Genomic DNA, 230,686 nt, shown 5'->3' on the forward strand with positions numbered 1-230,686 from the left:
TGATGTTTTCTTTGTATTCTAAGGTATTTGATAAGTTCGGATCTTTTACGTCATTTTCATCTTTTACAAAATACTCATTATTCAAATCTCCAAAACTACCTTTATATCCGGCCTCAAATTGACTTCCTTTTCCTAATGGCAAAACATAATCGGCTTGTAATAATACTTGTTTTTGAACCTGGTCGTTTAATGTTGTATTGTAATTTGGAGAAGCTGTGATGGTGCTGTTACTGTCATCATCATTTTTTGAAATCGATAAGTCGGCGGTAAGTTTGTGTCCTTTATCGTTAAAATTTTTAATTAAATTAGAAGTGTATTCTATATTTTGATTTCCGGTATCACCATTGTTTAAACGGAAAGAGGTTCCTGTAAAGTTATGTGATGCATCGAAATTGTTGTAATTAATTAAATCTCTTGTATCTCCCGAGTTTTTTTGATAATTGATAGCATTTGTCCAGAAAGTGGTTGGAGTAATAGTCCATTCAACTCCGGCTCTTCCGTTAAAACCATCCGAAGTTCTTTTGGTATCGCGATCTTCATCCAGATATCCTTTAGGAGTTCCGTTAGCGTTTAAATATTCGGTATTAGTTAAACCGGAACCTTCATTGGTTCTATGGTTGTATCCCATAGTGGTGAAGTAGTTTAATTTTTCGGTTTTATAATTTAAGTTGGCACTTAAACCATATGCTTCAGGAATTCCTGTTGAGGCAATAAAAGTACCGTTAAAGCCTTGGTTTTTACCTTTTTTTAGAATAATATTGATTAATCCTGAACCTCCTTCGGCATCATAACGTGCAGATGGATTGGTGATTACTTCAACTTTATCGATGGCATCGGCAGGAAGCTGACGTAGAGCCTCAGCAATATTTATGGCTGTTGATGGGCGCCCGTCTATTAAAATTCTGATATTATCACTTCCTCTTAAGCTTACATTTCCTTCGGTATCAACAGAAACTGAAGGAACATTGTCAAGAACATCACTTACAGTTCCTCCTTTTACCATCATGTCCTGACCAACATTATAAACTTTTTTGTCTAGTTTAATTTCAACTGTCGATTTCTCAGCACGAACAACTACTTCGCTTAATTGCGCAGCATCTTCTGAAAGGTTTACAACTCCAAGATTGGTGTCTCCTGAGATATTTTTTCCTTTTATTTCGGTTGCTTTAAAAGAAATAAATTCAACCTTTATGTCATAGGTTCCCGGTGCAACTGCTACTTCAAATTCGCCTTTTGGATTGGTAATCCCTCCCGCTATAACTTTGGTATCATTTGGAGCCATAATCGATACAGTCGCATACTCCAGAGGTTGTTTGCTTACTTTCTCAAAAACTTTTCCGGTTACTTTTACCTTGTTCTTACCAGGAGGTGCCTGTTGTGCGTAGTTGTAAAAACTTGTAAAAAACAGCACAAGGAGTACAGCAAATTTCAATTTTTTCATTGTGATTTTTGGTTTCTTTTGATCGTTAGACGACAAATGTAGCTTTTGGTTTAAAGAGCTGAATCACAAAAAAATGTTAATTTACCTTTTTATAATCAATCTAAAAAAGAAGCTACAAGGTCTAAATCTCGTCCAATAATTGCCTTTCCGTCTTTAATAACGATCGGACGTTCAATTAAAATAGGATGATCTGCCATTGCCTGAATAATTTCGTCATTGCTTAGATTCTTGCCTTTATAATTTTCTGTCCAGATAGCTTCTTTAACTCGTACTAATTGAATGGGATCCAGATTTAGTTTTTCTAGTAATTCTTTTAGCCCATTAAAACCTGGGGTATCTGTTAAATACGGAATGATTTCATATTCTTGTTTTGTCTGATCAATAAAAGCAAGACAGTTTCTAGATTTGCCACAACGTGGGTTATGATAAATTTGTATCATTTTGTTATATTTTAGATGTTCTACGACTGATAAAATAAAAAATTGGTATTTTAGCGAGACCAAAAGTAAGATTTAGTTACTAAATTGTATTCTCATTTAAATTTAAAATTTATGTTTTTAGAACAAGGAATTAAAACTCAAAATAAATTTGGGCTATATCTTGTAGGATCTGTCTTAATTATTATCGCTTCGTTTATTGGTCAGATCCCTTTTTCAGCGGCAGTTTTATATTCTAGTTTTATAAATAAAAAAGAAGTTCCGACAGATGATGCAGCGGTAATGAAAATCTTTGAACCAAATTTAACATTGTTTCTGGTAATGATTTCGTTTGCCTTTGCTTTGGTGGGTGTTTATTTTGTGGTAAAATATATTCATCATCAGACCTTTTTGTCTGTAACCACTTCCAGAAAAAAAGTAGATTGGAAACGTATTTTGTTTTCATTTGGGCTTTGGTCTTTTTTTTCGGTATTGAGTTTTGTCGCGGTTTATTTTAAATCACCAGAGAGTTTTGTTTGGAATTTTAAGTTGGTTCCGTTTCTGATTTTATTCGTTGTAGGTTCAGTATTGATTCCGATTCAAACTACTACAGAGGAATATGTTTTTAGAGGATATCTAATGCAGGGTTTTGCTAATCTGGCCAGAAATAGATGGTTTCCACTATTAATGACTTCAATTATTTTCGGAAGCTTGCATATTTTTAATCCTGAGGTTGAAAAAATGGGTTATATTGTAATGGTCTATTATATAGGGACTGGCTTGTTTTTAGGAGTTATTACGCTTATGGATGAAGGAATGGAATTAGCACTTGGTTTTCATGCGGCTAATAACCTGGTTGGGGCATTGTTAGTAACTTCAGATTGGTCAGTTTTTCAGACGCATTCTATTTTTAAGGATATGTCTGAGCCTTCAGCCGGTTTTGATGTGATTTTGCCAGTTGTAGTGGTTTATCCAATTTTGCTTTTTATCTTTAGTAAAAAATATAATTGGACCAATTGGAAAGAAAGATTAACGGGAGAAATTAATGTTTTGGAATCTTAAAAAGAAATAAATACCATGTTGGAGTTAACACATAAAAAAGTACACAACTATTTCAAATTAAACGGTTATCACTTAAACGCAAAAGATTTGTGTCGTGTAGGATACAGTTTTATAAAAGAAGGTGATGCTTATGAAAGAGCTATCGGAGAATTTTTTCTGGATTGGTTTGATCATAAGGATTATATCGAAATGACCACTTCTGGAACTACAGGACTTCCTAAATTGGTGAGATTAGAGAAGAAGGCAATGATTCAATCAGCATTGGCTACAGGAGATTTCTTTGGCCTGGAGCCAGGAAATAAAGCTTTGCTTTGTCTGCCAACGCAATTTATTGCAGGTAAAATGATGCTGGTTCGCAGTTTGATTTTAGGATTAGAATTAGATGTTGTTGTTCCAAGCACAGAGCCATTGGCTTATAATAATAAGCAGTATGATTTTGTAGCGATGGTACCTTTGCAAGTTCAAAATTCGATTGAAAAACTTGGAAATATAAAAAAGTTAATCATTGGCGGAGCAAAAATTGACAGCGCCCTTGAGGAGAAGCTTTTGCCATTAAAAACAGATATTTACGAAACCTACGGAATGACGGAAACCATAACGCATATTGCTGCTAAAAAAGTGGGAGTGAAAGCTTTTTCGATTTTGCCAAATGTAAAAATTCAGAAAGATGACCGTGGTTGTCTGGTAATTTATGTTTCGTCTATTTCTGATGAACCGATTGTTACTAATGATTTGATAGATTTAGTAAATGAAAACCAATTCACTTTTTTAGGAAGAATAGATAATGTTATAAATAGTGGAGGAGTGAAGCTGATTCCGGAACAGATAGAAGCTAAATTAATTGGAAAAATTACCAATAGGTTTTTTGTTACCGGAGTTCCCGATACGGTTTTAGGTGAAAAATTAATTTTGGTTATTGAAGGAGAAAAACAGGATTTTGCACCTGATTTTTTTGATGTTTTAGGGAAATTTGAAAAACCAAAAGAAATTGTTTTTGTTCCTAAATTTAAAGAAAATGAAAATGGAAAATTGTTACGTAAACCAAGTTTACAAGATTAAATTCCAATTCGTTATATAAATATTGAAGAAAAAATAAATCCCAAACTCCAGTATAAAGTTGGAATTTGGGATTTTGAATATTTAATATTTATAAAAGCCTAAGCTTTACGCTCTAAAAGTGCCATATAAAATCCGTCAAAGCCAGATTCTGAAGCTAAAATTTTACGATCCTGAATGAATGTAAATTGTTTTCCGATTTCTGTTTTTAAGAATTTCTCAACCTGTTCCTGATTTTCTGATGGTAAAACAGAGCAGGTTGCATAAACTAATTTTCCACCTGGTTTTACAATTTTAGAATAGCTTTCTAAAACTTCACTCTGAACTTTACGAATGTTATCGATAAATTCAGGTTGTAATTTCCATTTAGAATCAGGGTTTCTTTTTAAAACACCTAAACCACTACAAGGCGCATCGATTAAAACACGGTCTGCTTTTTCATGTAGTTTTTTGATGACTTTTGTAGAGTCAATAATGCGGTATTCAATATTAAAAGCACCATTTCTTTTTGCTCTTAATTTTAATTGTTTTAGTTTGCTTTCATACAAATCCATTGCAATTAATTGTCCTTTGTTTTCCATTAAAGAAGCAATGTGCAATGTTTTTCCACCTGCACCTGCGCAAGTATCAACAACACGCATTCCAGGTTTTACGTCAAGGAAACCGGCAACTAATTGTGAGTTTGCATCCTGAACTTCAAAAAGACCTTGCTTGAAAGCGTCTGTTAAAAATACATTTGCTCTTTCTTTTAAAACTAAAGCTTCCGGTTGATCTTTTAAATATTCTGTTTCAATATTCAAATCCATCAAAGTGTTTCTCAGATTCTCTTTAGTTCCTTTAAGTGTATTGGTTCTTAAAATAACTTTTGCAGGTTGATTTTGAGCTGCAATTTCTTTAGCCCAAACTTTTTCGCCAAGTTCTTTTACGCCCAATTCATCCATCCAGTCCGGGATAGATTCTTTTAGAGCTCTAACTTTTGAAAGTTCGTCAAAACGACCTTTTATTTTTCTTTCCGGTGTTCCTTCTAATTGTCTCCAATCAGGAATTGGATATCCTCTTAAAACTGCCCAAACCGCAAACATTCTCCATAAATTATCTCTGTCATAAGGTTCTTTAACCTCCGCAATTTCTGCGTACAGACGTTTCCAACGAACAATTTCGTATATTGTTTCAGCAACAAACTTCCTGTCAGAACTTCCCCAACGTTTGTCTTTTTTTAATGCTCGTGCTACCACTTTGTCTGCATATTCTCCTTCATTGAATATCGCATTCAAAGAATCTATGGTAGTATAAACTAAATTTCTGTGTAATCTCATTTCTATAATTTGAGTTGCAAAGGTACTATTAATTGATTGAAAGTTAAATTTTTAATTTCTGATTCTTATTTAGCTTTCTTTTAAAAATAAAAACACTCTTATAAAAGTTTTAAAAGAGTGTTTTTTATGATATTTCTGCAAGCAGTTTTTATTTTGTAATTCTTGTTAGTCCAATGTTTTCCGGAGCGTGAAGAACCATTGGGAATTTTTCTATTTTCACCGAGCTGCTGTCTAATCCAAAAGCTCTTTCTTCAGACAAACTCAGTTTCTTGATAAAGAAATAAGAATTCATGATAATATTCTCATGCCATCTTAGGTCATTGTCATTTGAAAGGAATTTCTCTGACAGTACAAATTTAAAGTCACCAATGATATTGTTTTTGTTCAATGATTCGTAACGGCTTGTAATGTCTACTTCGCCACGTTTTACCATGTCACGAATTACTTCTCTAAACATCAGATTGATTTTGGTTGGTTCTCTAAAACCTAAATTAAAATCGATTCTGTAAATATCGTCTTTAGCAATTTCTGTAACTTTATATTGTGTTTTATAAGGCTCAGTTAGAATGTTTACGTGTACAAACCAATAAATATCAGCTCTTTTTGGTCGTTTTTGTAAAATCGAATAAATTACTTTTTCCTCCAATTCATCTACGCGACTTGCATTGGTCATATAAACTAAATGAGTAGCATATTTTGGTATTGATAAGTCTTCGCTCAACTCCATTAATACTTTTTTGTAATCATCAATCTTAACAACTTTCGTGTAGTTTTTGTTGATTTTCTTAGCGAGATACCAAATCGTCATTATTGAGATAAGTAGTATAGCAATGATCAAAGTTACATAACCACCTTCTGCAAATTTCGTAATGTTGGCAATAAGGAAACTGAACTCAATCAATAAGTAAATCGTAATTAACGGTACCATAAAGTACAGTTTTACACGTTTCATGATTAAATAATAGTTAAGTAAAATGGTTGTCATAATCATACATAAAATGATAGCTAAACCATATGCGTGTTCCATATTTCCCGATTTTTGAAAGTGAAGAACGATTCCAACACAACCAAAAAACAATAACCAGTTGATTGAGGGGATATATAATTGTCCTTTTACTTCGGTAGGATATTTGATTTTTACTTTTGGCCAGAAATTTAAACGCATAGCCTCATTAATCAATGTAAATGAACCACTGATAAGGGCTTGAGAAGCGATTACTGCTGCTAGAGTTGCAACCACAATTCCGAATGGAAGAAACCAATGAGGCATAATCAGATAAAATGGATTACCATTCTCTCCGCCTAATTGTTGTAAAGTACTACCTTCATGATGTGTTAAGTAAGCCGCCTGGCCAAAATAATTTAGAACCAGGGTTGCTTTTACAAACATCCAACTGATTCTGATATTTTTTCTACCACAGTGTCCCATATCTGAGTACAATGCTTCAGCTCCTGTTGTACATAAGAATACAAATCCAAGAACAAAAAAGCCATCAGGATGAATAGACAATAAATGGTAAGCATAATAAGGATTAATAGCTTTTATTACTTCCGGATAATGAAACACCTGAATTGCTCCTAAGGTTCCTAACATAGCGAACCAAATTAACATCATTGGAGCAAAAAACTTTCCAACCAGTTTAGTTCCAAACTGCTGGATAGTAAATAAAACAAATAAAATGGAGATTACGATATAAACAATCGTTTCAGTTTCCATTGTAGGATAAAAAGCTCTAATTCCTTCTACGGCAGATGAAATCGAGATAGGTGGTGTTATAATACCGTCGGCAAGTAAGGCACTTCCTCCAATAATGGCGGGCACAATGAGCCATTGTATTTTAGTTTTTTTGACTAATGCATATAATGCAAAAATTCCTCCCTCACCATGATTATCCGCGCTTAAGGTTATAAGTACATATTTTATCGTAGTTTGTAGAGTCAAAGTCCAGAAAACACAGGAAATTCCGCCTAAAACAATGTCAGCATTAATAATGTGTTCACCAAGGATGGCCTTCATTACATATAAAGGAGAAGTACCAATATCTCCATAAATAATTCCTAATGTGATCAATAAACCCCCTATAGACAACTTACTGTGTAAGTTTTTATGCGATGCGCTCATGTATATTTTGATAAAAGACGGTTGCAAATTTACTGTTTTAAAATAAATTAGCTACAATTATAATTAAAAAGATAAAAAAAAGCACAATCTGTAAATTGTGCTTTTCTTTATTATCTAATAGTAAGGTTTTATTAGCCTCGTCTTCCTCCGCCTCTTGAACCTGAATTGTATTCTCTTTGTGGTTGAGCGCCTCTGTTTTCCTGACTTACTCTTGCAGATTCTGAACGTTGTGAGCTCTGGCCTCCGGCATTTGATCGTTCATTAGAATAACCTCTTGATGTTTCAGCTCTTTGAGGTACTTCTGCTCTTGGGGTACTCATTCTGTTTTCAGAATAATTTCTGGAAGACTCTGATCTTTGTGAAGTCTCTGGTCTTGGTGTGCTCATTCTGTTAGAATAGGATCTGTTTTCTGAACTGGCTCTTGGTGTTGAAACGGTCGAATTGTTACGATCATAATTTGTTGACGGAGTTCTTTGGTTATTTTCAGATCTTGATGAAGTATTTACAGTACCATAACTATCTCTGTTTCCAGTTGAAGCACGATTCGTATTGGTGTACGTTCTGTCTGTAGCAGATCTGTTAGTATTGTAATTTCTGTTATCTGACGAAGAAACTCTGTTTGTACTAGTTCTGTTAGTACTGTAGGTGTTTTGAGATCTGTTTGATTCTCTGCCTGCCATTCGTCTTTGATCTAAATCATATCTGTTGCTTACATTAGCATGTCTTTGTTCAAAGCTATAATTTGGTCTGATTCTTTCATAGCCATAGGTACGTCTTGTTTCATACATTACTGGAGCTCTGTAGCTTCTTCTGTAATTCACATAGTTGTAACTGTTATGTACATTTATACACACATTTATGTTATTTCTGTATCTGTAGATTGGATATGGATTCCATGCTACATAATAGGTTGGGTAATAATTCCAATTCCAGGTTGAATAATAAGGTCGGTAGTTTGTAACCCAAAATGAAGAATAAATTACAGGAACAACGTTATAAACAGGTTCATAAATGTAATTTGCTCCATATAAATAAGTGTTTCCAACAATCTGTACGCTTACTTTGTTGTAATTATCTCTTTCAACATCTAGAGTAGCAACATCCTGATAAACGTCACGATCTAAAACAGCCTGAATAATTACTACGTGTGTTCTGTCTTCTACAGATTCTATTACTCGAAGGTAATCAACCTGATCATCTCCGTTTAAATCGAGATTTGATATTTGATATTTAGGGTCATTTAATCTTCTTTCAAAATCCTGAAGATTTGATGATTCTCCAAACATTGAAGCAACAGCTCTTAAATCTAAATTGTCGCTGATATCTGAATTTTTTGCGTAAACGGTTGTTTGACTCTGAACAGAACAAGAGCTTAATCCTATCGTTAATAATGCTAGTATGAGTAGTTTCGTTTTCATGGCAAATAATATTAAAAATTATTATTGTCAAATATCCAATTACTGTGCCAAAAAATTATAGTGATCTTATTTTGATTTTAAGATATTGATTTTTAATTTGTTATATTTTTGGTGGGATAATTTTAATTTTGGTTTTGAAAAAAAATGACCGCGAAAATTATTAATCATAAAAAAACGAAACCTATTTTATTTATTATAAATAATTGTATTTTAGCAACACCTAAATCTATATTCAATGAAAAAAATAATTTTGTTTTGTGGCGCTTTTGTCTTATTTGTGTCTTTTAAATCTTTGACTAACAGAGAAGAAGAAGTTGTAAATGGTGGTTTTGTTTCAATGCAGACAGAGGTTTTATTTCAGGATAAAATTAGTATTCGAGCTATTGCAATAGATAATAACAGAGTATGGTATGGGGCAGATAATTCTCGCTTTGGTTATTTTGATTTAAATAAAAGAGAAAAATTTGAAGATCATATTTATCGCGACACTTTAAATCTTGAATTTAGAAGTATTGCGCAGACTTCTAAAAGTGTGTTTTTATTAAGTGTTGGAAATCCGGCTCTATTGTATCAGGTTTCTAAAAAAGATCAAAAAGTTAAATTAGTTTACAAAGAGATAAATTCTAAAGTCTTTTACGATAGCATGCAATTCTGGAATGATAAAGAAGGAATCGCTATTGGAGATCCGACTGAAGATACTTTTTCTATAATTGTTACTCGTGATGGAGGAGAAACCTGGACTAAATTGTTGTCAGATAAATTGCCTACTAATACCACAGGTGAAGCTGCTTTTGCGGCAAGTAATACCAATATTGTAATAAAAGGAAATGATACCTGGCTGGTTTCGGGAGGAAAAAAAGCACGTGTTTTTTATTCGCCGGATAAAGCAAAGACATGGAAAGTGGTTGAAACACCTATTGTTCAGGGTAAAGAAATGACAGGAATTTTTACGGCCGATTTCTATGATTCTAAAAACGGATTTGCGGCCGGAGGGGATTATGATTACCCGACCATTAATTCAGATAATAAGATTATTACAAAAGATGGAGGAAAAACTTGGGAGTTAATAGGGCAAAATCAAGGATTTGGATATGCTTCATGCATACAATATGTTCCTGGAAGTAATGCTAAAGAGCTTGTTTGCGTTGGAGCTTCCGGTATTCAGTATTCTCAGGATAGTGGAGCAACATGGAAACAGTTATCTGATGAATCTAAACTTTTTACAATTCGATTTATTAATAAAAACACTGCTATTGCTGCAGGTTATAATAAAATGATTCGAATTACTTTTATATAATAATAAAAAGAACCCTAAATAATAAAGTAAGTATTATTATATAGGGTTCTTCGCTGTTGTATTTTTAATTAATCTTTCGCGGCGGCTTTATCTCGATATTGTTTTAATAATTTTCGATTAAAATCGTCTTCAGATTTTTTTAGCTTCAATATTTTCTTTGCTGAAAGTATTTTTTTGAGGTTTGAATTGTATTTATCACGTAAAACATAAAGTTCTTTATCTGTACTTTCCATTTGAGAAAGCAAAACAGCCGCTTCTTTTTCTGAAATAGAGTTGATCTTGTCATCGTCAAGCTGTTTCATAAAGGTTTTCATCTTTTGATGTCTCAATTCAAACTGCTTATCATCATAAGCATTGTAAATAGGCCAAAATTTCTCAGCTTCTGTTGGAGTTAATTCTAATTCGGTCGTTAAAAAGGAAACTTTGTAAGCTTTAATCTTTTCGCGTTTTTCATCTGTTTTTCCATTTTGTGCATAAAATGAAAAACTTACTAAAAATAGAAGTATCGGTAGTATATTTTTGATTTTCATATTTTAAGTTTTATTTTTTATTCAGAAATTAAGTGTTCAATATTTGGATTTGTTGCCAGGATATCTTCAAGTGTTTCATCTTCAATAGCAACGTTTTTATTTAGTTTTTGAATGTCTTTTGTGTCCAGATTCTGAATCAGGTCATATTGGTTCAGATTTGACTGATAGGATAAGTAAGTTTCCAGAGTTGCTTCATCAAGATCTTTTGATGTGGCATTGTAATTGTTTACTATCGGAATCATTAAGGCTATAAAAACAACAGCTGCGGCTGCCATTGAAAGTACATTTTTGCGTTTATAAAACGGAATTACTTTTACTTCTTTTTCATTCTCTAACTGCTGTAAAACTTTTACCGAAAAATCATCAAAATAATGCTCCGGAGTATTAAATCCGGATTTGATTTTTGGCTCGTTTTCTAATTTAAATGCTTTCATAATATCTATAAGACAGGTTTTGTTACAAAAGGTTTAATTTGATGTAACATGAATTTCAATTTTTTTTACTGCATGATGGTAAGATGCTTTTAATGCTCCGACAGATGTGCCAAGTATTTCTGCGATTTCTTCGTATTTTAATTCCTCAAAATATTTCATTTTAAATACAAGTTGTTGCTTTTCTGGCAGCGTTACTATTGCTTTTTGAAGTTTAATCTGAATTTCATCTCCATCAAAATAAACATCCGATTTTAAATTATCGATTGTTTTATTCTGTAGTTCTTCTGATGAAATTCCTTTTAATTTTGCCTTTTGGCTCAAAAATGTCAAAGCTTCATTTGTCGCAATTCGATACATCCAGGAAAAAAGCTTGCTTTCTCCTTTAAAGTTTTTTAAGTACTGAAATACTTTTACAAAAGTGTTCTGCAAAACATCATCTGTATCATCATGATTCAAAACAATGTTTCGAATATGAGAATACAAGGGTTTCTGATAATCAGATATAAGTTTTTGAAACGCTGTGTTTTGCGTTTGAGGGTTTAATAATTGTTGTATAAATTCCTTTTCGTCTCTCAAACTTTTTGATTTATCAAGCTTTAAAAAGAGTTAGAATGAATTTGATACAAAAGGTTTAATTTCTGGTATTAAAATTCTGATTCTTCTTCTTTTGTTGTAGTTGGAGCAGGTTTTGGTGCTGCTGGTTTTGGTGTTGCAGGTTTTGCTGCTACGGGTTTAGTGGCTACAGGTTTTGGAGCGGCTGCTTCTGTTCCGGTTTCAGTTTCTGTCTCCGTTTCAGTTCCATAAACAGGTGTTCCAACAGGAACAGTAGTAGCAGGAACTACTTTTGGTTTAATTGGAAAATAAACTTCTGTTACTAATTTCGATGGACTTTTTACATCTAACTTGCTTACTGTCAAAATCTCAAGATGCGACCAGCTTAGGTCTGGAATAATTTTTTCGTTATTAATATAAGCTTTAGTTTTTGTAATAGCTTCATTGGTATGCGAATAATCGCCTGTTAAGGTTGTTTTAACAGCGTCAAATCCATTTAGTTTTCCAGCTAAAATATCACTCCCTGAACTTGTAGAGATTTCTTTGTTAATAGGTAAACAGATTGAAATTTTTGCTAATCCGGTTGTAGTATCGTAAGTATGGTAAATTACAAATGGTTTTCCTGTAATGCTTAAACCGTTTGTTTCGCTAAACTGGATAAGTTTCGGAATAACAATTCGGGCATTTTTATTTACTTTTTGGATTTCGCTTGTAAATGTTTGCTTAATATAGGCAGTTTCGTTTTTTTGCACAACCCCATCTACTTTTACAGCAAATGTCTTGGTTTCGTAATCCAGATTTTTGTCAATGTTTACAAGCGTTTTTTCATAAATCGTTCCGATAATATTATCAGAGCCGCCATTTAGCGCTGTATAAATCTTAAACAAAAAGCTCATGGTTCCTTTAGCTTTCCAGGTTACTTTAGTTTTTCCGCCTAAAGTATCTTTAAAAGTCCAGTTAACATCAGCTTCTGTTCCGTCATATTTCATTTTTTGGTGAATACTTTCTCCTTCTTTGGTTTTTAAAGTAATAGCGTTTCCAGTGCCTTGATTGCCAGTCCAGTAAAAAGATGCTCCGTTTCCGCTTGTTTTATTCGGATAAGTCATTTGAATTGAAGGATCTTCAAGTGCCCAAGACTCAAAATCTTCGTAATTTCTAAAATCATTTACATAGTTGTACACAGTAGCTCTAGGTGAATTGATTACTTTACTTCTTTCTACAGAAAAAATACCCTTTTGGGTAGCAACAAAAACAGTAAGTGCAACTAGGCTTAATAATGCTAAAAGAAATAAATATTTTAGAATCTTCATTGGAGTAGGAGGTTTGGTGTCGTAAAGTTATAAATTTTATCGCTAGCTGTAATAGTAGCGTCAAAAAATAAAGATATTGTATTTAATTGTATTCCTGACTAGGAAAACGTTTTTGAAATATATTAATTGTAATTTTTATTAAAAATATATTCAGAGAGACTTTATCTCTTGAGAAAGATTTTGATCACAAACAAAATTACAATGAAAAGTAAAAAGCCAATTAATACCTTATAATTTCCTTTATAAAAAATTTTGTGCAGTGCCAGATCTTTTCGATAAGCAAATATCATAACGATTACAAAGGCGATAAAAAAACAAACTGCAAATATTAATTGTCCCTGACTAAACATAATTTAAATAATTTTTGACAAATTTAGAGAATTGTATATGAATAGTTGCTAATTTGCCACTTCATTTAATCAATAAAAAATCATGAAGAAACAACTTGATGCAGTTACTGAATTTCATACTGCTTTTAGAATAGGTCATAGCCAAAGTCCAATTGCTGATTTGGGTGCAACAAAAAAAATGCTTCGTTATAATTTGATGAAAGAAGAAAATGAAGAATATCTTGAAGCAGTTCAGAATAATGATTTAGTTGAAATCGCTGATGCACTGGGCGATATGATGTATATTTTGTGCGGAACTATTATTGAACATGGTTTACAGGATAAAATTGAAGCTGTTTTTGATGAGATTCAACGTAGTAATATGAGTAAGCTTGGAGAAGACGGGCAGCCGATATATCGTGAAGATGGTAAAGTAATGAAAGGGCCTAATTATTTTAAACCCGATTTTTCGAAGTTACTATAATAGAAAACCCGACAGGTTTTTGAAACCTGTTGGGTTTGTGTTATAAATTTAGTTGGAATTACTGAACCTTAACAGTCCATCCATAAGTATCTTCAGAAAGCTTGTTTTGAAGACTTGTTAGTTTTTCTTTCAAGAATGAAGCGTATGAATTCTCGATTGGAGCCATTTCATAATATTCACCTTTATATGAGAATCCTTTAATAACGCTGATAACTGCTGCAGTACCAGCTCCAAAGATTTCTTTTAAAGATCCGTTTTTAGCTGCTTCAACTAATTCTGAAACAATAACCGGACGAACTTCAACATTTAGACCTTCTTTTTCTGCCATTGCAATTAAACTTTTTCTGGTAATACCATCCAAAATTCTTTCGCTTGTTGGAGCAGTCATTAAAGTATCATTAATTCTAAAGAAAACGTTCATTGTTCCAGCTTCCTCTAGTTTAGTGTGTGTAGCATCGTCAGTCCAGATAACTTGTTGGAAACCGTCTTTGTTTGCTAAGTTAGTTGGGTAAAACTGTGCAGCATAGTTCCCTGCTGCTTTTGCAGCACCAATTCCGCCATTTGCAGCTCTACTGTAATGCTCTGCAATAATTACTTTTACTTCGCCTCCATAATATGATTTTGCAGGAGAAAGTAAGATCATGAATTTATATTCGTCAGAAGGGTTTGCAATAACTCCTGGTCCTGTAGCAATCATAAAAGGACGGATGTACATACTTGCTCCGTTTCCTCTTTGAATCCATTCCTGATCAATCTTTAATAATTCATTTAAACCTTCCATAAATACATCTTCCGGAACTTCTGGCATAGCCATACGTACAGCAGAATTGTTGAAACGTTTATAATTTTCATCAGGTCTGAATAACCAAACATCATTGTTCTCATCTTTATAAGCTTTCATTCCTTCAAAAATGGCTTGTCCATAATGGAAGACTTTTGAAGATGGATCCATTAAAATTGGAGCATATGGCTTAATGACCGGAGTCTGCCACTGTCCGTTTTTATAATCACATTCTAATAAATGGTCTGTAAATACAGCACCAAAGCTTAAGTTTTCAAAGTCTACAGAGCTTATCTTAGAAGAAGTAGCTTTTCTGATTTCAATTTTGCTTGTTTGAGTTGTACTCATAATTATGTGTTTTTTGTCTAATTTGTATTCCTGACTCAGATAAAAATCTAACGTAATGATCTGATGAAGAATAGGTTTTCTTAAATGCAAAATTACGGAAAAATATATAATTTACTTGGTAAAACTGCATTAATTCCTGTGTTTAATTGAGATTTGTTTATCTTATAATAAACCTAAAATTTTGGCTAAGTTTTATAAAGAATTTATGAAAAAACTGTCATTTTTTAAGGCTTTACGCATTTGTTTTGATTAAATTTGGCGTCTAAAATGGACTGGAAATCAGTAAATCTCCATTGTAAATTTCGAAAAATTGTGAAAAGAGAAATAATTAAGACGCTAGATGGCTCAACAACAATTCATTTGGAAGAATGGAATGAGAGTTATCATTCAAAACACGGAGCAATTCAGGAAGCGAAGCATGTATTTATTAAAAACGGATTGTCATTATTTGAGGCAAATCCGGTTTCGATTTTAGAAATTGGCTTTGGTACTGGATTAAATGCTTTTATTACTTTTTTAGAATCAGAACAAAAAAAGCAAAGAATCGATTACGTTGGTGTAGAAGCATATCCTGTAAATGCAGAAGAGGTTTTGGCAATGAATTATGTGGCAGAATTGGAAGCGGAACATTATTCTCCGGTTTTTAAAAAAATGCACGAAAGCGAATGGAATAAGAAAATTGAAATTAGTGCGGATTTCTCGTTAACCAAAAGAAAACAATTTTTTGATGAAATTGACGATTATGAAATTTTTGATTTGATTTACTTTGATGCCTTTGGATATCGCGTGCAGCCGGAGTTATGGAGTACCGAAATTTTTCAAAAAATGTACAATAGTTTAAAGCCTAATGGAGTTTTAGTAACATATGCTGCAAGGGGAGTTGTTAAAAGAAGTATGATTTCAGTTGGATTTACAGTCGAAAAATTGGCAGGCCCTCCCGGAAAACGTGAAATGTTTAGAGCTTTTAAAAAGTTATAGATTAGCTATTTAGAATAATTCTACATTGATATATGTGCAGTAAGAAAACGTATTCGGTTATAAAGTTTTTAAAAAAATAAGTTAAAAATAATCTTTATATAGCATATTTGTTTAAATTTGGTGCGAGTTTAAAAATATAGATAACCCCCGAAAATCTTATTTTATTATGTCAAAAATGATGTTTGATTACACGAAATCAATACTTGAGAGAGTAAGTTTCGATCCGATACTTTTCTGTAAAGAATTAGAAAAAGCTATCAAAACACTGTTACCTTATGAAATGGAACAATTGCAAGAATGGTTGTTAAATTTTATAATTGAGAAACCAGAATTAAAACAAAGTCTACTACTAATTAAAGTATAGAAAAAAGGAGCCAATTGGCTCCTTTTTTATTTTATTTCTTTTGTAGTGGACTAATGATTTGAACATTTTGAAAAACAATGGCTCCTTTTACTACTCCGGAGATTGTAGATCTTAATGCATCAATGATTTGCATTTTTAATTCGCTTTTAGGGTAGATTAAGCTTACCTCACGAGCGGGTTTTGGTTCCTTAAAATTACGCAGTTTTAGTTTATCGGATTCTTTTAGATCTAAGGTGTGCAAATACGGAAGTAATGTTGTACCAAGACCTTCGTCGGCTAATTTAATTAAGGTTTCAAAACTTCCACTTTGAATCTGAAAATTATTTTGTTCGATATCAGTCCCGTTTTTACATAAATTTAAAATTCCGTCTCTAAAACAATGCCCGTCCTGTAAAAGTAAAATTTCATTTAGGTTTAAATCCGTCACCTCAATTTCTTCTTTCTGAAAACTGGCGTGGTGCTCAGGAATATAAGCTACAAAAGGCTCAAAATAAAGAACAATTTCCTTGATTTTTTCATCTTCAAGAGGCGTTGCGGCAATGGCAGCATCAAGATGACCATTTTTTAATTTTACAATAATTTCATCAGTATTAAGCTCCTCAATTAAGAGCTTAACTTTTGGATATTTTTTAATAAAATTATTAAGAAACATAGGTAAAAGCGTTGGCATAATGGTCGGGATAATACCCAAACGGAATTCACCACCAATAAAACCTTTTTGTTGTTCTACAATATCTTTAATTCTATCAGCTTCGTTTACGATATTTTTGGCTTGATTTACAATTTTTTGGCCAATATCAGTAAGCTGAATTGGTTTTTTGCTTCGATCAAAAATTAAAATATTAAGTTCTTCTTCAATTTTCTGAATTTGCATACTTAAGGTTGGCTGCGTTACAAAGCATTTTTCGGCAGCAAGGGTAAAATTCTTATGTTCGGCAACTGCTAATACATATTGTAGTTGTGTTATAGTCATTTTGATAGTAATTTTTGATGCAAAAATAAGAAAATATAATTTTTTTTTATAATTTTTTTGAAGAAGTTCCCTTAAATTTGTAGTAAACTTAGTTATAAAAAAGAAGATTATGAAAACAAATATTTTAGGATTACCTGTAAAAGAATCAGAGTTATTAGTAAAAGAATTAAATGTTTTATTGTCTAATTTTCAAGTATATTATCAAAATTTGAGAGGAATTCACTGGAATATTCGTGGAAAACGTTTCTTTGATTTACACGTGAAATTTGAAGAATTATACACAGATGCTCAATTAAAAATAGATATGATAGCCGAAAGAGTTTTAACAATAGGAGGAACTCCATTACATACGTTTGAAGATTATATCAAAAACAACAAATTAGCTGTTGGAAAAAATATTTCAAATGACGAAAAAGCAGTTCATTTGATTGTGAATTCATTATCAGATTTGTTAAAAATTGAGAGAGAAATACTGAATCAATCTGCCGAAATCAATGATGAAGGAACAAATTCTATGATGAGTGACTTCATTGCAGAGCAGGAAAAAACAATTTGGATGATGAATGCATGGCTTGAAGAAGAGCTTTAATGTTTTGTCTATGAAAGAATTAAAAGCAGAATTGTCGTTTTAGATAATTCTGCTTTTTTATTTATGTTAAATTTCTATAAAATTTTTTGCTTCACGCTTTGATTTTATTTGTTTAACGCTATTTTTGCCTCAATGAAATTAGTTGCCCGCATATTATTATTCATATTCATTGCTTTCTTATCGACGCCTACCATTGTAACGTTGATTAAGAAAAACAGTGATACGTCTATATTTTTCAGTTTTTCTGAAGAGGAGCACTCGCATAAAGAACTTAAGGCAGCTGTTTATCCGGCAATACTTCAACATGAAGTAATAATGCCCGTTTATATTGAAAAAAAGACTATAGTGTCTGAAAATATTGTAAAACTGGACAATATTTCTCCAAGCATATTTGCTCCCCCTCCCAACTTGGCATAATACTTCCGATTATTTTGAACCTGAACTGCATTTTGAATAAGTGCGGTTACTCTTTAATGAATAATTTTTTTAGTATTGTGTTATGACAAAAAAAATCAATCTTTTTGCTAACCTTAAATCTGATTTTGCTTCAGGTTTAGTGGTTTTCTTGGTGGCTCTTCCATTGTGTTTAGGTATTGCAATGGCATCTGGAGCGCCGTTATTTTCTGGAATTATTGCGGGTGTTGTTGGTGGTATAGTAGTTGGATATCTGAGCCAGTCGCATATTAGTGTTTCCGGACCAGCTGCCGGATTAACAGCAATTATATTAACAGCAATTACCGATTTTGGTGCTTTTGATGTGTTTTTACTGTCAGTATTTATTGCAGGATTAATTCAATTGGCGTTAGGGTTTTTAAAAGCCGGAAGTATCTCTAATTATTTTCCAACTAATGTTATTGAGGGAATGCTTGCAGGTATCGGAATTATTATCATTCTGAAACAAATACCGCACGCTTTTGGGTATGATGCTGATTTTGAAGGAGATCAGGCGTTTATTCAAAATGATGGCAGCAACTCTTTTTCGTTCTTGTTTGATATCTTAAATCATATTCAGCTTGGAGCTGTTGTTGTTTCATTAGTTTCGTTGGTAATATTAATTTCCTGGGATAAAGTTTCTTTTTTAAAGAAATTAAAACTGGTACCCGGAGCTCTTGTGGCTGTTATAGTGGGTGTATTGCTTAATGAGTTTTTTGTTTCAACAGGAAGTTCTTTGGCAATTGCAAATGAGCATTTGGTTTCCTTACCGGTTCCAAAATCTTTTGATGAATTTAAAGCAATCATTGTTACGCCAAATTTTTCGGCAGTTACAAATCCTCAGGTTTGGGTTGTTGCAGTTACAATTGCTATAGTTGCTTCTATTGAAACACTTTTGTGTATTGAAGCTTCAGACAGAATGGATGTTCAAAAGCGTTATACTGATACAAATGTTGAGCTTAGAGCACAAGGTATTGGAAATATAATAAGTTCGCTTTTAGGAGGTTTACCAATGACATCTGTTGTGGTAAGATCATCAGCAAATAATAATGCTGGTGCAAAATCTAAAATGTCAGCGATTATTCACGGTGTACTTTTGTTAATCAGTGTTTTATCTGTTCCGGCCATTTTGAACAAGATTCCGTTGGCAACATTAGCAACCGTTTTAATTTTAGTAGGTTATAAATTAGCCAAACCAGCAACTTTTATGCATTTCTGGGAAAAGGGTAAATATCAATTTATTCCTTTTATTGCAACTTTGGTCTTTGTTGTTGCAACAGATTTGCTAAAAGGTGTTGCGTTGGGTATTATCATAAGTATTATTTTTGTTTTAAGAGGAAATTTAAAACGCGCTTACAACTTTAAAAAGGAAGAATACGAAGATGGAGACATTATTCATATTGATCTGGCACAAGAAGTTTCGTTTTTGAATAAAGCGGCTATCAAGCAAACTTTGAACGAAATTCCAGAGAACTCAAAAGTGATTATCAATGCTCATGATACAGAGTATATTGCTCATGATGTTTTGGATTTAATTCGCGAGTTTAAAGAAACTCGTGCTATTGATGATAATATTAAAGTGAAACTTAAAGGTTTTAAAGAAGCATACGATTTAGAGAATACTCCCGAAAATAATAATCATGTTACTATCGAGCATTATTATGATGTTTCCAAAAGGGCTTTGGTGAAAAAAGAAACATTAAAAGAAGAGTTTTAAAAAATAAATAAATTATACTATTTCTATAACGTGTGGACTGTCAAAATTTGGGTAACTTTACAGTAATCTATTTGATAGGTCTAAATACATAGAAATACTATTCAAAAAACAAAAAAATGAAAGAATTTTATAAGCAGTTATTAGAAAACAATAAAAAGTGGGTAGAAACTTCATTAGCAAAAGATCCTAATTATTTTGCTGATTTGGCAAAAGGACAACAGCCACCATTATTATGGATTGGATGCTCTGACAGTCGTGTTCCTGCAAACGAAATTGTTGGTGCAAAACCTGGAGAAGTTTTTGTTCACAGAAATATTGCAAATATGGTAGTACATTCTGATATGAATATGCTAAGCGTTTTGGATTATGCGGTAAATGTTTTAAAAATTAAACATATTATTGTTTGCGGACATTACGGTTGTGGTGGTGTAAAAGCAGCAATGGGGAATCAATCTGTTGGAATTATCGACAACTGGATTCGTCACATTAAAGATGAGTACCGTTTGCATGATAAATATTTAAATTCAATTGAGGACGAAACAGAGCGTTTTAACGCCTTTGTTGAAATTAATGCTAAAGAGCAAGTTTACAATTTGGCTAAAACTTCAATCGTTCAGGGAGCCTGGAAAAATGGACAGGACCTAATGCTGCACGGTTGGGTTTACGGTTTAAATTCTGGTTTTGTAACCGATTTAAATGTAACAATTAGTTCGAACGATGAATTAGATTCAGTTTATCAGTTAGATTTATAATAGAAATAAAAAATCGCCTTTAATTAAGGCGATTTTTTTTATTCATTTTCATCCAGATTTTCGTTAAAAGCGGATGGTAACATCGTTGGGATAAACTTTATGAGTATAGGCAATAATAAACTGCCGCCCGGAAGTAAAAATATAGTCAGCGACGGAATTGTTTTGCAAATATCCAAAAGCTGTTTTTTTACTTTTTTCTTTTCTTTGGCATCCAGATCTCTGGTAGTAGAATAAGCCAAAAGAACCATTAATTCTTTACTCTGAACAATTTCTTTTACCAGTCTGTTTTTGTTTCTTATGATCAGTTTTACAACCGTGTGGGTCATTTGATCATAAAAGTGTTTCACCGGATTGGAATAGTTAAAGTACGGAATTTTCTTTTTATGAGTAGTTATAAAATCATTTGTCGTTGCAATACTTTTGGCTACAAATTCATCAGTGACATGCATCATAGAACCTAGTGAATATAAAAAATAAGCCTCTTCATTTTCTACAACACCATCGCTCCATAGAGCCATTCCTGCCATATCTATTAAATAATATTGTTCTAATTTATTGCTAAAATGTTCTAGTTGTAATGTTTCTAAAGTTTCAACAGTAACCTTAGAAAATTTAGAATAGCGTATTGAAGCTTCAAATAGTTTTATTAATAAATCATCGTGCTGTGATTTTATGGTTTTGGTTTTTAATGCCAAACCAACAATACCAAGAACGGTTTCTTCAATTCGTTTTAAATATTTTTCAGGAATATGACCATGTTCTAAATACTGCCTAAATGCTAAAACGTCAATAAATAATAAAGCATTAGTCACCAAATGAGAAAAGTTTTTACTAATAATACTGTCATTAGTCTGAACTCTCTGGTCAATGATATTTTCTAATGAAAGAGAAGGAGTGTCTTTTGGAAGTAAAATTTTAAATAAACTAAATCCTTCAGGATTCATTTCTTTATAGAATTTTAAGACTTCTGAAATAAAGTTATTGGGTTCAGAATTTCTTTTTTCTAAACAAAAAACATGGTATAAGGTATTTAATAAGGCAACTTTAGAAATTTCGGTTTTAAACCAGCCTTTTATCGGAATTGGAATTTGTGAATCAATTGCAATGATATGACCGTAAATGAATCCGGTTTCTCTCACTTTATAATAGAACGAATCTGCAGTTTCAAAAGGAATTGCTTCTGAATACTTTTGCTCGCTAAAAAACTTATCTATCCAGCCTGATGCCGATGCGTTAATCATTAACTTTAATTTGAGGCTACAAAGCTACTTTTTTTTCTTGTTTAGAATTCACTTTAAATAAAATAACCACTAAATTTTGTGAAAAATAGTGGTTAAAATATGATTTTTTATTTGATGATTCCTGCACAGGCTACTCTTCCGCCGGCATTTCCTGTTGGCTGAGTGGTAAAATCATCTGTTCCCTGATGTACAATCAGACCTTTTCCAAGAACGTCTTTAGTTTCATCTCCACAACCAACACACCATTCGTCTGTGGTTAAAGTTATAGTTCCGTTACCTTTTGCATCAGCAGTAAAGTTTCCAATATCTCCTTTGTGATATTCAGCAACTCCCCATTTTCCGTGTTTTTTAAAGGTTGGATTCCAGTGTCCTCCAGCAGAACTTCCGTCTGCTGCAGAACAATCAGATTTTTCATGAATGTGAATCGCATGAACTCCGGGTTGCAAACCAGCTACTTTTGCAACAAATGTTACTTTTCCATTTTTCTCTGTAAAAGTTGCCGTTCCGCTAACAGTACTGTTGCTTTTTGGCTCTAAATTTACGGTTAAAGTTTTGGCATCATTTGATTTGGTACTGGTCTTACAGCCAATAATTAAGGCTGTAATTATAGCGAAAGAAACAATTGCTTTTTTCATATGTGAGGCTTTTAAATTAAAGATTAAGTAAATTTAACATAAAAAAGCCGATATAAGAGACACTAAAAGTTAAATAAATCTAAAACTATTGCCTGCAATTTAATCTGATTTAGAGGCGAGAACACAAAAATATTGCTTAAATTCGTATACGTTTTTAACGAAAAATTTCCCAAATAGAGTTTTCTAATTCATTAATTTTTAATACTTAACATTATGATGAAGAATTTTTTTATACTTGTTTTTTTTAGTTGCATAGTAATTTCCTGTAAATGCAAAAAAGATGATTCGCTTTCAAAATTAGAAGGCAATTGGGAGTTAAATTATATCGCAGAGCCCACAGCTGATTTTGATGCGTTATTTCCAAATAAGAAACCGGCCATTAATTTTAATGTAAAAGAAAATCATGTTTCCGGAAACAATGGTTGTAATTCATTTAATGGAAAATTGAGTTTAACAGATAATAAAATAGATTTTACTCAACCAATGGCTGTTACCAAAATGATGTGTATGGATGGGAAAGGGGAGCAGGTTTTTATGAATACTTTACAACGAGTAACGTCGTATGATATTACCGATGATGGAAAAACCTTAAATTTTATTTCCGGGGATATTGCCACGATGCGATTTACCAAAAAATAAAATCATTGTTACTTAACTCTATTAAATTTATAAGTTATGTCAGCTAAACTATCTATTTTATTAGTGTTATTTTGGTTTTTGAATTTTCCGGCTCTTGGACAGGAAAAGTCTAAAAAAGAACTTAAAGCCGAACAACAACAGCAAAAGCAAAAAGAAATAGAAGCATTAATAGACAGTAAAAATTTCGTTTTTGAAGCACAAAAGGCAACTCCGCTGGGAGGCAGACTTCTTCACTTAGATTACAATACGTATTTTTTGAAGTTTAGTCTGGAAAAAACAACTTGTGATCTTCCTTTTTTTGGACGTGCTTATAATGTGGCTTACGGAGGTGATGGAGGAATTAAATTTGAAGGCGTACCTGAAAATATAAAAGTGGAGAAAAAGAAAAAGAGCTACATTTTAAAAGCTTCGGTTAGAGGTAAAGATGATGTATATGATTTATTATTTACTATTTTTTCTGATGGAGGAGCATCTCTGTCGGTTAATAGTAATAATAGAGCTCCGATTTCATATGATGGTGAAATTGAAGCACCAAAAACAGAAGAAGTTAAAAAATAAGAGTTGTAGTTTTCGTTATTGTATCGCCAATCCTCTCATTTATGCCAAAAAAGACATTTCTAGTTTTACCGAAAAAATACCTTTATGTGTTATTGTTTTTTTTACTGAAATATGTTGCTTTCAGCCAGGATTTAGAACCAAGGGTATATGCAAATGTGCCTAAAAAACTAAATGTTGCTGCATTTGGCTATGTATTTATGGATGGAAATGTTCTTACAGATCCGTCATTACCTATTTCCGATTTTACGCTGCAAAGTCATAATCTGGCAGCAAGTTATGTGCGAACTTTTGGGTTAGCCAACAAATTGGCGCGTGTGCAAGTTTCTCTTCCTTTTACCTTTATGGATGGTTCTGCAATGGTAAATGGTGCAATGGTTACAGGTTCAAGAACTGGTTTTGCAGATATGAAAGTCCGTTTTGGAATCAACTTACTGGGATCGCCTGCGCTTGATAAAACGAATTTCAGGAGTTTTGAGCAAAAAACAATTTTAGGGGTTAGTCTCGTAACTTCAGTTCCCACCGGAAGATATTATGGAGACAAACGGGTTAATATTGGTACAAATCGCTGGGGAATAAAACCCGAGATTGGTATTTCAAAAAAGTTTTCTCATGTTTATGCAGAAGTGTATGGAGGTGTATGGTTCTACACCGATAATAATGATTTTTTAGGAAAAAAGATGGAACAAAAACCGACTTATAGCTTACAGGCACATGCGAGTTATTATTTTAAGAATAACATGTGGGTTGGTTTTAATACCAATTGGTTTTTTGGTGGTAAAACAATTGTAGATGGTGTATCTGAAGCTAGTGAGATTGATAATTGGCGGGTAGGAGGAACTTTTTCGACACCGGTTGGTAAAGGCCAATCAATAAAATTGCAATATCATGTTGGGGCTTACACAAACAATGGTTTGAATTACTATGCTTTGTCTGCAGTATATCAATACTCGTTTTTTTAAAGTCAGTAAGTGTAGTTTAAAATGCTTAAAATCAGTATATTTGAGAATGTGTAATTATCTAAAAACAAATCTAAAAATCAAAACTATGAAAAAATTAAGTCTTATTCTTATTATGGCTTTTGCCTCATTTTCAGTTAATGCTCAGTCTGCTTTTAAAGAGGACGTGGATGTTTTGCAAAGTGTTTACGGAAAATCAAAAAGTGAGTTGGTAACGCAGTACATGAATCTGTCTGATGCACAAGCAACAGCTTTTACAAAGGTTTATGATAATTACGAAACCGAGCGCAAAGCATTAGGACGAACTAAGTTTCAGCTGCTTAATGACTATGCTGCAAATTATGCAACCTTAACAGATGCAAAAGCAGATGAATTAGCCAAAGCAACTTTAAAAAACCATATTGCTTATGAAAAGTTATATGAAAAAACATATAATCAGGCAAAAAAGGCAATTGGATCAATAAATGCGGCAAAATTTATCCAGCTTGAAGTTTATCTTCAAACGATTATAAAAGGAGAGATTTTAGAGGCGATTCCATTTATTGGAGAATTAGACAAGACAAAAGTTCAATAAACTGTTCCTTAATAGAATAAAAAACGGCAGTGATCTATTAAGATGACTGCCGTTTTTTTATTTAAGAAATATCAGATTGAGTTTCTGATTCTTTAGAATTGATTTGTTTGATGTAAATGTCCTGCTGAGGAAATGGAATTTCGATATGGTTATCCCTAAAAGTTTTATCAATCGAAATTATTAAATCACTTTTTACATCATTTGCCATACTGATATGATTTACCCAAAATTTAATTATAATATCAATTGAACTGGAGTTAAATTCTTTAAACCAAATAATGGGCGGCGGATTCTGTAAAACTAAAGAATGATTTTTAAGGGTTTCCTCTAGTAAGGCTTTTACTTCTTGGAGATTAGAGCCATATGCCACACCAATAGCAATATCGGTTCGTTTTTTATTATTTGACAGAGTCCAGTTTGTTAAGTGCTGGCTTAACAAATCGCCATTTGGTATAATAACATCAGCTCCGTCAAAAGTGGCTACTACACTGCTTCGGATTCCAATCGATTTCATTTTCACGGTTTGACCTCCAATATCTATAGTGTCATCAATATTAACAGGTTTTTCAAAAGCAATTATAAGACCACTTACTAAATTGTTTACCAATGTTTGAAGACCAAATCCGATTCCGACTCCTAAGGCACTAATAATGATTGTCAGGCGGTCAACAGGAATGCCCGAAGATATAAAGGCAAGACTAATTCCGATGCTAAAAATGGCAATCTGAATTAATATTAACCAGCTTCCTAATTTGTTTTTTTTGTTTGTGTCAGAAGTTCGGATTGAACTGTTTGTGAAAAAGGCAACAATTTTGGCTATAATTACAGAAATGAAAATGATAAAAAAGAAAACCACTATACTATCGTAAGAGTAATTAATATCACCTATGGTTCTGCGTTCATAGAAAAAATCAATTACTGGGTCGAGCAGAGTATGAAAAAAATAAGAATTTTTTCCTACCGTTATGATCCAGCATATGATAAATAATGCATTATGAGTTTTTTTAAAACTGATTTGTTCAAGTTCATTTATAGCTAGCTGATTTTCTTCATTTCTTTCTCGTATAAAATTCGAATAATTTATAATATCAGTCAGTAAGCGGTATGCGTTTGAAAACAGATAATACATTAATACCGTTATTATCCCGTTTACCATCAACAATTTTCCTAAGTTATAATTTTGGCCAATTAAGATAAATAGAACAGAAGCGATTTCAAATACTATTAATGTATATAAGCTGTATTTAAAAAGAGGATTTAGAAATTTTTTATTCTTTTTTAAATTATAAAAACTAAATCCGGCCGATACAATGGCTAAAATTAGAATTAGAAAAACCTCCTTGACCGAATGTATCAAAATATTATTGTCGTATAAAGTAAACAGGATTAGCAAAACAAAGGTTCTCCATATAAATTTATCCTTGACATTGAAATATTCTTTATTGACTACATTGAGGGCAATAATTGAAATAAGCCAAATCAAGGCCGTAAATGCAAAAGGAGGATAAACAAAGAAAAAATTAAATATTGTAAAAGAAATTAATATGGCACAGGCTATTGGGTGTTTAAAAATGCGTTTAGAAAACTCGATCTGATTGTAGAGCCCCTCGTGTTTGTATTTGTTTTTGAGAAACAAAAGATAAATAATCAATGCGATTGCAAGCAATAACATTAGGATGAGAGTGTTGAAATGGTTTGATATAAAGAAGGCTAAAATGACAAATTCTTTAAAAAAGGAATAAAAAAAGGAATCATAAAAAGACATTTTATTAGAGCTGGCCTTAAAAACCTGACCGTCGGAATGAAGCAGATTCTCAAATTCATTTTTTCTAATGTTGTCAGTTTCTAGTATATCATTTTGTAAATTATATTTAAATTTACTGGCAAGTATCTGCAGTTTACTAATGCTGTCTATTGCGTTTTTGAATCTTACATTTAGCTTTTTGACCTGAGAATTCATTTCAGAATAACGTTCATAATACAACGATTTTCTTAAAGAATCCTTTGGAAGTATAAAAAGAGCTTTTTTTATGGTTAATGAATCAATTTTACTTTGAATTTGACTGAGCTCTAAATTGTTTTTCTGAATTTTTTCAAGTTGAAGATCTACTCTTGTTTGCAATTCTTTTAGCATAACAGAAGTAACCGTGATATTTCTCAGAGTTTGAAAATCATTTTTATTTTTGATTATACCATCAATTGCCGTTTTTTTTAGTTTAATGACATAGTCTAATTCTGAAGTAAAACCTTTATAATCAATTCCGGTTTTTAGTATAAGATCAGCACTTTGGATATTTTTTGCAATTGCATCAAATAATAAAGCGCGCTCCCTATGTGTTTGATTTTCTTTAAAAAGATCCTTGCTTTTGTTCTCATCCAATTTTAGTAAATTTTCTATTTTATCTTTTTTTAAGCTAATAGAATCTTTAGTCAAATCTGATTGTGAACGGATAGTGAAATTATGTAGAAGACATATGAAGATAAAGACTTTTAAGGTCAATTTTTGTGTAGTATTCTTTAGATTTAAAAAAACATAACGCGTTTTATTATAAAATGTCATAATGTTTTGGTTTTTAGAGTCATATCAAAAATACTACAAAAAAAACAACCTGAAAAAAAGTTCTTCAGGTTGTTTTTTTACTTATTTGTTTTTAACTTCATAAATAGCATTCACCATTCCGTCTCGGGTTTTATCCAGAGGAAGTTCCCAGAACATAATTCCGCCTAATTTTTTGGCTTTTGCATATTCAGCTTTTGCTTTTATTGAGGTTAAATCGTCTCCTGTTGCAAATGTTTTTTCTTTTTCATTGTACCAGTAAGGCGCTTTAGCTTTATCATCCCAAAAATATTTCCATCCGTTAGCTTCAGTATAATAAGTGGAGAAGTTTTTAAAATCAACACCTTGAATATGTTCTCCAGATTGATAAAGACCATTGTTTACATTAGCAACATTTTTCCATGTTCTGGTATAAAATGCTCCTCCGATAACTAATTTGTCTGCTGGAACTCCAAGTTTTAGCAAGTAAGTAACAGCTCTGTCTGTAGATTCTTCTTTTGGATTTGTGCTGTATAATGGAGTATGATGTCCAGTTACTTTAGAATAACCGTTTACTAAATCGTAACTCATAATATTGATGCGGTTTACATAAGGAGCAACAGCTTTCCAGTCTATAGATTCATCCAGACATTTTTGAAAACCTCCAGCTGCAAAACTTAGTTCGTATTTTTTTCCTAATGTTGAACGCAAAATTTTAAGGAGTTCTGTAAAGTTTTGTTTGTCTGCTGCCTGATATAAGTGGCCTGGCAATCCTTCGATAGAAGGATATTCCCAATCCAGATCTAAACCATCAACCTTAAAATAATCACTTACTTCTTTTACAGATTTTGCAAAAGTCAATCTTCCTTCAGCTGTAGAGAATGCTGCTGAACAAGGTTCGCAACCACCCCAGCCACCAAGTGATAAAACAATTTTTAATTGTGGGTTTTTAGCTTTTAAAGAAACCAGATGTTTAATCGTGATTGAATCTTTAGCAGAATCAACATTTAGTTTTCCATTTTTTAAATGACAAAAACTAAAGATGATTTGATTTAGTTTATTGACTTCGTATTCGTTAATTAACTTATCATCACCTGTGTAATAAGCGATGATATCCATTTTTTTATTTTTCTGAGCAAATGTATTTGTAGTACAGAAGCACAATAAAAATAAGGCAATCAGACTGATTTGTTTCATAGTTTTAGTTGTTTTTAGTTTTTTGAAGGTTAAATATAAAGTAATGCAATCGATACATAACTATTTTGTCCTGCTTAAAATGTAAATTTTAACGAAAATTTTGCAAATACCTGCAAAAATATTGCGTAATACCTTTTCTATATTCCCAAAAACAGAGCAAAAAAATAAACCCGCACAGTTTCGGACTTGTGCGGGTTTATAACAAATTAAAAGCTAAAAACTATTTTTACATTAGAAGCAGTATGTATCTTCTGCTACTAATTTTGCTGCGATTTTTTCTCTCAATGCCACTACGTTTGGCAAGTTTGTGTATTTTGTAAAACGTTTTAATCCCATTAACATCATACGTTGTTCGTCACCTTCAGCGAAAGAAGCAATTCCTTCTTTTCCTCTTAAGTTTACAATATCTACTGCTTTGTATAAGTATAATTTTGCCATAGCAATTTGCTCCTGAACTTTATCTTCACCTTGAGTTTTAGCTAATTTCTCAGTTCTAAGAATCGTACTTTCAGCCATGTAAATTTCGATTAAGATATCAGATGCAGCCATTAATAATTGTTGGTGAGCATCTAATTCAGGACCGTATTTTTGAACAGCACTTCCTGCAACCATTAAGAAAACTTTTTTCAAGTTAGCAATGATTCCTTTTTCTTCTGCAAATAATTCAGAGAAATCCGGAGTATCAAAAGATGGAATTCCCATTAATTCTTCCTGAACTTTCATTGCTGGTCCAAGTAAATCAACGTGTCCTTTCATTGCTTTTTTGATCAACATACCTACAGAAAGCATTCTGTTGATTTCGTTTGTTCCTTCGTAGATACGAGCGATACGAGCATCTCTCCAGGCACTTTCCATTGGAGTGTCTTCAGAGAATCCCATTCCACCAAAAATCTGAATACCTTCGTCAGAACAAGATTGAACATCTTCAGAAACAGCTACTTTCAAGATAGAACACTCGATAGCATATTCTTCAACACCTTTCAATTCTGCTTCTTGGTGGCTAGTTCCTTCAGCTTCACGAGCTGCGATTCTGTCTTCAATGTCTTTTGCAGCACGGTAAGAAGCACTTTCTCCAGCGTAAGCGTTAGTTGCCATTTCAGCTAATTTAGAACGGATAGCCCCAAAAGATGAAATAGAAGTATTGAACTGGATTCTTTCGTTAGCATATTTTACAGCTCCAGAAGTAACTCTTCTTTGAGCATCTAAACAAGCTGCAGCCAATTTAATACGACCAACGTTCAAAGCATTCATTGCGATTTTGAAACCGTTTCCTCTTTCAGACAACATGTTTTCAACCGGTACTTTTGTATCGTTGAAGAAAACCTGACGAGTAGAAGAAGCACGGATTCCTAATTTATGCTCTTCTTCATTCATAGAAATTCCGTTTGAAGGATCGTTTTCTACGATGAAACCTGTAATGTTCTTATCATCTCCAATACGAGCAAAAACGATGAAAACGCTACAGAAACCTGCATTCGAAATCCACATTTTTTGTCCTGTAATAGAGTAGTATTTTCCATCTTCAGATAAAACTGCTTTAGTTTTTCCTGAGTTTGCATCAGATCCTGCGCCTGGTTCAGTTAAGCAATAAGCTCCAAACCATTCTCCAGAAGCCAATTTCGGAACGTATTTTTTCTTTTGTTCTTCAGTACCGTAAAGTGTAATTGGCATAGTTCCAATTCCTGTGTGTGCACCAAAAGCAGTTGAGAAAGATCCAGTTGCTCCAGAAATGTAGTCACAAACTAACATTGTAGATACGAATCCCATTCCTAATCCGCCGTATTCTTCTGGAACTGCAACTCCAAGAAGTCCTAGTTCACCAGCTTTACGCATAGATGATTCTGTGTAAGCATAATCTTTCTTTTCGAAACGATCTTTATGCGCCCATAATTCTTTGTCAACGAACTCTTTTACAGAGTCACGCATCATTAACTGCTCTTCAGAGAAATCTTCTGGTGTAAAGATATCTTCGCATTTTGTTTCTTTAACTAAAAACTGACCACCACGAGTCACGTTTTTTTCGATTGTATCTGCCATTTTGTTTTTGTTTTTTTATGAAAGAAAATAGAATATAGAGTATAGAAAATAGACTTTTACTTTAGTCCGTTTTGAAAACCCATTGTCATTCTTTGGAATTCTTCTATTTTAATTTCTAATTGGTTAAATTGTATCTCGTTTATATATTTTCTATGTTTAGCAATCAATAATTGTGTAATTAGTTCAAATGAAGAACCAAGAGAAATGTCTAAAAAGTGACTGAAAGACTTATCAGTTCTTGAAGATCCTTCGGCAATATTACTAGGCATCGAAACCGAACATCTGCTTATTTGAGAAATCAAATCGTATCGTTCGTGTTTTGGAAATTCTATTAATATATCTGAAATTTCATTAGCAATTGCAATTCCGATCTTCCAAATCTTTAAGTTCTTATAATTATGTCTCATGTTTTTTTGAGTCAATTTAAGAAATTATAATAAAAAAGTAAGATTAATACTATTTTTATTTGCCTTTTAAAACATTTTATTATTCCAAAAAGTATATATCCTTATTCTCAAAGAAAAACATCTATTCTCTTTATTCTATATTCTATTCTCTATTTTAAAGAACCTCGTAAATCCCCGCAGAACCTTGTCCAGTTCCCACACACATACTCACGATTCCGTATTTGTTACCTCTGCGTTTCATTTCGTCGAATAACTGAACAGAAAGTTTAGCTCCTGTACAACCCAGAGGGTGTCCTAAAGAGATAGCTCCACCGTTTACGTTTACGATTTCTGGATTAATGTTTAACTCACGAGTAACTGCTAAAGCTTGTGAAGCAAAAGCCTCGTTTAATTCAATTAACTCGATATCGTTTAATGTTAATCCCGCTTGTTTTAAAGCTTTCGGAATTGCTTTTACAGGACCGATACCCATAATTCTTGGCTCAACACCAGAAGAAGCAAAGTTTACAAGTCTTGCAATTGGCTCAAGGTTTAATTCTTTTACCATTTCTTCACTCATGATTAAAACAAAAGCAGCACCGTCACTCATTTGAGAAGAGTTACCTGCAGTTACACTTCCGTCAGCAGCAAAAACTGGTCTTAAACCTGCTAAAGCTTCTTTAGTAGTTCCTGCTCTTGGTCCTTCGTCTTTATTTACAACGTATGATTTTGTTTCTTTTTTACCGTTTTCATTAATGAAAGTCTGCTCAACAGTAATCGGAACGATTTGTTTGTCAAATTTTCCTTCTGCCTGTGCTTTCAAGGCTTTCATGTGAGAGTTGTAAGCAAACTCATCCTGATCTTCTCTAGAGATTTTATATTGGTTAGCAACCGCTTCAGCAGTTAAACCCATTCCCCAATAATAATCTTCGTGACCTGCAGCAGCAACTTTATAATCCGGAGTTGGTTTGTAACCTCCCATCGGAATAAAACTCATACTTTCTGCACCACCCGCAATGATACAATCTGCCATTCCTGATTGGATTTTAGCAGTTGCCATCCCGATAGTTTCTAATCCAGATGCACAATAACGGTTTACTGTAACTCCAGGAACGTCTTCTACTTTTAATCCCATTAATGAGATCAAACGTCCAACGTTAAGTCCTTGTTCCGCTTCCGGCATGGCATTTCCTACCATAACGTCATCGATACGTTTTTTGTCAAAATTAGGCAGTTCGTCCATCATAAACTGAATAGTTTCCGCTGCTAATTCATCAGGTCTTTTAAATCTAAAAACACCTTTTGGAGCTTTTCCAACTGCTGTTCTATATGCTTTTACTATATATGCTGTTTTCATTTGTTTTGTTTTTTAAGATTATAGAAAATAGATCATAGAAAATAGACTATTACTTTGTCCTCAAAATCTATATTCTTTTCTCTTTATTCTATTTTTTAAGAGTATAGAAGATAGAGTATAGAAAATAGACTTTACAAAGTCTTAAATCTATATTCTATTCTCTTTCTTCTATTTTCTAATTTCTAAGTGGTTTTCCTTTAGTTAACATATATTGAATTCTTTCTAAAGTCTTACGCTCAGTACAAAGAGATAAGAAAGCTTCACGTTCGATATCTAATAAATATTGCTCAGATACTAAAGTCGCTTCAGATAAATCACCACCAGCCATTACGTAAGCCAGTTTGTTAGCGATTTTCTTGTCGTGCTCAGAAATGTATTTTCCAGCTTCCATTTGATCTGTTCCTACTAAGAACATTCCAAGAGCTTGTTTTCCTAATACTTTCACATCAGTTCTTCTGATTGGTTGTGTATAACCAGCTTCAGCCATTAACAAAGCATGTTTTTTAGCTTCAGCGATCTGACGATCTTTGTTTACCACAATAACATCTTTCCCGTGTTGAAGAAGTCCAGTATCAAAAGCTTCATAACCAGAAGTCGAAACTTTAGCCATGGCGATTGTTAAGAAATACTCTTGAAGAACGTTTAATTCCACATCGTTTTTGCGGAATAAATCTGAAGCTCTTAAAGCCATTTCTTTAGATCCACCACCACCAGGAAGTACACCAACACCAAATTCAACTAATCCCATATAAGTTTCTGCAGCAGCAACCACTTTATCAGCGTGTAAGCTCATTTCGCATCCACCACCAAAAGTCATTCCGTGAGGCGCAACCACAACTGGAATCGAAGAATAACGAACGCGCATCATTGTGTCCTGGAACAATTTGATCGCCATGTTCAATTCGTCGTATTCCTGCTCAACTGCCATCATGAAAATCATTCCGATATTAGCTCCAACAGAGAAATTCGCTGCTTGGTTACCAATAACTAAACCTTGATATTCTTTTTCAGATAAGTCGATTGCTTTATTGATAGCTTGAAGAACATCGCCGCCAATAGTATTCATTTTAGATTGGAATTCTAAGTTCAAAATTCCGTCTCCTAAATCCTGAATGATTGCACCACTATTGCTCCAAACTTTTTTGCTTTCGCGAATGTTGTTTAGGATAATGAATGAATCTTGTCCAGGAACTTTTACTTGTGATTTTGTTGGAATATTATAGAAATAAGTCGCTCCTTCTTTTACAGTATAGAAACTGTCGCTTCCAGAAACCAGCATTTCAGTAACCCATGCAGCTGGTTCAAGACCTTCAGCTTTCATGATTTCAATTCCTTTGGCAACACCAATGGCATCCCAGATTTCGAATGGACCATTTTCCCATCCAAAACCAGCTTTCATAGCATCATCAATTTTGTATAATTCGTCTGAGATTTCAGGAATTCTGTTTGACACATAAGCAAACATTCCAGCGAAACTCTTACGGTAGAATTCTCCCGCTTTGTCTGTTCCTTTTACTAAAACTTTAAAACGATTGATTGGTTTATCGATAGTTTTTGTTAGTTCAAGCGTAGCAAAATTTGCTTTTTTTGCAGCGCGGTATTCTAATGTATTTAAGTCAAGAGAAAGAATATCTTTATCTACTTTTTTATAAAAACCTTGTCCAGTTTTGCTTCCTAGCCAATTGTTTTCCATCATTTTGTTGATGAAATCAGGAAGTTTGAACAATTCGTGTTGTTCGTCGTTCGGGCAGTTTTCATAAATACCGTTGGCAACGTGTACCAAAGTATCCAAACCAACAACATCAACCGTACGGAATGTAGCCGATTTTGGACGACCAATTACCGGACCAGTCAATTTATCAACTTCTTCAATTGTTAATCCCATTTCTTTTACTAAATGGAATAAACTCTGGATTCCGTAAATACCAATTCTGTTTCCAATAAACGCCGGAGTATCTTTAGCAACAACCGAAGTTTTTCCTAAGAATTTAGATCCGTATTCGTTTAAGAAATCCAATACTTCAGTTGAAGTTTTTGGACCAGGAATAATTTCAAATAATTTTAAGTAACGCGCAGGGTTAAAAAAGTGTGTTCCGCAGAAGTGTTGTTGGAAATCTTCGCTTCTTCCTTCACTCATAAAGTGAATTGGAATACCAGAAGTATTAGAAGTAACCAAAGTTCCCGGTTTACGGAATTTTTCGATTTGTTCAAAAACTAATTTCTTAATATCTAAACGTTCAACTACAACCTCGATAATCCAGTCAACATTAGCAATTTTTGCCATATCGTCTGTCGTATTTCCAGTTGTGATTCGGTTTGCAAATTTTTGACTGTAAATAGGAGATGGTTTCGATTTTAATGAATTCGCCAAGTGCTCATTTACCACTCGGTTGCGAACAGCTTTACTTTCAAGAGTTAATCCTTTTTTAGCTTCAGCCTCGGTCAATTCGCGCGGTACGATGTCAAGAAGTAAAACTTCAACACCAATATTGGCAAAATGGCAAGCTATTCCTGAACCCATAATTCCGGATCCAATTACAGCAACTTTTTTAATTGTGCGTTTCATAATGAGTTAATTTGTTTTTATTGCAGAATCTGAATCATTTCCTGTAGTAGCAAATGCTATTCATTTTCTATATTTTCTGTTTGATTAAATATGTTTTTGTCATGAATTAATTCATTAATGATTTCCGAAACTTCAATAAAGTGTTTCAGTTTTTCATCAGAAACATGTTTTCTAACGGTCTCATTAAACTTCAGGACTGTATTTTTAGATAAATCTCTTTTTTCTTTTCCAAATTCGGTTAGGTATATTAAAACACCACGACCGTCGCTTGGATTTTTTTTGCGAACAATCAAACCTTTGTCTTCCATAGATTTTAATGTTCTGGTCAGGCTTGTGGCTTCCATACCCATTCTTGGTCCTAAAGCGGTTGATGGAGTTCCTTCTTCCTTGTCCATACTTAAAAGAGCAAATCCCGTTGCCATTGTAGCATCGTATTTTGCCGCTTCTTCGTTATACATTCTTGAAACAGCCTGCCATGTAGCTCTCAAAATATAATCTATTGTTTTGTCTTTCATAGGTAACTATATCGATTTCAAATATAATCAAAAAATACTATGCATGCATATTAATTTTGAATAAATTTTTGGTTAATTAAAAAAGGTCTTTGATTTATAGGGGTTTATGGTTAAATTTTAACTGAAATATACTATTCTTTTTTGAAATTTTAACATTTTTTATGCTTTAAAAATTGTTTTATCGTTTTAAAAATAGTTTTAATTCTTCTTTTTGTAAAAAATTATGGATTTAATGCAGTATTATTCTCAGATTCGTATTTGTTCAACGCGTTTCTAATGATTTTATGCATGCGGTTTCTAAGATATTCAGGTTTCAAAACTTCAAGTCCGGCACCAAAGCCCAATAAAAGCCTTTCCATTTCATAATTAGAGATCAGAAATAAGCTAATTATAATACTTCCGTCTTCGTTTTCTTTAATAAGTCGCTGAGAAGAGTGCAGAGGTTTTGTAATGACATAAGGTGCATTTGCAGCATCAACCCAAAGTTCTATACGTCTGGGCTGCAAACCGGAGTTTACGGTTACTCCAATTATGTTCTTATAATAAGAATCTGCATCAAAATCTTCTTCTATATAAGGAAGACTAAAATCGTAATCAATTGCCATAATTCTGTCCAACGCCAAATTGGTTATAGGCTGTGAGGCTTTTTTCTTTCCGATTAGAAACCAGCGATTATTGAATTCCTTTAATATAAAAGGATGAAAATGGAATTTTGTTTCTTCAGTAGATTTAAAAGATTTATACGTAATAATCAGAACCATTTTTTTGATAATCGCCTGATAAATTTCGTCCAGATAATGAAGTCCTTTTAGTTTCTCATTTTTATCCAGATATATTACGGGTTTGGTATGCGACTTCTCGGCATAGATTTTATCTTCCAAGCGCTGTAGAATATCTGATACATCATTAAATAAGGAGAAATCCTTAAACTGTTTTAGCATCGAAACGGTTTCGGTCAAAACATTCATATCCGTTTCCGTTAGCGGAATATCGGTTATCGAAAAATCTTCGTCTTCATATTTATAATACTTTTTATCGTAAACCACGATTGGCGCGTTATACCCCAATTTTTCACTTCGCATTAGCTGAATATCCATTTGAATGGTTCGCTTACTGATTGGATTTTGTCGTCCTTCATATTCGAATAAAGCTTCAGAACAGCATTCGATTAAATCTTCGAGTGTCCATTGCCTGTATTTATTCTGCAGACATTTGTCAATCGTTTTGTAGCGAATTAAGGCGTTTTTATTTTGTGACATTCTTGTGTTGTTTTGCCACAAAGGCGCGAAGGCACTAAGTTTTTTGTTTTTTATGCCACAGATTATGAGGATTAAAATGATTTAAAAAAATCTGCTTAAATCTGCAATCCCGATAGCTATCGGGAGCGTGAAAAAAAACTTTGCGCATTAGCGTCTTTGCGAGATTCAAATTTTAGGTATTTTAATTACTTATAATTAGTTCCAGTTTTTGGGTGAGCAAAGCCGACAGGTTTCTAAAACCTGTCGGCTTTAATAACGGTGGTATCTACGTCAACAATAAAATTTCCTTTTCAATATTAATTCTCGCTTTCTCTTCATACAAACTTCTAAACTCATCGGTCTGAAAAATAAACTCATTCTCCAGAAAATGTTTCAAAGCTTTTGCGCGTCCGGGTTTGTATAGAAAATCAGGATAAATACGATATTCTTTTCTAATTTGTTCAAAATAGATTTTATAATCATCCCAATCTTTAGCGAGGATTTTCAAATCAAAATCGATTAACCAATTAATATCTTCAATAGAATTATGTTGATGTTGCTGTGTGGCGCAAATGGCATCAAAAACTAATTGACGATCAAATTCCGCAAACCCGACAGGTTTTAAAAACCTGTCGGGTTTAATATCTGTAAAAATAGATACAGCAAACTCAGCACTTTTAAGTTCGTTATCTTTTTTAGAAGCGGAATAAACATAATCGTGATAAAAAATAGAAAATAATACTTCATTCGGATTTTGAAGTTGATCATGATACATTTCAAAACTGACAATCATTTCTTTTAAATGCGTGAGATTGTGATAATGCCTTGATTTTTTGGAATATGCCTTTTCTAAATTCAACCAGTTTTGCTGAACTTCATTTGCTGAAAAGCCAATATTTAAAAGTAAATCAGAATATATTTTCTCTAAATTCATGTTGTTTTTTACTCAAATTTAAAATTCTTTTTTTACTGCGCAAAATAATTGCGTAGTAGTTCTGAAATCTTTGCAATGTTAAAACGAAACAGTTATGAGAACTATTAAAATTTATTGTAAAGAATGTGAAATTGAATTGACTGATGAGTTAGTAGAATCTAATGCCATATGGGAATACGATTTTGGTATAATGCCCGAAAATCATTTCTTTATTCGATCTCAAGAAGCATCTCTCAAAAATTCCATCATTGTTCCTATAGATAATTATAAATTAAAAGATCATCCTGATATGAAAAGATTTCAGGGATGTTGCGGAAGCTCTGGCTTGGACGGTATGAATAAATTGTGTTTTAATGGTCATGAAGTTGCAACAGAATTTTCGGATTGCTGGACAGATGATTGTATAGAATTTAGTAACGATAAAGTGGTTATAAAAGAAAAGATTGGGGATAATATTTTTAAAGAATTAAAATTATAATTCTTACTGCGCAAAATTACTGCGCACTAGTTTTAAAATCTTTGTTCAGAAATAAAAAACAAACGTTCATATAAATAAAATAAAGAATAAAACAGGTCAAGTTTGAGTTACTTCGAAAACTTTCCAATGTACACACTTACACCATTACCTTTTTATTTAATTATCATGAAGCAGTAGCTCAGCGGTAGAGCAGGTAGTTTTGAAATTATCCTGAAAAGGTCAATCTAAACTTACTTCGTACACTTCTAATGTCCGTGTCGTGGGTTCGAATCCCATCTGCTTCACAATTAATGGTCAATTAAAACTTACTTCAGAAAATTGGTATTCCGGTTCGAGTCCGGCAAGTTTTAGAATCATCATTAATAAAAACGAGGGTCAAAATTAACTTACTTCTTCGCGGTAACCCGCTCCATTTTAGTTCAGTTAATTCATTGCACTCCAATTTCAGGTCAAGTGTTTCTTACTTCAAAAATCTTTTAGGTAGAACTCAGAAACGCAATTATCTAAATTTTAAAAAATTAAAAAAAATGAAAACAAGAGAATTATTAAAAATCAGTTTACGCCAAAATGCTATTTTCATTCCAGCAGAAATGATTACGAATGATGTTAAAAATTTATCAGGAACAACTTCAGTTTTGTTAGCCAATGTTTCTAAACTTGGATTTACATTTTCTGAATCGTTATTGCATGCTTTAAATAATGTAAGCCCAAATTATAAAGTTGAGGTTTTAGAAGTTCTGAGAGAAGTTTTAGGAACAGATAAAAACTGGACGCCATTGGTAAAAGAATGGAATATTCCAACGGGTGAATCTGTTGTGGATCATATTATCACGTATTTCGGAAATATTTTTAAAACTAAAAACGGAACAACTTTACAATGCGGACATATTATCCCGGATAATACTTTCCCATTAGAAAGATACAATGGTTGTCCGTTCTGCGGAACTCCGTTTGAATTTGGAAAACTGGAAAATATTGGTCAAGGAAGCAAATTGAAAATGCTTGAATTTTGGACAGAAAAAGATTTAAATGATTTCTATATATCGTTATTGCAATCTAAAACCGCTTTAGACGCTACTCAGGTAGATAGTTTAAAAATGGCGATGCACTATTTGCCTTTACCAAAAACAGAAGTAGCAATGAAGGAAACTTTAATGTTGGTGATTGATCTTTTGATCGAAAATGGCAAAGAAGAAGAAGCGTCTCAGTTTTTGAAAACACCAACCGATATCTTACGATACTTATGGTATAAAAACACAGGAATGCTTCAGATTATTGAGCCAAAAACGATTATCAAAAGAACATCAAAAAATGCACAACATTTCCATAATGTTTTAGATATAAGCGTTCAGGCAAGAATTGCATCTCAAAAAGATTTGAAACTTAAATATTCCCGAAAAGAATGTTTAATGGTCGCAAATTGGTTGAACAATATGAATATGGACGTTGAAGCTATGTGCGAAACGATGCATCCAAAAAGAGGAATGTGGGTTCGTTTTATCCGAGCGCTTCGTTTGGCAGAATACAGCAAAAGAAAAGGGTTTGAGAAATTGAACTTTTTAATGGATGTATTCTACAACCAAGTGTACGATGTTTGGCAAAGCAAAGTAGATTCGTCAAGATTGAAATTTGATGCCGATAAAACATTTGGATTATTGAAACAGCGTCCGGGTTTATTTGCTCGTTCGTTATTCTCAAACATGCTTTGGTTTGGAGCAGAAGAAACTGTTGCTCATTTTGAAGAAATCATCGATAAAGTTCCGGCTCGATTGGTGTTTACATTAAATATGTATGCTCAAAATTATTTTGATAAAAACATGCAGAGAAGCGTGAAACCTTTGGGAGGAACAAACAAACGAATTGAAGCAAATGCTTTATTGAAGTTGTATGAAGATTTTCAGTTGGAAGCGATGAAAAATCAAATTGAAGAATTGTGTCTTTTGGTCATGAAAAAACGATTTGCGAAAATTGCGAACGCCAACAAAACAATCTATATCGATCCGCAATTGTTTAATATTCCGGTTTCTATCGGAGATCGAAGCGATACAGTTCAGGATTTGCCAGTTGCTTTAATGGGAACACGTTTCCCGGTTGAAGGTAACGAAGTGCGATTGTTCATGCAATGGGGTAAAGATTTGCCAGCACAGCATTTAGATATGGATTTAAGCTGTCATATCGCTTATGAAGATAAAGCCGATATTTGTTCTTTCAGCCGATTGACGACTACAGGTTGTCAGCATAGTGGAGATATCCGAAGCATTCCAAATAAAATTGGAACTGCCGAATATATCAACATTAACATTGACGAATTGGCGAAAGCCAAAGCTAAATTTGTAACTTTTACTTGTAATGCGTACAGCAACGGAAGTATTACGCCAAATTTGGTTGTAGGTTGGATGAACAGCAAACACCCGATGAAAATTTCGGAGAAAACTGGTGTAGCGTACGATCCGTCGTGTGTAGATCATCAGGTTCGTGTGACACAGAATATTGCCAAAGGTTTGGTTTTTGGAGTGTTGGATGTAGCCAAAAGAGAAATCGTTTGGTTAGAGATGACTTTCGGAGGTCAGGTTGTAGGTGGTTTGGATTTCAAAGGCGTTCAGGCGTTGTTGTCAAAACTAAACAGCAAATTGAATATCGGTAGTTTGTTACAGCTTAAAGCGGAAGCCCAAGGTTTAACAATCACCGAAAATGAAATTGCCGATGAGGTTTATACAGCGCAGTGGGCTATGAATCCAGCGGTTGTTACGCAATTATTGGTAGATTAGTGGCAAAGGTTCAGAGTTGCAAAGGTTCAACGGTTTTTGTAGAGGCGCACTGCTGTGCGTCTCCGCAAAGGTTTAATGTTTCACGCAGATTTTGCAGATTTAAGCAGATCAGCGCAGATTATTCATAAAAAAATCTTTTTAGATCTGCTTAAATCTGCAAAATCTGCGTGAAATAAAACCTACGCAAAATAACTGCGCAGCAGTATAAAACCTTTGCACCTATGAACCTCAAAACCTTTGTCCCTTTAAAAACAAAAAAATGAAAACACAAATAAACGGTACAGATATATTAGAATTAGGATTTCCTGAAGGAAAAATAATTGGAATTGCCTTAAAAATAAACAGCAAAAGAAACGGATTCACAAGAGACGAAATGATAGCTAATTTCAAAAATGTCTTAGAAACTCCGGAGAATTATATCGACGATAAAATCTTCAGCAAACTGGCTGTGGCTTTAATCGAAAAATCGAATGAAAAACCAGAAGATTTCATCGCTTTAAATGAAAATCCGAATGCGTATTCGGCTTACGGATTGGATCATATCGAAGACGGAGCCAGAAAACAAATGGAAGTTGCCATGAAATTGCCTGTTACGGTTGCCGGAGCTTTAATGCCAGACGCGCATCAAGGTTACGGATTACCAATTGGCGGAGTTTTAGCAACCAAAAACGCCATTATTCCGTATGGTGTTGGGGTTGATATTGGGTGTAGAATGGCGTTGTCGGTTTATGATATTCCAGAAGATTTTTACTTTGAAAACGAAGCCAAATTCAAAAAAGAATTGATAGCAAATTCCATTTTTGGAGCAGGTCACGGATTTCACGGTCAGTACAAATCAGATCATGCGGTTTTGGAGAACGAAACGTTTAATATGAATCCGTTTGTGAAGAATCTGAAGGATAAAGCCTGGTCGCAATTAGGATCTTCAGGTGGTGGAAATCACTTTGTCGAATTCGGAATCATGGAATTTGCACAAGACGATGCGGTTTTAAATATCCCAAAAGGAAAATATGTCGCTCTGTTAACGCATTCTGGTTCACGCGGAATGGGAGCAACCATTGCCGGACATTATACTAAAATTGCCAAAGACGAATGTAAACTTCCAGAAGTGGCGAGAAATTTAGCCTATCTCGATATGAACTCACAATTAGGGCAAGAATATTGGCTGGCGATGAATTTGGCTGGAGATTACGCTTCGGCTTGTCATGAGATTATCCATAACAAAATGGAACGCGCTTTGGGTGCGACGATTTTAGCCAAAGTCGAAAACCACCATAATTTTGCCTGGAAAGAAACATGGAACGGCGAAGAAGTAATCGTGCATAGAAAAGGAGCAACCCCAGCCGGAAAAGGCGTTATGGGAATCATTCCGGGAAGTATGACCGCACCGGGATTTTTGGTGAGAGGAAAAGGTGAGGAGAACGCCATTAATTCAGCTTCGCATGGAGCAGGAAGACAAATGAGCAGAACTCAGGCCATAAAAAACATCACACAAACCGAAATGAAATCGATCCTGAGCCATCATGGTGTTACGCTTATCGGAGCAGGTCTGGACGAAGCCCCAATGGCGTATAAAGATATCAATCAGGTGATGGAAGCACAACAGGATTTGGTTGATTTGGTTGCCAAGTTTACACCTAAGTTAGTGAGAATGGCAGATGATGGAAGCCGAGAAGACTAATTTCTTTAGAGGTTCAAAGTGACAGAGGAACAAAGGTTCAAAGGTTTTTTTTCGTACTGTTTGTCATTTCGAGGAACGAGAAATCACACGCGGGATTCGACAAAGATTGGCGACATTCTGTGCGGAGTTTCTAGTGTGATTTGCTTCGCCTGTTCGCTATCGCTCGAGTCTCCTCCGTCGAAATGACAAACTTTGTGGTTAAAGATTTTTTCACGCAGATTTAAAAAGATTTAAGCAGATGCTCGCAGATTATTTATTAAAAATCATTTTAAATCTGCTAGAATCTGCAATCCCGATAGCTATCGGGAGCGTGAAACAAAAAACTTAGCGTCTCTGCGCCTTTGCGAGATTGATAAAATAATAACCAACACAAAGAATAAAAAAACTTTGTGTCTTAGTGCCTTAGTGGCAAAAAACAAAAAAAATGAAAACATATATAGATATCGGAATTAATTTGACCAACAAACAATTCCACAACGACATAGACGATGTCGTACAAGACGCGCTCGACGCCGATGTATCGCAAATGATACTCACAGGAACCAGCGTACGAAACAGCGAAGCATCATTAGAAATCGCAAAACAATATCCGGGAATATTATATGCTACAGCCGGAATTCATCCGCATGATGCGAAAAGTTTTGATGAGAGAAGCATTTCAAGACTGCGAAATTTATTAAAGCAGAAACAAGTCGTTTCTGTTGGCGAATGCGGACTCGATTTTGATCGTGACTTTTCGCCCAGAAACAAACAGGAAGAATGTTACAAAGCCCAATTAGAATTGGCTATCGAAGTACAGAAACCTTTGTTTTTGCACGAAAGAAGCGCTTTTAATTCTTTTATGAATATCACCAAAGACTATTTACCGCAATTGCCCAAAGCCGTTGTGCATTGTTTTACAGGAACGTTGCAGGAAGCCAAAATATATCTCGATAACGGATTTTATCTGGGTTTTACGGGAGCGATTTCAGACGCTAAACGTTTCAGTCATTTAAAAGAAGTCTTACAGTACGTGCCGCTCGACCGAATAATGATCGAAACCGATGCGCCATTTATGCTTCCAAAAAACACTCCGAGTAATCTGCTGAAAAAATACCACGAACGCCGTTGCGAACCTGCTTTTCTGCCTTTTGTTGCAGCAACAGTTGCGCAGTTCAAAGGAGTTTCGGGAATTATAGTTGCTGAGGAAACGACAAAGAATGCTAAGAACTTTTTTGGGATTTAGGGACAATCCCGATAGCTATCGGGAGCAAAGGTGAAGAGGAACAAAGGATAAAACAAAATAATTAGAAAAATCAGTTTTTATCAGCGTTTTCGCTTTAGCGAATCAGTTAAATCAGCGTCTAATTTTGACGCGGATAAAACAGATTTACTTCGTAAAAACGCGGATAAACACGGATTTGATTTGCAATAATTTTATTTTCTAAAAGCTTTTAAGATTAAGTCTTACTTCTTGCTTCTTACATTTAAGTCTACTATTTATGCGAGAATAGAGTTGGAGATGTAAATATTTATTTAATTTGCCGAAAAAATAATAATGAAATTCGTACTGCACAGAACCATAATCATAAAGTCATTTATTGCGGCATTTGCCATATTATTAATTAAAAATTTTGTATTTAAAAAGCTTTCTCTTTACGGACAGGATTTTCACGATTTGATAGAACTATCCGATATTACGATTATTTTTACAGGAGCATTTTTTGTGTTCGGATTATTACTGGCCGCAACCATGACCGATTTTAAAGAAAGTGAAAAAATTCCGGGTGAAGTCGCTTCCAATCTCGAAGCGATCAAAGATTGGATTTATCTGGCTTACAGAGCACCAAGAACAGGAACTTCAGATTTGTGTAAGGAAGAATTAAACAGTACTTTTTTGCGTGAGCAAATGATTGCCATTACCGATGGTATTATTGCATGGATATATTCTCACGGAAAAGATTCTACTGTTATCTTTCCTTTAATTCGAAAATCAAATGAGATTGCCTATTATTTTGCAGAAAGAGGCGTCGATAAAGAAGCCATAAAAGGTATACAGGAAAATACCAATGCGATGCGAAAACAACTTACCCGTGCCTATTCGATTTCGAGAAACAATTTTATCAAACCGGCTTATACTTTGCTGCAAAGTATCTTGTTTATCGTAATGTCGCTTTTACTTATTACTAAATTCAAAAGCCCCTCGGCAGATTATTTGGTCACTTCTGCCATTACATTTTTGTTTTGCTATTTGTATTTATTAATTAGCGGTTTAGACGATCCTTTTGATATTCTCAACGGAGATACCAATGTCGATCTAAAACCTATCGATCGATTTAAACAACGACTGATTTCAGATTTTTTGGTTTAAAAGAATTACTTTAGATAAAGTAGCGGAAGAAACGACTCGAAATTCTAAAAGCTTTTTTGGGATTTAGTTTTGTTTTCCTAACAGGTTTTAGAAAATTTTCTTAAACCTGTTTGCTTTTAAAGATAGTTTTGATTCAAATATTTTTTTCTTAATTACTTTTCCCTTTTTATCAACTTTAAAGCAAATATAAATATACCCATTGGCTATTGTTGAATATGAAAAACTATTTATTTCGATAATAATGCTTGTATAATTTAGTTTCTTTGATGCTACAATCTTCGTCGGAATGAGATTTGTAAAATCTTTGATGACAATATTTTTAACATTATAATTATTTATTTCTACTATTGGATTTTGTGAAGAATTTAATTTTTCAATTAGCTTTTTTGTTAGCGACTGTTTATTGCATTCGGAGGTAATTACATTTTCAGTTTTTAGAAAAAAAATAATTTCATTGTTAAACAGATTCTCGTGAATTTGATAAACACTTAAAGAATCATTAATTGGCATTCTACATGATTTTAACTCTTTTTGAATAAAGTTAAATGTATTATTCTGTGCAACTATTATATTGAAAAAAAGACAGAAAAAAACCGTTGCAATTCTCATAATTTACCTGTTGAGCTATTTTTAAAATTAAATTGATTTATGGATTATTGTTATTTAATAAGTTTCTTATAGAGTCAATATCTGTTCTTTTGTAATTAGAAAGAGGGAAACTTGTGTCAGCAAATTTTAATGTTTTTTTGTATTGTTTCCACCCCCAAGACTCAACATTTATGCTATCCACATAAAATTCATTAGCCTTAAACGAAACATATGTTTTTGTATAAAAACCGCTATTTCCCATAAGATCTTTAGAAATAACAAAACCACTTTTATTAATTTTTATTTCTTCGTAATAAACGGGGGTATTGCATTTTAAAACGTTTTTGTAAATTTTAAAAATTTCACTCTTTTTATTTATCGTTTTGCTTATCAAAAGTATAGGAAAATCAGAATCAGAATTTTTAGGATAACAATCATCTATTCCATTTTCGTAAAAGGGTTTTAAAACAGCAAGTGTATCAATGGTTTTATTATTATCAAAATCAAAATTTAAAGAGATATCTTGATAGTAGTTTGAGAATATAATACCATATCTATCTTTATAACCTTGGATTTGTGCTAAACATTTTTTCTCTAGAAAACTGTTTTTTGGTGCCTCAATAGTATCTTTTAATTTATCACTTGTATTCTTATTTGCTTTCTTAGAACAAGAAATAAAGACTAAAATGGTTATATATATGTAAAACGGGAATTTCATCTTTTCTAAATTTTAAATGTTGTCCAGAATAATGTACCTGATTTAAAACCAGTTGATTTTAAGCTCTCATGTACTGCTTTATTATTTTGTGAAGCCTTTCTCGCTCCTGAAAAAATGCCTTTTTCATTTAAAATCACTCCATCTGTAACCTCTTTAAGAGCATATTCTTTTTTAGAGAAAATAGAGTTAATTGTAGTGTTCTTATTAATTTTAGCCCTATTCGAATCAATAGACCAAAAATCAATAGCTAAATCTAAATGTTCTTTTGCAATATTAATACTTTTATATTGTTTAAATTTAGGATGGTCTAATTCACCTGTTTTAGTAAAGAAATCTAATCCATCCCAAAAATAAGAATTGTTAGTAGGATCGTCATCTCCTTTTAATACACTAATCATTGCAGAACGAGCAAAACAATGATTTTCAATATTTGAATTTGTGGATATGCCTTTTGCTTTATCAGTTTTATCTACTGATGAATAGCCTGTTTTAAATAATTCGTTAAATGTTTTTTTATCTCTGTCATACCTTTCATTATTCAATGCATTATTTACGGTATGAGCAATCCATAAAGCTGTTTCTTTATTTCCTGTAAAAGAAGCTTCATGGTGAATTAAATATGAATTATTTGCGAATTTTTCATGACTAATATTCACATCTTTTTCTTTTAAGATTTTAGCATTATTATATGTTACAAAATCATCCCCATCTTTATTTTTCTGAGTAGATTTTCCATCACAAACATAAACATCTTCGACACTTCCATCAAAATCGAGCTCATTTATTTTTCCCTCAAAAGTTCCGTCTTCATTGTAAAAATGCCCATTTACATAAACTATTCGATCTTCAAGTAAAAAAGATGGCGCATCAGTAGGACTTCCGTAAGAATGATTCTCTGCTGTTTCATTAATAAAACCACCCGCATTAAAAGTAATATTTCCTTGCGAATACATATGGTGATTTCCTTTTGTGTATATTGTGGTTGTTCCTTTAACAATTCTTATTCTGCTCATAATTAATTCTGTCTGGTTTGTTCTCCACTATTATTTTGTATTTCTTTTTGGGCATTTTTATTCAAATCACCTTCGGTGTAATGATTTAATCCTTGTTTGCTATTATCATGTCTGTCTTTTTCTGTTGTTGACTTAAAATCCCCTTCAATATGCTCCATAAAATCTCCTGTTACATTCAGCGTACTATTACCTCCAACGCTAACATTATGCATCATTCCAATTGTTGTTGACTTATCGATTCCAGCTTTTTCAGATATATTAGTTCCCGCTGTAAATGTGATACTTTCAGTTGCCTCAAAAATGATGTTTTTGGCTCTTATTGTTGCCGTTTCTGGAACGGTCAGGGTTGTACTTTTTGTTTCTTCATTCATATGCAATTCATTTCCACTCGGGTCAGAGAGCCAGATACCAGCTTTTTCGACAAACTTTAGCAATTGTCCAAAACGCATTCTTATGGCTTTTATCATATTCTGCGGGTCAAAGAATTCTGGTGTTGCCATCCCGTTATATTGTGCTCCAATGACATAAGGGTTTTGGGCATTGCCTCCCTCAAAGCTCACCAATACTTCGTCATCTATCTCAGGTCTCCAATACGAACCTCTTCCTGAACCAGCATAATTTTGCACTACTCGTATCCACTGACTTGATTTGTTTCCTGCTGCCCAGTAAAACTCAACCTGTACGCGTCCGAGTCCTTCAGGATCGTTGTTGTCTTTTATCTTTGCCGGTTGGGTTTCTGCCCTGGCAAAAACTTTTGTATCGGTATAATACGGTGCCGAAACATCGGCAGGAATAGCTTTAAATTCGCAGGAATAATTACCGTGTACTTGGGAGTGGTGTGTTGCTTCTATGCAAATAAGTTGGTGCTCTACGGTTTGGTTGATAATGGTAAAAACCTGACCTAAACCTAGAGGGAAGTAAGATATTCCGCTGTAGTACACACTGTTTGCATCGTTTCCGGCGGTCTGTAGTGTAACCATTTCGTTTATTTCGTCTTTGTTTTTCGCATTATTGGTATAAGCGCCAATACTGAGTTCTGGCTGGGTAACTGTTGCCTGATTAAAACCTACAATAGAAGCAAAACTGTCTTTGCTTCCTACAGAAGTTCGTTGCGAAGAATTCCGGATACCCGAGGCATTATTATAATCATAACCTGCCAGCGAGATTTTATGTGCACTCATATTGGCCTGAATCTTAAAACTATGAAGAGAGGCCCCGTTTATTAATTTTATATTAGAAGTTTTGGTTTGTCCGAACTGCATGCGCATTCCGTCAAAATAAAGCCACTGGCCGTAACGCTGAGCCAGTCTTTTTATAAAATTAAAATTGGTTTCGTTGTACTGGGCCATAAAATTAAACTCTTTCATATAGGTTGATCTTATGGCATCTCTCTGGTAAAATTCAGTTGGACCTTCTGATAAAATATTCAGAACAATATCATCCAGACCTCTTTTAAGATAAGTTCTGGATTTTGGCATGTCATCCAATATAATAGTGTGACTTATTCCGCTTACGTGCAGGCCAACAGCGCTCCCATTTTGATCTACGGAAGTTAATCCGGTTATAATACCTTTACTCATTAGTTTGATTCCTGTCAGGCTTTTGAAGGTAAAAATGACTTCATCACCAAGATAACTTCGTATTGCTTTGGCCTGATCTTCCGGTTTTATAACTGCTTTACCGGTATATTGCCACACAAACGAAAAATGATGATGATTAGCCATTTTTTGTGACAATTTTAAATCGTAGTAAATAACGTTTTGAGTAAAACTGCTTATCGCTATATGAACTTGTTCAGAAAAATGTGCCATAATTTTAATTTGTATTTTGATTAGTTTATTTAAAAGTATGCTTAAGAGATTTTTAAGACAACCTCAAAAAGACATTTAAATGCTAGAATAAGATTATATGTGGGAAATATAAAGTTGATTCTATATAACAAGAATAATCATGCGAATAATAATTTCTATCTTTGCTTTCAACCTAAAGCATCAGAATTTTAAAAACAAATAAAAAGTAAGTTATTTCTTTCTTTTTAAAGTGAAAATTATATCTTTGCAGAGCAAAAACATTACACCAAGGAGAAATCCTTAAAAATTATTTTTAAGTTTAATATAAGCGAACCCACGTTACGTTGAGGGTGCTAGTGATAGCCCTAATCTCATTCCTTGGAATGTTTTTGCACAACCGATCGTGGGTTTCGTGTGTTTAATATTTTCAGAACTATGCAAAAAGAAAATCAAAAACCAACACATCGTGATGTAGTGCCATCCGTAATTAATTTCCTTTCAGATGAATTGTTTGAGGGAGATTACAAAGAACAGCCCATGTATTTGCAGGAAATCTTCGAGCTTTTAATGCATACAGAGTTTGGCGACGATATCAATTTAAGGCAGAAAATGCTGAGTTGTTTAAGAACCAGCCGCAATCTGGCAGAAACGCTGTCGCCATTTACAGATAAGCAGATTTATAAGGCTTGTGCCAGTATAAACAGCTAAAACAAAACCATTAAAAAACCAAACCCTGCAAATTGATATTTGCAGGGTTTTAATTTTGTAAATGTAAAATTCTTACATTTGTTTTAGGATTTTTTGACAATGAACTATAAAATATCATTTAAGGAAAGAGCTAAAATTAGCGAGGAACAACTAGCAAAACAGAAAGGAGTTACTTTAGAACAAGCAAGAGCACAGGCAAAATGGCTTAGTGAAGTAAGTACTTCTAAAGAAAAGAAGAAAAGAATTTAAATTATCTCAATAAAAACTCAAATCCCGACAATACCAATTTGCAGGGTTTGATTTAAGTAGAGCTTAAAAAAAATGACTTTTTAGTTAACCCTGTAATGGATATATAAACAATAACTGAAGACCTTTTTGAGCAGGAATAATTTTAAAAGTTCCGTTTATGCCTTCCATTCTTAAAGACATATTGCCCATGCCGTTTCCTTTTTGTGTGGTTTCAGATAATCCAATTCCGTTATCGGTAATCGTAATGCTGAAAGAATCTTCATTTTGGTCAAATTCAAGAAAAACCTCGTTTGCCTGGCTGTGTTTGTATATATTGTGAACGGCTTCTTTAACTGCCAGAAAAAGATTTCGTCTGGCTTTTACCGTTAAATTAGTTTCTTGCTCGGGAATGTTCGAATTGAAGTGCGAGTCGATATTGGTTTTGCTCAGGAAACGTTTGATGTACAAAGTGGTGTATTCTATAAAATTACCAATGGTGTCATTTTGTGAGTTTAAACTCCAAAGAATTTCCCGCATGGCTAAATTCATATCTTCAGAAGTATTTATAATGGCTTCTAAATCTTCAGAATAATTTTCCTGTGTCATTTTATATTTTAAGAACTCAGCCTGAAGTTTTATAGCCGAAATTCCCGCACCCAAATCGTCGTGCATATCTTGCGAAATGCGCTCTCTTTCGAGCTGGATGGCTTTTTGGCGTTCTAATTCTTTTTGCAGCAATTGGTTCTGGAATTCGCTTTCTTTTATTTGGTTTCTCTGCTGCTGAATGAGTTGTTTTTTGTTGTAGATAAAAATCATCATAATAATAAAGCACACAAATAGTAGCATTATCATCATGGCGATAATAAAGGTTAGTTTTATGGCTGGGTCCATTGGTCTGATTTTTTTATGTTTTTGGAGATTGTCTCGTATTTAAGTAGTGCTTTAAAAAATAATAGATACATAATGCAATTGATAACAAATTGAAATTCTATAAGTAAGTCTAAAAAAGAGTTGTCTTTAGTTTTTAAGAAGTATCTTGGAATAACTCTAAATATAAAAAAGCAGCTCCAGAGCAGTATACCTGTTGAAATCCAAAAGTTTGGGTCATCTGTAATTTTAGTTTCAGATGGAGAATTTATTTTTTGATAAAACCACATCATCGTATATAAAATATAAAACATTGGTAAAACGATGAATAATTCTGATTTTAAATCTTTTTCTAAAAACAGTGTTGAGATTAAAATATACATCAATGGAATTAATGATAATAAGCTGATTTTGTTTCTTAGATTTTTGTTGAATAGTCTGGAATAATAAAACAAAAAAAATAAAATGCAGAATACACTGTAAACAAAATAATGGAAACTATATTGGGAATTGGAATTTTGATAAAGAATTATCTCTGATATTAGTTCTACAAGAAAAGTAGCAAGAAGATATACAAACAAATAGTTCTGGCTAGAAAGGCTAAATTTTCTAACCAAAACTATTGATTTAAAAAGGGTCAAAAGCAATATTATTTCATAGATGTAATTCATTAAGGTTTAAGGTTTCCTAAATCGTAACCTTCGCTTTCACCATAAAGGTCTTTCTTTTTATCAAATAAGGCATGAACACAAAAAGCAATTCTTTTATCTCTTTCTGTAAAACGTGCCGAAAGTTCATGATCTAGATTAGTAGGGGAATATTGAAACATATTAAATTTTAAAGCAGAAATAGTTGGATACTTTTCCCTCATTTCTTCTAAGTAAAGATTAATTTCTTCTAAGGAATATGAAATTAAGGTGTCTTTTTTATTGTCACGATGAGTAGGTAATTTCGCTCCTATACCATTCACAAAACCCTTTTTCATTGCTGTGAAATCTTTCGGTGTTATATGATTATTTTCTAAGATATATAAAACATCATCATCAGCAAGATTTTTTGCTTTAATGTCACATTCTTCATTATCAGAAAAAGATAAACCCAGATTGAGAGAATCACCTTTTTGAATGAGATAAAATTTGCAAAATGATTTTTTATTATTTTCTGAAAGTACCTTTTCAAATTTTTCTAAATCTAATAAAAAGGTTTCGGTTAATCCTTCAATTCCAAGGCTTTTATAGTTGGCTATAAAAAGTTCTTCGATCTTTTTTTTAATTATTTTTTTAAAAAAGTCAATCTGATCAATTTTTTCTTGTTTTAATTTTTCTAGTTCCATGGTTTTTAGTTTTTGGTATTAAACTTATTAATAGCTTCAATTTTATTACTTACTTGTAATTTTCTGTAGATATTGCCAATGTGTTTTTTTATGGTGTCGATGGTTACATTTTTCTTATCGGCAATTTCTTTGTAGAGTAGTCCTTGCGCCAGCAGTTCGAGAACTTCTTTTTCGGTAACGGTAAGCAAAGCCAAACTTTGTACCTGTACTTTTGATTCCTGAAAATGCTGTAAAACGCGTTTTGCAATCGTAAAACTCATAGGTGCGCCTCCGTTATGAGCTTCTAGAATAGCCTGAATAATTTTATCGAGAGGATCACCTTTTACAAGATATCCGCTTGCACCTGCACGCAAGGCCGAAAAGATTTTTTCGTCGTTTTCGAAACTCGTACACATTATAAAATTTGTTCCCGGCATTGTTTCTGTCAGTTTAGAAACGATATCAATTCCTGATAAATCCTGCAGGTTTATATCCATTAAAACTACGTCTGGTTCCAGATCTTCCAATTTTTGCAATGCGCTTTTACCATTAAAAAACTGAGCTGCGCATTCCATGTCTTCCTGAAAATCGATGATGTTCTTCAATGCCTGACTGTAATGTTTATCATCTTCTACTATGGCAACTCTTATTTTCATGTTGTTACATTTTCATTACAAAGTTGGGTAATAAGTATTTTGACCACAATTACCCTTTTGGGTGATATTTTGAGATAAAGCTTAACGTGGATAAACTTACAAAAAAATAAGTGAGAATTATAAGAAAAAAATATCACCCAAAAGGGTAATTGATTGATATGCTGTTCTCAGGATACATTTGAAATGTTAACTAAAAACGTAGGAAATCATGAAAACAGCCCTATTTATTTTTTATTTTTTATTTTTTGGATTTATTAGTTATGGCCAGGTAACTACCAAAAATATAATTATCGACTTGAATAAACCGCAGGTAGATATTCAAGCTTGCGAAGATTCATCCTGCAGAACTTTTGCGAATATTAAGTGTAAATGTAAAGTTATAAGCAAAACTCAAAATACTGCTGAAACAGAACAAAGTGAACCTGAAAACGACAAAAATCCAACTTCAACCCCAAAGACAAAGCCTACTTCAAATTTAACTCCAGAGCCAGTAAAAAGTGCGGATACAATTTACGAATGCAAGAGAAAAAGTAAATGGCTTTCTATACAATCCAGGGATTTGCTTGCTATAAAATTGACTAATGGTAACCCTCTAAAATATACTTATAAAATTGATACCAAAAATCTCTCTTTTTTTAATGATAAAAATACAACCGCTGAGGAAGTAAAAAAAGAAGCGAAAAAGGTAGGTGACTCATTGAAAGTATCATTGGTCGATAATAAAGATAAAAAGCCTCTGAAAGACATTCTCACCAATAATGAAGAATTAATTAAAAAGATTGATAATTTAAATATCGAAGTAGAAAGCTTGTATAAAATTTTAACTCAAAAAAACACTCTTCTTAAAGATGATTATGCTGAAAGAGGAGAATTTCTTAAAGCAGCAAAAGAAAATTTGAAAGCGAGCTATAGTTTATTAAATGACTTAGAACAATATAAAACTAATTCTCAATATAAAAAGACTAACGAGAAATTGCTCCTAACAAAAGAAAAGGCAGAAAAAAGTGTCGATGGAATTATACAAAAATTCTATACCATAGATTTAGATGTTCATACTTTACCAATTGATGTACAGGGAAAAAATATTGATGTTGTAGAATTTAAGCTGCACCGTTTTGATAAAACAACCAAAGAAGAGGATCTCAATTTTGCTCCAAATCCTTATAATATCTGGATTAGAGGCGGTTTAAAAATCGATGTTAGTGCCGGACTATTTTTTACTTCGCTGTATGATGAAGAATATGATAAAAGAGATGATCCAGCAATTCCGGACAACAAAATAATCACTCTAAAAAATAGTGGTGATTATGATATTGCATTTGGTACTACAATAAATACTTATATCCGTATGAATTCGTGGATAGTTCCCACACTTAATTTTGGAGCCGTATTGACCAAAAGTGAAAAGTTACAAGTGCTTTTTGGAGTTGGTGCCATATTAGGAAAACAAGAACGTATTATTTTTTCCACAGGTGTTTCTATGGGAAAAGTAGATAGACTTGCAAATTCTTATTCAGATGGAGGTTCTTATAATTTAGGAACTTCTGGTGTTGTACCCACACAAAGCCAATTTGATTTTGGACACTTTTTCGGAGTGACATACAATTTAACCAAAGTAAAGAAAATCAGTCTTGATAAAGGAATTGAAGAAAATTGATAACTACAAGAAATTCTCAATTTCTTAAAACAAACACCACTAATTAAGTTATGTGCATCAGTTTTCAAAGTTGCACAAACAAAGTTTTAATCATTAAAATCAATTGCTATGAAATGCACCAACTACCTATCAGTACTTGCAGCAACAATTTTATTTGCAAGCTGCAAAAGTTATCAAGAGATAACAAAAAAACCGGAACCCTTATATGAAGAAGTCAAGCTACCTTCATATGAAAGTAATTTTGACCTTGCGTTAAAAGTTGACTTAGCGAGTCTGGAAAGCAAATTAAATGATGTATTAAAAAAAGGATACAGCATTTCTGACGACGGGACATTTGAATATAGATCCTGGATAAAAACAAAAGATCCGCTTTATAATCCAAATAAAACAATCAAAACAAATAATCCTTTATATCACCCAAACGAATGGTTTAAGACAAAGGATCCTTTGTATCATCCGCATAAATGGCAAAAAATATTTGGGAAGAAATTTAAATGCCCTTTTTATCATCCAAATGAATGGTTTAAAACCAAAGATCCATTATATAACCCAAATGAATGGATAGAGACTAATAATCCTTTGTATCATCCAAACGAGTGGATAGAAACTAAAGGTCCCGCAGTAGCAATAGGTTATAAATATGATGTTGATTTTAAGCTGAAAGAAGATGTAAAATTATCTTATGTTGATGACAATACTTTAAAAGTCTCTGTTCCTATTTCATTTGATGGAGTTGTGGGCCTACAAGGAAGCCTGCCTGCGGCCTTTCAATTTGATAGAAAGAATTTTAATGGAGAAATTCAGTTTTTTATTAATGCAAGTTTTTCGATTACGCCAGAATGGTGTCCTAAAATTGGATTGACTGTAACGCATTCCTGGATATCAAACCCACAAATTGAGATCTTGGATAATATTAATATTTCTCTGACAGGAATAACAGATAAAAAATTAAAAGATATTGAAGGCAATGTAAGTAGGTTAATAGATCAACAAATCAAATGTGAAATGATCACAGATATTGTTAAAGACAAGTGGAAATATTATGGTTTTGGTTTGCCGGCTCTTGCAAATGGAAAAGAATATCAATTGAATATTAATCCATCAAAAGCGGCATTGTCCGGGCTAAAAGTGTACAAGGATACTTTAGCTTTATATGCCGGAATAAAAGCAAATATTAGTCTTAACGATAAGATCATCAATACAACTACTTCACTTCCTTTATTAGAAGAGAAAACTCAAACGGAAAGTGAAATAAAAGCTTTTCTGCCATTGCTTATTAAGTATAATGATATTGAATATACCGCTAATCAATATTTAAAAGACAATAAAGTAGTTCTAAAACCTGATGTTGTACTTAAACAAAAAGCTGAGGTGAAACTGCTTGAAATGAGTTTTTATCCAAATGGAGATGAAATTGTTGTAGGAGTAAAACTAAAAGCTAAATTGCCAGGAAGCCTATTGCCAGTTTCAGGATGGGTTTATTTACTAGGTAAACCAGTTATGACGAGCAATAAAAAATTTGAACTTCAGGACATAGATTTTACGATGACGGTCGATAATAAATTTTATCCGACAATATCTACGCTTTTCAAACCTTTAATTATTAATGAAATAAAAAAACAAACAACACGAGATCTAACGGATAATGTTTTAGATATTAAGAAAAAAATATTTGAAAAAATTAATTCATTCAAACATGATGATATAGGTTTTACTATTGATGATATTGATTTTGGAATGCATGAGATTGTATTAGACAAAGAAGAAATAGCCTTGGTAGGTGAATTGAATTCTAAATTCAACATATTTCTAAAAAGTAAAAAAGAACACAATGATCTTACTCAAAATGACAGATAAGTAGCATAGTAGAAACAATTACTAAACTTTGACTCTTTAGGAAAAACCGAATGACGGAAAGTTTTTTACACCCTGCAAATACCAATTTGCAGGGTCTTTTTTTAGTATCAAATCGTACTTTTAATTCTGAGATTTTTTAACATATAAAAGATGTTATTTTAAGAATAAACTGATTTAAAAATCTTACATTACGGCTTCAAAATAAATGCCACAAAAGATGAATCTAAGCATCTCAGTTAAACAATTAGGAAAAAAAAATCCGCTTCTTCAGGAAAAAAGTATCGCTTTAGCGCTAGAAAATCCTGTCATTACTACACAAAAACTCATAGAATCGATTGTTGATCATCAGGTTCAATTGTTCCGTTCTTCATCCTTTGAGTTTGAAGACGAAGACAAAATCCATCTTCCAAAAGAAAATTACCTTCCCATTCTTACCGATACCGGAAAAGTGGGTTTCGGCGCACTTTACAATCACAACAAAGTAGATTTAGCCAAAGCACAGGAAAATGCCATTCAGGCTTTTGAAGATGGTTTATATGCCGTTTTCTATGGCGACGATCAGCTGGAAACTTTAACCGAAGAAATCGATTTATCTCAAAATAAGCCCATCACTTTTGTTAGGTTGACTTTCTTGGCGGGAAGTTACTGGTAGTTGGAAATCTCAATTTTTAAAATTCCAAATTCCAAAATTTGTTTGGGGAAATCCTTCGGCTTCGCTCAGGAAGGCAAAGTGAAGTAATCTATCCCGATAGCTATCGGGACTACAGTCTAAAATCTAAAATAAACAATATGACAATAGAAGATCTTTTAAAAAGTAAAGTAATCGAGAATCCGATTAAGAGATTAAAAAAGGAACTGGAAGAAATTGCAAACAGCAATCTGGTTTCGAAACTATTATTAAAAACAAAACTTAAAAAAGAAGTGGCAGAGTTTGGTCTTGAACTACTAAAACTTCAGGACAGTTATTACTGCAATTATATTACTCTGGGCTCAAAAGAAGCCGAAAAGTTTGCCACGTTGGTAAAAGAGGATATGTGGGAAGATAAAAACTACTACGATTTGCTGCTTTACTTTTTTGGCGAAGAAAATGCTGCTTATGTAAAAGAAGCCTGGAGCAGACTTCCGCATAAAATGTATCAGATTGGTTATACCCGAAGAGCTTTTAGAGCGCCAAATCATAAAAGTTATTTACTGATTAATCAGATCAATTTTCTGCGTTCTTTGCTAAACGCACCTTACAAATACAATTATCAGGATAGTACGACTTTTTATTATGATTTGAGTATAGAAGATCAGATTCGTTATGATACCGAGATTTCAAATACCGGTAATCAGTTTATGCTTTGGTCTTCGGCACTTGATTCTGGTAAGGAAAATCTGTTTCAATTATTTGAAGATATTATTTTCAATAAAGATCCAAGAGGAAAGGTTTCCAGAAATATCATCAAAGCACTTTTAAACAGCGAAAAACAACAAAACTGGGAGTTGGTAGAAAAATTATTGCTTGCCGCTCAGCGTCAGGAAGGTTTGCGCCAGACCATTCTTGAAGCGCTGGACGAAACCAGTATAGGAGCTTTGCAATACATGATTAAGGTTATTATTGACAATAAACTGACTCGTTTTTCATCGGTGGTAAGAGCGATTGATACCTGGACAGGCTTGGGTTGGGATTCTGAAAAAGAAACTACAGTTAGAAATATTATCGAGTTGGCTTACGGTTATTTTACAAAACCAGAAACGATTCCGACTGGTATAAAAAGCAAAAATAATAATGAAGTCTATATGGCGCTTTGGGTTCAGGGCGTTTTGGATGTAGAGAAAACAGTTCCGTATCTGCATGAATTGTTAGAAAAAGGTTCGGTTGAAAAGAAATCACTGGCATTGAAATTTGCCGGAGAAACTAACGATCCTTATATTGAAATGCCACTTTATTTTAAAGCGATAGAAGATGATAATTTGCAGGTTTTGGCCTTTGCAGCTCCAAGAATGAATGATTTACTGGAAGCCAATACAAAATCTAAGTTTTATATTGAAAATGCAGATTATCCGAACTTTTTTGATAAAGTGTATCATCTTGCACAAAGCATTACAGAAAAAGAAAAAACTTTTGAAGGGAAAGTATTTTCGTGGCTCAATATCAAATTTGAAAGAGATACGCTTTATGCCGCTGCCATTAATTTGGTGGGCGACAACAACGAAAGATTAGAAGCGGTTTTACAACATTTTGAAGGTTTCTCGATCAATTTAAGAGAGAAACTGACCAGAAATTTATTGGGAAGTTTTTACAGCTATTCTTTTTACAGTCATCAAAATAATAACGATAAAAAGAAAACAGAACCAACTGAATTTCAAAGAAATTTTGCCTTACGTATTTTAAAAGACAGGGGAGAATCTCTTGTGGCTTCGGCGGTGAATGTTTTAAAAGATTTGAGTTTAACGGAAGATGAATTGGTTATTTTTCAGGAATTATTTAAACGTAAAAATTCTAATTTAAAAAAGAATCTAACAGCGATTCTGATTAAACAAGAAGATCCAAAAGTGATCAACTTTGTTCATCAGACCATAGAAAAAGGCGATTTAGAACAGCGTATGTCTATGTTGGACGTAATGCTTCAGCTTCAGAAAAATAACAAACTTACGGATAAAGTAAATGATTGGGTAAAAGACTATCTGCAAAGACCAAAGATTACAGAAAAGGAAACCAAATTTATTGAGCAGCTGGAACCTTCAAAAAAGCAAGATCTCTTAAGCGCAGAAAACGGTTACGGATTTTTTACGCCAAATGAATTTTCGATTTACGAATTGCCAAAATCAAACGGGGATTCTTTGTATGCCAAATCGGTAAAAGCAGAACAATACGGTTTCTCAAAATCGATGTCGCATATTAAAACCGAGATCGAAAAGCTTTATAAATTGTTTGAAGAAAACAGAAATTACGAATACGAAATTGAAAACTACGATAACAGCAGATCGACTGTTTTGCTTGGCAATACGTTTAGACAATTAAAAAATCTAAAAGACGAAACAAACTCAGAATTAGCAGCAGTAAATTATCCGTTGTATGAGGTTTGGGCGGGCTGGTTTGAAAATTCAGGTCTGGCCGAAAGAGATTTGTTTTTAATGACGCTTGTAAGTAGTTGTGACCGAAAAGTATGGCGGGATTTTTTAGATAAACATGTTTTTTATTATAAAGAATTATTGCCGCACCAAAACAAAAGAGGTTATGATTGGGATAATGCAATTTTGAATATTCTGAATGCTTTGCAATTAAAATATGCTTTTAATGAAAAAGCCGATTTCCTGATCGATGCCTGCAGCGCATTGTATGCTGATCTTCCGGAATCTGTAATAGAATTTGAATATAAGCCTGCTAAAGACGAGTATTATTACAATAACAACAACGGAGATGGCTGGCAGAGTCAGGGCTTTTTTGATATTTATCTGAATAAAATTGGTTTACTTGATTTAACAGAAGAACAGAATACTAAAGTATGGAATCTGTACAGATGGAGACAATTAAACGGTTTAGAAAAAAACAGATCTTTTGCCAAACCTCCGATTCATTTGTATGGCATTGCCTTTGAGCAAAATTTAATTACAGAAGGAGAATTGTACGAAGGTATTTTAGAACCGGAAAGAATTTCTGTTTTAACCAGCGAGAAGAAACATTACAGACATTTTGGAAGCGAAGATCTAATTAAAAAATTTCAGTTCCTGGTGCCAATGATAGACAAAATCAGAGAGACATTTTTGGATATTGAGGTAAAAAGAGGTGATTCTAATACTTCGGTAACGCATTTGACTCAGAGTTTTCAGAAAATTTTTGGAGCTAATCGTTTGGTTGAGCTTATTACAGCACTTGGTAAGGCAAGTTTGTACAAAGGCTATATTTATTCCTGGAGTTACACCGATTTAACCAAACAGAAATTATTTAGTTTCTTGTTAAAAAGATGTTATCCGCTGGCGACAGATACACAGGAAAGTTTTAATGAATTAATTAAAAAAGCCAAAATCTCTGAAGAAAAACTGATTCAGACTGCTATTTATGCGCCGCAATGGCAAAAGTTTATCAGTAATTATTTAGACTGGAATGGTCTGGATGAGGGAATTTGGTGGTTTCATGCGCATACCAAAACGGCAACATACAGTGCTGTAAATTCAGAATTGGAAAGTGAAGCAGCGAGATTTTCGACCTTAGATTTACAGGATTTTAAAGATGGTGCAGTAGATAAAAACTGGTTCACATCGGCTTATAAAAAATTAGGAAAAGCAAAATGGGAACTTTTATACGAATCTGCCAAGTATGTTACAGACGGAAACGGTCATCGTCGTGCAAGATTGTACGCAGATACGATTACAGGAGATTTGAAAATTAGAGAAGTTACTGCCAAAGTAAAAGACAAGCGTGATCAGGATTATCTGCGAGTGTACGGATTGGTTCCGTTAAGCAAAGCAAGTCCGGAAAAAGATATTTTGGCGCGTTACGAATATTTACAGCAGTTTAAAAAAGAAAGCAAAGAGTTTGGTTCGATGAAACAAGCGAGCGAAGCTTTGGCTATTCGTGTGGCACTCGAGAACCTGGCGAGAAATGCGGGTTATCCGGATCCTGTTCGTTTAACATGGGCAATGGAAACCAAACAAGTACAAAATATTTTATCAAAAGAAACTGAAGTAGTTTTGGATGATCTTACAATTAGTCTCGTAATTAACAAAGAAGGAAAAGCCGATTTGGTTACGTATAAAGGAGATAAAGAATTAAAATCGATTCCGCCGAAATACAAAAAAGACAAAGGCATTCTGGAATTAACGAATTACCGTAAAACCATGCGCGAGCAATGGACACGCTCCAGAAAAGGTTTGGAAGAAAGTATGATTCGCGGCGATGAGTTTTTATTTGCAGAAATGCAGAATCTTTTTGAGCATCCGATTATTTCGAAACATCTGGAGAAATTAGTTTTTATTTCTAATGACAATCAGATTGGTTTTTATGTCGATGGAAGTTTAGTAACCGGTTTAGGAGAAATGATTGCCCTAAATGAAAATCAAACTTTTAGAATTGCACACTGTTTTGATTTGCATAAAAACAATGTTTGGACAGATTTTCAGAAATATTGTTTTGATAATAAACTGCTGCAGCCTTTTAAACAAATCTTCAGAGAATTGTATGTTCCAACGCCAGACGAATTAAAAGAAAAATCAATTTCAAGGCGTTATGCAGGACATCAGGTACAGCCAAATCAGACTTTAGCACTGTTAAAAGGAAGAGGCTGGAAAGTAGATTATGAAGAAGGATTACAGAAAGTTTTCCATAAAGAAGGATATCAGGTAAAAATGTATGCACTGGCAGACTGGTTCTCTCCAGCCGATGTAGAAAGCCCAACTTTGGAAACGATTGAATTCCATTCTTTAAAAGATTATAAAAACATTGCATTTGAAGATATAAATCCAAGGATTTTCTCAGAAGTAATGCGAGATATTGATTTAGTTGTAAGCGTTGCTCATGTAGGCGGAGTTGATCCGGAAGCGAGTCATTCTTCTATCGAAATGAGAGCGGTATTATTGAGAGAAACACTGCGTTTATTCAAAATTAAAAATGTAGAAATTACAGGAAACCATGCGATTATAAAAGGACAATTGGCAGAATACAGCGTTCATTTAGGAAGTGCTGTTGTACACCAGTTGCCGGTAAATATTTATCGATATTGCCAATTCATTCGCAACACAGAGGGCGTTTATTCCTGCCATTTGCAGACGACGATCCAAAATCGGCTGAGGTAATGTCTAAAGTTTTATTGTTTGCCAAAGACAATGAAATTCAGGATCCAACGATTTTAAGTCAGATTGATAAGACGTATGCGTAATTAAGTAATTGATTGGACCTGACAGGTTTCAAAAACCTGTCAAGTCTCGTCGTAAATAATAAACAGATACAAAAAATCGTTGTAATCGGTGTTTTCGTGGTATCGAATCTGTAAATCTTAAATAGAATTAGTTTCACTACTCATACGATCAATAAAAAGCCAATACCCTGCAAGTACCATTTGCAGGGTATTTTGTTATAAAAAATATATTTTAGATGTGTTTTGTTAAATTAATCCAAAAATAACTACATTTGTACCTGTAATTAATAATAGAAAAAAATACATATGATACTTTCAGTAAGCAAAAATTTTGAACGTTCGGCCGGAGATATTCCAGCTGATTGTACAGGATGCTATATGTATTTTTATGAAATTGTAATGTAAAAATTAGAGTCAAACTCATCATAAAATAGAAAAGCGTCCTCATTTAAGGGCGCTTTTTTTGTTTTTGAAACAATTTGAATTTACTCAATGTGATAAAAAGAAATCTAAAATGATTAAAAAACAAACCATAACTAAAAATAATTAAAAAAATAAGTGACCAAATGTTTAATGATTAATCAAAATAGCGAAATATAGTCTTGGGAAGTAATCTAATGAGTAACAGTCATTTGATAAAAAGATAAATCTGCACCAGTTTGCGGACAGGGATTTCTTTATCTTTATTTTCGAGTTAACTAATTGATAGTCAGAAAATTAATCTTAAAAAAGATTTGGAAATATGATTTTTTCCTCTTTATCTTTGCCGAACAAAATTGAAACACAGCGTTTCAGAAAACAACAACAACAATTATAAAAAATAAATAAAATGAGTTTTAAATCATACATACATAACCCAGGATTAGTAGCCGCGACTTCGGATCGTGAATGCTTTTACATGTCGGTGCATCAATATAGGCAATAAGATAGTTATATCGTATTTGTTATGAAGCACCTTTAATCGGGTGCTTTTTTTGTGCCGATCGTTTAGCCACGAAGGTACAAAGTCACAAAGATTTTTAAGGAAAGATGAAAAATAAAACTTTGTGACTTAGCGCCTTAGTGGCAGAGAAAAAGTTTAACAATAAAAATTTAAGGATGAATCAAGAAATAGGATTTGCGTCGGGCCTTAGTGGTCAAATAGACAAACAGGAGTCAAGTGAACCGTCATTTGCCTCAATTAAAAAGAAAAATTTGGAACTGATTAACCTATGGAAAGAAAGGGTAAGTTTTAAGGAAATTATATATATCATTTAGAGATATTTCTCTGGTAAAGCAAGGGTGCTTTTAAACTTTTGTGATATTGGATTTCCCGGAAAAGCCTTCGATTTCCTGAGATTCCCAAGAATTGCAAAAAAATAAAATACCATGCAAAACAATACATTACAACAATATAAAACCGCAATTAGAAAAAAATACGAGATAGAAAAAGAAGGCAAGTACTTTGATTATTTGTACAAACCTTCTCGTGGACAACTTCGTGATTTGTGCTGGTTGATTTTCGAAAATAACCCAACAAAAGATGATTTGAATGTTTTCAGTAATCTATTGGGTCTAGATTTCGATCACAACAAAAAGAATAAGTTTAAGGAGAAGAAAGATAAGTTCAGACCTATTGAAACCTTCTTTAAAGGCGAAACTGATCCATCAAACATTGATGCTATAAATATGGCTGCAATTTTGGTTGATTTTGAGCTACGTCCTTTCAAAAAGTTTTACGAAAATTCTAAAACTGAAGAAACAAAAACAGTTAAACGGATTGAGAAAGCTAAAGGAGTTTTTGAAAAGAAGAGTACTGAAAAAAAGGAAAAGCCTGAAAAAAAATCTAAGAAAAGAAGTTTCTTTCTAGATTTTAAAAGCATGTTTTTCTAGGGGGTGCCACACTCCCGATAGTTATCGGGTGTGTGAAAATATCTTAGCGATCCTTTGCGTAAACCTTTGCGCTCTTAGCGGTTAAAAAAGAAACACAATTATTTAAAAATTAAAAAAAAATGAAAACTACAGATAAAATTATTATTATCGATTTGGAAGCCACATGTTGGCAGAGTGCGGTCCCGAAAGGTCAGCAAAATGAAATTATTGAAATCGGATTGGCGGTCTTAGATACAGAGACGGGCAAAATTTCGAAGAACAAAGGAATTTTAATAAAGCCTCAGCGTTCTAGTGTAAGTACGTTTTGTACAGAACTGACGACTATTACTCAGGATTTATTGGATCAAAACGGAGTAAGTTTTGAAGATGCTGTTGATTTACTAATCGACGAATACAACCCCGATTTGTATACTTGGGCTAGTTACGGTCAGTACGATTTGAATATGCTTAGTAAGCAATGTAAATCGTTCGGTATTCCGTATCCAATGGGTGAGGAGCACATCAATGTAAAAGAGCATTTTGCAGAAAAGTTTGGTTTGAAAAGATCTACCGGAATGAATGGTGCACTTCAATTATTGAATATTCCGTTGGAAGGAACACATCACCGCGGAATTGACGATGCTAAAAACATTGCCAAGATCTTGCATTGGTGTCTGAAAAATTAGAATGATTTAAATCCATTCTCCAGCGGCATTGTAATCGTCTGGAAGATAGGTGAGATATTGTACCATTCGCGGGTTGTCTCCTTTATTGGGCGTTGCACAGTGTGGCAGTGATTGATGCCAGATGATAAAATCTCCGGCGTCGCCTGTAATAGGTTTTGGCTGTAATGTTTGTAACGCTTTCTCTCTTGGATTTTCGTGAGGTTTAAGCTCGTCCAGCCATTGATTAATTTGGTTGTGAAAACCCGGAACGCAATGAAAAGCGCCATCATTTGGCCCGCAATCGGTTAAATAAAGCAACCCCTGAAGTCCAAAAGTAAGTGGTTTTTTTAAGCTCATATCCCAATGAAGCGGACTTCCCAGAAAATTAAAATTCTCTGCTTCAGGAGGATTAAAACTTACCTTGTCAATCGTTTTGTAAATTTTAGTGGTTTTATAAAGCTGTTCATATGCTTTTTTAACTCTCTGAGAGAATCGGTTGCGATTTAAAGTTTCATGATTAGAAAAATTAAGCATAAGCCCTTTTTGATCTTCATGTCGGTTGTACCAGCTTTCTTTTTTATCAGGATCCATCTTTAGGTATTCCCAAATTGCTTTTTGCGTGTCTTCACAGTCTTTTTTTGAAATGGCGTTTTTGATCACTACATAACCGTTTTGGTCCCAGAATTCTAAATCTTGTTCAGAAAGGACATTTTCGATTAAATCTTCGGTTTGGGGAATAGTATCGCGTTTTCGGTTGCTAACCCATATTTTAAAAGTTTCAAAATCAGGTTTTTCAAAATGCAAAAACTGCAAAACATCTTCCATACTGATGTTCAATTGATACAGGGCTTTAATTTCGTTGTCCCAGTTGATATGGTCCGAACTTGCATTTTCAGGATCTACAGTACGTTTCCATAATGGTTCGAGGACATTCCAGGGCATAGTAATTCTGTTTTAAGTTGATATACAACCAAAAATACAGGATTTATAGTTCGATAATTACAGTAAAAATACCCGTTTTTAAGTCGTAAAAAGGCTGTCTCCAAATTGAGACAGCCTTTTTTGATACTATTACTTAAAATAAAGCTTTTTATAAAGATTAAACCATAGCAGTATTCTGAGGTGTCTTTGGCGTTTTTACAAATTTGATATAAACGAAAAACTCAACAAACGGAATAAGAAGAAACAACAGGAAAAAAAGCAGTTCATGTTTTAGAATTTCGTGAAAAATAAAATCCTGTACCGATTGTAATTTTCGACCCATTTCTGATTGTAAAGAAAGTTCGATTTTTTGAGGCTCGATTTGATCTAGTCTGGCTAAAGTAGATTTGAATTCGGCATAATTAATGTTTTTTACATTTTTCATATCGGCTTTGTCGTCAACAGCTTTCATGAAACCATATACACAAGCGCTGTAAACATCAGATTCGTATTTTTGAAGCAAGTACGAAGTCGAAGAATTTTTGAATTTATCCAGAGTACTTAATCCACTATTGTTTTGTTTGATATAACCTGCAAATGCTTTGGTGATCGATTTACTCGCATCATCTGAAGAGTTAGACAGCATTTGTACTGCATGAAGAAAGTCTTTTTTCTCTTTTTCGGATGAAAATGTCGTTCCGAAGGTGTTAGAATAAATTTGAGCAGTAATGTTTTTGTTTTCGTTGCGCAAAATAGAATGCGTTCCGTAGAATAAACCAATCATGGTCATGAAATACAATATAACAATCATGAAATACGGAATCCACAGTTTAGCAATCCAGTTATAATATTGTTTGTCGCGGTCAAAGAATTTTTTTCGGTATAAAAATATATTGAATACAATACCCAGAATAATTCCCAAAACAACAAATAAAACAATCCAGAATATAAACCAGCCTATGTTTGGCAGGATAAACTGTTTTGAAAATTCCCAAACTTCTGACCAATTTATACTGTCGATATATTCTTTCATATTTTGTTTTTAGTAGATTAAAAATAATTAAAAATTTTATTCTGATTAAAAATTTATTGAACAAGAATTAAAAAAGGCTGTCTAAATTTTAGACAGCCTTTTTCTTTGGTTAAAATTATTTTGATTATTAATTATTCCCGTAGATTTTAACGTAAAGATTTTTATAAATTTCTTTAATAATTTTACGTTTTAGTTTAAGTGTAGGAGTCAGTTGTCCGCCATCGATAGACCAAACATCCGGGGTAAGTTCAAAACGTTTGATTTTTTCCCAGTGTCCAAATTTTTCATTAATACCTTCAACTTCTTCGTCGATACGTTTAATTACATCTGTATTTGATGCAATTTCGGCATTAGAACCTCCTAAAGTAATTTTATGGATTTTGGCCCATTCTTTTACAAATTCAAAGTTTGGCTGAATAAATGCTGCCGGCATTTTTTCGCCCTCACCAATTACCATAATCTGCTCAATAAAACGAGATTGTTTCATGGCATTTTCGATCATTTGTGGTGCAATATATTTACCTCCCGAAGTTTTGAACATTTCTTTTTTACGATCGGTAATTTTCAGGAATCCTTCGCTGTCAATTTCTCCGATATCTCCTGTGTGGAAATAACCGTCTTGTAAAGCTTCGGCAGTTTTTTCAGCATCTTTAAAGTAACCTAACATTACATTTGGTCCTTTGCAAAGGATTTCACCGTCTTCGGCAATTTTAACTTCTACGTTACGAATTACTTTTCCAACAGTTCCAATTTTAAAACCTTTGTTTCTTTGGTCATTTACCGCAATTACCGGTGATGTTTCAGATAAACCGTAACCTTCCATAACCGGAATTTCTGCAGCAGCAAAAACTCTTGTTAAACGTGGCTGTAATGCAGCACTTCCGGAAACCATTAAATCTAAATTTCCACCCAAACCTTCTTTCCATTTACTGAAAATTAGTTTGCGGGCAATTTTTAACTGAAATTCATACCAGCCACCATTTGCACCGTATGGCTCATATCTTAAACCTAAATCAATAGCCCAGAAAAATAGTTTTTTCTTAATGCCGGTTAATTCAGCTCCTTTTGCATAAATTTTATCGTATACTTTCTCTAGAAGTCTTGGAACAGCTGTCATAACAGTTGGACGTACTTCTTTTAAGTTGTCACTGATTTTGTCAATCGATTCTCCAAAATATACTGAGACACCATAATATTGGTAGATGTACAAAATCATTCTTTCAAAAATATGACAGATAGGCAAGAAGCTCAATGCAGTACTTTTTCCCGGATCAAACGGAATTCTTGGTGCGCTGTCTAATACATTCGAAACAATGTTTTTGTGCGAAAGCATAACACCTTTAGGTCTTCCTGTAGTTCCGGAAGTATAGATAATCGTAGCTAAATCATCGGTATGAATACTTTCTTTTCTGGCTTCAACTTCAGCCTGATTGCTGTCGTCTTCACCTAATAAAAGTAAATCAGACCAGTGTTTACAGCCTTGAATTTCATTAAAAGAATATACTTCTTTTAATGTTGGCACATTGGCTCTGATAGATTGTACTTTCTGAAATACTTCGTCGTCAGAAACAAAGACATACATACTGCCACTATGATTCAATATATATTCATAATCTTCTTCTGAAATAGTTGGGTAGATTGGAACATTCTGTGCCCCGGTTTGCAGAATACCAATATCCATGATATTCCATTCTGTACGGTTATTAGAAGTGATTAAAGCAATTTTATCATCTTTCTGAATTCCCATGCGCAATAATGCTCTTGAAATGGCATTTGCTTTTGCAATATATTCCTGGCTAGATGTTTTTTCCCAGACTCCATTCTTTTTTGTTGCTAAGGCAACCGGAAGGTTATAAGTTTCTTGTTGATAATAGGGAAAATCAAAAAGACGTGTGATTGAAACCATGTTTAATATATTGAATTTTATCGCAAATTAAATAAAAAATAGGTATAATTTTTAATTTTGTGAAATTTTATGGGAAAAATTATAGGTACTCTTGAAAATCAACGAAAACGTTTTCTTTTTTGTAGTAAATCTTCGAAAAAATGAGAAATTATCTATTTGAAGCGTCTTTTCCCATGTCATTATAATCTTCATAATCCTTCACTCGCTCACCCATAATGAACATTTTCTTCTTTGTAAAATGTATTGAGAGCTGCGTGTAATTCCATTCTTCGCTATCATTTGTTCTGTACCAAAGGGTATAAGTAGCACTATTGAAACCTTGTCTGAAAACAGGAATTCCTTCATCTGTACATTCAAGTCCCCAATTGATTTTCTTTTTAGATAAATCTTCGTATTGGTAAACACCTGTTCCGTCAGGATTTAATATAATAACAGGCTCTTTTTTTCCTGCAGGAGCAAAAGTTCCCGGAACCGGATAACTAACAGTAGTGGTAATAAAACGTTCCTTCTCTCTGTAAGTAATTGCATTTACTTCGACTTGCGAATATGATTTTGCAGTAAAAAATAATAGGGTAAAAAATAATAAACGAATTGCTTTCATTCTATGTAGGATTTAGTGTTTTTGGGGCTTAAAAAATTCAGTGGCGGGAATTTTTTTGGCGAATATACTCTAAATTTTCCGTAGAAAATGAATCCGAAATTACAAGAATGAGTTTTTTTTAATTTTTTATTTGTTGTATAATTTATTCTGTCGAAAACTGATTTTCCAGTAATTTTTCTTTAAAATCAGATTTAAAAGTATACGCAAACGTAAGCATTAAGGCGCGGGTGTCTGATTTATTTGTTCGATTGTTACTGAATAATGCGGTGTTGTTTTTATAACCACTTTCGAGTGTATTAAACATATCAGTTACAACCAATCCTAATCGGGCATTTCCTTTTCCTAATTTTTGCTGAAATCCCATATCAACGTTATAAACCGGGATTCTTTTTCCCTGAGCAGTTGCCAAAGCCGAATTGTAATTTCCAATAATTTGTAGTTTTCCGCCTTTCCACGGTACAAAATTATTAATGATTTTTCCGTACCAGCTAAAAGCATTGGTAACATTATCTTCGCCCAGATTTGATGCATTTATATTTTGCTGAAAAGCAGTTAAACTGATATTTGCATCATAAAAACCAATTGGTTTCAGACTGAAAATAGTTTCTAAACCGTAAGTAATAGTGCTTCCAATATTTCTTGGCTGAAGAAAAATAACACCATTGTCCAGCAATTCTGCATATTGTCTGATTGCGTCAGTTGTATTTCTGTAAAAAGCATTGGTTGATAATGAATAGCTTTTCCAGTCTTTATTGTAACTCATTTCGGCAATATGAATAATCTCGGGCTTCAAATAAGGATTTCCTCCATGCGGATTAAGCGCATCTGTGATATCAATAAACGGATTCAAATCATCCAGATCCGGGCGATTAATACGTTTGCTATAACCAATTTTTACAAATTCGTCTGCTTTTAAATTCAATTGCAAAGAAGCCGATGGAAAAAGTTTTAAATAATTATTGCTAAAACGATCACTGTTATTTTGAGTTGCTCCAGTGTTGGAAACATTTTCTGCACGCAAACCTAAATTGTATTTCCATTTTGGACTTTCACTTTCGCCAATAAACGAATTCAGCATTCCGTAAACTGCATTTATTTGTTCGTTAAATTTGAAAGTATTGCTGGCTATGGGGTTCACAACATAATCACCATTTACCAAATCAGCACTTTCAAAATCAGAATTAAAAAAACGAAATGTTCCTTTGTAGCCTGTTTCTATAATTGATTTTTCTGAAACAGGAAAAGTATAGTTTACAATAGCATTAGAAATGTTTTGGTTTTCATAATTGTGTGTTCGCTGCAAACGGGCTTCGCCAATCTGCTGTTGATATTCATCATAATTATAAGTGTCAATATCGGTGTTTTCTCTGTGTTTCCCGAATGACGAAGTAATTGATGTGTTTAAATTTTTTCTTTCGTCAGAAAATTTCCGATCATAATTAAAAGACAGTTCTCCAACTTTTGAACGCTCCAGTTCTAAAGAATGTCTTCTATTATTTGAAAAGAATGCATTGCTACTTGTGTTTACCTGTGTGTACAAAGTTTCATCATTATCCTGAGTTTCAATATTTCCTAAAGCTTCAAAAGAAAAGGTGTTTTTATCATTTGGAGCATAATCAACATTGAATTTCAGATTTTGCAAACCTTCGGTACGCTCGTCATTTCTGTTTTGATGAATGTAGTGTTCATCATCAATAAAATAATTTGTTCTGTCGGCATTTATTTTTTTGGTTCTTCCAGCAAAACGATTGTCATATCCCAAACCAATATTCCATTTTTCTGTTTTATTATTTAAAAGAACAGAACTGTTTACTCTGCCTTTTGCTCCAAAACCTGCCCCAAGAGCTACCGCGCCATTTAGACCATTTTGATTGTTTTTTTTAAGCTTGATATTGATGATACCACTTTCTGCATTTGCATCATATTTAGCTGTCGGATTACTGATAATTTCGATGCTTTCAATACTACTTGCTGCAATTTGATCCATATTGGTAATGGCAGAGTTTTTTCCGTTAATCAAAATCATGGGTGATTTACCTCTTAAAGTAATTCCACCTTCAGCATCTACTGCTACTGTTGGAATGCTTTTTAGCATATCGGTTGCGGTTCCTCCGGATTGTGAAATATTCGAAACAGCATTAAAAATAAAGCCTTCATTCGTTTTCTGAATTTGTTTTTTCTGAGATTTTACTACAACATCATTCAGTAAATTAGTGTCGTTTTGCAATTTGATAGTTCCAATAGAAATTGGACTTTCAGAAACTTTTATTTTTTGAGATATAGTTTTAAAACCTATTAATTTAAATTGAAGCTGATAATCTCCAGAGCGAACATTCTCTAAGGCAAAATTTCCCATAACATCGGTTACAGCATAATTGGCTGTTTTGGTAGAATCGCTGGTGCTTTTTAAAACTACATCAACAAATTCTATAGGAAGTTTTCCGTCAGTGATATTTCCTTTTATGGCTGTAGTTTTTTGTGCAAAGGAAAATTGGCTTATAGTAAATAAGATAATTAGGTAAGATATTTTCTGGATCATATTTTTCATGACACAAAGATATTTATCCGAATATTTATACTTGCTTAAGCTGTCTTAAGATACCATTAAATTAATCTTAGAATCGTTTTAAATAGTTTTTTTTGCCACAGATTAAAAGGATTAGAATTTTTAAATGTTGCGAAAAGAATAATCTGTGTTAATCTGTGTAATCTGTGGCAAAAAAAAAACGCCCGATAAAATTCGGGCGCTTTTAGTAAAAATATATTTTTTAGTTTTTCTCAATCCATTTTCTGGCATTAACAAAAGCTTCGTGCCAAGGCGAAACCTCGTCATTTCTGTCTTTTGGATAATGCGCCCAGTTCCATTGGAAAGTCGAACGCTCAATGTGAGGCATCATAACCAAATGTCTTCCGGTTTTATCACACATCATTGCGGTGTTATAATCGGATCCGTTAGGGTTTGCAGGATATCCTTCGTAAGCATATTTAGAAACAATGTTGTAGTTTTCTTCAGCAAGAGGTAATTTAAACTTACCTTCTCCATGAGAAACCCAAACTCCTAAAGTACTTCCAGCCAAAGTCGATAACATAACTGAGTTGTTTTCCTGAACTTTTACTGATGTAAAGATACTTTCGTGTTTCTGGCTTTCGTTATGAAGCATTTTTCCGTGAACTTCATGCTCTGGATTAATCACTTCCAATTCCATAAACAACTGACATCCGTTACAGATTCCAACAGATAAAGTATCTTCTCTTTTAAAGAATTTATCCAAAGCTGTTTTTGCTTTTTCGTTGTATAAGAACGCTCCGGCCCAACCTTTAGCAGAACCTAAAACATCTGAGTTAGAGAATCCACCAACTGCTCCAATAAACTGAATATCTTCAAGAGTTTCACGACCAGAAATTAAATCCGTCATGTGAACGTCTTTTACATCAAAACCTGCTAAGTACATAGCATTTGCCATTTCGCGCTCAGAATTACTTCCTTTTTCACGGATAATCGCTGCTTTTGGTCTTGGTTTAGAGTTGTCGATTTCTGGTTTCTTTCCTGTAAAGTGTGCAGGGAAAGTATAATTTAAAACCTGATTTTTATAGTTTTCGAAACGCGCCTGAGCTCTTCCGTTTTTAGATTGTTTTTGATCTAATAAATAAGAAGTCTCGAACCAAACGTCTCTGTAAGTTGGAATATCCAATTTGTAATCTCCAAATTCCAAAACTGCTGTATTTTGAACAGATCCAATTTTGAAGAATTCGATATTATTAGCTTTCAATTTAGCTTCAACAGCTGCATCAGATTTAGCTTGGAAAACGATTCCGATATTTTCAGCGAAAAGGATTTTCAATAAGTCTTTTTCCGCGAAAGCGCTGAAATCAATTTTAGCTCCAAGATTAACATCAGCAAAACACAATTCTAATAAAGTAGTTATTAAACCACCGCTTCCGATATCGTGACCCGCTAAGATTTGGCTTTCGCCGATTAATTCTTGAATGGTATTAAAAGCATTTTTGAAGAAAGAAGCGTCTTTAATAGTAGATGTTTCGTTTCCAATTGTGTTTCTGATTTGTGCAAAAGAAGAACCTCCTAATTTGAAATCATCCTGAGACAAATTGATATAGTAAATAGAATCTCCGTTTTTCTGTAAAACCGGTTCAACTACTTTTCTAATATCTGTACAGTTTCCTCCAGCCGAAATAATAACCGTTCCCGGCGCGATTACTTCGTCGTTTGGATATTTTTGTTTCATCGAAAGTGAATCTTTTCCTGTCGGAATATTGATTCCCAATTCGATTGCAAATTCTGAACAACCTTCAACAGCAGCGTATAAACGAGCATCTTCACCTTCGTTTTTACAAGCCCACATCCAGTTTGCAGATAATGAAATACCTTTTAAGCCATCTTTAATTGGTGCCCAAACAATGTTTGATAACGATTCTGCAATAGCATTTCTACTTCCTGCAACCGGGTCAATTAAAGCCGAAATAGGAGCGTGGCCAATAGAAGTTGCGATTCCTTCTTTACCTAAATAATCCAGAGCCATAACCCCAACATTGTTCAAAGGCAATTGAAGCGGACCTGCATTTTGCTGTTTAGCTACTTTTCCACCTACACAACGGTCAACTTTATTTGTTAACCAGTCTTTTGAGGCAACAGCTTCTAAACGTAAAACATCTTTTAAGTATGATTCGAAATCTCCTGCGTTGTAAGCAACATCAGCATATTTTCTATCGATAGTTTTATCTGTCATAACCGTTTTTGGAGAGCTTCCGAAGAAATCTTCTAAAGCATAATCCATCGGTTTTGAACCATTTGATTTTGATTCGAATGTAAAACGGTGATCTCCCGTTACATCTCCAACCTGATACATTGGTGAACGCTCTCTGTCGGCAATTCTTTGCAGCGTATCAATATCTTTTTGACCAATAACCAATCCCATTCTTTCCTGAGATTCGTTACCGATAATTTCTTTTGCAGAAAGTGTTGGATCTCCAACTGGTAATTTGTCTAAATCAATTAAACCTCCAGTTTCTTCCACCAATTCAGAAAGACAGTTTAAGTGCCCTCCAGCTCCGTGATCGTGAATAGAAACAATTGGGTTATTGTCGCTTTCTACCAAACCACGAATGGCGTTTGCAGCACGTTTTTGCATTTCTGGGTTTGAACGCTGAATTGCATTTAATTCGATTCCTGAACCAAAAGCTCCAGTATCTGCAGAAGAAACCGCAGCACCACCCATTCCGATTCTATAATTTTCTCCTCCAAGAATTACGATTTTATCGCCTTCTTGTGGTTTCTTTTTAATTGATTGATCCAGTTTTCCGTATCCAATTCCTCCCGCTTGCATGATTACTTTATCGTAACCAATTTTACGGTCGTTTTCTGAATGTTCGAAAGTTAAAACAGAACCTGTAATTAACGGCTGACCAAATTTATTTCCAAAATCAGAAGCTCCGTTTGAAGCTTTGATCAAAATATCCATTGGCGTTTGGTACAACCATTTTCTTTCTTCAACAGCATTTTCCCATTTTCTGTCATCATTTAAACGAGAATATGAAGTCATATAAACTGCTGTTCCAGCCAATGGCAAAGAACCTTGTCCTCCGGCTAAACGGTCACGAATTTCTCCTCCAGAACCTGTTGCAGCTCCGTTGAAAGGCTCAACTGTTGTTGGGAAATTATGTGTTTCGGCTTTTAATGAGATAACCGAATCAAATTCTTTTATTTCGTAAAAATCAGGTTTGTCTGCCGATTTTGGTGCAAATTGCTGTACTTTTGGTCCTTTTACAAAAGCAACGTTGTCTTTGTAAGCAGAAACAATATCGTTAGGATTTTCCTGAGATGTTTTTTTGATTAATTTGAAAAGAGAAGTTTCTTTTTCTTCACCATCAATAACAAAAGTTCCGTTGAAAATTTTGTGACGACAGTGCTCTGAATTCGCTTGTGAGAAAGCAAAAATTTCAGAATCAGTTAATTTTCTTCCTAATTTAGTCGAAAGATTATTTAAATATTCAACTTCTTCTTCGCTTAAAGCTAAACCTTCAACTTTATTGTAAGTTGCAATATCATCAATTTCCAGAATTGGTTCTGGCTGAATGTTGATAGTGAAGATTTCCTGGTCTAATTCGTTGAATTTTTGAAAAAGCATTGGGTCAAAATCATTGAAATCTTCCGTTGCAGGATGAAATTCTTCAATTCTGATAATGCCCGGAACACCCATATTTTGAGTGATTTCTACAGCATTTGTACTCCAAGGTGTGATCATAGTGGCGCGTGGACCAACAAAAAAACCCGTCAATGCGGATTTTTCGATCTTATTAGAGTCGGCAAAAAGCCAGTTTAATTTTGAAATGTCTTGAGCTGAAATTTCGTTTTGCGTTTGTACGGCAAAAACAGTTTTGCTTTGGTTTTCAAAGAAATGGATCATTTGTGTAGTTTGTTGTTTTGAAGGTGCAAATTTAGTGTAAATAAATAGTAAGCGCAAATTTGAAAACCATCTCTTTTAAAAAAAAATAAAGTTGCCTTTTTCTTGCATTTTTTTTACCAAAAAGTCGCAAAATCAAAAGGTTTATGGCTTTCCTGAATTTTATAATTTTATTTAAAAAAAAGGGTTTACATAATCTGTTATATTGCTAAATCTGCGAGAAAAAAATAAAGTTCAAGAAATAAGAAATCAAAATTGCAGCTTGGTATTTTAGCGTTTTATCTGGTATAAGTTTGCAAAATTTACGAAATCTGAAAATGTATAAAAAATAGGCTTTTGAGAATATTCTTTCATGACAATAAAAAAAAGCGGCAAATTGCCGCTTTAAATTTAGTAAGCACTCATTTTTTAATTAGTCGATTATGATTTTTTTACTGAAATTATCAGAACCTTTACTAATGTGAACAATGTAGATACCTTTCGGTAAATTATTTATCGATAATAATGAATCTGCAATATTTGATTTCTCAAATATTCTTTGACCTAATAGTGAAATTATCTCGATAGAATAGGGTGCTTCTGCATTATTAAAATAGATTGTGAAGTTGCCGTCTGATGGATTTGGATAAAGCAGAATTTCGTTTGAAGGAGCAATAATTTCTTCTTTCTCAATTTCAGCTGTCTGCGCCATTTTGCTTGCCAGATTATTGCAGGTATCTGTAGTGTATGAATCCCATTGCGAACTTAAATTGAAAGTCGTACTTGGAGAAGTTACAGTTGATTTTCTTCTCAAGGTAACATCAATTGCAAAATTGGCTGTTCCGCCATTAAAAGTCCCAATGATGTCGATTAAAACTCCATTTTTGAATAATCCTACAGCGTCATTTCCGTTAAAAGTCAATTCTGTTGCTGTTGTTGAAATATTGGCTGCACTTGGAGAAAAACAAGTGGAAGAAATTGAACTATTTACAATTACAAATTTACTTCCTGTAGTTAATGTTCCGCTCAATGCCAAACCAGTACTCCATGCGCCAGCTCCGTTGGTTTGTTTTTTAATTGTATAAGCAGCTAAGCTTACTGAACTTCCGGTATTATTGGCAATTTCTAAAGCTTTGTTGTTTCCAGACCCTTCAATGTATTCAGAGAAAAGCAAATCGGTTGCAGTTCCTGTTCCGCTGCTGTTGGTTGTAACCGAAATAGTATTGCTTGAAGCAGAAGCATTTCCGGCAGCATCTTTAGCTTTTACATAAATAGAATATGCTGTAGAAGCGGTTAAACCTGTAATTGTAGCTGAAACTCCAGAAACAGTAGTTTTTAAAACACTATTTGCATAAACATCATAACCTGTTACAGCTACATTATCTGTAGAAGTGGTCCACGAAAGTGAAATTGAAGTCGCTGTTTTTGAAGTTGAAGCCAAACTTGTTGGTGCAGTTGGTGCCTGAGTATCTCCAGATGGAGTACCACCCCAAATTTGATTGACATATTCCGGATGATCGATATACGGATTTCTATTATTCTGACGTGCATAGATCGCATTGTTTCTGGCAATTTCTCTCGCACTTACAGGATCCTGTGCGTTCCACGCTAAAAGTACATTTAAGAAAGCAGTTGTAAATACTTTATTGCTTGAACCATCAAACATTGCATAAGAATATCCGGCAACTGTATTTTCATAACGAGTTGCAAAATAAAAATACATTCGGGCAATATCACCTTTAAAATCATTGATAGGCTCAAAAACAGTTCCTGAATATCCAGATACAGAACTTGATCCTAATTTTCCACCATTTTGAGAAGTATAAGTGGCAGAACTTACCGTTCCGTGAGGATAATTAGAACGTATTCCGTTTACTTTTCCGTCGGTTGGAGTAATAAAATGAGCATCGGCAACCATTGGAGATTGTTCATTAAAAACAGACTGCGGAATAATATGTTCTCTGTTATAACAATCGCCTTCAACAGAGTAACTTCCGCATCTTTGAGTACTGCCAGTGCTGTAATTGTATGGATCAGTTCCTGATGGATTTTCTGAATACATATCAAGAACGGTTCCGTCGTTTTCATAAAAATTGTCTACGTCAGAGGTTTGATAAGTAGTGTATAAACCTGCATATCCATTATCTGTATGACCCTTAATAATGTTGTATAATTGTGTTTTTAGGGTATAGCCAGTTCCGGTTGCCGTACTGTAATAACCTGTTGGAATTTGGGAAAACCCTATTGCCGTAGATAGCAATAGCAGTAAAAAGTAGTTTTTTTTCATAAGTTATAGTTTAAGATTTGGGTTGTTTTACTTGTTTTAAAAATCTGATTTTTAGAAAGTTAATTCAAGTGTTGTAGCAAATCTACTATTTTTATGAATGCGTTGCGTTAAGCAATGTTTAATTTTAGATATATTTTCTTACGGATGGGTTTTTACTGCCACGAAGGCACTAAACCGCGAAGTTTTATTTTGTTGAAGTTATCTTTTTTATGGCCTTTATATATTCTTTTTCGGCTTTAGAACTTCCGTCATCAGTTATTTCAATATTGTAATCATAAACTTTATTGTTTTTGATTTTATAAAAGGCAGCCCAATTTGTTCCGGAGATTACATGACTTTCAATAATTTTATATTTTGAATTGTAACTAGGATTTTTGATTTCTTCAAATCCAAGTACTCTTTTGAAATTATTAGTTTTTGCATTGTATAAATACAAAGTGTATGTCCAATTACTTCTTACGTCAGAAATATTTTGAACTAAAATATCTTTGATTTTATCATTATTAAAATCTTTGAATTCAATTTCTTGCGCACTACTAAAAATGGAATCTTTTACTAAAACTGAATTTTTACCATTAAGTTTTTGACTAATGATTAGAGTTGAATTTTTTTCATCATCATATCCGTCCTTTTCATTATCAAAATTGATTAGTTTAATTGTAATGCCTTTGTTTTTATAAATGGAATCACATTTGATAATAGTTGTTTTTTGAGCAAATGTATTTAAGAAAACTAGAAGACAAATTATAATTATGCTATTGGTTTTCATAGGATGAAAGGTATTTTTTTTAATCTTTGCGGCTTTGCGAGCAAAATTCACAAAGAACTTAAGTTTTCTTAAATCACTTATATGGTGAATGAAGGTTTCTTTCCAGTTTTACTTCGGAAAATCTTTACTCTGATAAGCGCCCAAGTCTGGCGGAGAAGTTCTTGTAATTCCTAAAATATCCAGCGGAATTATATACGCCTGATTTCCTTTCGCGAAAGCGGCAGAAGTTTTATCAATGTTGAATTTATTCTGTGCAGCATTGTAAAACTTAGGATTCTCATTCAGGATGATATTATTATAATGTTCAGTATCTGTTTTAAATTGATAATTAGGGTTTGTAGATGAACTGCTGAATTTTAATAAACAATTATTTAATTGAAAGACAAATGCTGCATTAGTATTTTTGTCTAAATTGAACTCATTTGTTGCTGAACCATAAATGATACAGTTGTTGAAAGTCGCCTGTGTTAACGGATTTGTTTCAGGAGTTGCTCCCGCAAGAGTATTGCTTAAGTTCACGGCAAATTGTGAATTGCTTTGCCAGTTATTGTTAAAAGTACAATGCGTAAAACTATAGTTACCACCATAAATGCAGGATAAACTAGATAAGCCGGCATAATTTAAAACTAAATTTTCTCCGGTAATTCGTGCATTTTGTGCTAAAATTCCATATTCGACACAATTGTAAACCTGTGAGTTTTTAATTTGTATGGTATTTACAGTGTTTCTAATATCTAAACCAGTAACTGCATTTTTTAAAGTCAGATGATTTATGGAGTGATTGTTACTGCCATTTTCTAAAATAATAGACTTCCATTGTCCGGGAATGTCAGAGTATAGCGTTTCTAAACGATCACCTTCAAAAATAACTTCATTTTCAAGTTTATCAGTTGTCGAAACGGCTCCGTTGATTTGAATAGAGGCTTTGTTGCCAACATATAAACCGGAATTGGTATGAAAACAAACTCTTGAACCAGCCTCAAAAGTTACTGTTTTGTTTTCCGGAACTCCTGCATATCCGTAGATTACATAAGGTTTTTGTTTTGTAAAAATTAACTCGTTTCCGTTTACCGGGTCATTTTCACTCAAATAAAAACCATCAACATCTTTACTATCAATTTTGATTTTTTCTTTTGTCCCGTCAGGATTTTGATTCGGGTATAAGAAAACAGCATCCTGAATCAGAGTAACCAAAGCGACTTCCTGAAGATTAGCGCCGCTGTCAAACTGAATTTCATCGGTGTATAAAAAGTCAGTTGGATTTGCATCTGTAATATCTGCGGTTGTTTCTATAAAAATATACAAGCTGTCTTTTGCCAGAAGTGTAACATTGTTAAAGATCTTTCCGTTATTGCCACTCATTCCGTCAACAGTCATTCGGTATTTTGAATTCAATCCTTTTTTGAACTGAACAGTTGGAATCGAAATATCGTTTTTACTTTTGTTGTACACTTTAAGTTGGTACGTGCTGGAACCTATATTTTTAAAAACGGTATCCAAATAAACAGTGTCTTTTGAGAACTTTAAATCTCCGGAACTGGCAACCGTATCAAAGTCTGTTCTACAAGAACTGAAAACTAAAATTAAACTCAGAATAAAGATTGTAAAGTATTGACGCATTTGAATGTTTTTTTTAGCTACAGATTAAAGGGATTAAAATGATTTTTTTTTCGTCATGAATTCACAAATTTTTTATTCTTTAAATTAGAAAAATTCATGAATTTGTGGCGGAAAAATTCAGTACAAAGTATTTCAAAATCCTTTTAATCTGTGTAATCAGTGGCAAAAAAAGCCAAAGATTAATTTTTGATTGTTTTTGTAAAAATAGCAAAAAACTTACACGTTTGAAGATGATTTTTAATAATAGAAATGTATTTTCGAATTTGTATCTCTTCTTTTCTGTAATTTTACGATTTTAAAGTCCATTTTAATGAATTATACAAAAGAACAGATTTTAGCACACTGCAATGAGTTTTCTAAAAACACGTTGATGGAAACGCTAAAAATAGAATATATCGATGCAGGAGAAGATTTTCTAACTGCAAAAATGCCTGTAAATCCTAGTGTTCATCAACCAATGGGGTTATTGCATGGTGGCGCTTCTGTTGCTTTGGCAGAAAGTGTAGGAAGTGCGGCTTCTTTCTTCTTTATCAATCCAAAAGAGCAGGAGGTGAGAGGAATCGAGATTTCGGCAAATCACCTGAAAAGTATTCGAGAAGGTTATGTTTTTGGAACAGCCAGAATTATTCACAAAGGTAGAAGTCTTCATTTATGGGAGATTAAAATTACTGATGAAGAAGGAAACCTGATTTCGCTTTGTAAATTGACGAATATGGTTTTGGACAGAAAGAAAAGTGAATAAGTTATGAATCCATTTTTCTTAAAAATTAAAAACCATAAAGAACAAAATTTACCTTTTGTACTTTATTCAAAGCCCAATACATCAAATCTTATTGGGATTTTGCAGCAAAATAATACTTTGTACAGCGTTTCTGATTACAGCGAAAAGGGATTTGTTTTTGCTTCTTTTGATGAGAAACAATTAATCCTGATTCCTGAAAATGAATCTGAAATTTTAACTGCCGAAAAAGAAATAACTTCAATCGAGCCAATCGAAATTGATGATTTGAATTTTGATCGTGAAGCCAAATTTCAATTTGAATATTTGGTGGCACAAGGAGTTCAGGCAATTAAAAAGGAAGAATTCAAGAAGGTTGTTTTATCAAGAAGCGAAGAAGTGCCTTTGAATACTTTTGACTTTGTTGAAACTTTTCAGCATTTGGTTCAATTATACCCAGCCACTTTTTGTTATTGCTTTTTTCATCCAAAAATTGGACTTTGGATGGGAGCAACGCCTGAGAAACTTTTAAAAGCCAATGGAAATGTTTTTGAAACGATGGCTTTGGCGGGAACGCAGAAAGATAATTTGCAATCTGAAATTATCTGGCAGCAAAAAGAAAAAGACGAACAGCAATATGTAACTGATTTTATCGTAAAACGACTTAGAGAATTTGCAGCCTCGGTTGTGGTTTCAGAACCTTATAGTTTAAAAGCCGGATCGATCTGGCATATTAAAACCGATATTTCGGGAGTTTTAAAAGAGAATTCGACTTTAGAAGAAGTAATAGATACATTGCATCCAACACCGGCAGTTTGTGGTTTGCCTAAGAAAAAAGCAAAAGCCTTTTTAATAGAAAACGAAAATTACGACAGAACTTTCTATACCGGATTTTTAGGAGAGTTAAACAGTACTTTTGATGGCGGTGATGCAAGTTCTGATTTATTTGTAAATTTACGAAGCATGCAGATTCAGAAAAACAAAGCCATTTTGTATATGGGTTGTGGTATTACAAAAGAAAGTGTCCCGGAAAAAGAATGGGAGGAAAGCGTCAATAAATCTATGACGATGAAAAGAGTTTTGAGAATAGAGAATAGAGAATAGAACAAAGAATAAAGATAAAAGATCAATTTTGATTTTTGACATTGATATTGAAAATTATGAAATTAGACATATTAGCCTTTGGTGCTCACCCTGATGATGTAGAGTTGGGTTGTGCGGGAACCATTTTAAAAGAAGTTTCCCTTGGGAAAAAAGTAGGTATTGTTGATTTGACACGTGGTGAATTAGGAACGCGTGGAACGGCAGAAATCAGAGATCAGGAGGCAAAGGATGCTGCAAAAATTTTAGGTGTTCTTGTTAGAGAAAATTTGGCAATGCGTGACGGATTTTTTGTAAATGATGAAAAACATCAGTTAGAAGTCATAAAAATGATTCGCAAGTACAAACCTGAGATTGTATTATGCAACGCCATTGACGATCGCCATATTGATCATGGAAAAGGAAGTAAATTGGTTTCTGATGCTTGTTTTTTATCCGGGTTAATAAAAATTGAAACTTCGATTGATGGAGTACAACAGGAAGCCTGGAGACCAAAAGTGGTGTATCATTATATTCAGTGGAAAAATATAGTTCCTGATTTTGTTGTAGACATTACAGGATTTGAAAAAAAGAAGGTTGAAGCGATTTCGGCTTATAAAACGCAATTTTATGATCCAAATTCAAGCGAACCTGCTACACCAATTACAAGTAAAAACTTCTTTGAAAGCCTGAATTATCGTGCGCAGGACTTAGGAAGGCTTGTGGGGAAAGATTTTGCTGAAGGATTTACTGTTGAAAGGTGTTTGGCAGTCAATAGTTTAGAAAATTTATTGTAAATTTTTCATTTTTTTCTTTGTAGAACTCAACCTTTGTTCTATATTTGCACTCGCTAAGCAGAAAAATGGTGGTTGTAGCTCAGTTGGTTAGAGTAGCGGTTTGTGGTGCCGCGGGTCGCCGGTTCGAACCCGGTCAGCCACCCAGTTTTAAAGCCTTGAAGAAATTCAAGGCTTTTTTTATTTTCAGTCGGAAACAAATCCCAATATTTAAAAATCCAAATTCCAAATTCTTATTGAGTTGGAATTTGGATTTTTTTTTGAACTATAATAGATTTATGTAAGGTCATTTTAGGTTAAGCTTGAAAATGCTGTAACTAATAAGTTTAAAGAATCTCAATATTTCTTATATCTCAAATTTTATCGGATTTCAGATATAACCTCTGGTTTTAACTTTGGGGATGCTCGAGATGTGTATTGTGATATACATTGCGCTCCAGTGGTTGAAACCACTGGTTATGTTTTTTGATAGATTAAAATTCCATGCATCTCAAATTTATGATATTTAATATAGCCCCCGGTTTCAACCGTGGGGACGCTTGGATGCGTATTGTGATATCTTTACGAGGGGTTGAGAATTGGAACCTATATTGCTTATATCATTTATAATTGATTTTGCGTTGAAATAATTACAACGAAATCTAAAATGACCTTACATAACTTATCTGGCTCAAAAGAAAGCATAAAAAAAGCACAACAGTAAAGTTGTGCTTTTAATGGTTATTATATTTGGTTTATGTATTATCGAATTTCCTCAAAGGTCGTGCCCTGTTTAATATCGCCTGTTTTAAGGCCTTTTTTAAACCAATACATTCTTTGTTCTGATGTGCCATGAGTAAAAGAATCCGGAATTACCTGACCTTGCATTTTACTTTGAATAGCATCGTCGCCAACTGCGTTTGCAGCGCTTAATGCTTCTTCAACATCGTCAAGATCTAAATTTTCCTGATTGTAATGCGTCCAGACTCCGGCATAAAAATCAGCCTGCAGTTCTAGTGCAACAGAAAGTTTATTAGCCTGAGCTTCACTTTTGCCTTCTTGGGCCTGACGCATTTTGGCAGAAGTTCCTAATAAGGTTTGTATGTGATGGCCTATTTCATGTGCTATAACGTAAGCAATTGCAAAATCACCACCCTTGGCTCCAAATTTAGTTTTTAGCTCTTCAAAGAAGCCTAAATCCATGTATACTTTTTGATCGCCCGGGCAATAAAATGGTCCGGAAGCAGATGATGCACCGCCACAAGCTGTATTTACAGAACCTCTAAAAAGAACCAATTTTGGTTTTTTGTAAGTCATGCCATTCTCTTCAAAAATTTTACTCCAGATGTCTTCATTATCGGCCAGAACAACTCGAACAAAATTCCCCATTTCTTCATCTTCCTTGCTTAATGGTGCTGCGGCTTCGGTTTGTTGGTTTTGTCCACCTTGCATTTGTTCTAAAACTGGTGCTATTTGCTGACCTGTTTCGCCGCCAAATATGTTTAACAGTAAAATTATAATACCAATAATTCCACCTCCTACGGCAACCTTTCCGCCAGAAATTGATCTACGGTCTTCCACATTGTCACTTTGTCTTCTGCCTTGCCATTTCATAGTAAATTGAATTTTAACTTATTGTATTTTATTTAATACGAATTTATATATTTTTTAGGAATTTTGGCTTTTTTAAGATAATTTGTTTTCAACTATTTGAGCCATTTGCGCAAAGCTTCTTCTACAGTGCCCCGAATAATCGGTTTTGAAATATAGTCGTTCATTCCGGAAGCAAGACATTTGTTTCTTTCTTCTTTTTCGGCACCGGCAGTTACGGCTATAATCGGAATAGTTTTTCCAATTTTAGTTACTCTAATTGCTTTTGTGGCTTCATACCCATTCATAATTGGCATTTGAATATCCATGAATATTAGATTCGGATTAATGGCTTCTATTTGTTTAACGGCTTCATAACCATTTTCGCATTCAAAAATGATAGAATTAATGTTTAAGTTTTTTATGATTGTTTTTAATAAAAGCATGTTTACTTTGTTGTCTTCTACAATCAGTATGACTACTTTTTTCTGATTAGAATTATAACTTAAAGCATATTCGGGATTGCCCCTGTTTATGATTTCTCTGAATTTTTCATTGATGGTTTCATGGCTAATTCTTAGATTCAGATCAAAATAAAAAGTACTTCCCTGATTGATTTTACTTTTTAATTGTAAGCGGCTTTCCATTAAAGCAAGCAATTGGTTCGAAATGGTTAATCCTAAACCTGTTCCTCCAAATTTTCTCGTTGTAGAGCTATCTTCCTGAGAAAAGGCTTTAAAAATTTTCTTTTGGTTTTTCTCTAAAATTCCAATTCCGGTGTCAACAACTGAAAAACGGATAATATAGTTATCATCTGATTTGTTTTCAATAGTAGTAACATTAAGTTTTATCGAGCCTTCATTGGTGAATTTTACAGCATTTGATAAAAGATTAATCAGGATTTGTTTTAAACGAACAATGTCTGTCCAGATGTATTTAGGCACATTTGGATCTATGTTTAATTCCAGTTGAAGATTTTTTTGATTGGATTCGTAAATAATCAAATCAAATATCTGTCCCAGTATTTTTTGCAGATCGTATAAGTCAATAAAAAGCTCCAGTTTTCCAGCTTCAATTTTAGAAAAATCCAGGATATCATTGATGATTTCAAGAAGCGAGTGAGCTGATTGATTAATTGTTGTCATGTACTTTTCCTGAATTTCTTCAAGATTAGTTTTCATTAACAAATGTGTAAATCCGATAATTCCGTTTAATGGAGTACGAATTTCATGCGACATATTGGCAAGGAAATCTGACTTTGATTTGTTTGCGGCTTCGGCAAGTTCTTTTGCTTTAATGGCATCTTCACTTTCCTTGATTTTTGCCTGATTCCGATTTCGGTCTAAAGCCGAAGAGATGTTATTGGCTAATGTCTGATAGATATTTATTTCGTCATCTGTCCATTTTCTTTCTCTGGTACAGTCGTCAAAACCAATAAATCCGGAAAATATATTATTGGTATATAACGGAAGAATTAGTATTGATTTAATATCATTTGCAACTAATAATTTTTTAAAAAAAGTATCCTCAAGATTTTTAGTAAGTGTTTTTAGAATTTTTTTGCTTTGTGAGTGAAGTGTAATCTCTTTTAAATCTTCTTCAGAAAAACGCTGTAATTCTGTTATCTGATGTTTTACACCTTCTCTCGACCATTTGTGTTTTTGACTGATTAGATTTGTTTCAAGATCTTTTTCATAATAAAAAATGTGATCTACTTTTGAAGCCTTCCCAACAATATCGTAGGTTTCCTGAAACATTTTTTCCGGACTCTGGCTCAATAAAAACTTTTCTGTACAAAGTGCCAATGCCGAAAGCAGTTCACTTTTAAGTTCAAGTTTTCTTTCAGCTTTTAAGCGCATTTGTGAGGATATTGCCAACGAAATTACGTCGGCGATAGTTTTGGCGTAATTAATATCTTCGTTGTCCCATTCTCTTTTTTCTCCTGTACTTTCAAGACAGACCACACCGGCAAGTTGTCCGTTTAGAAAAATAGGAACATCAAGCATCGATTTAATTTTGTTTTTGGTAAAATAAACTTCCTGAAATTCTGAGGTTTCCAGTTTATCAAAAACATCTGGAGCGTTAATTATTGCTTTGCTTTTTAGCGTTTCAAAATAGATCGGATAAGCTTCTTTATCCAGAATGCTTTTTTCTTCTAATGTATGATTATCTCTGCTAAAAAGGTTTTTGCAAGCTATAATATCGTTTGAAAATTTCCAGAAACTTAGCCGGTTTACTTTTGAAACAATTGCAGCTTCTTCAATTATAAAATCAATAACAGTCTGAAGATTATCAAAATCCCTAAAATCGGTTGTAGAGAGTTTTTTAGTTGAGCTATTATAAGCTTCAATTTTCTCTAAACGCCTTTTCTTTTCATTTTCGATATTTTTTATTCTTGTAATATCCCGGGCAATTCCGGCGAAACCTGTTGTTTCACCTAAATCATTTTTACGGATAATTACTTTCTGGGAAATCCATAACTCTTCTCCGTTTTTCTTTAAAACCGGAATTTCAATTGTTGGATAATGTCCCACGTTTTGTTCGAGATTTTCATAAAAATCTACGGCATTTCTAATATAATCATCATGAATAAAATTAGAATAATGCTTTCGGAGAATTTCATTATCAGAATAGCCTAAGATTGCGTAACCAAATTCATTTATAAAAGTAAAATGGCCTTCATTGCTTATTTCAAATATAATATCTGTTGCGGTCTGAATTAGATTTTTATATTGATCCTGAACAATAATTTGCTCCGTAACATCCTGACCAATGCTGATGATTAATTTATCAGAGAATTTTTTATCCTTCCATTGTATGTATTTATATTCTCCTTTTTTATTTTTTAATTTTCGGATGTATAACCTATTGTCAATATAATTATCGCAATAATTCTCTCTGCTAAATTCAGAATCTTCGGTAAGCCTCCAAAATTCCATTCCCATCATTTCGTCCGGATTATAGCCTAAAATAGAAACGACAGTTTCGCTGCAAAAAAGCAAATGTCCGTTTTCATTTGTAGCGATAGTCAGCGAGTTACCTTTGTGTACAATTTCATTAGTAAACCTGAAATTGTCTCTGTTATGCAGTAAAACGGCATATTTTACCTGATTAATAACAAAGATTAAAATGCAATAGTTAATTAATAAAACAGATGATTTTAATGGGATTAGTTTAAAAACAATGGTAATAATCAGGAAAGTAAAAGTAAGTGCTACAAAAGTCCAGTATACTTTTATGGGTTTTAGAATACTGTAAGAAAAGAAAAATGAAACTAAAAAGGTGATTATTGGGATAACATCATTTGGAAGATATATGATATTATGAATAACATATAATGTGTATATGAAAAAACCAATTATAAAATTCTTTTGAATAGTTTCACTCAGAAATTTGATTTTATCAGTCAGCAGGTAAATAAATAAGACAAAAAAACCTATTGAGACGTTTACGGTTAATAAACTGGCGGGTCTGATTTTGAAAATTTCATTAATGATTTCGATTAAGATAATCGCAATTCCAAAGAATAAAACATAGAGTTTGTACTCTTTATTTATAGTGTCATTTTCTCGCTTCTTTTCGATAAAATTTCCAATTCTTGTTTTTATTTTAAAGAACTGATAAATTAAAATACTTAGAAAACTAAATAATGATAATCCTAATATGATGAGTTTAGGATTGTTGTAAAAAATGATATCAGGTGTAAGAACATACCAGGTTGTAATAATAGATTTCAGGGTATCGCCAAAGGTAGCAATGCCTGAAATCAAAGAATTATAAAAACTATAGCTTTCTACCATAGATTTTGGGGTATGTGTGGTTTAGTAAATAGCATTTTTTTTGAAAATCCTAAAAAGAGTAGGTTAAGCTCTTTTCTTAGTTTTGAATTTTCGGTTTATTACATGTCGTCCCATCTGCCAATTGAGTCAATTGAGTCTTCCTTTTCCTCAACAGTAAAAATGGCAAAATAGGTGGCATATGTCATTGATGTATTAAAAACAAGTGTAAAAAGTATTCCAACACAACAAGCAAAAAAGCCCACTGCCGACCCTATAAATCCAATTAGAAATACTAAAAAGATCATTATCGGATTTCTTGCCACAACTATAATACTTGATTTAATAGCATCAATAGCTTTTAAATTTCCGAAAATGATTAATGGAATTGACAGGTAAGTAAAAAAGTTAATACAAGCTGAAATCGCAGGTCCGAAAAAGATAAATCCGATAGTTTCAAGAGCGTTTGAAATAGCTGTACTTACTGCGGCTATAATTAAGGTAGCTGTAAATAATTGGGCAAAATAAGGTGCTTTGTAGTAGGTAAAAATAGTCGAAACATTGAATTCTTCATCTTTATCTGCACAATCTGCCATTTTTAGAAATCCGGCTCCAAATGGCGCTAATAGAGCTGTTACAAAAGAAACTCCAACTGTAGAGATTAGCATTTGAGCATAAGACAGTTTTTGATTTTCAAGACTCTCAAAAAACTCTTTTGATATGCTTTCGGCACCATATACAGCGGCTATAATTCCAACAATTGCAATTCCGAAAACGAATGAAAAAACAAGTATAATTAAAGCTGAATAAAGTGATATTTTTTTGAAGTTTTCGAAAGCGTGATTGAAAACAGCTGAAAAATCAAGGGTATAGCCATTATTTTTAATGTCTTCGATTTGGTCAAGAGTAGATTTCATTTTTTTTCGTAGAATTGTTTTATATTCTTGTGATTTTAGCGTAATACTTTTGACGTAAATATAATATTTTTTATCAATCCAGTATTAAAATCTATAAAACATTACGAAATTGTTTTTTCTGTTTATAACCAGTCTAATAAACGCTTTAGTGAGGTTAATTTATCTTTGTAAGGAGCATATCGCATAGGCAAATCTAGCCAGTTTGCTTTTTTTACAATAGCTTTGTGATGAGAGAATATATCAAAACTTAACTGACCATGATAAGCACCGATTCCACTATGGCCGACTCCGCCAAAAGGCAATCGTTTATTGGAGAAATGAACCACAGTATCATTGATACAGCCCCCTCCAAAAGAGTAGGTGGCAATTAGTTTTTTTGCAAATGCATCATTTTCACTAAAAATATAGAAAGCAAGAGGTTTTTCATATCGGCTTACTACATTTTCTATCTCAGTTTCGGTTTCGTAAGTTAAAATAGGAAGGATAGGACCAAAAATTTCTTCTTTCATCACGGCGCTGTCTAAGTCCGGATCTTCAATTAATGTAGGAGAGATATAGAGATTGGCTGCATTTGTTTCTCCACCAAAAATTACCTTTTCGCGTTCGATCATACTATCCAGGCGAAGCCAGTTTTTGGTATTTATAATGCGGGCTAAATCCGGAGATTTATCTATTTTTTTACCATATGCTTTTATGATTTCTTCAATTAAAAATTTGATGAAATTTACTTTCATGTTTTTTTGAACCAATATATAGTCAGGAGCAATACAGGTTTGTCCGGCATTCATAAATTTTCCCCAGACAATGCGTTTGGCAGCCAATTTTAAGTTGGCAGTCTCATCTATTATACAAGGATTTTTTCCGCCTAATTCTAAGGTAACCGGAGTTAGATTTTCTGCTGCAGCTTTGGCGACAATTTTGCCCACAGATACGCTTCCGGTAAAGAAAATATAATCCCAGCGTTTTGCCAGTAATTTATTTGAAACTTCGATTCCGCCTTCAAAAACTTCGACATGATTAATGTGAAATGTTTTTTCGATGATTTTGGCAATAATAGCCGAAGTATGCGGAGTAAGTTCTGAAGGTTTTAAAACCACTCTGTTTCCTGCTGCAACTGCAGAAATTAATGGACACAAAGCCAGTTGAAATGGATAATTCCATGGCGCGATAACCAGTACCTTTCCGTATGGCTCTTTATAAATATAATCTGTAGATGGAAAATTAAGTAACGATGGGAAAATATTTTTTGGTTTTGCCCATGCACGAAGGTTTTTTATAGTGTCTTTTAATTCTGAAATGACATAATTTGTTTCGGTCAAAACAGCTTCAAATTCAGGCTTTTTAAAGTCATCGTACAGCGCTTTTACAATTAAATCCTCGCTTTTTTGAATGTTATACAACAATTTTTTAAGCGTTTCTTTTCTGTATCCGATGTCGTTTTTGTAGTCCATTTTATGATAAGCTTGTTTTTTTCTCTATGCAAGTTAATCGATAAAATTTAAAAAATTAACAATTAAATCATAAAAATCAAACCGCGTTCCAAATTGTTTCGTCAGGTGTTGGGGCTATGATTGTTATGTTTTCTTTAGAAACCGGATGAACAAAAACAAGTTTCCTGGCATGAAGGTGAATACCACCGTCCGGATTGCTTCGGTCAGCACCATATTTTAAATCACCTTTAATAGGAGAACCTATTGCAGATAATTGTGCTCTAATTTGATGATGACGCCCTGTGTGAAGATTGATTTCAAGCGCTGTATAATTTTGAAGTTCTTTGATTATTTTGTAATCAAGACTCGCCAGTTTACTATCCGGAACTTCTTTTAAATGCGCTTTTGAAGTATTGTTTTTTTCGTTTCTCTTTAAAAAATGAACCAATTTGGCAGTTGCTTCCAGAGGTTTATTTTTAACCACTGCCCAATACGTTTTTTTTGTTTCACGGTTACTGAACAATTCGTTCATTCGTGCTAATGCTTTGCTTGTTCGGGCAAAAACAACAATTCCGGTTGTTGGTCTGTCAAGACGATGAATTACACCCAAAAATACATCACCGGGTTTATTGTATTTTACTTTTATATATTCTTTTACAACATCAGATAAAGGTTTATCTCCTGTTTTATCACCTTGAACAATATCACCTACGCGCTTATTAACCACAATAATGTGATTGTCTTCATGTAATACCTGGAGATTGTTTTTGTCTGAAATGATTTTCATTTGAAAATATGAAATTTTAGTGTAATAATTTGGCTAAAGCCTTGAAACAGGTTAAAAAATATACCTCCAGCTAAAGCTGGAGGCAATTATTTTTTGAATTTTAAAAAGCCTTTGAACCTTTGTTCCTAAAAAAGAAACCTTTGTCACTTTGCCCCTTTGTACCTCAGAACCTTAGTAACTTAGAATCTTAAAAACTTAGTATTGTTCATTTGAATTAGGGAAATCACTAGATTTCACATCCGCTGCATATTGACCAATTGCTTTTGTCATTTCTTCGTATAGGTTTAAGTAACGACGTAAGAAACGCGGGCTGAATTCATTATTCATTCCCAACATGTCATGAATAACCAAAACCTGTCCATCAACACCACCACCGGCACCAATTCCGATAACAGGAATAGAAATACTATCAGCAACTTTTTTGGCTAAATCAGCAGGGATTTTTTCAAGAACGATAGCAAAACAGCCAATTTTTTCCAATAATTTAGCATCCTCGATTAGTTTTTCAGCTTCTTCATCTTCTTTAGCGCGTACACTGTAAGTTCCGAATTTATAAATAGACTGAGGAGTTAAACCCAAATGTCCCATAACCGGGATTCCTGCGTTTAATATTTTTTTGATGGATTCTTTAATTTCTTTTCCACCCTCTAATTTCACAGCATGCCCGCCACTTTCTTTCATTATTCTGATAGAAGAACGTAAAGCTTCTTTAGGATCTGACTGATAACTTCCAAATGGTAAATCTACAACCACCAAAGCTCTCTCGACAGCGCGAACTACAGATGAAGCATGGTAAATCATTTGATCTAAAGTAATAGGTAAGGTCGTTTCGTGACCTGCCATTACATTTGAAGCCGAATCTCCAACTAAAATAACATCAACACCTGCAGTATCAACGATTTTTGCCATTGTATAATCATATGCTGTAAGCATAGAGATTTTCTCTCCATTGCTTTTCATTTCAATCAATGATTTGGTTGTGATTCTTTTATAATCTTTTTTTGCTACTGACATTTTAATTTTTTTTTGATGATGTAAAAGTATTGAATAATTGTAACTTGAGAATCAGCAATAAAAGAATATTTCGACAGAATAAAGTTTTCCATCTTTAAATTGTATTCTAAATTGACTTTCTTCCATTATGATAGAATAATTATGTGGTGATTTCAACGAAGCTTCGATATAGGTTCCATATTTTTCAATGAAAGCTTTTTCGGACGTAGAATTATCTAAAAAGTCATTTGTATTTAATATGAATTTATAATTTGGACTCACATAAACTTTAATAACTTCAGCCTTATTTTTCTCTTCATCTACAGAAATCTCTAAATTAGGATAGTAATAAAATAAATCGCTTAAATATAGACCGCACTCATCACTTATTTTTACTTTTCTATCCGGATCTCCGTAAAATTTCAATAATTGCTTTTGAGTAAAATACGGCATTGGTGTATCTGTCTTGATATCGCCCAATAGGAATCCAATTTTTTTAGTAAAAGCGATAATCTGTTCCGGTAATTTATGTTTTGCTAAGCCTTTGGCAAGAGCCATATTCATTTCGGTTTCAGCGATTAATTTTGGATCGTTAATCTGTTTAACTACTTCATAATATCTTTGATACGCCGGTTCTAATTTAGAATATTCGCTGTTCCATGCCAGTTCTACGATTCTTTCGCTGACTGTTTTACGTTCTGAAACCGCATTTACATCAAGTTTATCGAAATCTTTTAGTAAAGTATCAAAATCGGGTCTTGTGCCAATAAATTTACGTAAAGTATATTGTGCATACTCTTCGGTAAAATTACCATTGATATTAACCCATTCCTCTTGATTTACGGGGAGATAATTGACAGCAACCGGATCTCCGGTAAATAAAACTTCTTTGATTTTTGAGTTTCTGTCGGGCAATGCTCTGGCTTTTAAGCCTGCAACCAAAACAAAAAGATGATTACCTCCATAATAAGCGTCGCCACCTTCTAAAATAGGATTTTCCGGATCTTTTGTTTTAATATCTTTTGCGTTTAATCGGGTCGCAATGAATTTTTCGGGAACAAATCCTTCATTAAAATTATCAGCCTGCACTTTATACCAGCCGTTTTGATTTTGTGATATTAAACGAACTTCGGCTCCATATTTAAAATAGCCTAAAAAAGAAGCTGAAGTTTTTGGTTCTGTATATAGTCTTGTATCTGAATTAAGAAAACAACGTTCTTGTGAATGCAATAAAATAGAGCAAAATAATGCAAGTATGAAATAGAATTTTTTCATGAAGTGTTTTGTTTTTGCCACGAATTTCACGAATTACCCTAATTTTTATTGAAGTGCGTAAAAACAATTAGTGTAATTCGTGAAATTCGTGGCAGCCTATTTTTAGCAATCGGCCATGTTTACCGCAACGGCAAGTCCGCCTTCTGAGGTTTCTTTGTATTTAGAATTCATGTCTTTTGCCGTTTGCCACATGGTATTAATTACTTTATCCAATGGCACTTTTGCATTTTTAGAATCGGTTTCTAAAGCTAATTCCGCAGCATTTATCGCTTTTATGGCACCCATTGTATTTCTTTCAATACACGGAATCTGAACCAAACCACCAATAGGGTCACAGGTTAGACCTAAATGATGTTCCATAGCAATTTCGGCAGCCATCAGAACCTGAGCAGGACTTCCGCCCATTAATTCACAAAGTGCTGCTGCAGCCATTGATGACGAAACACCAATTTCGGCCTGACAGCCTCCCATTGCAGCAGAAATTGTAGATCCTTTTTTGAAAATACTTCCAATTTCTCCGGCAACCATCAGGAATTGTTTGATTTCTTTTTCGCCTGCATTATGATTTTCAATTACCAGATAATACATTAAAACTGCCGGAATTACACCAGCACTTCCGTTTGTCGGAGCTGTAACTACACGCCCTAATGAGGCGTTTACTTCATTTACAGCCAATGCAAAACAGCTAACCCATTTCAGGATTTGGCGAAATTTAACCTCCGTTTTTCTGATTTCTTCCAGCCAGGATTGCGGATCATTATAATTGGATAATCCGATAAGATTCTGGTGCATATCAAAAGCTCTTCTGCGCACATGCAAACCGCCCGGAAGAATCCCTTCTGAGTGGCAGCCAATGTACATACATTCAAGCATTGTATTCCAGATGCGCATAAGTTCTGAATGAATTTCTTCTTCAGAACGCATTGATTTTTCGTTTTCGTAAACAATCTCAGAAATAGATTTGTTTTCGGAAACGGTATAATTTAAAAGTTCAACTGCATTTTGAATAGGGAACGGAAAAGCACATTTAATCACCTCTTTGATTTTTGCATTTTCGCGTTCTTCTTTCACAACAAAACCACCACCAATAGAGTAGAAAGTAGATTCATACTCAGAATCATCATTTTTGTAAGCCGTGAATTTTAATCCGTTGGCATGAAAAGGAAGGAAATCTTTGTTGAAAACAATGTCTTGTAAAAAGTAAAAAGGAACTTTATATTCATTGGCAAGATTGATCTCGTGTGTGTCTTCTATATTTTTGATAATGCCGGCAATATTTTCGACCGGAATATATTCAGGATCCTGACCGCTTAAGCCCAACATAACAGATAAATCTGTTGCGTGGCCTTTACCAGTTAAGGAAAGAGAACCGTACAAATCGACTTTTACTCTTTTTACCTGATCTAAAATAGCTTCACTTTTCAGCTCTTCCAAAAAGCGTTCTGCGGCTCTCCAAGGCCCCAAAGTGTGTGAGCTTGAGGGCCCAACACCAATTTTTAGCATATCAAAAACAGAGATACATTCTTCCATTGTTTCAATTATTGTTCAATTTTTATACAGACAAAGATAATTGAATAATGCAATGATGAATAAAATTTGATTGTTAATGTTGAGCTTTTGTTAAAAAAGGTATTAAATTTTAATAATTCGGCAATGAAATAAATTTAAATCTTTAATATAGTGTTTTCGTAGAAAGTTAGCCTTTTTTCGGTATTTTTGTAATAAAGCAAGATAGTAGTGATCTAAGTTCTTGTTTCTAAAAACTAATACTTCATGGATTTTGTTCTAATTCTGAAATGTCTTTTTACGATTAATTGCAATGCCACAAGAAGATAAAATTACATTATGATAGAATTTTTCAGACATTTTATACAGGAATTCGAATTACCATTAAACAATCCAGTATTAATTTTTTCGTTAATACTTTTCATTATTCTACTGTCTCCCATTTTACTAAAAAAAATAAACATTCCGGGCATTATTGGACTTATCATTTCGGGTGTTATTATTGGCCCTCACGGATTAAATATTCTGGCAAAAAACTCGGCAGTAGATTTATTCTCCACAATAGGACTTTTGTATATTATGTTTATTGCAGGTCTGGAACTCGATATGAATGAGTTTAAAGCTAACCGAAATAAAAGTTTATTATTCGGATTTTTCACGTTCATTTTACCGCTTTCTATTGGTTTTCCTGTTTGTTTTTATTTATTAAAATACGATTTTAATGCCAGTTTCCTGACCGCGAGTATGTTTGCAACGCATACATTGGTAGCCTATCCAATTGTAAGCAAACTGGGTATAGCAAAAAATCAGGCAGTTGCCATAACAGTTGGAGGTACAATTTTAACAGATACTGCAGTTTTGATTATTCTGGCGGTAATTATGGGAAGTGCTCAAGGAAGCTTAAATCAGGCTTTTTGGATAAAACTAACGGTTTCACTAGCTATTTTCTCAGCAATTATGTTTCTGGTTATTCCCAGAATTGCCAAATGGTTTTTTAAAAAACTGGAAAGTGAGAAACATGCCCATTATATTTTTGTACTTTCAGTTGTTTTCTTTGCAGCCTTTTTGGCCGAAGTAGCAGGAGTAGAGCCAATTATTGGGGCATTCGTTGCCGGTTTGGCTTTAAATCCTTTGATTCCACATTCTTCTGCTTTAATGAACAGAATTGAATTTATTGGAAACGCCTTATTTATTCCGTTCTTCTTGATTTCTGTTGGAATGCTGGTTGATGTCAGCGTGATTTTAAGCGGGCCAACGGCTTTAATTGTAGCGGGAACATTGAGTGTTGTGGCTATTTTTGGAAAATGGATTGCAGCGTTTTTTACCCAAATTGTTTTTAAATATACCAAAACCGAAAGACAACTTATTTTTGGTCTGAGCAGTGCGCACGCGGCGGCAACTCTGGCTGTTATTTTAGTTGGGTTTAAGGCCAAGATATTAGACGAAAACATCTTAAACGGAACTATTATTCTGATTCTGATCACTTGTATTGTAGCTTCATTTGCTACAGAGAAAGCGGCAAAAAAAATAGCAATTTGCGAAGAAGAAGTTTCTCATGAAGATGCAGGTAAAGATCAGATTTTAGATGAACATATTTTGATTCCGTTAGCCAAAAGTTCTGCTACTTCAAGTCTACTGGATTTTGCACTTTTAATTAAAGATAAAAAATCACTCAATCCGGTTACTTTATTAACGATTGTTCCAAATAATGATCAGGCCGAAAAGAATATCTTAAAATACCGAAAAGCAGTTGATAAATTTGTAATTCAGGGTTCAGCTTCAGAAGTTAAAATAAATACGATTGCCAGAATCGACCATAATCCAGCGAGTGGAATTGCCAGGACTTCTAAAGAAATAATGTCAGACATTGTTATTGTGGGATGGCCAAGAAAGACGGGTTTCCTGGACAAAATCTTTGGAGAGAATGTAGACTCAATTATAAATAATGTAGATAAAAGTCTATTTATTTGCCGATTCCAGAAAAACTTTATTGAAGATAAAAGATTAGTTTTTATCTGTCCTCCTTTTTCTGAAAGAGGAGTTGGGTTTCATCTTTTATTACAGAAGATTTGCAGATTATCCCAGGAATTAAGTATTCCGATTGTAATTTATGCTGAGTACAAAACGCATCAGGCCATTCAGGAGATTGCAAATTATTTGCGATTAAATGCAAAATTAGCTTTCAAAGGCGTTACGGAATGGGACGATTTTGAATCGATTTCAGATGAGCTAAAACCAACCGATTTAATCGTTTTTAATTTATCAAGAAAAGGGTCTGTTTCGTATCAATCTATTTTTGACCGACTGCCTCAAAAATTCGAAAAATTCTTTAGTGATAACAATATAATCTTAGTTTATCCACAGGATGACCGTAAAGAAAGTGCGATGGATGCCTATGAAGATTTTACAGCTACGCCATTAACTAAAAGTCTGGAAGCGATTGAACAAATTGGTCGCGGTTTGGGAAGTATTTTGAAGAAAGGATAAACAAAATGAAAAAAGTAGAAGAACTTATAGATCAAAAAGATCCGGGTTGGGTAATTGTAGAAGACTGGATTAAAACAGCAAAGAATAAAGTTGAAATTCTGCCTGTTGATGTTGTAAAAGCAAAAGAAACATTATATAAAACTCAGGTTACGACTCGCTCTACAATGGGGGCGATTGTTTTTATGACTGGCGGACTTTTGATTGACGATGGCTGGATTAGAATTTTGGGTTCCGGAAATGCAAAATTTGATCGCACGCTACCGGATTGGAATCATGGAAAATCGTTTACAGAGTTTGGACAAGCTGCTCCTTTTTTATTGATAGCAGATGATGCTATTGGAGGTTTTTATTTACTGAATGGTGGTGGATTAGGAACTGATGTGGGGAAAATCTATTATTTTTCTCCTGACAATCTCGAATATGAACCACTTGATATTACGTATTCTGAATTTTTAGGATTCTGTTTTAGTAATGATTTAGATAAATTCTACGAAGGCAACAGATGGAACGGATGGAGAGAGGAAGTTTCTAAATTAAAAGGGGATGAAGTCTTTAATTTTTACCCTTTTCTATGGACGGCCGAAGGAAGCGATATTAATAAAAGTTCACGAAAAATAATTCCAGTTCAGGAACAATACAGCTTAAATCTGGAACTGCGAAAACAACTCGGTTTTGATAATTAATAGAGCTCTAAAATCTGCGTGAAATTAATCCTTATCGAGCAGGAATTTCGCTACATTTGATTTTTATTTTAAGAATTAAAAATGAGCGAAATTGTAAATTATTATAACGATCTGGCGAGTACTTATGACCAGGATAGATTTGATAATTCCTACGGAAGATTTATTGATTATCAGGAGCGAAGAATACTGGATAAATTATTAACCGATAAAAAGGAACAAATTCTTGATTTAGCTTGTGGTACCGGCAGACTTTTAAATTATGCTTCGATTGGAGTTGATGCAAGTCCTGAAATGATCGAAATTGCAAGAAAGAAGTTTCCTGAAAAAAAGTTTCTGGAAGGAGAGGCTGATCGAATAATTTTAGAAAATAATAGTATTGATACAATCATCAGTTTTCATTTTTTTATGCATCTGGATCAAAAGAATATGAATTTGATTTTGGAAGAATCGCATAGGATTTTAAAAAACAATGGCAGAATTATTTTTGATATCCCATCACGAAAACGAAGAAATTTGTTGGGGTTTAAAAAAGAGAATTGGCACGGAGCATATAGTTTAGATTTTGACGCTATAAAAGAAAATTCAACTTTTAAGATCAAAAGGACATTTGGTTTATTGTTTTTTCCCATACATAGATTTCCCAAATTTTGCCGAAAATTTCTAATAAAGTTTGATACATTTTTAGCAAATTCATTCCTGAAAGAATATAGTTCTTACTTAATTATTGAATTAGAAAAAAGATGAAAATTTGGAAACAAATTAAGATCAGTTTAAAACTATTAATCAGGTTTAAGAATGATTTTTTAAGCAAAGATTTGTTTGAATTTTCTAAGCCAGCCAAAGGTGATTTAAGGTTTGATTATTCGATTTCTATAGCCCAGGAGATTAAGCCCGGTGAGACTTTTGAAAATAAAATGTATAACATTTTATTAGCATCAAAAAGAATAAATAAACATGTTCTTCAACCCCGCCAAATTTTTTCTTTCTTTAAAATTGTTGGAAACCCAAATCTGAATTTTAAGAAAAGCAGAACTTTAGTAAACGGAAAATTAGAGCAGGAGAATGGTGGCGGAATGTGTCAGGTATCAGGAATTGTGTACCAGATGAGCCTGATTGCCGGTTTAGAAATTTTAGAAAGACACAATCATTCTGTTGATATTTATACTACAGAAACCAGATTTGCACCCTTAGGTTGTGATGCAACAATCGTATATGGTTATAAAGATTTGAGAATAAAAAATAATTTTTTGTTTGCCGTTAAGTTTGAAATTGAAATAATAGAAAATTTTATTTATGTAAATTTATGGAGTGAGAAAGCAATAGAAAAACAAGAATTGCTTTTTGAATCTATTTTCGATAAAAAATTGATAACTGTAAATGTTTTCAATAGTGATAGAAAATTGCTAAATCAATCGAAGTACCAAAAAATGAGCTGATTTTTTTTCTTAAAGTAATTTGTAAAACTCAATAAAATGCAACACAAAGCGACATCAATCCGACCATTTATTGGAGCTAAAGATTTTGAAATTTCCAGAAGTTTTTATCGTGATTTAGGTTTCGAAGAAGGAGTTTTAGATCCAAAGTTTTCTGTTTTTAAAACAGGAGATTTAGCCTTTTATCTTCAGGATTATTATGATAAAAGCTGGAATGAAAACACTATGATTTTTCTCGAAGTCGATGATGTTGATTACTATTACGACGAACTTCTTGCCTTAAATCTAACCGAAAAATATGGCGTAAAACTAACCCCAACACGCCATTTAGATTGGGGAAGTGAATGTTTTCTACATGATCCGTCTGGTGTATTATGGCATTTTGGGAAGTTTAATAAGTAAACTAAAAAATAGCCACAAATTCACGAATTTTATCTTGAATCTATTCGTAAAAACGGCACGTAACGTTTAGCAAAAATTCGTGAATTGCTTCGCCTGTTCGCTACCGCTCGGGTCGTGGTTGTTTTTTTTAATTTGTCAAACAAAAATCTGCCAATTGTATTGTATTTTGCGCTCTTTGATACCAGTCATTATAAACCAATTCTAAATTTTCAGCTGTAAATTCGCCAAAATCATAATTACGGAATTTATCGGTGATTTTGATTAATTTCTTAGGATCATGAAGTGGTTCCTGAAAGCGCATAATGGTAGAGTGCGCTGTACTAATTGTATATCGACTGTCAATATTTTGCTGCAAATCTGAGTTCTTGAAATTCTCACGTAGTTTGTTTCGTAAATTATCCAGCGTTTCATCTGTTGGAAATCCCTGAATCATTATCGCAGAAGGCGAAGCTGTTATGCCTTTAAACTGTATTTTAAGTTTATCTGCTTCTATCAGACTTTTGCAAATAATCTGAACATAATCGATTGGTGAGATCTGATTTAATTTAAATTCCTCAGAGCATGAAATTATCGACAAAACCGTAATGTGAATATCGGAATCAGGATAATAATATTGTTTAGGTTCAGCTTTCTTTAATTCGTTAATAAGAACCTGAATATTGGATTTAATTTCTTCATTGGGACGAATAAGTAATGTTATTCCAAATCGCGCATCAGATTGATTTGTAATTTGAGAATCTATCGAGTATTTTCCTGTCGAAATAGCTTCAGCAGATTTTTTGTAGAGTTGGTTATAGTGTTCAGTTAAGTTCATTGTAGTGTTTATTCAGCTTCAAAAACAGATTTCAAAAGCTGTTGTAAATCATGTTTATTATTCTCGCCGCCGCCTTTCCATTTTCCAATAATGACTCCGTTTTTGTCAATTAAAACCTTATGCGGAATTCCGAAAACAAAGTAGTCATTGACAATGGTAGTTTTGTTTTCAGTAGCAGAAAGATGTTTCCATGATTCGATTTTTTCTTTTGCAATAGCGTTTTTCCAAAGATCGGCTTTTTCATCTTTGGTAACACTAATGATTTCAAATCCTTGCTGGTTGTATTTTTTGTACAATTCTTTGATATAAGGAAGTTCTTCGCGGCATGGAGCGCACCAACTTGCCCAAAAGTCTATTAGAATATATTTCTGACCTTTAAAATCACTTAGCGAAACGGTTTGACCATTAATATCTTTTAAAGTAAATGCTGGAGCAATACTGCCAACTTTACTTTGTTTGAAATATTTTAGTCGCTCTGACATTTCTTTACCTTCTTCGGAATTCTTTATTTCAGGAGAAAAATTTTGGAAAACTTCTACGAAAGTGTCATAAAAATTCATTCCTGTAAAACGGCCGGCACTTACTTTCATTATTTGTAAAGCCTTTAATGAATTTGGATGTTTTCTGGCAAAATCAAAATCAAGTTTTAATTGGTTTATATCGTTTTGATCTTTTGCATTCCAAAGCGTATCTAAGCGAAGTGTAAGCAGATTTCGTTTAATAGAATCTGTTTCAGCTTCTATTTTAAGATTGCAGTCTTTCATTAATTTCGAAAGAGAATCCTGAATTTTTTGGGTTGGTTTATGTAGTTCAACAAGTTCTTTTTCGATTGAAGTTTGATCTTGAGCAATAATAAAAGAACTTGAAAAAAATGAAAGCAGTAAAAAAAAGATTCGTAATTGTTTCATAGAATTGGTTTAATTCAGATTATGGTTAGTTGTTAGAACATAAGAGACAAGGTCAGGAAATCTTATTTCTTTTTTGCTTTCTCGAGATTTTCTTTCACTCTGAATTTTACAATTTTAGTGATTAAATCAAAAGGCATTGGTTGATTTAAAGGAAACTGAACAGAACCTTTACCTGATTTATATTTAGAAAGCTCTTCCTTAAACGCTTCGTGACCAGTTGGCAAAGCATACAAACCAATATGATTTTTGAAGGCAGCAAAATATACTACGATTCCATTTTGTTCAAAAGCAGGCATTGAATAACTGATTTTTTCTTTGGCATCCGGTGCTGCTTTCTGAATTGTCATTCTGATTCTTTCTAAAATTTCCTGAACATCATTTGGAAATCCTCCAATGTATTCGTCTATACTTTCGGGTTTTTTAACTTCCATACTATTTTTGTTTTTTTTGTTTCAGGTTTCAAGTTTAAGGTTTTCGTAACGAACTTGAAACTTGAAACAAAATGAACTTTTCTAAGCCAAACCTTTCGGGAATCGGTCCAGAACGAGATTTAGCAAGATATTATGTTCTAAATACGCTTTTGCTCCTGCTAAAACTAACGTAAAACCTTCTGTTGAATTGCGAACCTGATCGATTATTTTATCTGAATCTCCTTTTAAACCTGAATTTGTGATACTCACAAAAGTTTCATTTTCATTTAATGGGCTAAAAGTCCATTCAACCAAAGTGATTTCGTCGGGATTTCCCCATTCGATCACAATCTTTTTATTTTCCTGTAAAACTAATGTCGTTACTGAAAGTGAAAAGCCATACATCTCCCATGTCCATTCTGTTTTTTGGTTTTCTTTTAATTTTCCGGATCCCTTTGTAAACCAAAATTTAGTAGTTATTTCCGGATCAATAAAAGCCTGAAAAACTTCTGAAACAGGTTTTCTAATTAGCATTTCGGCTTTTGCAAATTTGTTGTTTTCTGTTTTCATGATTTAGGTATAAAATGTAAAAGGTGAGTTGTTTTTTGGAAACTTCTAATTTAAGAAAGTTATTTTGATAAATGAGAATAAAAAAAATCCACACAAGTTTTTGACCTGTATGGAAAATCTAAAATCTAAAATCTAAAATGTTTCTTTTACTCTCTTATAGTTGTTTTATCATGTAAAGCAATTTCGGCAATTTCATCTTTACGTTTAAAACTGACTCCCTGATGTTGTTGCATGTATTTAATTAAATCATTTGTAGCTTTTACCATTTGTGGAGTTCCTCCAATGCGGTCATGAAAACTAATTGACATTTGTCGGCGCTGTGTTTCGCTTTCTGCATATAGTTGGTCAAATTCTAATTTTACTTGTTGAAAAAACTGGTCTGCCGAAAAGTTTTTTCCTTCAATCAAAACAATATCGTTACAACGGATGGTGTAAGGAACCACGGCAAAATCTTTGTTTTTTACCTGAGTGATGAAAGGTTCATCACGACTAAGATCATCAATGTGATATTTAAAACCAAGTTCCTGCAAGATATCAAGTGTGTTTTGTCCACGGCGTAACCAGTTTGCATTATAGCCAACAGGAGTAAAACCGGTCACTTTTTTTATGGCATCGACACCATCTTTTATGAATTTTTTTTCTTCATCATAAGGCATAGTGTATTGTGTACTCCAGCTCATTCCGTGTGCAGCCGCTTCGTGACCTCTTTGTACAATTTCTTTGGCCAGTTCCGGATTTTTTAGAACAGCTGTTCCTACCATGTGTGAAGTTACTTTTACGCCCAGTTTGTCCCAATTGTCCAACATACGCGGAATTCCTTCTTTGTATCCGTATTCGTACCAGGTCGCAGCAGGCAGATCAATAAAACCTTTTTGTATGTTTTGAGGAAATGGACTTTCGGCATTTTGAGGTTGTCCTCCGGCTTCAAACTGCATTGAGATTGAAACAACAAGTCTTGAGCCGTCTGCCCATTTTGATTTTTGCGAAGAGAAAAGTGGAGTAGTTTTAGAAATTTCCGAGAAAGTGTCAATAGGATTTATCATACCAACCATTCCAATGATACCGGTTTGTTTTATAAAATTTCTTCTTGAACTCATAATGTTTATTTTTTAATTAATGTATCAACAGCCCAGCTATTGTAATCGATAAAATGCAACAGTAAGGTAAAAAAAGCAATGTGTATTAGTTGTGATGGAATGGCTTCCCAATTTTCAATCATTGAGGTACCAAATAATAAAATTAGCATTACAACAGCTCCGGCAATTAAGGATGGTTTTGTAAATAAACCGAGTAATAATAGAGTACCAATTGAAAATTCTGCAATGGGTAAGATGTAACTAAAAGGGGTTACGATAATTTTTGGCAGCATTGAATTTTCAAAACTGCTTGTCATCCAGTTACTAAAGGTAACTAATTTTGGTAATCGTATTAATCCATGACCAAACATGCTGATTGCTATTGCAATACGTAATAATAAAAAAGAGGTTGTTTCCATTTTTGTATAATTTTATGATACAAAGTTGAAGATAACGCCTTTTTAAAAGTTGTACAATTATTGGAATAATTTGTATTTTTGAAGGATGGAAATTAGAAATTTATACTACCCTTTTGAACTGCAGTTTCTGGAAGTTTCAGAATACGAAGCTAAAGAACGTAAAAACACGTTTTTTGAAATGGTTTTTGTACTTGAAGGTAAAGGAGTTCAGATTATTAATGATCATCGATTGCCTTATAGTTTTGATAAGTTGTTCCTGATTTTTCCTCAGGATACCCATAGTTTTGAAGTTTTAGAGAAAACAAAGTTTTTCTTTATCAGGTTTCATGACAGCTATCTAAAAACCCAAAGTACAGATTGGATTCAGAAGCTTGAGTTTATTTTTCATAATCACAATCATCTTCCGGGCTGTATTTTGAAAACAGTATCAGATAAACCTTTAATCCGGGCGATGATCGAAGGTCTTATTAGAGAAGAAAATAGTAGTTTTCCGCAGCAGCAGGAAGTAATCAAACAAATTCTAAATACGATTATTACCATTGCTGCCCGAAATATTTCGCTTATTGTGCCTGTAAATATGGATTTGCTCAATACAACACCAAACTTAGATTTACTGAATTATGTTCATCAGAATATTTATCAGCCAGATCAGTTAAAAGCGTCAAATATGGCAGCTGTATTTAACGTTTCGCCAACGTACATAAGTGAATATTTTAAAACAAAAACAGGTCAAAGCATTCAGCAATACAGCATTGCCTATAAGATAAAATTAATAGAAACCCGGCTGAAATTTACTAATATGCAAATCAACGAGATTGTATACGAATTTGGTTTTAGCGATGCAAGTCATCTGAATCGCCTGTTTAAGAAATACACCGGACTGAACCCGAGTACATATAAAAAACAGTTTAAGAAACCTTAATTTTAAACGTATTAAACTTCTTCTTTATTAATCCACTTTCCGACTGCTGGCGGAGTATAATTTTTCATTTGATTTAATAAATCATCAATATCAGGACTTACCAAGAGCATTTTTTGATTGGCTTCTTTTAGTAAACCTTTTTCTGTCATGGTTTTTAATAATTCTAAAAGAGCATCATAATAGCCGTTAACATTTAAAATCGCAATTGGTTTTTTATGGAGGCCTAATTGAGCCCAGGTTAGCATTTCGAAAAGTTCTTCGAGAGTTCCAAATCCTCCGGGAAGCGCAATTACACCATCACATAAATCATTCATTTTGGTTTTTCGCTCGTGCATACTTTCAACCAGGATTAATTCCGTCAGGCCTTTATGTGCGATTTCTTTAGATCTTAAAAAATCAGGTAGTACGCCAATTACCGTTCCACCTGCGTTTAATGCCCCATCTGCAACAGCGCCCATTAAACCAACATTGGCGCCGCCATATATTAATTGTATATTTTGCTGAGCCAGTGTTTTACCCAATGCTACAGCTTGTTCTTCATAAATTTTTTCAGTGCCAAAACTTGAGGCACAAAAAACAGTAATGCTTTTCATTATTCTTTTTTTAGTGTGAAATAATAAATTTCTAGATTTAAGAACGATTAATAAGCCTTCTTTCCTCTTTTCTCAATTCATACTCAAAATACGGAACATCGACACCATTAATATTAAATTCAATATCATTGATTTTTTCAGCTCCGAGTTTTAAAACGGCTTTTTGAGAACGGAAATTTTCAGCTCCAACATGAAAAAGGACCGAATCAACGTGTTGAAAAGCATAATCTATCATTAATTTTTTGTTGGATTTATTATAAGGTCCACCCCAATATTCTCTTGTAATGAAAGTGTAACCAATTCCTACGCTGGATTTTTCTGGACTGTAATCGTAAAAACTAGTTGTTCCCATAATTTCGTTCGTTTGTTTATCGAGAATCAAGAAGGGGCTTTTTGTCATTATGATTTCAAAAAATGTTTTAAAATCTTCTCTTTGATATCGGTTTTTTAAAGGATTCTGTTCCCAGATCAGCGGGTCAGAAGCAGCTTCAAATAGTGCTTCAAAATGTTTTTCCTCTAGCGGAATTAACTTTGTAATTTCGTTTTCTAAGAAATCCGGCTGTAAATTGAAATTATTTGGTGTCATAATTTTTTTAGTTTTTTAGTGGTTAATAACGCAAAGTTTGTCATTTTGATTACGAAGCCTTGGAATCGAAATGAAATGGCAAAAATCAGTTTAAATCCGCTTAAGCTGCGCCTCCGTAAACGAGTTCAATATTTTGTTCGGCTAAGATTTTGCCTAATGCAATTGCTTGTTCTTCATAAATTTTTTCAGTGCCAAAACTTGAGGCACAAAAAACAGTAATGCTTTTCATTTTTTATTTTTCTATTTGATAAACAAAATTATGACGCGAAGGTTCATTATAATAAGCAACTTCTATTTCGTCAATTTTTTTTGCTCCTAATTTTTCGATTGCTTTTTGAGAACGATAATTTTCTGAACCAATATGAAAATTTACTTTTTCTACAGACTGAAAGGAGTAATCGAGCATCATTTTTTTTACCTGAGTATTAAAACCTGTTCCCCAAAATTTTCTTCCATAAAAAGTATAGCCAATAAAAACAGTTTTATTTTCGGGGTCATATTCATAAAATCGTGTGCTTCCCGCGACTTCATTTGTGATTTTATCGAGGATAAGAAAAGCACCTTTGCTTTCTATTGCACCTTCAAAAAAGTTTAGAAATACGTCTCTTTCATAGCGATTTTTATTCGGATGCTGTTCCCAGATTAAAGGATCTGAAGCCACTTTATAGAGTTTTTCAAAATCTGTTTTTTGTAGTGGAACTAATTTTACAGATTCATTTTCTAGTATTTCCGGTTGTAAATTTAAAATTGATGTTTCCATTTTTTTTGCTTTTGTGATTTGATTTTACCACAGATTATGAGGATAAAAACGATTTAAATTTGTTTGATCTGAACACAGGAAACGTTTTCCATTTTAATTTCTTTTCCTGTCTTTTTTAGCATTCCGGTTTTTGTATTTCGTTTAAAGACAATTACATTTCCTGAAATAACATTGGTTGCAATTAGGAATTTTCCACTTTCATCAATAGAAAAAATTCTTGGATGTTTTCCTAAAGTCGATTGATAGCCAATGTTTTTCAAAAGACCATTTTCAGCGATAGAAAAAATGGCAATATTATTTTCTTTTCCGCGGTTTGTGGCGTACAGAAATTTTCCGTCGGGAGAAATATGAATGTCAGAGCTTTCAAATCCTTCTTTAATCTGATCAGGATGGGTATTAATTCGCTGAATTTTTTTGAGCATTCCGTTTTCATAGTCATAAACACTAATTGTGCCTGCCATTTCTTCAATACAATAGCCAAATTTCTCATTAGGATGAAAAGTAAAATGTCTCGGCCCGGCTTCTAAATCAGTTTTTGTAAAAGGATTTGCTGTTTCCTTTAAAGGTTCCTTCAGGGTTTCATCAAAGGCATATGAACGAATTTTATCAGCACCTAAATCGGGTAAAAACAGATAATCAAACTGAGGAGAAAATACTGCCGAATGAACATGTGATCTTGCTTGCCTTTCTTTATTTACACTTCCGTCAGTATATTGAAAGTTTTGCACCATAGAATCAATTTGCCCGTTTTCTAAAATCGGATGAACAGAAACGCTTCCTTCGGTATAATTGGCGTTTACAAGCCATTTACCATTTTTATGAACCGATACATAAACCGGATTTTCGCCACCGCTTGTTTGTTTATTCAAAAAAGTTAAGGTTTTGTTTTGCGGATTAAATTCAAAACTGCTAACACTTCCTGCATTTGGTGTTTTGGTTTCTGTACACGCATAAAGATATTTTCCGTTTGGCGAAAGAGTCAAATAGGAAGGGTTTATGACATTTTTTACTGAAGTTATTTTAATCAGCTTTCCTTTTAAAGTATCCAATTGATAAACCTGAATCGATTCGGCTTCTTTATCCCGGTTATAAGATCCCAGAAAAACATACGTACTCTGAGAAAAAAGATTGAAAGTTACCAGAAAGGTAATTGTAAGGAGGTTGATTTTTAGTTTCAATGGTTTGCTTTTTGGATATTAATATTAGGAAAGAAGTGGAAATCTAAAGCCAAACACAGCAAGTTCTCCCTGCATAAAATCAAGATTTTCATCTCTTTTAAAACCAATATTTTCATACATGCTCCAGGCAGTTTTCATGGATAAAGTAGAATGAATAATAATTTGTTTTCGGTTATTTTCGGTCGCTTTTTTAATGCATTCCAATGTCAGAAGTTTACCAATTCCTTTACCTCTTATATTGGAATCAACGCCCAATAATCGAAACCCTGCCGAATTTTGTTCGCTTGTCGCGGTGCCACCTGAGCCATAATATTGCATGTCGTTAAAATATACAACAGCGCCTGTTATTGTATTGTTTTCATCAACGGCTACCAAAAGTTCTGTTTCGGGATATTGTGTAAATGCTCCAATATTGGCTAGCATTTTATAATAATTGGGTTGTTCGTTTTCTTTGGGGAAACCTTCTAATTGTGAGTAAACATTAATAAGTAATTTACCGATTTCTTCAAATTCAGAAGGGAAAGCATTTCGGATAATATAACTTGAAGTATTCATTTTTTGATTTTTTGTTTCGGGTTTCAAGTTTCAAGTCTTGTCAGGCTGAGCGATCCCGAGGCTTCGGGAGAAGCTCTTAGTATGCCCTTCGACTTCGCTCAGGGTGACAAAGGAGTGTTTTTAGTTTTTTTTGTTTCAGGTTTCAAGTTTCAGGTTTTCAATCTAAAATCTAAAATCTGCAATCTAAAATTATCTAACACCTTTCCACCACTGTTTAAACTCTTGTTTTTCGTTTTTTAGTTCCACTATTTCTCCAATCATTGGCGTAATTAATGCAATCGGATTTTCGGATGAACTATTTAATTCGGTGACTTTTACCAGAGGTTCGTCCCAGGAATGTAATGCTAGTGCAAATTTTGAGGAATGAACAGGAAAAACTCTTTTTGCTTTTAAATCTTTCATGGCTTTTACAACATCTTCGGGCAGATTATGAATATATTTCCAGGCAGGATTATATTGACCATTATCGATAAGCGCAATGTCAAAAGGACCAAATTTGTTTCCAATTTCAGCATAATGTTTATCGTAACCACTATCACCGCCCAAATACATTTTAAAATCTTTGGACTGAAGAACAAAAGAAGTCCAAAGTGTGTTGCAGCGTTTAATACTTCTGCCCGAAAAATGTCTTGACGGAGTGGTGTAAAGCGTTAAATTTTGATCGAGTTCTATTTTTTCATGCCAGTCTTTTTCGATTATAATTTCAGAAGGAAATTTCCAGAATTCAAAATGTGAACCAACGCCAAGCGCCGTAATTATTTTTTTGATTTTAGGTTTCAGCTCCATAATTGTGGCATAATCCAAATGATCATAATGGTCGTGTGTAATCAATAAATAATCAATTTCCGGAATATCAGCTGCAGTATAAATATCAGTTCCTTTAAAGGCTTTTGTAGTTCCATAAATTGGAGAGGCGTTTCCGCTGAAAACAGGATCAATTAAAAAACGTTTTCCCTCAAGCTGAATATAATAAGAAGAATGCCCAAACCAAACCAGAATATCCTGCTCTAAAGGAATTTCATGTAAGTTTATTTTTTTTGACGGAATAACATCAGTCGGAATTTTGCGGTCTACTTTTTTAAAGAAAAAATCTTTTAAAACGTCAAAATAGCCGTAACCTTCTGCTAGTTCAGGAGTAAAGCTTTCGTTTTCGAATTTTCCGTTTTTATATTGAGGTGACTTTTGTATCAAAGCCAGTCTTTCGCCTGCAGGTTGCTTTCCATATCTTGGATGGTACAAAAAGTAAATAATAACGGCTAATAAAAGAAGTAATAGTGTAAGAACCATGTTTTTTTTAGTTAGAAGGATATAATTTATTTAAATTTTTTACAGAAAGTAAAACCATTTTTTTAAGAATTTCCAGATCAATATCTGCCAGCTTTTTGATATAGATACATCCCTTTGAAGGTTTGTGTTTTCCTAGTTTAGCAATTAATTCTTCCCGATCTTCAGCAGACAAAGAAAAATATAGCGTAATAGCAGCTTTTCTTGGCGAAAATGCTGCAAGTGGTGCATCGCCTTCATGTCCGCTTTCATATTTATAATGGTAACTTCCAAAACCAATAATGCTTGGTCCCCACATTTTAGGCTCAAAACCGGTTTGCTGTTGCATCATTTTTATAAGTTCAAAAGCATCGTTTCTTTTAACTTCATCCGGTACCAGATTAATAAAATCGACAACGCTGTTTTCGGTTTCTGTGGTTTTATTTTTTGCCATTACCTTTTATTTTTAATTCAATAAGCCGCTTTTGAGAATTATATTCTTGATTTTAAATTCTGATGCATAAAACAATTCAGGATTTTCATTCATTTGGTTTTCTAAAACAATAATGCTAATATCACTTTCCGGATAGTATAAATTTACAGAAGAAAACCCATCGCCTAAACCTGTGTGTCCATAGTATTTTGGAGTTTCTTTATCTACAACTCTAAGTCCGTAGCCATATCCTACTTTTTCTTTTCCAAAAAGATTATGCTGCGCCAAAATGGTATACTGTAACATTAATTTATAACTCTCCGGTTTTAGAATTTTTCCTTTATGAAGGTTATTGTTCCAGATCGTAAGGTCATTTACGGTTGAAACAATCCCGCATGAAGGTGCTTTGTATGGAGTTATTAATTGGTTTTCTGCCTTTTCAATGCTATTATTAGCATTAAAGTATCCAGTTACTAAATTTCTGTTTTGATCTTTTGAATAACAAAAAGTATTATTCATTTTAAGTTTTTTAAAGAGCGCACTTGTCAATTCCGGGTATGTTTTTTTTGACACAGCTTCAAGAATCTGACCTAATATAGGATAGCCTTCATTACCATATTTAAAATCGGTTCCGGGTTTAAAAAGTAAAGGCTTTTGCAAATCAACGATTCCATGTGTATGATTTAATAATTGATGAACTGTAATTGTATCTGCCCAGGTTTGTTTGAGATTGGGTAAATATTTTTTTATTGGAGTGTTAAGATCAATTTTGCCTTGCTCAACTTCTTTCAAAATCAAAACCGCTGTAATTTGTCTGGTGTTTGACATGATTTCGAATTGACTATCTAATGCTAAAGGCTTTTTAGTATCAAAATCAGCAAAACCTTTTGCTTTAGAATACAATGTTTTTCCGCTTTTTGAAATGAGTACCGCACCATTAAAAACAGGAGTGGTATTTTGAATCAGACTATCTATCTGAGCAGTATAATTATCTTGTTTTTGGGCAGAAGAATTGCAGCTTAATAGGATGAAAGGAAGGGATAATAAATAAGAAAATTTCAAAAGAGGACTCATTAATTTTTTTGTGTCAGGGTTAAAGTTTCGGTTTTTTTAGCTATTGTTTTTATTTAAAGTGTTTAGATCTGTAAAAATCTACATAGAGGGAATTAAAACATTCCGTTTTCATTAATGGTTTCTTTTGGAATGGCTTGCCCTAAATCCCAAAGCTCCACAATTTTATCCGAGTGAAATTTAAGAATATGAACAACGGCAAATCCTAAATCATCGGTGTTTTGTTTTAAATGTGAATGAACAACAACGAGATTGCCATCTTCTAAAATATGATGGATTTTAAAAATCTTATTCGGATTTGTTCTGGAAGATTCTTCCATGGCGAGCATCAGAGTATCGGCATCGCCTTTAAAATAAGCATTGTGATGTTTGAATTTCTTACCCACATGTAGTCGGAATGCTTCATGAGAATGCCCATTTGCAGCGAGTTTTAAAAAGTCCTGAGCAATTTCTTTCCGGGTCATAATCATTAGTTAAAAAAGTAAACTAAGTTATGAAATTTTGAAGTATGTTTTTAAATTAAAGCAAGACTAAATCTTTAAAGTTTTTTAGTGTGTTTCGGCTTTAATTTCGGATAAATCTATTCCTAATTTTTCGAATTCTTTTTGTCCTAAATCTGTAATATAGAAATGTTTGTCTGCAGGTGTGTTTTTTGCAATCCAGCCTTTTTCTGCAAAAGTAATCGCGAGCAATTGACCCAGTTTCCCGCCAATATGACTATAACACATTTTTGCAGGTTTCTGTGGATTTAATTTCTCATTCATTGGGTTAAAATTTATCTTTTTTTGCAGGTTAATTTTAAAGCCAGATATGCCATTGGAATATAGGCAAAAAGCAAATCAACAACGGTAAACCACATTGGTGATGGCAGTGAACAAACACTTACAATTCCGCCCAATAAAAAGAAAGCTCCAATAACCAGCGCCAGCTTTTTTTTATGATTAAAAGCAAGTAACGCGGTTGTTGCAGCTCCTGTAAATGTTCCGATGGCATGTGCCAAGAATGGAAAAAGAAAATGTTGCGCTTCAAATAAATGCATGGTCGTTTTTAGACCTTCCATTGTTGTATTATCAGCACCCTTTGGAGGCGGGATAATTGAACCACTGATTAAAATTATACACATATTAAAAATACTTCCAACAATAATTCCGGCAAAAACGGCCAGTGTATTTCTTAAAACAGGGTTCATAAATAATGGTTTTAGCTCACTAATTTATGAAATTATTTTGAAGATAATATTTTTTCGTTTTCAGTTTGTGGCTTTCCGGTTGCGTTTGGTTCTCCTTTTCCGGTTTCAATGAGATTTTTAAGGCTCTTTTGAATATAATTGGTCCAGGCACCACGGCATATTTCAAAACATTCGTATTCTGAGGTTAAACCAAAATGAGTAAAACGAAGTTCTGTTTTGCCATTTTTTTCTGTGATTTCAAATGTTGGTTTTGTGCCTGTCCACTCGGTTTTGTCTTCTGTAAATTTGAAATAGTTATCTTCAATTAGCCAAACAATCTTCTGATTTGGGATTACTTCGATTAGTTTTATTTTGCAACGATGAACATCTTCATAATGATAATTAAATTCATCATTGAGCCTGGCTGTATTTCCTTCTATTTCTTCTGACCACCAGCCCGGAACATTTGTAATGGCATTAAAAACTGCTGTAGGAGACTGATCGACTACTATTGTTGTGGTAAAATCTGTTGCACTCATTTTTTTGATTTTAAGAATTAGTTTTACAAAGTTACTTTCTAATAATCAATATGTTAGGGTGTGTAAAAGACAAATGTAAGGGGTGATTCAGACAGATTGTTGATTCTAGATTGTTTTATAATGTAATAAGGTTCGAATTGTCCAGTTTCTCCAGACCTGTTCTCCGAAGTGTCCAACAATGGCTAAGCAAATGCTACGATTGTAATTTTTTATACGTTTTATATTCGGTAGTATTTTCTAAGCAAAGTAGTTTTTAATGTTGGTCATAATTTCTTCAATTTTAGAAAAATGATCTGTCATTACATTTTCAAGTTCCAGAGTTCCTCCCAAAATCAGCATTTCTTTATTCTCAAAACGTTTTCCGAGACGATCTTCCAGCATAACATTTTCCATACTTTGGGCAATTCCAATTTCAACTAAAAAATCATTAGGATGTCCTGCGGTGCAAATAACAATTCCGCATGGAATGGTTTTCATATTTGGATATTGATCTGTTTGTCCGTATGCATAACCAACCGAATAGACGCGGTCAAACCAGCCTTTTAGTTTTGCTGGACAGTCGCTCCACCAAACCGGATAAAGGAAAATGATGCAATCTGCTTTTTCGATTTTTTCCTGTTCGCTTAAAACATCTGCAGGAATTGGAAGCTGAAGTTTAGCAAATCCTTCTCTTTCATATTCTTCTTCAGACAGATCACTTTGAAAATTGGAAGCATATAAATCTGAGATTTCTAAATTCCAGTTTTGCTTTAAGATAATAGTTTTTAATCTTTCTAAGATTTGAAATGTATAGGACTTTTTACTCGGGTGGCTGTATATGATTAAAATATTCATACGGAGTGGTTTTTAGTTTTAGAAAGTGATAAAACAAAAAAGTGCTTCATTCAAAATTACGAATAATATTCAAAAATAGGGTAAGACTATTTATTTCAGCCTAATTAGCGTTCCTTTGCGTTTTACAATGTTTTTATAATCCCATTGAATGTTTCTCGCTTTTTCAAGCCATCTTTTTAAATCTTCAATATTGATTTGGTCAACGTGGGTAAAACGTGCTTCAGCAGCCTTAAAACTTCCTTCATTTTGAAGTCCGGGTTCCTCAAAAGACTGACCGCTCCAAAAAAGTAACCGGACAGAATCTTTTAATTTGCTGTACCCCACAACAGGGTTTCCGTCTAAAAACCAAACAGGATGCCTGTGCCAGATTTTATTCTCTGCTTCATGTAGAAATGCGTTGATTTCATTGCTTAACGCATCGCATATTTTTTTGTCTTCTGCGGTTTGAGAATCGTTGTAAGCTGTGATTTCCGAATTCATTATTTTGACGCTTTAAGTTTGCTAAATAAAATATAAGTTCCATTTTCTGAGTGTCCCTTTTCTTTTGCTACAAAACCTTTTCTTTGATAAAATGCTACAGCTTTCGTGTTTTTTTCGAGACATTTTAAAGTGATTGGAAATCCAATTTTGATAATTGTTTCTTCTAATAACGCAGTCCCTATCCCTTTGTGCTGATAATGCTGATCAACATAAATATGGTGAATAAAATTGGTTGGTATCCAGATTGAAATAAAACCAACCGGAATATTATCAAGAAGGGCAACAAGAATAAATTCTCCCTGGGTATGTTTATCAAAATCTTCCAGTGAAAATGCTGAAGTATCAAGCCAGAAGAAAGTATTTTGTCTTTCTTTCAAAAATAAAACTCTTAAGCGATCATAATCTTGTATTCTGATTTCTGTTATTGCTATTTCAGAGTCAGATTGTAGTTTTTTATCGGAATAGTTTTGATTCATTTTCGAGCATTTTTTCGATGTTAAAATAAATGCCGTCTACTTGATATTTTCCTTTTTCAAAGCTTAGATAATCGCAATGATCTACCAAAGATTGTGATTTGGATTCTACATCAAAAAGCTTTAAAATAACATATTCGTGTTCTACTAATAAGACATGAAATCCGGTTTCGCATTTTTTACCATCTCCAGAGGAGAAAATGGCGTTTATAATATTATGAAATTTAAAAGCAGTGATTTTAGCCGCATTTTCATCTCCTTTTAAATGGTAAATGTAGGTTAGATAATTAAGCTGGTTTAGATCAAATGGAAATTCGCTCAGAGAATGGTTTGCCAATTTAATGATTTCATCATAATCTGCTGTATCAAGTTTTTCTTTGTTGTAAAACTGCTGTAGTTTTTTTTCGTCTGAAGATTTCCAAAAAGCATTGTATTTGGGCTGAAAAACATAGCCAAAGTATAAATGACGAAATTCTTCCTGATTTAAAAGGGTATCATTTTTAGCTAAACGATCCAGTAAGGCAGGATAAAAAAATGCAGATTTTTTATCGTTAATTTCTTTTTCGATTGCCTTATAATCCGGAATTGTAAAACTCGGAGGCTGTTGTGCTAAACATGTATTTGCAATAATAAAAATAATTAGTAACGCAATTTTTCTGATCATACTTTGCTGGTTTATAAGGATAATTGTTTTAGAATGAGTTAAGTTACAAAATAATTAGTTTCATTTTATTCCATTATCCATTTTCCTTGTTCTTTTGCCAGATCTATTAATTTTTGTCCTTGTTCGGTCATCAAATTTTCAGCAATCATTCGTTCGGCTCTTTCAATATTGGGTTTGCTCCATTTGCTGGTTTTAGGATTACGATGGGAGAAGGTTAAATAAAAGCTTTCTCCATCTCGTTTTTTGCACAAACTGTCAATCCATCCAAAGCATAGTGCTTCTTCTGTAGCCTCGATTAAACTGATGCTTGGGGTTTTACTTTTCTTATGATATAAAATCAGCCATACCGATTTTTCATTGGCACTGTTTTCTGTTAACCACTTTCTCCAGTCTGCTCTGGTTTCGGCATAAACTGCTAGTTTTCCGTCTTTTGTTTCCATATATCTTAATTTTATAGTAAAAGTAAAATGAGATGATGACAACGGTTTGTCACTAGTAAAAATAAATTAAAATATTGATTATTTGGTGTTTATGTTTTTTTTGAAAACTAATTGTTGAAATTTTGATTGAATGTTGAAGTAATATTGGCGACAAACTCTTTGGTGTATTGTCCGGTTTCGTCTAAATCCGGATCGAGAATGGTGATTTCGAGTCCGGTTAATCTTTTACTTTGAAATAAACAGGAGGTAAGTTCATTAAATTCATTATAGGTAAGTCCGTCCGGAGTTCGGCTGTCGACACAAGGCATTACAGAATCGTTTAAGACATCTGCATCTATATGGAGCCAGAAACCATCGAGCTTCTTCTTTTCGACTTCTAGTAGAAAGGATTGCACGGCATTTTTAATACCTTGTTTTCTTAATTCTTTTAAACTTAAATAAGTTGCAGAAGATTTTATGATTTCGTTTTCGTATTCATCATCATATTCCCGATTGCCAACACAGCAAAGATTTTCTTCTTTGATATAAGGAGATAAATTAAGAATGTTGGTTAATTTTTGATGCCCGTTTCCGGTAACAATTGAGGCTGCCATTCCGCCAACGCCACCTGTTTCTGATAAAGAAACATCCATAAAATCGGTATGACCATCCAGATAAAATAAACCATAATTGCCTTTTTGTTTTAAAGCAATGGCCGATCCTAAAAGAATGCTGCAGTCACCACCCAGTATAAAAGGGAATTTGTTTTGCGAAAGTAAATTATTAATCAAAAAGGCCTGTTCTCTGGCATAATCAACTAAGGAGTTTGTGTTTAGAATTTGAGTTTCTGTGTCCGGTTGCTTTTATACTTAGGAGCGTCGAGCCTAATAACTTCTTTTGGATGGATAGTTTTGTGCAAATTATGTTTCCGAAGCCAATCAGGCAATTTTTTTACACCAGGTTCTTTTGCGGGTTGAGGTTCTTTTAAACCTAAATTTGATGGGAATTCTACAATGTATATTTCTTTCATAACCTGGAGGAATAAGTGTAAAGTTATGAAAATATAAAGATTGTTTTTGTACTATTTAGGCTCAAACAAAAAATCCGACTTGTGATATACAAATCGGATTTTTTATTTTTTATTCCAGTTTTTTGGTCAATTGGAGCGTTCCTTCCTGTAAAGCTTTATAATAATCGCCCTTTTTGAGTTCCGGAATTACATAGGTTGAAACAATATTACGCATATCCTGATCACTCATTTTTGAGCGTATTTTATCTGTTCCCTGAACCTGAATTTGTCTTAGTTGCTTACTAATAACGATTAGAACTGTGGTGTCTAATTTTAATTTTGAAAGTAAATGTTTATCTAAATCCATTGCATAATCTGTTAGATCTGAGTATGGAGTTATGGAAGCTGTAGTTACAATAAGAATTTTGTTTTTTGATTTTGCCTCGTTTGCTTTTAAAAAATCATTTAGGTTTTTGATTTGAGCCGGAGTAAGAATTTTTTCGAAATCATTTACATAATCATACGATTTTGCAAAGATATTTTGCGCTTCGGTTTTTGTTTGCGCAAAAATAGAATGAGATAAAAAAAGAGTAAGGGTTAAGACGAACAATATTTTTTTCATGGCAGATTTGTTTTGGGAGCTGCAAAAATAGTGCTTTATTATTAAAAATGAGTCTTCAAATTGTTATCATAAGACAATATTTATTTTTGAATGAATTGGGATAGGTTTGAGGCTGTTTAAAGCTAACTTTCATTACAAATTAGTGATCTAATTTTTGTCAATAGTAATAATAAGCTTGTTTTTGTTTTGTTGAACAATGATCATTTTTTCTTTGCTAAAACCGAGTTTTTCAAGCCATTTGCCTTCCAGTTTTATCACTGGTATAGTTGTACTTCCGTTGGTTCTGGTTTGATGTTTTGTATGAATTTTTAATTTTCTCTCGTTGTTCATTGTTGGATATAATTTTATATTTCTAATGTGAATTCAAAAGCAATAATTTATTTAAGACAAAGTATTGTCATTTCGATTTCTGTGATAAGACGGGCTTGTTTTGTAATGACCAAATGTCTAACGAATAGTTGAGAATGTTGTCAACTTAAAAGTTGACAAATCGGATTTTAAGATTAAGATTGGCGATTTTGTTTGTGGATCTTCGAGTGTGATTTCTCCCTTTGGTCGAAATGACAAAAATGAGGTAAAAAAAATCCGATTTGCTTTTGCAAACCGGATTTTGAATTTTTATTGTAACAATGGTAATAAATGATCCCAATTAAGGTTTTTGGCAAAATCTAATGCTGTTTTGCCATTTTTAGTTTTTGCACTTATATCGGCTCCTGACTGCAAAATTATTTCTACCGAAGTATGATTTCCTGCGATAGCTTCGCGATGTAAAAACGTATATCCAGAATCGTCCTGACCTGTAGCTTCGGCCGGATTGTTTTTTAAGAACTCAATAAGGCTTTCTTTCATGTTTTTACTCATTGGATGCTCGATTAGGTTTTCCGGCTTTTCATTTTGTTCAAAAACAACCTGAATATCATTAAAATCGCCAAAGTCCAGTCCCCAGGCTTCGTCATGTGATTCTCTCTCTTCGTCGCTCATTTCTGATCTCATGGCTTGTATCGTAAAACCTCCGTAAGTTTTTCCCTGAGTTGCAAATAACCAGTCGCTAATTTGATTGATTGCAATTGCTACTTCGTCTCCGTTGTTTACATTGGTTAGTTGGCCGGGATCATTTACTAAAATGCCATATATATATTCCCCATCAAAGTTTACGTCATTAATCCACATGTGTTCTACGACGGTTTCGTTGTCGATTTCCTGAGTGAATGCTATTTTTACACATGCAACATCCAGTGCAGGTATAATGCGACGATATTCCCATGATAATTCTCTCCAGAAATATTTAAATGTTTCTTGTGCTTTTTTAAAAGCTTCTATCATTTTTGGATTTTCTCCGTCGGCGTAGAATATTGTAGTGTTTTCCATATTTTAAATTTTATAAGATAAGAATTGAATAAAATTAAAAATAGTATTTTTAGTATATTTTCTAAAAGTATTTAACTTTTAATTGTAAAAAAAATCCGATTTACTTTCGTAAACCGGATTTTAAATTGAAAATAATATGTAACTCGCATCAATGCATTTGCATCGATACAATATTTTTACAAGTGAATTACTTCGCCGTAAGCATCAGCCACAGCTTCCATAACTGCCTCGCTCATTGTTGGGTGAGGGTGGATAGATTTAAGGATTTCATGACCTGTAGTTTCCAGTTTACGAGCTACAACTGCTTCTGCAATCATATCTGTAACACCAGCACCAATCATGTGGCATCCTAACCATTCTCCGTATTTAGCATCAAAGATTACTTTTACGAATCCGTCCGGAGTTCCGGCAGCTTTAGCTTTTCCAGAAGCTGAGAATGGGAATTTACCAATTTTTAATTCGTATCCTTTTTCTTTAGCTTGTTTTTCTGTTAAACCTACAGAAGCAATTTCCGGAGTAGCATAAGTACAACCAGGAACGTTTCCGTAATCGATTGGGTCTACGTGTAAACCAGCGATTTTTTCTACACAGTTAATTCCTTCAGCAGAAGCTACGTGAGCTAAAGCTTGTCCCGGAGTAACGTCTCCAATTGCGTAGTATCCAGGAATATTAGTTGCGTTGTAAGCGTTTACTAAGATTTTATCTCTGTCAACAGCGATTCCAACTTCTTCTAATCCGATATTTTCGATGTTTGTTTTAATTCCAACTGCCGAAAGTACGATGTCAGCTTCAAGAACTTCTTCTCCTTTTGCAGTTTTAACAAATGCTTTTACTCCAGCGCCAGTTGTATCAATACGCTCTACAGAAGAGTTTGTCATCACTTTAATTCCGGCTTTTTTCAAAGAGCGCTCAAATTGTTTTGAGATATCTTCGTCTTCTACTGGAACTACGTTTGGCATAAATTCTACAATAGTAACCTCTGTTCCCATTGAGTTGTAGAAGTGAGCAAACTCAACTCCAATTGCTCCGGAACCTACAATGATCATAGATTTTGGTTGTGTTGGTAATGTCATTGCCTGACGGTAACCAATTACTTTTACACCATCCTGAGGTAAGTTTGGTAATTCGCGAGAGCGAGCACCAGTAGCGATGATGATGTGATCTGCGCTGTATTCTGTAACTTTATTATCTTTATCTGTAACGTCAAGTTTTTTTCCTGGTTTTAGTTTTCCAAAACCTTCAATAACGTCAATTTTGTTTTTTTTCATTAAGAACTGAACTCCTTTGCTCATTCCTTCAGCAACACCACGGCTTCTTTGAACAACTGCAGGGAAATCTTTATCAAATTCAGAAACTTTCAATCCGTAATCAGAAGCATGTTTTAAATAATCAAAAACCTGAGCCGATTTTAATAATGCTTTAGTTGGGATACATCCCCAGTTTAAACATACACCACCAAGGTTTTCTTTTTCAACTACAGCTACTTTAAAGCCTAATTGTGAAGCTCTAATAGCTGTTACATATCCGCCAGGACCACTTCCTAAAACAATAACGTCGTATTTCATTTTGTTTGGTTTTTAGTATTTATTTCTGAAGATGAGGTTTATAATTCCGAAACTCATTTTCCGATTTATTCTTTTGTTATTTGTGATTGCGAATTTAAGGATTTATTTTAAAAAACGCTTGAAATTTTATTTATACCCACTTAGATTTTGACCTTTTCACAGAAACTTAAGTAATTGTTAATTGTAAATTGTGAATTATGAATTGAATTTTGAGATTTGGTGAGTAATTGTTGATGGTTGACGGTTGGCAGTTGATCGGATAATTGATCGCGAAAAAAAATAGGCCACAGATTATTAGGATTAAAATGATTTTTTAAAATCTGTGTTAATCTGTGTAATCTGTGGCTCTAAATTTTGTTTTGTTTTTTTGCTGTGGAAAAACTTTGCGGGGCTTCGACTCCGCTCAGCTTGACAATCGTAAATGCAATCAAAAATTAAAAATGAAGGATTAAAAATTATGGACTAAGTTGACATTTTGGATTTTACAACTCATAATTCATAACTCATAACTCATACTTAAACCTTCACATGTCCCCAGTTTTCTCCGCTGGCAATTCGTCGTATCTGCATTTCGCTTACACCAAATTGTTTGGCAATCATTTTCAGACGGGTTTTTTGTTCCGGTCTGGCCAGGATTTTTTTAATCAGCATCACTTTTGTGGTGGTTAGCTTACGTCCGTCGGCTTTTAAATTATGTTCGATAAGATTCTTTTTAGCCTGAATTACACGTGGACTTTTACGGCTGTGCGCCATCATTTCGGCTTTTGTTGCCCAGCGTAGATTGCTAATATCATCGTTGCTGCGATTGTAGTCCATATGCAGAACGTAGGTTTGATCTTCTGATTTTTTCGGAAGGAAATACTGCGCAACTAATTTGTATAAGAAAAGGTATTTATTGACGATTTTATCGTCTTTTTTAACTTTAAATCTAAAGGTTGGATATCCATCACTTAAACCTCCTTTTAGAAGGCGCCCGTTTTCAATTTCATCTGTGAAGCTTATAAGTCGGCCTCGATTTGAAATGGCATATTTTAATTGTAATGAAGCATTTATTTCTATTTCCTTGAACTGTTCGTTTGGATAAAATCTATTTTGTGGCATTTTCTTTTACATTTGATTTCTAGATTCTCAAAGATAACGATAAACCAAAAATGAATGTTATAAGACTGGTTATGAAGTATCAATTTTATGATTCTTATAACGCTTATTTAACGTTTTTAAATGATTTTGACAGTTTTTAAGTCAGTTTGAAACTACAAATTATGAATAATGCAGTTTTATGTTTTCGTAGAAAACGTAAAATTTTAAATAAATTATGGTTAATTTATTGGTCCAGCCAGTTCTTAAAGTTGTTAATTTCTTTTTTGCTGATAATTATTGGGTCATTTTCGACTGGAGGAACGGTTAAAATTAATTCGATTTTTTGATGCGAATGTTTTATCACTTCTTTTATAATATTTCGGCTTACGATATATTTCCTGTTTACTTTAAAAAAGATAAACGGATCGAGGCTGTTTATAATATCTGTAAGCGTATTGTTATAGAGATAACTATTGCCAGATTTGATATAGATGAACAAATGCTTTCCTGATGCAGCAAAATAGGTGATTTCGGCTTCGTTTATTGAAATTAGCTTATAACCGTGATTGACCAGAAAATGACGTTGTATTTTACTCGTTTCGGGATTTTCAATCTTAACTAATGACTGAAGGGTTGTATTGGTATTAAAATTGTCTTTTATTTTTTTGAATTTGCTTAAAGCTTCAAGTAATTCCTGTTCTTCAAATGGTTTTAAAAGATAGTCAATTGTAAAATGTTTGAAAACCGAAATGGCATAAGAATCATATGCGGTAATAAAAATAACAGGGCAGGAGATAGTTGTCTTTTCAAAAATCTCGAGACTTTTTCCATCGCCCAAGTGAATATCCATAAAAGCGAGGTCGACCGAATTACCGGTAAAAAAAACAACGGCTTCTTTTACTGATTTTAAAACTATAATTTCTGCAATCTGCAATATATCTTGTTGCTCTAAAATAGATTTTAGGTAACTCGAAGCAAGGTATTCATCTTCAATAATGGCAATTTTCATTTCTTTTACGATCTGGTTTTAAAACTTACTTTGAACTGAATTCTAAAAATGATTGGTGCAAATATAATTCACCACGGGTTTTTACATGCGATTTTGATGTATTAAAAATATTTTTTTAGCAAAAAAGGCCCTGTTTTTCAACAGGACCTTTTTCAGGATTTAATAGGTATTATAGATTGGGGTTGTTTAATCTCGCGCTTGCCGGGAAAATAATGGTATAACGTGGATCATTTTGCATCAAAGTGTAAGGATCGCCCTTATAGGTGTGAACGATTTCTTTTTGAGTTGTTCTTCTTAGGTCAAACCAACGATGACCTTCAACAGCAAACTCACGCTGTCTTTCTCCGTAAATGAAGTTTTGCAAATCTGTTGCATTCATCGCATTGATATCAGTGGCAAGCTGATTGTAACCTGCCTGAGTATATCTTTTTTCGATGAAACTTAGTAATATAGTTTTAGCTTCGTCATTGTTATTTAGTTTTAAAGAAGCTTCAGCTTTTGTCAAATACAATTCAGATGTTCTGAAAGAACATTTTTGATCGTCATTTCCTGCTTTTAAGAATCTGAAACTGCTACCGCTAGCTGAGAAATAAAGTGGGAAACGTAAATCTGTTGTTTTGTTATAAGCTGAAATTAATTCAGGAGACGCGTCAGATAATTTTTTAAGACCATTAATTAAACCGTCTTCTAAGGCTAAAATGGATTCTTTTGAATCATATTTTGTAGCCAGAACCGACGTTTCTTTTAGATCAATCAAAGTACTATTGATGGCTAAAGCTTTGTTTGCAGCATCAAGAGATTTTTGCCATTGTTGCTGATACAAGTAAACACGGCTTTCTAAACTGTACAAAGCAACTTTAGAGAAACGGTAATTTAATCCTTTTGTCTGTGAATCTTTGTTGATTAACTTTTCGGCCTGTTCTGTATCTGAAATAATCTGATTGTAAATTACTTCTATACTCTCAGGAATATATGCTTGCTCTAAATCAATTTTTAATGCTAAAGGAACACCTTTGTCTGATGTTGCAGTTGCAGGATTATATGGTTTTGCGAAAAGGTTAACCAAATCAAAATAAGTCATTGCTCTTAAGGCATAAGCTTCTCCTATTAACTGATCTTTTTCCGGAGATGCCGGTAACTTTATCGAAGCTTCGTTGATTACTACATTCGCATAAAAGATAACAGTGTATAAATCCTGATAATGAAATGTAGTTGTAATATAATCCGGATTTGTATCTTTCCAGATGTAGACATCTTTAAAAGTTGCAAATTCATTATTAGTTTCGTCCATTACCAACTCGTCTGTACGAACTGTTGTTAGTGATTTATGCTCCGGGTAAGTAGCATATCCTGTAGTTAAAACAGCACGAAACTGATCTAAAGTTTCTGGAATTACTTTTCCAACCGGAGTAATATCCAGATAATTATCGCAGCTGCTTATAGCTATAGCCGCAACAAAAAGTAGTATGTATTTTGAGAATTTTTTCATCTTTTGCTAATATTAGAAAGTTACATTACATCCTAAAGTGAATGATTTTGGAACTGGTTGTGCATAAATATTTCCGAAAGTTTCCGGGTCAAAATAACCTTTGTAATCTGAACTGATGACAAACAGGTTTCTGGCTTCAATATTTAATCTTATACTTTGAATGTTGATCTGATCTGTAAAGGCTTTTGGAAATGTATACCCCAAACGCATACTGCTCAATCTCATATAACTCATTTCGCTAACCCAGGTATCTAAGTAATTATAAGTATTAATAGGATTACCTCCGGTATACCATTGATAAGCCATCCATGAATCACCAGTTCCTGAAGTTTCGCTTGTAATTCCAGGCAAGTTTGATGATGTATTGGTTGGTGACCATGCATTTAGAATATCAGTTGAATAATTTTGGCCTCTGTCTACCATTGGTCCTTTATATGGAGGTGTTTTTACGGCAGTTTGTTTTAAATTAAAAGCTGCTGCAACTGTAAAATCAAAATTGCTAATTTTAAAAGTATTGGTAATACCTCCCGTGAATTTTGGATCTTTATCTCCTAAGTAAACAAATAAATCTCTAAACTCTGCCGGAGTTAAATTTGATTGTGTAAATATACCTGGCATCTCCAGAGCCAAAGGATCATATAAACCAAAGAAAGTTTGCGTATTTACTGTTTCTCCCTTTTTGTTTACAAATAATGGGTATCCGTTTTCATCGATTCCGTTTGTTTTATATCCAAAAACGGCATTTACCGGACGTCCTTCCTGATTTGGTAAATTACTGTTGTCTCTTACAGCAATTTTATCTACATTACTTTTGTTATGAGCAAAGTTGATGTTGGTTGTCCATTTAAAATTAGGACGTTCGATGTTTTTGGTAGACAAAGAAATTTCATATCCTTTGTTGCTTACTTGTGCCCAGTTCATGTTGGTGTATTCAAAACCATTTTCAAACGGAATAGCTCTAAGACCGATTAAGTCAGTACTTTTTCTTCCGTAAAAATCAGTGATAATACTTACACGGTTATTAAAAACTCCTAAGTCTAAACCTAAGTTGGTATTGGTTGTTTTTTCCCAACGTAATTTATCGTTTGGCGGACTTAAAACTACAATTGTAGGTTCTGTTTGTCCAGGAAGAATTGTTGTTGTTCTATTGGAACCTACTACATAAGGAGAAGTATTTTTGTCGATATTTCCCTGTAAACCATAAGAAGCACGAAGTCTTAAGTTTGAAATAACTTTGCTGTCCTGAAGGAATTTTTCCTGAGAAACCAGCCATGAACCCGAAACAGACCATAATGGTAAATATTTGTATTTTGGATCTACACCAAATAAATCTGAACCATCATATCTAACACTTCCAAAGAAACTGTATTTTCTGTTGTAAGTATAGGCAGCTGTTGCAAAGAAAGAGGCGTAAGCATTTTCGTTTTCAGTTTTAGAGTACATTTTGTAATCTGAATCTTTGGCAAATGTTGAATTTGGAAAAATAATTGGCTGTGTTGTCAGCGTTTTTTCATCATATCCAAAACCTTTAGTAGAAACAATTGTAGTGTAGTTTCTTCTGATCTCATTACCAGCCATTGCTTCAATTTCATGTTTCTCCCCTAAAACTTTAGAGTAGTTAATCATTGTTTTCAGGTTATACTGAAAAAAGTCAGTATTTGCATTCTGGATAATACCACCTTCAGGCAGGAAATAGTTGGTTTTGTTATTACTAAAATAACCTGATTTTTCTCTTTGCTTTCTGGTGTAATACGTTTCTTTACCAGCAAATTTTTCACTTGAGGTATTGTCTAATTGTAAACCTAACTGGCTGCTCACTTTTAAATCTTTAGTGATTTTATATTCTGCATCCAATAAAGCTTTTACAGCTCTTGTTTTTAAGTCGTAGGAAGTATTGTTTCTTTCTTCGATAAAATTAAAAGGAACTTGAATACCGGAATATCCAGCAATGTCCGGGTCATATTTATAACTTCCATCTGCATTATAAACTGCTAAATATGGATTTACATTTCTAGAGTAATTTGCCGGATTTGTAAATCCGCCAATATCTGTAAGGTAAGATGAAGTTTTGTTTTCTGAACCAAAAATCCCAACACCAACTTTAAATTTATCCGTTACCTCAAAGTTGTTTTTTAAGGTTAAGTTGTAACGTTTGAAACCAGTTCCTATTGTTGTTCCTTTTTCGTCATAGTAGCCTAATGAGAAATAGTAGTCTGATTTTTCACCACCTCCGGATAAACTTAATCCGTGTTGTGTATTGATAGCATCCTGGTACAATAAGTTACCCCAGTTTGTGTTTTGAGTTCTTAAACCGTTAATAGATTGTTGGGTTGCAGGACTCAAAGCAGAGAATCCACCAGCTCTGAAGGCATCTAATTCATTTGATCCGTTTAGGATACGGGCAACTTCTCCGGCAGTGTCTCTGTAAGTTAAATCAGCACGACTGTTAAGGTTAAGCTCTAAATCTACTTTTTGATTAGAATCTAATAAGTTTAATTTTGAAAATTCAGGTCTTTGTGTAATAAATGTGTTCGTGTTTAAGTTCACGACCATTTTACCGCTTCTTCCTTTTTTTGTAGTAATTACAATTACACCATTTGCTGCACGTGCTCCATAAATGGCTGTTGCTGCGGCATCTTTTAGAATCGTAATATCTTTAATATCATCAGGGTTTAAACCTGCAATAGAGTAGTTTGCCAAAACATCGATATTGTCTTTATCGTAGTTCTTAGGAATGTCATTGTTTTCTAATGGTAAACCATCAAGTACCCATAAAGGATCCTGAGTACCAGAAAGAGAAGCTGTACCTCTAATTCTGATTTTAGCTGGCGCTCCCGGTGCTCCCGATGGAGTAGAAACAGCAACTCCCGCAATTTGACCTACAAGCAATTGATCTACGCCTGAAACTCCTGTTTGCTGAATATTTGCCATTTCGACTTTTGAAATAGCAGCAGTAAGTTTTCTTTTTTCGATTTTTTGATATCCGGTTATAACAACCTCCTGAAGTTTTGCACTTTCAGATTTTAGATTAATAGTATAGTCTTTCTGAGCAGACAGATCTAAGGTATAGGGCTTGTAGCCCATAAAAGTGATTCTTAATGAAGTAACTTTTTTTCCTATTTTTAATTGAAACTTACCATCAAAGTCTGTTGTAGTTCCAATACTTTCACTTTGTAGAATTCCGGTTTGCGAAGTTTTGCTTCCAATAGAATTATTCTCAACAAAAATAGAAGCACCAGGAATTGGTGAATGGTCATTTTCATCCAGAATGATTCCCGTAATAGTTCGGTTATCCTGCGAGTATCCTGCGATGGCCAGGAACAGCAGTAAGGCTTGTAAAATTTTTTTCATGTTTTGGGGTTATGTATTAAAAGGTTGTGTTATTTAGGGCTTTGTCAATTCTTTGTATTAAATCATTATAATGGTTTTGAGTCGATTGATCTCCGGTATTTCTTTTTGTTTTTAAAAGCTGAAGCACTTTACTCAATTCTCCTTTTTTATCAGAGGTAACTTCTGTTACTCTTTTTATAGAAGACTGATTAATGTTTCTTGCCATTTTATCATTTTCTAAAGTGCTGCACAAATGCGGCATGTTTAAAGTCTCTTGTATATTGAGTACTTTTTTAGCATCTGTTTTTTCAAATAATTTATTTGTAGAAACAATTAAAACATCAACATAATTCTTTTGTGTCATACGCTCCAGAATGGTCAAAGATTTGTTTTGAATTGTTCCGGCAAATACACTTTGATGTATCTTTTTGAATAAATCATTTACGGTAAAAACCTTTTCGGTAGTTTTATTTCTTTGATATAATTCATTTTCTGTTATTCTTAATAAACGATCATCACTAAATAAATCATACAAAATGCCACATTGTAATTCTCTTGACAGGGTGTAAGGAGTGTACTCATAAGGTCCAAACGGAGAATCTTTAAGCGGATTTGTTTTGTCCAGAATGTCATTAAAAAATAGCCATTGCGGAATTGTAATCACATTTTTAATCAAATAATCGGCAGCTCTTTTTTGGATCGTAGCCGGAACCGGAACATAACTTTGCTTATTATCACCGTGAACTGTTTCGTTAAGATAGATACCTCCAATATTGTTCATTACATGACGATTGTACAATTGCCATTGTCCGATGGTTCCTATGTACAGTTTGCCAGTCTCGTAGTACGATTGGTCTTTATCATATGTCCAGTTTAAGATATTGTCTACAACGCGTTTTAAGTTTTTTAAGCCATATTCGCTTGCTTTGACAGCGTCGTTTCCTAAATCCTCAGATTGTGAGCGCGGATCGATTATAGATTCCTGTTGTTCGCCATAAAAGTAAATGGGGTCATTTTGATGTTTGGTAATTAAGGCGTTTAGTTTTGCAGTTTCGTTCTCGTTAGGCGCATACCATCTGTAACCCCATTCAATAGCATATTTATCGTATTCGCCAATTTTTGGCGTAATTACGGTAACATTGTCTTCCGGTTGAGCCACGTAATTATAACGTGCGTAGTCCATGATTGAGGGAGCAGTTCCGCCCATTTTTGCTGTAAATTCTTTAGAGCGCAAAGACTCCACATCATAAGCAAAAGAAGATCCCATATTATGTTTCAGTCCAAAAGTATGCCCCACTTCATGCGAGGATACAAAACGTATGGCTTCTCCCATATGTTCGTCACTAAATTTATTCCCTCTTGCTTTTGGATCAATTGGTCCGGTCTGAATGCGCATCCAGCTTTGTAATGAAGTCATAACATTATGCCACCAGATAATATCGGCTTCAATAATTTCACCACTTCTAGGGTCAACCACAGAAGGCCCCATAGCATTTGATTTGGGAGATGCAGCGTATGTAATTACCGAGTAACGAACATCATCTACATCAAAATCTAAATCATTTTCTGTTGGCTCTTTGGCAATAATAGCATTTTTAAATCCAGCTTTTTCAAAAGCAGCCTGCCAATCGTGAACACCATCAATAATATACTTTCTCCATTGTTTTGGAGTAGAAGGATCAATGTAATAAACGATTGGTTTTTTTGGCTCTACTAATTCACCTTTCAAATATCGTTCTTCATCTTCTTTTTTGGGTTCTAAGCGCCAACGGGTAATTAATTCTTTTTCAAGCATTGCCTGTTGTGCATCGGCAAAATACCAATGCTTTTCGCTAAAGAAACCAATTCGGTTATCAGAAAAACGAGGTTTCATTGGAGTTTTATCCAATAAAATAATATTACTTGTCACACCAAGCGTTACCGATAGAGCCGGTCCGCCCTCGCTAACAGAAGTTGTTAGCTGTGATTTTACTACAATGTTTTTAGGGAAAGATTTTAATCCTTCTATATAAGACAAATCAGATTTTACAGAACCCCCAAAACCAATATTGTTTAAAACATCATTGAAGCTTTTTTGTTTTCCGTCAAAAATCTTATTTACTTTAATAACTACAGCGGTCGAATCGTTGTTTTTGGTTTCAATATCAAAAACTTCAATAATAGATTCCGAAAAATTATCACTAACAGAAGCTGTAATTGCATCTTCTTTAGGAGAAGAAACTTTAGGGACATATGATTTTACCCAAACTTTCTTTGCAATCGTATCTTTATAAAAGGAGATTATTTTGTTTTCATAATTCATTCCTTTATTTAATCCGGCTTCATTAACCTGAAATGGAACCTGAGATAATTTGTTTACAACCAGAAATTCTCTTTTAAATAAACTATCCTGAATTTCGAAATAAACATCAGTCTTAACCTGAATGATATTGAATAATCCTTTTTTGATTGTACCTTTTTTTACCAGGTCATTATATTTTTTGCCCTTTTTAGAGTCAGTTGAATCTTTTGCAATTTCGGTTTCGGTTTCTTTTTTCTTTTTCTTCTGAGAAAGAACGGTAACAGGAGCCAATAAAAATAAAATAAGTAAGCAGACTAATTTTACATGATGCAGGAATGCCTTTTCCCTCATTTTGATGTTAAGTTTAAGTTAATTTTTTGCCGAAACTATTCGATTTTAGCTCAGAAAAAAAACAAAACGGAGTGAGTGGCTTTTTTTTAGGAGTGAATGGATATTAATGGTAAAATACAAATGAAATTGCCGTCTTTTTCTGAGGTTTTTAAATTGGTTCTCGAATAAAAATTATAAATGCTTGTAAGGTATTTTAGCCCAAAATTGGTACTGGGTTCACTGTGAGCCTTTTTTTGCAGATTGTTTGTAATAATTACCTGGTCTTTCTGAATGGTGATTTGCGTGGTTAGCGGATTTTCCTGAGTTGCCAAATTGTGTTTAATGGCATTTTCAATTACGACCTGAAAAGCCAGATAAGGAATGAACTTATTCAAAGCTTCCTCATCTTCAATTTTGATAGAAAAAAATAATTCTTCCTTAAAACGGGTTTGTTGTAAAAAGATATATTTTTCAATAAAAAGCAATTCATCTTTTAAGGAAACTATATTTTTTTCTGGCGGATCTATTAAATAGCGGTAAATGCGCGATAAATTTAAAGTAAATTTCTGCGCCGTTTTTACATCGCTTCCCACTAGCATATAAAGTGAGTTAAGTGAATTAAATAAAAAGTGAGGATTAATTTGCTCCTTTAATTGTTGTAGCTGAATTAATGCTTTTTCTTTTATAATTTTTTCATTCTCGACAAGAAGCTTGTTTTTTTCTTCAGTAACAATTTGCTTTTCCCTATAGGCTCGTCTGTTTGCGTAAGCAAATAAATAAAAAATTAATAAAAGCATTATCGTTGTAATCGAGTAGATCGAGGTCGAGTACTTTTTAATCGCATCTACGTTTTCGTCAATAAAGATCTTGGGAAAGTTTACACAGATAAACCAGTGCGAACCTTTAATGTCCAGTTTTTTTGTAAAGCGGATCACATCAAGTTTTAAAAACTCAGACATTGTTAATTTTCTGTTGTAATCATTTTTGTCTTTAAAAATGGTATCTGCAGGGCGAAGTGACGAAATCGAATAGATATCTCTGCCTATAAAAGCGATTTCGGGATGGTAAATGCATCTTCCATTTTTATCGAAAACAAAAGCATAATTTGAAGCTGTTGGTTCTGTGACAGAAATGTAATCGTGAAGTTTTTTTAAATTTATGTCATAGCCATAACGCACAATTGTATTTTTTGACTTCAGTTTAAAATAGATTCTCCAAACCCATTCTTTTCCCTGCGGAATAACTGCGCTAATATGATTTGCATTTTTATTTGTAACAATAAAATCAGCTACATCATTTTGTATTGTTTGAGATGGTACAGCGGTTCCAAACTGAATTTTATTATTATTGATCTGAAACCAATTATTGACAACTAATAAGTTGGTAGCCTGCAAAGAAGATAATACCTTTAAGTTTGAAGATAAATTACCCGAATTGCTAATTTTTAAGACATGTTTTATTTTGTTTTCCTGTTCCAGAAATTTTGAAAGTTCCTGCGACATGAATTCCTGTTTTTTGATAAAGTTTCGAAGTGAGTTATCATCATTTGCTCTCTCAGTAAGATCTGTAATTAAATTACTAAGAATGTATACCGAAGAAACAGTAATAATAATAGACACAATAACATAAATCAAAAATGCGCGTCTCGATGTGGTATTTTTTAATCTGAATTTCAAAGAAAGGTAAGTATAATTTTAAATCTAATTGGCAACAGAAAATTGAGAATCGTATAAGTTTCTGTAATAGCCATCGGTTTTGTTGAGTAATTCCTGATGTGTGCCTTGTTCCACAATTAAGCCTTTGTCCATAACCACAATTTTATCAGCATTTACAATCGTTGCCAATCGGTGTGCGATGATGATAGAAGTTCTGCCTTTGGTAATGGTTTCAGTAGCGCGCTGAATAAGCTCCTCAGAATAAGTATCAATTGATGAAGTCGCCTCATCCAAAATCAAAATACTCGGATTACTTACATACGAACGCAAAAATGCAATTAACTGACGTTGGCCGGACGAAAGCATTACGCCACGTTCTTTTACATCAAAGTCATAATTGTCGGGAAGATTCATAATAAAATCATGAACTCCAATTTTTTTGGCCGCATCCAGCACTTGTTCTCTTGTAATTTCAGGATTATGAAGTGTAATATTATTGTAGATGGTATCGGCAAACAAAAACACATCCTGTAAAACCACTGCAATTTGTTTTCTTAACGAAGCCAGTGTATAATTTTCGATATTATGACCATCAATATAAATTGTTCCGCTGTTAATTTCATAAAAGCGATTCAGTAAATTTATAATGGTAGATTTTCCTGCACCGGTTGAGCCTACAATTGCTATTGTTTGCCCGGAAGCAACAGATAAATCAATTCCTTTTATGACTTCTTCCTCAGGGATATAACTGAAACGAACATTTTTAAATTCAATGCTTCCTTCAAAAATTGGTGCTTCGAGTGTTCCGGTATCCTGAATGTGATCCTGAGTGTCAATAATATCAAAAACACGATTTGCTGCGATCATTCCTAATTGCATCTCATTAAATTTATCTGCAATCTGACGTAACGGATTAAAAAGCATTCCGATAAACATGGTATAAGAAAACAAATCTCCAAAAGTGGTAAAATGATCTCCGTTCAGAATTTTAAATCCGCCAAAAACAACTACTAAACCTAAAGTTATAGACGAAATAATATCGGCTATCGGGAAGAAAATAGAGTTGTATAAAATGGTTTTGATCCAGGCAACTCTGTGTTTGTCATTTATAACTTTGAAATTTTCGGCTTCAATTTTTTCACGATTAAAAAGCTGAACGATCTTCATTCCTGTAACACGTTCCTGAACAAAAGAATTCATATTAGCAATTTGTGTACGTACTTCCTCAAAAGCAACCTGCATTTTGCGCTGAAAAATTCTTGTAATATAAACCAGAACCGGCATGGCAACCACTACAATCCAGGTAAGTTTCCAGTTCATATAAAACATGAAAAGTAAAACGACCAGCATTTTCATTAAGTCACTTATAATCATGAAGAGACCCTGGCTAAAAATACGGGCAATCGATTCAATATCCGAAACCGATCGGGTTACTAATTGCCCAACCGGAACCAGATCAAAATATTTCATTTTAAAACTTAAAATATGTTTGAAAAGTTTGGTTCGAATGTCTTTTACAATATCTTGCCCAAGCCAGTTTGCCCAATAAACAAAATAGAATTGAGAGAAGACTTCCATTAAAAGTACGAGACCCATTAAAATGATGTACATCAGTAAACCATTTTTGTCATGTGTCTTGATATAGCCGTCGACCGTTTGTTTTAATAAATAGGGGCGAAGTGCTGCAAAAATGGACAGCGAAACTGCAAAAACAATAACGCCATAGTAGCGCCATTTGTAAGGTTTTGTATATTTTAAAATTCGTTTAAATAATCCTGTGTCGAATGCTTTTGCTTTCATTTATTTTTTTAAGCTTTAAGCTTTAGGCTTTAGGCTATAGGCACTAAGTTTGAAGCTTAATGCCTACGGCTTATAGCTTATAGCTATAAATAATCGTAATCAATTTTGGTTAAATACAAACCATGAGCCGGAACCGAAAATCCTGCTTTCTCTCTGCTTTTGCTGGCTATAATAGTTTCAAAATCTGCCAGCGTAATTTTATGCAAACCTATATTAATCAAAGTACCTACAATGGCCCGAACCATATTTCTTAAAAAACGGTTTGCCGAAATCGTAAAAATCAATTTATTATTTTCGTTTTTCCAGTACGCCTCAAAAACCGTGCAATCAAATGTATTGACATCTGTATTTACTTTAGAAAAACATTGAAAATCGGTATGGTTCAGTAAAATTTTTGCAGCCTCATTCATCAAAGCTACATCTAATTTTTGATTTACATACCAGCTAAGTTCTTGTAAAAAAGGATTTTTAACAGTATTGATATGATATTCATACGTTCGTTTAGTAGCATCAAATCGGCAATGAGCATCGTCATGAACCAATATAATGTCAAAAATGGCAATATCTTTTGGTAAATAAGAGTTGAGTTTATGTACTAAAACCGGAATATCCAATTGAGTTTCAAAATCAAAATGCCCGTACATTTCCTCGGCATGAACTCCTGTATCAGTTCTTCCGGCACCCATTACATTTATGGTAGAGTTTAATAAAACCGAAAGCGCTTTGTTTAAAGTTTCCTGAACTGACGGAGCATTTGGCTGAAATTGCCAGCCATGATAAGGTGTTCCGTTATATGCAAATTGAATAAAATATCTCATTTTTAGGGACAGAGGTTCTAAGGCGCAAAGGTACAAAGATTTTTTTCTTTATAGGTTCAAAGTAACAAAGGTGCAAAGGTGCAAAGTTTTTGTTGATATAAAGGTTGGAGTTTTTTAGAGAGATGTATCTTTTGTAAAAGCGAACCACAGTATATTTAAGGTTTTAGTATAGTACTCTTCTGTGTGTCTCAATCAAAATTGGTTATTATTGCCTGCAATTAAAATTGCCAAAGAAAAATCTTTGAGCCTTTGCCTCTCTGAGCCTTTGTAACTATTAGAATAACTGTTAAAACCCAAAATGCAAATCACAGTTGACAGAGAGAAAAATCGTGTCAGAAAATGAAAATTCCAACGTTTTAATTGTAACCTTTTTTTAACATTTTTTAATAAAAATTGGCAAAAGTTAATTTTTAAGATATTTGATTTTAACAGGAACTATTTCTCTTATGTTTGTAGTCTAAATATCAAAAACTATGAATGAAATTACTCCTTACTGGTGGATAATTGTAATCTTATTTGCCTTTATTTTTTACAAATTTATTTTGCGCGTTTTCTTCGGAATGGTGATTGTTCCGGAAGATAAAATTGGTTTAGTAACTAAAAAATTCGTTTTGTTTGGTGCAGACAGATCTCTTCCTGATGGTCGTATTATTGCGACAAAAGGTGAGGCTGGTTATCAGGCACAAACACTTGCTCCGGGTTTATATTGGGGAATGTGGATCTGGCAGTACTCAATAGATATGACCGGATTTACCATTATTCCGGAAGGTAAAATTGGATTGGTTTTAAGTAAAGACGGAAAGGAAATTCCAACCGGACGAATCTTAGCCAGAAAAGTAGAGAGTGATAATTTTCAGGATGCTACTTCCTTCTTAAATAACGGAGGGCAAAAAGGGCGTCAGACAGCATTTATTACGACAGGATCTTATCGTATAAATACATTTTTATTTGAGATTGTAGTGGCAGATCAAATCAAGATTTACGAAAACATGATCGGTATCGTAACGGCTCTTGATGGAGAACCAATTCCGCAAGGACAAATTGCAGGTAAATTTGTTGATAGTCATAATAATTTTCAGGATTTTGATAAATTCCTTGAGCATGGCGGAAATCGTGGTTTACAGCCACAGGTTATGTTAGCAGGTTCCTATTATATTAATACGTGGGGAATTTTAATTGAGCAGAATCCTATGACCGATGTACCAATTGGTTATGTGGGAGTTGTAATTTCATACATTGGAGAAGATGGTCAGGATGTTACCGGAGATACTTTCAAGCATGGAAATATTGTTTCAAAAGGGCAACGTGGTGTCTGGATGGAACCTTTTGGACCAGGAAAATATGCATTGAATAAATATACAACCAAATTAGAGGCTGTGCCAACAACAAACTTGGTTTTAAACTGGGCAAATGCCAGAAGTGAATCGCATGATTTAGATAAAAATCTTTCTACGATTACGGTGCGTTCAAAAGATGGTTTCCCTTTTAATCTGGATGTTGCGCAAATTATTCACGTTCCGGCTGCAGAAGCTCCAAAAGTAATTGCACGTTTTGGTAGTATGAATAATCTGGTTTCTCAGGTTTTGGAGCCTACAATTGGTAACTACTTTAGAAACTCTGCACAGGATAGTGATGTAATTTCATTCCTTACAACAAGAAAAGAACGTCAGGAATCTGCTAAAAATCATATCAAATTAGTACTGGACGAATACAACGTAAATGCTGTAGATACTTTGATTGGAGATATTGTACCACCAGATTCGTTAATGAAAACTTTAACAGACAGAAAGTTGGCTGAGGAAGAGCAAAAAACATATCAAACCCAAAGAATGGCGCAAGAGCAACGTCAGGGAATGGAAAAAGAAACTGCTATTGCAGACATGCAAAAAGAAATTGTTAGAGCTTCACAAAGTGTCGAAATCGCACAAAGAACTGCAGATGCAACGGTAAAAAAGGCAGAAGGTGATGCGACAAGTTTAAAACTAAACGTAAATGCTGAAGCTGAAGCTACCAAAATGCGTGCAAATGCCGAAGCCGAAGCAACTAAGGCAAGGGCAGGAGCACAGGCAGAAGCAACCAAACTAAACGCAAGTGCAGAAGCGGAGAGAATCTCTAAAACAGGTTTGGCCGAAGCGGAGAAAATTATGGCAATTGGTAAATCGACAGCAGAGTCTTATCAGCTGCAAGTTAGTGCAATGGGAGGTGACAACTTTACCAGATATAAAGTTACCGAAGAAATTGGTAAAGGAAATATCAAAGTGATTCCTGATGTATTGATTTCAGGAAACAGTGGTTCTGATGGTTCTATCAGCGGTTTATTAGGTTTGAAACTAATGGAAATGATGGATACAAAGGATTTGAAAGACGTTAAAAATCAAAATCCGAAGAAATAATTAGCATCCAATAGACCGACAGGTTTTAAAAACCTGTCAGATCTAGCGATAAAAAAATCCGATCTGTTTTTGCAGATCGGATTTTTTGTATTTATAAAGAAATGAAAATCTGACGTAAGACGCACTGCTGTGCGTCTCTACATAATACAGACGTAAAAAACTTAGCATCTTAGCAACTTAGAACCTTAGTATCTTTAAAAAAAACCTTTGTACCTTTGAACCTCTTAACCTTTGCACCTTTAAAAAAATTGAAAAAAATTCTCCTTCTTTCCGATACTCACAGTCACATTGATGATACAATTTTAAAATATGTTGCTCAGGCAGATGAAGTATGGCATGCCGGGGATATTGGAGACCTGAATGTTACTGATACTATAAAGAAGTTAAAGCCGCTTCGTTGTGTGTATGGGAATATAGATGATGCAAAAGCAAGATTAGAATTTCCGTTAAATAATAGGTTTATGTGCGAAAATGTTTCCGTCTGGATTACGCATATCGGAGGTTATCCTGGGAAATACAACCCAAATATTAGAGAAGAAATGGCTTCAAATCCGCCTAAATTATTTATTTGCGGGCATTCTCATATTTTAAAAGTGATGTTTGATAAAAAGAATAACTTGCTGCATATGAATCCTGGAGCAGCTGGAAAAAGTGGATTTCATCAAGTTCGTACAATGCTTCGATTTGTAATTGATGATGATAAAATTAAGGATCTCGAGATTGTTGAAATAGGAAAGAAATAGCTTTTTTTAGTGTGGTAAAGGGATTTTAATTTTTATTACCGTGCCTTTATCTGCTTTTGAAAATATCTCAAAAGTTCCTTTGAATTTTTTAACTCGAGCTCTTATCCGGTTTAATCCAAAACCTTCAGATTCATCTATTTTTTTGATGTTAAAACCTTTTCCGTTGTCCTGTATTTTAATGCAAAAATGGTTTTTGTTTTCTTTTAAGGTTATTTGAGATTTAGTAGCATTACTATGCTTTATAATATTGCTGAATAATTCTGATACAATAAAATAGATCTTCATTTCAAATTTTTCAATATACCTTTTGTCAGGTTGAACTGTACTTGAGAATTCAAAGTTTATGTCGATGTTGGAGTTTCTTTCGCATAAATCTTCGATAGCATAAATTAACCCAAAACGAACTAAAAGACTTGGAACAAGATCATGTGACAGATCTCTCAATTGATCATGAGCATCGGCTAAAATTAATTTTGCTTTTTTAATTTCGTCTGACTGGATATTATTTTGTGTAGTAAAAGTATTGAGATGGAGGCCAACAGATGATAATAGAGAGTTTACATTGTCATGTAAAAAAGAAGCTATTTTTTTTCTTTCTGTTTCCTGACTGTCAATTCCGGAGTTAATAACATCCAGGAGGATTTTCTGCTTGATGTCTTTTCGTCTTATTTTTTGTTTTAGTTTGTTATTCTGATAAAAGAAATAAAATAAAAAAAACAAAATAATAGTAAGAAGTATAGATAAACTTACCACTTTTTTGTTTCGTAACTGCTCTTGCTTATTTATTTCGGCAATGTTTGTTTTTTTTGGTGTTTTGTATTGCTGAGAGCCCTCCTTTAAAGTTTCCTGTTGTTGACTAAAAGCTGGAGTGTTGTTAAAAGGAAGAATGAGAAAAAGTAATATTAAAATTCTGTAAAACAACATAATAATAAAGGTCGAGATAGGTTTTATTGCAAAATTAGGGATTGATGAGATTGTTTTTTAAAGCATATTTAACCAGTCCGATGGTATTTTTTATTTGCAGTTTTTTCATGATATTTTTTCGATGCGTTTCAACAGTATTGATGCTTATAAAAAGTTGTTCGCTTATTTCTTTTCCACTATATTCTAAAGAAATCAGAGTGATTATTTCAATTTCACGAGGGCTTAAAATTTGATTTTCAGCATAGATGTTTTTATTTAGTTTTGGATTGTTAGATGTAAAGCTTTTAAAAACTTTTTCTCTAATTGCATCAGAAAAGTAATCTTGTCCCTGATAAACTGCATGAATTGCTTCAATGATATTTTCACCGGCACATTTTTTTGTCAAATACCCTTTTGCATCTAATTTCATTACTTCTTTAATGATTTTTAAATCATCATAGCTGGACAGAATAATGATCTTGCAAGAGCTTTTTTTGGTGTTAAATTCCTGAAGTACTTTGATCCCGTCTTTTTCGGGCATACTGATGTCTAAAATTAAGATGTCGGCATTATTTTGAAGAATTTCATCGTAGATATTGTTTCCATTTAGGGAACTGCCTACAACTTCAAAGTTTTCAACCGTTTGTAATAAGTTGGTTAAACCATCAATAAGTACCTGATGATCATCAGCGAGGTGGATTTTTATTTTTGATGTCATTGTTATTCATAAGCTTAAGAGGCAAATTTAGAAAGAAAAGTACCTTGTAAGGTTGCTGTTAAAGCTTCATTTGTAACAATATAAGACACAAAAAAACCCGAATAAAATTCGGGTTCTCTTCGCACAAAAAATTTAAGTTTATAGGTTTACCTCAAACGATCTACAGATTTTACAAGATCTTCATCCTTTTTGATGGCTTTATTAGCTAAAACTAATAACACGATAGCAACAATAGGAAGAAACATCCCAATACCTTTCTCAGAAACAGCAGCAGCTGTCTCTCCAGATAAATTTAGAGATCGGTAAACAAATAATCCTAATAAAATTAAATTTAATATTATGTTCAGTCTGTTCATCACAAACTGATTTTGTCTCTTTTTGTATGAAATAATGCTAACGATACTTAGCATTGTACTTAAACCTAATAAAACAGTGTAAAACTGATCTTGCATAAAATAGAATGCTTTACCGTCATTTAATGTCCAAAGCGGAACAAAAAACATAAGTACCCCTGTTACAACAAAGGTAAGAAATAGATATACAGTCTGAATTCTTTGTATCATGGTCTAAAATTGTTTTACAAAAATATATTTTCTTTTTTTAAAATACTATTGTATGATAAAATTTTATTCGTATTATTGCATCATAATACCGTAAGCACTTCATACTGCGGTCAATTGAAATCATTTATCTACCTATTCTTTTTACAGTATTTCCTTAAAATAATTAAATTCATAGAACATTCATGTTTGATATTTCTGCATTAAAAGAAATGAAGCTTTCTGAGCTTCAAGAAATAGCTAAGTTAGCTAAAACTATAAAGTTTAATGGCGTTAAAAAAGAGACTTTAATTAGTCAGATTTTAGCGCATCAGGAAGCGAGTGCAACACCGCCAGTTTCTGCTATTGCCGAAAAAGAAATAACAGACGATAAACCAAAAAGAGCCAGAATTGCTCCTGTTAAAAAAGCAGCAAGTTCAAAAAATGCTCCTGTTCTGGAATTTGATCAGGTTGAGGAAACCCCAGAGAAAAAGGAAACTCCGGAAAAAAAGGAAACTCCGACAGCTGCAAAGCCAAAAATTCAGGCAACCCCAAAAATTCAGCCGGCTCCAAAAAATCAACCAGCTTCAAAAGTGGAGGAAAATGTTGGAAGTACAGAGAGTTTAGAAAGTACAGAGAGTAAGGTGGTAGAGAAAAAAGAGCCTAAAATCGTAAAATTTAATAAATCTGCTTACGAGAAAAAAGTAGCTCTTCAAAAGGAAAAAGAAGCTGTAAAAGAAGTGAATAATGAAGAAGAGTTATCAGATGCTCCAACTCCGATAGTTGAAAATGCTGAAACAACTGCTCCGGTAAAAAAAATAAATCCGAATCAGAATAAAAATCAAAATCAAAATCCGAACCAAAACCAAAACCCAAATCAGAATCAAAATGGGAACGGTAACGGAAATCAAAGTCATAAAAATAAAAAGAATAATTTCAGAGATTCAGATTTTGAATTTGACGGAATTATCGAAAGTGAAGGTGTTCTTGAGATGATGCCAGACGGTTACGGATTCTTACGTTCATCGGATTATAATTATTTAGCCTCTCCGGATGATATTTATTTATCAACTTCACAAATCAGATTATTTGGCCTTAAAACCGGAGATACTGTAAAAGGAGTGGTTCGTCCTCCAAAAGAAGGCGAGAAATTTTTCCCTTTAGTTCGTGTACTTAAAATTAATGGTCACGATCCGCAAGTTGTTCGCGACAGAGTTTCTTTTGAACACTTGACACCGGTTTTTCCTTCAGAAAAATTCAAATTAGCCGAAAAAGGCAGTTCTATATCAACCCGTATTATAGATTTATTTTCTCCGATTGGAAAAGGACAGCGTGGTATGATCGTTGCACAGCCAAAAACGGGTAAAACAATGCTTCTTAAAGATATTGCAAACGCAATTGCTGCCAATCATCCGGAAGTTTATTTAATCGTTCTTTTGATTGATGAACGTCCTGAAGAGGTTACCGATATGCAACGCAGCGTACGTGGAGAAGTTATTGCTTCTACTTTTGACAGAGAGCCACAAGAGCATGTGAAAATTGCTAATATCGTTCTTGAAAAAGCAAAACGTTTAGTAGAATGCGGGCACGATGTTGTAATTTTATTAGATTCGATTACACGTTTAGCAAGAGCTTACAATACTGTTCAGCCGGCTTCTGGTAAGGTTTTAAGTGGAGGTGTTGATGCAAATGCTTTACAGAAACCAAAACGTTTCTTTGGAGCGGCAAGAAATGTTGAAAACGGTGGTTCATTAAGTATTATCGCAACAGCATTGACAGAAACTGGATCTAAAATGGATGAGGTTATCTTTGAAGAATTTAAAGGAACAGGAAACATGGAACTTCAGTTAGATCGTAAAATTGCGAACAAACGTATTTTCCCTGCAATCGATCTTACGTCATCAAGTACACGTCGTGATGACTTATTGTTAGATGAAAAAACATTGCAAAGAATGTGGATCATGCGTAAGTATCTTTCTGATATGAATCCGGTAGAATCTATGGATTTTGTAAACGATCGCTTCAAGAAAACCAGAAACAACGAAGAGTTTTTGATTTCTATGAATGACTAGAGGAAGGTTCAAAGTTGCAAAGGTGCTGAGGTACTGAGGTTTTCTTTTGAAATCTATAACATATAAAAAAGGGATGAGTTTTTTAAACTTATCCCTTTTTTGGTTTTTGTGATTTTTTATTGCTCTTTTCTATGGATCATAATCCGTTGTTTGATCATGCAATCTTGTCATTCCGATTTTTATGATAAAAGCAAATCTTTTTTTAAGGAGCTAATCCCGCTATCCGCTTCAATCTTTTGTGTCTTGTTAAAGAAACGAGACACAAAAGGATTTCCACTTCTCCTGATAACTATCGGGACGGGGCTAGGTCAATTATTTTCATAACAATATTGTGGTTGTTATTTTGATAAGATGGTTGAAATACAATGAGATTACAAAATATAGACTTTAGTCTATAAAAAAACTTAGAACCTCAGAACCTTAGAATCTCAGCGCCTTTAAAAAAAACTCTGAACCTTTGCCCCTCTGAACCTTTGCAACTATTTCTTATCAACTACCGGTCTATTCTCTCTGTTAGCCAAATCCCATGCAACTGAAAAAGCCAATTGTGTTCTTTTAGTCAAAGCATCGTATTCGATTTTCTCGGGAGTATCATCTTTTCCGTGGTAATCTTCATGAACTCCATTAAAGAAGAAAACAGAAGGAATACCATGTTTTGCGAAGTTGTAATGGTCAGAACGCTCATAAAAATGATTCGGATCTTTAGGATCATTAAATTTAAAATCTAAGTCCATTTTGATGTATTTGTCATTTTGAGCCACAACAGCATTATGCAAATCAGATGATAATCTGTCAGCGCCAATTACGTATACATAATTATTTGTTTTAGCATGCTCAACGTCGCGGCGTCCAATCATATCGATATTGATGTCTGCAACTGTATTAGCAATTGGAAATAATGGATTTTCAGAGTAAAAACGAGATCCATGTAAACCATGTTCTTCACCAGTTACATGAAGAAATAATATAGAACGTTTTGGCCCGTGACCTTGTTTTTTTGCTTTAGCAAATGCTTTTGCCATTTCCATAACCGCTACAGTTCCTGAACCGTCATCGTCAGCGCCATTGTAAACCTCACCATCTTTAATTCCAACATGGTCGTAGTGTGCAGAAATTACTAGAATTTCATCTGGCTTTTCAGAGCCTTCAATATAAGCCCAGATATTCTCTGAATCAGGTAGATTTTCGTTGCGTCTTGCGTTTAAAAAAGCAGCAGGAATGTGTTGGTAATAGTCTGAAGCTCCTTTTGGAAAAGAGACTCCATTTTTTTTGTATTGCTCAATCATATAAAGACCCGCTTTTTTCTGTCCTTTTGAGCCAGTTTCGCGACCCTCCATTTCATCTGAAGCAATTGTGTAAAGCATTTTTTTAAGATCTTTTTGTGAAATCGCTTTAATGTATTTTGTAGGATCCGAATTGTCATTGGATGCTGTTGACTGCGCGGTTTTACAAGAATACGCAGAAACGATTAGTAATAAAAGAAGTAATTTTTTCATTCCTATAGTTAGTGTAAATTAATAAAGGTGTAAAGAACGTAAACGGTTAGTAAAAATAGAATAAAAAGTGAGTTTATTATAAAAAGCATTACGCTTTTAACAAATGACACTATTCTGGATTCGCCATAAAAACGATGATGTGCAGGATAAAAATAATAACACATCCAGATGGTTCCTACAAAATTTGTAATTGCAGATATATAAGACAACGGACTATCTTCTCCAAAAAGACCTATTACTCTGTCGATAATAAACATGATTAGAAAAATGAGCAACAGGAAAGAAAAATAATGAAGTGTAAAAATTCCATGATCAAAATAATACCATCGTTTTTTGTTGTGAAAAAGCCACAAGAAAAAGGCAAAAAATGGCATAATAATAAATAGAATTTTAGGGAGATTGTGAAAGAATGACTCTACAAACTTTGTATAAATCTCTTTTTTGGTATATTTTTCAGTGACGTGTGCTGCTTTTTCCACAAACCAATAACTAGAGGCATTAAGCTTGTCTTCTTCTTTTCCATATTTCTGAACAGAATCAATTTTCTTCATATTTAAAAAATGGAAATACTTTTTGTCTTCTTTGCTAATTTTTAAGTCTTTAGTAGCTTTGCTGATTTCTGTACTTAATGCTTTTTCGCTTTTTTCAATATCACCATTTACGTTACTTGGAAACATTGCAATCAATAAAAAAGTAATAAAACTGATAAAAATATACAATCTAACTGGAGCTAAATAAGACAAACGTTTTCCTGAAAGATACTCTTTGGTAAGCGTTGAGGGCTTAAAAAGCAAATTTTTGATTGTTTTCCAGAATGCATTTTCATAATGCGTAAGATCTTCAAAAAAATGAATAAATAAATGATGAAAAGTTTTTCGGCTATCTGTATTTTCTTGTCCGCAATTTGGGCAAAATTTTAGTTCAACAACGTGTCTGCAATTTAAGCAGGTTTTATCTTTTCTAATCGGACTATGTGACATTGGTTATTTTATTGATTTGTTTTTTGGTCGTTTTTTTAGGTTTTATTTTTTTAGTACTTCACCAAGAAAAAGTTTCAAATGCTCAAATGATCTTTTAGCAGCTACAGCATTATAAGCAGCTCCTTTAGAATTGTCGTTTCCTGCTTCGGGATTGGTAAAGGAATGGACAGAATCTGCATAGTAAATCATTTGCCAGTCGGCTTTTGCATCTCTCATTTCTTGTTGACAAGCAGCAACTTCTTCTGCAGAGACATATGGATCATCTGCTCCATGACAAATTAAAACTTTAGTTGTTATAGGTTCTGTTTTTCGGCTTGCATCTTTTCCTAAACCACCGTGAAAGGACACAACTCCTTTTACATTAAGATGTGCGCGGGCAGCTTCAAGAACCCCTGTTCCTCCAAAGCAATAACCAATAATTACAATATTATCTGCATTTGCGCCGGATTTAATCAATTCCTGTAAAGCAGCATTGATTCGTTTTTGATAGGCTTCATAATTGGTTTTATAAAAACCAGCTAACTTTCCCGCTTCAGTAGTGTTTTTAGGAACGTTTCCTTCGCCATAAATATCAGCGATAAAAACATTATAGCCCAGTTTTGATAAGTTTTCGGCATATCCTTTAGAAGCATTATCTATTCCAAGCCAGGCAGGCAAGATTAAAATGCCCGGATTTTGACTGCTTTTTTTAGCCGGTTTTATCGAAAGACCGTTTAAAGTGGTATTCCCTTCGGAATATTTTACGGTTTTTAATTGTGCGTTGATTGCAGTAGAAAAGAGTATGGTTGCAAAAATAAGTGCGGTAGAATTTTTCATTTTTTTTACAATTTTTAACAAATATCTGAAATATTATGTTACAAAAAAACCTCAAAAGCTATTTCTTTTGAGGTTTCTGTGTTAATTTGTAAGGTTGAAATTATTCGCCGGGATGATACGTTTTTTCAGCATTTTTGATTACATCTTCTTTATAGAATAAGACTTCTTTAAATTGTCCTTTTTGATACATTTCAGACTGATCGTTAAAATGCTTAGAATTAGGATCACCGCTGTTTCCACCTGCCAGTAGTGATTTTGCTTTGATTTTTTTGCCAAATTCTACTGCACAAACAAAACTGTTTCCGTTGTAACCATATCGCTTTTTAGTGCCATTTTGATAACTGCTTTTAAAAGAGGGAAGGCTTCCCCAGGAGCCCGGACCATAAGCAATTGGTAAACTTGGTTTAGAATCGTCATATTTTAAATTAATATCACCATTGGAACGCTGAAAACGATTAATTTCTCCCCATGTAACTTGCCATGTTCCCCATTTTGCTTTTAGTTCTTTTACTGCTTGCTGCAGTTGTGGAATTAATTGCTCTGCAGTCGCATTTTTAGCAAATTTTCGAGTGTTTTGTACCTGATCAGGTTCTCCTTCGTTAATATAAGCTTTTTGAATGATGGGGTCTAGTTTGTAAGCCCATTCGATTGCCAGAGTCGTTGCGATAGAATTTTCTTTGGCATAATAATCCCAGTTTTTTAAAGCAGAGATTGGCTCAGCTAGTTCACTATAAGCTGTATCAGTCGGTTTTATATTTTTTTCAAAAATTTCGGTCAAAGCAGGAATTAAGATTTCAAAAATAGATAATTTGGAATCATAACCGTCGGTAATAACTTTATCTAAAGTGTATTTTTTGTCTTGGCTAAAAATACGAACAGCGTTTATTCCTCTAAAGTTTTCCCCATCAGGAGCCATATATGCAGGGTAGTCTTCTTTTTTTGGACTATTAGCTCCTGCTGCAGTGTATGGTGTTGAATTGCAGTTTTGCAGCCAGCCGTTTACTGGATTATACAGATGTACAGTTTCATCAACTTCGTGTAAGCCTTTCCATTGAGTTGCAGAAATCGATCCGTCAACTACTTTTGACCAGTTGAGGTTTTTATCCCGTATTGGGATAAAGTTTCCATGCCAATATGCAATATTTCCTTTACTGTCTGCATAAACGGTATTATTGGATGTATTAGCTTTTAGATCCATCGCTTTTTTATACTCTTCAAAACTTTTAGATTTGGTTCTAACCCAGCTCTGAATTAAACTATTCATTGAGCGGTTATTAGATTTTAGGCTTATCCATTTTCCGTCTCGTTTAGCCATTATCGGGCCATTATTGGTAAAATAAGTTTTGAATTTTTTAGGAACTAGTTTTCCGTTCTCTAAATACTTAATTATGATTTCTTTCTCAATTACAGGAATTAATTTTTTGTCATATTCATAGAACAGTTTATCTTTTTTTGCCACAATTTTTTCAGCATACATATCAGCAACATCTACATTTGAAGAGGTGTGCATCCAACCGCAGTTTTCATTAAATCCTTGATAAATAAAGAATTGTCCCCAAGTTACTGCTCCATAAGCATTTAAGCCTTCTTCACTCGATATTTGAACTTCTGGTCTAAAATAAAAAGTAGTATGCGGGTTAATATAAAGGATAGCATTTCCGGAATCAGTTTTTGATGGGCCAAAGGCGAATCCATTTGAACCAGTCTGCACATTTTTTTCTCTTTCTACATAAGCTGTTTTTTCATTGTTGCCCGAGTAAAAAGCTTTTAATTCTCCTACTGAGAGATCGGCTGTACTAATTGCACCAATACTTCCGTCTGTCCAGAGTAAAGGAAACCAAGGCTCGAAATGCGTTAGTAAGAGCGGTTTTATTTCGGGATGCTTGTATAGGTAAAAATTGATTCCATCAGCATAACTATCTAATAGTTTTCTGAGCCACGGAGCTGCATTTTTATAATCGGTTTTAGCTTCGTTGATATCTATTAAAAGTTTTATCTCTAAATCATTATATAAAAAAGATTGTCCTTTTATTTCAGAAAGGCGGCCTAGTTTTTCTATATAATTCATCTCAACACGTTTAAAATCATCTTCGCATTGAGCATACATTAAACCAAAAACTGCTGCAGCATCAGTTTTTCCATAAACATGAGGAATTCCCCAATTATCACGAATTATGGTCACTTTTTGTGCCGTTTCCTCCAATTTTGCAATTTCTTTTTTACTTACGTTTTGAGCAAAAACAACTATTGAAAAAAAGCAAAAAAGAAATGTTGTTTGTAATAATTTAGTAGAATAAATCATGTTGTTTTTTTACAAGGATACGTTTCTCTTAAAGGCACAACCTAATTCTACCATCGAATCGGTTTTTGCAATTCCGGGAATGTTATCAATTTTTTCGTATAAAATTTTACGCATGTGTTCGTGGTTCTTTGCTGTAATTTTTAAGTACAAAGTATAAGAACCGGTAACAAAATAACATTCAGTAATTTCGGGAATTTCTTTTAAAGCTTCGATAATTCTTTCTGAGTCAGAATCTTTATTGAGTGTAATTCCTGTAAAAGAAGCCCAGTCGTAACCTACTTGTTTTTCGTTTAAGATGGGCTTGATTCCTGTAATGATGCCTTGCTCAAATAAACGGTTTATACGCTGATGAACCATAGTATTTGAAATTTTCAGGTTTGTTGCGATTGTCGAAAAAGCAATACGACCATCTTTTTCTAATTCTTTGATAATTTTTATGTCAAATTCATCTAAAATATCCATGCTTCATTTTTTGTTTGGTGTAAAGATAAAAATAAGTCTCACTTGAGATTTAAAATTCCGGATTTTAAAATGACTTAAATCTGTGTAAAAATAAGTTAAATTCGCTTGTAAATTAAGTTATATAAGTTGATTTTGCTGTTTTTTGTAGTTAAAATGAATAATTTTTATATTTTTGCTTAAATAAAAAGAAATTATCATGGCAAATACTAAAGAAATACTTTCATCAAAATCGGAAGTTTTGATAGAAAAAGAGAACAAATACGGAGCTCATAATTATCATCCGCTTCCTGTGGTTTTAGAAAGAGGTGAAGGTGTTTATGTTTGGGATGTTGACGGAAAAAAATATTATGATTTCTTGTCTGCTTATTCTGCAGTAAATCAGGGGCATTGTCATCCAAAAATTGTAAAAGCAATGGTTGATCAGGCTCAAAAATTAACTTTGACTTCTCGTGCTTTTTACAACGATAAATTAGGAAACTACGAAGAATTTGTGACCAATTATTTTGGTTTTGATAAAGTACTTCCAATGAATACAGGAGCCGAGGCTGTAGAAACTGCCTTGAAAGTTTGTAGAAAATGGGCGTACGAAGTAAAAGGTATTCCGGAAAATCTGGCGCAGATTATTGTATGCGAGAATAATTTTCACGGAAGAACTACAACTATTATTTCTTTCTCGAATGATGAAACCGCACGTAAAAACTTCGGACCTTTTACAGACGGATTTATAAAAATTGAATATGATAATCTTACAGCGCTGGAAAACGCTTTAGAATCATCAAAAAATATTGCAGGATTTTTAGTAGAGCCAATTCAGGGTGAAGCTGGAGTTTATGTGCCATCAGAAGGATATTTAGCAAAAGCGAAAGCACTGTGTGAAAAGCATAATGTTTTGTTTATTGCTGATGAAGTTCAGACAGGAATTGCACGTACAGGAAAATTACTGGCAGTGCATCACGAAAATGTTCAGCCTGATATTTTAATTTTAGGGAAAGCAATTTCTGGCGGAGTTTATCCGGTTTCTGCTGTTTTATGCAATGATGAAATCATGAATGTGATTAAACCGGGACAACACGGTTCTACTTTTGGAGGAAACCCTGTAGCCGCGGCAGTTGCTATAGCGGCTTTAGAAGTTATAAAAGAGGAAAATCTTGCTGAAAATGCAGAACGTCTGGGAATCATTTTAAGAAAAGGATTAAATGAAATCGCTGAGCGAAATGACCTTATTACTTTAGTTCGCGGAAAAGGTTTACTAAATGCAATTGTAATTAATTGTGGAGAAGATTCTGATTTGGCCTGGGAAATCTGTTTAAAATTCAGAGACAACGGATTACTGGCAAAACCAACTCACGGAAATAAAATTAGATTGGCTCCGCCATTGGTAATGACAGAGGCTCAAATAAAAGAATGTCTTGAAATTATTGAAAAGTCATTGAACGATTTTAGAGATTAATTAATTCTGCTTATCTTTATTATATAAAAAGGCGTTCGCCGCGGCGAACGCCTTCTGGTTATAATTACTTAAAATATCAAAAAAAGTAACTATTTCTTAAGAGTTGATGTACCAAGGTGTATCAACTCTTTTTATTTTAGAATCTAACTTTCTTAAGTTCCCATAAGGTTTTTATAAAAGTATCAACGTCCTGTGTTGTATTGTAAAAAGCCAGAGAAGGTCTTACAGTTGTTTCAACGCCCATTCTGCGCAATATTGGCTGAGCACAATGGTGTCCGGTTCTTACCGCCACACCTTCTTTGTTTAAAGCTTGACCAACCTGATCATTTGTATATCCTTGTAAATTAAAAGATAATACACTCGCTTTGTCTTTGGCAGTTCCTATCAAACGCACACCCGGAATTTCTTTCAGCAGACGTGTAGCATATTCTAGTAAATAATGCTCATACTGGCCAATTTGTTCAATTCCAAGTTTCGTCACGTAATCAATTGCTGCGCCAAGACCAATTGCATCGGCAATGTTTCCGGTTCCAGCCTCAAAACGATTGGGTGCTTTATGGTATTTTATTTCCTCAAAAGTGACATCCTGAATCATATTTCCACCAGCCTGATACGGTTGCATTTCATTAAGCAGGTCTTCTTTGCCATATAAAGCGCCAATTCCTGTTGGCCCAAAAAGCTTATGTCCTGAAAAAACAAGCCAGTCCGGATTTAAATCCTGAACGTCAACTTTCATGTGCGAAACAGACTGTGCTCCGTCAATTAAGACTTTTGCGCCTGCTGCATGTGCCATTTCGGTTATTTTTTTGGCCGGAGTAACTGTTCCAAGCGCATTTGAAACTTGTGTAAAAGCGACTAATCGAGTTTTTGAATTCAACAGTTTTGCATATTCATCAAGTAAAATCTGACCATCATCATCCACTGGAATTACGCGAAGTTTTAAACCTTTTTTATCAGCCAGTCTTTTCCATGGAACAATATTCGCATGATGCTCCAGATTACTTACAATAATTTCATCTCCAGAATTTAAATTTTGATCGCCCCAGGTTGAAGCTACTAAATTTATTCCTTCTGTAGCGCCACGAACAAAAACAATTTCGTTGACAGAACCGGCATTCAAAAACGTTTTTACTTTTTCACGTGCTGCTTCATATGCATCAGAGGCACGAGCTGCCAATTCATGAGCTGCACGGTGAATATTCGAATTTTCATGCTCATAGAAATAGGCAATGCGATCAATAACCGATTGTGGTTTTTGAGTTGTTGCGGCATTATCAAACCATACTAAAGGTTTTCCGTTTACAGTTTCTCTTAGAATTGGAAAATCTTTTTTAATCAATTCAGCATTAAAACCAGAACCAGTACTACCGCTTAGTGAATTTATTCCGAAAGAATTTCCAAGAATAGCATTTGTGTTTTTTTGATCAAAAGCAAATGGATTCTGATCTAAAAAATAATACGAGTTTTGAGTTTCATTTCCGCTTGACGGAAAATCGGTTCTTTTTCTAAAAAAGGTATCGACAGTTTCTAATGCTGCTTTTAATTCGTTCTCAAAAGAAGAATTTTCACTTTGAAAAGGCAAATACTGATCATTTAAAAACAATGCCGAAAAAAGAGATTCCTCATTAAGCTGAGGAGCTCCGTTATTTTTTAAATTGATATCATAAAAACCTGTTTGCGGATTATTGATGTTTAATGCATTATCTTCTGGAACTCCAGATGAAGGAATTCCATATTTAGGGTCAAAGCCTGCGCCTGCGTTTGGATATAAAGCTGAAGCGCTTGAACTTTCAGCAGCAATTGTTGGAGAAACTCCAAAACCGCTAAACGAGGGAGGGGCAGGGTTTACATTTAATGGACTTTGCACTGGAAATGGAGCAATAATATTGGCACCGCCGGCATGCAAAAGTGTTTCTGCAATTTTAGTGGCAAGGGGATGTTCACTTTTATCTGGGCTTAGCGAAATTTCTTTAGGAAATTCATTTGGCAAAGCACTGAACAATTCGTTGGCTAAATTTTGCAGCTCATCAATGTTTGGTAAACCGTTGATGTTAGTATTTGTACTCATGATACTTTCCTATTTCGACATCTTCTAAAACAGCGATGGCATCATCAACCAAAATAGCTAAGGAACAATAAAGCGAAACCAGATAGGAAGCAATCGCTTTTTCATTAATTCCCATAAAACGAACCGATAATCCCGGAGACTGTTCGCCTTGTAATCCTGGCTGAATTAATCCAATTACACCCTGACGACTTTCGCCAGTTCGCAATAAAATGATTTTTGATTTTCCTTTATTGATTGGTAATTTATCTGATGGAATAAGCGGAATTCCTCTCCAGGTCAAAAACTGAGAGCCAAATAAAGAAATGGTCGGAGGCGGAACACCGCGACGTGTACATTCGCGGCCGAAAGCAGCAATTGCTAACGGGTGCAGCAAAAAGAAGCCCGGTTCTTTCCAAACTTTAGTAAGTAATTCATCCAGATCATCTGGAGTTGGCGCTCCGGTGCGTGTTTTTATAATTTGTGAAGGCGCAACATTACTTAATAAACCATAATCTTTATTGTTGATTAATTCGCTTTCCTGACGCTCTTTGATGGTTTCTATGGCCAGACGTAATTGTTCTGAGATTTGATTGTATGGCTTGCTGTACAAATCAGATACACGAGTATGAACTTCTACAATAGTCTGAACTGCTGCCAGATTATATTCTCTCGGATTTTCGATATAATCAACAAAAGTGTTTGGTAAAACTCTTTCGTCACGAGCAGAACAATCTACTTCGATATGACTGGCGTTTTTAACTTTGTTTAAGCGAAATACACCCGATTCTACTGGCGTCCAGTGCAAAAGATGTGTTAGCCAGCGAGGAGAAGTGGTTCCTATTTGGGGTACGGTACGTGTTGCAATTGCGAGCTGTCTTGCTGCAACATCGCCTAATGCGGTCTGTTGTTGTTTTGATTCTGCCATTTTTTGTATTTTTAATAAGTTTATAATTTATTTTTTGTTTGATTAAAGTTATTGATAATTTTAATCAAATAGCTCATCTACAGACAAATATCTTTCTCCAGTGTCATAATTAAAAGTCAGGATAACAGCATTCTCCGGAATATCTTTTAGCTTTTTAGAAATGGCAGCAAGTGCGGCTCCAGTCGAAATTCCGGCAAATATTCCTTCTTCTTTGGCTATTTTTTTGGTAAAATTGTAAGATTCGTTTTTATCCACAGTTAAAATCTGATCCACATATTCGCGATTAAAAACTTCCGGAATAAAACCAGCACCAATTCCCTGAAAAGGGTGAGGAGAGGGTAGACCGCCACTTAAAACTGGTGATAAAGCAGGCTCTACAGCATAAGTCTGTAAATTTGGAAAATGCTGTTTTAGTATTTTTGAAACTCCCGTAATATGTCCGCCGGTTCCAACTCCGGTAATGAGATAATCTATACCATCCGGGAAATCAGCTAAAATTTCTAAGGCCGTTGTTTTTTCGTGTATTTCAACATTTGCTTTATTGGTAAACTGAGATGGAAGAAACGAATTTTTGATTGTTGAAGCCAATTCTTTCGCTCTTTCTACTGCTCCGGAAGTTCCTTTCTCTCTTGGAGTTAGAACGAATTCGGCACCATAAGCATTTAAGATTCTTCGGCGTTCAATGCTCATCGACTCCGGCATTACCACAATTACTTTGTATCCTTTTACAGCTGCAACTAATGAAAGTCCGATTCCGGTATTTCCTGAAGTTGGTTCAATGATAATGGTTTCTTCATTAATAAGTCCTTTTCGTTCAGCATCTTCGATCATGGCCAAAGCAATTCGGTCTTTGATACTCGATCCCGGATTTGATTTTTCCAGTTTAATCCAAACTTCATGTGATTTGAAAAGTTTATTTAATCGAATGTGAGGAGTGTTTCCTATTGTTTCTAAAATGTTTTGATATTTCATGTGAGTTTTGATATTTTAAATAGAATAAAAAATGGGAGCCGGAAAAGGATTGTTATCTCTGATTTTAATTTCGTTTTTATGATATACAACAGAATTGGATGGAACAGTATAAGTTAGCCAGACATTTCCGCCAATTATAGAATCTTTTCCAACAGTAGTCTGACCACCAAGAATGGTACTGTTGGCATATATAATCACATTGTCTTCAATTGTTGGATGCCTTTTTACAAATGCTTCTTCTTTTTTTACACTCAATGCACCAAGCGTTACACCTTGATAAATTTGAACATTATTGCCAATAACTGTTGTTTCGCCAATTACAATTCCGGTGCCGTGATCGATTGCAAAATCATCTCCAATATGTGCTCCGGGATGAATTTCTATACTCGTTTTAATATGAGCATATTCTGAAATTGTTCTCGCAAGAAGCTTTAAATCCTGTTGCCATAGCTGATGTGAAAAACGATATACCGAAATAGCAAAAAAGCCAGGGTAAGAGTATAGTACTTCTTCCAGAGATTTTGCGGCCGGATCTTTAGTATAAATGGTCAGCGCATCATTTAATGCTTTTTTATGTAAATGTGGTATCGCACTAAAAAAGGTCTCTGTTTGTTGTTTTTGGTCGCTTTTTGGTGAAAAATCTAAAACTAATTCGTCAAATTGTTTTTCCAGTAGATTGAATTTATATTTAATGGTTTCTTCTGATTCAAATGATTTTGAGGTATTTGAAAACAAAATAATAAACAGATCATCAATGAACTGATGAATTAATTTCTTTTCAGGCAGTATTACTAAATCCTGATGCTGTCTTGCTATTTCTTTATAAAATGAACTCATAATCGATTATTTTAGATTAGAAAAGATTTATAACTTATTAATTCTCTTGTTTTTGTTACCACAGAAATGATTAAGCTTTTTCTTTTTTTATTTAATTATGCCACAACACAATGTGATACAAATAGCATCAGGTATTTTGAGAAAAAGCGAAACTGGATGTAAAAATGATTTGGCTTTTATTAAACTTAAACCAAGCCATAATAGATTAAGTGCGGGAACTAACAACAGCTGCACATATAACAAAAGCTGTTATAGGTGTATTTTTTAGGAAGAATGTAAGACGTTCTGGTTGCTATTGTTTTCAAAATGTAAGTTTTAAATATTAAACTCTACTAATTCTATAGACAAAGTTATATTTAAAAATGTAAAAACCAAATTAATCTTGATTTTTTTTTGAAAAAAGAAGTAGAGAGAAATGATTTGCCACGAATTGCACGAATTAACACGAATTAAATTTGTGAAAATTTGTGAATTTGTGGCAAAAAAAAAGAATTAGGAAGAGCTTTGTCAAAGTTAAGTAATGACAAACAAGATGTATAATTAATACATTTAAAAAACTTTGCGAACTTTGCGTAAACCTTTGCGCTCTTTGCAGTTAAACTACTTCCCAAAAAGTAAATAAGCAATAATCAACGTAACAATAACATTGAATAATTGTGCAATCAAGAAAGCATACAACGGCTTACGGCTGTTATTAGCAAGTAAATCTTTAAAATTAGTTTCTAAACCAATGCTGGTAAAAGCCAGTGCAAACCAAATTCCCTGTAAATTCTTCAAACTGTCTTTTACTGAATCTCGCGTTTCAGAACTAATGAAGAAAGAAAATAGGAGAGAAGCCAGAACGAAACCAATGACAAACTTTGGAAAACGTTCCCAAATAACACTTAAAGTAGGTTTTGATGCTACAGCTTCCGCCGACTTATTATGCGTATAAGTCCAATAAACGGAAATGGCAAAAGCCGCTAATCCTAATAAAACATTTTGGGAAAACTTGACAATCGTACTGATTTTTAAAGCGGTTTCGCCAACTAAACTTCCGGATGCCACAACTGCTCCAGAAGTGTCGATACTGCCACCTAACCATGCACCAGTGACTTCTTCGGGAAAGTTGAAATATTTTGCAATGATGGGCATAAAAATCATCATTGGAATTGCGGTTACCAAAACAATAGAAATTACATAAGATAGTTTTTTAGAATCGCCTTTAATTGCGCCCGAAGTTGCAATTGCTGCCGAAACACCACAAATAGAAACGGCACTGGAAATCATCATGGTTAATTCGTCGTCAACTTTTAATTTTCGGCAAAGCCAATAGGCAAAATACCAAACAGACAGAACCACAATTAATGCCTGAAATAATCCTAATGAACCGGCTTTGAGAATATCTGAAAAGATGACACTGGTTCCTAATAAGACCAATCCAATTTTTACAAAAACTTCAGTAGAAAGTGCAGAACGAAACCAATCGGGAATCTGAAAGAAATTTCCAATTATTAGGCCTATAATCAGACTGAAAATGACGGCTTCCAGATTGAGTGCTTTTATTTCTGAATTTCCCGCAATGACTAAGGCGATAACGGTTAAGAAATAAACGATAGGGAAAGTAAAAAGAAAATATTTTACCGATTTTCCAATTAAGAAAGCACCTAGTGTTCCAATAGAAATTAGATATAAAAATTGAAATAAGAGGATTTTCAGGTTCACGAAATCAAAAACTTTCGTTTTCAAATCGGTGCTGTCTGACCAGCTGAAAACGGGAACTTCCGGAAGAAAGATAAAAAGTGAAATACCGATGATTATGAATCCTAGAATTACTACGGTCCAATCTTCGTGAATATTAAATTGTTTGGTTTGAGTTGACATTAATTGAGTTTTAGATTAAACCGGTTTTTAAAACCTGTCGGGTTTGTATGTTGTTTAATTACAAATCGACAAAGTATTTTTGTTTTCCAAAATCGAATTCATAATAAGTCAGGTTAGGCCAAAGCGGTTTCACCAATCCTTTTTCCCAATTTTGAAGAGCGGTTTGTAATTCTTTTACTTTTTCCGGATTTTTTGCAGCAAGATCTATAGTTTCAGATTTGTCTTTTGCTAAATCATAAAGCCAGGTTTCATGCGTTTTGCCACTTACAATTAGTTTCCAATCACCACTTCTAATTGCTTTTGCATCGCCGGAGCGCCAGAATAATTCTTTGTGAGCTTCTTTATTGTTATTGACAACGTCGATAAGATTAACTCCATCATAAACGCGATCTTTTGGCAAGCCCGAACCTGTAACAGAAGCAATCGTACTAAAAATATCCAAAGTACTTACAGGCGTTTTGTATACAGTTTTTGGTTTTATTTTTCCCTTCCAGGAAATTGCAAACGGAACATTTATACCGCCTTCAAAATGCGAAAATTTACCGCCTTTTAATGGAGCATTTGTTGTTGCAAAAGTATAGTCGGCACCACCGTTGTCGCTTGCAAAAATGATTAGCGTATTTTCTTCTAAACCTTCTTTTTTAACTTTTGCTCTAATTCTTCCAATTGCGTCATCAAGTGCACTGATCATGGCATAATACACACGTTTGTTTTCGTCTTTTACATTCGGGAAACGATCGTAATATTTTTTGCGAACCTGAAATGGTGTGTGAGGTGCATTGAATGGAACATAAAGTAAAAAAGGTTTGTTTTTATTTTTGTCGATAAAAGCTTCTGCTTCTTCAGCAAATGTTTCGGTTAAATAAGTTTTATCATGAATAATAGTCGTATCCCGACGAATTTGCCCGATTCCAATGCGACCATTTCCCCAAATCATTTTATCGGTAAAATCTTTATGATGGTGGTTGATAATATCCGGATTATCATCTTCTGGAGTATAAAGCGAAAAGGCCTGATAAAAGCCATAATGATAATCGAAACCACGATCTAAAGGGAAAAATCCTTTGTTGTGACCCAAATGCCATTTCCCGATAATTGCTGTGCTGTAACCTTGTTTTTTGGCTAAATTGGCAAACGTAATTTCAGATTTTGGCAGACCCTGAGTAGCAATTGATGCTTCATTTGGGTATTTGATTTTATCATTCAGTCTCCAGCTATTGGTATTGATTAAATACTTAAAAGCATAATACTCCAGATTATTTTTTGGATATCGATCTCCGGGTTGATATTCATGTCCAAAACGTTCCTGATAACGTCCGGTAAGCAATCCGGCACGGGATGGTGAACAAATTGAAGCAGAAACATAACCATCGGTAAAAGTAACTCCGGATGCGGCCAAAGAATCAATTTGTGGTGTTGGAGTTGATTTTCCTCCATACAATGAAATATCATATTTGCCTAAATCATCGGCAAGGAGAATAATGATGTTTGGCTTTTTTTCTAAGATTGAAGAATCCTTTTGTGCCAGAAATGCAGCTTTTCCTTCAGCTAGTTTTTCATCTGGTTTTATTAAAGTTCCATCCGTGTTTATGGGCCAGAAAAGAAATACTGCTAAAAGAAAAAGTATAATTAAAAAAGGTATAACAATCTTAGTTACTTTTTTATAGTTTGCCATATTTTGGTACGTTGTTTTTTGAATTTTGGTTTTGTATTGAGAGTTTTTCAAATTTTCAGGTTTGTCATCCTGAGCGAAGTCGAAGGACCGCAAGAAGCTCTACAAAGATTGGGTTTTTATTACGGAGTTATTTGCGCGGGCTTCGACTTCGCTCAGCCTGAAAAGATTGTGGTAATCTTTATCAAAGTTTTAAACTTTGACAAAGATTTATTTAAAATTCGTGCGTTATTATTTAGAAGCCAAAGCCACATCAACCTCATTTTTTAAATTTTCAAAACCTTCTTTTTTAAGAATGATTTTTCCGTTTTGATAAAGTATCAAAGTTGGGAAAACTTTAATCGTTTTTAAATCGGCAATGATTTGTGTATTATCTTCTAAATCTATTTCTACAATTTTAAGATTTTTGCCATACTGCGTTTTGATGGTTTCTAAAACTGGTTTTATTTTTTTGCATGCCCCACAATAAATGGAACCAATATCGACTAAAACGGTACTATTTTCAGTAATGATTTTGTTGTATTCTGCCAGGGTTAATTTGCTTTTGGAGTTGGTAAAATATGGTTTTCCACCCCCAATCCAGTTTGCAATTCCGCCTTCTAAACTATATACTTCTTTGAAGCCTTTTTTTAATAAATCATCAGCGAGCCAGACACTTCTTCCTGCACCTATAGAATAGGTAAACACCGGTTTTGATTTATCTAAGGCAGCAATTCGTTTGGCATAATCTTTTGATTCCAGATTGAAATTTACAGCACCAATAATGTGATTCAGCGCAAACTCTTCGGGACCTCTGGCATCAATAATCTGTGGATTTTTTTGGCTTTGGATTTTTGTATAAAATGAATCTAAATTGACTGTATTTTCGCTTTTATTTTGCGAAAAAACAGCAATTGTAAATAGAAATACAATTACTGTTATACTATTTTTTAAAACTTTATTTTTCATAATCGTTTTTAAGATTAAACTTGTTCTAATATTGGGGTATGAGTATCTTCGGCAACAACTGTTTTTACTTTAAGCGGAAGTGACAATACACCATCTGCAAGAGGGCTTCCTTCTTTTTTAGATTTGAATATTGGCCATAAAAACTGTGCGTACCATTCTTCTTGTTTGTATGATTTTGTTCCGTAAGATTCCGGGAATTTACGTGTGATTAATCCGGTTCCGAAAATGACATCCCAAATGAAAAACATGTTTCCGAAATTACCTTTAAAGTGTCCAACACCATCTCCGCTTGTATCTGCATGATGTGCGTGATGTGTTGCCGGAGTTGAAATTAGACGTTCTAAAACCCATGCAATTGGATGCAAAACTTTGTATTTGTAAAAAGGTTTGTCCCACGCGATACTTGAGTGTGCACCCAATGTGATGAAACTTTTAATTACCAAAACAAATAAAGCTGGTAAACCTAACCCTAAATAGGTTAAAGTTGCTGTCAAATAAATTTGAGAAAAGAAAACCGTATAAATAAAGTTTTGTCTGGAAGCCATCGCCATTCCCATATATGGAGCCGAGTGATGTGTTCTGTGGAAACGCCATAAAAACGGAACTTGATGATGCAGTCTATGGTACCAATATTGCGTCAAATCATCGGCAATGGCAATCAGGAAAAATCCTCCCCAGAAAGGAACCCACGAAAGTGTGTTAGCTAAATCCGGAATTAGATATGGTAAAGCAGTCAAGCTGAAAAAAGCAATTACGGGAGGCAAAAGCAATTTTGGTGCTAGGAAACAAATAATATCAACTTTGCGTTCCTGACCTGTCCATTCGTCATCGTATAAACCTGCAGTAAATTCGATTACACCTAAAACCAGCATAAAAACAGTTAATCCCCAAGTGCGGATATGCTCAAAAGCGGGTTTTGAAAATTCTAAAAAAGCAGGTAATGAAATGTGCGATTCACTTACCAAATTATTGCTTAATTTAAAGTAAAGGAAAATTGCCACTACAGGCAAAGAATATATAAAAAGACTTATTAGTAAATCTCTTGTCAGTTTTTCTCTTTGAACTATTGCCATGATTTCTTATTTTAAAAATTGATTAATTAATGCTAAACCTCCCGCCAATATGACTAGAGGTACTAAAAAAACAATCGCGCCAACGATTATTTTTTTTCCTATAATTTCATAGTCTACTCGTTTCATGATTTCTTATGTTTATATTTTTTTATTGTGTGTTATTGATAATCAAAAAGTTATAAAGCGTAAATTTAAATTAAAAACTTTTAATTCTATAGAATTAGTAGTGTTTAAATTATTCTTTTTTTATAATTTATTGTGATTTTAGCGAATTCTAAATCAAAATGTGTTTTTGTGTTTTATAATGAAACCTACAAGGTTTTAGGAACCTTGCAGGTTTTGAGAATCAATATTAGTTAGTACTTCCGGCAGCAGTTGTACCCGCGCCTGGTTTTGTAACTTGTTTAATTAAATCCTGAACAGTTTTGGCTTTGTCGGCACCAGTATTGTGTATTTTTCTGGTTATTACATCCTGCCAGTCAATTAACGGATAAACGTTATTTTCTTTAGCTTGTTCATCAAACAGTTTTTTTAGTTCGGCTAGTTTTTCAGGATATTTTGCTGCCAAATTGTTACGCTCGTTAAAATCCTCGTTCAGGTTATATAATTCCCAAACATCAGTATCAAAATTGCTTGATGCAGGTGCCTGATTTTTTCCGCCAGATTTCACCGATGTAAACGGATTCGCATGTGCTGCTCCGGCTTTCCATCCATCTTTATAAATGGCTCTGTTTCCAAAGATGTAATAGTATTGAACTTTGTGCAATGATTCTGCTTTTGGATTATCAAGAGAAGCATACAAAGACGAACCCTGAATAATATCCTGTTTAATACCTTTGATATATTCCGGTGCTTTAACTCCTACAATGTCTAAAGTTGTTGGAAGCAAATCGGTAACATGGCTGTATTGATTTCTGATGCCACCTTTGTCTTTAATTCCGTTTGGATAAAAAACAATTAATGGATTATGAGTTCCACCTTCAGATTGTGCATCTTGTTTCCAGTTTTTGAACGGAACATTTGTTGCTTGAGCCCATCCTAAAGGATAATTTGTGTTTAGACCTTTTGGAGTTCCAATTTCGTCAATATTTGCTAAGTTTTTCTTTAGATTTTCCTCTTCAGATACTCCTTGAGAAAACAAACTTTGGTTGATTGTTCCTTCGGTAGTTCCTTCTTTACTTGCTCCATTATCGCCAATAGCTACAAAAATTAAAGTGTTGTCCAGTTGTCCGCTTTCTTTTAGATAATTCACAACTCTTCCTACTTCATAATCTGTATACGTTAGGAATCCAGCGTAAACTTCCATAAATCTAGCATAAACTTTCTTTTGATCTGGAGATAGTTTTTTCCAATCTGTGATTAATGGATTACGTTCTGGTAATACTGCGTTTGCTGGAATTACGCCCAATTTCTTTTGGTTTGCGATTACTTCTTCGCGGTAAGCGTCCCAGCCTTTATCAAATTTTCCTCTGTAAGGATCGCTCCATTTTGTAGCAACCTGATGAGGTGCGTGTGCTGCGCCTGGTGCATAGTACAAGAAAAATGGTTTTCCCGGAGCCGCTTTTTGTTGTTTTTGGATATAGCTTATTGCTTTATCTGTAATTAATTCACTTAAGTGGCGCCCGTCAGGCGTAACGTGAACTTGATCTTCAACTAAATCAGGATTGTACTGATCGGTTTGAGAACCTAAGAATCCGTAGAAATGATCAAAACCTTTTCCGGTTGGCCATCTGTCGAATGGTCCTGCATCTGTAGCATCTTCATCTGGCGTTACACCATATTTTCCAACTGCAAAAGTGTTATAACCGTTTTCACGTAAAATCTCTGCAATTGTTCCTTTATCAGAAGGAATTCTTCCGTCCCAACCAGGGAAACCAGCTGATAAAATCGTGTGTGAAAATCCGCTAACGTGTACTCTTCCTGAATTTCTTCCAGTCAGTAAAGCCGCACGAGTTGGCGCGCAAATAGCCGTTGTGTGAAAGTTAGTATAACGTAAACCATTATTGGCTAACTGATCAAAAGTTGGTGTGCTGATCAAACCTCCAAAAGCACTTGAAGCTCCGAATCCGACGTCGTCTAATAAGATCCAAATTACGTTTGGTGCGCCTTTAGGAGCTTTTACCGGTTCTGGCCAATATTCTTTAGAATCGGCTAAAGTTTTTCCGATAACACCTTTAAATTCTTCTGGTTTATCTTGTGCTATTCCTAATTGTGCAACTAAGAGCGCCGTAATCAAAAGCCCTTTTTTAGGACTTTTGATTAAACTGTTGTATTTAAAATTTTTCATAGTTTTTATTTTTACTTGTTTGCTTTGGTTAATAGTTCTTGAGCAGATTTTCCTTCTGTAGCTGGTGTTTGGTGTATTTTTCTCTGATATACATCTGACCAGTCTATTAAAGGATATAAGTTGTTTTTCCTGGCTTGCTGGTCAAATAGTTTTTTTAATTCGGCCAGTTTTTCAGGATATTTTTTAGCCAAATCTTTTTGTTCATTAAAATCTTCATTGATGTTGTACAATTCCCAAACATCTTTGTCAAAATCAGCATTTAATAAACCTGCTTTTTTGGGATCACTTAAAGCTTCTTTAGCTTCAATTGAATTTGGATGATGCGCCGCAGCCGCTTTCCATCCATCACTATAAATTGCTCGGGCTCCAAAAATGTAATAATGCTGTACTTTATGATTTGAAATTGCTTTTGCATCATTCAAAGAATTGTAGAAAGAATATCCCTGAATTGTATCTTGCTTAATTTCTCTGATAGATTCAGGTGCTTTAACTCCTAAAATATCCAGCGTTGTTGGTAAAATATCAATTACATGACTGTATTGGGTTCTAATTCCAGGCGTTTTAATTCCCTTTGGATAATAAACAATCAACGGATTATGAGTGCCGCCTTCTGAGTTTGCATCTTGTTTCCAGTCTTTAAAAGGAACATTTGTTGCCTGAGCCCAGCCCAAAGGATAATTGGTATAGGTTTCAGGTGTTCCAATTTCGCCAATTCGCTTTAAATTATTTTGAAAAACCGTTTCGTCTGTTTCTCCAACAACATAAGTTTGTCTGTTGACAGCACCTTGCAATGTTCCTTCTTTGCTTGCACCATTATCACCAATTAAAACAAATACAACTGTATTTTCCAGTTGATTGATTTCTTTTAAATAATTAACCAATCTTCCAATTTCATAATCCGTGTAGGTAAGATATCCGGCATATACTTCCATAAATTTGGCATATACTTTTTTCTGATCCGGTGTTAATTTTTTCCAGTCTGCAATAAGCGGATTACGTTCCGGCAATACAGCATTCGAAGGAATAACTCCTAATTTTTTCTGATTGGCAATGGTTTTTTCGCGGTAAGCGTCCCAGCCATCATCAAATTTTCCTTTATACGGATCGCTCCATTTTTGGGCAACCTGATGAGGTGCATGAACAGCTGCCGGAGAATAATATAAAAAGAATGGTTTTCCCGGCGCGGCTTTTTGCTGTCTGGCAATATAGCTGATTGCTTTATTTGTAATTTGCTCGCTCAAATGGCGTCCGTCAGGAGTGACGTGTGCTTGATCTTCAATTAGATCGGGTTTATACTGATCCGTTGCTGAGCCCAGGAAACCAAAGAAATGTTCAAATCCTTTTCCGGTTGGCCAGCGGTCAAAAGGTCCGGCATCTGTAGCTTCTTCATCTGGCGTTATACCATATTTACCTACGCCAAAAGTGTTATAACCTTTATCACGTAAAATCTCGGCAACAGTTCCGTTTTTTGAAGGCAGTCTTCCGTCCCAACCAGGAAATCCAGCAGACATAATCGTATGTGAAAATCCTCCAACATGAACTTTATGAGAATTACTTCCCGTTAATAAAGCAGAGCGGGTAGGAGCACAAATTGCGGTTGTATGAAAATTGGTATAGCGTAATCCGTTATTGGCAAGACTCTCTAAAACCGGAGTTTGGATCAAACCTCCAAAAGCACTTGAAGCTCCGTAACCTACGTCATCTAAAATAATCCAGACGACATTTGGAGCGCCTTTTGGAGCCGTAACGGGTTCTGGCCAATATTCTTTAGAATCGGCCAAAGTTTTACCAATTACACCTTTAAATTCTTCTGGTTTAGTCTGTGCAAAACCCAATTGTGCAAGTAAAATTGCGCTAATCAAAAGCCCTTTTTTAGGACTTTTGACTGATAAGCTAGTTTTATATTTTTTCATAATTTATTGGTTTATTTGTGATTGGTTATTAATATCCAGGATTCTGAGGCAGACCTACAGGATCAATGTTTCTTTCACTTTGAGGAATTGGATACAGATTATTTCTTTCTGAAACTGAGTTTTTAGCCGTTACTTTTTTCACTTCAGTAACTAAAGTTCCCCAACGAACCAGATCAAACCATCTTTGTCCTTCCTGAACAAACTCTTTTTTTCGTTCTTCCTGAATTGCAGCTCTAAAAGTAGTTTGAGTTAATCCAGTTAAATCAATCGTTGCATCTGGCGTTGTAATTGGTTTTGCAAAAGCTCTTCTTCTAACCTGGTTGATCAATTCATACGCTTCGGCAGTTGGTCCTCCTTGCTCATTTATGGCTTCCGCCAAAGACAATAAAATATCGGCATAACGAATCACGGGAAAGTTGATTGCTACATTAGAAGGAGTAGCCAGATTTGTTAGATCTAAGTATTTTTTGAAAATTGGCTTTGGAAAAGTATAAAGTGTTCCAGTTGCAGGATTTGGCAATTGTTTGGCGTAACTTACATCTCTTCGTACATCTCCGGCAGCATAAATGTCATAAAACAAGGCTACGTCTGAAATGATATCTGCAGGCTCTGTTGCAGTAAACCCTGTAAATGAAGTCGCTTGAAAAGTACTTCCGCTTGATCCGTTTCCAGCCTGATTTGGCTCAAACTGTACAGAGAAAATATGCTCTTTTCCGTTCTTTTTTGTTTTGGTAAAAATATCCTGAAAATTTTCAAACAATGCATAACCGTATCCGCCATTGATAACTTCTTTAGCTTTTGCAATAGCGTTTGGCCAGTCCTTTCTTGTCAGATATACTTTTGTCAAAATTGCTTTTGCTGCACCAGATGTTGCACGCCCGGCATCAGTTGCCGGATATGTCGCTGGCAGACTTTCAGCAGCTTTTAAATCGGAAATAATCTGTGTGTAAACTTCTTCAGCAGTTGCTCTTTTTGATTTTAAGCTTTCTAACTGTATAGAAGTTGGTTCGTGTAACACAATTGGAACGCCTCCCCAAAGACGAACTGCCTGAAAATACAATAATCCTCTGATAAATTTGGCTTCATTGATTAATCTGGTTTTTACGGCTTCTGTTCCCGCAACTTTAGGCACATTGTCAATAGAAACATTGGCTCTGTTGATTCCTGCATAAATTTGTCTCCAGGCAACCTGCACACGGTCTGAAGTTGCATCGTGAGTCAAACTGCTTAAAGCACGCACTTGCGGATTTGTAGCAGAAACTCCTGCAGCAGCGTAATCTGACGCCATATCGGTTAAGAAATATAAATTTCTTCCAAATAAACTTTGCTCTCCCGGATCTAAGCTTAACGAAGCATAAACTGCGGTGACACTTGCTACAGCATCATCCTGGGTTTTAAAGTAATTGTCTTCGGTTACAAAAGAGGTTGGTGTTACCTCCAGATCTGTGCACGAAATAAACAGTCCTGCACTTATTATTAGTGTTATTATTATCTTTTTCATTTTATATTTTTTTACTTAGAAAGTTACGTTCAAGCCCGAGATAAATGTTTTAGAGTTTGGATAAGAGCCAAAATCAATTCCCGGATATAAGTTGTTTTGTTCGTATGAGCTTACTTCTGGATCATAACCAGTGTATTTTGTCCACGTAATTAAGTTTTCTGCGGAAACATAGAATTTCACACTTTTTGTTCCCAGTTTTTTAGAAACGCTTTTTGGTAATGTATAACCCAATGTAATTAATTTCAATCTCAGGAATGATGCATCTTCTACATATCGCTCTGAAACGATTCCTAAAGGTGAACTTGTAGCTCTCGGAATTTCATTGCTTGGATTTGCCGGTGTCCAACGATCTTCTAACGTCACATTAGCATTTGTTCCAAGTGTAGAAATCTCTAATTGCTGATTTAAAGCATTGAATATTTTTCCGCCATAAGCACCTTGAAAAGAGAAATTCAAATCAAAATCATGATAAGAAATTGTATTGCTGAAACTTCCCACAAATTTTGGCTGAGAAGTGCCTAGATTTCCTTTGTCAAGAGCAGTAATTACACCATCTCCATTTGTGTCAACATATCTTCTGTCACCCACTTTAGTGTTAGCCAAACTGTTTATTTTTGGCTGTGTATTTACTTCTTCCTGAGTTTGGAAAATGCCATTTGTTTTATACCCCCAGAATGTGCCTAAAGGTAGTCCGACTTTTACGGTTACGGGCTGCTGCTGTAATAAAGATCCGTTTGGAACAACAGGAAAGAATTGGTCTACACCGTTTCCTATCGCTACTACTTTGTTTTTGTTTGTAGAAAAAACAAAGTTAGAGTTCCATGAGAAATTTTCTGTTTTTATGTTTTCTGTGATCAAACCAATTTCGAGACCCTTGTTTTCAACACCTCCAATATTTTGAAGTACAGTTGCATATCCTGAAGTCAATGGCACAGGAACGTTGATTAACAAATCTTTTGTTTTTTTGTAATAAACATCAAAAACAAAATTGATTTTTCGGTCTAGTAAAGATAAGTCTAAACCAATATTATACTGATTTGTTTTTTCCCATTTCAAATCTGGATTTGCTAATCGGGTAGGAGCAAGACCAGTTTGTAAAGTTCCTCCAAAGGCATAATTTACAGAACCCATTGAAGCAAGCGAAAGATAATTTCCAATTTCCTGATTTCCGGTTGTACCTGCTGTAAGTCTAAGTTTAGCTTCTGTTACACCTTTAATGTTTTTAGCGAAGTCTTCGTCGGTAATATTCCAGGAGAATCCTGCCGAAGGGAAATATCCCCAAAGTGACTCAGAACCAAATCTTGAAGAACCGTCTGCACGGCCAGAAAGTGTAAAATTGTATTTTCCTTTATAAGAATAATTTATTCTTGCTAACCAAGATTTCAATACACTTTCAAATGCATCACTATAAGGTTTTACCGGGACACCATCTTGCAGTGCATTGTAAGTATTGGCATCATTTACAAAAGTCTGCGCTCCCGCATTTACAACCTCACCTTTTGTGTATTGAAGTGTATAACCTCCTAAGGCTGAGAATTTATGATTTTCACCAAAATTAGTATTGTAATTCAGTGTGTTTTCATTTAGAACAGAACTAACCCGACGGCTACCAACAGAGGCTAAACCTTTTACTCCCGCTCCGGTTGTAGTGGTAGATGGTGCATAATAATTTTGTTTAGTATCAATTACATCACCACTTACCGCAACTTTTGCAACTAGTTTTTTGGTAATTTTATATTCACCAAATAAGCTGGTTAAGATCCTGTTGATTTTGGTTTCATTGGTTGTGTTTTCCAGATCATTAATTGGATTTGGGATAATACCATTAGTTGCCGTTGCGTAAGGATTATTAGTTAAATTATAAGTTCCGTCGGCATTTTTTATAGGAACAACCGGTGGCTGATACAAGGCAACTACTAATGGATTTGGTTGTCTTCCGGCACTTGAACCTCCATTTGTTCCAACTCCGTTTGCGGCTGAATTTGTATAATTTGCATTTACGCCAAATTTGAAATTCTGAGAATAATTTCGCTCGTAATTTGCGCGAAGTGAAATTCGTTTAAAATCGGTTGCAATTACAATTCCATCCTGATCAAAATAGCCTGCCGAAATTGTATATCTAGAACGATCGTCTCCACCGGAAAAAGTTAATTGATGGTTTTGTATTGGAGCGGCAGTTCTAAAAATGGCATCTTGCCAGTCATAACTTCCCGAAGTTTTAAAAGCCTCAATCTGAGCAGGAGTAAAAGAAGGTGCCTGACCAATACTTGCCTGAACATCATTACGTAAACTTGCCCATTGGCTGGCATTCATCAGATGTAATTTTTTTGAGACATTTTGAAATCCAAAATAGCCTTGATACGAAATGTTGTCTTGTCCTTTTGTACCTTTTTTAGTAGTGATAATAACGACACCATTTGCTCCTCTAGATCCATAAATGGCTGTTGCTGAAGCATCTTTCAAGACTTCAATAGATTCTATATCAGCGGGATTAATTGTCGAAAGGACATTCACAGTGGCTCCTGCATTTGCTACACCGGCAGTACCATTATTATTGTCATTGTAAATTAAAACACCGTCTAATACATAAAGCGGTTCATTGCCTGCTGTAATTGAGTTTCCTCCACGAATACGTACACTTGATGAAGCTCCGGGACGTCCTGAACTTTGTGTAACTACCACACCAGGTATGGCACCGCGAAGTAAATTATCTGCAGATGAGGTTACTTGTGCTAAATTGGCCTTTGGAACAGAGGCAACAGAACCCGTAATGTCTTTTCTTTTTTGAGTTCCGTAACCCACAACTACCAGTTCATCTAGTTCCTGACGCTCTTCTTTTAAGTGTATAGTAACCGGATTTTTATCAACAATAATTTCTGCTTTTTTGTATCCAATGTAACTTACAATTAAGGTATATGGAAATTTTTGACCAGTTTGAAAATAGAATTTTCCTTCTGCATCGGTCTGAACCCCGTGAGTTGTACCTTTTATGACTACCGAAGCACCAATAATAGGCTGATTTGTAACATCATCGACAACTGTTCCGTCAAGTTTTGATTGGATAAGGGGTTTTGTATTCTGAGCATTAATTCCCGTCGTCAGTAGCAACAGAAATAATATTGAATATATTTTTAATTTTTTTTTCATTTCTTTGTAATGGTTTAAGTAATTAACAAGGCGCCTTGAGAGTTGATTTTTCAACCCTCTGAGTGTTTCCTTGATTTAGTGATAAATATTCTTTAAGCCTCGCCATTTCTGTTGCCGCAGAAATGGCTTTTTTTATTTACAGCAACAGCTTTGCATCTTTTTCATTTTAGTTTTTTTAATTGGTTAATTATTTTCTTTTTAAAATATAGGTATATTCAAAAACCTTTTTAATGCAAAACAGGCATCAATCAGATCATTGTAATTCAATAAAAGTAATTTTGTGTTGAAATTTAGATTTCGTTTCCAGATTTATAAAATCAATCTGTATAACAAAGAAATTGCGTTGGGAATTAGCAACAGAAGCACATATAACAAAAAGTGTTATAAGTATATTTTTTAGGAAGAATGTAATACGATATGCTTTCGGTTGTTTTCAAAATATAGTTTTTTTGGTTTCAAAAATTATTTTAAACTCTACTAATCCTATAGACAAAGTTAATTTTAATATAATAAAAACCAAAAAAATGTTGACTTTTTTTTGAAAGAGAAAGAGTTTGGGGAAGTATTTGTTTTTAAATTTTATACTTAAAATATTGATAATAAGTGAATTAGTCTTGTTTTTTCTTTGGAGTAAAATGTTAAATATATTTTTAAACGGGCTGTTAAATTGTAGTATTTCTTACTTGGTTTTTAGCTTTTTAAGTGCGTGATCGGGACAGATGTGAAGCGAAAATGAATTTAAAAACGCCAGATTCGAATTTAAAAGGTTGGATTTTTGTAAAAGTAGATTCTATTTTGAAGTTGATTTCGAATAAATTAGAGTAATTTTATAGACATTAAAATAATATGGAAATTTTTATTCATCGTATAAATAAATACTTATATTTGTAATAAGTACTTATACTTAGTTTTTTTGTAAGCAAATGATAGAAGTTAGTAAAGCCCTGGAAATAATTGAAGCGAATTGTACTAAAATGCCAACGAAATGTATTTCTGTTAGCAAAGCTTTAGGATATGTTTTGGCAGAGAAAGTGATTTCACCTATTGATATGCCACCCTTTCGTCAGTCGGCGATGGATGGATATGCGTTTAAACATAGTATCCGACATCAATACGATCTGGCTGGTATTTCTCAGGCAGGAGATCATTCGAATATAAAATTAAAAACAACCGAAGCGATTAGAATATTTACTGGCGCATTTGTCCCAGACAGTGCAGATACTGTTGTAATGCAGGAACATGTAATGGCAAACAGCGATTCTATTTTGATTGCCGAAATGCCAGAAAAATTTTCAAATGTTCGTCCAAAAGGAGAACAAATTGCTAAAGATGAGGTTGTTTTTGAAACGCATACTTTAATTACGCCTGCTGCAATTGGATTTTTGGCAAGTTTGGGAATTACAGAAATTGAAGTTTATAAAAAGCCTAAAGTTGCCATTTTAGTGACAGGAAACGAATTAGTGCAACCGGGAAAGAAATTAAAAAAGGGAAAAATATTCGAAAGTAATTCGGTTATGCTCGAAGCGGCACTGCAGACAATCGGAATTGCAAAAACGAAAGTTTACAGAGTTAAAGATAATCTGAAAGCAACAAAAAAAGCGCTCAAAAGCATTTTAAAAAATATGATATTGTCCTAGTTTCTGGCGGAATTTCGGTTGGAGATTATGATTTTGTAAAAGAAGCATTATTGCAGAATGATGTAAAAGAGCTTTTTTATAAAATCAATCAGAAACCTGGAAAACCAATGTTCTTTGGATCTAAAAATGAAACTTTAGTTTTTGCTCTTCCGGGAAATCCGGCTTCGTCGTTGACTAATTTTTACATTTATGTTGCTCCGGCGGTAAAAAATAAAATGGGGTTTTCTGAAATTCATAAACCAAAAGTAGTTCGAAAAATAAATTCTGAAATTAAAAACAGTACAGGAAAAACATTGTTTCTAAAAGCAAAATATGATGAAACAAACGTAACGGTTTTAGATGGCCAAAGTTCTACAATGCTAAATACATTTGCGGTAGCCAACAGTTTAATAATTGTACCTGAAAATGTAGAAAATTATAAAAAAGGACAATTAGTGACATTATTGCCAATTGATTAAAGAGATTTTTGATTTTAGAATTTAAATTGTTGATTTTAGATTTTTAGAAAATAGAATAAAGAGTATTGAAAAAATATTTTTAAGGTAAATGATAGAAAGCGCTGTGTAAATAAAAACACATAGTTAAGAAAACGATTAAACAGTTAACTAAATAAACGATTAACCCAAAAGATGAATCTCTTAAGTTCCGAAAATATTGTATTATTCAGTTTTGCATTAATTGTTATTGCATTTTTATATTCAAGTGTAGGCCACGGTGGAGCATCGGGATATCTGGCATTAATGAGCATTTTTGCATTTCCGATTTCGATAATGAAACCATCAGCTTTATTGTTGAATTTGTTTGTTTCGAGTATTTCGTTCTTATTTTATTATCGCAAAAATTATTTTAAACCCAAATTGTTTTATCCCTTTGCGATAGCGTCAATTCCGGCGGCATTCATAGGCGGGTTTATAACATTGGATAATACAATTTATAAAATAATTTTAGGAATTGTATTGGTTTTTGCAGCATTAAGATTATTTGGAGTATTTAATTTTAAAGAAAAAGAAGAAGTAAAAATCAATCTTCCAATTGCATTGGTAATTGGTTTTGCAATAGGTTTATTGTCAGGGATGTTAGGGATAGGTGGTGGAATTATCCTGAGTCCGATTTTATTGTTTTTAGGATGGGCATCGGTTAAAGAATCTGCCGCGATTTCGAGTTTGTTCATTTTTGTGAATTCCTTTGCGGGAATGTTAGGATTCTTTTTAGGAGGAAAAGTAATTCCGATGGAAAGTTTTTATTTAGTTCCAATTGCAGTTGTAGGAGGAATGTTAGGCGGATTTTACGGAAGTGGATCTTTCTCTAACAGAACATTAAAAATGGTTTTAGGAACCGTGATTTTGATGGCAAGCGTCAAATTGATTTTTCCTTGAAATGAAAAAGCAAAGTTGCTTATCGTTGTGTCCCCGAGGTTGAAACCTCGGGCTATATTTGAAAACCAAACGTAAAAAGCATTTAAAAAAAATATAGCCAGCGGTTTGAACCGCTGGAGACAAAGATTGGCAAAATTCTAATGCGTTCCTGAGGCTGAAACCTCAGACAATATTTGAAAAGCAAATGTAAAAGATTGCTAAATAAACATAGCCAGCGGTTTCAACCGCTGGAGACAAAGATTAGCAAAAAACCTGAAACATGAAGTAAAAATTGTCACCCTGAGCGATCCCGAGGCTTCGGGAGAAGGGCGCTCCAATTGGAGTGTGGGCTTCGACTTCGCTCAGCCGGACAAATAAGCAAAACTTGAAATGTAAAACTTGAAACAAAAGAAACTATGAGTATATCAGTATTTATTCTTTGCGGAGGAAAAAGCACCAGAATGCAGTCTGAAAAAGGATTAGTACTGTTTCAGGACAAGCCATTTATTGAACATATAATTCGGGCGATTTTGCCTATTACAGATAATATAAAACTGATTACGGCTTCAAAAGAATACGATTATTTAGAGTACGATAAAATACCTGATTTAATTTTGGATAAAGGTCCGCTAGGAGGAATTTATACAGCATTATCAAATTCTGAAACCGAATTTAATTTGATTTTAAGCTGCGATATTCCGCTAATTTCGACCGAATTATTACAGGAATTAATTTCAAAACATACAGAAGAAGCCGGAATAACTGTTTTTGCTTCAGAAAGTAAGACACATCCATTAATTGGGATTTATTCAAAAAAGATTGTTCCAATTATCAAAAAAGCAATTGATTCAGATGAATTAAAAATGATGGATTTATTGGTTAAAGTACCACATCAAATTTTGAATATAGAAGAAAATGAAAACTTTCATTTGACGAATATTAATTCGGCTGACGAATTGAATGATTTGAATATCAATTTAAGTTAAAAGATTATGCAAAACTTAAAAACACCAAAATTGACGATTGTTGGCGCAGGTCCGGGCGACGTTGAACTGATTACGATGAAAGCTATAAAAGTTTTAAAAAGTGCCGATGTAGTTTTGTATGATGCTTTAGTCAACGAAGAATTGTTAGAATATGCATCAAATGCAGAAATTGTTTTTGTTGGAAAAAGATTAGGCTGTCACGCTTACACGCAAGATCAAATTAATGATTTAATTGTTTCTATGGCAAAAAGTCACGGACATGTGGTGCGTCTAAAAGGCGGTGATCCGTTTGTTTTTGGACGAGGAAGCGAAGAAATCGAGTTTGCAGAAGCATTTGGAATTGAAACGGCTATTGTTCCCGGAATTTCATCTGCTTTGGGTGTTCCAGCCTCAGTTGGAATTAGTTTAACACAACGAAAAGTGGCTGAAAGTTTCTGGGTAATTACCGGAACAACTTCTGATCATAAACTGTCAAAAGATGTTCTTTTGGCTTCAAAGTCGACAGCGACTGTGGTAATTTTGATGGGAATGCATAAATTGAACGAAATAATTTCGATTTATCAGGAAAACAGAAATGATGATTTACCAGTTGCTATTATTCAGAACGGAACTAAAAATTCGGAACAAAAAGTGATTGGAACTATTAATACAATCACTAAATTGGTTGCTGAAAAAAATATATCATCGCCTGCTATTATTGTGATTGGAGAAGTAGTAAGAAACACTTCAAGCTGGATTTCCTATTTTCAGGAACATTTTGAAGATGAATTCATTTTTCAGAATTTAAATTTATAAAAATGATCGAGATTAAATATTTTGGAGCTGTTGCCGAAAAGACAAAATGTGAGTTCGAAAAGTTATCTTTTTCTGAAGTTTCACTGCAAGATTTGTTGCGTGATTTAGAAGAAAAATACCAATTTGAATCACTTTCTTTCAGCGTAGCGGTAAATCAAAAAATAGTTTCAAAAGTAGCAGCATATGATTTGCAGACCAATGATATTGTTGCTTTATTACCGCCGTTTGCCGGAGGATAAAATTAGTTATGAGTGCATCAAACCGATATAACCGACAAATAATTCTTCCTGAAATAGGAGAGGATGGTCAGTACAAATTATCGAAATCTAAAGTTTTGGTTATTGGTGCCGGAGGTTTGGGCGCGGCAATTCTGCCTTATTTGGCTGCCGCCGGAGTTGGCGAAATTGGAATTGTAGATGATGATGTTTTAGAGATTTCAAATTTACATCGTCAGGTAATTTACAAGAGTTTTGCGGTTGGAAAATCTAAAGTTGAAGAAGCCAAACTGATGATTTCAGAATTGAATCCGTTGGTAAAAGTCAATGCTTTTGCTGAGAAATTATCAGGTAAAAATGCCATTTCGTTATTTGAAAAATACGATATTATTGTTGACGCAACAGACAATATTTCGATTAAATATTTAATTAATGATACTTGTCTGGTGGCTAATAAACCAATGGTTTACGGATCTATTTTTAGATTTCAAGGGCAAGTTTCAGTTTTCAATTATCAAAACGGTCCAACATACAGATGTTTGTATCCAGATGAAAACAGCAATGCATTAAATTGTGAAGATGCCGGAGTAATTGGAATTTCAGTTGGAATTATTGGAATGTTTCAGGCAAATGAAGTTTTGAAAATGATTTTAGGAATTGGAGAGGTTTTAAGTGGAAAAATATTGGTGTATAATATTCTGAACAACGAACAGCAAAAGTATGATTTTGATAAAAGTGATTTTGAGTCAATAAGCAGAGAAGCATTCGAAGAAAAATATAATAAATCTGAAGTCGAAGAAATAAGTTTTGAATCGGTTTTGGATGAAATAAATAATGATGAGGTTCTTTTTTTAGATGTTAGAAATGAAGATGAACTGCCTAAAATCAGTTTAAAAAATCAAGTTCAAATTCCTTTAATGAATTTAGAAAATGAGATTCAAAAACTAAATAAAAACCAAACGATTTATGTTTATTGTCAATCCGGAATTAGAAGCAAAATCGCAGCAGAATTGCTTCAAAAGCATCAATTTGAGAATATAAAAAGTATTGCTGGCGGAGCTTTGGCAATGAAACAATTATTAAAAGAAGAAGGAATTAAAGTTTAGATAATTAAGTATGAAGTTAAGTAATTCGTTTAGTGGAGCATTAAGAACATTTTCTTATTTTATGGCAAGTGGAAGTCATTATAATTTGGAAGGAATAGATTATCTATCACTTTATGGAGATGAACCCAGTGCAATCGAACAAGTATTTGCAATATATGCAAATGTAATTGAAATGGATGAAGAAGGAAATGTACTTAATGCCAGATATGCTGATATCAGAGCAACTGATTATTTAAAGCAATATTGTGATCCAAATTTTATAGTTGAGCCGCCTTATGAAGATTGGGAGGTAGCATTATATTAAGGTTTTACAAAATAAAAATTCGTGCTAATTCGTGAAATTCGTGGCAAAAAAAAAAATCATTTTAATCCATATATCCCGATAGCTATCGGGAGTGGCCTAAAAAAATAAAAAATGAGTAAAAATGTATTTGTAGAAGGACCAATTTCTCCTGAATTTATAGCGGAGTCGATCGCCAAACACCAATCAAAACACACGATTGGAGCGCATAATATTTTTCTGGGTCAGGTTCGTGCCGATGTGATTCATGATAATACAGTTGTAGCAATCGATTATTCGGCATATACTGATATGGCGAACGAAGCTTTGTATGCGATTCGTGAAAAAGCTTTCGCTAAATTCGACTTAACCTGTATGCACATTTACCATAGTTTGGGCGTTGTAAAGGCAGGCGAAATCTGTTTGTTCGTTTTTGTTTCGGCAACACGACGCAAACAAGTTTATGAAGCCACAGAAGCTATTGTAAACTGGATTAAAACCGATGTACCGATTTTTGGTAAAGAAATGTTTGAGAACGATACATTCACCTGGAAACAAAACACTAATGGTTGATATTACGCATAAAATAAGTACTTTAAGAGTCGCAACCGCAACTGCAATTGTAAAAGTTAGTAAACAGGAAACAATTGATGCTGTAGTGAACAATTTGGTACCGAAAGGGAATGTATTCGAAATGGCAAAAACTGCAGGATTGTTTGCGGTAAAAAACACACACTTGTCTATTCCGGATTGTCACCCGCTTCCTATTGAATTTACAGCAGTAGAGTACAATATTGAAGGTTTGGAAATTCACATAATTTTCAAAGTAAAAACGGTTTACAAAACCGGCGTTGAGGTTGAAGCCATGCATGGCGCATCTATTGTCGCGTTGACTATGTACGATATGCTGAAACCAATTGATAAAGAAATCGAAATTTCAACTATCAGATTAGTCAATAAAGAAGGCGGAAAATCGTCATTCAAAAATAAATTTCCGAATGTAATTAAAGCAGCAGTTTTTGTTTGTTCTGATTCCATTTTTGCAGGAGATAAAGAAGATCGTTCCGGAAAAGTTATTGTAGAAAAATTAGATTCATATGGAGTTGAAACTTCTCATTATGAAATTATTCCCGATGAATTGGATGTTATTCAGGAAAGAACAAAAGCTTTCACTAAAGATAATCAGTTAGTCATTTTTACAGGCGGAACGGGTTTATCTCCTAGAGATGTTACTCCGGAAGCTTTGGCGCCATTACTAGAAAGCAGAATTCCGGGAATTGAAGAAGCAATTCGTAATTATGGACAACAAAGAATGCCTTATGCTATGTTGTCGAGAACTGTTGCAGGAACTTTAGGTAAAACAGTAGTTTTGGCTTTACCTGGATCAACAAACGGCGCAAGAGAATCTATGGATGCTGTTTTTCCGCATTTGTTGCATGTCTTTCATATTTTAAAAGGAAAAAATCATGACAGCCTCTAACACTATTTTGACGGATGGTTTTGGGCGCAGACATAATTATCTGCGTATTTCGCTGCTGGAAAAATGCAACCTGCGTTGTACGTATTGCATGCCTGCTGACGGAATCGCACTTTCTCCAAAAGCCAGTTTAATGACGGCTGAAGAGATTTTTGCCATTGCTCAGACTTTCGTAGAAAATGGTGTTGACAAAATTAGACTTACAGGTGGTGAGCCTTTATTAAGAAAAGATTTTCCTGAAATCGTTTTTAAATTGTCTCAATTAGAGATTTCTCTTTCTATTACCACAAACGGAATTCTGATCGACCGTCATATCGACGTTTTAAAGCAGTATAAAGTCAAAAAGATCAATTTGAGTTTAGACACCCTGATTTCGTCAAAATTTCATTCTATAACACTTAGAAATCAGTTTGAGAAGGTTATTGATAATCTGTATCTGCTTTTGAATAATGATTTTGAAGTAAAAGTAAATGTAGTTTTAATAAAAGGTTTTAATGATAATGAAATTGTAGATTTTGTGAAGTTAACACAGTTTTTGCCGATTTCAGTTCGCTTTATTGAGTTTATGCCTTTTGCAGGAAACGAATGGGATAGGAGTAAAATGGTTTCTCAGAAAGAGATATTGTCTTTGGTTGAAACAGAATTTTCTTTAGATGAAATTCAGAAATTAGAGGACGAAAAAAACTTCACAGCCAGAACGTATAAAATAAAAGGATTTCAAGGTAATTTCGGAATTATAAGCTCGATTACCAATCCGTTTTGTGACAGTTGTAACCGTATTCGCCTCACAGCAGACGGAAAAATAAAGAATTGTCTTTTCTCAAATTCAGAAACTGATTTGTTAACAGCTTTCAGAAAAGGAGAATCAATAACCAATTTAATATCCGATTCTATTCAGAATAAAAAGAAAGTCAGAGCCGGAATGGTTAGCGTTTCTGAAATGGATGATCCGGCACTTCACTTTGATAATCGTAGTATGATTGCGATTGGGGGGTGAAAGTTAATTGTTAATTGTAATTCATTACTATATGCCCTTCTCCCGAAACCTCGGGATCGTTCAGGGTGACAATACTTTTGTCAGGCTTAGCGAAGTCGAAGCTTTTTTATACATAGTTTTGTCATTTCTGAAATGAGAAAAAATGAGCATAAAAAAAGGTTCAACTTTTTTAAAGTTAAACCTTTCCTTAAATTATTATTTTTTCTTTTTAGCTTTTGCCTTTTTTTTAGCTTTAGCTTTCTTTTTTGCAATCTTTTTCGCCTTAGCTTTTTCTTTCGCTTTTTTAGCTTTTTCTTTTTTCTTCGCAGCTGCTTTTAGCTTGGCTTTTTTAGCTTTCTCTTTCTTTTTGTCGTTTTTGGCTTTTTCTTTTTTCTTTGCTACTTTCTTTTTAGCCTTTTCTTTTTCTTTGTCTTTCACTTTTTTCTTCTTATTATCGTTAGACTTATTTTTAGCCGTTTCTTCAGTTACAGCGACTTCTGTTGTTTTTTCTTCTTTTAATTCAACAATTGATTCAATAACAGCTGGTTTTACTACAGGAGCTGTCACTTTTTTTGCAGGAGTTCTGCGTACGGCAGGTTTTACTGTTGCAGTAGGAGCTGCTGTTTTTACAACTGGTTTAGCAGGCGTTTTTGCTGCAGTTGGTTTAGCAGTTGGTTTAGCAGTTGTTGCAGGTTTAGCAGCAGCCGGTTTGCGTACTGGTGTTTTTGCAGGCGCCGTATTTACTGGTTTTTCTGTTGCTGGCTTTGCAGTTTCTGCTACCGGAGAATCGATTTTCTCAGGAGTGGTTTCTTCGGTTTTGTTTTCCATATAAATGTACTTTTGATGAGTATGTTAATAACAATGTGACTAAATTGTTAAGTTTCAGTTAAGTAAAGATAATTATAAAACAAGCTACTCAATGTTAAGCTTTTTAGTTTTTTTTAAAATTAAATGGCTGATGTTTAAACATTTAATTTTTTAGCCGAAATTTAAAAGTGAAATCTCTTAACAATTCTACATGAAAAAATGGAAGAAATTGCTGTATAATTGTGAGTGGTGAAATGTAAGATGTTCCAAATAGTTTTTTTTGAAAATGAGTGCCCTGGCCCTGATGGGAGCGGCATCCTTTTATCGCGCCGTGGCGGATAAAAGATATAGCGGACAGCAGGAATAGCTCCAAATAAATATTCTGAATTTCCTGATTAGTTTTTTACCAGTTCTAAAATTCTGAAATTGCTTTTTGGCGCTTCACACAGGGAACAGCAATATGTATCGGATAAATCAGTAAAAAGAAGTCCTTTTGGAATTCCCTGACTTTCGTCTCCATATTCCGGATTGTAAAGCGTGAGGCATTCCTGACATTGGTAAATGTCTATTTGTGGTTTTTCTTTTTTCTGCGGATTATCGGTTGTTTCCGATGCGGTATTTCCGAGTTCGTCGAAATATTTTCGGCTTAATTCAATTAAAATGGTAGGAAGTTCCAGTTTGTCAATATCCTGAGAGTGTACAATATATTCACGTGTATTTGGATCAAAATTCCTGGCAAATAAAACATTATAGGTATCTCTGATTTTGATGGATTCCAGAGCTGCCGGAAGCTCGTTTTTTTCGATGACAATCGAAGTGAAATAATGTCCGTCGCGATTGTATTCTGAAATTCCAAAATTCAATCCGTAAGTGCTGATGTCAAATTGATCTAATGTTCGAACCAAGAAAGTTTTCAGATTCAGAGCCCATTCCATTGCGACTGGTAAATGCCAGTTTAATTCCAGTAAAGAATGACGGACGTTTATTCCGCGTTTACCCAGGAATTTTTCCCATTCCAGTTTTCTGTCTTTTGGAATTCCTTTTATAATAAATGACTTCCATGGTGTAATACAGATTTTCCCAATTTTGCATTCAAAGCACAAATCGCACATTTCTTGCAAAAAATCCAGATCGTACTGATTATTGCGCCAATATAATCCCAGCCAGTATTGATCGATTCCCATTCTGTTCATTCCTTCGTAATATGGAAATGGGTAAAACGGAATATTTAAAGGTTTGTCGATTGTTCTGTTATTGGTGTCTAATGTTTCGCTGACCATTGTGAAAAGTAATTCAATATCAATTGAATCTTCTTCTGAAATTTTTTCGATTTCATAATAGATTTTGGCCAGATCCCAGCTGTAGATCAAAACGGGATAGACTTCCATTTTCTCCCATTTTGGAAGACGAATGTATAAATACCAATAATCTTCGTGCTCTGAAGCGATAAAATTCAGATGCCCCGTAAATAAAGGAACCAATTGCTGTCTTGGGTCAGTTATATTGACTTTTAATTTTGGCTGTTCTTTAAATTCTTCTAAAATATATAAAAAACGATTTCCTGTAAGCCAATTTGTATTTCTGAAGATATCTGTTGAAACATAGGAGGAAACGATATTATTACCGCTTTTTTGGTCAGGATAAACGAAATGATGTTTGCCCAAAGTAGTTTTATCCAAAGATTTAAAACCTTGCGGGAAAATAATATCCTGTCTGGAACCAAACGAAATAGAATCCAGACCTTTTTCTAAAGCAATATTTACTACTTCTCGTAATTCTCCTGGCGAAATAACGCCTCCTTTTACTATTAATCTTGTTAGTTCCATTTTTCTTTTTGTTTCAGGTTTCAGGTTTCAGGTTTTCTTTGTTTCAGGTTTCAAGTTTCAAGTTTGTCAGGCTGAGCGGAGTCGAAGCCCTTTACGTTTAGCCCTTCGACTCCGCTCAGGGTGACGTTGCGTTGTTTCAAGTTTCAGGTTTCACGTTCCAATAAACTTGAAATTTGAAACCTGAAACAAAACAAACTATTTACATTTTGCTAGAATCTCCTTGACTTCAGTCTTACAGCTTCCGCAGCCTAATCCTGCACCTGTGTTTTTACATAAATCGGTGAAATCATTGATGCCGCTTTTAATCGTTTCTTCGATATTTCCAGCTCCGACCTGACTGCACGAGCACACTAATTTTCCTAGAACAGGCTTTGTAGTTGAGCTTCCTCTTAATAATAAGTTCCGTTTGTCAGACAATTCGATTTTGCTTTCGATCATGGTTTTAAATTCGGCAAACTCATTTTTATCGCCCATTAAAATAGCTCCAACCAAAAGATCATCTTTTACGATACATTTTTTGTAATAGCGTTTTTTCAAATCTGAGAAGACAATTTCTTCGTAAGAATCGTCATTTTCCGGAATTTCAATATCACCAATACTGCAAAGGTTGATGTCTTCTAATTTTAGAATGTTCATTAAAATTGAACCTTTGTAATAACTGCTAATGTCGCCGGCTAAAAAGTTAGCCAGAATATCAGCCTGTTCTTCGGCGGCAGAAGTGATTCCGAAAAGTTTATTATTGAATTCGGCTATTTCTCCAATTGCAAAAATATTCGGATTTGAAGTTTGTAAATACTGATTGACTTTTACGCCACGACCGCATGAAAGTCCGCTTTCACGAGCAATTTCGATATTCGGAATAGTTCCAATTGTGTATACAATAGCATTTGCTGTTATGATTTTTCCACTCTTTAAAGCAATTTCAATCTCATTTGGATTATCGGTTTCAAAAACGGTGCTGACTTCATTATCAAAATAAATTTGAATATCACGAAGCTGTACTTCTTCGGCCAGCAGTTTACTTGAAATCAAATCTAATTGACGCTCCATTAAACGTGAAGCTCTCTGAACAATTGTGGTTTTTACTTTTTTATGTTTTAAGGCAGCTGCTAATTCTAATCCTAATAGTCCGCCACCAATAATGACAACATGCTGCTCTTCTGGAGGAAGATTGGTACTGTCTAAGTGTTTTTTCAATCGGTCGGCATCTTCTTTTTTTCTAACTGTAAATCGGCCGGGAAGATGAAGTTGTGCATTTTCGGGAACAAAAGGACGGCTTCCGGTAGCTAAAATCAAGGAATCAAAAGTGTGAAATTGTCCTTCACTGTCGATGATTGTTTTTTGTTTTGGATCTAATTTCTCAATTGCAACTCCGGCTTTCATAGTAATTCTTAGTTTACTGAAAGATTCGCCGTCTTTAACTTTTAAAAGTTGTTCCCAACTGAATTCTCCCGTCATATATTCAGGAAGCAAAACACGATTGTAAAACGGATTCACTTCATTCGAAAAAACAATAATTTCATCAGTTGTATTGAATTCGCGATAGTTTTGAATAAAGCGAAATGAAGCTGCACCGGCGCCCACAATCGCAATTTTTTGAAATGGTTTTACATATTTTGTAATCGAAACGGTCGTGTATTTAAAATCAGGTTCTTTTGAAACGGGATCAACAACTGTATTCGTTAGATTATTGGTTCGGTTTAAATCGTTTTCGAGTTGTTTTCCCCAATGCATTGGCAGAAAAACAACTTTTTCTTTGATAGAATCGGTAACTTTTGCTTTTACACGTACCTCGCCATTTTTACTGGTTACGGTAACAATATCACCATTTTTAATATCATTTTTGTAAGCATCAATGGGATTTATTTCTAAAACCGGACTCGGAATATGCGTTAGCAATCTGGATACTTTTCCTGTTTTGGTCATTGTGTGCCATTGATCGCGAATTCGTCCTGTGGTTAATATAAAAGGGAATTCGGCATTTGGCTGTACGGATGTATTTTCAATAGATACAGGCAGATTAAAAATCGCTTTTCCTGATGGGGTATAGAATTTTTTATCGGTAAATAATCTTGGAGTTCCAGGATGACCATAATCTGGAACTGGCCACTGAAAAGTTCCTTCGGTTTTTAATCGATTATAATTTAAGAATGAAATATCAATATTGGTGTTTTTGGTCAATGCACAATGTTCTTTATAAATTTCTTCGGCACTGGTAAAATTGAATCCGTTGAAATTCATTTTTTTAGCAAAACGAATCAGAATTTCAATGTCTGGAAGTGCTTCGCCTGGTGCGTTTATTGCTTTAGGCAGATAAGAAATGCGACGTTCCGAATTGGTCATTGTTCCCTCTTTTTCTAACCAACCTGCTGCAGGCAACAATAAATCGGCAAATTTGGCTGTATCGGCATTATGCGAAATATCCTGAACAACTACAAATTTTGCATTTTGAAGTGCTTTTTCGATACGTCTGGAATCTGGCAAACTGACTAAAGGATTGGTGCAGATAATCCAGACGGCTTTCATCTTTCCGGACTCCAGTGCTTCAAACATTTCTGTGGCTGTTAAACCTGGTTGGTCTGAAATTTCGTCAACGCCCCAAAAATCAGCAACTTCTTTGCGATGTGCAGGATTTGCTATCTCTTTATGTGCTGCTAAAAGTGTTGCCATTCCGCCCACTTCGCGTCCGCCCATCGCGTTGGGCTGACCTGTTAATGAAAATGGCCCGGAACCTGGTTTTCCAATTTGCCCTGTCAATAAAGATAGATTCAGCAGGGCTGTATTTTTATCAACACCAACGGCACTTTGATTCAATCCCATCGCCCAAAGCGAAATAAATCCTTTGGCCTTACCAATAATGTCAGCAGCTAGTTTAATATCATTTACAGAAATTCCGCAAAGCTTAGAAGCTTTTTCAAGTGAAGTACCTAGAACTAAGTCTTTGTATGGTTTGAAATTTTCGGCATTGTTTTTTACAAAATCATGATCAACATAACCTTTTTCGATAATGCGTCTGGCAATGGCATGATATAAAATAATGTCAGAGCCCGGGATAATCTGCAAATGTAAATCGGCAAAAGCAGCTGTATCGGTGCGTCTCGGATCAATTACAATTACTTTTATTTTTGGATTTTTCTCTTTGTGTTTCTCAAGCCGTCTGAAAATAATAGGGTGGCACCAAGCCGGATTTGCGCCCGTAATTAAAAAGGTATCTGCCAATTCTATATCATCATAAGCAATTGGTACAGAATCTTCTCCAAAAGTCTTTTTATAACCTACAACGGCAGAACTCATGCAAAGCCTTGAATTGGTATCGATGTTATTCGTTTTCAGAAAACCTTTTACCAATTTATTGACTAAATAATATTCTTCGGTTAAACATTGTCCTGAAATATAAAATCCAACGCTGTCTGGGCCGTGTTTTTTTATGATGGAAGTAAAAACAGCTGCAGCACGTTCAAGCGCAGTATCCCAGCTTACACGTTCAAGAGGATAATTTTTACTTCCGCGCATTTCGGGATATAAAATTCGATCCGAAGTATCGTTAACTACGTAGTGCAAATTCATTCCTTTAGAACACAACATTCCTTTGTTTACAGGATGATCTTTGTCGCCCTCGACCATTACACCATTTTTAGCGTCGTTGGTTACGATTATTCCACAGCCAACGCCACAATAGGAACAGGTAGTTTTGATCTTGGTACTTTGCATTACAGTTCGGTTTTGGATACTATTTTACTAAATGAGTTTTGATTTTAACTAAATCACTTATTTAACTTAGAAACAAAAATAAGTATTTTTTACGTATTTATACTTAATTTTTGAATTTATTTTTTTATTTTTGATGAAAAGAAATGAGGAATAACAAATACGTTTAATGTCGAAAAACTGAACTCATGAAAGTAGAACAAGCTGTTTGTTACAATTGTGCCAATGAAAATTGTTTCATTAAAAAACACTTGCATTTAGAGCAAATGAAGCAATATGTTTCAAAGAAAAACAGCTTTGTCTGCAAAAAAACGCAACAGTTTATTACAGAAGGTGCACCGTTGCAGGGACTTTATTTTATTTGTTCTGGGAAAGTTAAAACGGTAAAAACGGGAATTAATGGACGTGAACAAATTGTGCGTTTAACTACAAACGGAGATACAATAGGCTTTCGCGGATTTGGTACAAGTAAACGATATCTTATTGGTGCTTATGCGCTGGAAGATACTGTTTTGTGCAATTTTAGCAACGAAACTATGATGGAGATTTTACGGCATGTACCTGAATTTACCTATGCCTTAATGTTGTTTTATGCTGAGGAATTAAACAAAAGTGAGAACAATATTCGAAAAATTGCACACATGAATGTTCGTGAGCGTGTAATTGATTTACTGCTTTATATTCATCGTAAATTTGGGCAAATCAATGGTTTAATTGATATTGAGCTTTCGCGAAAGGAAATTGCGGACTTTGCCGGAACTACAGAAGAACAGGCGATTCGTATTTTGTCAAGTCTTAAAAAAGAGGGGTTGATTAAAACCGAAGGGAAACGTGTTGGGATTTTAGAGATTTCAGCATTGCGATCTGAAATTATGGAGCACAAGTATTTTTAAGGTTCTAAGTTGGTAAGATGCTAAGGTTTTGTTGTATTGAGAAAATTTTTGATCTTTTGAGCAGTGCGTTAATGACTTATTGCAAGGTTTATTTTGTACGTTTCAGCTTTACAGGGTTTTGTCTGGTATCAAAAACATCAGCAATTTTGATTTGCTTATTTTCCCTATCTATACTATAAATAATTTTGTGATTTTTACAAACTAAGTAATGATACCCGTTTTCCCTGTCAAGCAAAAGTTCTTCGACTTGAGTTGAAAGATTGTTGGAAATGAGTTTGTTTGGTTCAGAAATTATTTCTTGGATGATTTTTTTAGCGACTCTGATTCCTGCCTTTTGAAGATAATAGTCGTAGATTTTAGCAATTTCATTTTCTGCAAATTGCGACCAGACAATTTTTAATTTCATTACTTGTATTTTTCTAAAAGCTGAGAAGTCGTTTTATATCTTCCATTTTTAAAATCATCTTCAGATTGGTCTATTCTATTATTAAATTCTTCAATAGACATTGGATTGAAATAATCATTATCATCTACATTACTTTTGTTTTTTAATAAATTTTCCAGCTGAGAAATTAATTCTTCGCTTTGAATTTTTAAAAATTCTTGTACAAATTCTATTTTTCTAGTTTGTAAATCCATGACATTGAATATTTTTCCAAATTTACGAATTATCTTCCAAGGGAATATTTTTTTAAGATTTTTTTGTAGAGACACACCTCAGTGCGTCTCTACTTCGAATATAATTTATTTTTTTCTCCCAACAAATCGAATTACAGAACCGGTTCCGTTATGGAATAAACCTTCGTTGAGTTCTATTTCTTTTTCTTCCAGTTCGATGATTTCATAATTGGGGAAATCAGCTTTGATTTCTTCAATAGAAAATAAAGATTCGATGTCTTTTGGTCCGCCAACTTTTTCATTTTTGGTTACGTATTCTAAATGCTTTTTGCTGAAAGCTTCAAAAATTATAAGACCATTTTTTCGTAAAAGTTTGTCAAGTTGTTTATGAATATCCGATTTAATTAATGCCGGGAAATGTGCATAAATTAAAGCAATCACATCAAATTGTTCTTCGTAGAAGTCTAAAACTTCTAATTCACCAACCTGATAATCAATCGAAACATTGTTATTTTCTGCTAAACGAAGTGCTTTGTTTCTGCCCTCTTCGCTAATATCAAAAGCGGAAACTTCCCAGCCTGATTTTGCTGCAAAAACAGCATTTCGTCCTTCACCTTCAGCAGGAAAAAGAATTGTTCCGCTTTCTAGTTTTTCAATTTGTTCTTTTAAATAATTGTTGGGTTCTTCGCCGTATGCAAATTCTTCAGTTTTGTAACGGTCATCCCATCTTTGAGTCCAGTTGTTCATTTGGTTTATATATTGAATTTAATTATTAACGGTTTATGATCGCTGTACATTGTCCAATCCTGATAAGTTCCAATTTCGACATTTTCCAGAGTTTCCATAAAATCATTTGAAGCAAAACAATAATCGAGATGATACGGTCTGTTTTCATGACGATAAAGATATAAAGTTGGATGCTCTTCTTTGCCTTGTATTTGATTAAAAAATTGATGATAGGTACTATAGATCTTTTTTGACTGTAAAGTATTCACTACGTCAGAATGATTTCCTATGCGTTTGGGTTTGTCCCAAATCGTATTGCTGTTGAAATCTCCAATTAAAATGGTTTTACTTTCTTTGATATGATCTTCGTAATAATTGATTGCTTTCCAGACTTGTGTTACATATTGTCCATCTTTGTCAGCAGGATTATTGGCCCAAACGGCAAATAAAGTAAAATCAACTTTTCCGCCAGTAACCGTGATCGGAAGTATATTTTTAAAATCCGGATTATGACAATCCATTAATTGAAATCGATAATCACTGTAGGAGAAAATCCCAAGTCCTTTATGAGGATTTGTACCGTACCAAAGAATATCTGAAGGTAATTTTGTGTCGTTTGGAAATTTTAGTTTTTCAGGATTCTCACACTCAGATATTACAGCAATATCAGGATTGAAAGCTTCAAGATACTGAGCTTTTTTTCTGAATGCCATATTGCAATTCCAAGCGATGAGTTTCATTATTATAATGCCTTTAAGTATTTTCCTAATTAGAATTTTAGATGTAATTTATGAAACCCAGGTATTTTCTATTTTATCAATTACCCATTTGTTATTGATTTTTTTAATGTAAATTCGAGAACCTTGCCCACAGAGTCTGCCACAAACAAAGCCACCATCTAAAATTCCAAATTTTTTATCCTTGTCAAATTGTATTCTGGAAAAGATAACTGCTCCAGAAAAAACGAAGTTATATTTTGTCACCCAAATAGCACCTCTTTCTTTGGGAAATTGAGAAATGTTTCGGAGCTCAAATTTATTATTGAGTTTTATGTTTTTAAAATCAAAAAGATATTCGGTTTCCTTTTTTTCTTTTGCTATAAAGATTTTGGCATTTTTAAAATGCTTTTTAAAATCTTCTTTTAAATCTTGACTGTTGTCTTTTAATAATGGATTAAAAGCAATAATAATTTTAGAAGTGTCTCTTTTAATTTTTTCGGTATTAATTTTCCATTCTAATAATTTTCGTTTTTGTTCTTTAGTAGCTTTTGTGCTATCGACACCAATGTAATGTCCTGTCTCATCAAATATTGATTCTCCATATTGTGGTGGAAAATTTGTAAACAGTCTTATATCAATACAAATTGAATCGATTAAGCTTGGGAAAATTTCAGACATTACATTTTTTTCAAATTCTAAGTCAGTAATTTTCTTTTTGCAACTGGAAAAAAGAATAATAACTATTAGTAATGCTAAGTTTAAAAGTTTCTTCATAGTACCAAATATAACAATTTAAAAAGCAAAATAAATTTATATAAAAAAGTAAAATAAATGCCCTTTTCTAATTTAGAAAAGGGCATTTATAATTTCAGATTTGAAAAAAATCTCGTTATTTTTTAGTTTTAACCAACAAGTGTTGTTACACCGCTATTGATATCAATTTCTGCAAAATTATGTTTTCCGATAACGACAAGCAGTTTGTCTGAGTTATAACCTACATACTTTATTTGAGGTTCTCCTTTTTTTGGTTCTCCACAAACAGAAATTACGTTGGTTTGCCATTTCAATTTGCTTCTTTTGTAGGCTGATATTGTCTGCATGTCATCTTCAACATAATAAACTATGTTGTTTTTTTTGATTCCTCTTTTTTGTGTCTTTGCAAAATTTATTTCTGAGTTTTTTGAAATTAAGGCATCATTGTACTTCTGAGCGATGCCTGTTTGCGTGACAAAAAATGCCAACATTGGTAGTTTTAAAAAATGTTTCATTTGGATAGAATTTGGGGTTCGTAATCGATTCAAATGTAATTAATTAAAACAAAAAACAAAGTTTTATAAGGTCAAAAAAAATACCCTTTTCTGAAATAGAGAAAGGGTGTTTTTTTTGTAAGTTAATTTCGAAGAAAACTATTTTTTCCAGCTGAAAATTCTTGGATCTACAGAAATCATTAACCAGGCCCAGTTGTTAGCATGGTCTGCGTCTCCGTTTTTAATAAATTCCATTGTCTTAGAACCAAACATTTGAGAATAACCTCCTGATAGCGTAATATTCTTTTTGAAATTATAGCCAAATGTAGCGTCAATCTCAGTTCCTAAATAGGAGTCTAGTTTCTCATTCATTGGTGTAACTACATCTGCAGCAGATAAGAATACATGCGGAATCAAAGCAAATTGCCATTTGTTTACATTGTAATTCAATTTAATGAAAGCATCTTGTAAACCAACATTGTTTAAGTGGTTTCCAACATAAAAATAATCCATGTAACCATTAAATCCATGGTTAGTTCCAAAAATAGGGTTGAATGATTTAATTACTGTGCTTTCGTCATTTGAAGCTTTTCCGGATAAGAATTCGTAACCTAAACCAGCTTTGAAAGCATCAGTAATGTTATATCCAAAATTGGCTGCGGCATTCCAGGCGCTTACCTCATGATCAGCACTTTTTCCAGTCTGGCCGTATAACCAGAAATTGGTGTCTATTTTATTTTTTTTGTAAGTTACATACGTACCGAAAGTCTGTTTGTAGTCAACTTTTAAATCTTTCGTTGGATCAATAATATTTGCAGAATATTCGTAGCCAGTATTAAGAAATAATAAACTTGCTCCTAAATCAGTGCTAAATTGGTTATGATACCAAGCGTACTGCATTGCTTTATAATTGGCAACTGTATATGGTGTATGAAAAACATTTTCTGCTGTTGAATTATAAGCCCCACCAAAATCTAATCTCTGTTTTTCGGTATGATAAGAAACCGTTAAGGCATCATGGCTTTGACCTTGTTGTGCCCAGTCCATTTCACCAAGAATACGCTGGTTGTCATAGGAAAGAACCTGACGTCCCATTTTTGCACTCCATTTTTCAGTAAAGTTGTATTGTGCCCAGGCTTCAAAAACGGCAACACCATTTTTATCGGCAGTTGCTGCAGGAGTTACATCACCCCAGGTTCTGGTATTTTGAAAAGTTAATTTTACAATTAAATCTTCTTGTTTGTAGTTAAAATTTAAACGGGAACGTTGTGAGATTTGCGACGTACCTTCTTGACCGTAAGGTAGTAAGGTTTTGTAGCCGTTTCTATATTCAAAACGAGGCCTTATTTGCAGATTGACATCTAATTCCTGTGCCTGAAGTTCAAAGCTGATTCCGACAAGTAATAAAATGATTAATTTTAGTTTCTTCATGAGTCATGGTTTTAATTATGAGGCAAATTTATAAGATTTATTCCTTGAAAAATGTGATTGGAATCATATTGTTGTTATTTATTGTGCGTCTAATGCCAGAACTAATTCAGGCTGTTTTTTAGGAGCCATTTTTAGAATGGTATAGTGCATCCAAACCAGACAAATACTTGAAAATAGGAGAATGAAAATCCATGAGCTTGACCAGATTCCGGTTGCAGTCAACAGATATCCGAAGATAATTGGGCCGAAGAAACCACCTAAACCGCCAATCATTCCAACCATTCCACCTACAACACCAACTTCTGTTGGGAAATATTCCGGGATATGTTTGTAAACTGCTGCTTTTCCGATTCCCCAAGAAATCCCAATTAGAATCACCAGAAGCAAAAAGACCCACATATTGGCATCAAATTTTATAACTGTTATGCCTTTTGCTATTAATTCTTTTTTCGCCACACTTTGATTGTGAGCAACAACCACCTTCTGCCAGCTTGAAGTAGTTGGGAAAATGGTATTTTTGTTTGAGTTTACTGTCTTTTGTGCAATTGGATATTCTTTATCTCCAACTTTTACGGTTTTGTCGCTGATTTGATTTACGACTCCTTTTTTGGCAGCCAATATTCCCGGGCCTGAAGTCGTAATTTCCATTTTCGGAATCGCTAATAACGCACTTAAGACTACTGAGGAACTCAATACCCAATACATTACTTTTCTGGCTCCGAATTTATCAGACAAGTATCCTCCAAAAGCTCTGATTACACCAGAAGGCAGGCTAAACATCGTTGCAAATAAGCCTCCCATAACTAAACTAGTTTGGTAAACATTCATAAAGTTTGGCAATAACCATTGGGAATATGCTACAAAACAACCGAAGACTAAAAAATAGTAAGCCCCAAAACGCCAAACTCTTTCTGATTTTAAAGGTGTAAGCATTTGTGAAATAGTTTTGGTATTGTTTTCTAATTTTTTGTTTTGTGCGAAAATTAAAAATGCTATTCCAATTATAACTAAAGAAACGGCATAAAGGACAGGGAGTATTTTCCATCCGTTTTGTGGATCATCAATTGAAAAATGATTTAATAAAGATGGAGCTAAAAAGGTTGTAATGGCAGCTCCGGCATTTCCCATTCCGAAAATTCCCAAAGCACGTCCCTGCCATTCTTTTGGATACCAGATTGAAGTGTAACCAATTCCGACTGCAAAACTGGTACCTACCATTCCGAAGAAGAAACTAAGTAAAGCAAACATGGTAAAACTGTTGGCGTAGGGGAGGAGAAACAAGGGGATTGAACTAAGTAATAATAAAAGAGAAAAAACATATTTTCCGCCAAATTTATCTGTTAGAATTCCGATTGGCAGACGCATTATAGATCCTGTCAGAATTGGAATTCCAAGAAGCCATCCAACCTGAATAACATCCCAGTGGAAAATTCCGTTATCGACTAAAAAAGTTACTAAGACCCCGTTTAAGGTCCAGCAGGCAAAGCACACTGTAAAAGCCAATGTGTTCAAAAATAAAATTTTGTGTGATTGCGATAATGAGTTTGTATTTTTCATAGCACTTATATTTTTATGTAAAAATAAGTACTATAACTTAGTTAAAACCTGCTAAAACGCAGTTTTCGAAAAATAAATACGTATTTATACGTAATTTTTAGATTAATGAATACTCAGCAGCTTTGTTAGAAAGTTCCATTAAGTTTTTTACTTTCAGTTTTTTCATCAGGTTAAAACGATGCACTTCGGCAGTTCGTTTACTGATATCCAGGGCTTCGGCAATTTCTTTGTTTCCTTTTCCGGATAATAAAAGTGTCAGGATTTCTTTTTCTCTTTTAGTAATCATCATTTCTTCTCCTAAATTTTGTTTAGGTTCTAATGATGCTGATGAATTTGTCAGTTGGCCAATTAGAATAGAAGAGATATCTCCGCTAAAATATTTTCCTCCGCCAGAAACAACATGCAGTGCTTTTAAGAATTCTTCTTTGCTTGAACCTTTTAGTAAATAACCGTCGGCCCCTGCTTTTATTGATTTCAAGACATATTCTTCAGACTCATGCATCGAAAGCATGATGATTTTTACATTATTATTCTCGTTTCTAAGTTTTTCTACTACTTCTATACCGGTTAAGTTTGGCATACGAATATCTACTATAAGTAAATCAGGTTTAGTTGCTGCAACAACCTCAAGCGCATCGGCACCATCAATAGCTTCGCCTGCAACCTCGATGTTTGCTTCGTTTTCTAATAAAGATTTGATTCCGTCTCTAACAAAAACATGGTCATCTGCCAGCACTACACGAATGATATTACTCATAGTTTACTTAATTTTGATTCTGAATTTTTACGTATATTCATCTAAAAGGAAGATGCTAATATACGTACTTTTTTGATTTAAAATTCCAATTTTTTGAAATTCCAAATTCCAGTATTAAAAAATCATTAGAAATCCTTGGCATAAATTCCAATATTAAAATTTCTAATGTTGGCTCGCCCAAATAAATTAGATAATTAGAAAATGTGGTAATTAGATAATTTTTTAAGAAGCTATGCAATTATCTAATTATCAAATTTTCTAATTGACACCTTACCAAATTGCCACATTATCTCATTTAAGAATAGGAATATTAAAGGTAATTCTGGTTCCTTCTCCGGGAATAGAGTTCATGAAAACGCGGCCGTTTATATATTGGATTCTTTCTTTCATAAATAAAAGTCCCATTCCGGATTCACTGTTTCGTTTTTTATCAACTGAATTTATATCGAAACCTTTTCCATTGTCATCAACGATAATACTTAAAAGGGTATCACTATGTGAAAGCTGGACAATAATATGTGATGATTCGGCATATTTTATGGCGTTGTTGATGGCTTCCTGGGTGAGACGATAAATGTTGATTTCGATCAGGGAATCTAAACGCTGGTCAAAATCGGTTTTGTTGTAAAAAAGAATTTCTTTTCCGGTAAGTTTAGAAAGTTCCTGAGTCAGTTTTGAAAGTGAAGAAACGATTCCGTGATCGCTTAATTCCGGAGGCATTAAGTTGAAAGTTGCTGTACGGACACCTTTTATAATGTCAAGTGAAAGTTTCTTTAAATACTCAATTTTTTGTGCTGATTTTTCTTTGTCATCGAGATTGATACTTTCTAAACTGAATTTTAAACCTGTCAGCATTTGGCCAATTCCGTCATGAATTTCTTTGGCAATTCGGTTTTGTTCGTTTTCCTGATTTTCGACAATTTTGCTTGAAATGATCTTTTGCTGATTGATTTTTTCGGTCGTGTTTTCAAGATTCAAACGTTCGACTTCACGCTGTGCTTTTTTTCGTTCGGTGATGTTGAAACAAACAATCAGAAGTTCGAGTTCGTCTTTTTTGATCATTACGGGAACCATTGATAAATCAAGCCAAATGGTTTGATCTTCTTTGTTTAAAATCTTGACTTCGCCTTGCCAGCCACTTCTTTGTTTTTCGAAAATAATGCGGTCAAAATTGGTTTGTTCTTTTTCATCAACAGTTAAAACCTCGGAGAATTTTTTATTGGATGAAAATTTGGTATAATTAAGAAGTTTGGCAAATTTTTCTCCAATATGAATGATCGAACCGTCTGGTGAAATTCGGCAATACAATAAAGTATTTTCCATTGCATAATTGAGCGATTTTAATTCTTTTACGGAGTTTTCTTTGATTTCGCTTATAATTTCGGTGTCGTAAGCGAGTTTTAAAGCTTTCTTTTCAGACGATAAAAGTTTAGCAATTAATTTCTCAATCTTTTTATTGGTTGGTTTGAAAATGAAGAAAAATTCTAAAAGCAGGACAAGTAAAGTAAAACCGAAAATCCAGTATTCTATTCGACGTTGTTCTGTTACTTTTTCGTGCGCTTCAAGATCATATTGCGTTACAATCTGATTCATTTTTGAAAGGAAAGAACCTTCGTTTTCTAAAATTGTATTTACTAGTTTTTGATTTTCTGAGGATTGTTTTTTCAGTTTTAAATCCAATAAAAACGAATCTGTTGTTTGTGCAATTTTATTGAAAATCGGATTGATTTCCAGATATAATTTGTTGAGTGTTTCTGATTTTTCTTTTGGAAAAGCCAAACTGTCGCTGCCATTTTCTAGCGCGTTTTGGTTTTTTTTCCAAAGTGATAAAACAGCTTGTAAATGCGATATTTGTTCGGCAGAAGCGGTATCAGAAACGTAATGTAAAATGAGTACTTCTTTGACAATTTTCTGACTCAGCATTCTTTGCTTACCAGAAAAATTAATAATCTTAGAATCGCTTAACTGCTGATTCAGATTGTATTGAACTAAAATTTGACTGATAATTATAGTTATGGCAATAGTAAGAAGTGCAAAAAAATACAGTCGTCGTAAATTTTTGAAAGTGATTTTATCTCCTTCCTGATTGCTTTTCTTCATACGAATTTATAATCCTAAAGAAGTTTTTATAAGGTTTAAATTTTCTTCAGAATAATTAATTTTTAAGGCTTCCTGATGTCCTTTATCGGACATTTTATCCCAGGTTTTTTTGATGATGTTTTTTAGTTTTTCTTCATCGTGTTTGTGAACGAAAGGTTCTAAATAATATTCAAGGAAAACTAGGCAAATTACATCTTCTAATAATTGTGTTTCGTGATCTTTTTTAAGTAATTTTTTCTCTATTAAAAAGGAAACGCGATCGATGAAAGTCTGGTCATAACCAGCTTTTTTAAGAATTTCGGCAGTAGTTTTTGCGTGGAATTTTTTCAATTCTTCTCTCCATTTTAAATAACCCACACGATCCATTGGGTATGATTCGCGAGCGACTTTCCATCGGCAGATGTGCTGTGCTTTTGACGCAATCTGAATTTCTTCTGATGCTTCGGGTTCAAACTGCATCAGTTTTTCGTACATCCTGTTTGAATACAATAATTCTTTTGGATATTCTTTGTTTTGGTCCGTTTCGATGTTTGGATCTTGTGCGTTTTCAGCATCAATCCACTCGCTTGCTTTTTGAAAAGGTGTAGTCATTTTTTGGTTTGATAATAGAATTTCAAAGATACGGAATTAAGTTTTTTTTCGCCACGAATTTCACGAATTAGCACGAATTATTGTTTTTGTTTTTTGCCACAGATTAGAGGATTTTTTGGATTTAATCTTATGTGAATTTTTTTTCGCCACGAATTTCACGAACTAGCACGAATTATTGTTTTGTTTTTTTTGCCACAGATTAAAGGATTTTTTGGATTTAATCTGGTGTTAAGTTTTTTTTCGTCACGAATTTCACTTATTAAATTAGTGTAATTTGTGAAATTGCTTCGCCTGTTCGCTATTGCTCGGGTCGTGGCAAACAATTTTAATCCTTTTAATCTGTGTAATCTGTGGCCTATAAATTAGTCTGCAAATCCAACAAAGACTTCGTTTTCAACTACTTTAATCGGATAGGTTGCAATTTTGAAATCGTCGCCATTTAGGTTTGAGCCGTCCATTAATGAAAAAGTCTTTTTATGCATTGGGCAGGCAATTTTTGGGATATCATCTACAGATCCCGTCATTCCTCTTGAAAGCACCATTTCCATTTTATGTGGACAGGCATTTTGACATGCATACCATTCGTTACGACGAGCGAAATTGAAAATCGCGATTTGTTTGTTTTTGTATTTGATGCATCCGCCTCTGTTTGTTGGAAAATCTTCTACTTTACCGGCTTTGAACCAAATTGTAGCATCGTTTGCGTGAACCGTTTCGTATTGATTTAAGATTTCTTCCATTTTGATAAGTTTTGGTTTCCTGTTTCTTAGCCCTCTTTTTACAATCATGAGAGTTATGATGGCGCAGTAAAAAAGAGGGTAAGAAGGACAGCAAACGTTTAATGATTTTTTTTCTTTTTTTGGAGCTTTATGGTGTTTTGCCACGAAGGCGCAAAGACGCTAAGTTTTTTTTCTTTAAGTTTTTTTTATTTTGACTTTGAGACTTTGTGTCTTTGTGGCATTTTTTTTAAGACCAAGCTTTTGGCATTTTTTGATCTCTTAGCGGAACAAAAACGACGTTATCGTCTTTTTCGTCTGAGTTTATAAAGTGATTGAAACGTTTTAATAATCTTGGTTTTTCCAGAACTTGTTTCCATTCGCATTCGAAAGTATTTACTAAAGTTTGCATCTCAGCTTCAAGCGTTTCGCAGATTCCTAAACTGTCTTCGATAATGACTTCTTTCAAATATTCTAAGCCGCCATCCAGTTTTTCTAACCAGGTTGAAGTTCGAATCAGCGGTCCAGCAGTACGGATGTAATACATTAAGAATCTGTCCATGTATTTTATTACGGTTTCTTTATCTATTTTTTCGGCTAATAAAACGGCGTGTTTTGGGTTTGCACCACCGTTTCCGGCAATGTATAAATTCCAGCCACCTTCAACCGCTATCAAACCGAAATCTTTTCCTCGGGCTTCCGCGCATTCGCGAATGCAGGCCGAAACTCCGCCTTTTAATTTATGTGGAGAACGAATTCCTTTGTATCTGTTTTCAAGTTCGATGGCAAATCCGGCGCTGTCGTCCATTCCGTAACGGCACCAGGCATTTCCAACACAGCTTTTTACCGCACGAAGGGATTTTCCGTAAGCGTGACCGCTTTCAAAACCGTTATCGATTAAGATTTTCCAGATTTTAGGCAAGTCACTCAAATGCGCACCAAATAAATCAACTCTTTGCGCTCCAGTAATTTTGGTGTATAAATCGAATTGTTTGGCAACTTCACCAATTACAATTAGTTTCTCTGCTGTAATCTCACCTCCGGCAACTCTTGGAACTACAGAATAAGTTCCATTTCGTTGAATGTTGGCTAGAAATCTATCGTTTGTATCTTGAGTTGTAACATGTTTGTTTGCTGTATCGTTGTAAATACTGGAGAAAATGGATGCTACAACAGGTTTACAAACTTCACAGCCATCGCCTTTTCCGTGATGATCAATTACATCATAAAAGTTCTCGTATTTATTGATTTTTACTAAATCAAATAATTCCTGACGATTATAATTGAAATGTTCGCAGATAACTTCTTTTACTTCTTTTCCTAAAGATTTTTGAGTGGCTTTTACTAAATCTGAAACCATTGGTTTACAACCTCCACAACCAGAAGTTGCTTTGGTTGCTTTAACGATATCTGATAATGAAGCACAACTTTCGTCTAAAATTTTACAGCAGATAGCGCCTTTGGTCACATTTTCGCACGAACAAATTACGGCTGTGTCCGGCAAATCCATAACGCTTCCTAAAGAAGAACCTTCAGAACCATCGCGAGAACCCAAAATTAAATCTTCTGGATTTTTTGGTAATGCCATTGCGTTGCTGTAAATCTGGAAAAGCGAATTGTAATCGCTGGAGTCTCCAACTAAAATTCCGCCTAAAAGCGTTTTAGAATCTTTGGTTACGTTGATTCTTTTGTAGATGCCACTTAGTTTATTTTCATAAATAATAGCCGTTACATTTTCGTTTTCGATAAAAGGATCACCAAAACTCGCAACTTCAACACCAATTAATTTCAATTGTGTCGACATATCGATGGTTTCTCTCATGGTCTTAGAGCCATTTAAGATTTGCTCAGCAGCAACGTCGGCCATTTCGTAACCCGGAGCGACAAGCCCATATATGTTATGATTGTAAAGTGCCGCTTCGCCTATGGCAAAAATAGAAGGATCTGATGTCTGCATTTGATTGTTTACCACAATTCCGCCTCTTACGCCGACTTCAAGTCCTGAAACTCTTGCCAGTTCGTCACGAGGTTTAATTCCGGCAGATATAACCAACATGTCTACTTTTAACAATTCTTCGTTCGCAAACATCATTCCTGTTATGTTTTCCTTTCCATCAATATATTGCGTTGCTTTGTTAAGATGAATTCCGATATTTAATTCTTCAATTTTTGACTGAAGCATATCGCTCGCGCCCTGATCCAGTTGTCTAGGCATTAAACGTGGTGCGAATTCTACCACATGCGGATTCAATCCTAAGTCTCTAACTGCTTTTGCTGCTTCAAGACCCAATAAACCGCCTCCTAAAACCGCGGCTTCTGTTGCTCCTTTTTGTTTTATTTTTTTTGCGTAGGCCATAATAGCGTCCAGATCCTCGATGGTTCTGTATACAAAGACACCTTCTTTTTCTACACCTTCAATTGGTGGCACAAAAGCCGAAGAGCCTGTTGCCAAAACTAAGTAGTCGTACGTATGTGTTTTGCCTAAATGTGTATGTATTGTTTTTTCATCACGATTTATATCTGTAATTAGCTCAGCTGTATTTAGAATAATATTGTTTTCTGTGTACCATTCAGTAGTTGATAATGATAAATCATCTGCTGTTTTTCCTCCAAAGTACTCACTTAAGTGAACTCGGTCGTAAGCGCGTCTTGGCTCTTCACCAAATACAGTTATCTGATACTTTTCCTGTCCTGATTTTGCAACAAACTTTTCGCAAAATTTATAACCAACCATGCCGTTTCCAACTACTATTACTTTAATCATGATTTCTTTAATTAAGTATTACTACGCAAATATAAGTATTTGTACTTATATTAATACGTATTTTTTTTATTTTTTATCTAGGAATAAAGTTTTTACTTCTAAGTATTTTGTAAAATCTTTTACTTAGCACGGCTTTAGAATGAATTGAATATTCTATATTTTTTTAAATTTGAAAAGATTCTAAATAGGCATTTCAAAAAAATATTGTAAATTCATAAGAATTTTAGGGTGTTTTTTATAGTGAAGCACATTTTTAAATAGAAATCAAATCTTATGAAAAAAATACTTTCAATAGTGCTGTTATCATTTTTAATGATAGGTTGTAAAACAGCAGTAGACAGAAAATCTACGGAAACAACTTCAATAAGTTATACAGAAGAAGATTTAAGATATTACTTTAAAGCAACAGGAAACGAACCTTTTTGGGGAATCAAAATAGGGAATGAGCAAATTGTTTTTACATCCTTAATACCCGGTAAAGAAAATATCATTTTTCCTGCTGTTGATGCGATTAGAGCGATGGATGCGAATGTGCGAATGTATAGGGTGAGTAATGAAACAACTTCTGCAACTATCACCATTCAGCAATTAGATTGTCAGGATTCGATGTCGGGAGCGATTTCGCCCTATAGTGTGAAGGTGGAAATTAGAAATAATTCAGAATTAGAGACAAAAAAACTAAACGGATGTGGAAAATTTATAGCCGATTATCGTTTACACGATATTTGGGTTTTGGAAGAATTGAACGGATATAAAGTTTTTCTAACCGACTATCAAAAGGAATTGCCAAGAATTGAGATTAATTCGGCAGAAAATAGATTTATGGGATTTGCTGGCTGCAATTCTATAACCGGACAAATTTTTTATGAGAAAGAGGTTTTACGTTTTACTAAAGTTGTTTCGACTTTAATGGCTTGCGCACCGGGAAATAAAGAAGCAGAGTTTTTGAAAGCTTTGCAAAGCACAACAACTTATACTATTGAAAATAATAGATTAACATTATTGAATCCTTCTGGGAAGCTTTTGGTTTTTAAGAAGGTGGATTGATTGTCTTTTTTGTTTCTCGCAGATTAAGCACATTTTTTCTGCTTAATCAGCGAGAGTTTTTTTAGTATCTAAGTTTTACTCAGGCAATACTTTAGGATCTTCATCATCATCTCCTTCAATAAAATCCAATTCCAGAGCCCTTACAGTCTGAACCGCATTTCCGGCAATACCACGAATAGAACCATACATTCCCAATGTATTGTGAACTACCTTTTCAATTTGTTTTTCCGTTGTTTCCAAATACGTTGCATTGCTCTTTTTTCTGAATCTAAGTCGCTTTGCATTTGAGTAAAACCTTCTACAATTCCTTCAATCTGTAAACGGAATTCGTTGCTTGTAAGGAAATCGTATAACATTGACATTTTATCTCCTTTGTTTTCCTGTGCCAGAACAGCCTGACTTATCTGAATTAAAGATTGACGTAAAACAGCGCTTAAGCCTTTAAATTCTTCGTAAGTACAAATCCAGATTCCGTCACGCATTCCCATTCGCTCCATTCCGGAAGGCATAACTTCGGTAACTAAAACGCCAATATTAGCTCTTTTTGTTCTAATATCATTTTTGAATTTTTCAATCCATGTTGGTTGAAAAGCTTTCGTTCTTTTGCTTTCATAGTAAATAGAACCGCAGTTTTGCAATTCACGTGTATTTACAATCTGAAGACAATCGGCACCATTTGCTCCTTTTTTAATTTCGTCGATACTGTCTAGAGGGAAATTATTTGCAAGCCATTCTTCTATGGCCAATTCCATAACTTCTCCTTGCAACTGCATAGAACCTTGTTCCTGCTTGCGTTTCATTTCTTCAATCAGTTTTTTCTGATCGTCAGATTGCTTTTGGTATTCTTTTATTTTGAGTTCGTTTTTTTCTTCTTCCTGTTTACGGATTTTATCTCTTTCAAGTACTAAAGTCGCATTAAGCTGCTTTTGGGCTTCGGCTTCGATTGCTTCTTTCATTTCCAGTTTTTCACGCTGTAATTTTGCAATTTCACCTTCCATTTTATTTAATTCTCTGATTTTTTCAGACTTTTCAGAAAGCTCTTTTTCCATTAAAAGCAAACGATCTTTGTTTTCTTCTTCTAGTTTAGCTTTTAGTTTTTCAGAGATTTCTTTTTCGGCTACTTTTTTCTCTTTCTCAAGGCGTTCAATAAAAAGCTCATTTTCCTGTTTTTTCTTTATTTCAAACTCGGCTTTGGCTTTTTCAAATTGTTCGTTTTTAAGTTCTAATTCTTTATTTTGAATGGTAGCTTTTTGTTGAAATTCTTTGCGTATACTATCCTCCAATTGATGTTTTAAAACATCATTTACATCGATAGGAGTTCCGCAGTTTGGACACTGAATTGAAGATTGCTCAGCCATTTTATATTGAAATTTTTATTGTAGAATTTGAATTTGCTAAGGTATTTAAAAGTTCTGTTTTTATAATGTGGATTTCTGTAATAAATTGTAACGATTTTTTTATAGTCACGAATTGCACTAATTAGCACGAATTGTTTTTTGAATTAATCTCGCAATCCCGAAAGTTATCGGGAGCAGAGTCGCAAAGTTTTTATTTCACGCAGATTTTATAAGATTTAAGCAGATTCTGCAGATGATTTTGAAGAATAAATCTGCTCAGATATGCTGAATCTGCTTGAAAGTTTATTTTTTTGCATTTAATAAATAAAACTTTGCATCTTAGCGCCTTTGTGGCAACAAAAACTCAACAGCAGATTGCGTAATTTCAGAATCATCTTCTTTCGATGTAATAATCGAAACATCTGTACGTAAATTAACTTTTTTCAATTCAATAAAACCAATTTCAGGGTCGTGATTGTTTTTTGATATGTTTGAAGGAACAATCGAAATTCCCAATCCGTTTTTGACTAGTTGTACAATTGAATTAATGTTGTTTGCTTCGTGAATAATCTTTGGCATAAAGCCATAAAATGCACAAAGTTCTAATAAAACTTCATGATAGTGCGGTGCATAATCTTTATTGAAGAATACAAAAGTTTCGTCTTTTAGATTCGGAATTTCTTTTTCAGAATTAATTTGTATTAAAGCCTTGTTGTAAACAACCGAAAACCCATCCTGAAACCATAATTGTGTCTTTATTTTTGGGGATTTTACAGGAGAACGAATTATTCCCAATTCAATTTTACCTTGTTCCAGAGCAGTAATTTGCTTGGTCGTAGAAATCTCAAAAAGTTTGAAATTGACGTATGGAAATTGCGATTTAAGATGTTTTATTAAATCGGAAATAACAGATGAATAAATCGAACTGATGTAAGCAATTCTGAATTCGCCTGAAACATTTTCTGCTATCTTTTTTGTTTTCAGATTAATGCGTTCCATATTCTGAAAAATTTCTCGGACTTCTTTTTCGAAATATTTTCCAGCTTCAGTCAATTCAACTTTTTTATTGTTTCTGATAAAAAGCTTTGCCTGAAGTTCTTCCTCCAATTCAATAATCTGACGACTTAATGGTGGCTGAGAAATATGCAGTTTTTCTGAGGCTTTGGTAAAGTTCAGTTCTTCGGCTACAGCCAAAAAATATTTTAAATGACGTAATTCCATGATACTTTAAAAGTATTATTAATTGATAAAAATAGTATTTTTAAAGTATTTATGAAAGAGGTAGTTTTGGTTTTAAGTTAAATGTTAGAAGTGAAGCGTTAGAATTGAGAGAGTTGTAACGAATAACTCATAACAAAAACTTATAACTTTTTAAAATAAATAAGCCTCTCGCAGATAGGGCAGATGTAGCAGATTATTAATTTTAGATAAATCATCTTAATCATAATAATATCCCGATCATATAATAGCAAAAAGATTCGCTCAATTTGTTTAATCTGCGAGAGATAAAAAAACAAAAGCTATGAATAAATCAACTATTGCAGAAATCAAAGAACGATTTGACAATGATGTCGAACGATTTTCAAATTTAGAAACCGGACAGGTAGCAACAATCGATGCTACTATTTCTTTAGAATTAATTACAGAAGCTTCAAAGCGTATTGTTCCGAATGCGAGTCATGTTTTGGATGTAGGCTGCGGAGCAGGAAATTACACTTTAATGATGTTGTCTAAATTGCCAAATTTAAACTGCACTTTGGTCGATTTGAGTTTGCCAATGTTGGATCGGGCTTTTGAAAGAGTTTCGACAGTAACAAATGGAAAAGTCGGAATAAAACAAGGTGATATCAGAGAAGTTGATTTAGAAGAAAATAGTTTTGATATTATTCTGGCCGGCGCGGTTTTGCATCATTTGCGCGATGATCAGGATTGGGAAACAACTTTTGCAAAATTGTTTAAATTGTTGAAACCGGGTGGTTGTTTGATGATTTCAGATTTAATCACACAGGATACCGAATTGTTGAATGAATATACCTGGCAGCGTTATGGAGATTATTTGGAAGGAATAGGAGGAGAAGAGTATCGCAGGAAAGTATTAGATTATATAGAAAAAGAAGATTCACCAAGATCAATGAATTATCAATTGGATTTGATGAAGAAAGTGGGTTTTAGAACGGTTGAAATTTTACATAAGAACATGTGTTTTGGGGCTTTTGGTGGAATTAAGTAGTTTTTAATTATATTGTTTTTTAGTAAAAAATAGTGAAAAATGATTATTTTTTTATGTTTAAATTTAATATTAAGTAAAAAAGTAGTTAATATATAATTGTTTTACAATAATATAATATCAATTTCTTGCGGGTTAGTTAAATAGTTTTATCAAAAAAAAGTATTCCATATAAAGTATACAAAAGAGAAAGTAAAACCAACGCTTTTAGTAGAATTTATATGTGCTAACAAGAACAACTAACCTAAAAACCATTATTTTGAAAAAAAACTATTTTTTTACTGCAGTTTTTCTGCTTCAATTCTGTGTGGCCTTTGCACAGAACCCAACGCGATGCGGAACCCAGTTATCGCAAAAGGAGGAAGCAGCTTTTGTGAAATCGCTATCAAAAATTAAAACCTGGAAAAAAGGGAGTTCAAGTAAAATGAATTCAGCTCCTTATATTATTCCGGTAATATTTCATATTCTCGCTGACGGAACAAATGTTAACAATGCTTTTACAAAAGAGCAAATGAAATGTAGAATTGATGATGCATTACTTACGGTTAACAAAGATTTTAATGGCCTGTTTCCGGAGTATGCTACAACAGATCCGCGTTTTAATGGTGTTAAAAGTAAATTGAATATTCAGTTTGTTTTGGCCACCGTTGATCCCGATGGAAATCCATTAGAGATTGCCGGTTTAGACTGGCATCCGGAGGCACATATTGTAGATGGTTATGACAATAAAATTTTTGACTATATATGGTATGGAAAAAACAACAGGTATTATCTTGATGTTATAGTGGTCGATGAGCCAAATACTGGACAAGGATCTGTTGGTTCAGGACATGCATTTTTGCCTATTCAGGATGCAATTCCGCGTGTAGCATATAATCACAGATATATTGGAAGTACATGTGGATCTCACTCCAGTGCTACTTTTGCAAAAGTAATGACACATGAGTTTGGTCATTATTTTGGTCTAAAACATACTTTTCAGGATGATTGTGATCCTGTAAATGATGGTATGGCTGATACACCTCCAACAAAAGTTGCCGAAGGTTGTGCCAGAAACGTATTAAACAGTTGTGGAGTTTATCCTAATGCAGAAAATCATATGGATTACAATACAGATTGCCAGAATATGTTTACCAAAGATCAGACTAATGCAATGACGTATTGGTTAGATGATACTTCTGTAGCAAATTATCCGCGTGGAGTTTTATGGCAGGAAAGTAATCTTGTTGCAGTTGGAGTAATGGAGTCTTCTCCTGTTGCTGATTTTAGTGCCAGTACAACATCTATATGTTCCGGAAAAGCCATTGTGTTTAAGGATCGCTCTTTAGGATTACCAGTTTCCCGTGTTTGGACATTTGAAGGAGGTACTCCGGCTACTTCTACAGATTTGAATCCGACGGTTGTTTATAATACTTCCGGGAAATTTAAGGTGACATTAGAGGTGACAAATTCTCTGGGAACAAACACAAAACAAGTTGCAAATTATATTGAAGTTGATCAAAAATCGACGGTAAATTTGGTCGAAAGTTTTACTGGTGCTTTTCCTCCTCTGGGATGGGAAATTACAAATCCTGATAATGGATTAACATGGGAAAAACGAAAAGGGACCGGGCATAATGATACTTCTTGTATGATTATGAATAATGCAGATAATGCTGTATCGGGAGCTTTAGATTACATTCGTTTACCTTATTTTGATTTGACTGCGGGACAAAATAGTCAGTTGTATTTTGATGTTGCTTATACCAAATTTGATGATGTAAGTCCGGATGTTTTAAAAGTACAGGTTTCTACAGATTGCGGACTGAACTGGACCGATGTTTATTCTAAAACGCATACTGTTTTACAGACGACACAAGTACCAACCGCTTTGGCAAATAATTGGGTGCCTACCACTGATGCTAATTGGAGAAAAGAAGTTGTAGATCTTAGTGCTTATCAGGGAAATAGTAATGTTTCTATTCGCTTTGCAAATGTATCAGGTTATGGAACCAGAATTTGGATCGACAATGTGAATGTTGCGATTACGCAAGCTGCAACTCCGGTTTCTGATTTTGCTTCAAATATTAGAGGTACACGATGTAAGAGTGTTGTAGCTCCATTTTTGGACGTTTCAACAGGAAATCCTACTTCTTGGAATTGGTCTTTTCCGGGTGGAATACCGTCTAGTTCTACAGATAAAAATCCAGTAGTAACTTATGCTTCTCCGGGTTCTTATGCAGTAACACTTTCAACCACAAATGCAAATGGGGCAGGAACAACACTTACCAAAAATAATTATATAACAATTGTAGATCCAGACAGAGTTTCTTATACAGAAGGCTTTGAGAACTCATTTCCTCCTGCAGAGTGGGAAATCATTAACCCGGATAATAAACTAACGTGGGAAAAACGTACAGGTGCCGGACGCAATTCTTCTTCCTGTATGATAATGAATAATGCCGATAATGATAAGGTAGGAGAGGTCGACGAAATTATTCTAAAACCTGTTGATTTATCAGTTGGAGTAACTGATTTTTCTTTTGATGTTGCCTACGCTAAATTTGATACGGAAAGTCCTGATGTTCTTGAAATTCTCGTGTCAAAAGATTGTGGATTGACATGGGAAAGTGTTTATTTAAAGACACACACTCAATTGGAAACATTTGTAAGTACAGATCCAAATAATTGGGTTCCGAGCACAGATTCACATTGGAGAACTGAAAGAGTCTTATTGTCAAAATTTAAAGGATCGTCAAATGTCTTGTTTAAATTTAAAAACACTTCAGGTTACGGATCAAGAATATGGATTGATAATATCAAGTTTACTTTTGATAGTAAGGAAGCTCCAATTTCAGAATTTGTAATAGAAAGTGACAGGGTTTGCAGCGACTTGCCAATTGCATTTAAAGACAATTCTACAGGAGAACCAACATCATGGAACTGGTCATTTCCGGGAGGTATACCAGTTACTTCGACAAGCAAAACGCCTGCGATAGTATATAACACGCCAGGAACTTATAATGTAACTTTGACTGCTTCTAATTCTTACGGAACAGGATCTGTTATGCAAAAAACAGGTGTAGTGGTTGTAAAAGGCAAAAATAGTGTTCCTTTTTTAGAAAATTTTGAAGGAAGTTTCCCTATTCAGGATTGGGAAGTTATTAATCCGGATAAAGATGCTATTGCGTGGGAGAAACGTTCTGATGCAGGTAAAGGAGATCTGTCTTGTCTGGTAATCAATAATGCTGATAATCCTACTGGCAAGATTGACGAGTTGATTTTAAAAGCGATGGATTTTTCTTCTTCTGCAACTCCGTTTTTGTATTTTGATTTGGCTTACACACAATATTTAAATGCTTTTGATCCAACTCCTGCTCCGGATAAAATAGATATATTGGTATCTTCAGATTGTGGGGTAACATGGACAAATGTGTATTCTAAAAATCAAATACAATTACAGACTGTTTCGCCAGCAATTCAGGATGATCCGGCAACAACTGGCGCCAACGAAACCAACGATTGGATTCCGACTCAGAATTCTGACTGGAGGACTGAAAAAATTGATTTAAGTATTGTAAAAAATCAAAAGAATGTTTTGGTAAAAATTAAAAATACGTCAGGATATGGAACCCGAATTTGGTTTGATAATTTAAAAATTGATAACGGACCAAATTTAGCAGTAACAAAACAGAAAAAAGTAATTAATCTAGAAGGAGTTCAGGTTTATCCAAATCCGTTTGAGAATATATTTTACCTGTTAACACCAGCTTCTGTAGATGATTATACGGTTACGGTTCATAATGCTGCAGGGAAAATGATTTATACTGAAACTTTTAAAGGAGAAAATAATATGGATAAAGCCATTAATTTATCCGGAAAAGCAAAAGGAGTATATTTTCTTAATGTAACTTCATCAGGAAAGAAAACTTATAATCAGAAAATTATAAAGAAGTAATTTTAGAATAATGTAAAAGAGACTGTATCTTAGTTTAGATACAGTCTCTTTTTTTATGAGTATTATTTTATTTCTGAAACGTTTTTTAATTTCGGTGCAGGAAATATATTTTTAAAATCAAAAGCGACTTCTGAAATACCATTTTGTTGTAAATAGTCTAATTTTTCGACTGCTTCTTCCATAGTTGGAACATGCCCTTTTGGGATCCACCACATTGCAGTATGTGCCTTTCCGAATTTCAGAAACCATTCTTTACGACGTTTTAAAAATTCGCTGTGAAAGGTTTTGTACATATAGTGCTCCAAAGTTTCAATATTTTCCCAAACCGATACATTGATGATAATTTGTTCATCATTGTAAGGATTCAGTTTTGTTGCATTATAACTGTCATCTTTTAATCTCCAGATAAAACCCGAGCTGTTTTCGGCTAAAGTATTAATAAACGTTAAATTATCTACAAATTCTTTCATGATAGGATCGTTGATGTCGACTCCTTTCATTCTGGCAATATTAATTTCAGCGAGATGATAGTTACTCATGTTTAAATAGGTAAAGAACTGTAATTTAGTGTTTTTATGGATGATTTTATAGCCACGAATTCACGAATTTTATTTTTAAAATCTAACCGCAAAATAATTGAATAATTCGTGAATTCGTGGCTAAAAAGAACTTATAAAACCTGAGATGTCTTGTAAACCTGTATAGGAGCAGAGACAAAATTTTCACTTTTGGCGATAAAATCCTGTAAATGTGATTGATTGTTATGAAGATCTAAACCGGCTTGATCTTTCCATTCTTCCCAAATAATAAAAACGTTATCTGAGTGGTGAAGATCATAACGTACACAGGCGCTTTCTTTTCTGGTTTCGGTAACCAGATCGTTCAGTAAAGTCTGAAGCTGTTGAATGTTTTCTTTTTTACTTTTAATGATGGCAGTGATCGATATCATGATTATAAAGTTTTAAAGGTTTCTTCTAAATGTTTGGTATAATCTTTCTTAAAGATAATAATATTTTCTGGTGTTGCACCTTTTTCGACATCATGAAAATGAAATCCGTTTACTTTTTCCATTCCAGTGAATTTGTTCATTTTATGAAAACCAAACATAACGCCATCATCAACAGAAGTTTCATCAAAGAATTCTCCCGGAAGCGTAAATGCTGTTTTTGGAGCATTCCAGCTTGTTGTGAGCATGTATTTGCGTCCATGTAAAAGTCCTCCGGTTCCGTAATTGATATCCGGATTTACGCGGCTTCTTCCGTCACTTTTGTAAATCCCGTTGTTATGCCCTTGTGTAAAAACATCATCGATATATTTTTTGAAAAGATTCGGGATTTGAAACCACCAAACTGGCGTGTGATAAATAATTAAATCGGCCCAAACGAATTTTTCTACTTCTTCCTGAAGGTCGATTTCGTTTTCGATATGTGTTGTTTTTATTTCGTAGTTGTTGTTTTTAGAAAAGAATTCAATTGTCCAGTCCTGAACGGTTTGATTGAATTGTCCTCCTGAATGTGCGAATTTTTGTCCTCCGTTGATTATAAATATCTTTTTCATTTTAAAATTATTGTTTCTTTTGAAAATGGATGCGTGAGGGATAGGAGCGATATCCTTTTACTTTTTTCTTTAAAAAGTAAAAGATTTAGCGGATAGCCCGGTTCGCCGCGGCGAAACACGCCCAAATTCTAAATTATTTAAGTTTTGAGATTTTTTTTAAACACATAGAAACATAGATTTTTCTTTCTTGAAAAAGGGGATTGAAAGAAACTGGTTTCTCACATATAACTATGTTTCTATGTGTTAAGGAAATTATTTTAATTTCGAAATTGCCTGATTAATAAATTCCAATTCTGAAGCTGATAAATCGAAATCCATTGTTTTGGCATTTGAAATTGCTTGCTCTGCATTTCTTGCTCCGGCTAAAACTATCGAAATTCCTTTTTGTAAAGTAGTCCAGCGTAAAACCAATTGCGAAATTGAAATGTGTTTTGCATTTGCCAGTGAGCTTAATTCTTCAACCAAAGTTTTAACTTTTTTAAGATCAAACTGACCAAAATAACCATTACGATGATCGTTTTCTTTTAACTTACTGTCTGTAAAATATTTTCCGGTTAGTAAACCTCTTTCCATTGGGCTGTAAGCTATAATTCCAATGTTTTCTGCAATTGTAAGCGGTATTAAATCTTCTTCAATTTTACGGTTTAGCATGCTATAAGCAACCTGATTTGAAGCTAACTGAATGTTTTTTTGTGCTTCCTGAATTTGAGAAATGTTATAATTGCTTACTCCGAACGCTCTGATTTTTCCTTGCTGCACCAATGTTTCAACGGCTTCCATAGTTTCAGAAATTGGCGTTGTACTGTCTGGCCAGTGAATTTGTAATAAGTCGATATAATCGGTTTTAAGACGTTTTAAACTTTCTTCAACTTCTTTTATAACATTGCTTTTTGATGAGTATTTATAAATGGGCATTTTTTTACCATTATCATCAGCATCAAAAAAGAAATCACCTTTTCCGTTGTTGCTTCCATCCCAAACTAAACCAAACTTGGTTAACAATTGTATTTTTGAGCGATCGTAAGATTTTATCGCTTCGCCAATCATTTCTTCACTTAAACCAAATCCGTAGAAAGGTGCAGTGTCTATTGTGGTTACCCCGTGATCAATAGAAGCGCGAACTGAATCGATTGAATCTTTCTTTTCGTTTCCGCCCCACATGTTTCCGCCAATGGCAAATGCGCCGTAAGTTATTGTTGATAATTCTAATTCCGAATTGCCTAATTTTCTATATTCCATAATGTTGTATTTTGAATCTTAAATTTCACTTGGCAAAATTATACCATTTTTAAGAGTGTTAACTTGTATATATTTGTCTTTTTTATGTAAATTTGCAACTTCAAATAATTTAGAGTCTCATGAAAAAAGAAAATTTATACGAACCGTTTACTGTTTCCTTTGAAACTTTAGATGAATATCCGGATGTTGGAGATCGTCATAATTTCTTTGAATTGGTTTATATTTTGAGTGGAACAGGAAGGCAGTGTATTAATAAAAATATTTTCGAATATGATGCTGGACATATGTTTTTATTGACACCTGAGGATTGTCATAATTTTACGATCGAAACGAAAACGAAATTTTTCTTTTTGAGGTTTAATGATATTTATTTGAAGAATTCAAGTCTTCAAAATGAAAACATTCAACGATTGGAGTATATTTTGCAAAATGCCAATCATCAGCCGGGCTGTATTTTAAAAAATGATGCTGATAAATGTTTGGTTAAAGTAATGATTGAAGCGATTTGCCGAGAGCATAATGATAAAGATGTTTACAATCAGGAATTGATTCAGCAATTGGTTAATACGTTGATTATTATCGTTGCCAGAAATATTGCGAAGTATTTACCGGAACAGGTAAATGTGGGAACTGAAGCTAAAGCGATGGATATTTTGCAGTATATTCAAACGAATATTTATTATCCCGAAAAGATTAAGGCAGAGTCTATAAGTGATTATTTCGGAATTTCGAACACGTATTTAGGACGTTATTTTAAAAAGCATGCAGATGAAACCATGCAGCAATATATCAGCAATTATAAAACGAAACTGATCGAGCATCGTTTGCAATTCAGTGATAAGAGAATCAACGAAATTGCGTATGAATTTGGTTTTACCGATGAAAGTCACTTCAATAAATTCTTTAAGAAACAGAAAGGAAATAGTCCTTCAGAATTTAGAAAGACGATTCGTATTAGTGCATAAACACGAATTCACACTATTTTTTTTGCCACTGATTACACTGATTAAAAAGATTTTTAATTTGTGTTAATTCGTGCAATTTGTGTTTTTTAAATGATCTTTTTGATCACACGTAGTTTATGCGTGTGTTTATTTATTTCCGGGTTATAAATTCCTGTATGGTCTAGACGGTCAATACGTACTTTTCCACTTGCGTGAATGATATAGTTGTTTTCCATTATGATGCCTACGTGAATAATGTTTCCTTCGTCGTTATCAAAAAAGGCTAAATCTCCCGGTTCACTTTCTTCAATAAAACTCAAAGAATCTCCTTCAAGGGCTTGTTGTGAAGCATCGCGGTGAATTTTGTAACCATTTAGTTTGTAAACCATTTGTGTAAAACCGGAACAATCAATGCCAAATGGTGTTTTTCCTCCCCATAAATAAGGGGCATTCAGATACATGAATGCAGTACTTATAATAGCACTTTTTGGTTTAATGCCACTGGTTTTTGTTCCTTCAAAATCAAAATTTGAAGTATTGATTTCATTATTGTTTAAAAACGATAATGAAGCTCCTAATGGAATTGGAAGTAATAAATTATCAGGTGCTGTGATATAATCAATTAAATCAGCGTTTAGTATGATCGCTTCGTTGCTTAATTGCTTATAATGAGCCTCAGAAATTATCTGATATTGCTTAGAATCTACCCAGCCTTCGTAGTCATCAAATTGAATTTTTATTCGCGCCCATTGATTCTGACGCTCTAAAATTTCGATATGTTCGCCAAACAATAATTGTGTAACGATTTCACTTCTGTCACTTGGTTCAGATCGAACGGGTACTATGGCTAGATTGCAAATTCCGAACATTTAAGGTAATTTATTAGTTGAAAATCAGGAGTTATTAAAAAACAATAACTCCTAATTTTGTATGATATTGTTTAAGCTCTTTCAATAACAATTGCAGAAGCACCACCACCACCATTACAGATTGCAGCAGCTCCGGTTTTTGCATTGTTTTGCTCCAGAACATTTATTAAAGTTACAATAATTCTGGCTCCTGAACAACCAAGCGGATGTCCTAAAGAAACTGCACCACCGTTTACGTTTACTTTGTCGTTATCAAGCTTTAAGATTTTTGAATTAGCTAAACCAACCACAGAAAAAGCTTCGTTAAATTCGAAATAATCAACATCTGAAATTGAGATTCCGGCTTTGTCCAAAGCTTTTGGTAACGCTTTTGCAGGACTTGTTGTAAACCATTTAGGTTCTTGTGCGGCATCGGCATAGCCTTTTATGTATGCAAGAGGTTTTAAACCTAATGCTGTAGCTTTTTCCTCAGACATTAAAATTAATGCAGCGGCTCCGTCATTGATAGTAGAAGCATTTGCAGCAGTAACGGTTCCGTCTTTTGTAAAAACAGCACCTAAAGAAGGAATCTTATCTAATTTTACATTAGTATATTCTTCATCTTTTGAAAATATAACCGGTTCACCACGTCTTTGAGGTACTTCGACAGGAACCACTTCATTATCAAATTTTCCGGCATCCCATGCTTTTGCACTTCTTTCATAAGACTGAATAGCGAAAGCATCCTGTTCTTCACGGCTGATGTTGTATTCAGTTGCACATAAATCAGCGCAAACTCCCATTGCGTTGTTATCGTAAGCATCTGTCAAACCATCTTTCTGCATTCCGTCAAGCATAGTTGCAGGACCAAATTTGTTTCCGGCACGCATTTGTACGTAATGAGGAATTAAGCTCATGCTTTCCATTCCGCCCGCAACTACAATTTCAGCGTCTCCACATGCAATTGCCTGCGCAGCAAACATAACTGCTTTCATTCCCGAAGCACAAACTTTGTTTACTGTTGTAGCAGCAACTTCTTCAGACAAACCGGCAAAAAGCGCTGCCTGACGTGCAGGAGCTTGTCCAACTCCAGCCTGAATTACGTTGCCCATGAAAACTTCATCAACTAATTTTGGGTCCAGGTTAATTTTTTGAAGGGCTCCTTTTATAGCGGCAGCGCCTAATTTTGGTGCGGGTACGGTAGATAAACCTCCCATGAAACTTCCGATAGGTGTTCTAACGGCAGAAACGATAACAACTCTTTTGTTCATTTTCTGTTTATAATAGTTAATCTAGCAAATTTACTGTTTATTTGAATAAATTCAAATTTTGTGTTGAAACGAGTAAATTTTAAAATTTAATGAAAATTTTATTTTTTCTATTTGTTTGATTGTGAAGTGTTTTAAAAAAAAGTTTAAAAAAAGATAAAAAAAAGCACGAAAATAGTTGTGAGATATGGAATGTTGCCTTACATTTGCACTCGCAAAACAGAAAGCAATTTCTTGAGCAAGGAGAGGTGCCAGAGCGGTAATGGAGCAGATTGCTAATCTGTCGACGGGTAACCGTCGCCAGGGTTCGAGTCCCTGTCTCTCCGCTTAATTTTGCCTTCGGGGTGTAGCGTAGCCCGGTTATCGCGCCTGCTTTGGGAGCAGGAGGCCGCAGGTTCGAATCCTGCCACCCCGACTTTTTTTAAGAGTTTTTTTATAAAAATCTTATTGGTTCCATAGCTCAGCTGGATAGAGCAACGCACTTCTAATGCGTAGGTCGAAGGTTCGAATCCTTCTGGGATCACAACAAGCCACTCAATCGAGTGGCTTTTTTGTTTTGGCGAAATTTTAAGTAAAATAAGTTTTTTCTATATTTTATACTCACAATCTTTAGATCAATATTATATAGGTCATACATCTGAATCTTTACAAGAAAGATTACGTAAACATTTATCAAACCATTTTGGTTTTACTGGAAAAACGAAAGATTGGATTGTAATTTACTTTGAAGAATTTGAAACCAAATCATTAGCTTATAAACGTGAATTGGAAGTCAAAAAATGGAAAAGTAGAATACGAGTTGAAAAGTTAATAAAAGAATCGAAGAAGTAGCTCAGCTGGATTGAGCATCCCGATTTTTAATCGGGACGGTCGAAGGTTTGAAATCTTACTGCGTTCAGAACAAAAGCGACTCAATCGAGTGGCTTTTTTTTATCACATATATTAAAATGTCATTACAGGCTCTTTCTACCCCAAAAATTCTTGATATAAACCTTTTCTATATTAAATACAGGATTGTCTTTTAGGTAGTTATAAATCAGATTGTTTGTCTGCGAATCTTCAAGTATGTAAGCAATGGTGTTTTTTAGTTTTTCTGAAAATGTATTTCTATCGATTTCAGAATATGTTCCGGTTTTAAATGATTTACGACGAAGGTTTTTAAAGGAAAACTGAGATCGAGATCAGTAAAAATAGCAGACTTTGTTTTAAAATTTGCAATTGATCGGAGAACTAAAGTTTGATCCAGTTCAAAAAAACTTCTTTTGTTTTTCTTTATTAAGAATTTGTTGTTTTGTGTTTAATTTATTGTTTTTCAATGTGTTAAAATTCATGTTAGCAATAAATAGATGATACATTTGTACTATTTTTATTATTTTTTTTGAATAAAGTTTATTTAAAATGGATGTGAGATAGGGTTGGTCAGGTAAGTTTAATGAAAATCTTATAAGCAGGTTAAAAAATAAAGTATTGTTAATAATTTAATTTATAGAGACATTATGGAAAAAGAAACCAATGCACAACAAACTAATTTAGATGTTTTTTTAGATGATTATCCTTCAACATGGCCAATTGATGGGCCAATTGATTTGGAACTTCATGATCTGCCACATAAAGGATCGGTAATCGAATGGTGGTACCAAAACTGCCATGTTATTTCAAAAGAGGGTAAAAGATTCTCCCTTTTTGCTTCTTTTTTTAGATTAGCAATAGCCAAAGATTCGGAGCCAAATGATAGTGTCTATACGCATTCGGTAATTTGGTCTTTATCTGATATTTCCAATGAAAAATATTATGCAGATTCTCTGGTTGATCCTTTGATGCCATCAGAAGGGTTAAAGATTATTATGAAAAATAAGGATAAGAATGTTGGAAGTAAATTAATACGACGTGCATTAAAAGAAGTATATGAAAAGGGAAATGTACCCATGCCCGACAGAGTTCTAAAACAACCTGCTCATGTAGGATTAAAAAATCTTTTGCTGGAGTATGATGAAAATTCTTTTAAGAAAGGGAAGAATGGGCATTATCATTTAAAGCTTGAAAATGCTTTAAATGAGATTGTCTGCACACTTAATTTTATTCCTTTAACAAAACCAATCAGACACGGAAATGACGGAATGGTAAGAGGGATTAGAAAGGAGGATATGTTTTATTATTTCATTCCAAAGTGTGCGGTGAGTGGTGAGATTATTATTGATAATACAATCTATGAAGTAAAGGGAAACGGTTGGTATGATCATGAATTTAGCAGACCGGCAGATGAAGATACTTTTTTTGAATTTAATCGTGATATGGCCTGGAATTGGGTAGCATTGCAATTAGAGAATGGTTATCAGATTTCGGGCTATGATCTTTTTGATAATACTAATAATGGAAGCCCGGCTGGTGGCGTTATGATTATTATTGATCCGGATGGTCACAGGATTAGTAAGGACGATTTTTCATTTAGTCCGGTAGATTACTGGACAAGCACCAAAACCTTTGTATCTTATCCTGTTTCCTGGAGATTGGAAATACCAGGTATTAATCTTTCACTTTCTGTTACAGCTAGTTTTCCGGAACAGGAATTCATTACAGTCCTTTCTGCTCCTGCAATATGGGAAGGTAGTGTAAATGTGACAGGAAGGTTTAATGATTCTGAAGTTTCCGGAGTTGGTTATATTGAGAGAAATGGTTTTAATACTAAAGAAAGTGTCGAAAGTTTTTTAAAAGCGATTGGTAAAACCACACAGAAATCAATAGAATCTTTACTGCCTTTAGCGCCAAATGATGAGCAGTTTAACAGACTTGTTAATAGTGCGCTGGGCGTTTCCTTTTTTAGTGCGGCAGATAAGGAACAATATATTTCTTCTGTAATTAAACCTGTTAGAGAAGTTGTTGATCGAAGTAAAAAAGCCTGGAGATCCTATGTTTTTCTGGCCTGTATAGACATTGTTGGTGGTAACTCGCAACCATTTATCGATTGGCTTGCAATGCCTGAGTTAATACATACAGGCTCATTAATTGTAGATGATGTACAGGATAAGTCCGATACACGTAGGGGAGGAGTAGCGCTGCATCATCTTTATGGTGAGGCACTCGCAATTAATACGGGCAATGTTTGTTATTTTATTGGTGAGTTGTTTACACAAGAACCTAAACTGCCAGAACATATTCGATTAAAAGTATATGAACTTTATTTTGAAATGATGCGTGCAGCTCATGCAGGTCAGGCGCTGGACATTAGCGGATTTCATTTGCTGATGCCAGATGCAGTAAAAAACGGAGACAGCAGTTTACTTGAAAAAAGAATTTATACTACACACCGTTTAAAAACAGCTGCGCCAGCCTGTACATTAGCCAAAATGGGTGGAATAATTGGAGGCGGAAAACCAGAAGAAATAGAGGTGCTTGGCGATTTTTTTGAGGCTATTGGCGTGGCTTATCAGATAATGGATGATGTATTGAACTTACAGGGTTATGACGGTAATCTCAAAGATAAAGGAGAAGATATTACAGCCGGAAAAATAACTATGCCGGTGGCAAAAGCAATGAATCTGTTGCCTTTTGATAAACGTGAGTATGTATGGACAACAATTCAGGCTTTGCCTAAGGAACAAAATGTAATAGAATCTGTAATTGTTTTACTACAGGATTGCGGAGCCATTGATGCATGCCGAAAAGAAGCAGAAGAACTGATGGAAGGTGCATGGACAAAAGTAGATCAAATACTGCCGGATTCATTCTTTAAAATAAGACTGCGAACTTTTGGATGGTATGCTCTGAAGATTGAATAAAGTTAGAATTTTGATAAACCGGAGATTAAAACCAGAGTGTTTTATGAATCTATAGGAATAAGTAAAAGATTATAGTCAAGAAAAACAATAAATAAGAATGGTCAGATTGAATGTTGACCATTCTTATTTTTATTCAGAATAAAGGCTTCACTTTTTTTATTTGATTAAAGCATTTTGCATGAATTGCAATTCCTTCTTTGTATTCTTCGGGAGTTATTCCATACATAGAAAACTTATTATTAGTATTTACATTTGTTGTTTTCGATTTTTGTCGGACTTCGTATTTTTTCGGTCTGTTTTTCTTTTGCATTTCTTTATTTTTTACGGAGCATAAAATAATTAGTTGGTTCAAAGATGTTTTATTCCTTATCAAAAGAAGTTAAAAGCTTAATTCTTTCAATCGCCTCTTTATTTTCTAGAGCAACTTCAACTAATGCTAGCAAAATGTCATTCCTGAAAATGGTTTTATTTCTTACATTCCTGATTAGGGCTTTGTTTGGGACTGTCTGACCTTTTTTTATTAAGTAGCAAATGGTTAAGTCGACATATGTGGCAGGTAAGTGCTGGTCAATAAACTCATAAGCTTTTGTATTGTGAGAATTATCTTCCTTTAAATTGCTATTTTTGATTAATTTTGACATATATTTGCTATTTATAATTTAATCTTTCTTTTATTAATGTAAATGTAGGAATAATATTATATTTTAAACATATTTTAGTGTTAAATAATGTATTCTAAATACATTTTATAATGATTTCAAATAATGACATATAACGAAAAATTAAGCAAATTCTTTAGAGCTAAGGGATTGAAACAAAAGGAGGTAGGTGAAATCTTAGGGTTTAGTCCGGCAATGATTGGACGGTACTTTCACGGAACTGCCAGTATTGGATCTGAGTTTTTACTGAGTTTAAGCAGAAACTTTCCAGATGTAGATCTAAATGATCTTTTCGCTCCGGAAAATGAACAGGATATGGTTAATGAACCTGCCGCTGTTTATGAGAAGAAAAACATTCTTAACGATTTAGTAGAAATCGAAGAACGTATTCATAAAATACGATTACAGCTGGAGAATAAAAACTTTACAGAATAGATTACTGTTTTTGGTATTTTAATGCTCTCCTTATAAAGATTTAAAAATAAGAAAATATTTTTTATTATCTAATCTTTTGGAGCCATGTGTTTTATCTTTTTTTTGCTAAATTTGGTGTAAGAATTTCTAGCAAAACCAAATAGCATGGAAAAATTAAAACGCCCAGTTTACGTAAAAGCTGGTACCGATGATTTTTTTAAAAAGTTGCGCACAGAAGTGAACGAGACTGTTTTACAAAATTCATCCTTGTACCTGTTGAACATTATTAAGTCTCTAGGACTTGTAACTCTCTATTTTTTATTTTACTCCTGTATTTTACTGTTTGGAAACAGTACTTCATTATTATTTCTTTTTTACATTCTCTGTGGTATTACCATGATTGTGCTTTTTATAAATGCCTTTCACGATGCTGCGCATGGTGCACTTTTTAAAAAACCGGTATATAATGAGCGATTTATGTATATTCTGGAGCTTTTTGGAGGAAATCACTGGCTTTGGACCCGTAGACACATAAATCTTCATCATGCATATCCAAATGTACCAGATTGGGATATCGATATCAAACAAAGTGATATAATCAGGATATTCCCCAATAGTCCATTGTTCAATTATCACAAATATCAGCACATTTATATGTGGATGATATATCCGCTATACAGTCTTAATTGGATTTATATTCGTGATTTTAAAGACTTCTTTGGAAATAAGAATAATTACGTCAAAAAAGTAGTGGATAAAATCCCCACGATTGAAGTATATAAGCTATTTGTGGCTAAAATTATAAATCTGATTTATATGCTTTTTATACCTATGTGGCTCTTAAATCAGCCTTGGTATATGATTTTAGGAGCTTGGTTTGCCATGCATTTGTGCGGAAGCGCTTTAGGAGTTGTGGCATTAGTATCGACACATGTAGACGAAGATGCGCATTTTCCGGGGACAGATGAGGAGGGACATCTTTCTGATACATGGGCAATGCATCAAATGATTGTAACCAAAGATTTTAGTACTAATAGCAAACTTGCCAATTTTTTATACGGAGGTTTTACCCATCATGTTGCGCATCATCTTTTTCCTGGTGTCGCCCATACCTATTATCCTTATATCACTCCAATTATTATGCGCTATGCAGAAGAATATGATCTTCCGTACACTTCCTATCCGTTTTATCATGCCGTGCGTTCGCATTTCAGAATGTTAAGAGATAAAGGAGTTCAGGAAAATATCATGAATTTAGGAGAAATTTAGAGGTTGATAGTTCTAATATAAAAAAGCGGTGAAAACCGCTTTTTTACTCTTTACTCTTTACGTCACTCATTTTTGCATTTAAATCTTGCAGAAGAGAGTCTTTCAGGACAATTTTAAAATTATCTTCTGCAAAAACAGTTAGTTTAGATTCACTGAATTTATAGATGTTGATTTTATTGTTTTTTGTGTCAATAAACAGATCATAAGAATAAGTACTACAATCGTGTTGTTTGCATCCGCTGGCATGCAAAATATCACCTTGTTTAGTAAAAGGAGTCTCAGTATTCCAGTTTTTAACCATTTCATCGTAATTAGAACCTAGTAATGTTTTTAATCTCGGGGTAACACTACTTTTTGATAAGAAGTTACTTCCAACCACACTTTTGCCTACCAAAGTGCTAAGCGTATCTAATGGATGCGTTACTGCAGAATCCGATTTTAACGATTCGGTAATAATTGAAGTCGAATCTGTTGTTGGAACACTTTTAATGGCATCTTTTTTACAGGAAGATAACATGAAAACACTCCATGCAGCTATAAATAAATGTTTCGTTCTTTTGTTCATAGGATCTGAATTTTTGAATTAAATATTTGATTTATAAATTCTTATTGAGCTAATTTAATGAAAAAACATCAATTGATGGTTTTAAAATAAAAGGTAATTATGGAGTAATTGCGAAAAAAGAATGGCTTTTTTATTGCATTGCTTTGTATCAATTTTAAAAATTGGAAGATATTAAACTAAAGATTGCATTTTTTTGATTAATTTCAATTTTCTAATAAGCCCCGTTATGTCACAATTTATTAAGACCACATTTCTTTTCGTTTCTCTTTTTTGGATCACTTTTTCAAATGCCCAAAATGAGGCTTATACAGGTCACACAAAAGAAACAATTTCAGATACTACTTTTGTTAACTTAAAAGACTACAGTTCCGATTTTATATATGATATGAAGTATGCGACCGAAGATAATTTTTTAAAAGCCAAAGTTTATGACTGCGCAGAGTGTTTTTTACGTTTAAAAACAGTTCAGGCGCTTATTGCAGCAAATAATGATTTTAAGAAAAAAGGATTCAAAATAAAATTGTACGATTGTTACCGACCATTGTCAATACAAAAAAAAATGTGGGAGATTGTATCCAATCCTGAGTATGTGGCAGATCCAAAAAAAGGCTCCATCCACAATAGAGGAGGAGCCGTAGATATTTCTTTGGTGGATCGTAATGGTAAAGAAGTTGATATGGGAACCGCTTTTGATTTCTTCGGAAGCAAAGCCAGTCACAATTATACCGATCTTCCAAAAGGAGTAAAATCGAACAGAAAGTTTCTAAAGAAAATAATGATTCAAAACGGTTTCAATTCTTTTGATTCTGAATGGTGGCACTATAATTTAAAAACAGGTCTTAAAGATAAGGTTTCCAATCAAAAATGGGAATGTAAATAGTTATTCAACACATCTGATATTCTGAATAAAGTAAGTGTCAGGATTAGTGACCTTGCCATTCATTTCAGAAGTCAATTCATTTTTAACGATATAATCTTCAATGTCAGTAAGGTATTTAATACGCATAAGTGATACTGGTGATTTTTTAAGTTCTTCAAAATTATCTTTCATAAACATGAAAATTCCGGTATTTACACGATTGTCAAATTCTCCATTATGGATAAGAGTACCACAGTTTTCCTGATCGATGTGCATTAATGTTACTACTTTTCCGTTTTGTAATTGTAGAAATACTCTCGAATTTTTGTCAAAGCATTTCGCTTTAATAAAATCTTTGCTTTTTTGAATAAGCTGTAAGTTTAATGTTGGCAAACCATCTGTTTGTGCCAGTGAGAAAAAGATATAATTTGAAGTTGCTCCAAAGTTTTTTTCACTCATTAAATATTCGTTTGTTATTTTATAAGTACCAATCGAGTCTGTTACATTGGCACTGTATTCACATGGTTTTTGTGAAAATGCAGTAAGCGTTAATAGAAAAAAGGTTAGTGTAATTAGTTGTTTCATTTTTAAGTTATTTTTCTGCAAATTAAAACTATTTTGTTATCATTTTTATCAGTTGTAAAAAAACAATAAATATTTCCACCATTTTTTACTTTCCATTTTTTTCGGATGTTTTCTACTGTTTCCGGAAAATTTCGGGTTGTAATATTAGCCTGCTTATTTAGGAGCTCAGTTTTCATCTCATTTTTACTGAACGGAATCATCTTCTCGATTTCAAAAGTTCTTCCCGGAAAATCAATTAAATCTTCTGAAGTATATAAATGAGAGTGTTTGTGAAGCTTATTTATTTTAAAAGCTGAGCTAACTTCATCAAATCCGCCAGATTTCATGATGGCCGCATTGGGTTCGTAAAGATATTTCTGAGGTAAATGATAGGATAGAAATTCACTTTCGTCATTCAAAATAAAATCAAAAGTTTCTGTTTTTTCTTTGAGAATATTGGCCGTTTTTAAGCTGATTTTGCCTGAATAATTTTTGTGAATTTCAAATAGTAATTCCTTTACTTCATTTTCAAGCGCAATAATATGAATATTTTTAACGAATTTCAATTCAGACAAACCTGCTGAAATATCCAATAATGGAGCCGTTTTTATTAAAATGGAATTCGTTTTTTCAAAATAAAAGTCTAAAGAATCAGGAACATTTGGCAAACAGTCTTTTAGCATGAAAACTTTGCCTTTTGCATCATTTCTTCTGGACGGGTCAATATAAATCCAGTCCCATTTTGTTTCAGATTCTTTTAAAATATTAGCAGAATCACCGGCATAACAAAAACAGTTTTTTACATTTAATTGCTGCAAATTATGCTTTACAACCGAAGATAATTCTTCATTGATTTCGCAATGGGCAACAACTTTAAACTTTTTTGCAAAATAATAATCATCTACTCCAAAACCTCCGGTAAGGTCAATTATAGTTTCGCCTTCAATTAGCGAAGATTTGTAAGCTGCAGTTTTTTCAGATGAGGTTTGTTCAATAGAAATTTTACTGGGATAAACGATATTTTCAGTCGAAAACCAGGTTGGTAGTTTCTCTTTTGCTTTTGTTTTAGCTTCAATCTGATTTAAAATCAAAATCCAGTCTACTTCAGGAAAAGGATTTTTCTGAAGGGCTAATTTTGTAATTGATGCACCACAATTTTGGGAGATAAAATCCTGAATATTCTGGTGCAGAATTGAAGTGTTCAATGTTAAATTCTTTCGGTTAATACGGAGACAATTTTGTTGTCAGGAAAAAATTCTTTTAAAATTACTTTAACCATTGTAAAAACCGGAATGGCAATAATCATTCCCACAATTCCAAAGGTTATACCACTTATTAAAGTAATTAAGAATATTTCTAACGGATGCGAATTTACACTTTTTGATGAAATTATGGGCTGACTAATATTATTATCAATAGCCTGAACCAATAAAAAGCCTATGATTACATAGATTGTTGTTGGTAAAATTTCTGATTGAAAATCCTGACCGATTAAACTAATCATAGTTAAAATCCCGGCCAATATAGTTCCGATAATCGGACCAATATAAGGTATAACATTTAGGATGGCGCATAAAAAGGCAATTACAAAAGCATTTTTATTTCCAAAAATCATTAAAACAATAAGATACAAAATAAAAACAACCGTTAATTGAAGTAGTAAACCAATAAAATAGCGGGTTAAGAAATGATTTATTTTTGCGATTGAGTTTAAAATTTTATCCTCGTTGGTGTCAGGAAGAATTTTTCGGGCACTTACTTTAAATGCCTCCTGATCTTTAATAAAGAAAAAAGTAATAAAAAAGACAGAAACTAATCCCATTCCAAGATCAGCCATAAAACCTATAATTGAGTTTAGAAAACCAGTAAAATAAGTAAAATCTATTATAGAAGTTATTTTAGAATCTTTTAAAACTTTATTCAAATCGACATGCTGAATATTGAAATAGGTTTCTATACTGCGTTCTGTCTGAATAAATTGATTTTGTAAATTATTGGTATCCAATAAAGATAGATTATTGGCCTGAGAAATAATTAAGGGCACAAATAACAATATAAAACCAACTATTGCCAGAATAAATAAAATAAGAGCGGTTGTGGCTGCTAGTGAGTTGCTGAATTTTAATTTATTTTTTAAAAACTGTACTAAAGGATTCGCAATCAAACACAGTATTAGTGAGATACATAAGTAAACAATTACGGTTTGTATTTCATACAGAAAATATAAAACGATCGCGATAACAAGTATGGTAGCTAAAGCTCTTAAAATTCCGTTTGAAATAATTTTCGAAGTTATCATATTTTAGTTTTAGAGCATAAATATAGGAAAAAGCTTTGGAAATTTTTATTGAAGCAAAAAAAAGCGAGATGGTTTACATCTCGCTTTTATATACAATTTCTTTAGCTGTTATTGAGCAAAAGAATATCTTGCGCCTCCACTTGTGAAAATTGCAGAAATTCTGCTTTTTTGACCGTTTGAGAACATGTACATTGCATTGTCATCTACATAATCCATATAGTTCATTGTCATCTCTACAGGAGTACCAGAACAAGTACTGTAGTGAGGATATGCAGGAACGCCGTAGTTTGCAGTGTTGTGAGTTGGAGTATCAGCAACTAAGTCGCTTCCGCAATTAGCATCTCCCCAAATGTGACGTAAATTCATCCAGTGACCCACTTCGTGAGTAGCAGTTCTTCCTAAGTTGTAAGGAGCACTTGCAGAACCAGACAATCCAAAGTATTTAGAATCAATTACAACTCCATCTGTAGCAGAAGCTCCTCCTGGAAATTGTGCATAACCTAAAATTCCGCCTCCAATAGTACAAGCCCACATATTAAGCTTAGTAGTAGGAGAAGTTGGTGCTAAACCACCTTGTGCCGTTTTTTTCATGGCATCATTTGTTCCCCAAGAAGTTTTTGTAGTCGATTTTCTAATAACCTGATCTAGAACAAATGTAATTCCTACATTAGCTTTTACACCTGCAAAAAGTGCAGGAACACTGTTGAAATCTGAATTTAGGGCATTAAAATCTTTGTTTAAAACATCAATCTGAGATTGAATTTGTGCGTTTGAGATATTCTCTGCTGTTGTTTTGTACAAAACGTTTACAACAACTGGAATTTCAATTTTACCGTTTACTAAACGACCTGTCATAAGTTGTTTGTTAGTAAAAGCTTCAATTTCATTCATTCTGATTGCCAACATTGGGTCAGCTTTTAATTGAGCTTCTAAAACATCCTGACTTGCGCAAGTACGAAGAGTTGCTTTTGCTGCTGCTTCAGAATTTGAACTGTCAGTTTGGTCGTTCTGACAAGAAAACAGCACTAATGCTGTAAATGCGGTAATAAAAATTTTTTTCATAATAATTTGGGTTTTTGTTATAAAAAATTATAATTGGTTAATTATGTGGCAATTTTATAACAAAAAAATATTATGAAAAAATATTACAAAGATTATTTTGTCAGAAATTTTACAAACCCTTACAAATACTGATTCCTACAAAAAAAGCGTTAAAAATATTAATAAGTTTTTTCTTTCTTTGTTTATTTTATGCATTTTATCGTGATTATGTGTATTTTAACGATAATTTCAACAAATTAAATTGATGTAAAGTCGAAATGATGTTTCGCAGGAATTTTTCAAAGTTCAATTTTTTGATTTATTTGGAGTTTTAGAGTTTATTTTTCTTACTTAGCTTTAAATCTTCTTTAGCAATGTAAAATTGTATATCTTTTGTAGTGATGGATTACTCTTATCCAAAAAAAATAAAATTAAAGTAATGTTTTGTTGTAGTAAAATATCTATAGTTAAAAACTTTTAAAAATTTTATAAAGAAGTAATTTCATAAAGCGCAATACTGGCAGCTTGAACCACATTCATACTGCTGTTTTTGCCAAACATATTAATATGAACAATTTGATGTGAAATTTTCAAAAGCTCATCTGAAATTCCATCAATTTCGCTTCCCAATAAAAGTGCAATTTTTTGATTCTCAGGAATGCTAACTTCTTTTAGGGGTTTGCTGTTACTTGCAATTTCAAGAGCGATAATTTCAAAGTTGTTATCTTTTAGATACGATACAACATCAGAGGTTTCTTCAATAATAGTGTGGGGTACATGAAGATGTGTACTACGTGAGGTTTTGTTAATTTTTCTTGGTGTAAGTGGAATGTCTTTTCCCAGAAAAATAATATTTTCAACCCCAAAAGCTTCACTAATTCTAAATATTGACCCAATATTCTGCTGAAAGTAAATATGATCACAAATCAGGGTTATCGGAAATGTTTTTCTTTCAAATTGATTATCGTAGTGAGTAAGCTGCACTTTATTTAAAATTAGTTGGTAAAAATATAATTGATAATGTTAGCACCCATTTTTAAGGCTTTGTCTCTTACATTAGCAGGATCGTTATGAACTTCAGGATCTTCCCAGCCGTCACCCAAATCACATTCGTAAGTATATAAAAGTACGAGTTTGTTTTCTACAAAAATCCCGAATGCCTGAGCGCGGGTGCCATCGTGTTCATGAATTTTTGGCAATCCGTTCGGAAAAGGATACGGCTTTTGAAAAATAGGATGGCTGGCAGGAATTTCGATTAAATTATTATTAGGAAATATTTTTTTGATTTCTTTTCGAATATATTGATCCATTCCATAATTATCATCAATATGAAGAAAACCGCCGGCAGTAAGATAATTTCTTAGGTTAGTAACATCAGAATCACTAAAAACAACATTTCCGTGACCTGTCATGTGTACAAAAGGATACGAAAGCAAATCAGGATTACTAGGTTCTACCGTTGATGGTTTTGCTTTAATTCTGGTATTGATATTCAGATTGCAAAAACGAATTAAGTTAGGCAATGAAGTTGGATTTGCATACCAGTCACCACCACCACTGTATTTTAGTAAAGCGATTTCTTGTGAAAAAGAAGAAATAGAAACGAATAAAAACAAATAGAATATTTTTTTCATGACAAAGTAAATCTTAATTTTTGCGTGAAACTTTAATTAGGCATTTCATTAAAAAACACAACACTATGACAAGCAACAACCGCCGCAGTTTCTGTTCGCAAACGCGTATTTCCTAAAGTTACCGGCTGAAAATTATTTCCTAAAGCAAGAGCAATTTCTTTTTCAGAGAAGTCACCTTCCGGTCCTATTAATAATGTGACATTTTCGTTTGGCTTCAAAATTTCTTTCAATGATTTTTTATCCGTTTCCTCACAATGTGCAATTAACTGTAAACCTTCATTTTTTTGTTTAATAAACTCTTTAAACGTAATTGCGTCATTTAATTTTGGAAGAAAAGTTTCATTTGACTGCTTCATAGCTGATAAAATGATTTTTTCAAAACGTTCTAAATTAATCACTTTTCTTTCAGAACGATCACAGATAATTGGAGTAATTTCCTGAATTCCAATTTCAGTTGCTTTCTCCAGAAACCATTCAAAACGATCATTCATTTTGGTTGGAGCAACTGCCAAATGCAGACGAAATTTTGGTTCAGGAGATTTTGTAATCGAAAGTATTCTAACGATACATTTATTGTCTGAAGCTAAAGTAATTTCAGTTTCGAATAATAAACCTAAACCGTTGGTGACATGTAAAATGTCAGAATCTTTTTTGCGTAAAACCTTTATAATATGTCGGCTTTCTTCTTTATCAAAAGAAAAAGTTTCGGTCGTTTCGTCAATATCAGGATTGTAAAATAATTGCATAATTAAAATTGAATTCGCGCTTTAGAAACCACAGATGAATCTTCAAAACGGCTTGATAAATATTTTTGATACCCAACAATGCCAATCATTGCGGCGTTATCTGTTGTGTATTCAAACTTTGGTATAAAAGTTTTCCAGCCATATTTGCCTTCACTTTCTTTTAATCTTGTTCTGATCCCTGAATTTGCAGAAACTCCACCACCAATTGCTATTTGTTTGATTCCTGTTTCTTTGACGGCAAGTTTTAGTTTGTCCATCAAAATTTCAATAATAGTATATTGAATAGAGGCGCAAATATCGTTGAGATTTTCTTCGATGAAATTTGGATTCTCTTGTTTATTCTTCTGAATAAAATATAAAATAGCGGTTTTTAGACCTGAAAAACTAAAATCTAATCCCGGGACTTTCGGTTTTGTAAATGTAAAAGCTTTTGGATTTCCTTCTTTTGCATATTTATCAATCAATGGGCCGCCCGGATAGGGAAGTCCAAGAATTTTGGCGCTTTTGTCAAAAGCTTCTCCAACCGCATCATCAGTGGTTTCGCCAATAATTTCCATATCAAAGAAGCCGTTTACTTTTACAATCTGAGTGTGTCCGCCACTAATCGTCAAGGCCAAAAAAGGAAATTCTGGTTTGTCAAAACCTTCCTCATCGATAAAATGAGCTAAAATATGTGCATGCATATGATTTACAGCAATAAGCGGAATATTTAATGCAAGCGATAACGATTTACTAAAAGAACTTCCCACCAATAAAGAGCCCATTAATCCCGGACCTTGTGTAAAAGCAATGGCAGTTAGCTGTTCTTTTTGTACCTTTGCTTTGCGAAGCGCCGCATCGATTACAGGAACAATATTTTGCTGGTGAGCTCTGGAAGCCAATTCCGGAACAACACCTCCGTATTGATTATGAATTAACTGATTGGCTACAACATTTGAGAGTACTTTGTCGTTATGTAGAACCGCCGCGGCAGTATCGTCGCAGGAACTTTCGATGGCAAGAATAAAAACCTCTGAATTTTGCATATAAAGGCACAAATTTTGAATTATATTTGACAAATCAAATTATTACATTTATTTGATTGTAAGGAGAAGCCAAAATTAAAGAATTTTTATCAGAAACAGGCGTTCTTTGCCTGTTCAAAATTATTATAAAAGAAAACTAAAATAAAGCAGCTATCAGAAAAGTAAAGAAAATAGTATCCAGAACCTTAATTGGGTTAATTTTACTTTTGTTAGCGCTTGCTATCATACTGTCTTTGCCTGTCGTTCAGACAAAGATTGCGCGATATGCTACAGACTCACTTCGGGAAGATTTTAATGCTAATATTACGGTTGGAAAAGTGGCTGTGAATATTTTTGGAGGTGTAAAACTAAAAGATGTATTGATTTTGGATCATCACAAAAAAGTGATGATAGCATCTGAGATTATTGCAACAGATATTTTGAGTTTTAAAAGATTAATGGATGGTGATCTGATCTTTGGAGATCTTCGTTTAACGGGTTTAATCTTTAATCTAAAAACCTATAAAAACGAAGACGAAAATAATATAAACAAGTTCGTTAAGCTGTTTGAAAGTGATAAACCATCAAAATCTAAAAAGCATTTTTTACTTACTGCCAGAAATGCCTATATCTCAAAAGGATTTTTTTCTGTTGTTGATGAAAACAAAACAACTCCCAAATTTCTCGAGTTTACAAAGTTAAATGCTTATATAAGTGAGTTTAAGCTTTATGGGCCTGATGTAAATACGACTATTCATAGATTTTCGTTTCAGGATCATCGTGGTTTGTACGTTTCTAATTTTGCGGGAAAGTTTAGTTATACCAAAAAGCAAATTAAAGTCGAAAATTTGGCAATCAAAACCAAAAGATCTTCAATTTATGGTTATGCTATTCTGAATTACAAAGTAGAGGATTTTCTTCATTTTACTGATAAAGTAAGGTTTGATGTTGCGCTTGATTCAGCTTCGATTGCTTCAAATGATATACGTTATTTTTATGACGGATTAGGTAAAAATCAGCATTTTAAAATTAAAACTAAATTAAAGGGGCCATTAAATAATCTAAACTTACGTGGTTTGAGATTAAGCGATACCAATGGTTCAAGAATTGTCGGGAATATTAATTTCAAAAATCTTCTGGGGGATAAAACACAAAAGTTTTCGATGGAAGGGAAGTTTGATAAACTTATTTCCAGTTATGACAATTTGGTCGTTTTATTGCCAAATGTTCTGGGGAAAAAACTTCCGAAAGAACTTCAGAAAATTGGAAAGTTTAATATGGCTGGTAAAGCCAAAGTTTCTGTAACTGCACTGGAAGCTACTTTTAAAATGATTACCGACTTAGGAAACGGAGAGGCTGATGTTCATTTGAATAATATGGACTTTATTGATAAGGCGTCTTATTCGGGGAATATTATTCTGGATAATTTTAATATCGGGGCATTGCTGGGAAGAAAAGATATTGGAAAAACAACATTAAATTTAGATGTTGATGGTGTTGGTTTTACCGAAAAATATCTAAACACGATTATAAAAGGTGATATTGCAAAATTAGACTATAATAATTACACCTATAATAATATAGTAGTCAACGGGAATTTTAAATTGCCTTATTATAAAGGTCAGGTTTCTGTAAATGATCCTAATTTAAGTCTGACTTTTGATGGTCTGGTTGATTTAAGTAAACGAGAAAGTAAGTATGATTTTCATATTAATGTAGAAAATGCTGATTTGCGAAAACTTAGATTTATAAACGATTCTATTTCTCGTTTTAACGGAGATGCAGTTGTCGAGGTGTCTGGAAATTCGATTGAAAACCTTCAGGGGAATATTTATATTAAAGATGCAGTTTATCAAAACCCAAAGTCAACTTATGCTTTTGATGAAATTACGATTAATTCCAGTTTTGATGCAGATCGATTAAGAACTATTGCAATTAGTTCTGCAGATGTGGTAAATGGAAAAATTGTGGGGAAATTCCGTTTTGATCAACTAGATAAGTTGGTAATGAACTCTGTTGGAAGCCTTTATACAAACTACAAACCTTATAAAGTTAAAAAAGGACAGTTCCTTCGCTTTAATTTTCATGTTTACGATAAGGTTGTTGAAATGCTTTATCCGGAAATTAACATTGATTCATCAACTGTTGTACGCGGAAAAATCGATTCAGATTTACAAGAGTTTAAGTTTGGATTTAAATCGCAGAAAATAACGGCTGCCAAAAATACATTTGATAATATTCGTATTAATATAGATAATAAAAACACGCTATATAATGCTTATGTAGAATTGGATAGTATTAAGACACCGTATTATAAAATTCGTGATTTTAACCTGATTAATGTAACTGCAAAAGATACTTTGTTTGTTCGTTCAGAGTTTAAAGGTGGAGACAAAGGCGAAGATTATTTCAATCTGGATTTATTTCATACCATCGATAAAAACAAAAACAATATTGTAGGGATTAAGAAATCTGAGATGAAGTTTAAAGACTATTTATGGTATTTAAATGAAAATGCAGAAAAAGACAATCAGATTGTTTTTGATCAGTTCTTTAAGAATTTTACAATAGATAATATTGTTTTATCGCACGAGGATCAAAAAATTGATTTGAATGGGGTGATAAAAGGAAAGGATTATAAAGATCTCGTCCTGAATTTTGAAAATGTAGATATTAACAAAATTACACCTGTAAATTCCAAATTTGTTTTTGATGGTAATTTAAACGGAAACATAAATTACAAGCAAAATAAAGATGTGTATCAGCCAACTGCTTCTGTGGTAATTGATCATCTTGTTATGAATAAAACCGAATTAGGAACTTTAAATTTTGATATTTCCGGAGATGAAAGTTTTAAAAAGTTTACAATAAACTCTAGTATTCAAAACGGATTTACGGAGTCATTTAAAGCAAACGGAACTTTTGCAATAGAAAATAAAGAAACATTCTTAGATCTGAATTTAAAGCTTGAAGGTTTTAATCTGGCAACTTTAGGTACTGTAGGTGGAGAGGTGATATCTAATGTAAGAGGTTCGGTATCGGGAAATGCAGCGGTTGTCGGGAATATTAAAAAGCCTGAAATCAACGGAAGATTGTATGTGGAAAAGGCAGGAATGACGATTCCATATCTGAA

Annotated in this window: 199 protein-coding genes, 5 tRNA genes and 1 pseudogene (2 of these 205 running past the window's edge); 67 read left to right on the plus strand and 138 right to left on the minus strand. The window is 33.8% G+C overall.

Features of this window, described 5'->3' with window-relative positions:
* Positions 1–1,441, minus strand: the 5' portion of a protein-coding gene (locus OLM51_RS08930) for a TonB-dependent receptor domain-containing protein (protein ID WP_264553970.1). It extends 1,019 nt beyond the left edge of the window; only the first 1,441 of its 2,460 coding nucleotides appear in the window; the start codon lies at positions 1,439–1,441; its stop codon lies off the left edge, out of view.
* 95 nt (positions 1,442–1,536) lie between these two features.
* The gene (gene arsC / locus OLM51_RS08935; protein WP_264553971.1) at positions 1,537–1,881 is read right to left on the minus strand and encodes an arsenate reductase (glutaredoxin); all 345 of its coding nucleotides are present in this window, start codon (positions 1,879–1,881) and stop codon (positions 1,537–1,539) included.
* A 111-nt stretch (positions 1,882–1,992) separates the two neighbouring features.
* On the opposite strand from arsC, the gene OLM51_RS08940 reads away from it, so the two are divergent.
* Both OLM51_RS08940 and OLM51_RS08945 read left to right on the plus strand, forming a co-directional pair.
* Positions 1,993–2,919 carry a CPBP family intramembrane glutamic endopeptidase gene (locus OLM51_RS08940; RefSeq protein ID WP_264553972.1) on the plus strand — a complete coding sequence of 309 codons (927 nt, stop codon included), beginning with the start codon at positions 1,993–1,995 and terminating at the stop codon, positions 2,917–2,919.
* A 15-nt stretch (positions 2,920–2,934) separates the two neighbouring features.
* Positions 2,935–3,978 (plus strand): AMP-binding protein, encoded by a 1,044-nt coding sequence (locus OLM51_RS08945; RefSeq protein ID WP_264553973.1) that lies wholly within the window; start codon positions 2,935–2,937, stop codon positions 3,976–3,978.
* A 98-nt stretch (positions 3,979–4,076) separates the two neighbouring features.
* Here OLM51_RS08945 and OLM51_RS08950 read toward each other — a convergent pair whose 3' ends face one another.
* The 3 genes from OLM51_RS08950 to OLM51_RS08960 form a co-directional block, all read right to left on the minus strand.
* Positions 4,077–5,291, minus strand: coding sequence for an RsmB/NOP family class I SAM-dependent RNA methyltransferase (locus OLM51_RS08950; RefSeq protein WP_264553974.1), 1,215 nt, complete (start codon positions 5,289–5,291; stop codon positions 4,077–4,079).
* Positions 5,292–5,439: 148 nt separating this feature from the next.
* A complete protein-coding gene (locus tag OLM51_RS08955) occupies positions 5,440–7,413 on the minus strand; it encodes a KUP/HAK/KT family potassium transporter (RefSeq protein WP_264553975.1) in 1,974 nt (657 codons plus the stop codon).
* Between the two features lie 131 nt (positions 7,414–7,544).
* Positions 7,545–8,831 carry a hypothetical protein gene (locus tag OLM51_RS08960; protein WP_264553976.1) on the minus strand — a complete coding sequence of 429 codons (1,287 nt, stop codon included), beginning with the start codon at positions 8,829–8,831 and terminating at the stop codon, positions 7,545–7,547.
* 235 nt (positions 8,832–9,066) lie between these two features.
* Here OLM51_RS08960 and OLM51_RS08965 point away from each other — a divergent pair, with 235 nt between their 5' ends.
* On the plus strand, positions 9,067–10,128 hold the full coding sequence (locus tag OLM51_RS08965; RefSeq protein WP_264553977.1) for a WD40/YVTN/BNR-like repeat-containing protein: 1,062 nt from the start codon (positions 9,067–9,069) through the stop codon (positions 10,126–10,128).
* 68 nt (positions 10,129–10,196) lie between these two features.
* Here the strand turns inward: OLM51_RS08965 and OLM51_RS08970 are convergent, their stop codons facing one another.
* The 5 genes from OLM51_RS08970 to OLM51_RS08990 all read right to left on the minus strand — a co-directional run bounded on the left by OLM51_RS08970 (position 10,197) and on the right by OLM51_RS08990 (position 13,304).
* On the minus strand, positions 10,197–10,658 hold the full coding sequence (locus OLM51_RS08970; protein WP_264553978.1) for a sensor of ECF-type sigma factor: 462 nt from the start codon (positions 10,656–10,658) through the stop codon (positions 10,197–10,199).
* 17 nt (positions 10,659–10,675) lie between these two features.
* Positions 10,676–11,092: a hypothetical protein gene (locus tag OLM51_RS08975; protein WP_264553979.1), complete on the minus strand. Its 417-nt coding sequence runs from the start codon at positions 11,090–11,092 to the stop codon at positions 10,676–10,678.
* A gap of 33 nt (positions 11,093–11,125) precedes the next feature.
* Complete coding sequence (locus OLM51_RS08980) at positions 11,126–11,668, minus strand: RNA polymerase sigma factor (protein WP_264553980.1); 543 nt, start codon at positions 11,666–11,668, stop codon at positions 11,126–11,128.
* Between the two features lie 68 nt (positions 11,669–11,736).
* Positions 11,737–12,954 carry an SRPBCC family protein gene (locus tag OLM51_RS08985; protein ID WP_264553981.1) on the minus strand — a complete coding sequence of 406 codons (1,218 nt, stop codon included), beginning with the start codon at positions 12,952–12,954 and terminating at the stop codon, positions 11,737–11,739.
* A gap of 161 nt (positions 12,955–13,115) precedes the next feature.
* The gene (locus OLM51_RS08990; RefSeq protein WP_264553982.1) at positions 13,116–13,304 is read right to left on the minus strand and encodes a hypothetical protein; all 189 of its coding nucleotides are present in this window, start codon (positions 13,302–13,304) and stop codon (positions 13,116–13,118) included.
* A gap of 82 nt (positions 13,305–13,386) precedes the next feature.
* Between OLM51_RS08990 and OLM51_RS08995 the strand changes: the two genes are divergently transcribed.
* Positions 13,387–13,767 (plus strand): nucleoside triphosphate pyrophosphohydrolase family protein, encoded by a 381-nt coding sequence (locus tag OLM51_RS08995; protein ID WP_264553983.1) that lies wholly within the window; start codon positions 13,387–13,389, stop codon positions 13,765–13,767.
* A gap of 58 nt (positions 13,768–13,825) precedes the next feature.
* On the opposite strand, the gene OLM51_RS09000 is transcribed toward OLM51_RS08995, so the two are convergent.
* Positions 13,826–14,896: a branched-chain amino acid aminotransferase gene (locus OLM51_RS09000; RefSeq protein WP_264553984.1), complete on the minus strand. Its 1,071-nt coding sequence runs from the start codon at positions 14,894–14,896 to the stop codon at positions 13,826–13,828.
* A gap of 312 nt (positions 14,897–15,208) precedes the next feature.
* Here OLM51_RS09000 and mnmD point away from each other — a divergent pair, with 312 nt between their 5' ends.
* Together mnmD and OLM51_RS09010 are read left to right on the plus strand one after the other, a co-directional pair.
* Positions 15,209–15,874 carry a tRNA (5-methylaminomethyl-2-thiouridine)(34)-methyltransferase MnmD gene (mnmD, locus tag OLM51_RS09005; protein ID WP_264553985.1) on the plus strand — a complete coding sequence of 222 codons (666 nt, stop codon included), beginning with the start codon at positions 15,209–15,211 and terminating at the stop codon, positions 15,872–15,874.
* A 166-nt stretch (positions 15,875–16,040) separates the two neighbouring features.
* Positions 16,041–16,238: a hypothetical protein gene (locus OLM51_RS09010; protein WP_017496117.1), complete on the plus strand. Its 198-nt coding sequence runs from the start codon at positions 16,041–16,043 to the stop codon at positions 16,236–16,238.
* A gap of 31 nt (positions 16,239–16,269) precedes the next feature.
* Here the strand turns inward: OLM51_RS09010 and OLM51_RS09015 are convergent, their stop codons facing one another.
* Positions 16,270–17,211, minus strand: coding sequence for a LysR substrate-binding domain-containing protein (locus tag OLM51_RS09015; RefSeq protein ID WP_264553986.1), 942 nt, complete (start codon positions 17,209–17,211; stop codon positions 16,270–16,272).
* Between the two features lie 109 nt (positions 17,212–17,320).
* On the opposite strand from OLM51_RS09015, the gene OLM51_RS09020 reads away from it, so the two are divergent.
* The 4 genes from OLM51_RS09020 (at position 17,321) to can (ending at position 20,701) form a co-directional block, all read left to right on the plus strand.
* Positions 17,321–17,800 (plus strand): Dps family protein, encoded by a 480-nt coding sequence (locus OLM51_RS09020; RefSeq protein ID WP_213258108.1) that lies wholly within the window; start codon positions 17,321–17,323, stop codon positions 17,798–17,800.
* Positions 17,801–17,932: 132 nt separating this feature from the next.
* Positions 17,933–18,217, plus strand: coding sequence for a hypothetical protein (locus tag OLM51_RS09025; RefSeq protein WP_264553987.1), 285 nt, complete (start codon positions 17,933–17,935; stop codon positions 18,215–18,217).
* Positions 18,218–18,299: 82 nt separating this feature from the next.
* Positions 18,300–19,949: a SulP family inorganic anion transporter gene (locus OLM51_RS09030; protein ID WP_264553988.1), complete on the plus strand. Its 1,650-nt coding sequence runs from the start codon at positions 18,300–18,302 to the stop codon at positions 19,947–19,949.
* Between the two features lie 116 nt (positions 19,950–20,065).
* Positions 20,066–20,701 carry a carbonate dehydratase gene (gene can / locus OLM51_RS09035; RefSeq protein WP_264553989.1) on the plus strand — a complete coding sequence of 212 codons (636 nt, stop codon included), beginning with the start codon at positions 20,066–20,068 and terminating at the stop codon, positions 20,699–20,701.
* 38 nt (positions 20,702–20,739) lie between these two features.
* On the opposite strand, the gene OLM51_RS09040 is transcribed toward can, so the two are convergent.
* Positions 20,740–21,942: an LETM1-related biofilm-associated protein gene (locus OLM51_RS09040; RefSeq protein WP_264553990.1), complete on the minus strand. Its 1,203-nt coding sequence runs from the start codon at positions 21,940–21,942 to the stop codon at positions 20,740–20,742.
* Between the two features lie 107 nt (positions 21,943–22,049).
* A complete protein-coding gene (locus tag OLM51_RS09045) occupies positions 22,050–22,577 on the minus strand; it encodes a superoxide dismutase family protein (protein WP_264553991.1) in 528 nt (175 codons plus the stop codon).
* Positions 22,578–22,790: 213 nt separating this feature from the next.
* On the opposite strand from OLM51_RS09045, the gene OLM51_RS09050 reads away from it, so the two are divergent.
* From OLM51_RS09050 to OLM51_RS09065, 4 genes are all read left to right on the plus strand, one after another.
* The gene (locus OLM51_RS09050) at positions 22,791–23,216 is read left to right on the plus strand and encodes an META domain-containing protein (RefSeq protein ID WP_264553992.1); all 426 of its coding nucleotides are present in this window, start codon (positions 22,791–22,793) and stop codon (positions 23,214–23,216) included.
* 36 nt (positions 23,217–23,252) lie between these two features.
* Positions 23,253–23,774 (plus strand): DUF4251 domain-containing protein, encoded by a 522-nt coding sequence (locus OLM51_RS09055; protein WP_264553993.1) that lies wholly within the window; start codon positions 23,253–23,255, stop codon positions 23,772–23,774.
* A 41-nt stretch (positions 23,775–23,815) separates the two neighbouring features.
* Positions 23,816–24,733, plus strand: coding sequence for a transporter (locus OLM51_RS09060; RefSeq protein ID WP_264553994.1), 918 nt, complete (start codon positions 23,816–23,818; stop codon positions 24,731–24,733).
* Between the two features lie 85 nt (positions 24,734–24,818).
* Entirely contained in the window at positions 24,819–25,304 is a 486-nt protein-coding gene (locus tag OLM51_RS09065) for a hypothetical protein (protein WP_264553995.1), read from the plus strand.
* Positions 25,305–25,365: 61 nt separating this feature from the next.
* Here OLM51_RS09065 and OLM51_RS09070 read toward each other — a convergent pair whose 3' ends face one another.
* The 9 genes from OLM51_RS09070 to OLM51_RS09110 all read right to left on the minus strand — a co-directional run bounded on the left by OLM51_RS09070 (position 25,366) and on the right by OLM51_RS09110 (position 38,070).
* Positions 25,366–27,684, minus strand: a complete 2,319-nt coding sequence (locus OLM51_RS09070; RefSeq protein ID WP_264553996.1) for a mechanosensitive ion channel family protein — start codon at positions 27,682–27,684, stop codon at positions 25,366–25,368.
* A gap of 261 nt (positions 27,685–27,945) precedes the next feature.
* Positions 27,946–29,037: a glycoside hydrolase family 18 protein gene (locus OLM51_RS09075; RefSeq protein WP_264553997.1), complete on the minus strand. Its 1,092-nt coding sequence runs from the start codon at positions 29,035–29,037 to the stop codon at positions 27,946–27,948.
* 231 nt (positions 29,038–29,268) lie between these two features.
* Positions 29,269–31,074, minus strand: a complete 1,806-nt coding sequence (locus OLM51_RS09080) for an acyl-CoA dehydrogenase family protein (protein WP_264553998.1) — start codon at positions 31,072–31,074, stop codon at positions 29,269–29,271.
* Between the two features lie 56 nt (positions 31,075–31,130).
* Positions 31,131–31,481 (minus strand): four helix bundle protein, encoded by a 351-nt coding sequence (locus OLM51_RS09085; RefSeq protein WP_264553999.1) that lies wholly within the window; start codon positions 31,479–31,481, stop codon positions 31,131–31,133.
* Between the two features lie 154 nt (positions 31,482–31,635).
* Positions 31,636–32,817 carry a thiolase family protein gene (locus OLM51_RS09090; protein WP_264554000.1) on the minus strand — a complete coding sequence of 394 codons (1,182 nt, stop codon included), beginning with the start codon at positions 32,815–32,817 and terminating at the stop codon, positions 31,636–31,638.
* Positions 32,818–32,992: 175 nt separating this feature from the next.
* A complete protein-coding gene (locus OLM51_RS09095) occupies positions 32,993–35,383 on the minus strand; it encodes a 3-hydroxyacyl-CoA dehydrogenase/enoyl-CoA hydratase family protein (RefSeq protein ID WP_264554001.1) in 2,391 nt (796 codons plus the stop codon).
* Between the two features lie 56 nt (positions 35,384–35,439).
* Complete coding sequence (locus OLM51_RS09100; RefSeq protein ID WP_264554002.1) at positions 35,440–35,898, minus strand: MarR family winged helix-turn-helix transcriptional regulator; 459 nt, start codon at positions 35,896–35,898, stop codon at positions 35,440–35,442.
* A 221-nt stretch (positions 35,899–36,119) separates the two neighbouring features.
* Positions 36,120–37,157, minus strand: coding sequence for a helix-turn-helix transcriptional regulator (locus OLM51_RS09105; RefSeq protein WP_264554003.1), 1,038 nt, complete (start codon positions 37,155–37,157; stop codon positions 36,120–36,122).
* Between the two features lie 265 nt (positions 37,158–37,422).
* Positions 37,423–38,070: a hypothetical protein gene (locus OLM51_RS09110; RefSeq protein WP_264554004.1), complete on the minus strand. Its 648-nt coding sequence runs from the start codon at positions 38,068–38,070 to the stop codon at positions 37,423–37,425.
* 94 nt (positions 38,071–38,164) lie between these two features.
* Here OLM51_RS09110 and OLM51_RS09115 point away from each other — a divergent pair, with 94 nt between their 5' ends.
* The 6 genes from OLM51_RS09115 to OLM51_RS09140 all read left to right on the plus strand — a co-directional run bounded on the left by OLM51_RS09115 (position 38,165) and on the right by OLM51_RS09140 (position 45,347).
* Complete coding sequence (locus OLM51_RS09115; RefSeq protein WP_264554005.1) at positions 38,165–38,548, plus strand: hypothetical protein; 384 nt, start codon at positions 38,165–38,167, stop codon at positions 38,546–38,548.
* 167 nt (positions 38,549–38,715) lie between these two features.
* Positions 38,716–38,832, plus strand: a tRNA-OTHER gene (locus tag OLM51_RS09120).
* Positions 38,833–39,075: 243 nt separating this feature from the next.
* On the plus strand, positions 39,076–41,316 hold the full coding sequence (locus OLM51_RS09125) for a hypothetical protein (protein WP_264554006.1): 2,241 nt from the start codon (positions 39,076–39,078) through the stop codon (positions 41,314–41,316).
* 259 nt (positions 41,317–41,575) lie between these two features.
* Complete coding sequence (locus OLM51_RS09130) at positions 41,576–42,997, plus strand: RtcB family protein (RefSeq protein WP_264554007.1); 1,422 nt, start codon at positions 41,576–41,578, stop codon at positions 42,995–42,997.
* 424 nt (positions 42,998–43,421) lie between these two features.
* Entirely contained in the window at positions 43,422–44,222 is an 801-nt protein-coding gene (locus tag OLM51_RS09135) for a TatD family hydrolase (RefSeq protein ID WP_264554008.1), read from the plus strand.
* Positions 44,223–44,534: 312 nt separating this feature from the next.
* Positions 44,535–45,347 carry a hypothetical protein gene (locus tag OLM51_RS09140; protein ID WP_264554009.1) on the plus strand — a complete coding sequence of 271 codons (813 nt, stop codon included), beginning with the start codon at positions 44,535–44,537 and terminating at the stop codon, positions 45,345–45,347.
* A gap of 646 nt (positions 45,348–45,993) precedes the next feature.
* Here OLM51_RS09140 and OLM51_RS09145 read toward each other — a convergent pair.
* Genes OLM51_RS09145 through OLM51_RS09155 form a run of 3 tightly spaced genes read right to left on the minus strand, consistent with a single transcriptional unit; the run spans position 45,994 to position 49,477 of the window.
* Positions 45,994–46,653, minus strand: coding sequence for a hypothetical protein (locus OLM51_RS09145; RefSeq protein WP_264554010.1), 660 nt, complete (start codon positions 46,651–46,653; stop codon positions 45,994–45,996).
* 5 nt (positions 46,654–46,658) lie between these two features.
* Entirely contained in the window at positions 46,659–47,666 is a 1,008-nt protein-coding gene (locus tag OLM51_RS09150; RefSeq protein ID WP_264554011.1) for a hypothetical protein, read from the minus strand.
* Positions 47,667–47,668: 2 nt separating this feature from the next.
* Positions 47,669–49,477, minus strand: coding sequence for a type VI secretion system Vgr family protein (locus OLM51_RS09155; RefSeq protein ID WP_264554012.1), 1,809 nt, complete (start codon positions 49,475–49,477; stop codon positions 47,669–47,671).
* A gap of 414 nt (positions 49,478–49,891) precedes the next feature.
* Here OLM51_RS09155 and OLM51_RS09160 point away from each other — a divergent pair, with 414 nt between their 5' ends.
* A complete protein-coding gene (locus OLM51_RS09160; protein WP_264554013.1) occupies positions 49,892–50,164 on the plus strand; it encodes a hypothetical protein in 273 nt (90 codons plus the stop codon).
* Between the two features lie 99 nt (positions 50,165–50,263).
* Positions 50,264–50,413 (plus strand): hypothetical protein, encoded by a 150-nt coding sequence (locus OLM51_RS09165; protein ID WP_264554014.1) that lies wholly within the window; start codon positions 50,264–50,266, stop codon positions 50,411–50,413.
* An 84-nt stretch (positions 50,414–50,497) separates the two neighbouring features.
* On the opposite strand, the gene OLM51_RS09170 is transcribed toward OLM51_RS09165, so the two are convergent.
* The 3 genes from OLM51_RS09170 to OLM51_RS09180 form a co-directional block, all read right to left on the minus strand.
* Positions 50,498–51,283 (minus strand): sensor histidine kinase, encoded by a 786-nt coding sequence (locus OLM51_RS09170; RefSeq protein ID WP_264554015.1) that lies wholly within the window; start codon positions 51,281–51,283, stop codon positions 50,498–50,500.
* 646 nt (positions 51,284–51,929) lie between these two features.
* Positions 51,930–52,592, minus strand: a complete 663-nt coding sequence (locus tag OLM51_RS09175; protein ID WP_264554016.1) for a hypothetical protein — start codon at positions 52,590–52,592, stop codon at positions 51,930–51,932.
* Positions 52,593–52,597: 5 nt separating this feature from the next.
* Positions 52,598–53,227: a response regulator transcription factor gene (locus OLM51_RS09180; RefSeq protein ID WP_264554017.1), complete on the minus strand. Its 630-nt coding sequence runs from the start codon at positions 53,225–53,227 to the stop codon at positions 52,598–52,600.
* Between the two features lie 208 nt (positions 53,228–53,435).
* Between OLM51_RS09180 and OLM51_RS09185 the strand changes: the two genes are divergently transcribed.
* The 6 genes from OLM51_RS09185 to OLM51_RS09210 all read left to right on the plus strand — a co-directional run bounded on the left by OLM51_RS09185 (position 53,436) and on the right by OLM51_RS09210 (position 65,118).
* A complete protein-coding gene (locus OLM51_RS09185) occupies positions 53,436–54,884 on the plus strand; it encodes a hypothetical protein (RefSeq protein ID WP_264554018.1) in 1,449 nt (482 codons plus the stop codon).
* Positions 54,885–54,992: 108 nt separating this feature from the next.
* A complete protein-coding gene (locus tag OLM51_RS09190; protein ID WP_264554019.1) occupies positions 54,993–56,741 on the plus strand; it encodes a DUF4403 family protein in 1,749 nt (582 codons plus the stop codon).
* 217 nt (positions 56,742–56,958) lie between these two features.
* Positions 56,959–57,393 (plus strand): hypothetical protein, encoded by a 435-nt coding sequence (locus OLM51_RS09195; protein WP_264554020.1) that lies wholly within the window; start codon positions 56,959–56,961, stop codon positions 57,391–57,393.
* 137 nt (positions 57,394–57,530) lie between these two features.
* Entirely contained in the window at positions 57,531–62,519 is a 4,989-nt protein-coding gene (locus tag OLM51_RS09200; RefSeq protein ID WP_264554021.1) for a DUF4132 domain-containing protein, read from the plus strand.
* A 1,430-nt stretch (positions 62,520–63,949) separates the two neighbouring features.
* Complete coding sequence (locus OLM51_RS09205) at positions 63,950–64,453, plus strand: hypothetical protein (RefSeq protein ID WP_264554022.1); 504 nt, start codon at positions 63,950–63,952, stop codon at positions 64,451–64,453.
* Between the two features lie 119 nt (positions 64,454–64,572).
* Positions 64,573–65,118: a 3'-5' exonuclease gene (locus OLM51_RS09210; protein WP_264554023.1), complete on the plus strand. Its 546-nt coding sequence runs from the start codon at positions 64,573–64,575 to the stop codon at positions 65,116–65,118.
* Between the two features lie 6 nt (positions 65,119–65,124).
* Here the strand turns inward: OLM51_RS09210 and OLM51_RS09215 are convergent, their stop codons facing one another.
* From OLM51_RS09215 to OLM51_RS09255, 9 genes are all read right to left on the minus strand, one after another.
* Positions 65,125–66,039, minus strand: coding sequence for a phytanoyl-CoA dioxygenase family protein (locus OLM51_RS09215; RefSeq protein WP_264554024.1), 915 nt, complete (start codon positions 66,037–66,039; stop codon positions 65,125–65,127).
* 157 nt (positions 66,040–66,196) lie between these two features.
* Positions 66,197–67,051, minus strand: coding sequence for a hypothetical protein (locus OLM51_RS09220; protein ID WP_264554025.1), 855 nt, complete (start codon positions 67,049–67,051; stop codon positions 66,197–66,199).
* 127 nt (positions 67,052–67,178) lie between these two features.
* Complete coding sequence (locus tag OLM51_RS09225) at positions 67,179–68,957, minus strand: AMP-dependent synthetase/ligase (protein WP_264554026.1); 1,779 nt, start codon at positions 68,955–68,957, stop codon at positions 67,179–67,181.
* 148 nt (positions 68,958–69,105) lie between these two features.
* Positions 69,106–69,558: a hypothetical protein gene (locus OLM51_RS09230; RefSeq protein WP_264554027.1), complete on the minus strand. Its 453-nt coding sequence runs from the start codon at positions 69,556–69,558 to the stop codon at positions 69,106–69,108.
* Positions 69,559–69,700: 142 nt separating this feature from the next.
* Positions 69,701–72,106 (minus strand): TonB-dependent receptor domain-containing protein, encoded by a 2,406-nt coding sequence (locus tag OLM51_RS09235; protein WP_264554028.1) that lies wholly within the window; start codon positions 72,104–72,106, stop codon positions 69,701–69,703.
* Positions 72,107–72,326: 220 nt separating this feature from the next.
* Positions 72,327–75,980, minus strand: a complete 3,654-nt coding sequence (purL, locus tag OLM51_RS09240) for a phosphoribosylformylglycinamidine synthase (RefSeq protein WP_264554029.1) — start codon at positions 75,978–75,980, stop codon at positions 72,327–72,329.
* A gap of 409 nt (positions 75,981–76,389) precedes the next feature.
* Entirely contained in the window at positions 76,390–78,243 is a 1,854-nt protein-coding gene (locus tag OLM51_RS09245; protein WP_264554030.1) for an endonuclease, read from the minus strand.
* Positions 78,244–78,427: 184 nt separating this feature from the next.
* Entirely contained in the window at positions 78,428–79,012 is a 585-nt protein-coding gene (locus tag OLM51_RS09250) for an XAC2610-related protein (RefSeq protein WP_264554031.1), read from the minus strand.
* Between the two features lie 108 nt (positions 79,013–79,120).
* A complete protein-coding gene (locus OLM51_RS09255) occupies positions 79,121–80,632 on the minus strand; it encodes a hypothetical protein (protein ID WP_264554032.1) in 1,512 nt (503 codons plus the stop codon).
* Between the two features lie 310 nt (positions 80,633–80,942).
* Between OLM51_RS09255 and OLM51_RS09260 the strand changes: the two genes are divergently transcribed.
* The 4 genes from OLM51_RS09260 (at position 80,943) to OLM51_RS09275 (ending at position 83,369) form a co-directional block, all read left to right on the plus strand.
* Positions 80,943–81,374, plus strand: a complete 432-nt coding sequence (locus OLM51_RS09260; RefSeq protein ID WP_264554033.1) for a PaaI family thioesterase — start codon at positions 80,943–80,945, stop codon at positions 81,372–81,374.
* Between the two features lie 3 nt (positions 81,375–81,377).
* Positions 81,378–82,454 (plus strand): chorismate-binding protein, encoded by a 1,077-nt coding sequence (locus OLM51_RS09265; protein WP_264554034.1) that lies wholly within the window; start codon positions 81,378–81,380, stop codon positions 82,452–82,454.
* Between the two features lie 56 nt (positions 82,455–82,510).
* Positions 82,511–83,227, plus strand: coding sequence for a bacillithiol biosynthesis deacetylase BshB1 (bshB1, locus tag OLM51_RS09270; protein WP_264554035.1), 717 nt, complete (start codon positions 82,511–82,513; stop codon positions 83,225–83,227).
* A gap of 68 nt (positions 83,228–83,295) precedes the next feature.
* Positions 83,296–83,369, plus strand: a tRNA-His gene (locus tag OLM51_RS09275).
* Positions 83,370–83,965: 596 nt separating this feature from the next.
* Here OLM51_RS09275 and OLM51_RS09280 read toward each other — a convergent pair.
* The 8 genes from OLM51_RS09280 to OLM51_RS09315 all read right to left on the minus strand — a co-directional run bounded on the left by OLM51_RS09280 (position 83,966) and on the right by OLM51_RS09315 (position 95,501).
* Positions 83,966–84,817 (minus strand): neutral zinc metallopeptidase, encoded by an 852-nt coding sequence (locus OLM51_RS09280; protein WP_264554036.1) that lies wholly within the window; start codon positions 84,815–84,817, stop codon positions 83,966–83,968.
* Positions 84,818–84,909: 92 nt separating this feature from the next.
* Positions 84,910–88,593, minus strand: coding sequence for a response regulator (locus OLM51_RS09285; RefSeq protein ID WP_264554037.1), 3,684 nt, complete (start codon positions 88,591–88,593; stop codon positions 84,910–84,912).
* Between the two features lie 98 nt (positions 88,594–88,691).
* Positions 88,692–89,486 (minus strand): hypothetical protein, encoded by a 795-nt coding sequence (locus OLM51_RS09290; RefSeq protein ID WP_264554038.1) that lies wholly within the window; start codon positions 89,484–89,486, stop codon positions 88,692–88,694.
* A gap of 122 nt (positions 89,487–89,608) precedes the next feature.
* The gene (locus OLM51_RS09295; RefSeq protein WP_264554039.1) at positions 89,609–90,937 is read right to left on the minus strand and encodes an aldehyde dehydrogenase; all 1,329 of its coding nucleotides are present in this window, start codon (positions 90,935–90,937) and stop codon (positions 89,609–89,611) included.
* 76 nt (positions 90,938–91,013) lie between these two features.
* Positions 91,014–91,703 (minus strand): RluA family pseudouridine synthase, encoded by a 690-nt coding sequence (locus OLM51_RS09300; protein WP_264554040.1) that lies wholly within the window; start codon positions 91,701–91,703, stop codon positions 91,014–91,016.
* Between the two features lie 195 nt (positions 91,704–91,898).
* Positions 91,899–92,717, minus strand: a complete 819-nt coding sequence (gene panB, locus OLM51_RS09305; protein ID WP_264554041.1) for a 3-methyl-2-oxobutanoate hydroxymethyltransferase — start codon at positions 92,715–92,717, stop codon at positions 91,899–91,901.
* Between the two features lie 51 nt (positions 92,718–92,768).
* Entirely contained in the window at positions 92,769–93,971 is a 1,203-nt protein-coding gene (locus OLM51_RS09310) for an SH3 domain-containing protein (RefSeq protein WP_264554042.1), read from the minus strand.
* Positions 93,972–94,073: 102 nt separating this feature from the next.
* A complete protein-coding gene (locus tag OLM51_RS09315; protein WP_264554043.1) occupies positions 94,074–95,501 on the minus strand; it encodes an L-serine ammonia-lyase in 1,428 nt (475 codons plus the stop codon).
* A 315-nt stretch (positions 95,502–95,816) separates the two neighbouring features.
* Here OLM51_RS09315 and OLM51_RS09320 point away from each other — a divergent pair, with 315 nt between their 5' ends.
* The 5 genes from OLM51_RS09320 to OLM51_RS09340 all read left to right on the plus strand — a co-directional run bounded on the left by OLM51_RS09320 (position 95,817) and on the right by OLM51_RS09340 (position 100,482).
* Positions 95,817–97,964 carry a cation:proton antiporter gene (locus tag OLM51_RS09320; protein WP_264554044.1) on the plus strand — a complete coding sequence of 716 codons (2,148 nt, stop codon included), beginning with the start codon at positions 95,817–95,819 and terminating at the stop codon, positions 97,962–97,964.
* Between the two features lie 5 nt (positions 97,965–97,969).
* Positions 97,970–98,647 (plus strand): DUF2625 domain-containing protein, encoded by a 678-nt coding sequence (locus OLM51_RS09325; protein ID WP_264554045.1) that lies wholly within the window; start codon positions 97,970–97,972, stop codon positions 98,645–98,647.
* An 81-nt stretch (positions 98,648–98,728) separates the two neighbouring features.
* A complete protein-coding gene (locus OLM51_RS09330) occupies positions 98,729–99,391 on the plus strand; it encodes a class I SAM-dependent methyltransferase (protein WP_264554046.1) in 663 nt (220 codons plus the stop codon).
* A complete protein-coding gene (locus tag OLM51_RS09335; RefSeq protein WP_264554047.1) occupies positions 99,388–100,083 on the plus strand; it encodes a VanW family protein in 696 nt (231 codons plus the stop codon). The genes OLM51_RS09330 and OLM51_RS09335 overlap by 4 nt, the downstream gene beginning before the upstream one ends.
* Before the next feature lie 36 nt (positions 100,084–100,119).
* Positions 100,120–100,482, plus strand: a complete 363-nt coding sequence (locus OLM51_RS09340) for a VOC family protein (protein WP_264554048.1) — start codon at positions 100,120–100,122, stop codon at positions 100,480–100,482.
* Between the two features lie 127 nt (positions 100,483–100,609).
* Here the strand turns inward: OLM51_RS09340 and OLM51_RS09345 are convergent, their stop codons facing one another.
* The 6 genes from OLM51_RS09345 to OLM51_RS09370 all read right to left on the minus strand — a co-directional run bounded on the left by OLM51_RS09345 (position 100,610) and on the right by OLM51_RS09370 (position 104,679).
* The gene (locus tag OLM51_RS09345; RefSeq protein ID WP_264554049.1) at positions 100,610–101,296 is read right to left on the minus strand and encodes a 2'-5' RNA ligase family protein; all 687 of its coding nucleotides are present in this window, start codon (positions 101,294–101,296) and stop codon (positions 100,610–100,612) included.
* A gap of 8 nt (positions 101,297–101,304) precedes the next feature.
* Positions 101,305–102,204, minus strand: a complete 900-nt coding sequence (locus tag OLM51_RS09350; protein WP_264554050.1) for a TlpA family protein disulfide reductase — start codon at positions 102,202–102,204, stop codon at positions 101,305–101,307.
* A gap of 62 nt (positions 102,205–102,266) precedes the next feature.
* Positions 102,267–102,635, minus strand: a complete 369-nt coding sequence (locus OLM51_RS09355) for an iron chaperone (RefSeq protein ID WP_264554051.1) — start codon at positions 102,633–102,635, stop codon at positions 102,267–102,269.
* 81 nt (positions 102,636–102,716) lie between these two features.
* Positions 102,717–103,184 (minus strand): SRPBCC family protein, encoded by a 468-nt coding sequence (locus OLM51_RS09360; protein WP_264554052.1) that lies wholly within the window; start codon positions 103,182–103,184, stop codon positions 102,717–102,719.
* Between the two features lie 146 nt (positions 103,185–103,330).
* Positions 103,331–104,281 carry a polysaccharide deacetylase family protein gene (locus tag OLM51_RS09365; protein WP_264554053.1) on the minus strand — a complete coding sequence of 317 codons (951 nt, stop codon included), beginning with the start codon at positions 104,279–104,281 and terminating at the stop codon, positions 103,331–103,333.
* A 5-nt stretch (positions 104,282–104,286) separates the two neighbouring features.
* Positions 104,287–104,679 carry a DoxX family membrane protein gene (locus tag OLM51_RS09370; RefSeq protein ID WP_264554054.1) on the minus strand — a complete coding sequence of 131 codons (393 nt, stop codon included), beginning with the start codon at positions 104,677–104,679 and terminating at the stop codon, positions 104,287–104,289.
* 85 nt (positions 104,680–104,764) lie between these two features.
* Between OLM51_RS09370 and OLM51_RS09375 the strand changes: the two genes are divergently transcribed.
* On the plus strand, positions 104,765–105,601 hold the full coding sequence (locus OLM51_RS09375) for a helix-turn-helix domain-containing protein (RefSeq protein ID WP_264554055.1): 837 nt from the start codon (positions 104,765–104,767) through the stop codon (positions 105,599–105,601).
* A gap of 11 nt (positions 105,602–105,612) precedes the next feature.
* On the opposite strand, the gene OLM51_RS09380 is transcribed toward OLM51_RS09375, so the two are convergent.
* The 31 genes from OLM51_RS09380 to truA all read right to left on the minus strand — a co-directional run bounded on the left by OLM51_RS09380 (position 105,613) and on the right by truA (position 134,973).
* On the minus strand, positions 105,613–106,194 hold the full coding sequence (locus OLM51_RS09380) for a TIGR00730 family Rossman fold protein (protein WP_264554056.1): 582 nt from the start codon (positions 106,192–106,194) through the stop codon (positions 105,613–105,615).
* 37 nt (positions 106,195–106,231) lie between these two features.
* On the minus strand, positions 106,232–106,780 hold the full coding sequence (locus OLM51_RS09385; protein ID WP_264554057.1) for a GNAT family N-acetyltransferase: 549 nt from the start codon (positions 106,778–106,780) through the stop codon (positions 106,232–106,234).
* Positions 106,781–106,880: 100 nt separating this feature from the next.
* Entirely contained in the window at positions 106,881–107,009 is a 129-nt protein-coding gene (locus OLM51_RS09390) for a hypothetical protein (protein ID WP_413614535.1), read from the minus strand.
* A 3-nt stretch (positions 107,010–107,012) separates the two neighbouring features.
* Complete coding sequence (locus tag OLM51_RS09395) at positions 107,013–107,540, minus strand: GNAT family N-acetyltransferase (protein WP_264554058.1); 528 nt, start codon at positions 107,538–107,540, stop codon at positions 107,013–107,015.
* 53 nt (positions 107,541–107,593) lie between these two features.
* Positions 107,594–108,718: a lactonase family protein gene (locus OLM51_RS09400; protein WP_264554059.1), complete on the minus strand. Its 1,125-nt coding sequence runs from the start codon at positions 108,716–108,718 to the stop codon at positions 107,594–107,596.
* A 24-nt stretch (positions 108,719–108,742) separates the two neighbouring features.
* Entirely contained in the window at positions 108,743–109,273 is a 531-nt protein-coding gene (locus OLM51_RS09405) for a GNAT family N-acetyltransferase (protein ID WP_264554060.1), read from the minus strand.
* Positions 109,274–109,462: 189 nt separating this feature from the next.
* Positions 109,463–110,560, minus strand: a complete 1,098-nt coding sequence (locus OLM51_RS09410) for an MBL fold metallo-hydrolase (protein ID WP_264554061.1) — start codon at positions 110,558–110,560, stop codon at positions 109,463–109,465.
* 7 nt (positions 110,561–110,567) lie between these two features.
* Complete coding sequence (locus OLM51_RS09415; RefSeq protein WP_264554062.1) at positions 110,568–110,990, minus strand: DUF1801 domain-containing protein; 423 nt, start codon at positions 110,988–110,990, stop codon at positions 110,568–110,570.
* Between the two features lie 12 nt (positions 110,991–111,002).
* Positions 111,003–112,043, minus strand: a complete 1,041-nt coding sequence (locus OLM51_RS09420; protein ID WP_264554063.1) for a serine hydrolase domain-containing protein — start codon at positions 112,041–112,043, stop codon at positions 111,003–111,005.
* Between the two features lie 92 nt (positions 112,044–112,135).
* Positions 112,136–112,504 (minus strand): nuclear transport factor 2 family protein, encoded by a 369-nt coding sequence (locus OLM51_RS09425; RefSeq protein ID WP_264554064.1) that lies wholly within the window; start codon positions 112,502–112,504, stop codon positions 112,136–112,138.
* A gap of 84 nt (positions 112,505–112,588) precedes the next feature.
* On the minus strand, positions 112,589–112,804 hold the full coding sequence (locus OLM51_RS09430) for an ArsR family transcriptional regulator (RefSeq protein ID WP_264554065.1): 216 nt from the start codon (positions 112,802–112,804) through the stop codon (positions 112,589–112,591).
* Positions 112,805–112,815: 11 nt separating this feature from the next.
* Positions 112,816–113,229: a hypothetical protein gene (locus OLM51_RS09435; RefSeq protein WP_264554066.1), complete on the minus strand. Its 414-nt coding sequence runs from the start codon at positions 113,227–113,229 to the stop codon at positions 112,816–112,818.
* 32 nt (positions 113,230–113,261) lie between these two features.
* A complete protein-coding gene (locus OLM51_RS09440; RefSeq protein ID WP_264554067.1) occupies positions 113,262–113,747 on the minus strand; it encodes an SRPBCC family protein in 486 nt (161 codons plus the stop codon).
* A gap of 237 nt (positions 113,748–113,984) precedes the next feature.
* Complete coding sequence (locus OLM51_RS09445) at positions 113,985–114,581, minus strand: NAD(P)H-dependent oxidoreductase (RefSeq protein WP_264554068.1); 597 nt, start codon at positions 114,579–114,581, stop codon at positions 113,985–113,987.
* A gap of 90 nt (positions 114,582–114,671) precedes the next feature.
* On the minus strand, positions 114,672–115,061 hold the full coding sequence (locus OLM51_RS09450) for a DUF1801 domain-containing protein (RefSeq protein ID WP_264554069.1): 390 nt from the start codon (positions 115,059–115,061) through the stop codon (positions 114,672–114,674).
* Positions 115,061–115,537, minus strand: coding sequence for a GNAT family N-acetyltransferase (locus OLM51_RS09455; RefSeq protein ID WP_264554070.1), 477 nt, complete (start codon positions 115,535–115,537; stop codon positions 115,061–115,063). Before OLM51_RS09455 ends, OLM51_RS09450 begins: the two co-directional genes overlap by 1 nt.
* Positions 115,515–116,198 carry a DUF4919 domain-containing protein gene (locus tag OLM51_RS09460; RefSeq protein WP_264554071.1) on the minus strand — a complete coding sequence of 228 codons (684 nt, stop codon included), beginning with the start codon at positions 116,196–116,198 and terminating at the stop codon, positions 115,515–115,517. Before OLM51_RS09460 ends, OLM51_RS09455 begins: the two co-directional genes overlap by 23 nt.
* A gap of 65 nt (positions 116,199–116,263) precedes the next feature.
* Positions 116,264–116,638, minus strand: coding sequence for a YdeI/OmpD-associated family protein (locus OLM51_RS09465; RefSeq protein WP_264554072.1), 375 nt, complete (start codon positions 116,636–116,638; stop codon positions 116,264–116,266).
* Between the two features lie 107 nt (positions 116,639–116,745).
* The gene (locus OLM51_RS09470; RefSeq protein WP_264554073.1) at positions 116,746–117,408 is read right to left on the minus strand and encodes an arginase family protein; all 663 of its coding nucleotides are present in this window, start codon (positions 117,406–117,408) and stop codon (positions 116,746–116,748) included.
* A 348-nt stretch (positions 117,409–117,756) separates the two neighbouring features.
* The gene (locus tag OLM51_RS09475) at positions 117,757–118,248 is read right to left on the minus strand and encodes a TPM domain-containing protein (protein WP_264554074.1); all 492 of its coding nucleotides are present in this window, start codon (positions 118,246–118,248) and stop codon (positions 117,757–117,759) included.
* A gap of 147 nt (positions 118,249–118,395) precedes the next feature.
* Positions 118,396–118,578 (minus strand): type I toxin-antitoxin system SymE family toxin, encoded by a 183-nt coding sequence (locus OLM51_RS09480; protein ID WP_264554075.1) that lies wholly within the window; start codon positions 118,576–118,578, stop codon positions 118,396–118,398.
* A 288-nt stretch (positions 118,579–118,866) separates the two neighbouring features.
* Positions 118,867–119,616, minus strand: coding sequence for a DUF2314 domain-containing protein (locus OLM51_RS09485; RefSeq protein WP_264554076.1), 750 nt, complete (start codon positions 119,614–119,616; stop codon positions 118,867–118,869).
* Between the two features lie 176 nt (positions 119,617–119,792).
* Positions 119,793–121,181 (minus strand): dihydrolipoyl dehydrogenase, encoded by a 1,389-nt coding sequence (lpdA, locus tag OLM51_RS09490; RefSeq protein WP_070907207.1) that lies wholly within the window; start codon positions 121,179–121,181, stop codon positions 119,793–119,795.
* Between the two features lie 516 nt (positions 121,182–121,697).
* Positions 121,698–122,282: an HNH endonuclease gene (locus tag OLM51_RS09495; RefSeq protein WP_264554077.1), complete on the minus strand. Its 585-nt coding sequence runs from the start codon at positions 122,280–122,282 to the stop codon at positions 121,698–121,700.
* A gap of 223 nt (positions 122,283–122,505) precedes the next feature.
* Positions 122,506–123,270, minus strand: a complete 765-nt coding sequence (locus OLM51_RS09500) for a LytR/AlgR family response regulator transcription factor (protein WP_264554078.1) — start codon at positions 123,268–123,270, stop codon at positions 122,506–122,508.
* Between the two features lie 169 nt (positions 123,271–123,439).
* On the minus strand, positions 123,440–124,759 hold the full coding sequence (locus OLM51_RS09505; RefSeq protein WP_264554079.1) for a RagB/SusD family nutrient uptake outer membrane protein: 1,320 nt from the start codon (positions 124,757–124,759) through the stop codon (positions 123,440–123,442).
* Positions 124,760–124,771: 12 nt separating this feature from the next.
* A complete protein-coding gene (locus OLM51_RS09510; protein WP_264554080.1) occupies positions 124,772–128,110 on the minus strand; it encodes a SusC/RagA family TonB-linked outer membrane protein in 3,339 nt (1,112 codons plus the stop codon).
* A gap of 16 nt (positions 128,111–128,126) precedes the next feature.
* Entirely contained in the window at positions 128,127–130,721 is a 2,595-nt protein-coding gene (locus OLM51_RS09515; protein ID WP_264554081.1) for a zinc-dependent metalloprotease, read from the minus strand.
* Between the two features lie 86 nt (positions 130,722–130,807).
* Complete coding sequence (locus tag OLM51_RS09520; protein ID WP_264554082.1) at positions 130,808–132,376, minus strand: histidine kinase; 1,569 nt, start codon at positions 132,374–132,376, stop codon at positions 130,808–130,810.
* Positions 132,377–132,400: 24 nt separating this feature from the next.
* Positions 132,401–134,155 carry an ABC transporter ATP-binding protein gene (locus OLM51_RS09525; protein ID WP_264554083.1) on the minus strand — a complete coding sequence of 585 codons (1,755 nt, stop codon included), beginning with the start codon at positions 134,153–134,155 and terminating at the stop codon, positions 132,401–132,403.
* 83 nt (positions 134,156–134,238) lie between these two features.
* Complete coding sequence (gene truA, locus OLM51_RS09530) at positions 134,239–134,973, minus strand: tRNA pseudouridine(38-40) synthase TruA (protein ID WP_264554084.1); 735 nt, start codon at positions 134,971–134,973, stop codon at positions 134,239–134,241.
* A 473-nt stretch (positions 134,974–135,446) separates the two neighbouring features.
* On the opposite strand from truA, the gene OLM51_RS09535 reads away from it, so the two are divergent.
* Entirely contained in the window at positions 135,447–137,366 is a 1,920-nt protein-coding gene (locus OLM51_RS09535) for an SPFH domain-containing protein (RefSeq protein WP_264554085.1), read from the plus strand.
* 248 nt (positions 137,367–137,614) lie between these two features.
* Positions 137,615–138,109 carry a metallophosphoesterase family protein gene (locus OLM51_RS09540; protein WP_264554086.1) on the plus strand — a complete coding sequence of 165 codons (495 nt, stop codon included), beginning with the start codon at positions 137,615–137,617 and terminating at the stop codon, positions 138,107–138,109.
* 6 nt (positions 138,110–138,115) lie between these two features.
* Here the strand turns inward: OLM51_RS09540 and OLM51_RS09545 are convergent, their stop codons facing one another.
* The 3 genes from OLM51_RS09545 to OLM51_RS09555 form a co-directional block, all read right to left on the minus strand.
* Positions 138,116–139,033: a sensor histidine kinase gene (locus OLM51_RS09545; protein ID WP_264554087.1), complete on the minus strand. Its 918-nt coding sequence runs from the start codon at positions 139,031–139,033 to the stop codon at positions 138,116–138,118.
* A gap of 34 nt (positions 139,034–139,067) precedes the next feature.
* Positions 139,068–139,730 (minus strand): response regulator, encoded by a 663-nt coding sequence (locus OLM51_RS09550; RefSeq protein ID WP_264554088.1) that lies wholly within the window; start codon positions 139,728–139,730, stop codon positions 139,068–139,070.
* A gap of 146 nt (positions 139,731–139,876) precedes the next feature.
* Entirely contained in the window at positions 139,877–140,293 is a 417-nt protein-coding gene (locus tag OLM51_RS09555) for a DUF4293 domain-containing protein (protein ID WP_264554089.1), read from the minus strand.
* A gap of 182 nt (positions 140,294–140,475) precedes the next feature.
* On the opposite strand from OLM51_RS09555, the gene rho reads away from it, so the two are divergent.
* Positions 140,476–142,341 carry a transcription termination factor Rho gene (gene rho / locus OLM51_RS09560; RefSeq protein ID WP_264554090.1) on the plus strand — a complete coding sequence of 622 codons (1,866 nt, stop codon included), beginning with the start codon at positions 140,476–140,478 and terminating at the stop codon, positions 142,339–142,341.
* Between the two features lie 479 nt (positions 142,342–142,820).
* Here rho and OLM51_RS09565 read toward each other — a convergent pair whose 3' ends face one another.
* From OLM51_RS09565 to OLM51_RS09585, 5 genes are all read right to left on the minus strand, one after another.
* Positions 142,821–143,837, minus strand: coding sequence for a M28 family peptidase (locus OLM51_RS09565; protein WP_264554091.1), 1,017 nt, complete (start codon positions 143,835–143,837; stop codon positions 142,821–142,823).
* 8 nt (positions 143,838–143,845) lie between these two features.
* Positions 143,846–144,817: a DUF3667 domain-containing protein gene (locus OLM51_RS09570; RefSeq protein WP_264554092.1), complete on the minus strand. Its 972-nt coding sequence runs from the start codon at positions 144,815–144,817 to the stop codon at positions 143,846–143,848.
* A gap of 42 nt (positions 144,818–144,859) precedes the next feature.
* Entirely contained in the window at positions 144,860–145,633 is a 774-nt protein-coding gene (locus OLM51_RS09575; protein ID WP_264554093.1) for a dienelactone hydrolase family protein, read from the minus strand.
* Between the two features lie 100 nt (positions 145,634–145,733).
* Positions 145,734–147,935 carry a penicillin acylase family protein gene (locus OLM51_RS09580; RefSeq protein ID WP_264554094.1) on the minus strand — a complete coding sequence of 734 codons (2,202 nt, stop codon included), beginning with the start codon at positions 147,933–147,935 and terminating at the stop codon, positions 145,734–145,736.
* A gap of 9 nt (positions 147,936–147,944) precedes the next feature.
* Positions 147,945–148,397: an Lrp/AsnC family transcriptional regulator gene (locus OLM51_RS09585; protein WP_264554095.1), complete on the minus strand. Its 453-nt coding sequence runs from the start codon at positions 148,395–148,397 to the stop codon at positions 147,945–147,947.
* 196 nt (positions 148,398–148,593) lie between these two features.
* Between OLM51_RS09585 and rocD the strand changes: the two genes are divergently transcribed.
* Positions 148,594–149,847 (plus strand): ornithine--oxo-acid transaminase, encoded by a 1,254-nt coding sequence (gene rocD, locus OLM51_RS09590; protein ID WP_264554096.1) that lies wholly within the window; start codon positions 148,594–148,596, stop codon positions 149,845–149,847.
* Positions 149,848–149,983: 136 nt separating this feature from the next.
* On the opposite strand, the gene OLM51_RS09595 is transcribed toward rocD, so the two are convergent.
* The 12 genes from OLM51_RS09595 to OLM51_RS09650 form a co-directional block, all read right to left on the minus strand.
* On the minus strand, positions 149,984–151,915 hold the full coding sequence (locus tag OLM51_RS09595) for a family 2A encapsulin nanocompartment cargo protein cysteine desulfurase (protein WP_264554097.1): 1,932 nt from the start codon (positions 151,913–151,915) through the stop codon (positions 149,984–149,986).
* Entirely contained in the window at positions 151,899–152,819 is a 921-nt protein-coding gene (locus tag OLM51_RS09600) for a family 2A encapsulin nanocompartment shell protein (protein ID WP_264554098.1), read from the minus strand. Before OLM51_RS09600 ends, OLM51_RS09595 begins: the two co-directional genes overlap by 17 nt.
* Positions 152,820–152,879: 60 nt before the next feature.
* Complete coding sequence (gene cysK, locus OLM51_RS09605) at positions 152,880–153,791, minus strand: cysteine synthase A (RefSeq protein ID WP_264554099.1); 912 nt, start codon at positions 153,789–153,791, stop codon at positions 152,880–152,882.
* A gap of 15 nt (positions 153,792–153,806) precedes the next feature.
* Positions 153,807–154,628 carry a serine O-acetyltransferase EpsC gene (gene epsC / locus OLM51_RS09610; protein ID WP_264554100.1) on the minus strand — a complete coding sequence of 274 codons (822 nt, stop codon included), beginning with the start codon at positions 154,626–154,628 and terminating at the stop codon, positions 153,807–153,809.
* Between the two features lie 600 nt (positions 154,629–155,228).
* Positions 155,229–156,491: a YeiH family protein gene (locus OLM51_RS09615; protein ID WP_264554101.1), complete on the minus strand. Its 1,263-nt coding sequence runs from the start codon at positions 156,489–156,491 to the stop codon at positions 155,229–155,231.
* Between the two features lie 58 nt (positions 156,492–156,549).
* Positions 156,550–158,166 (minus strand): sulfatase-like hydrolase/transferase, encoded by a 1,617-nt coding sequence (locus tag OLM51_RS09620; RefSeq protein ID WP_264554102.1) that lies wholly within the window; start codon positions 158,164–158,166, stop codon positions 156,550–156,552.
* Between the two features lie 228 nt (positions 158,167–158,394).
* Positions 158,395–159,111, minus strand: a complete 717-nt coding sequence (locus OLM51_RS09625) for a thioredoxin domain-containing protein (RefSeq protein WP_264554103.1) — start codon at positions 159,109–159,111, stop codon at positions 158,395–158,397.
* Positions 159,112–159,125: 14 nt separating this feature from the next.
* Entirely contained in the window at positions 159,126–160,184 is a 1,059-nt protein-coding gene (locus tag OLM51_RS09630; protein WP_264554104.1) for a sterol desaturase family protein, read from the minus strand.
* 352 nt (positions 160,185–160,536) lie between these two features.
* Positions 160,537–162,471, minus strand: a complete 1,935-nt coding sequence (locus tag OLM51_RS09635) for an arylsulfatase (RefSeq protein WP_264554105.1) — start codon at positions 162,469–162,471, stop codon at positions 160,537–160,539.
* An 11-nt stretch (positions 162,472–162,482) separates the two neighbouring features.
* Positions 162,483–164,384 (minus strand): arylsulfatase, encoded by a 1,902-nt coding sequence (locus OLM51_RS09640; RefSeq protein ID WP_264554106.1) that lies wholly within the window; start codon positions 164,382–164,384, stop codon positions 162,483–162,485.
* A 28-nt stretch (positions 164,385–164,412) separates the two neighbouring features.
* Entirely contained in the window at positions 164,413–165,885 is a 1,473-nt protein-coding gene (locus OLM51_RS09645) for a RagB/SusD family nutrient uptake outer membrane protein (protein WP_264554107.1), read from the minus strand.
* A gap of 15 nt (positions 165,886–165,900) precedes the next feature.
* Positions 165,901–169,032 (minus strand): SusC/RagA family TonB-linked outer membrane protein, encoded by a 3,132-nt coding sequence (locus tag OLM51_RS09650; protein ID WP_264554108.1) that lies wholly within the window; start codon positions 169,030–169,032, stop codon positions 165,901–165,903.
* A 923-nt stretch (positions 169,033–169,955) separates the two neighbouring features.
* On the opposite strand from OLM51_RS09650, the gene OLM51_RS09655 reads away from it, so the two are divergent.
* The 11 genes from OLM51_RS09655 to moaA all read left to right on the plus strand — a co-directional run bounded on the left by OLM51_RS09655 (position 169,956) and on the right by moaA (position 177,880).
* A complete protein-coding gene (locus OLM51_RS09655) occupies positions 169,956–170,669 on the plus strand; it encodes a molybdopterin molybdotransferase MoeA (protein ID WP_264554109.1) in 714 nt (237 codons plus the stop codon).
* An 11-nt stretch (positions 170,670–170,680) separates the two neighbouring features.
* Positions 170,681–171,127, plus strand: a complete 447-nt coding sequence (locus tag OLM51_RS09660) for a molybdopterin-binding protein (RefSeq protein ID WP_264554282.1) — start codon at positions 170,681–170,683, stop codon at positions 171,125–171,127.
* Positions 171,128–171,298: 171 nt separating this feature from the next.
* Positions 171,299–172,045 carry a sulfite exporter TauE/SafE family protein gene (locus tag OLM51_RS09665; RefSeq protein ID WP_264554110.1) on the plus strand — a complete coding sequence of 249 codons (747 nt, stop codon included), beginning with the start codon at positions 171,299–171,301 and terminating at the stop codon, positions 172,043–172,045.
* A gap of 395 nt (positions 172,046–172,440) precedes the next feature.
* The gene (locus OLM51_RS09670) at positions 172,441–173,010 is read left to right on the plus strand and encodes a molybdenum cofactor guanylyltransferase (RefSeq protein ID WP_264554111.1); all 570 of its coding nucleotides are present in this window, start codon (positions 172,441–172,443) and stop codon (positions 173,008–173,010) included.
* A gap of 6 nt (positions 173,011–173,016) precedes the next feature.
* Positions 173,017–173,805 (plus strand): uroporphyrinogen-III C-methyltransferase, encoded by a 789-nt coding sequence (cobA, locus tag OLM51_RS09675; RefSeq protein WP_264554112.1) that lies wholly within the window; start codon positions 173,017–173,019, stop codon positions 173,803–173,805.
* 2 nt (positions 173,806–173,807) lie between these two features.
* A complete protein-coding gene (locus OLM51_RS09680; protein ID WP_264554113.1) occupies positions 173,808–174,044 on the plus strand; it encodes a MoaD/ThiS family protein in 237 nt (78 codons plus the stop codon).
* Between the two features lie 8 nt (positions 174,045–174,052).
* The gene (gene moeB, locus OLM51_RS09685; RefSeq protein WP_264554114.1) at positions 174,053–175,126 is read left to right on the plus strand and encodes a HesA/MoeB/ThiF family protein; all 1,074 of its coding nucleotides are present in this window, start codon (positions 174,053–174,055) and stop codon (positions 175,124–175,126) included.
* Between the two features lie 10 nt (positions 175,127–175,136).
* Entirely contained in the window at positions 175,137–175,430 is a 294-nt protein-coding gene (locus OLM51_RS09690; RefSeq protein WP_264554115.1) for a hypothetical protein, read from the plus strand.
* A gap of 111 nt (positions 175,431–175,541) precedes the next feature.
* On the plus strand, positions 175,542–175,979 hold the full coding sequence (locus OLM51_RS09695; protein ID WP_026984547.1) for a molybdenum cofactor biosynthesis protein MoaE: 438 nt from the start codon (positions 175,542–175,544) through the stop codon (positions 175,977–175,979).
* Positions 175,972–176,886, plus strand: a complete 915-nt coding sequence (gene moaCB, locus OLM51_RS09700; protein WP_264554116.1) for a bifunctional molybdenum cofactor biosynthesis protein MoaC/MoaB — start codon at positions 175,972–175,974, stop codon at positions 176,884–176,886. Before OLM51_RS09695 ends, moaCB begins: the two co-directional genes overlap by 8 nt.
* Entirely contained in the window at positions 176,873–177,880 is a 1,008-nt protein-coding gene (moaA, locus tag OLM51_RS09705; RefSeq protein ID WP_264554117.1) for a GTP 3',8-cyclase MoaA, read from the plus strand. Before moaCB ends, moaA begins: the two co-directional genes overlap by 14 nt.
* A 195-nt stretch (positions 177,881–178,075) precedes the next feature.
* Here the strand turns inward: moaA and OLM51_RS09710 are convergent, their stop codons facing one another.
* The 3 genes from OLM51_RS09710 to OLM51_RS09720 all read right to left on the minus strand — a co-directional run bounded on the left by OLM51_RS09710 (position 178,076) and on the right by OLM51_RS09720 (position 184,203).
* On the minus strand, positions 178,076–178,687 hold the full coding sequence (locus OLM51_RS09710) for a hypothetical protein (protein ID WP_264554118.1): 612 nt from the start codon (positions 178,685–178,687) through the stop codon (positions 178,076–178,078).
* A 374-nt stretch (positions 178,688–179,061) separates the two neighbouring features.
* Complete coding sequence (locus OLM51_RS09715; protein ID WP_264554119.1) at positions 179,062–180,492, minus strand: rubredoxin; 1,431 nt, start codon at positions 180,490–180,492, stop codon at positions 179,062–179,064.
* A 195-nt stretch (positions 180,493–180,687) separates the two neighbouring features.
* Positions 180,688–184,203, minus strand: coding sequence for a nitrate reductase (locus tag OLM51_RS09720; protein ID WP_264554120.1), 3,516 nt, complete (start codon positions 184,201–184,203; stop codon positions 180,688–180,690).
* 185 nt (positions 184,204–184,388) lie between these two features.
* On the opposite strand from OLM51_RS09720, the gene OLM51_RS09725 reads away from it, so the two are divergent.
* Entirely contained in the window at positions 184,389–185,093 is a 705-nt protein-coding gene (locus OLM51_RS09725) for a Crp/Fnr family transcriptional regulator (RefSeq protein ID WP_264554121.1), read from the plus strand.
* Positions 185,094–185,181: 88 nt separating this feature from the next.
* Here the strand turns inward: OLM51_RS09725 and OLM51_RS09730 are convergent, their stop codons facing one another.
* The 13 genes from OLM51_RS09730 to nirB form a co-directional block, all read right to left on the minus strand.
* Positions 185,182–185,499 carry a type II toxin-antitoxin system RelE/ParE family toxin gene (locus OLM51_RS09730; RefSeq protein WP_264554122.1) on the minus strand — a complete coding sequence of 106 codons (318 nt, stop codon included), beginning with the start codon at positions 185,497–185,499 and terminating at the stop codon, positions 185,182–185,184.
* Positions 185,499–185,732: a hypothetical protein gene (locus OLM51_RS09735; RefSeq protein ID WP_264554123.1), complete on the minus strand. Its 234-nt coding sequence runs from the start codon at positions 185,730–185,732 to the stop codon at positions 185,499–185,501. The genes OLM51_RS09730 and OLM51_RS09735 overlap by 1 nt, the downstream gene beginning before the upstream one ends.
* Before the next feature lie 105 nt (positions 185,733–185,837).
* A complete protein-coding gene (locus OLM51_RS09740; RefSeq protein WP_264554124.1) occupies positions 185,838–186,458 on the minus strand; it encodes a class I SAM-dependent methyltransferase in 621 nt (206 codons plus the stop codon).
* Positions 186,459–186,463: 5 nt separating this feature from the next.
* Positions 186,464–187,177 carry an endonuclease/exonuclease/phosphatase family protein gene (locus tag OLM51_RS09745; RefSeq protein WP_264554125.1) on the minus strand — a complete coding sequence of 238 codons (714 nt, stop codon included), beginning with the start codon at positions 187,175–187,177 and terminating at the stop codon, positions 186,464–186,466.
* Positions 187,178–187,225: 48 nt separating this feature from the next.
* Entirely contained in the window at positions 187,226–187,930 is a 705-nt protein-coding gene (locus tag OLM51_RS09750; protein ID WP_264554126.1) for a hypothetical protein, read from the minus strand.
* Positions 187,931–188,058: 128 nt separating this feature from the next.
* Positions 188,059–188,424, minus strand: coding sequence for a hypothetical protein (locus tag OLM51_RS09755; RefSeq protein ID WP_264554127.1), 366 nt, complete (start codon positions 188,422–188,424; stop codon positions 188,059–188,061).
* 138 nt (positions 188,425–188,562) lie between these two features.
* Positions 188,563–189,834: an alginate export family protein gene (locus tag OLM51_RS09760; RefSeq protein ID WP_264554128.1), complete on the minus strand. Its 1,272-nt coding sequence runs from the start codon at positions 189,832–189,834 to the stop codon at positions 188,563–188,565.
* A 78-nt stretch (positions 189,835–189,912) separates the two neighbouring features.
* Entirely contained in the window at positions 189,913–191,391 is a 1,479-nt protein-coding gene (locus tag OLM51_RS09765; protein ID WP_264554129.1) for an MFS transporter, read from the minus strand.
* A gap of 97 nt (positions 191,392–191,488) precedes the next feature.
* Positions 191,489–192,148 (minus strand): response regulator transcription factor, encoded by a 660-nt coding sequence (locus OLM51_RS09770; protein ID WP_264554130.1) that lies wholly within the window; start codon positions 192,146–192,148, stop codon positions 191,489–191,491.
* Positions 192,149–192,439: 291 nt separating this feature from the next.
* Positions 192,440–194,248 carry an ATP-binding protein gene (locus tag OLM51_RS09775; protein ID WP_264554131.1) on the minus strand — a complete coding sequence of 603 codons (1,809 nt, stop codon included), beginning with the start codon at positions 194,246–194,248 and terminating at the stop codon, positions 192,440–192,442.
* 6 nt (positions 194,249–194,254) lie between these two features.
* Positions 194,255–194,839, minus strand: coding sequence for a DUF4202 domain-containing protein (locus tag OLM51_RS09780; protein WP_264554132.1), 585 nt, complete (start codon positions 194,837–194,839; stop codon positions 194,255–194,257).
* A 362-nt stretch (positions 194,840–195,201) separates the two neighbouring features.
* Positions 195,202–195,579 carry a nitrite reductase small subunit NirD gene (nirD, locus tag OLM51_RS09785; RefSeq protein WP_264554133.1) on the minus strand — a complete coding sequence of 126 codons (378 nt, stop codon included), beginning with the start codon at positions 195,577–195,579 and terminating at the stop codon, positions 195,202–195,204.
* 226 nt (positions 195,580–195,805) lie between these two features.
* Positions 195,806–198,319: a nitrite reductase large subunit NirB gene (gene nirB, locus OLM51_RS09790; RefSeq protein ID WP_264554134.1), complete on the minus strand. Its 2,514-nt coding sequence runs from the start codon at positions 198,317–198,319 to the stop codon at positions 195,806–195,808.
* Between the two features lie 273 nt (positions 198,320–198,592).
* Between nirB and OLM51_RS09795 the strand changes: the two genes are divergently transcribed.
* Complete coding sequence (locus tag OLM51_RS09795) at positions 198,593–199,366, plus strand: META domain-containing protein (RefSeq protein WP_264554135.1); 774 nt, start codon at positions 198,593–198,595, stop codon at positions 199,364–199,366.
* 75 nt (positions 199,367–199,441) lie between these two features.
* Here OLM51_RS09795 and OLM51_RS09800 read toward each other — a convergent pair.
* Both OLM51_RS09800 and OLM51_RS09805 read right to left on the minus strand, forming a co-directional pair.
* Positions 199,442–200,724 (minus strand): annotated as a pseudogene (locus OLM51_RS09800) (DUF2130 domain-containing protein).
* A gap of 318 nt (positions 200,725–201,042) precedes the next feature.
* The gene (locus OLM51_RS09805) at positions 201,043–201,924 is read right to left on the minus strand and encodes a LysR family transcriptional regulator (protein ID WP_264554136.1); all 882 of its coding nucleotides are present in this window, start codon (positions 201,922–201,924) and stop codon (positions 201,043–201,045) included.
* 301 nt (positions 201,925–202,225) lie between these two features.
* Between OLM51_RS09805 and OLM51_RS09810 the strand changes: the two genes are divergently transcribed.
* Both OLM51_RS09810 and OLM51_RS09815 read left to right on the plus strand, forming a co-directional pair.
* Positions 202,226–202,933: a class I SAM-dependent methyltransferase gene (locus OLM51_RS09810; RefSeq protein ID WP_264554137.1), complete on the plus strand. Its 708-nt coding sequence runs from the start codon at positions 202,226–202,228 to the stop codon at positions 202,931–202,933.
* Between the two features lie 256 nt (positions 202,934–203,189).
* Positions 203,190–206,867, plus strand: a complete 3,678-nt coding sequence (locus OLM51_RS09815; RefSeq protein ID WP_264554138.1) for a PKD domain-containing protein — start codon at positions 203,190–203,192, stop codon at positions 206,865–206,867.
* Positions 206,868–206,929: 62 nt separating this feature from the next.
* On the opposite strand, the gene OLM51_RS09820 is transcribed toward OLM51_RS09815, so the two are convergent.
* The 4 genes from OLM51_RS09820 to OLM51_RS09835 form a co-directional block, all read right to left on the minus strand.
* Positions 206,930–207,406: a DUF3291 domain-containing protein gene (locus OLM51_RS09820; protein WP_264554139.1), complete on the minus strand. Its 477-nt coding sequence runs from the start codon at positions 207,404–207,406 to the stop codon at positions 206,930–206,932.
* Positions 207,407–207,537: 131 nt separating this feature from the next.
* Complete coding sequence (locus OLM51_RS09825; protein ID WP_264554140.1) at positions 207,538–207,816, minus strand: putative quinol monooxygenase; 279 nt, start codon at positions 207,814–207,816, stop codon at positions 207,538–207,540.
* Between the two features lie 2 nt (positions 207,817–207,818).
* Positions 207,819–208,424 carry an NAD(P)H-dependent oxidoreductase gene (locus tag OLM51_RS09830; protein ID WP_264554141.1) on the minus strand — a complete coding sequence of 202 codons (606 nt, stop codon included), beginning with the start codon at positions 208,422–208,424 and terminating at the stop codon, positions 207,819–207,821.
* A gap of 252 nt (positions 208,425–208,676) precedes the next feature.
* Entirely contained in the window at positions 208,677–209,663 is a 987-nt protein-coding gene (locus OLM51_RS09835; protein WP_264554142.1) for an aldo/keto reductase, read from the minus strand.
* 119 nt (positions 209,664–209,782) lie between these two features.
* Between OLM51_RS09835 and OLM51_RS09840 the strand changes: the two genes are divergently transcribed.
* Positions 209,783–210,628 (plus strand): AraC family transcriptional regulator, encoded by an 846-nt coding sequence (locus OLM51_RS09840; protein WP_264554143.1) that lies wholly within the window; start codon positions 209,783–209,785, stop codon positions 210,626–210,628.
* 86 nt (positions 210,629–210,714) lie between these two features.
* Here the strand turns inward: OLM51_RS09840 and OLM51_RS09845 are convergent, their stop codons facing one another.
* Positions 210,715–211,476 carry a C40 family peptidase gene (locus OLM51_RS09845; protein WP_264554144.1) on the minus strand — a complete coding sequence of 254 codons (762 nt, stop codon included), beginning with the start codon at positions 211,474–211,476 and terminating at the stop codon, positions 210,715–210,717.
* A gap of 71 nt (positions 211,477–211,547) precedes the next feature.
* Positions 211,548–212,726 (minus strand): acetyl-CoA C-acyltransferase, encoded by a 1,179-nt coding sequence (locus OLM51_RS09850; protein WP_264554145.1) that lies wholly within the window; start codon positions 212,724–212,726, stop codon positions 211,548–211,550.
* A gap of 239 nt (positions 212,727–212,965) precedes the next feature.
* Between OLM51_RS09850 and OLM51_RS09855 the strand changes: the two genes are divergently transcribed.
* The 5 genes from OLM51_RS09855 to OLM51_RS09875 all read left to right on the plus strand — a co-directional run bounded on the left by OLM51_RS09855 (position 212,966) and on the right by OLM51_RS09875 (position 216,499).
* Positions 212,966–213,049: transfer RNA gene (locus OLM51_RS09855), tRNA-Ser, on the plus strand.
* Positions 213,050–213,063: 14 nt separating this feature from the next.
* Positions 213,064–213,138: transfer RNA gene (locus OLM51_RS09860), tRNA-Pro, on the plus strand.
* Positions 213,139–213,172: 34 nt separating this feature from the next.
* Positions 213,173–213,246 (plus strand) — tRNA-Arg (locus OLM51_RS09865).
* 101 nt (positions 213,247–213,347) lie between these two features.
* Positions 213,348–213,554, plus strand: a complete 207-nt coding sequence (locus tag OLM51_RS09870; protein ID WP_264554283.1) for a GIY-YIG nuclease family protein — start codon at positions 213,348–213,350, stop codon at positions 213,552–213,554.
* Between the two features lie 665 nt (positions 213,555–214,219).
* Positions 214,220–216,499: a polyprenyl synthetase family protein gene (locus OLM51_RS09875; RefSeq protein ID WP_264554146.1), complete on the plus strand. Its 2,280-nt coding sequence runs from the start codon at positions 214,220–214,222 to the stop codon at positions 216,497–216,499.
* Positions 216,500–216,632: 133 nt separating this feature from the next.
* On the opposite strand, the gene OLM51_RS09880 is transcribed toward OLM51_RS09875, so the two are convergent.
* Together OLM51_RS09880 and OLM51_RS09885 are read right to left on the minus strand one after the other, a co-directional pair.
* The gene (locus OLM51_RS09880; RefSeq protein WP_264554147.1) at positions 216,633–216,809 is read right to left on the minus strand and encodes a hypothetical protein; all 177 of its coding nucleotides are present in this window, start codon (positions 216,807–216,809) and stop codon (positions 216,633–216,635) included.
* 49 nt (positions 216,810–216,858) lie between these two features.
* Entirely contained in the window at positions 216,859–217,140 is a 282-nt protein-coding gene (locus OLM51_RS09885) for a hypothetical protein (protein ID WP_264554148.1), read from the minus strand.
* Positions 217,141–217,263: 123 nt separating this feature from the next.
* Here OLM51_RS09885 and OLM51_RS09890 point away from each other — a divergent pair, with 123 nt between their 5' ends.
* Positions 217,264–217,593, plus strand: coding sequence for a helix-turn-helix domain-containing protein (locus OLM51_RS09890; RefSeq protein ID WP_264554149.1), 330 nt, complete (start codon positions 217,264–217,266; stop codon positions 217,591–217,593).
* Between the two features lie 144 nt (positions 217,594–217,737).
* Positions 217,738–218,841, plus strand: a complete 1,104-nt coding sequence (locus OLM51_RS09895) for a fatty acid desaturase family protein (protein ID WP_264554150.1) — start codon at positions 217,738–217,740, stop codon at positions 218,839–218,841.
* Positions 218,842–218,884: 43 nt separating this feature from the next.
* Here OLM51_RS09895 and OLM51_RS09900 read toward each other — a convergent pair whose 3' ends face one another.
* Complete coding sequence (locus OLM51_RS09900) at positions 218,885–219,406, minus strand: hypothetical protein (protein ID WP_264554151.1); 522 nt, start codon at positions 219,404–219,406, stop codon at positions 218,885–218,887.
* A 226-nt stretch (positions 219,407–219,632) separates the two neighbouring features.
* Between OLM51_RS09900 and OLM51_RS09905 the strand changes: the two genes are divergently transcribed.
* Positions 219,633–220,286, plus strand: a complete 654-nt coding sequence (locus OLM51_RS09905) for a M15 family metallopeptidase (RefSeq protein ID WP_264554152.1) — start codon at positions 219,633–219,635, stop codon at positions 220,284–220,286.
* Here the strand turns inward: OLM51_RS09905 and OLM51_RS09910 are convergent, their stop codons facing one another.
* The 8 genes from OLM51_RS09910 to tsaD form a co-directional block, all read right to left on the minus strand.
* Positions 220,287–220,850 carry a hypothetical protein gene (locus tag OLM51_RS09910; RefSeq protein ID WP_264554153.1) on the minus strand — a complete coding sequence of 188 codons (564 nt, stop codon included), beginning with the start codon at positions 220,848–220,850 and terminating at the stop codon, positions 220,287–220,289.
* Positions 220,851–220,852: 2 nt separating this feature from the next.
* Entirely contained in the window at positions 220,853–222,034 is a 1,182-nt protein-coding gene (locus OLM51_RS09915) for a class I SAM-dependent methyltransferase (RefSeq protein ID WP_264554154.1), read from the minus strand.
* Between the two features lie 2 nt (positions 222,035–222,036).
* Complete coding sequence (locus OLM51_RS09920; RefSeq protein WP_264554155.1) at positions 222,037–223,128, minus strand: AI-2E family transporter; 1,092 nt, start codon at positions 223,126–223,128, stop codon at positions 222,037–222,039.
* Positions 223,129–223,236: 108 nt separating this feature from the next.
* Positions 223,237–224,190, minus strand: a complete 954-nt coding sequence (locus OLM51_RS09925; protein ID WP_264554156.1) for a zinc metalloprotease — start codon at positions 224,188–224,190, stop codon at positions 223,237–223,239.
* A gap of 465 nt (positions 224,191–224,655) precedes the next feature.
* A complete protein-coding gene (locus OLM51_RS09930; protein WP_264554157.1) occupies positions 224,656–225,153 on the minus strand; it encodes a TrmH family RNA methyltransferase in 498 nt (165 codons plus the stop codon).
* An 11-nt stretch (positions 225,154–225,164) separates the two neighbouring features.
* Positions 225,165–225,803: a DUF4159 domain-containing protein gene (locus OLM51_RS09935; protein ID WP_264554158.1), complete on the minus strand. Its 639-nt coding sequence runs from the start codon at positions 225,801–225,803 to the stop codon at positions 225,165–225,167.
* A gap of 32 nt (positions 225,804–225,835) precedes the next feature.
* Positions 225,836–226,549 carry a 16S rRNA (uracil(1498)-N(3))-methyltransferase gene (locus tag OLM51_RS09940; RefSeq protein ID WP_264554159.1) on the minus strand — a complete coding sequence of 238 codons (714 nt, stop codon included), beginning with the start codon at positions 226,547–226,549 and terminating at the stop codon, positions 225,836–225,838.
* A 2-nt stretch (positions 226,550–226,551) separates the two neighbouring features.
* Positions 226,552–227,574 (minus strand): tRNA (adenosine(37)-N6)-threonylcarbamoyltransferase complex transferase subunit TsaD, encoded by a 1,023-nt coding sequence (gene tsaD / locus OLM51_RS09945; protein ID WP_264554160.1) that lies wholly within the window; start codon positions 227,572–227,574, stop codon positions 226,552–226,554.
* 206 nt (positions 227,575–227,780) lie between these two features.
* Between tsaD and OLM51_RS09950 the strand changes: the two genes are divergently transcribed.
* Positions 227,781–230,686: the 5' portion of a translocation/assembly module TamB domain-containing protein gene (locus OLM51_RS09950; protein ID WP_264554161.1), read on the plus strand. It continues 1,579 nt past the right edge of the window; 2,906 of the gene's 4,485 nt are visible here — the first part of the coding sequence; it begins with the start codon at positions 227,781–227,783; its stop codon lies off the right edge, out of view.

This window comes from Flavobacterium sp. N2038 (assembly GCF_025947185.1).
GTDB lineage: Bacteria > Bacteroidota > Bacteroidia > Flavobacteriales > Flavobacteriaceae > Flavobacterium.

What these genes read in the sequence shown, in the direction of transcription:
- OLM51_RS09310 (WP_264554042.1), bottom strand. Translation starts at nt 93,971, where the DNA reads ATGAAAAAATTCTATTTCATACTTGCATTATTTTGCTCTATTTTATTG.
- OLM51_RS09600 (WP_264554098.1), bottom strand. Translation starts at nt 152,819, where the DNA reads ATGGCAGAATCAAAACAACAACAGACCGCATTAGGCGATGTTGCAGCA.
- OLM51_RS09250 (WP_264554031.1), bottom strand. Translation starts at nt 79,012, where the DNA reads ATGAAAACCAATAGCATAATTATAATTTGTCTTCTAGTTTTCTTAAAT.
- OLM51_RS09515 (WP_264554081.1), bottom strand. Translation starts at nt 130,721, where the DNA reads ATGAGGGAAAAGGCATTCCTGCATCATGTAAAATTAGTCTGCTTACTT.
- OLM51_RS09620 (WP_264554102.1), bottom strand. Translation starts at nt 158,166, where the DNA reads ATGGCAAACTATAAAAAAGTAACTAAGATTGTTATACCTTTTTTAATT.
- nirB (WP_264554134.1), bottom strand. Translation starts at nt 198,319, where the DNA reads ATGATTAAAGTAATAGTAGTTGGAAACGGCATGGTTGGTTATAAATTT.
- OLM51_RS09340 (WP_264554048.1), top strand. Translation starts at nt 100,120, where the DNA reads ATGCAACACAAAGCGACATCAATCCGACCATTTATTGGAGCTAAAGAT.
- OLM51_RS09425 (WP_264554064.1), bottom strand. Translation starts at nt 112,504, where the DNA reads ATGACCCGGAAAGAAATTGCTCAGGACTTTTTAAAACTCGCTGCAAAT.
- OLM51_RS09175 (WP_264554016.1), bottom strand. Translation starts at nt 52,592, where the DNA reads ATGGAACTAGAAAAATTAAAACAAGAAAAAATTGATCAGATTGACTTT.
- OLM51_RS09770 (WP_264554130.1), bottom strand. Translation starts at nt 192,148, where the DNA reads ATGAGTAATATCATTCGTGTAGTGCTGGCAGATGACCATGTTTTTGTT.
- OLM51_RS09900 (WP_264554151.1), bottom strand. Translation starts at nt 219,406, where the DNA reads ATGAACAAAAGAACGAAACATTTATTTATAGCTGCATGGAGTGTTTTC.
- OLM51_RS09380 (WP_264554056.1), bottom strand. Translation starts at nt 106,194, where the DNA reads ATGAAAAGCATTACTGTTTTTTGTGCCTCAAGTTTTGGCACTGAAAAA.
- OLM51_RS09325 (WP_264554045.1), top strand. Translation starts at nt 97,970, where the DNA reads ATGAAAAAAGTAGAAGAACTTATAGATCAAAAAGATCCGGGTTGGGTA.
- OLM51_RS09545 (WP_264554087.1), bottom strand. Translation starts at nt 139,033, where the DNA reads ATGTTGTTTTACAGAATTTTAATATTACTTTTTCTCATTCTTCCTTTT.
- OLM51_RS09260 (WP_264554033.1), top strand. Translation starts at nt 80,943, where the DNA reads ATGAATTATACAAAAGAACAGATTTTAGCACACTGCAATGAGTTTTCT.
- OLM51_RS09445 (WP_264554068.1), bottom strand. Translation starts at nt 114,581, where the DNA reads ATGAATATTTTAATCATATACAGCCACCCGAGTAAAAAGTCCTATACA.
- epsC (WP_264554100.1), bottom strand. Translation starts at nt 154,628, where the DNA reads ATGAGTTCATTTTATAAAGAAATAGCAAGACAGCATCAGGATTTAGTA.
- OLM51_RS09450 (WP_264554069.1), bottom strand. Translation starts at nt 115,061, where the DNA reads ATGAATTCGGAAATCACAGCTTACAACGATTCTCAAACCGCAGAAGAC.
- can (WP_264553989.1), top strand. Translation starts at nt 20,066, where the DNA reads ATGAAAGAATTTTATAAGCAGTTATTAGAAAACAATAAAAAGTGGGTA.
- moeB (WP_264554114.1), top strand. Translation starts at nt 174,053, where the DNA reads ATGAGTGCATCAAACCGATATAACCGACAAATAATTCTTCCTGAAATA.
- OLM51_RS09760 (WP_264554128.1), bottom strand. Translation starts at nt 189,834, where the DNA reads ATGAAGAAACTAAAATTAATCATTTTATTACTTGTCGGAATCAGCTTT.
- OLM51_RS09050 (WP_264553992.1), top strand. Translation starts at nt 22,791, where the DNA reads ATGATGAAGAATTTTTTTATACTTGTTTTTTTTAGTTGCATAGTAATT.
- OLM51_RS09880 (WP_264554147.1), bottom strand. Translation starts at nt 216,809, where the DNA reads ATGCAAAAGAAAAACAGACCGAAAAAATACGAAGTCCGACAAAAATCG.
- OLM51_RS09225 (WP_264554026.1), bottom strand. Translation starts at nt 68,957, where the DNA reads ATGGTTTCAATCACACGTCTTTTTGATTTTCCCTATTATCAACAAGAA.
- OLM51_RS09775 (WP_264554131.1), bottom strand. Translation starts at nt 194,248, where the DNA reads ATGAAGAAAAGCAATCAGGAAGGAGATAAAATCACTTTCAAAAATTTA.
- OLM51_RS09095 (WP_264554001.1), bottom strand. Translation starts at nt 35,383, where the DNA reads ATGAAACGCACAATTAAAAAAGTTGCTGTAATTGGATCCGGAATTATG.
- OLM51_RS09475 (WP_264554074.1), bottom strand. Translation starts at nt 118,248, where the DNA reads ATGAAAAAAATATTGTTCGTCTTAACCCTTACTCTTTTTTTATCTCAT.
- OLM51_RS09430 (WP_264554065.1), bottom strand. Translation starts at nt 112,804, where the DNA reads ATGAATGAGAAATTAAATCCACAGAAACCTGCAAAAATGTGTTATAGT.
- OLM51_RS09875 (WP_264554146.1), top strand. Translation starts at nt 214,220, where the DNA reads ATGGAAAAAGAAACCAATGCACAACAAACTAATTTAGATGTTTTTTTA.
- truA (WP_264554084.1), bottom strand. Translation starts at nt 134,973, where the DNA reads ATGAGATATTTTATTCAATTTGCATATAACGGAACACCTTATCATGGC.
- OLM51_RS08950 (WP_264553974.1), bottom strand. Translation starts at nt 5,291, where the DNA reads ATGAGATTACACAGAAATTTAGTTTATACTACCATAGATTCTTTGAAT.
- OLM51_RS09010 (WP_017496117.1), top strand. Translation starts at nt 16,041, where the DNA reads ATGTCAAAAATGATGTTTGATTACACGAAATCAATACTTGAGAGAGTA.
- OLM51_RS09485 (WP_264554076.1), bottom strand. Translation starts at nt 119,616, where the DNA reads ATGGAAAACACTACAATATTCTACGCCGACGGAGAAAATCCAAAAATG.
- OLM51_RS09910 (WP_264554153.1), bottom strand. Translation starts at nt 220,850, where the DNA reads ATGAAACAACTAATTACACTAACCTTTTTTCTATTAACGCTTACTGCA.
- OLM51_RS08985 (WP_264553981.1), bottom strand. Translation starts at nt 12,954, where the DNA reads ATGAAGATTCTAAAATATTTATTTCTTTTAGCATTATTAAGCCTAGTT.
- OLM51_RS09210 (WP_264554023.1), top strand. Translation starts at nt 64,573, where the DNA reads ATGAAAACTACAGATAAAATTATTATTATCGATTTGGAAGCCACATGT.
- OLM51_RS09585 (WP_264554095.1), bottom strand. Translation starts at nt 148,397, where the DNA reads ATGGATATTTTAGATGAATTTGACATAAAAATTATCAAAGAATTAGAA.
- OLM51_RS09360 (WP_264554052.1), bottom strand. Translation starts at nt 103,184, where the DNA reads ATGAAAACAGAAAACAACAAATTTGCAAAAGCCGAAATGCTAATTAGA.
- OLM51_RS09085 (WP_264553999.1), bottom strand. Translation starts at nt 31,481, where the DNA reads ATGAGACATAATTATAAGAACTTAAAGATTTGGAAGATCGGAATTGCA.
- OLM51_RS09500 (WP_264554078.1), bottom strand. Translation starts at nt 123,270, where the DNA reads ATGAAAATTGCCATTATTGAAGATGAATACCTTGCTTCGAGTTACCTA.
- OLM51_RS09655 (WP_264554109.1), top strand. Translation starts at nt 169,956, where the DNA reads ATGATAGAAGTTAGTAAAGCCCTGGAAATAATTGAAGCGAATTGTACT.
- OLM51_RS09440 (WP_264554067.1), bottom strand. Translation starts at nt 113,747, where the DNA reads ATGAGTGCAACAGATTTTACCACAACAATAGTAGTCGATCAGTCTCCT.
- OLM51_RS09465 (WP_264554072.1), bottom strand. Translation starts at nt 116,638, where the DNA reads ATGGAAACAAAAGACGGAAAACTAGCAGTTTATGCCGAAACCAGAGCA.
- OLM51_RS09690 (WP_264554115.1), top strand. Translation starts at nt 175,137, where the DNA reads ATGAAGTTAAGTAATTCGTTTAGTGGAGCATTAAGAACATTTTCTTAT.
- OLM51_RS09245 (WP_264554030.1), bottom strand. Translation starts at nt 78,243, where the DNA reads ATGAAAAAAAACTACTTTTTACTGCTATTGCTATCTACGGCAATAGGG.
- OLM51_RS09090 (WP_264554000.1), bottom strand. Translation starts at nt 32,817, where the DNA reads ATGAAAACAGCATATATAGTAAAAGCATATAGAACAGCAGTTGGAAAA.
- OLM51_RS09420 (WP_264554063.1), bottom strand. Translation starts at nt 112,043, where the DNA reads ATGAGTCCTCTTTTGAAATTTTCTTATTTATTATCCCTTCCTTTCATC.
- moaCB (WP_264554116.1), top strand. Translation starts at nt 175,972, where the DNA reads ATGGTTGATATTACGCATAAAATAAGTACTTTAAGAGTCGCAACCGCA.
- OLM51_RS09670 (WP_264554111.1), top strand. Translation starts at nt 172,441, where the DNA reads ATGAGTATATCAGTATTTATTCTTTGCGGAGGAAAAAGCACCAGAATG.
- moaA (WP_264554117.1), top strand. Translation starts at nt 176,873, where the DNA reads ATGACAGCCTCTAACACTATTTTGACGGATGGTTTTGGGCGCAGACAT.
- bshB1 (WP_264554035.1), top strand. Translation starts at nt 82,511, where the DNA reads ATGAAATTAGACATATTAGCCTTTGGTGCTCACCCTGATGATGTAGAG.
- OLM51_RS09745 (WP_264554125.1), bottom strand. Translation starts at nt 187,177, where the DNA reads ATGAAACTCATCGCTTGGAATTGCAATATGGCATTCAGAAAAAAAGCT.
- OLM51_RS09925 (WP_264554156.1), bottom strand. Translation starts at nt 224,190, where the DNA reads ATGAAAAAAATTTTTATTACCGCATTTACAGCATTAGTGCTGTTTTCT.
- OLM51_RS09045 (WP_264553991.1), bottom strand. Translation starts at nt 22,577, where the DNA reads ATGAAAAAAGCAATTGTTTCTTTCGCTATAATTACAGCCTTAATTATT.
- cobA (WP_264554112.1), top strand. Translation starts at nt 173,017, where the DNA reads ATGCAAAACTTAAAAACACCAAAATTGACGATTGTTGGCGCAGGTCCG.
- OLM51_RS09315 (WP_264554043.1), bottom strand. Translation starts at nt 95,501, where the DNA reads ATGGAAGAATGTATCTCTGTTTTTGATATGCTAAAAATTGGTGTTGGG.
- OLM51_RS09525 (WP_264554083.1), bottom strand. Translation starts at nt 134,155, where the DNA reads ATGAAAGCAAAAGCATTCGACACAGGATTATTTAAACGAATTTTAAAA.
- OLM51_RS09835 (WP_264554142.1), bottom strand. Translation starts at nt 209,663, where the DNA reads ATGGAATATAGAAAATTAGGCAATTCGGAATTAGAATTATCAACAATA.
- OLM51_RS09215 (WP_264554024.1), bottom strand. Translation starts at nt 66,039, where the DNA reads ATGCCCTGGAATGTCCTCGAACCATTATGGAAACGTACTGTAGATCCT.
- OLM51_RS09645 (WP_264554107.1), bottom strand. Translation starts at nt 165,885, where the DNA reads ATGAAAAAGATAATAATAACACTAATAATAAGTGCAGGACTGTTTATT.
- OLM51_RS09435 (WP_264554066.1), bottom strand. Translation starts at nt 113,229, where the DNA reads ATGAACCCTGTTTTAAGAAATACACTGGCCGTTTTTGCCGGAATTATT.
- OLM51_RS08995 (WP_264553983.1), top strand. Translation starts at nt 13,387, where the DNA reads ATGAAGAAACAACTTGATGCAGTTACTGAATTTCATACTGCTTTTAGA.
- OLM51_RS09510 (WP_264554080.1), bottom strand. Translation starts at nt 128,110, where the DNA reads ATGAAAAAAATTTTACAAGCCTTACTGCTGTTCCTGGCCATCGCAGGA.
- OLM51_RS09625 (WP_264554103.1), bottom strand. Translation starts at nt 159,111, where the DNA reads ATGAAAAATAAAGTTTTAAAAAATAGTATAACAGTAATTGTATTTCTA.
- OLM51_RS09180 (WP_264554017.1), bottom strand. Translation starts at nt 53,227, where the DNA reads ATGAAAATAAGAGTTGCCATAGTAGAAGATGATAAACATTACAGTCAG.
- OLM51_RS09495 (WP_264554077.1), bottom strand. Translation starts at nt 122,282, where the DNA reads ATGCCACAAAATAGATTTTATCCAAACGAACAGTTCAAGGAAATAGAA.
- OLM51_RS09020 (WP_213258108.1), top strand. Translation starts at nt 17,321, where the DNA reads ATGAAAACAAATATTTTAGGATTACCTGTAAAAGAATCAGAGTTATTA.
- OLM51_RS09130 (WP_264554007.1), top strand. Translation starts at nt 41,576, where the DNA reads ATGAAAACACAAATAAACGGTACAGATATATTAGAATTAGGATTTCCT.
- OLM51_RS09165 (WP_264554014.1), top strand. Translation starts at nt 50,264, where the DNA reads ATGAACTATAAAATATCATTTAAGGAAAGAGCTAAAATTAGCGAGGAA.
- OLM51_RS09890 (WP_264554149.1), top strand. Translation starts at nt 217,264, where the DNA reads ATGACATATAACGAAAAATTAAGCAAATTCTTTAGAGCTAAGGGATTG.
- OLM51_RS09710 (WP_264554118.1), bottom strand. Translation starts at nt 178,687, where the DNA reads ATGGAAAACAAAACCGAAGAAACCACTCCTGAGAAAATCGATTCTCCG.
- panB (WP_264554041.1), bottom strand. Translation starts at nt 92,717, where the DNA reads ATGTCAGTAGCAAAAAAAGATTATAAAAGAATCACAACCAAATCATTG.
- OLM51_RS09030 (WP_264553988.1), top strand. Translation starts at nt 18,300, where the DNA reads ATGACAAAAAAAATCAATCTTTTTGCTAACCTTAAATCTGATTTTGCT.
- OLM51_RS09730 (WP_264554122.1), bottom strand. Translation starts at nt 185,499, where the DNA reads ATGAAATTAAAAATTGTCTGGTCGCAATTTGCAGAAAATGAAATTGCT.
- OLM51_RS09570 (WP_264554092.1), bottom strand. Translation starts at nt 144,817, where the DNA reads ATGTCACATAGTCCGATTAGAAAAGATAAAACCTGCTTAAATTGCAGA.
- OLM51_RS09040 (WP_264553990.1), bottom strand. Translation starts at nt 21,942, where the DNA reads ATGATTAACGCATCGGCATCAGGCTGGATAGATAAGTTTTTTAGCGAG.
- OLM51_RS09230 (WP_264554027.1), bottom strand. Translation starts at nt 69,558, where the DNA reads ATGAAAGCAATTCGTTTATTATTTTTTACCCTATTATTTTTTACTGCA.
- OLM51_RS09405 (WP_264554060.1), bottom strand. Translation starts at nt 109,273, where the DNA reads ATGAATACTTCAAGTTATATTATCCGAAATGCTTTCCCTTCTGAATTT.
- OLM51_RS09750 (WP_264554126.1), bottom strand. Translation starts at nt 187,930, where the DNA reads ATGAAGAAACTTTTAAACTTAGCATTACTAATAGTTATTATTCTTTTT.
- OLM51_RS09630 (WP_264554104.1), bottom strand. Translation starts at nt 160,184, where the DNA reads ATGGCAATAGTTCAAAGAGAAAAACTGACAAGAGATTTACTAATAAGT.
- OLM51_RS08945 (WP_264553973.1), top strand. Translation starts at nt 2,935, where the DNA reads ATGTTGGAGTTAACACATAAAAAAGTACACAACTATTTCAAATTAAAC.
- OLM51_RS09105 (WP_264554003.1), bottom strand. Translation starts at nt 37,157, where the DNA reads ATGTCACAAAATAAAAACGCCTTAATTCGCTACAAAACGATTGACAAA.
- OLM51_RS08960 (WP_264553976.1), bottom strand. Translation starts at nt 8,831, where the DNA reads ATGAAAACGAAACTACTCATACTAGCATTATTAACGATAGGATTAAGC.
- OLM51_RS09115 (WP_264554005.1), top strand. Translation starts at nt 38,165, where the DNA reads ATGAGAACTATTAAAATTTATTGTAAAGAATGTGAAATTGAATTGACT.
- purL (WP_264554029.1), bottom strand. Translation starts at nt 75,980, where the DNA reads ATGATCCATTTCTTTGAAAACCAAAGCAAAACTGTTTTTGCCGTACAA.
- OLM51_RS09940 (WP_264554159.1), bottom strand. Translation starts at nt 226,549, where the DNA reads ATGCAATTATTTTACAATCCTGATATTGACGAAACGACCGAAACTTTT.
- OLM51_RS09505 (WP_264554079.1), bottom strand. Translation starts at nt 124,759, where the DNA reads ATGAAAAAATTCTCAAAATACATACTACTTTTTGTTGCGGCTATAGCT.
- OLM51_RS09905 (WP_264554152.1), top strand. Translation starts at nt 219,633, where the DNA reads ATGTCACAATTTATTAAGACCACATTTCTTTTCGTTTCTCTTTTTTGG.
- OLM51_RS09345 (WP_264554049.1), bottom strand. Translation starts at nt 101,296, where the DNA reads ATGAACTTAACTGAACACTATAACCAACTCTACAAAAAATCTGCTGAA.
- OLM51_RS09665 (WP_264554110.1), top strand. Translation starts at nt 171,299, where the DNA reads ATGAATCTCTTAAGTTCCGAAAATATTGTATTATTCAGTTTTGCATTA.
- OLM51_RS09375 (WP_264554055.1), top strand. Translation starts at nt 104,765, where the DNA reads ATGGAAATTAGAAATTTATACTACCCTTTTGAACTGCAGTTTCTGGAA.
- OLM51_RS09015 (WP_264553986.1), bottom strand. Translation starts at nt 17,211, where the DNA reads ATGACTATAACACAACTACAATATGTATTAGCAGTTGCCGAACATAAG.
- OLM51_RS08955 (WP_264553975.1), bottom strand. Translation starts at nt 7,413, where the DNA reads ATGAGCGCATCGCATAAAAACTTACACAGTAAGTTGTCTATAGGGGGT.
- OLM51_RS09320 (WP_264554044.1), top strand. Translation starts at nt 95,817, where the DNA reads ATGATAGAATTTTTCAGACATTTTATACAGGAATTCGAATTACCATTA.
- OLM51_RS09185 (WP_264554018.1), top strand. Translation starts at nt 53,436, where the DNA reads ATGAAAACAGCCCTATTTATTTTTTATTTTTTATTTTTTGGATTTATT.
- OLM51_RS09365 (WP_264554053.1), bottom strand. Translation starts at nt 104,281, where the DNA reads ATGAGTTCAAGAAGAAATTTTATAAAACAAACCGGTATCATTGGAATG.
- cysK (WP_264554099.1), bottom strand. Translation starts at nt 153,791, where the DNA reads ATGAAATATCAAAACATTTTAGAAACAATAGGAAACACTCCTCACATT.
- OLM51_RS09550 (WP_264554088.1), bottom strand. Translation starts at nt 139,730, where the DNA reads ATGACATCAAAAATAAAAATCCACCTCGCTGATGATCATCAGGTACTT.
- OLM51_RS09885 (WP_264554148.1), bottom strand. Translation starts at nt 217,140, where the DNA reads ATGTCAAAATTAATCAAAAATAGCAATTTAAAGGAAGATAATTCTCAC.
- OLM51_RS09455 (WP_264554070.1), bottom strand. Translation starts at nt 115,537, where the DNA reads ATGAATCAAAACTATTCCGATAAAAAACTACAATCTGACTCTGAAATA.
- OLM51_RS09385 (WP_264554057.1), bottom strand. Translation starts at nt 106,780, where the DNA reads ATGACACCAAATAATTTCAATTTACAGCCGGATTTCTTAGAAAACGAA.
- OLM51_RS09805 (WP_264554136.1), bottom strand. Translation starts at nt 201,924, where the DNA reads ATGGAATTACGTCATTTAAAATATTTTTTGGCTGTAGCCGAAGAACTG.
- OLM51_RS09640 (WP_264554106.1), bottom strand. Translation starts at nt 164,384, where the DNA reads ATGAAAAAATATAAAACTAGCTTATCAGTCAAAAGTCCTAAAAAAGGG.
- OLM51_RS09715 (WP_264554119.1), bottom strand. Translation starts at nt 180,492, where the DNA reads ATGGAACTAACAAGATTAATAGTAAAAGGAGGCGTTATTTCGCCAGGA.
- OLM51_RS09575 (WP_264554093.1), bottom strand. Translation starts at nt 145,633, where the DNA reads ATGAAAAATTCTACCGCACTTATTTTTGCAACCATACTCTTTTCTACT.
- OLM51_RS09135 (WP_264554008.1), top strand. Translation starts at nt 43,422, where the DNA reads ATGAAAACATATATAGATATCGGAATTAATTTGACCAACAAACAATTC.
- OLM51_RS09615 (WP_264554101.1), bottom strand. Translation starts at nt 156,491, where the DNA reads ATGTCAACTCAAACCAAACAATTTAATATTCACGAAGATTGGACCGTA.
- OLM51_RS09415 (WP_264554062.1), bottom strand. Translation starts at nt 110,990, where the DNA reads ATGGCAAAAAATAAAACCACAGAAACCGAAAACAGCGTTGTCGATTTT.
- OLM51_RS09055 (WP_264553993.1), top strand. Translation starts at nt 23,253, where the DNA reads ATGTCAGCTAAACTATCTATTTTATTAGTGTTATTTTGGTTTTTGAAT.
- rho (WP_264554090.1), top strand. Translation starts at nt 140,476, where the DNA reads ATGTTTGATATTTCTGCATTAAAAGAAATGAAGCTTTCTGAGCTTCAA.
- OLM51_RS09830 (WP_264554141.1), bottom strand. Translation starts at nt 208,424, where the DNA reads ATGAAAAAGATATTTATAATCAACGGAGGACAAAAATTCGCACATTCA.
- OLM51_RS09060 (WP_264553994.1), top strand. Translation starts at nt 23,816, where the DNA reads ATGCCAAAAAAGACATTTCTAGTTTTACCGAAAAAATACCTTTATGTG.
- OLM51_RS09595 (WP_264554097.1), bottom strand. Translation starts at nt 151,915, where the DNA reads ATGAGTACAAATACTAACATCAACGGTTTACCAAACATTGATGAGCTG.
- OLM51_RS09285 (WP_264554037.1), bottom strand. Translation starts at nt 88,593, where the DNA reads ATGGTAGAAAGCTATAGTTTTTATAATTCTTTGATTTCAGGCATTGCT.
- OLM51_RS09820 (WP_264554139.1), bottom strand. Translation starts at nt 207,406, where the DNA reads ATGAGTAACTATCATCTCGCTGAAATTAATATTGCCAGAATGAAAGGA.
- OLM51_RS09335 (WP_264554047.1), top strand. Translation starts at nt 99,388, where the DNA reads ATGAAAATTTGGAAACAAATTAAGATCAGTTTAAAACTATTAATCAGG.
- OLM51_RS09150 (WP_264554011.1), bottom strand. Translation starts at nt 47,666, where the DNA reads ATGAGCAGAATAAGAATTGTTAAAGGAACAACCACAATATACACAAAA.
- OLM51_RS09735 (WP_264554123.1), bottom strand. Translation starts at nt 185,732, where the DNA reads ATGGATTTACAAACTAGAAAAATAGAATTTGTACAAGAATTTTTAAAA.
- OLM51_RS09190 (WP_264554019.1), top strand. Translation starts at nt 54,993, where the DNA reads ATGAAATGCACCAACTACCTATCAGTACTTGCAGCAACAATTTTATTT.
- OLM51_RS09355 (WP_264554051.1), bottom strand. Translation starts at nt 102,635, where the DNA reads ATGGAAGTTAAAAAACCCGAAAGTATAGACGAATACATTGGAGGATTT.
- OLM51_RS09170 (WP_264554015.1), bottom strand. Translation starts at nt 51,283, where the DNA reads ATGGACCCAGCCATAAAACTAACCTTTATTATCGCCATGATGATAATG.
- OLM51_RS08975 (WP_264553979.1), bottom strand. Translation starts at nt 11,092, where the DNA reads ATGAAAGCATTTAAATTAGAAAACGAGCCAAAAATCAAATCCGGATTT.
- OLM51_RS09765 (WP_264554129.1), bottom strand. Translation starts at nt 191,391, where the DNA reads ATGAAAAATACAAACTCATTATCGCAATCACACAAAATTTTATTTTTG.
- OLM51_RS09840 (WP_264554143.1), top strand. Translation starts at nt 209,783, where the DNA reads ATGAAAAAAGAAAATTTATACGAACCGTTTACTGTTTCCTTTGAAACT.
- OLM51_RS09480 (WP_264554075.1), bottom strand. Translation starts at nt 118,578, where the DNA reads ATGAACAACGAGAGAAAATTAAAAATTCATACAAAACATCAAACCAGA.
- OLM51_RS09895 (WP_264554150.1), top strand. Translation starts at nt 217,738, where the DNA reads ATGGAAAAATTAAAACGCCCAGTTTACGTAAAAGCTGGTACCGATGAT.
- OLM51_RS09280 (WP_264554036.1), bottom strand. Translation starts at nt 84,817, where the DNA reads ATGAAATGGCAAGGCAGAAGACAAAGTGACAATGTGGAAGACCGTAGA.
- OLM51_RS09720 (WP_264554120.1), bottom strand. Translation starts at nt 184,203, where the DNA reads ATGCAAAGTACCAAGATCAAAACTACCTGTTCCTATTGTGGCGTTGGC.
- OLM51_RS09195 (WP_264554020.1), top strand. Translation starts at nt 56,959, where the DNA reads ATGAATCTAAGCATCTCAGTTAAACAATTAGGAAAAAAAAATCCGCTT.
- OLM51_RS09650 (WP_264554108.1), bottom strand. Translation starts at nt 169,032, where the DNA reads ATGAAAAAAAAATTAAAAATATATTCAATATTATTTCTGTTGCTACTG.
- OLM51_RS09395 (WP_264554058.1), bottom strand. Translation starts at nt 107,540, where the DNA reads ATGGAAACATCAATTTTAAATTTACAACCGGAAATACTAGAAAATGAA.
- OLM51_RS08970 (WP_264553978.1), bottom strand. Translation starts at nt 10,658, where the DNA reads ATGAAAATCAAAAATATACTACCGATACTTCTATTTTTAGTAAGTTTT.
- lpdA (WP_070907207.1), bottom strand. Translation starts at nt 121,181, where the DNA reads ATGAAATACGACGTTATTGTTTTAGGAAGTGGTCCTGGCGGATATGTA.
- OLM51_RS09740 (WP_264554124.1), bottom strand. Translation starts at nt 186,458, where the DNA reads ATGAACAACTGGACTCAAAGATGGGATGACCGTTACAAAACTGAAGAA.
- OLM51_RS09695 (WP_026984547.1), top strand. Translation starts at nt 175,542, where the DNA reads ATGAGTAAAAATGTATTTGTAGAAGGACCAATTTCTCCTGAATTTATA.
- OLM51_RS09265 (WP_264554034.1), top strand. Translation starts at nt 81,378, where the DNA reads ATGAATCCATTTTTCTTAAAAATTAAAAACCATAAAGAACAAAATTTA.
- OLM51_RS09330 (WP_264554046.1), top strand. Translation starts at nt 98,729, where the DNA reads ATGAGCGAAATTGTAAATTATTATAACGATCTGGCGAGTACTTATGAC.
- OLM51_RS09140 (WP_264554009.1), top strand. Translation starts at nt 44,535, where the DNA reads ATGAAATTCGTACTGCACAGAACCATAATCATAAAGTCATTTATTGCG.
- OLM51_RS09410 (WP_264554061.1), bottom strand. Translation starts at nt 110,560, where the DNA reads ATGGTTCTTACACTATTACTTCTTTTATTAGCCGTTATTATTTACTTT.
- OLM51_RS09635 (WP_264554105.1), bottom strand. Translation starts at nt 162,471, where the DNA reads ATGAAAAATTTTAAATACAACAGTTTAATCAAAAGTCCTAAAAAAGGG.
- OLM51_RS09810 (WP_264554137.1), top strand. Translation starts at nt 202,226, where the DNA reads ATGAATAAATCAACTATTGCAGAAATCAAAGAACGATTTGACAATGAT.
- OLM51_RS09350 (WP_264554050.1), bottom strand. Translation starts at nt 102,204, where the DNA reads ATGAAACAATTACGAATCTTTTTTTTACTGCTTTCATTTTTTTCAAGT.
- OLM51_RS09825 (WP_264554140.1), bottom strand. Translation starts at nt 207,816, where the DNA reads ATGATATCGATCACTGCCATCATTAAAAGTAAAAAAGAAAACATTCAA.
- OLM51_RS09680 (WP_264554113.1), top strand. Translation starts at nt 173,808, where the DNA reads ATGATCGAGATTAAATATTTTGGAGCTGTTGCCGAAAAGACAAAATGT.
- OLM51_RS09255 (WP_264554032.1), bottom strand. Translation starts at nt 80,632, where the DNA reads ATGCGTCAATACTTTACAATCTTTATTCTGAGTTTAATTTTAGTTTTC.
- OLM51_RS09390 (WP_413614535.1), bottom strand. Translation starts at nt 107,009, where the DNA reads ATGAAAAGCATTACTGTTTTTTGTGCCTCAAGTTTTGGCACTGAAAAA.
- nirD (WP_264554133.1), bottom strand. Translation starts at nt 195,579, where the DNA reads ATGGAAGAAATCTTAAATCAATACGAAACGGTTCACGCAAACGATGCT.
- OLM51_RS09295 (WP_264554039.1), bottom strand. Translation starts at nt 90,937, where the DNA reads ATGGACTACAAAAACGACATCGGATACAGAAAAGAAACGCTTAAAAAA.
- OLM51_RS09220 (WP_264554025.1), bottom strand. Translation starts at nt 67,051, where the DNA reads ATGAAAGAATATATCGACAGTATAAATTGGTCAGAAGTTTGGGAATTT.
- OLM51_RS09795 (WP_264554135.1), top strand. Translation starts at nt 198,593, where the DNA reads ATGAAAAAAATACTTTCAATAGTGCTGTTATCATTTTTAATGATAGGT.
- arsC (WP_264553971.1), bottom strand. Translation starts at nt 1,881, where the DNA reads ATGATACAAATTTATCATAACCCACGTTGTGGCAAATCTAGAAACTGT.
- OLM51_RS09205 (WP_264554022.1), top strand. Translation starts at nt 63,950, where the DNA reads ATGCAAAACAATACATTACAACAATATAAAACCGCAATTAGAAAAAAA.
- OLM51_RS09000 (WP_264553984.1), bottom strand. Translation starts at nt 14,896, where the DNA reads ATGAGTACAACTCAAACAAGCAAAATTGAAATCAGAAAAGCTACTTCT.
- OLM51_RS09290 (WP_264554038.1), bottom strand. Translation starts at nt 89,486, where the DNA reads ATGAAATCTACTCTTGACCAAATCGAAGACATTAAAAATAATGGCTAT.
- OLM51_RS09235 (WP_264554028.1), bottom strand. Translation starts at nt 72,106, where the DNA reads ATGAAAAATATGATCCAGAAAATATCTTACCTAATTATCTTATTTACT.
- OLM51_RS09300 (WP_264554040.1), bottom strand. Translation starts at nt 91,703, where the DNA reads ATGAAAATCATTTCAGACAAAAACAATCTCCAGGTATTACATGAAGAC.
- OLM51_RS08965 (WP_264553977.1), top strand. Translation starts at nt 9,067, where the DNA reads ATGAAAAAAATAATTTTGTTTTGTGGCGCTTTTGTCTTATTTGTGTCT.
- OLM51_RS09125 (WP_264554006.1), top strand. Translation starts at nt 39,076, where the DNA reads ATGAAAACAAGAGAATTATTAAAAATCAGTTTACGCCAAAATGCTATT.
- OLM51_RS09850 (WP_264554145.1), bottom strand. Translation starts at nt 212,726, where the DNA reads ATGAACAAAAGAGTTGTTATCGTTTCTGCCGTTAGAACACCTATCGGA.
- OLM51_RS09845 (WP_264554144.1), bottom strand. Translation starts at nt 211,476, where the DNA reads ATGTTCGGAATTTGCAATCTAGCCATAGTACCCGTTCGATCTGAACCA.
- rocD (WP_264554096.1), top strand. Translation starts at nt 148,594, where the DNA reads ATGGCAAATACTAAAGAAATACTTTCATCAAAATCGGAAGTTTTGATA.
- OLM51_RS09025 (WP_264553987.1), top strand. Translation starts at nt 17,933, where the DNA reads ATGAAATTAGTTGCCCGCATATTATTATTCATATTCATTGCTTTCTTA.
- OLM51_RS09100 (WP_264554002.1), bottom strand. Translation starts at nt 35,898, where the DNA reads ATGAAAGACAAAACAATAGATTATATTTTGAGAGCTACATGGCAGGCT.
- OLM51_RS09935 (WP_264554158.1), bottom strand. Translation starts at nt 225,803, where the DNA reads ATGAAAAAAATATTCTATTTGTTTTTATTCGTTTCTATTTCTTCTTTT.
- OLM51_RS09065 (WP_264553995.1), top strand. Translation starts at nt 24,819, where the DNA reads ATGAAAAAATTAAGTCTTATTCTTATTATGGCTTTTGCCTCATTTTCA.
- tsaD (WP_264554160.1), bottom strand. Translation starts at nt 227,574, where the DNA reads ATGCAAAATTCAGAGGTTTTTATTCTTGCCATCGAAAGTTCCTGCGAC.
- OLM51_RS09755 (WP_264554127.1), bottom strand. Translation starts at nt 188,424, where the DNA reads ATGAAACATTTTTTAAAACTACCAATGTTGGCATTTTTTGTCACGCAA.
- OLM51_RS09555 (WP_264554089.1), bottom strand. Translation starts at nt 140,293, where the DNA reads ATGATACAAAGAATTCAGACTGTATATCTATTTCTTACCTTTGTTGTA.
- OLM51_RS09460 (WP_264554071.1), bottom strand. Translation starts at nt 116,198, where the DNA reads ATGATCAGAAAAATTGCGTTACTAATTATTTTTATTATTGCAAATACA.
- OLM51_RS09155 (WP_264554012.1), bottom strand. Translation starts at nt 49,477, where the DNA reads ATGGCACATTTTTCTGAACAAGTTCATATAGCGATAAGCAGTTTTACT.
- OLM51_RS09160 (WP_264554013.1), top strand. Translation starts at nt 49,892, where the DNA reads ATGCAAAAAGAAAATCAAAAACCAACACATCGTGATGTAGTGCCATCC.
- OLM51_RS08940 (WP_264553972.1), top strand. Translation starts at nt 1,993, where the DNA reads ATGTTTTTAGAACAAGGAATTAAAACTCAAAATAAATTTGGGCTATAT.
- OLM51_RS09110 (WP_264554004.1), bottom strand. Translation starts at nt 38,070, where the DNA reads ATGAATTTAGAGAAAATATATTCTGATTTACTTTTAAATATTGGCTTT.
- OLM51_RS09580 (WP_264554094.1), bottom strand. Translation starts at nt 147,935, where the DNA reads ATGATTTATTCTACTAAATTATTACAAACAACATTTCTTTTTTGCTTT.
- OLM51_RS09565 (WP_264554091.1), bottom strand. Translation starts at nt 143,837, where the DNA reads ATGAAAAAATTACTTCTTTTATTACTAATCGTTTCTGCGTATTCTTGT.
- OLM51_RS09200 (WP_264554021.1), top strand. Translation starts at nt 57,531, where the DNA reads ATGACAATAGAAGATCTTTTAAAAAGTAAAGTAATCGAGAATCCGATT.
- OLM51_RS08990 (WP_264553982.1), bottom strand. Translation starts at nt 13,304, where the DNA reads ATGTTTAGTCAGGGACAATTAATATTTGCAGTTTGTTTTTTTATCGCC.
- OLM51_RS09535 (WP_264554085.1), top strand. Translation starts at nt 135,447, where the DNA reads ATGAATGAAATTACTCCTTACTGGTGGATAATTGTAATCTTATTTGCC.
- OLM51_RS09780 (WP_264554132.1), bottom strand. Translation starts at nt 194,839, where the DNA reads ATGACTACACCTTTTCAAAAAGCAAGCGAGTGGATTGATGCTGAAAAC.
- OLM51_RS09080 (WP_264553998.1), bottom strand. Translation starts at nt 31,074, where the DNA reads ATGGCAGATACAATCGAAAAAAACGTGACTCGTGGTGGTCAGTTTTTA.
- OLM51_RS09920 (WP_264554155.1), bottom strand. Translation starts at nt 223,128, where the DNA reads ATGATAACTTCGAAAATTATTTCAAACGGAATTTTAAGAGCTTTAGCT.
- OLM51_RS09370 (WP_264554054.1), bottom strand. Translation starts at nt 104,679, where the DNA reads ATGGAAACAACCTCTTTTTTATTATTACGTATTGCAATAGCAATCAGC.
- OLM51_RS09725 (WP_264554121.1), top strand. Translation starts at nt 184,389, where the DNA reads ATGAAAGTAGAACAAGCTGTTTGTTACAATTGTGCCAATGAAAATTGT.
- OLM51_RS09145 (WP_264554010.1), bottom strand. Translation starts at nt 46,653, where the DNA reads ATGAAATTCCCGTTTTACATATATATAACCATTTTAGTCTTTATTTCT.
- OLM51_RS09075 (WP_264553997.1), bottom strand. Translation starts at nt 29,037, where the DNA reads ATGAAACAAATCAGTCTGATTGCCTTATTTTTATTGTGCTTCTGTACT.